This is a genomic window from Paraburkholderia sp. TE9906 (assembly GCF_056279605.1).
Genome location: NZ_JBWCCT010000001.1, coordinates 56734 through 286157 on the forward strand (window position 1 = coordinate 56734; position 229424 = coordinate 286157).

General features: G+C 63.1%; 197 protein-coding genes and 3 pseudogenes (2 of these 200 only partly in view). 98 read left to right on the top strand and 102 right to left on the bottom strand.

The genetic code is table 11. The features are described 5' to 3' along the window. A protein-coding gene (locus tag ACZ9H4_RS00275; RefSeq protein WP_476117985.1) for a glycoside hydrolase family 3 protein crosses the window boundary here: on the top strand, positions 1-1871 show its 3' portion. Its footprint begins 145 nt before the window's first position; 1871 of the gene's 2016 nt are visible here — the last part of the coding sequence; the start codon falls outside the window, past its left edge; its stop codon occupies positions 1869-1871. A gap of 180 nt (positions 1872-2051) precedes the next feature. On the opposite strand, the gene trpS is transcribed toward ACZ9H4_RS00275, so the two are convergent. Both trpS and ACZ9H4_RS00285 read right to left on the bottom strand, forming a co-directional pair. Next, entirely contained in the window at positions 2052-3068 is a 1017-nt protein-coding gene (trpS, locus tag ACZ9H4_RS00280; protein ID WP_408323451.1) for a tryptophan--tRNA ligase, read from the bottom strand. Between the two features lie 257 nt (positions 3069-3325). Beyond that, complete coding sequence (locus ACZ9H4_RS00285) at positions 3326-3766, bottom strand: PPC domain-containing DNA-binding protein (RefSeq protein ID WP_408138813.1); 441 nt, start codon at positions 3764-3766, stop codon at positions 3326-3328. 258 nt (positions 3767-4024) lie between these two features. On the opposite strand from ACZ9H4_RS00285, the gene ACZ9H4_RS00290 reads away from it, so the two are divergent. Then, positions 4025-4318 (top strand): cupin domain-containing protein, encoded by a 294-nt coding sequence (locus ACZ9H4_RS00290; protein WP_408138814.1) that lies wholly within the window; start codon positions 4025-4027, stop codon positions 4316-4318. Positions 4319-4340: 22 nt separating this feature from the next. Here the strand turns inward: ACZ9H4_RS00290 and ACZ9H4_RS00295 are convergent, their stop codons facing one another. Continuing rightward, positions 4341-6119, bottom strand: coding sequence for an alpha/beta hydrolase (locus ACZ9H4_RS00295; RefSeq protein ID WP_408139539.1), 1779 nt, complete (start codon positions 6117-6119; stop codon positions 4341-4343). On the opposite strand from ACZ9H4_RS00295, the gene ACZ9H4_RS00300 reads away from it, so the two are divergent. The 3 genes and pseudogenes from ACZ9H4_RS00300 to ACZ9H4_RS00310 all read left to right on the top strand — a co-directional run bounded on the left by ACZ9H4_RS00300 (position 6012) and on the right by ACZ9H4_RS00310 (position 8131). Further along, the gene (locus ACZ9H4_RS00300) at positions 6012-6251 is read left to right on the top strand and encodes a hypothetical protein (RefSeq protein ID WP_408139578.1); all 240 of its coding nucleotides are present in this window, start codon (positions 6012-6014) and stop codon (positions 6249-6251) included. The two genes, ACZ9H4_RS00295 and ACZ9H4_RS00300, sit on opposite strands and share 108 nt — an antisense overlap. A gap of 507 nt (positions 6252-6758) precedes the next feature. After that, positions 6759-7281, top strand: a pseudogene (locus ACZ9H4_RS00305) (MHYT domain-containing protein); the annotation flags it as partial. Positions 7282-7843: 562 nt separating this feature from the next. Then, a complete protein-coding gene (locus ACZ9H4_RS00310; protein WP_408138815.1) occupies positions 7844-8131 on the top strand; it encodes a BON domain-containing protein in 288 nt (95 codons plus the stop codon). A 288-nt stretch (positions 8132-8419) separates the two neighbouring features. Here the strand turns inward: ACZ9H4_RS00310 and ACZ9H4_RS00315 are convergent, their stop codons facing one another. The 3 genes from ACZ9H4_RS00315 to ACZ9H4_RS00325 all read right to left on the bottom strand — a co-directional run bounded on the left by ACZ9H4_RS00315 (position 8420) and on the right by ACZ9H4_RS00325 (position 11738). Beyond that, a complete protein-coding gene (locus tag ACZ9H4_RS00315; protein WP_476117986.1) occupies positions 8420-9232 on the bottom strand; it encodes a hypothetical protein in 813 nt (270 codons plus the stop codon). A gap of 1395 nt (positions 9233-10627) precedes the next feature. Beyond that, a complete protein-coding gene (locus ACZ9H4_RS00320; RefSeq protein ID WP_408138819.1) occupies positions 10628-11029 on the bottom strand; it encodes a GtrA family protein in 402 nt (133 codons plus the stop codon). A gap of 13 nt (positions 11030-11042) precedes the next feature. Beyond that, positions 11043-11738 carry a class I SAM-dependent methyltransferase gene (locus ACZ9H4_RS00325; RefSeq protein ID WP_476117987.1) on the bottom strand — a complete coding sequence of 232 codons (696 nt, stop codon included), beginning with the start codon at positions 11736-11738 and terminating at the stop codon, positions 11043-11045. A 310-nt stretch (positions 11739-12048) separates the two neighbouring features. Between ACZ9H4_RS00325 and ACZ9H4_RS00330 the strand changes: the two genes are divergently transcribed. From ACZ9H4_RS00330 to ACZ9H4_RS00345, 4 genes and pseudogenes are all read left to right on the top strand, one after another. Next, positions 12049-12984, top strand: a complete 936-nt coding sequence (locus tag ACZ9H4_RS00330; protein ID WP_408152066.1) for a glycosyltransferase family 2 protein — start codon at positions 12049-12051, stop codon at positions 12982-12984. Beyond that, positions 12981-14603, top strand: coding sequence for a hypothetical protein (locus ACZ9H4_RS00335; RefSeq protein ID WP_476117988.1), 1623 nt, complete (start codon positions 12981-12983; stop codon positions 14601-14603). Before ACZ9H4_RS00330 ends, ACZ9H4_RS00335 begins: the two co-directional genes overlap by 4 nt. 359 nt (positions 14604-14962) lie before the next feature. After that, positions 14963-16132 (top strand): annotated as a pseudogene (locus tag ACZ9H4_RS00340) (glycosyltransferase); the annotation flags it as partial. Positions 16133-16183: 51 nt separating this feature from the next. Continuing rightward, a complete protein-coding gene (locus ACZ9H4_RS00345) occupies positions 16184-17095 on the top strand; it encodes an ATP-grasp fold amidoligase family protein (protein ID WP_408152132.1) in 912 nt (303 codons plus the stop codon). 315 nt (positions 17096-17410) lie between these two features. On the opposite strand, the gene ACZ9H4_RS00350 is transcribed toward ACZ9H4_RS00345, so the two are convergent. After that, on the bottom strand, positions 17411-18478 hold the full coding sequence (locus ACZ9H4_RS00350; protein ID WP_408152064.1) for a glycosyltransferase family 2 protein: 1068 nt from the start codon (positions 18476-18478) through the stop codon (positions 17411-17413). 1317 nt (positions 18479-19795) lie between these two features. Between ACZ9H4_RS00350 and ACZ9H4_RS00355 the strand changes: the two genes are divergently transcribed. The 3 genes from ACZ9H4_RS00355 to ACZ9H4_RS00365 all read left to right on the top strand — a co-directional run bounded on the left by ACZ9H4_RS00355 (position 19796) and on the right by ACZ9H4_RS00365 (position 21346). Then, positions 19796-20296, top strand: coding sequence for an MgtC/SapB family protein (locus tag ACZ9H4_RS00355; RefSeq protein WP_408138828.1), 501 nt, complete (start codon positions 19796-19798; stop codon positions 20294-20296). 103 nt (positions 20297-20399) lie between these two features. After that, entirely contained in the window at positions 20400-20831 is a 432-nt protein-coding gene (locus ACZ9H4_RS00360; RefSeq protein WP_408138830.1) for a hypothetical protein, read from the top strand. 113 nt (positions 20832-20944) lie between these two features. Beyond that, on the top strand, positions 20945-21346 hold the full coding sequence (locus ACZ9H4_RS00365; RefSeq protein WP_476117989.1) for an SRPBCC family protein: 402 nt from the start codon (positions 20945-20947) through the stop codon (positions 21344-21346). 101 nt (positions 21347-21447) lie between these two features. Here ACZ9H4_RS00365 and ACZ9H4_RS00370 read toward each other — a convergent pair whose 3' ends face one another. Further along, positions 21448-22395, bottom strand: coding sequence for a phosphodiester glycosidase family protein (locus tag ACZ9H4_RS00370; RefSeq protein ID WP_476117990.1), 948 nt, complete (start codon positions 22393-22395; stop codon positions 21448-21450). A 553-nt stretch (positions 22396-22948) separates the two neighbouring features. On the opposite strand from ACZ9H4_RS00370, the gene ACZ9H4_RS00375 reads away from it, so the two are divergent. Next, positions 22949-23422 carry a hypothetical protein gene (locus tag ACZ9H4_RS00375; protein ID WP_408138835.1) on the top strand — a complete coding sequence of 158 codons (474 nt, stop codon included), beginning with the start codon at positions 22949-22951 and terminating at the stop codon, positions 23420-23422. Between the two features lie 41 nt (positions 23423-23463). Here the strand turns inward: ACZ9H4_RS00375 and ACZ9H4_RS00380 are convergent, their stop codons facing one another. The 7 genes from ACZ9H4_RS00380 to ACZ9H4_RS00410 form a co-directional block, all read right to left on the bottom strand. Further along, positions 23464-24324: a helix-turn-helix domain-containing protein gene (locus tag ACZ9H4_RS00380; protein WP_408138837.1), complete on the bottom strand. Its 861-nt coding sequence runs from the start codon at positions 24322-24324 to the stop codon at positions 23464-23466. A 121-nt stretch (positions 24325-24445) separates the two neighbouring features. Beyond that, positions 24446-24997: a carboxymuconolactone decarboxylase family protein gene (locus tag ACZ9H4_RS00385; RefSeq protein WP_476117991.1), complete on the bottom strand. Its 552-nt coding sequence runs from the start codon at positions 24995-24997 to the stop codon at positions 24446-24448. A 172-nt stretch (positions 24998-25169) separates the two neighbouring features. Beyond that, a complete protein-coding gene (locus tag ACZ9H4_RS00390; RefSeq protein ID WP_476117992.1) occupies positions 25170-26390 on the bottom strand; it encodes a porin in 1221 nt (406 codons plus the stop codon). Between the two features lie 81 nt (positions 26391-26471). Next, complete coding sequence (locus ACZ9H4_RS00395) at positions 26472-27014, bottom strand: hypothetical protein (protein WP_408138842.1); 543 nt, start codon at positions 27012-27014, stop codon at positions 26472-26474. 113 nt (positions 27015-27127) lie between these two features. Further along, the gene (locus tag ACZ9H4_RS00400) at positions 27128-27274 is read right to left on the bottom strand and encodes a hypothetical protein (RefSeq protein ID WP_476117993.1); all 147 of its coding nucleotides are present in this window, start codon (positions 27272-27274) and stop codon (positions 27128-27130) included. Between the two features lie 108 nt (positions 27275-27382). Then, positions 27383-27742, bottom strand: a complete 360-nt coding sequence (locus ACZ9H4_RS00405) for a protocatechuate 3,4-dioxygenase (protein WP_408138846.1) — start codon at positions 27740-27742, stop codon at positions 27383-27385. Further along, positions 27739-28584 (bottom strand): gallate dioxygenase, encoded by an 846-nt coding sequence (locus ACZ9H4_RS00410; protein ID WP_408138847.1) that lies wholly within the window; start codon positions 28582-28584, stop codon positions 27739-27741. The genes ACZ9H4_RS00405 and ACZ9H4_RS00410 overlap by 4 nt, the downstream gene beginning before the upstream one ends. 389 nt (positions 28585-28973) lie before the next feature. Here ACZ9H4_RS00410 and ACZ9H4_RS00415 point away from each other — a divergent pair, with 389 nt between their 5' ends. Together ACZ9H4_RS00415 and ACZ9H4_RS00420 are read left to right on the top strand one after the other, a co-directional pair. Then, on the top strand, positions 28974-29675 hold the full coding sequence (locus ACZ9H4_RS00415) for a GntR family transcriptional regulator (protein WP_476117994.1): 702 nt from the start codon (positions 28974-28976) through the stop codon (positions 29673-29675). After that, entirely contained in the window at positions 29675-30979 is a 1305-nt protein-coding gene (locus tag ACZ9H4_RS00420) for a LysR family transcriptional regulator (protein WP_476117995.1), read from the top strand. Before ACZ9H4_RS00415 ends, ACZ9H4_RS00420 begins: the two co-directional genes overlap by 1 nt. A 22-nt stretch (positions 30980-31001) precedes the next feature. On the opposite strand, the gene ACZ9H4_RS00425 is transcribed toward ACZ9H4_RS00420, so the two are convergent. Continuing rightward, positions 31002-31892 (bottom strand): NAD(P)-dependent oxidoreductase, encoded by an 891-nt coding sequence (locus tag ACZ9H4_RS00425; protein WP_408152055.1) that lies wholly within the window; start codon positions 31890-31892, stop codon positions 31002-31004. A gap of 334 nt (positions 31893-32226) precedes the next feature. On the opposite strand from ACZ9H4_RS00425, the gene ACZ9H4_RS00430 reads away from it, so the two are divergent. Continuing rightward, positions 32227-32895: an O-methyltransferase gene (locus ACZ9H4_RS00430; protein ID WP_408138855.1), complete on the top strand. Its 669-nt coding sequence runs from the start codon at positions 32227-32229 to the stop codon at positions 32893-32895. On the opposite strand, the gene ACZ9H4_RS00435 is transcribed toward ACZ9H4_RS00430, so the two are convergent. Then, positions 32838-35039 (bottom strand): tetratricopeptide repeat protein, encoded by a 2202-nt coding sequence (locus ACZ9H4_RS00435; RefSeq protein ID WP_476117996.1) that lies wholly within the window; start codon positions 35037-35039, stop codon positions 32838-32840. The genes ACZ9H4_RS00430 and ACZ9H4_RS00435 overlap by 58 nt on opposite strands. 200 nt (positions 35040-35239) lie before the next feature. Here ACZ9H4_RS00435 and ACZ9H4_RS00440 point away from each other — a divergent pair, with 200 nt between their 5' ends. The 5 genes from ACZ9H4_RS00440 to ACZ9H4_RS00460 all read left to right on the top strand — a co-directional run bounded on the left by ACZ9H4_RS00440 (position 35240) and on the right by ACZ9H4_RS00460 (position 41982). Then, on the top strand, positions 35240-35650 hold the full coding sequence (locus ACZ9H4_RS00440; protein WP_476117997.1) for a DUF2946 domain-containing protein: 411 nt from the start codon (positions 35240-35242) through the stop codon (positions 35648-35650). 82 nt (positions 35651-35732) lie between these two features. Further along, entirely contained in the window at positions 35733-38156 is a 2424-nt protein-coding gene (locus tag ACZ9H4_RS00445) for a TonB-dependent receptor (protein ID WP_476117998.1), read from the top strand. Between the two features lie 84 nt (positions 38157-38240). Then, complete coding sequence (locus tag ACZ9H4_RS00450) at positions 38241-39773, top strand: PepSY-associated TM helix domain-containing protein (RefSeq protein ID WP_476117999.1); 1533 nt, start codon at positions 38241-38243, stop codon at positions 39771-39773. A 242-nt stretch (positions 39774-40015) separates the two neighbouring features. Then, positions 40016-40810: a DeoR/GlpR family DNA-binding transcription regulator gene (locus tag ACZ9H4_RS00455; protein WP_408138862.1), complete on the top strand. Its 795-nt coding sequence runs from the start codon at positions 40016-40018 to the stop codon at positions 40808-40810. Beyond that, a complete protein-coding gene (locus tag ACZ9H4_RS00460) occupies positions 40807-41982 on the top strand; it encodes an MFS transporter (protein WP_408138864.1) in 1176 nt (391 codons plus the stop codon). Before ACZ9H4_RS00455 ends, ACZ9H4_RS00460 begins: the two co-directional genes overlap by 4 nt. 33 nt (positions 41983-42015) lie before the next feature. Here the strand turns inward: ACZ9H4_RS00460 and ACZ9H4_RS00465 are convergent, their stop codons facing one another. From ACZ9H4_RS00465 to ACZ9H4_RS00485, 5 genes are all read right to left on the bottom strand, one after another. After that, positions 42016-42882 (bottom strand): sterol desaturase family protein, encoded by an 867-nt coding sequence (locus ACZ9H4_RS00465; RefSeq protein ID WP_408152050.1) that lies wholly within the window; start codon positions 42880-42882, stop codon positions 42016-42018. An 825-nt stretch (positions 42883-43707) separates the two neighbouring features. After that, complete coding sequence (locus ACZ9H4_RS00470) at positions 43708-44574, bottom strand: M23 family metallopeptidase (protein WP_408323436.1); 867 nt, start codon at positions 44572-44574, stop codon at positions 43708-43710. Positions 44575-45094: 520 nt separating this feature from the next. Beyond that, positions 45095-45322, bottom strand: a complete 228-nt coding sequence (locus ACZ9H4_RS00475; protein WP_121323227.1) for a hypothetical protein — start codon at positions 45320-45322, stop codon at positions 45095-45097. A 302-nt stretch (positions 45323-45624) separates the two neighbouring features. Further along, entirely contained in the window at positions 45625-45915 is a 291-nt protein-coding gene (locus tag ACZ9H4_RS00480; RefSeq protein WP_476118000.1) for a hypothetical protein, read from the bottom strand. 181 nt (positions 45916-46096) lie between these two features. Beyond that, on the bottom strand, positions 46097-46954 hold the full coding sequence (locus ACZ9H4_RS00485) for an oxidoreductase (RefSeq protein ID WP_476118001.1): 858 nt from the start codon (positions 46952-46954) through the stop codon (positions 46097-46099). A 120-nt stretch (positions 46955-47074) separates the two neighbouring features. Here ACZ9H4_RS00485 and ACZ9H4_RS00490 point away from each other — a divergent pair, with 120 nt between their 5' ends. Then, positions 47075-48046, top strand: a complete 972-nt coding sequence (locus ACZ9H4_RS00490; protein ID WP_408152047.1) for a LysR family transcriptional regulator — start codon at positions 47075-47077, stop codon at positions 48044-48046. Positions 48047-48233: 187 nt separating this feature from the next. Here ACZ9H4_RS00490 and ACZ9H4_RS00495 read toward each other — a convergent pair whose 3' ends face one another. Beyond that, positions 48234-48566, bottom strand: a complete 333-nt coding sequence (locus tag ACZ9H4_RS00495; RefSeq protein ID WP_408138876.1) for a DUF2322 family protein — start codon at positions 48564-48566, stop codon at positions 48234-48236. Between the two features lie 991 nt (positions 48567-49557). Between ACZ9H4_RS00495 and ACZ9H4_RS00500 the strand changes: the two genes are divergently transcribed. Next, a complete protein-coding gene (locus tag ACZ9H4_RS00500) occupies positions 49558-51744 on the top strand; it encodes a hypothetical protein (protein WP_476118002.1) in 2187 nt (728 codons plus the stop codon). Positions 51745-52033: 289 nt separating this feature from the next. Then, positions 52034-52654 carry an arylsulfatase gene (locus ACZ9H4_RS00505; RefSeq protein WP_476118003.1) on the top strand — a complete coding sequence of 207 codons (621 nt, stop codon included), beginning with the start codon at positions 52034-52036 and terminating at the stop codon, positions 52652-52654. An 88-nt stretch (positions 52655-52742) separates the two neighbouring features. On the opposite strand, the gene ACZ9H4_RS00510 is transcribed toward ACZ9H4_RS00505, so the two are convergent. The 5 genes from ACZ9H4_RS00510 to ACZ9H4_RS00530 all read right to left on the bottom strand — a co-directional run bounded on the left by ACZ9H4_RS00510 (position 52743) and on the right by ACZ9H4_RS00530 (position 59385). Further along, on the bottom strand, positions 52743-53594 hold the full coding sequence (locus ACZ9H4_RS00510) for a carbohydrate ABC transporter permease (protein WP_408138883.1): 852 nt from the start codon (positions 53592-53594) through the stop codon (positions 52743-52745). Positions 53595-53605: 11 nt separating this feature from the next. Further along, entirely contained in the window at positions 53606-54583 is a 978-nt protein-coding gene (locus ACZ9H4_RS00515; RefSeq protein WP_476118004.1) for a carbohydrate ABC transporter permease, read from the bottom strand. A 296-nt stretch (positions 54584-54879) separates the two neighbouring features. Continuing rightward, complete coding sequence (locus tag ACZ9H4_RS00520) at positions 54880-56136, bottom strand: ABC transporter substrate-binding protein (protein ID WP_408138887.1); 1257 nt, start codon at positions 56134-56136, stop codon at positions 54880-54882. 82 nt (positions 56137-56218) lie between these two features. Beyond that, positions 56219-58204, bottom strand: coding sequence for a beta-galactosidase (locus ACZ9H4_RS00525; RefSeq protein WP_476118005.1), 1986 nt, complete (start codon positions 58202-58204; stop codon positions 56219-56221). A gap of 17 nt (positions 58205-58221) precedes the next feature. Continuing rightward, the gene (locus ACZ9H4_RS00530) at positions 58222-59385 is read right to left on the bottom strand and encodes an ABC transporter ATP-binding protein (protein ID WP_476118006.1); all 1164 of its coding nucleotides are present in this window, start codon (positions 59383-59385) and stop codon (positions 58222-58224) included. A 191-nt stretch (positions 59386-59576) separates the two neighbouring features. On the opposite strand from ACZ9H4_RS00530, the gene ACZ9H4_RS00535 reads away from it, so the two are divergent. The 5 genes from ACZ9H4_RS00535 to ACZ9H4_RS00555 all read left to right on the top strand — a co-directional run bounded on the left by ACZ9H4_RS00535 (position 59577) and on the right by ACZ9H4_RS00555 (position 65265). Then, positions 59577-60608, top strand: a complete 1032-nt coding sequence (locus tag ACZ9H4_RS00535; protein ID WP_408138893.1) for a LacI family DNA-binding transcriptional regulator — start codon at positions 59577-59579, stop codon at positions 60606-60608. Between the two features lie 490 nt (positions 60609-61098). Continuing rightward, complete coding sequence (locus ACZ9H4_RS00540; protein WP_408152040.1) at positions 61099-62103, top strand: sugar ABC transporter substrate-binding protein; 1005 nt, start codon at positions 61099-61101, stop codon at positions 62101-62103. 90 nt (positions 62104-62193) lie between these two features. Continuing rightward, positions 62194-63180, top strand: coding sequence for an ABC transporter permease (locus tag ACZ9H4_RS00545; RefSeq protein WP_408138897.1), 987 nt, complete (start codon positions 62194-62196; stop codon positions 63178-63180). Positions 63181-63209: 29 nt separating this feature from the next. Continuing rightward, entirely contained in the window at positions 63210-64007 is a 798-nt protein-coding gene (locus tag ACZ9H4_RS00550; protein WP_408138899.1) for an ATP-binding cassette domain-containing protein, read from the top strand. Positions 64008-64038: 31 nt separating this feature from the next. Continuing rightward, positions 64039-65265 carry an ROK family transcriptional regulator gene (locus ACZ9H4_RS00555; protein ID WP_476118007.1) on the top strand — a complete coding sequence of 409 codons (1227 nt, stop codon included), beginning with the start codon at positions 64039-64041 and terminating at the stop codon, positions 65263-65265. A gap of 48 nt (positions 65266-65313) precedes the next feature. Here the strand turns inward: ACZ9H4_RS00555 and ACZ9H4_RS00560 are convergent, their stop codons facing one another. Together ACZ9H4_RS00560 and ACZ9H4_RS00565 are read right to left on the bottom strand one after the other, a co-directional pair. Further along, positions 65314-68394 carry a transglycosylase domain-containing protein gene (locus ACZ9H4_RS00560; protein WP_476118008.1) on the bottom strand — a complete coding sequence of 1027 codons (3081 nt, stop codon included), beginning with the start codon at positions 68392-68394 and terminating at the stop codon, positions 65314-65316. 171 nt (positions 68395-68565) lie between these two features. Further along, a complete protein-coding gene (locus ACZ9H4_RS00565; RefSeq protein ID WP_476118009.1) occupies positions 68566-69579 on the bottom strand; it encodes a LysR family transcriptional regulator in 1014 nt (337 codons plus the stop codon). A 148-nt stretch (positions 69580-69727) separates the two neighbouring features. On the opposite strand from ACZ9H4_RS00565, the gene ACZ9H4_RS00570 reads away from it, so the two are divergent. From ACZ9H4_RS00570 to ACZ9H4_RS00590, 5 genes are all read left to right on the top strand, one after another. After that, positions 69728-70660 (top strand): dihydrodipicolinate synthase family protein, encoded by a 933-nt coding sequence (locus ACZ9H4_RS00570; RefSeq protein WP_408138905.1) that lies wholly within the window; start codon positions 69728-69730, stop codon positions 70658-70660. 410 nt (positions 70661-71070) lie between these two features. Beyond that, entirely contained in the window at positions 71071-71640 is a 570-nt protein-coding gene (locus ACZ9H4_RS00575) for an RNA polymerase sigma factor (RefSeq protein ID WP_476118010.1), read from the top strand. Next, the gene (locus ACZ9H4_RS00580) at positions 71640-72443 is read left to right on the top strand and encodes an anti-sigma factor (RefSeq protein WP_408152036.1); all 804 of its coding nucleotides are present in this window, start codon (positions 71640-71642) and stop codon (positions 72441-72443) included. The genes ACZ9H4_RS00575 and ACZ9H4_RS00580 overlap by 1 nt, the downstream gene beginning before the upstream one ends. A 175-nt stretch (positions 72444-72618) precedes the next feature. Then, positions 72619-73908 (top strand): NAD(P)/FAD-dependent oxidoreductase, encoded by a 1290-nt coding sequence (locus tag ACZ9H4_RS00585; protein ID WP_476118011.1) that lies wholly within the window; start codon positions 72619-72621, stop codon positions 73906-73908. A 94-nt stretch (positions 73909-74002) separates the two neighbouring features. Beyond that, on the top strand, positions 74003-74698 hold the full coding sequence (locus ACZ9H4_RS00590; protein WP_408138913.1) for a TetR/AcrR family transcriptional regulator: 696 nt from the start codon (positions 74003-74005) through the stop codon (positions 74696-74698). Between the two features lie 109 nt (positions 74699-74807). Here the strand turns inward: ACZ9H4_RS00590 and ACZ9H4_RS00595 are convergent, their stop codons facing one another. Genes ACZ9H4_RS00595 through aroQ form a run of 3 tightly spaced genes read right to left on the bottom strand, consistent with a single transcriptional unit; the run spans position 74808 to position 77560 of the window. Next, on the bottom strand, positions 74808-76169 hold the full coding sequence (locus tag ACZ9H4_RS00595; protein ID WP_408138915.1) for an MFS transporter: 1362 nt from the start codon (positions 76167-76169) through the stop codon (positions 74808-74810). A 24-nt stretch (positions 76170-76193) separates the two neighbouring features. Beyond that, positions 76194-77108 carry a shikimate dehydrogenase gene (locus ACZ9H4_RS00600; protein ID WP_408138917.1) on the bottom strand — a complete coding sequence of 305 codons (915 nt, stop codon included), beginning with the start codon at positions 77106-77108 and terminating at the stop codon, positions 76194-76196. Then, positions 77105-77560 (bottom strand): type II 3-dehydroquinate dehydratase, encoded by a 456-nt coding sequence (gene aroQ / locus ACZ9H4_RS00605; RefSeq protein WP_408138919.1) that lies wholly within the window; start codon positions 77558-77560, stop codon positions 77105-77107. The genes ACZ9H4_RS00600 and aroQ overlap by 4 nt, the downstream gene beginning before the upstream one ends. A 319-nt stretch (positions 77561-77879) precedes the next feature. Here aroQ and ACZ9H4_RS00610 point away from each other — a divergent pair, with 319 nt between their 5' ends. The 3 genes from ACZ9H4_RS00610 (at position 77880) to ACZ9H4_RS00620 (ending at position 80832) form a co-directional block, all read left to right on the top strand. Then, positions 77880-79763: a bifunctional sugar phosphate isomerase/epimerase/4-hydroxyphenylpyruvate dioxygenase family protein gene (locus ACZ9H4_RS00610; protein WP_476118012.1), complete on the top strand. Its 1884-nt coding sequence runs from the start codon at positions 77880-77882 to the stop codon at positions 79761-79763. A 320-nt stretch (positions 79764-80083) separates the two neighbouring features. Beyond that, complete coding sequence (locus ACZ9H4_RS00615) at positions 80084-80416, top strand: YdgH/BhsA/McbA family protein (protein WP_408138922.1); 333 nt, start codon at positions 80084-80086, stop codon at positions 80414-80416. A 155-nt stretch (positions 80417-80571) separates the two neighbouring features. Then, positions 80572-80832 (top strand): hypothetical protein, encoded by a 261-nt coding sequence (locus ACZ9H4_RS00620; RefSeq protein WP_408138924.1) that lies wholly within the window; start codon positions 80572-80574, stop codon positions 80830-80832. A gap of 134 nt (positions 80833-80966) precedes the next feature. On the opposite strand, the gene ACZ9H4_RS00625 is transcribed toward ACZ9H4_RS00620, so the two are convergent. The 6 genes from ACZ9H4_RS00625 to ACZ9H4_RS00650 form a co-directional block, all read right to left on the bottom strand. Next, the gene (locus tag ACZ9H4_RS00625; protein WP_408152031.1) at positions 80967-81296 is read right to left on the bottom strand and encodes a hypothetical protein; all 330 of its coding nucleotides are present in this window, start codon (positions 81294-81296) and stop codon (positions 80967-80969) included. A gap of 10 nt (positions 81297-81306) precedes the next feature. After that, entirely contained in the window at positions 81307-82074 is a 768-nt protein-coding gene (locus tag ACZ9H4_RS00630) for an AraC family transcriptional regulator (RefSeq protein ID WP_408138927.1), read from the bottom strand. A 130-nt stretch (positions 82075-82204) separates the two neighbouring features. Continuing rightward, the gene (locus ACZ9H4_RS00635; RefSeq protein WP_476118013.1) at positions 82205-83491 is read right to left on the bottom strand and encodes an FAD-dependent oxidoreductase; all 1287 of its coding nucleotides are present in this window, start codon (positions 83489-83491) and stop codon (positions 82205-82207) included. Beyond that, positions 83488-83769, bottom strand: a complete 282-nt coding sequence (locus tag ACZ9H4_RS00640; RefSeq protein ID WP_408138930.1) for a 2Fe-2S iron-sulfur cluster-binding protein — start codon at positions 83767-83769, stop codon at positions 83488-83490. The genes ACZ9H4_RS00635 and ACZ9H4_RS00640 overlap by 4 nt, the downstream gene beginning before the upstream one ends. After that, positions 83762-84889 carry an NAD(P)/FAD-dependent oxidoreductase gene (locus ACZ9H4_RS00645; RefSeq protein ID WP_408139543.1) on the bottom strand — a complete coding sequence of 376 codons (1128 nt, stop codon included), beginning with the start codon at positions 84887-84889 and terminating at the stop codon, positions 83762-83764. Before ACZ9H4_RS00645 ends, ACZ9H4_RS00640 begins: the two co-directional genes overlap by 8 nt. Further along, on the bottom strand, positions 84886-85842 hold the full coding sequence (locus tag ACZ9H4_RS00650) for a 4-hydroxyproline epimerase (protein WP_476118014.1): 957 nt from the start codon (positions 85840-85842) through the stop codon (positions 84886-84888). Before ACZ9H4_RS00650 ends, ACZ9H4_RS00645 begins: the two co-directional genes overlap by 4 nt. Before the next feature lie 360 nt (positions 85843-86202). On the opposite strand from ACZ9H4_RS00650, the gene ACZ9H4_RS00655 reads away from it, so the two are divergent. Next, positions 86203-87108: a dihydrodipicolinate synthase family protein gene (locus ACZ9H4_RS00655; RefSeq protein ID WP_476118015.1), complete on the top strand. Its 906-nt coding sequence runs from the start codon at positions 86203-86205 to the stop codon at positions 87106-87108. Positions 87109-87285: 177 nt separating this feature from the next. Here the strand turns inward: ACZ9H4_RS00655 and ACZ9H4_RS00660 are convergent, their stop codons facing one another. Together ACZ9H4_RS00660 and ACZ9H4_RS00665 are read right to left on the bottom strand one after the other, a co-directional pair. Continuing rightward, entirely contained in the window at positions 87286-87981 is a 696-nt protein-coding gene (locus tag ACZ9H4_RS00660) for a response regulator transcription factor (RefSeq protein WP_408138936.1), read from the bottom strand. 1192 nt (positions 87982-89173) lie between these two features. Continuing rightward, positions 89174-89908 (bottom strand): response regulator transcription factor, encoded by a 735-nt coding sequence (locus ACZ9H4_RS00665; protein WP_408138938.1) that lies wholly within the window; start codon positions 89906-89908, stop codon positions 89174-89176. Between the two features lie 355 nt (positions 89909-90263). Here ACZ9H4_RS00665 and ACZ9H4_RS00670 point away from each other — a divergent pair, with 355 nt between their 5' ends. Together ACZ9H4_RS00670 and ACZ9H4_RS00675 are read left to right on the top strand one after the other, a co-directional pair. Next, positions 90264-91565 carry an MFS transporter gene (locus ACZ9H4_RS00670; protein ID WP_408138940.1) on the top strand — a complete coding sequence of 434 codons (1302 nt, stop codon included), beginning with the start codon at positions 90264-90266 and terminating at the stop codon, positions 91563-91565. Between the two features lie 169 nt (positions 91566-91734). Further along, positions 91735-93231: an MFS transporter gene (locus ACZ9H4_RS00675; RefSeq protein ID WP_408139545.1), complete on the top strand. Its 1497-nt coding sequence runs from the start codon at positions 91735-91737 to the stop codon at positions 93229-93231. A 163-nt stretch (positions 93232-93394) separates the two neighbouring features. Here the strand turns inward: ACZ9H4_RS00675 and ACZ9H4_RS00680 are convergent, their stop codons facing one another. Then, positions 93395-93667 carry a hypothetical protein gene (locus ACZ9H4_RS00680; protein WP_408138942.1) on the bottom strand — a complete coding sequence of 91 codons (273 nt, stop codon included), beginning with the start codon at positions 93665-93667 and terminating at the stop codon, positions 93395-93397. A gap of 66 nt (positions 93668-93733) precedes the next feature. Continuing rightward, positions 93734-94165, bottom strand: a complete 432-nt coding sequence (locus tag ACZ9H4_RS00685; RefSeq protein WP_408138944.1) for a DoxX family protein — start codon at positions 94163-94165, stop codon at positions 93734-93736. An 80-nt stretch (positions 94166-94245) separates the two neighbouring features. On the opposite strand from ACZ9H4_RS00685, the gene ACZ9H4_RS00690 reads away from it, so the two are divergent. Then, positions 94246-94536 carry a hypothetical protein gene (locus ACZ9H4_RS00690; protein ID WP_476118016.1) on the top strand — a complete coding sequence of 97 codons (291 nt, stop codon included), beginning with the start codon at positions 94246-94248 and terminating at the stop codon, positions 94534-94536. Positions 94537-94556: 20 nt separating this feature from the next. Here the strand turns inward: ACZ9H4_RS00690 and ACZ9H4_RS00695 are convergent, their stop codons facing one another. The 3 genes from ACZ9H4_RS00695 to ACZ9H4_RS00705 all read right to left on the bottom strand — a co-directional run bounded on the left by ACZ9H4_RS00695 (position 94557) and on the right by ACZ9H4_RS00705 (position 95939). Further along, on the bottom strand, positions 94557-95021 hold the full coding sequence (locus ACZ9H4_RS00695; RefSeq protein ID WP_408323417.1) for an RbsD/FucU family protein: 465 nt from the start codon (positions 95019-95021) through the stop codon (positions 94557-94559). Positions 95022-95095: 74 nt separating this feature from the next. After that, positions 95096-95542, bottom strand: a complete 447-nt coding sequence (locus ACZ9H4_RS00700) for a hypothetical protein (protein ID WP_408138947.1) — start codon at positions 95540-95542, stop codon at positions 95096-95098. Positions 95543-95570: 28 nt separating this feature from the next. Next, on the bottom strand, positions 95571-95939 hold the full coding sequence (locus ACZ9H4_RS00705) for a nuclear transport factor 2 family protein (protein WP_408138948.1): 369 nt from the start codon (positions 95937-95939) through the stop codon (positions 95571-95573). A gap of 318 nt (positions 95940-96257) precedes the next feature. On the opposite strand from ACZ9H4_RS00705, the gene ACZ9H4_RS00710 reads away from it, so the two are divergent. From ACZ9H4_RS00710 to flhC, 7 genes are all read left to right on the top strand, one after another. Further along, positions 96258-96629, top strand: a complete 372-nt coding sequence (locus ACZ9H4_RS00710) for a type II toxin-antitoxin system RelE/ParE family toxin (RefSeq protein WP_408152025.1) — start codon at positions 96258-96260, stop codon at positions 96627-96629. Beyond that, a complete protein-coding gene (locus ACZ9H4_RS00715) occupies positions 96626-96928 on the top strand; it encodes an addiction module antidote protein (RefSeq protein WP_408138952.1) in 303 nt (100 codons plus the stop codon). Before ACZ9H4_RS00710 ends, ACZ9H4_RS00715 begins: the two co-directional genes overlap by 4 nt. Positions 96929-97389: 461 nt before the next feature. After that, a complete protein-coding gene (locus ACZ9H4_RS00720) occupies positions 97390-98250 on the top strand; it encodes a helix-turn-helix domain-containing protein (RefSeq protein ID WP_408138954.1) in 861 nt (286 codons plus the stop codon). 102 nt (positions 98251-98352) lie between these two features. Beyond that, positions 98353-98889, top strand: coding sequence for a GNAT family N-acetyltransferase (locus tag ACZ9H4_RS00725; RefSeq protein WP_408152024.1), 537 nt, complete (start codon positions 98353-98355; stop codon positions 98887-98889). A gap of 259 nt (positions 98890-99148) precedes the next feature. Continuing rightward, positions 99149-100372, top strand: coding sequence for a YeeE/YedE family protein (locus ACZ9H4_RS00730; RefSeq protein WP_408138958.1), 1224 nt, complete (start codon positions 99149-99151; stop codon positions 100370-100372). A 537-nt stretch (positions 100373-100909) separates the two neighbouring features. Then, the gene (flhD, locus tag ACZ9H4_RS00735) at positions 100910-101230 is read left to right on the top strand and encodes a flagellar transcriptional regulator FlhD (RefSeq protein WP_042324711.1); all 321 of its coding nucleotides are present in this window, start codon (positions 100910-100912) and stop codon (positions 101228-101230) included. A 14-nt stretch (positions 101231-101244) separates the two neighbouring features. Then, a complete protein-coding gene (gene flhC, locus ACZ9H4_RS00740; protein ID WP_408138960.1) occupies positions 101245-101814 on the top strand; it encodes a flagellar transcriptional regulator FlhC in 570 nt (189 codons plus the stop codon). A gap of 124 nt (positions 101815-101938) precedes the next feature. Here the strand turns inward: flhC and ACZ9H4_RS00745 are convergent, their stop codons facing one another. The 6 genes from ACZ9H4_RS00745 to ACZ9H4_RS00770 all read right to left on the bottom strand — a co-directional run bounded on the left by ACZ9H4_RS00745 (position 101939) and on the right by ACZ9H4_RS00770 (position 108853). Then, complete coding sequence (locus tag ACZ9H4_RS00745; RefSeq protein WP_408152130.1) at positions 101939-103267, bottom strand: Nramp family divalent metal transporter; 1329 nt, start codon at positions 103265-103267, stop codon at positions 101939-101941. A 61-nt stretch (positions 103268-103328) separates the two neighbouring features. Then, the gene (locus ACZ9H4_RS00750; RefSeq protein ID WP_476118017.1) at positions 103329-104531 is read right to left on the bottom strand and encodes an acyl-CoA dehydrogenase family protein; all 1203 of its coding nucleotides are present in this window, start codon (positions 104529-104531) and stop codon (positions 103329-103331) included. A gap of 192 nt (positions 104532-104723) precedes the next feature. Continuing rightward, complete coding sequence (locus ACZ9H4_RS00755) at positions 104724-105380, bottom strand: methionine ABC transporter permease (RefSeq protein ID WP_408138964.1); 657 nt, start codon at positions 105378-105380, stop codon at positions 104724-104726. Then, complete coding sequence (locus ACZ9H4_RS00760; protein WP_476118018.1) at positions 105373-106536, bottom strand: methionine ABC transporter ATP-binding protein; 1164 nt, start codon at positions 106534-106536, stop codon at positions 105373-105375. The genes ACZ9H4_RS00755 and ACZ9H4_RS00760 overlap by 8 nt, the downstream gene beginning before the upstream one ends. Before the next feature lie 13 nt (positions 106537-106549). Then, positions 106550-107956, bottom strand: coding sequence for an LLM class flavin-dependent oxidoreductase (locus ACZ9H4_RS00765; RefSeq protein WP_408152021.1), 1407 nt, complete (start codon positions 107954-107956; stop codon positions 106550-106552). Positions 107957-107998: 42 nt separating this feature from the next. Beyond that, positions 107999-108853, bottom strand: a complete 855-nt coding sequence (locus ACZ9H4_RS00770) for a MetQ/NlpA family ABC transporter substrate-binding protein (protein WP_408138969.1) — start codon at positions 108851-108853, stop codon at positions 107999-108001. Here ACZ9H4_RS00770 and ACZ9H4_RS00775 point away from each other — a divergent pair. Further along, a complete protein-coding gene (locus tag ACZ9H4_RS00775; protein WP_408138971.1) occupies positions 108852-109199 on the top strand; it encodes a hypothetical protein in 348 nt (115 codons plus the stop codon). The genes ACZ9H4_RS00770 and ACZ9H4_RS00775 overlap by 2 nt on opposite strands. A gap of 12 nt (positions 109200-109211) precedes the next feature. Here ACZ9H4_RS00775 and ACZ9H4_RS00780 read toward each other — a convergent pair whose 3' ends face one another. From ACZ9H4_RS00780 to ACZ9H4_RS00795, 4 genes are read right to left on the bottom strand one after another with little or no spacing between them, the layout of a single operon-like run. Further along, positions 109212-110855 (bottom strand): efflux transporter outer membrane subunit, encoded by a 1644-nt coding sequence (locus ACZ9H4_RS00780; RefSeq protein WP_476118019.1) that lies wholly within the window; start codon positions 110853-110855, stop codon positions 109212-109214. 13 nt (positions 110856-110868) lie between these two features. After that, on the bottom strand, positions 110869-114054 hold the full coding sequence (locus ACZ9H4_RS00785) for an efflux RND transporter permease subunit (RefSeq protein WP_476118020.1): 3186 nt from the start codon (positions 114052-114054) through the stop codon (positions 110869-110871). Positions 114055-114110: 56 nt separating this feature from the next. Next, positions 114111-115319 carry an efflux RND transporter periplasmic adaptor subunit gene (locus tag ACZ9H4_RS00790; RefSeq protein WP_476118021.1) on the bottom strand — a complete coding sequence of 403 codons (1209 nt, stop codon included), beginning with the start codon at positions 115317-115319 and terminating at the stop codon, positions 114111-114113. A gap of 34 nt (positions 115320-115353) precedes the next feature. Next, a complete protein-coding gene (locus ACZ9H4_RS00795) occupies positions 115354-116208 on the bottom strand; it encodes an alpha/beta hydrolase (protein WP_408152016.1) in 855 nt (284 codons plus the stop codon). 174 nt (positions 116209-116382) lie between these two features. On the opposite strand from ACZ9H4_RS00795, the gene ACZ9H4_RS00800 reads away from it, so the two are divergent. Then, positions 116383-117387, top strand: coding sequence for a LysR family transcriptional regulator (locus ACZ9H4_RS00800; RefSeq protein WP_408138981.1), 1005 nt, complete (start codon positions 116383-116385; stop codon positions 117385-117387). Positions 117388-117598: 211 nt separating this feature from the next. Further along, positions 117599-117910: a DUF4148 domain-containing protein gene (locus ACZ9H4_RS00805; protein ID WP_408138982.1), complete on the top strand. Its 312-nt coding sequence runs from the start codon at positions 117599-117601 to the stop codon at positions 117908-117910. A gap of 263 nt (positions 117911-118173) precedes the next feature. Here ACZ9H4_RS00805 and ACZ9H4_RS00810 read toward each other — a convergent pair whose 3' ends face one another. Further along, positions 118174-119247 carry a purine-nucleoside phosphorylase gene (locus tag ACZ9H4_RS00810; RefSeq protein WP_476118268.1) on the bottom strand — a complete coding sequence of 358 codons (1074 nt, stop codon included), beginning with the start codon at positions 119245-119247 and terminating at the stop codon, positions 118174-118176. A 265-nt stretch (positions 119248-119512) separates the two neighbouring features. Here ACZ9H4_RS00810 and ACZ9H4_RS00815 point away from each other — a divergent pair, with 265 nt between their 5' ends. Beyond that, positions 119513-120493 carry an aldo/keto reductase gene (locus ACZ9H4_RS00815; RefSeq protein WP_408152014.1) on the top strand — a complete coding sequence of 327 codons (981 nt, stop codon included), beginning with the start codon at positions 119513-119515 and terminating at the stop codon, positions 120491-120493. Between the two features lie 67 nt (positions 120494-120560). On the opposite strand, the gene ACZ9H4_RS00820 is transcribed toward ACZ9H4_RS00815, so the two are convergent. From ACZ9H4_RS00820 to ACZ9H4_RS00855, 8 genes are all read right to left on the bottom strand, one after another. Beyond that, entirely contained in the window at positions 120561-121481 is a 921-nt protein-coding gene (locus ACZ9H4_RS00820; RefSeq protein ID WP_476118022.1) for a cation diffusion facilitator family transporter, read from the bottom strand. A 159-nt stretch (positions 121482-121640) separates the two neighbouring features. Next, the gene (locus ACZ9H4_RS00825) at positions 121641-126482 is read right to left on the bottom strand and encodes an NAD-glutamate dehydrogenase (RefSeq protein ID WP_476118023.1); all 4842 of its coding nucleotides are present in this window, start codon (positions 126480-126482) and stop codon (positions 121641-121643) included. Between the two features lie 157 nt (positions 126483-126639). After that, positions 126640-127437, bottom strand: a complete 798-nt coding sequence (locus ACZ9H4_RS00830) for an alpha/beta fold hydrolase (RefSeq protein WP_476118024.1) — start codon at positions 127435-127437, stop codon at positions 126640-126642. After that, entirely contained in the window at positions 127434-128477 is a 1044-nt protein-coding gene (locus ACZ9H4_RS00835) for a M14 family zinc carboxypeptidase (RefSeq protein WP_476118025.1), read from the bottom strand. Before ACZ9H4_RS00835 ends, ACZ9H4_RS00830 begins: the two co-directional genes overlap by 4 nt. A gap of 849 nt (positions 128478-129326) precedes the next feature. Next, positions 129327-130283, bottom strand: coding sequence for a hypothetical protein (locus ACZ9H4_RS00840; RefSeq protein WP_476118026.1), 957 nt, complete (start codon positions 130281-130283; stop codon positions 129327-129329). Positions 130284-130349: 66 nt separating this feature from the next. Continuing rightward, a complete protein-coding gene (locus ACZ9H4_RS00845) occupies positions 130350-132101 on the bottom strand; it encodes a ShlB/FhaC/HecB family hemolysin secretion/activation protein (RefSeq protein ID WP_476118027.1) in 1752 nt (583 codons plus the stop codon). 113 nt (positions 132102-132214) lie between these two features. Then, positions 132215-132502: a hypothetical protein gene (locus ACZ9H4_RS00850; RefSeq protein ID WP_408152008.1), complete on the bottom strand. Its 288-nt coding sequence runs from the start codon at positions 132500-132502 to the stop codon at positions 132215-132217. Positions 132503-132511: 9 nt separating this feature from the next. Next, a complete protein-coding gene (locus ACZ9H4_RS00855; protein ID WP_476118028.1) occupies positions 132512-141184 on the bottom strand; it encodes a hemagglutinin repeat-containing protein in 8673 nt (2890 codons plus the stop codon). A 464-nt stretch (positions 141185-141648) separates the two neighbouring features. Between ACZ9H4_RS00855 and ACZ9H4_RS00860 the strand changes: the two are divergent. From ACZ9H4_RS00860 to ACZ9H4_RS00870, 3 genes and pseudogenes are all read left to right on the top strand, one after another. Continuing rightward, positions 141649-142176 (top strand): annotated as a pseudogene (locus ACZ9H4_RS00860) (MFS transporter); the annotation flags it as partial. A 91-nt stretch (positions 142177-142267) separates the two neighbouring features. Further along, the gene (locus tag ACZ9H4_RS00865; protein WP_476118029.1) at positions 142268-142498 is read left to right on the top strand and encodes a hypothetical protein; all 231 of its coding nucleotides are present in this window, start codon (positions 142268-142270) and stop codon (positions 142496-142498) included. 17 nt (positions 142499-142515) lie between these two features. Further along, entirely contained in the window at positions 142516-142935 is a 420-nt protein-coding gene (locus ACZ9H4_RS00870) for a hypothetical protein (RefSeq protein WP_476118030.1), read from the top strand. Between the two features lie 48 nt (positions 142936-142983). Here ACZ9H4_RS00870 and ACZ9H4_RS00875 read toward each other — a convergent pair whose 3' ends face one another. Beyond that, a complete protein-coding gene (locus tag ACZ9H4_RS00875) occupies positions 142984-143586 on the bottom strand; it encodes a cysteine hydrolase family protein (protein ID WP_408152006.1) in 603 nt (200 codons plus the stop codon). Positions 143587-143724: 138 nt separating this feature from the next. Beyond that, entirely contained in the window at positions 143725-144207 is a 483-nt protein-coding gene (locus ACZ9H4_RS00880) for a GFA family protein (protein ID WP_476118031.1), read from the bottom strand. 90 nt (positions 144208-144297) lie between these two features. On the opposite strand from ACZ9H4_RS00880, the gene ACZ9H4_RS00885 reads away from it, so the two are divergent. Then, positions 144298-144660 (top strand): HAD-IA family hydrolase, encoded by a 363-nt coding sequence (locus tag ACZ9H4_RS00885; RefSeq protein ID WP_476118032.1) that lies wholly within the window; start codon positions 144298-144300, stop codon positions 144658-144660. Between the two features lie 77 nt (positions 144661-144737). Here ACZ9H4_RS00885 and ACZ9H4_RS00890 read toward each other — a convergent pair whose 3' ends face one another. The 5 genes from ACZ9H4_RS00890 to ACZ9H4_RS00910 form a co-directional block, all read right to left on the bottom strand. Continuing rightward, on the bottom strand, positions 144738-145982 hold the full coding sequence (locus tag ACZ9H4_RS00890; RefSeq protein WP_476118269.1) for a citrate/2-methylcitrate synthase: 1245 nt from the start codon (positions 145980-145982) through the stop codon (positions 144738-144740). Between the two features lie 108 nt (positions 145983-146090). Further along, on the bottom strand, positions 146091-146483 hold the full coding sequence (locus ACZ9H4_RS00895; RefSeq protein ID WP_476118033.1) for a VOC family protein: 393 nt from the start codon (positions 146481-146483) through the stop codon (positions 146091-146093). Between the two features lie 26 nt (positions 146484-146509). Further along, the gene (locus ACZ9H4_RS00900) at positions 146510-147826 is read right to left on the bottom strand and encodes an MFS transporter (RefSeq protein WP_476118034.1); all 1317 of its coding nucleotides are present in this window, start codon (positions 147824-147826) and stop codon (positions 146510-146512) included. 53 nt (positions 147827-147879) lie between these two features. Beyond that, a complete protein-coding gene (locus tag ACZ9H4_RS00905; RefSeq protein ID WP_476118035.1) occupies positions 147880-148638 on the bottom strand; it encodes an SDR family oxidoreductase in 759 nt (252 codons plus the stop codon). 115 nt (positions 148639-148753) lie between these two features. After that, on the bottom strand, positions 148754-148999 hold the full coding sequence (locus ACZ9H4_RS00910) for a hypothetical protein (protein ID WP_408139580.1): 246 nt from the start codon (positions 148997-148999) through the stop codon (positions 148754-148756). On the opposite strand from ACZ9H4_RS00910, the gene ACZ9H4_RS00915 reads away from it, so the two are divergent. Next, positions 148916-149878 (top strand): 2-hydroxyacid dehydrogenase, encoded by a 963-nt coding sequence (locus tag ACZ9H4_RS00915; protein WP_408139013.1) that lies wholly within the window; start codon positions 148916-148918, stop codon positions 149876-149878. The two genes, ACZ9H4_RS00910 and ACZ9H4_RS00915, sit on opposite strands and share 84 nt — an antisense overlap. Before the next feature lie 370 nt (positions 149879-150248). Beyond that, entirely contained in the window at positions 150249-151085 is an 837-nt protein-coding gene (locus tag ACZ9H4_RS00920) for an EamA family transporter (RefSeq protein ID WP_408139015.1), read from the top strand. A gap of 30 nt (positions 151086-151115) precedes the next feature. Here the strand turns inward: ACZ9H4_RS00920 and pdxR are convergent, their stop codons facing one another. Then, a complete protein-coding gene (gene pdxR, locus ACZ9H4_RS00925) occupies positions 151116-152648 on the bottom strand; it encodes a MocR-like pyridoxine biosynthesis transcription factor PdxR (RefSeq protein WP_476118036.1) in 1533 nt (510 codons plus the stop codon). A gap of 123 nt (positions 152649-152771) precedes the next feature. Between pdxR and ACZ9H4_RS00930 the strand changes: the two genes are divergently transcribed. Together ACZ9H4_RS00930 and ACZ9H4_RS00935 are read left to right on the top strand one after the other, a co-directional pair. Continuing rightward, the gene (locus tag ACZ9H4_RS00930) at positions 152772-154055 is read left to right on the top strand and encodes a 4-aminobutyrate--2-oxoglutarate transaminase (protein WP_476118037.1); all 1284 of its coding nucleotides are present in this window, start codon (positions 152772-152774) and stop codon (positions 154053-154055) included. A gap of 87 nt (positions 154056-154142) precedes the next feature. Continuing rightward, a complete protein-coding gene (locus ACZ9H4_RS00935; RefSeq protein WP_476118038.1) occupies positions 154143-155603 on the top strand; it encodes an NAD-dependent succinate-semialdehyde dehydrogenase in 1461 nt (486 codons plus the stop codon). A 5-nt stretch (positions 155604-155608) separates the two neighbouring features. Here the strand turns inward: ACZ9H4_RS00935 and ACZ9H4_RS00940 are convergent, their stop codons facing one another. Then, positions 155609-157102 (bottom strand): HAMP domain-containing sensor histidine kinase, encoded by a 1494-nt coding sequence (locus tag ACZ9H4_RS00940; RefSeq protein ID WP_408151999.1) that lies wholly within the window; start codon positions 157100-157102, stop codon positions 155609-155611. Next, positions 157099-157848 (bottom strand): response regulator transcription factor, encoded by a 750-nt coding sequence (locus ACZ9H4_RS00945; RefSeq protein WP_476118039.1) that lies wholly within the window; start codon positions 157846-157848, stop codon positions 157099-157101. The genes ACZ9H4_RS00940 and ACZ9H4_RS00945 overlap by 4 nt, the downstream gene beginning before the upstream one ends. 251 nt (positions 157849-158099) lie before the next feature. Between ACZ9H4_RS00945 and msrB the strand changes: the two genes are divergently transcribed. The 3 genes from msrB to msrA are packed head-to-tail and all read left to right on the top strand — an operon-like array spanning position 158100 to position 161340. Next, complete coding sequence (gene msrB / locus ACZ9H4_RS00950; RefSeq protein WP_408151998.1) at positions 158100-158612, top strand: peptide-methionine (R)-S-oxide reductase MsrB; 513 nt, start codon at positions 158100-158102, stop codon at positions 158610-158612. A gap of 46 nt (positions 158613-158658) precedes the next feature. Continuing rightward, the gene (locus ACZ9H4_RS00955; RefSeq protein WP_408151997.1) at positions 158659-160542 is read left to right on the top strand and encodes a cytochrome c biogenesis protein DipZ; all 1884 of its coding nucleotides are present in this window, start codon (positions 158659-158661) and stop codon (positions 160540-160542) included. A 57-nt stretch (positions 160543-160599) separates the two neighbouring features. Then, positions 160600-161340, top strand: coding sequence for a peptide-methionine (S)-S-oxide reductase MsrA (msrA, locus tag ACZ9H4_RS00960; protein WP_408151996.1), 741 nt, complete (start codon positions 160600-160602; stop codon positions 161338-161340). 267 nt (positions 161341-161607) lie between these two features. Here msrA and ACZ9H4_RS00965 read toward each other — a convergent pair whose 3' ends face one another. From ACZ9H4_RS00965 to ACZ9H4_RS00980, 4 genes are all read right to left on the bottom strand, one after another. Continuing rightward, positions 161608-161838, bottom strand: a complete 231-nt coding sequence (locus tag ACZ9H4_RS00965; protein WP_476118040.1) for a hypothetical protein — start codon at positions 161836-161838, stop codon at positions 161608-161610. Between the two features lie 42 nt (positions 161839-161880). After that, on the bottom strand, positions 161881-162024 hold the full coding sequence (locus ACZ9H4_RS00970) for a hypothetical protein (protein WP_476118041.1): 144 nt from the start codon (positions 162022-162024) through the stop codon (positions 161881-161883). 134 nt (positions 162025-162158) lie between these two features. After that, entirely contained in the window at positions 162159-163427 is a 1269-nt protein-coding gene (locus ACZ9H4_RS00975) for an MFS transporter (protein ID WP_408139548.1), read from the bottom strand. A gap of 174 nt (positions 163428-163601) precedes the next feature. Further along, on the bottom strand, positions 163602-164351 hold the full coding sequence (locus tag ACZ9H4_RS00980; RefSeq protein WP_408139033.1) for a GntR family transcriptional regulator: 750 nt from the start codon (positions 164349-164351) through the stop codon (positions 163602-163604). Between the two features lie 345 nt (positions 164352-164696). Here ACZ9H4_RS00980 and ACZ9H4_RS00985 point away from each other — a divergent pair, with 345 nt between their 5' ends. Further along, positions 164697-166148 carry an MmgE/PrpD family protein gene (locus tag ACZ9H4_RS00985; RefSeq protein ID WP_476118042.1) on the top strand — a complete coding sequence of 484 codons (1452 nt, stop codon included), beginning with the start codon at positions 164697-164699 and terminating at the stop codon, positions 166146-166148. A gap of 140 nt (positions 166149-166288) precedes the next feature. Here ACZ9H4_RS00985 and ACZ9H4_RS00990 read toward each other — a convergent pair whose 3' ends face one another. Further along, positions 166289-166615 carry a DUF4148 domain-containing protein gene (locus tag ACZ9H4_RS00990; RefSeq protein WP_408151992.1) on the bottom strand — a complete coding sequence of 109 codons (327 nt, stop codon included), beginning with the start codon at positions 166613-166615 and terminating at the stop codon, positions 166289-166291. 355 nt (positions 166616-166970) lie between these two features. On the opposite strand from ACZ9H4_RS00990, the gene ACZ9H4_RS00995 reads away from it, so the two are divergent. Then, positions 166971-167480: a thioesterase family protein gene (locus ACZ9H4_RS00995; protein ID WP_476118043.1), complete on the top strand. Its 510-nt coding sequence runs from the start codon at positions 166971-166973 to the stop codon at positions 167478-167480. Between the two features lie 127 nt (positions 167481-167607). Here ACZ9H4_RS00995 and ACZ9H4_RS01000 read toward each other — a convergent pair whose 3' ends face one another. Further along, positions 167608-169038, bottom strand: a complete 1431-nt coding sequence (locus ACZ9H4_RS01000; protein WP_476118044.1) for a sensor histidine kinase — start codon at positions 169036-169038, stop codon at positions 167608-167610. A 23-nt stretch (positions 169039-169061) separates the two neighbouring features. Continuing rightward, on the bottom strand, positions 169062-170024 hold the full coding sequence (locus ACZ9H4_RS01005; protein ID WP_408139040.1) for a response regulator: 963 nt from the start codon (positions 170022-170024) through the stop codon (positions 169062-169064). A gap of 539 nt (positions 170025-170563) precedes the next feature. On the opposite strand from ACZ9H4_RS01005, the gene ACZ9H4_RS01010 reads away from it, so the two are divergent. Beyond that, the gene (locus tag ACZ9H4_RS01010) at positions 170564-171331 is read left to right on the top strand and encodes a hypothetical protein (protein ID WP_408323387.1); all 768 of its coding nucleotides are present in this window, start codon (positions 170564-170566) and stop codon (positions 171329-171331) included. Positions 171332-171358: 27 nt separating this feature from the next. Here the strand turns inward: ACZ9H4_RS01010 and ACZ9H4_RS01015 are convergent, their stop codons facing one another. Next, the gene (locus tag ACZ9H4_RS01015; RefSeq protein WP_408323386.1) at positions 171359-172033 is read right to left on the bottom strand and encodes an HAD family hydrolase; all 675 of its coding nucleotides are present in this window, start codon (positions 172031-172033) and stop codon (positions 171359-171361) included. On the opposite strand from ACZ9H4_RS01015, the gene ACZ9H4_RS01020 reads away from it, so the two are divergent. From ACZ9H4_RS01020 to ACZ9H4_RS01030, 3 genes are all read left to right on the top strand, one after another. Further along, a complete protein-coding gene (locus ACZ9H4_RS01020; protein WP_476118045.1) occupies positions 172018-172662 on the top strand; it encodes a hypothetical protein in 645 nt (214 codons plus the stop codon). The genes ACZ9H4_RS01015 and ACZ9H4_RS01020 overlap by 16 nt on opposite strands. A 487-nt stretch (positions 172663-173149) precedes the next feature. Continuing rightward, a complete protein-coding gene (locus ACZ9H4_RS01025; RefSeq protein WP_408139047.1) occupies positions 173150-174310 on the top strand; it encodes a porin in 1161 nt (386 codons plus the stop codon). Positions 174311-174525: 215 nt separating this feature from the next. Then, a complete protein-coding gene (locus tag ACZ9H4_RS01030) occupies positions 174526-174921 on the top strand; it encodes a TerB family tellurite resistance protein (RefSeq protein WP_408139048.1) in 396 nt (131 codons plus the stop codon). 49 nt (positions 174922-174970) lie between these two features. On the opposite strand, the gene ACZ9H4_RS01035 is transcribed toward ACZ9H4_RS01030, so the two are convergent. Continuing rightward, positions 174971-175852, bottom strand: coding sequence for a LysR family transcriptional regulator (locus ACZ9H4_RS01035; protein WP_408139050.1), 882 nt, complete (start codon positions 175850-175852; stop codon positions 174971-174973). Between the two features lie 121 nt (positions 175853-175973). On the opposite strand from ACZ9H4_RS01035, the gene ACZ9H4_RS01040 reads away from it, so the two are divergent. Next, on the top strand, positions 175974-176726 hold the full coding sequence (locus tag ACZ9H4_RS01040; RefSeq protein WP_476118046.1) for a TerC family protein: 753 nt from the start codon (positions 175974-175976) through the stop codon (positions 176724-176726). 137 nt (positions 176727-176863) lie between these two features. Further along, positions 176864-177166 (top strand): TFIIB-type zinc ribbon-containing protein, encoded by a 303-nt coding sequence (locus ACZ9H4_RS01045; RefSeq protein WP_408151985.1) that lies wholly within the window; start codon positions 176864-176866, stop codon positions 177164-177166. A 14-nt stretch (positions 177167-177180) separates the two neighbouring features. Here ACZ9H4_RS01045 and ACZ9H4_RS01050 read toward each other — a convergent pair whose 3' ends face one another. Genes ACZ9H4_RS01050 through ACZ9H4_RS01065 form a run of 4 tightly spaced genes read right to left on the bottom strand, consistent with a single transcriptional unit; the run spans position 177181 to position 181849 of the window. After that, positions 177181-177807, bottom strand: coding sequence for a DUF2894 domain-containing protein (locus ACZ9H4_RS01050; protein ID WP_408323382.1), 627 nt, complete (start codon positions 177805-177807; stop codon positions 177181-177183). 22 nt (positions 177808-177829) lie between these two features. Beyond that, entirely contained in the window at positions 177830-178477 is a 648-nt protein-coding gene (locus tag ACZ9H4_RS01055) for an OmpA family protein (protein WP_121323430.1), read from the bottom strand. Next, complete coding sequence (locus tag ACZ9H4_RS01060; protein ID WP_476118047.1) at positions 178474-181092, bottom strand: DUF802 domain-containing protein; 2619 nt, start codon at positions 181090-181092, stop codon at positions 178474-178476. The genes ACZ9H4_RS01055 and ACZ9H4_RS01060 overlap by 4 nt, the downstream gene beginning before the upstream one ends. Before the next feature lie 10 nt (positions 181093-181102). Further along, positions 181103-181849: a DUF3348 domain-containing protein gene (locus tag ACZ9H4_RS01065; RefSeq protein ID WP_476118048.1), complete on the bottom strand. Its 747-nt coding sequence runs from the start codon at positions 181847-181849 to the stop codon at positions 181103-181105. Between the two features lie 282 nt (positions 181850-182131). Between ACZ9H4_RS01065 and ACZ9H4_RS01070 the strand changes: the two genes are divergently transcribed. The 5 genes from ACZ9H4_RS01070 to ACZ9H4_RS01090 all read left to right on the top strand — a co-directional run bounded on the left by ACZ9H4_RS01070 (position 182132) and on the right by ACZ9H4_RS01090 (position 187810). Next, a complete protein-coding gene (locus ACZ9H4_RS01070) occupies positions 182132-183364 on the top strand; it encodes an NAD(P)/FAD-dependent oxidoreductase (protein ID WP_408139059.1) in 1233 nt (410 codons plus the stop codon). 32 nt (positions 183365-183396) lie between these two features. After that, on the top strand, positions 183397-183732 hold the full coding sequence (locus ACZ9H4_RS01075) for a hypothetical protein (protein WP_408139061.1): 336 nt from the start codon (positions 183397-183399) through the stop codon (positions 183730-183732). A 297-nt stretch (positions 183733-184029) separates the two neighbouring features. Beyond that, the gene (locus ACZ9H4_RS01080) at positions 184030-186279 is read left to right on the top strand and encodes a TonB-dependent receptor (RefSeq protein WP_476118049.1); all 2250 of its coding nucleotides are present in this window, start codon (positions 184030-184032) and stop codon (positions 186277-186279) included. A gap of 11 nt (positions 186280-186290) precedes the next feature. Further along, complete coding sequence (locus ACZ9H4_RS01085; protein WP_476118050.1) at positions 186291-187130, top strand: tetratricopeptide repeat protein; 840 nt, start codon at positions 186291-186293, stop codon at positions 187128-187130. Further along, positions 187127-187810, top strand: a complete 684-nt coding sequence (locus tag ACZ9H4_RS01090; protein ID WP_408151978.1) for a Fe2+-dependent dioxygenase — start codon at positions 187127-187129, stop codon at positions 187808-187810. Before ACZ9H4_RS01085 ends, ACZ9H4_RS01090 begins: the two co-directional genes overlap by 4 nt. A 93-nt stretch (positions 187811-187903) precedes the next feature. On the opposite strand, the gene mctP is transcribed toward ACZ9H4_RS01090, so the two are convergent. Beyond that, positions 187904-189385, bottom strand: a complete 1482-nt coding sequence (gene mctP / locus ACZ9H4_RS01095; RefSeq protein WP_408139068.1) for a monocarboxylate uptake permease MctP — start codon at positions 189383-189385, stop codon at positions 187904-187906. Then, positions 189382-189579, bottom strand: coding sequence for a DUF3311 domain-containing protein (locus ACZ9H4_RS01100; RefSeq protein ID WP_042329644.1), 198 nt, complete (start codon positions 189577-189579; stop codon positions 189382-189384). Before ACZ9H4_RS01100 ends, mctP begins: the two co-directional genes overlap by 4 nt. 303 nt (positions 189580-189882) lie before the next feature. Here ACZ9H4_RS01100 and ACZ9H4_RS01105 point away from each other — a divergent pair, with 303 nt between their 5' ends. Both ACZ9H4_RS01105 and ACZ9H4_RS01110 read left to right on the top strand, forming a co-directional pair. Then, positions 189883-191298 (top strand): cache domain-containing protein, encoded by a 1416-nt coding sequence (locus tag ACZ9H4_RS01105; RefSeq protein WP_408151977.1) that lies wholly within the window; start codon positions 189883-189885, stop codon positions 191296-191298. Further along, on the top strand, positions 191295-191942 hold the full coding sequence (locus ACZ9H4_RS01110; RefSeq protein WP_408151976.1) for a response regulator: 648 nt from the start codon (positions 191295-191297) through the stop codon (positions 191940-191942). Before ACZ9H4_RS01105 ends, ACZ9H4_RS01110 begins: the two co-directional genes overlap by 4 nt. Before the next feature lie 66 nt (positions 191943-192008). On the opposite strand, the gene ACZ9H4_RS01115 is transcribed toward ACZ9H4_RS01110, so the two are convergent. Then, a complete protein-coding gene (locus ACZ9H4_RS01115) occupies positions 192009-192398 on the bottom strand; it encodes a hypothetical protein (protein WP_408139074.1) in 390 nt (129 codons plus the stop codon). Between the two features lie 649 nt (positions 192399-193047). Here ACZ9H4_RS01115 and oxlT point away from each other — a divergent pair. The 9 genes from oxlT to ACZ9H4_RS01160 all read left to right on the top strand — a co-directional run bounded on the left by oxlT (position 193048) and on the right by ACZ9H4_RS01160 (position 203613). After that, complete coding sequence (gene oxlT, locus ACZ9H4_RS01120; protein WP_408139076.1) at positions 193048-194379, top strand: oxalate/formate MFS antiporter; 1332 nt, start codon at positions 193048-193050, stop codon at positions 194377-194379. 64 nt (positions 194380-194443) lie between these two features. Continuing rightward, positions 194444-196186 carry an oxalyl-CoA decarboxylase gene (oxc, locus tag ACZ9H4_RS01125; protein WP_476118051.1) on the top strand — a complete coding sequence of 581 codons (1743 nt, stop codon included), beginning with the start codon at positions 194444-194446 and terminating at the stop codon, positions 196184-196186. A 24-nt stretch (positions 196187-196210) separates the two neighbouring features. Continuing rightward, the gene (gene frc, locus ACZ9H4_RS01130) at positions 196211-197461 is read left to right on the top strand and encodes a formyl-CoA transferase (protein ID WP_168664366.1); all 1251 of its coding nucleotides are present in this window, start codon (positions 196211-196213) and stop codon (positions 197459-197461) included. Positions 197462-197562: 101 nt separating this feature from the next. Further along, positions 197563-197994: a PAS domain S-box protein gene (locus ACZ9H4_RS01135; protein WP_408139080.1), complete on the top strand. Its 432-nt coding sequence runs from the start codon at positions 197563-197565 to the stop codon at positions 197992-197994. A gap of 111 nt (positions 197995-198105) precedes the next feature. Continuing rightward, on the top strand, positions 198106-198648 hold the full coding sequence (locus ACZ9H4_RS01140; protein WP_476118052.1) for a hypothetical protein: 543 nt from the start codon (positions 198106-198108) through the stop codon (positions 198646-198648). Between the two features lie 154 nt (positions 198649-198802). Further along, on the top strand, positions 198803-200761 hold the full coding sequence (locus ACZ9H4_RS01145; RefSeq protein ID WP_408323375.1) for an arylsulfatase: 1959 nt from the start codon (positions 198803-198805) through the stop codon (positions 200759-200761). 7 nt (positions 200762-200768) lie between these two features. After that, on the top strand, positions 200769-201866 hold the full coding sequence (locus ACZ9H4_RS01150; protein WP_476118053.1) for a formylglycine-generating enzyme family protein: 1098 nt from the start codon (positions 200769-200771) through the stop codon (positions 201864-201866). Further along, positions 201863-202666, top strand: coding sequence for a MetQ/NlpA family lipoprotein (locus tag ACZ9H4_RS01155; protein WP_476118054.1), 804 nt, complete (start codon positions 201863-201865; stop codon positions 202664-202666). Before ACZ9H4_RS01150 ends, ACZ9H4_RS01155 begins: the two co-directional genes overlap by 4 nt. After that, the gene (locus ACZ9H4_RS01160) at positions 202660-203613 is read left to right on the top strand and encodes a hypothetical protein (RefSeq protein WP_476118055.1); all 954 of its coding nucleotides are present in this window, start codon (positions 202660-202662) and stop codon (positions 203611-203613) included. The genes ACZ9H4_RS01155 and ACZ9H4_RS01160 overlap by 7 nt, the downstream gene beginning before the upstream one ends. A gap of 69 nt (positions 203614-203682) precedes the next feature. On the opposite strand, the gene cls is transcribed toward ACZ9H4_RS01160, so the two are convergent. The 4 genes from cls to ACZ9H4_RS01180 form a co-directional block, all read right to left on the bottom strand. After that, a complete protein-coding gene (gene cls, locus ACZ9H4_RS01165; RefSeq protein WP_476118056.1) occupies positions 203683-204945 on the bottom strand; it encodes a cardiolipin synthase in 1263 nt (420 codons plus the stop codon). A 152-nt stretch (positions 204946-205097) separates the two neighbouring features. After that, the gene (locus tag ACZ9H4_RS01170; protein WP_476118057.1) at positions 205098-205583 is read right to left on the bottom strand and encodes a hypothetical protein; all 486 of its coding nucleotides are present in this window, start codon (positions 205581-205583) and stop codon (positions 205098-205100) included. Positions 205584-205605: 22 nt separating this feature from the next. Next, positions 205606-206478 (bottom strand): H-NS histone family protein, encoded by an 873-nt coding sequence (locus ACZ9H4_RS01175; protein WP_476118058.1) that lies wholly within the window; start codon positions 206476-206478, stop codon positions 205606-205608. A gap of 208 nt (positions 206479-206686) precedes the next feature. Continuing rightward, positions 206687-207025: a hypothetical protein gene (locus ACZ9H4_RS01180; RefSeq protein ID WP_408139098.1), complete on the bottom strand. Its 339-nt coding sequence runs from the start codon at positions 207023-207025 to the stop codon at positions 206687-206689. A gap of 401 nt (positions 207026-207426) precedes the next feature. Here ACZ9H4_RS01180 and ACZ9H4_RS01185 point away from each other — a divergent pair, with 401 nt between their 5' ends. Next, positions 207427-207663, top strand: a complete 237-nt coding sequence (locus ACZ9H4_RS01185) for a hypothetical protein (RefSeq protein ID WP_408139100.1) — start codon at positions 207427-207429, stop codon at positions 207661-207663. 75 nt (positions 207664-207738) lie between these two features. Here the strand turns inward: ACZ9H4_RS01185 and ACZ9H4_RS01190 are convergent, their stop codons facing one another. From ACZ9H4_RS01190 to ACZ9H4_RS01205, 4 genes are all read right to left on the bottom strand, one after another. Then, the gene (locus ACZ9H4_RS01190) at positions 207739-208812 is read right to left on the bottom strand and encodes a DUF6765 family protein (RefSeq protein ID WP_408323532.1); all 1074 of its coding nucleotides are present in this window, start codon (positions 208810-208812) and stop codon (positions 207739-207741) included. A gap of 317 nt (positions 208813-209129) precedes the next feature. Then, a complete protein-coding gene (locus ACZ9H4_RS01195; RefSeq protein ID WP_408139102.1) occupies positions 209130-209591 on the bottom strand; it encodes a DUF488 domain-containing protein in 462 nt (153 codons plus the stop codon). Between the two features lie 100 nt (positions 209592-209691). Next, entirely contained in the window at positions 209692-210042 is a 351-nt protein-coding gene (locus tag ACZ9H4_RS01200; protein WP_199731420.1) for an FKBP-type peptidyl-prolyl cis-trans isomerase, read from the bottom strand. Between the two features lie 279 nt (positions 210043-210321). Next, positions 210322-211200, bottom strand: coding sequence for a carbon-nitrogen hydrolase family protein (locus tag ACZ9H4_RS01205; protein WP_476118059.1), 879 nt, complete (start codon positions 211198-211200; stop codon positions 210322-210324). 195 nt (positions 211201-211395) lie between these two features. Here ACZ9H4_RS01205 and ACZ9H4_RS01210 point away from each other — a divergent pair, with 195 nt between their 5' ends. Continuing rightward, entirely contained in the window at positions 211396-214041 is a 2646-nt protein-coding gene (locus ACZ9H4_RS01210; RefSeq protein ID WP_476118060.1) for a ligase-associated DNA damage response DEXH box helicase, read from the top strand. Then, complete coding sequence (gene pdeM / locus ACZ9H4_RS01215; protein ID WP_408151966.1) at positions 214038-214709, top strand: ligase-associated DNA damage response endonuclease PdeM; 672 nt, start codon at positions 214038-214040, stop codon at positions 214707-214709. The genes ACZ9H4_RS01210 and pdeM overlap by 4 nt, the downstream gene beginning before the upstream one ends. A 102-nt stretch (positions 214710-214811) precedes the next feature. Here the strand turns inward: pdeM and ACZ9H4_RS01220 are convergent, their stop codons facing one another. Continuing rightward, positions 214812-217205: a hypothetical protein gene (locus ACZ9H4_RS01220; RefSeq protein ID WP_476118061.1), complete on the bottom strand. Its 2394-nt coding sequence runs from the start codon at positions 217203-217205 to the stop codon at positions 214812-214814. 1261 nt (positions 217206-218466) lie between these two features. On the opposite strand from ACZ9H4_RS01220, the gene ACZ9H4_RS01225 reads away from it, so the two are divergent. The 6 genes from ACZ9H4_RS01225 (at position 218467) to ACZ9H4_RS01250 (ending at position 224167) form a co-directional block, all read left to right on the top strand. Continuing rightward, positions 218467-219228 carry a 3-oxoacyl-ACP reductase gene (locus tag ACZ9H4_RS01225; RefSeq protein WP_408139111.1) on the top strand — a complete coding sequence of 254 codons (762 nt, stop codon included), beginning with the start codon at positions 218467-218469 and terminating at the stop codon, positions 219226-219228. Between the two features lie 22 nt (positions 219229-219250). Beyond that, positions 219251-219457 carry a hypothetical protein gene (locus ACZ9H4_RS01230; RefSeq protein ID WP_408139112.1) on the top strand — a complete coding sequence of 69 codons (207 nt, stop codon included), beginning with the start codon at positions 219251-219253 and terminating at the stop codon, positions 219455-219457. A gap of 131 nt (positions 219458-219588) precedes the next feature. Next, positions 219589-220977: an FAD-binding oxidoreductase gene (locus ACZ9H4_RS01235; protein ID WP_408139113.1), complete on the top strand. Its 1389-nt coding sequence runs from the start codon at positions 219589-219591 to the stop codon at positions 220975-220977. A gap of 232 nt (positions 220978-221209) precedes the next feature. Then, the gene (locus ACZ9H4_RS01240) at positions 221210-221800 is read left to right on the top strand and encodes a BPSL1445 family SYLF domain-containing lipoprotein (protein ID WP_408139115.1); all 591 of its coding nucleotides are present in this window, start codon (positions 221210-221212) and stop codon (positions 221798-221800) included. A gap of 264 nt (positions 221801-222064) precedes the next feature. Continuing rightward, complete coding sequence (locus tag ACZ9H4_RS01245) at positions 222065-223552, top strand: SulP family inorganic anion transporter (protein WP_476118062.1); 1488 nt, start codon at positions 222065-222067, stop codon at positions 223550-223552. A 168-nt stretch (positions 223553-223720) separates the two neighbouring features. Then, positions 223721-224167: a response regulator transcription factor gene (locus ACZ9H4_RS01250; protein ID WP_408139119.1), complete on the top strand. Its 447-nt coding sequence runs from the start codon at positions 223721-223723 to the stop codon at positions 224165-224167. A 12-nt stretch (positions 224168-224179) separates the two neighbouring features. On the opposite strand, the gene ACZ9H4_RS01255 is transcribed toward ACZ9H4_RS01250, so the two are convergent. Further along, positions 224180-225739 (bottom strand): methyl-accepting chemotaxis protein, encoded by a 1560-nt coding sequence (locus ACZ9H4_RS01255; RefSeq protein WP_408151962.1) that lies wholly within the window; start codon positions 225737-225739, stop codon positions 224180-224182. A gap of 225 nt (positions 225740-225964) precedes the next feature. After that, positions 225965-226504: a YbaK/EbsC family protein gene (locus ACZ9H4_RS01260; RefSeq protein WP_408139123.1), complete on the bottom strand. Its 540-nt coding sequence runs from the start codon at positions 226502-226504 to the stop codon at positions 225965-225967. Between the two features lie 299 nt (positions 226505-226803). Here ACZ9H4_RS01260 and ACZ9H4_RS01265 point away from each other — a divergent pair, with 299 nt between their 5' ends. Together ACZ9H4_RS01265 and ACZ9H4_RS01270 are read left to right on the top strand one after the other, a co-directional pair. After that, complete coding sequence (locus ACZ9H4_RS01265; RefSeq protein WP_408139125.1) at positions 226804-228087, top strand: YhjD/YihY/BrkB family envelope integrity protein; 1284 nt, start codon at positions 226804-226806, stop codon at positions 228085-228087. A gap of 428 nt (positions 228088-228515) precedes the next feature. Further along, positions 228516-229424, top strand: partial view of a porin gene (locus tag ACZ9H4_RS01270; RefSeq protein ID WP_408139127.1) — the 5' portion only. Its footprint extends 270 nt past the window's final position; only the first 909 of its 1179 coding nucleotides appear in the window; it begins with the start codon at positions 228516-228518; its stop codon lies off the right edge, out of view.

Consider the following 229424-nt stretch of genomic DNA (forward strand, 5'->3'; position numbering starts at 1 on the left):
CGTTGCTCACGAAGGACAATCTCAAGTTCAAGGACATGAATCGCAATGGCCAGCTCGATCCCTACGAGGACTGGCGTCTTTCCGCCGAGGTCCGCGCACGCGATCTGACCGGCCGTCTGACGCTGGCAGAAAAAGCCGGCCTGATGATGCACGGCACCGCGCCCGTGCTGAACGACACGACCGGCGCCGGAACCGGCTCGGCCTACGATCTCGCGGCGTTGAAGACGCAAATCAACGATCTCGACATCAGCACCTACATTACGCGCATGAGCGGCGATGCCAATACGATGGCATCGCAATACAACCAGATCCAGACGCTCGCGGAACAATCGCGGCTTGGCATTCCTGTGTCGATCAGTTCCGATCCGCGCAATCACTTCCAGTATGTGCTGGGGGCGAGCGCGGGCGGCAGCGGATTTTCGCAATGGCCGGAGACGCTGGGCTTCGCGGCGATCGGCGATAGCGCACTGACACGCAAGTTCGGCGATATAGCGCGGCAGGAATATCGCGCGGTCGGTATCACGGAGGCGCTTTCGCCGCAAGCCGATCTTGCGACCGAACCGCGCTGGGCCCGCATCAACGGCACCTTCGGTGAAGATGCGGATCTCGCCAGGGCGCAGGTTCAGGCGTACATCGAAGGCTTTCAGGGCGGCAACTCGGGCATCAACGAGAAGAGCGTGATTGCCGTGGTCAAGCATTGGGCCGCCTACGGCGCGCAGAAGTCCGGCTTTGACAGTCATAACTACTATGGCCGCTATGCGACGTATCCGGGTAACAACTTCGCCTATCACCTGAAGCCATTCGAGGGCGCATTCGCGGCCAACGTCGGCTCGGTGATGCCCACCTATTCGGAGCCGGACGCGCCGGTGACCGTGGACGGCATCGCGCTCGAACAGGTGGGCGCGGCCTACGACAAAGCGCTGCTGACCGACCTGCTGCGCGGCAAATACGGCTTCAAGGGCGTGGTCGTGTCGGACTGGCTGATCGCGGCGGATTGCGACACCAACTGCATGAACGGCGTTTCGTCAGGCTCACCCTCGTTCGCGGGGCTCGGCATGCCGTGGGGCATGGAAACCGCCACGCGGCTGCAGCGTTTCGTGAAGGCCGTCACGGCGGGCATCGACCAGTTCGGTGGCGAAGACGATCCGTCGTTCCTCATTCAAGCTGTCAATCAGGGCTTGCTGAGTGAAACACGGCTCGCGGATTCCGCGTATCGTGTGCTGCTGCAGAAATTCCAGCAGGGGCTCTTCGATCATCCTTATGTCGATGCGGATGCGGCAGGCACGATCGTCGGTAATGCGGATTTCAAGGCGCAGGCGCTCGATGCGCAACGCCGTTCGATGGTGCTCCTGCAAAACAGCGGCAACGTGCTGCCGTTGACGGCGACGGGCAAGAAAGTGTGGCTGTACGGTATCGACCCGGCGGTAGCGCAGCAATACGGCTACACGGTTGTCGATACGCCGCAAGCCGCCGATGTGGCCGTCCTGCGCGTGAGTACGCCCTATGAGACCTTGCATCCGAACTACGTGTTCGGCGCGATGCAGCATGAGGGAAGTCTCGCGTTCGTCGACGGCAATAAGGACTATGAGGCGATCAAACAGGCGGCTGCCGCGCCGAAATCGATCGTATCCGTCTACATGGACAGACCGGCCATTCTGACCAACGTGCAGGACAAGACGACCGCGATTCTCGCCAACTTCGGCGCAAGCGATATCGCGCTGTTCGACGTCCTGACCGGCAAAGGCAAGCCGGAAGGCAAACTGCCGTTCGAACTGCCTTCGTCGATGGATGAAGTCAACGCTCAGCTGGAGGACTTGCCGCACGATACGGCACATCCGTTATATCCGTACGGATACGGGCTTTCGTATTGAGCCGACGCGCAATACGCTGAGTAGATCGACGTTACGGCGACGCGCTTCCCGATTCGCCTGACTGGGAAGCGCAGCCGGCCGCTCGCATTGCGTCTGCCGTTTCGTGCAGTGACAGGCCCCCGCCGGCGCAGATGAAGCTGTCCGGCTGGGGCCGCCCTTCCAGGTGCGGCTAACCGTCTTTCAAGTCTCGAAGTAGGTCAAACCCAGCGCGCTTTTCACCTCGGACACCGTCTGTCCGGCCACCTCTCTCGCGCGCATCGTGCCGCGACGCAGAATCGCGAGCACCTCGGCCCGCTCGTTCGCCAACTCGCCACGGCGCGTGCGAATCGGTTCGATCAGCGCCTGGAGCCGCTCGTTGAGTACTCGCTTGACGACGCTATCGCCCAATCCACCTCGGCGATAGTGCGCCTTGAGCTCATCCACCTTCTGCACATCCGGCTCGAACGCATCCAGGAACGCAAATACGACATTGCCTTCCACCTGGCCTGGGTCATTGACTCGCAGGTGGTTCGGGTCGGTGTACATGTTGTTGACCGCCGCCGTGATTTCGTCCGGCGTGGCGCCTAAAGCGATGGCGTTCCCGAGGGATTTGCTCATCTTGGCCTTGCCGTCGATACCGGGTAGTCGAGTGACCTGGGACAGCACCGCCTCACACTCGACCAGCACAGGCCGCTCGGCTGTGTTGTTGAAGCGGCGCACCAGTTCGTTGGTTTGCTCGATCATCGGGATCTGGTCATCACCCACCGGCACGTGCGTCGCCTTGAACGCGGTGATGTCGGCCGCCTGACTGACCGGGTAGGTCAGGAAGCCGGCTGGAATATCACGCTCGAAGCCACGCAAACGAATTTCCTCCTTGATGGTGGGATTGCGTTCGAGACGCGCGACCGTCACGAGGTTGAGCAGGTACTGCGTGAGCTCCGCCAGTTCCGGCACCTGCGACTGGATGAAGATCGTCGACTTCGCCGGATCGATGCCGGCGGCAAGATAGTCGAGCGCGACTTCGATGACGTTCTCGGTGACCCGCTGATGCCGCCCTACGTTGTCGGTCAGCGCCTGAGTATCGGCGAGAAGGAGAAACTGTTGGGCCTCGTGCTGAAGCTGAACGCGGGCTCGCAAGGAGCCGATGTAATGGCCGAGGTGAAGCGGACCGGTGGTCCGGTCGCCGGTCAGGATAGTGGGTCGATTGGCTGATGTCATGAACTGGAGTCTCATACTTTTGAAACCACCAGTCTTCGGCGTGCAGAAACGAAAATGCCGCCAGGGACTGGCGGCATCACGTTTGCGATATGCGTGAGGAAACGGGCCGCCGGATTCAGGCGGGCCACCAACGATGCAGGTTCAACGCGGTCGGTTTCGTGTCCATGAATTGGAGTATAGCGCAGCGTTCGGGCGTGCCGTCAAGGCGGGCAATCGCGGCCGGTTGATGGCTTAGATGATGTCGGCCGGCCAGTTGCTTATGGATGGTTGGCGTCGCTTCCAGACGACACCTGCTCCCCGAGCGGCTCATTGCGTATCACCAGTTCCATGAAACCCGAACTTGCGTCGGGCTCGCGGGAAAAGCGATGTTCGGGAAGAAGCGCGATCAATATCTCAGCGGTTGTACGGACAGCGCAACCGCGGGCCACATGTCCACCGAACACTCGACCGCGCGGGTCCGCAACCGACATGTGCAGATGCGCGCCATCAGATGACAGGGAACCGGCGAGCGTCAGAATTTCCAGATCGTCGCGCAGTTCGGTTGGCCCCTCATTTCCGGCAAATCGCAATTGGGCGACGCTGAGGCTCCCGATGCCTTGAATCACGAAGGCCGCCGACATGTTGACCTGACGCAAAACGTTTTCCAGGGCGGCGCGCAGATCGTCGCCGGGAAGAAGACGCACAGGATGGGTTTGCATCGCGTGATTCCAGATTGAAGGGCGTGGCGACAGGATAAGACGGATCGAGCTCCGCGGTAAATCGCGGCGACCCTGCGCGTCGTGCCGTCCGCACATCGGATCATCTCGCTCACATACTTGCGAAAAAATCTGACTTAGCGATCGCGTCGAGACCGGGTTACGCTGACTCCTGCTTATGACACGCACGGAGACGACATGATCCAACCGATCGATTTGAGCGCAGTCACCAGCGGCATGCATCGAGGATACGCAAACCGTGTGCTGACGAGCGTCAATGACCACGACGTCCATCTGAGCGTCATGGATGCGCCGTATTTCTGGCATTTGCATCCGAACTCGGACGAAACGTTTCTGGTCGTGGAAGGCATCCTCGCCGTCGATTTCGACGATGGGTCGGTCGCCCTGCAACCCGGCCAATTGCTGAGCGTGCCAGCGGGCGTGCGTCATCGAACGCGGCCGGTCGGGGCGCGATCGGTGAACCTCACCCTTGAAAAGACCGGCACGGCGACCGTCCCGTGCGATGCGCCGCAGCATTGGGCAAACAGGTCCTGAGCGAGGCGCGGCGTCGCCCGCTTTATTCGTGAGCGAATGCCTGATTGAGAAAGCTCTCGCACACCGCGGCAACCTGCTGCCGTGCCGCACGATTCAACACTTCATGGTCCATGTTCGGGATGACCATCGCGCTCGCGTGCAGCAGCTTGTTGAGCCGGCGCCCGCCCGGCCCGAAGTGCATGCGCAGTTCGTCGAGCCCATGATCCAGCGGGCTGAACAGCAGCCTGACACGGACGCCGCGCGCATCGAGATCTTTCATCCGCCGCCGGGCGCGCGAGCCTTTATTCACCGTGGCGCGGCTCGCGTCGCCGGTCAATGCCGCGACGTTGCTCACGACGGCGTCGACGGCATAGCGCGACAACGTTCGCAACACAGGCCGCAGACCGACCTCGCCGCGCAGAACCTGCGACCATTTCCGCACGCGCAGCATCGCCCGAAAGTGCGCGCGCGTCGACCCCGCTCCGATCTTGGTGGCGTCGCACATCCGGAAGCCCGCCGGGAAATCGAAGCTCTGCAGATTGACCAGCAGCAGCGCCCGCACCGCAGGATTGGTCGTGGCGGTCTGAAGGCCCAGATAGGCGCCCGAACAGATGCCGAACACCGCCACGCGCGGATGCCCTCGGGCCACTGCCCAATCGACCGCCAGCGACGTATCGGCGGCGAGCTGGTCGTAACTGAGCAAGGACGGATCGGCGACCATCCACGCATTGCGGCTGTCGCCAATGCCGTGCGCATCGACGCGCAAGGAGGCGAAGCCTGCCCGCGCCAGCGAGCGCGCGAGTTCGACGTTAAAGCGGCCGTCGCCGACATGGCTGGTCGCCGCCGTGTTGGCGATCACGACGAGGGGCGCGCGTTCCGCACGGTTTTCCGGTTCGCACAGGATCGCGAACAAACGCCCCTCAGCCAGTTCGACCGGTCTTTCGACCGCGCCGCTCAAGCCGCGCGAGCGTCGATAGGCGAGCAGCGACGCGACCGTATTGAATGGCGCAGGAGGAAAACCCGCTGCCGAGAACGACGGCTCGAACTCGCGGCCGAACCATGCCTCGACGGAGGCGAGTGTCGCCTCGGGCAGCTTCGCCTGCCACGAGGGCTGCAGCGCCTCGGCGTAGTCGACAAATGGAAGCGAATCGACTTGCGCACCGAGCGCGCCATAGGTCTGCGCCAACTCGTTACTGGGGCCCTGATCACCGGGGTGGACGATCAGCAGCTTGCTCGCCGGGGATGCCGTCGCGCGGCGCAGATCGCATTCGGTAATCGCGTCGATGGCGGCGCGGCTGAAGCGATGCCCCAGCACGTCGAACGCACCGGCCGGCGCGGCAGCGTCGTCGCGAACGTTTTGCCCTGACTTCTCCAGCCAGGTGCGCTGCAGCACATTCATTTCCCGCACGAACTGCCGTCCGCCGACGACCGGCGCGACGAGCGCCACGGTATCGACATGCGCCGCCCGCGCCGCCTGCACGGCAACCATCGCGCCAAAGCGGAATCCGACCAGCGCGACTCGCTGGACACCCGTCGCGCGTCTCATGAAGCCAACGGCCTCGACGGTCTCGTCCACCCATTTATCCGGTTCGACCAGGCCACCGGGATCGATGGAATCGCCGGTGCCCACATAGTCGAATCTCAGGACCACGAATCCCCGGGCCGCGAGGCGCTCGCTTAGCGAGCGCAAAGTTTGATGCAGCCATAACGCTTCATGACCGAGCGGCGCGCAGAGCACGATGCCCGCTTTGCCATTTTTACTGGATTTTGGCAACGGTTCGGAAAGCCAGCCAAAATGCCCGCCGAAACTGACGGGATGCATTTTGAAGTCCACTTTATTCGCCTCGCTATGTTCGCGCTGATTCTCGAGGGTTGTAGCGGAAAGCATTTCCAATGCGTTGGCCATATCGGGTTTTCTGAACGGGGAATTTCGCTCTATTACGCGCCGGCGTAATGGTCGCCGTCAGTGCGCTTACGCACACGACGGATTGATCAACTCCGCCAGGATACTATGCACTCGACGAGGCGGCGGCCCTGCACGGCCGGTTTCGTCCATGAGACATGGGGCTTCAACGGTTTGAAGCGGATACTGAATACTCGTCTGCGTCGGACTTCAACATCGCGCTTGCGCACCACGCCGCCGCCCCGCCATGCATCCGGCAGCCATTGCAATAGAGCCGTCATTTTCCCTTCAATTCTTCAATTAGCTTTCGGCTAGCTGTACTAAACCCGATTCCGTTTATTTTCCACGCCACTCTGCATCCAAACCGAATTCGATTCGAAACCGAGGCAATGCCGCCGGAATGATCGGACTGCCACGGAGCAGACCCCCGGCTGAATAGACAGCCGCATCGGCCAGTGCGGTTTGCCGGGCGGGCCATTCGCGAGCCATTCGTCGGCAACGAATACCGGCGGGTCTGTCAGTCATCACTAATCGAGTTCTTATAGAAGCCGCGGAACTATGCAAAGTCGCTACAACCTGGGCCTGGTCGCCTTGTCTCTCGTCATCGCGACGCTCGCTTCCTACACAGCGCTCGATCTCGCGGACCGTATCTCCCTGCTTGCCTATGCGCGCACGCGGTAGATCTGGCTGGCCGGCGGCGCGTTGGCGATGGGCATCGGCATCTGGTCGATGCACTTCATCGGGATGCTGTCGTTCTCCCTGAGCATTCCGCTCGGCTGCGATCTCGCCGTGACCGGCCAGTCGCTCCTCGTTGCCGTGCTCGTCTCATGGTTCGCGTTGTATGTCGTCACGCGCAAAGCTCTGGGCGTAATCCGGTTGCTGGTCGGCGGCGTGTTGATGGGTCTGGGCATCGCCATGCATGCACTACGTGGGCATGCACGCGTTGCTGATGGAGCCTGCGATTCACTACGATCCCGCCATCTTCGTGGCATCGATCATCATTGCAATCGCAGCGTCGACGGCGGCGCTCTGGCGCGCCCACGCACTGCGAAGCGCCGATCAGAGCCACGTGATGCGCAAGCTGCGCGCGCGGAGTTTCTCGCCAATTCGGTCGCACAACTCAACGAACAAGTCGATCGCATACGAAGTCTGACGCGCTGACGGACGCGCCCGCTCGCGAGGCGATCGGCGCGCGTTCGTGATGCAATCTTCCCGCTGGTCTGCGCTGCTTGCGCTGCCGACTGGCCGGAGAGTCAGGTGTTCTCTCCGCGCTTTCGCTATCCTCCGGCAAGCCGCTTTCCGGTCTGCTCCATCGACACACCGCCGCCGCAACAGACACGTCGCGACTCATCGTCCTCGCCTCGTCCATGAGAAGCGCCGTTGGGCGGCAATGTCGTGAATGCCCCGTTCATACTGTCAGCGCGGCATATAATCAGATCCGGCGGTCGCACACGCTTCTCGAGGCGGCGTTACGCTTCACCGCTTCGCCCCCGCTGGCACCACGCAGCTTGAAAGGCAGACCCGGACAAACCGGCAAAGGAGGAATAGTGAGAACAAACGGCACGAGCAGAATAGTCGGCGCGATTGCCGCCGTATCCCTCGCGATTGGCGCAACTTGCGCGTTTGCGCAGACGCCCGGCGGCATGCCGAACGATGCCTCCGCGCAAAACCAGCCAGTCACGACGTCTTCATCTCGAGCCAGAACCGATAGCCAGCTGGTACGCGACGTTCGTCGCGCCTTTACACGCACGACCGGGCTGAACTCCGCGTCGATTCATGTTCAGGCGCGCCACGGCGTGGTAACACTGACGGGCAGCGTGCCGCAGCGCTCACAGATTCAGCGGGCCGGGAACGCCGCGAGATCGGTTCGCGGCGTCAGGTCCGTGACGAACCGGTTGACGGTGCGCACAAGGCACAGCAGCGGTCAGTAGACTCGATACGTTGCCGTCGATGCATGGCTCGACGGCATCGATCGACCGGGATCGATGCCGCCGTAGCGGCTTCGACATGACCGGCCTGGTTTGCATGAGCCGACCGGCAGCCCTTCAGTTTGCGGCGCCATCTGTTGCGCACTTTGCGCTATCGCACTTCTCGCGCGTGCAAAGACCCGAGGCTCGGTGTGAATCCGCCGAGCCCAAACAGACTCCATCGATGGCTTTCCGAGCGTTCGTCTCCCCCGCCGACCGTGCGCCGCCGTTCAGCGGCGCCTAGCTAACGCGTCAGCGCCACATCCGATAGCTCATCACCGGCGCACGGTACGCATACATGCGCGGCGTGCTGTAGTAGACCGGCGGCCGATAAACCTGATACGCGACAGGCGGCGCGACCGGCTGCATCACGGTTTCCACCACCGGCATCTCCTCGTACTGCTGCTGCGCGTAGACCGGGACATACTGGACCGGAGGCGGCGGCGCATACTCCTGCCGCACATAGACAGGCTGGCTGTCGGCGTAGACCGGCTGCATCTGCGCCTGTGCATACTCGGGCGACGGCTGGTACTGCATCGCCATCGCCGGTGCGTACTGCGGCTCTTGATAAGCCTGCCGGTACTGCGGCTGCGGCTGCGGCTGTTGCTGCGGCGGCGGTTGCGGCACCTGACGCGGTTGCGAGACCTGGCGCTGCGCGTACTGACGAGGCTGCGGCGGGATGGTGGTGTACTTCGAGTTGTCGTCTTCGGGAAGGCCGGCCGGCAACGGCGGCACGTCCACTCGGGCGACCTGCGTGTTGGTGGGCTTGCGCTGCCCATGGTTGTGCGATTCGATCATCGCGTTATAACCGGCCTGATCCTCCTTGCCGCGATTGATATAGCCGTTGCGATAAGCGCGAGCCACATCCGACATCTTCGCTTTCGGATCCTCTTTCATGCCGTCCGCGTTGACCTGATATTCATCCGGACTGAGCGAGGCGGCCGGCGCTTCCTCGTCGGCCGCATAGGCGGCTTCGGGACCGTCGGCCCACGCAAGGCCGCACTGTAGCGTTAGCGCCGAGGCAATCGTCGTCACCCCAAACCCTAAAAGCGTTTTTATTCTCATGATCCACCTCGCGGCGATTAAGAATTTTGAAAGCCCAAGATCGCTTGCTCGCTTGCCCCGTACGGCTGTTTGCCGGTGCCCCCGTGCAGTTGTTATTTCTAGCACATTCGGTGAAGGTGAGGATTTTTTTTTGTGGGGGTGTGAGCGGTGTTGCGCATTGGATAAGTTGCGGCGCGCCTGGCGTAAGGATTGGGGCGAGGTAGCCGTGATGGTTGATGGCGTCTATCCGGTGCACAGACGGGCGTTTTTGGGTGCGCTCTCGGACTGCTGTCAGTACCGCGGATGGTTATATGCCGATTGCATTATGCGGTGACCCAGGTCTGCGGTGAATGGCAATTCGAAAAGCGTTCGACCAACGACTTTTGATTGCCGGCAAAGACGGATGCGAATCGAGTCATGGATTCGCCTCTTCGCACGAACACCAACATTCGGCGACCCGCGAAACGGGTTCGGCTTGAAGGATGTGTGAGGCGGTAATTCGTCGTGCCCGGGAGAGCATGCGAGATTGCCGGCTCCTGTCGCGGGATTCGAAGGTTCGCGCATATTCGGGCACGTGCAGGCCGGCGGATCCGAAGAGGCGATTCACGAGTAGCCGAGCGCGGGGCGCGGCAACGGCTCCCCGCTGATCTATCACCTACTGGGCATCGCGTGCGAAATGCTGGGGCAATACGAGGAAGCGGTCGAAGCGACCATCGACGCGCTAACGCGCTGCAACGAATTCGCTCGCGCAGAAACCATCCGCACGATCTGGGAGCTCGGGCGGTTATAAAAAGTCCTGCAATGGTACTTGCAGGACATGTTGGCGAGACGTCAAAGACGCTCTACATCGCCTTTCGCGTTTGCGGAAATCTACGCACCGCTTGACCAGCCGGACGACATGTTCAACTGGATCGACATTGCGCTCGCTGAGCACTTGCCGCGTCTATGGTCACTTCGGAATACTAACGCACGGTTCCATCGCTATCGGTCGACGGGTGGTTCCGGAACGTCGAAAAGCAGATAGGCTACCAAACCTGGAAGCACAACACTCTCACACGGAGGACGAGTTCCACTCTACCCTAGGCCTGCCCACGTGACACGCGCTCCCGCTCGATAAGCGTTTTCGTCGCCATTCATCGCGTGCGACCACGGTCGCGCAACGTCATTGCGTTCGATAGTCAATGATGATGAAACGTATTGTTCCCCATACAGCTTTGCTCTCCTGAATGCGCGGACTCATTGCCACGCCCGTCTCGACTCTTGACGAGTCGGTGACGCAACCACGTCCCTGAAACATGACCAGAGCGCAGAGTCGCGCACCATCGAGTTAGCCTGAAGACATCGCTAACGCGCGTCGGACGACGGACCTTGTGTTTAAAAGATCGTGCGCATGATGTGTGGATCCAACTCGTGTCTTCAGCGCGCGCGCATCGCCCAATACTTGTTGCCGAGAAAGCCGACGATCACGTAGACGGGAATGCCGCACAGTTGTGCGACGTAGGGTGCGTGTGTGAGATGCAACACCGCAAGCATGGTCGCGAGATTGGCCAGATACGAGATCAGCACGACGACCAGAAAGCGCATGGCGGAGTGCCGCGTTGCCGCTGTCCTGAACGTGAACTTGCTGTTGAGGGCGAAGCTGAATGTCACACCGATGGCATAGCCGACTATGTTGGCGACAATGGGACTCGCGCCCGCCGCCTGGACGACGAAGATGATGACGGCCGAGATCGCCGTATTGAGGCCGCCAACCAGCAGATACTTGATGAACTGCTGAAGCGATTCGGTACGCGGTGCGGTTGTGCGCAGGCCGTTCATCGAATCGCCGCCCTCATGCGCCCGTCGCATAAACGGAATACTGGGCGCCGAGCGGAACATGGGTCAGATATCTTTCGAGCGGACGAAGTTTGGCTAGCATGTGGGGGAAAAAAATCCGGAAGCGCACGGCGACATCGGAAAAACCTGCGTCGCGGCAGGCCTGCTTCATGTTGCGTGCGGTGATCAGTTTGGCGTTGACGTCGAATTCGCAGGTGTTGACGGCTCTGACCGTCAGCGGGTTCAGCGGATTGTGCTCGAAGATGACGACCGTGCCTTGCGGACCCACGACGCGTTTCAGTTCGCGCAGCAAGTGGACATGCTCAGCATGATCGATATGATGGAACACGCACATTGCGTAGGCGAGATTGAATTCCCCCTCCTCGAAAGGCAGCGTGTGGCCGTCGAAGTGAACGAAGCGCGAAGAATCAGGAAAACGGCTTTGGGCGACTTCCAGTGAGCGCTCCGATACATCCGCGCAGGTGAGCTGCGCGTTCGGCAAATAGCGCTTCACCCAGGGGATCGACGTGCCCACGCCGGAGCCGAAATCGAGCATGCGTGCGGGCAGCGCATGACGGCGCGCCATCTCCTCGGCGATGTCGCGAATCTTGTACTCGGCAAAAAACGCCGGGCCTTCGCCCGATGCTGAAATGTTACGGGCGTGCAGCGAAAGGTACTCGTCAGCGAAGCTGTCGAATTCGGCCTTGTCCATGTGATGGCTCTCCCTCCCGTAAAACATCGATTCCAAAGGCCATTGAAAACAAGCTGATGAAACAGACACCCAGATATTGTCTCTTTTCACAACAACACCATCATACGGGAATTGCAGGAACATTCCCCTTCCCTTCTGCGTATACCGCACCGGATTACGCAATCTGATTCGGCATTTTCCTCGCTGTTTTAGTGGTTTTCGGACACACGAGGTCCTTGCGCTTGCGTGTGATCGGAGATGCGTATTAATGTCCAAATACGTTAAACGCCTGACTCCGGGTCAAGGCAGCTTCAGAAATGGGGAATTGCCTATGACGACGTTGAACCTGGTCGTACCGTGCTACAACGAAGAAGAAGTCCTTCCTGAGACGGGTACACGGCTTCTCGCGCTTCTGGAGCGATTGATCGACGCCGGCGAAGTGACTGACGAGAGCCGCGTCACTTTCGTCGACGACGGTTCCCGCGACCGCACCTGGTCGATCGTTGAATCGCTGCATGCGAAGAATGCGCACTGTGGCGGCATCAAACTCTCGCGCAACCGGGGCCATCAGAACGCATTGCTCGCCGGTCTGCTGACGGCTCAAGGCGATGTGCTCGTGAGCCTTGACGCCGACCTTCAGGACGACGTCGAAGCCATTCCGCGCATGCTCGCTCAGTATCAGCTAGGTGCGGAGATCGTCTTCGGCGTGCGTCACAAGCGCATGACGGACACGGTCTTCAAACGCGTCACCGCGCGCAACTACTACAAGCTGCTCAGGACATTTGGCGTCGATATCCTGCCTGGCCATGCGGATTTTCGTCTGATGAGCCGCAAGGCCGTGGAAGCGTTGAGGCAGTTTCAGGAGGTCAATCTTTTCCTTCGCGGCATCATTCCGCTGCTCGGGTTCAAGACGGCGATCGTCGAATACGAGCGCGCCGCGCGCTTTGCGGGCCAGAGCAAATATCCGCTCAGCAAGATGCTCGCGTTCGCGTTCGATGGCATCACGTCGTTCTCCGCCGTACCCTTGCAATGGAGCACGCGCATTGGCGCGTTGCTGGCGTTCGGCTCGCTGTGCTTCGGCGCGTGGGCCGCCTTCGCTCGCCTCTTCACCGACCTCACGGTGCCCGGCTGGGCCTCGACCGTCATTCCGATGTACTTCCTCGGCGGGATTCAGCTGCTCTTTCTCGGCGTTATCGGCGGCTACATCTCGAAGACGTACGCCGAGACCAAGCAGCGTCCGCGTTTCATCATCGAGCAAACGCTATGAACTTGCCCATCGATCGCTCCGCGCCGGCCAATGCTGGCGTCGAAACGAGCCCCAGACACGCGCTGTTGCCGCGCGCCGGTCGGCTCGCCGCGATTTTGCCGCGCGTTCTGTTCATCGTCACCGTGCTGTATGGCGGAGTGTTGTTCTGGATCGCGCCGCGTCCGCCGATGGTCGACGTGCCGCAACACGCCGGTCAGGTGATGTTGCTGCGCGATCTGCTCGAACACACGTCGCCGTGGCAAAACCTCGTGCAGATCAATCTGCTCACGCCGTATCTCGTCGGTTACGGCGTGGCGCTGCCGCTTACGTATCTGATGCCGGTCGGCGCTGCGCTCAAGTGCGTGCTGATGCTCGCGTACTTCGCGTTCGTGGCGTCGTGCGTCGGCTTTCGCCGGCACCTGCATGGCGATGCACGGCTCGACTGGCTTTTCGTGCCGGGATTTTTCGGGTTTGCCTTCGCGTGGGGCTTTTACACGTTTCTGGTCGCGGCGCCGCTGGGCATTCTGTTCATCTGGCTCGCGCACGGTTATGCGACGGCGACGTCAAGCAGAAAAGGCGTGTTGATATTTCTTGCAGGCACGGCGCTGTTCTTCTGTCACGGACTCGTGTTTTTGCTCGCAAACGCGATAGGCGTCGGCTTCGTACTTTTCAAGCAGAGGCCGCTCGCACGCAAGGTGCTCGCGCTCGCGCCGTTCGTGCCGCTCGGCGTGCTGTGCATCGCATATGCGTTGTGGAGCCGCGCGACCGATCCGCTGCTCGGACAGACCGTACCTGGGTTAGACGTATTCAAATGGGGCTTTGACCTGCCGCGGCTGCTCGCGCTGCCCACCTACGTGTGGGGCATGAACAAGACTGTGGCCGCGTATTTGCCGCTCGCCGCGTTGATGTTCGCCGCGCCATGGTTGTGGCGCGACAGGATCAACCCTGATCGCTCGGTGGTCGTGCCGATGCTCGCCGTGACGCTCATCTGGTTTCTCGCGCCCGGCACGGCGCTCAAAACCGCCTACCTGTATCACCGTTTCGCGCTGTTTCTATTGCCCGCCTATGCGCTGATGTTCTGCGCGCCGCCATCCTCCACGAGCGGCGCTCGCCGGGCGTCTTCCGGTTCGACTTTGGGCACGCTGCGTGGCTGCGGCGTGCAAGCGGCGATCATTGCGGGATGCTGGATCTTCCTGACGGACCAGACGATTCGTCTGCACCGTTTCGCCGTCGAGAATGCACCGCTGGACGAACTGCTTGCGCAAACCGAACCGGGGCAACGCGCGCTGAGTCTGATCTTCGATCGCGCAAGCCCCGCGTACAAAAGCACAGCCGCTTACGCGCACCAGTCGCTGTGGTATCAGGCGGAGCAGCACGGTTTCGTCGATCTGAACTTTGCGACCTTCTTGCCGCAGATCGTGCGCTTCAGGCCGGGCATGCTGCCCATCGGTCCGCCCGCGCTTGAACACGATCCGGGAAGTTTCGACTGGAAGAGGAACAACGGCCGGCTGTACCGCTATTTTTTCGTTCACAAGATCGGGCCGTTGCCGGCGAATTTCTTTGCCAACAAAGAATGCGATGTTGTCCTGGTCAAGCAAGAGGGCGAATGGTCGCTTTATGAACGGCGCAATTGCCGGTAGTGGCGTGGCCGATGTTGGACCGTGCGGTCGTTTGGTTTGTCGCGATGTCGGCGCCGATACGCGGATGTTTGTTTGCGACGTGTTTGTTAGCGACGGAATCGGTTCATCGCACTGACGCGTCGGCCATGCGCTGGCAAATCCGGATCCGCCCACAAACGTTCGGCGGCAACGCGTTCGGTCTTCCTCGTTATGTACGGATCGCCAGAATGCCAACCGGACGCGCACGCCTCGGGGATTGTCAGGCCGCTCACACGCGTTTGGCGTTTCGCGAAGGTCGATAGCAATAAGATGCACGTTCGGCTTTTCGCGAAGGGCGCACGCGGCTATCTGTTCCCGGCACGCTTAACGAGGGCCGACTCATGCGGATACTTATCATTGCGCAACGCTTTCCTGTGCTTTCCGAGACGTTCATCATAGAGCAAGCGAAGGCGCTGCTTGATGCTGGCGCCGATGTCTCCATTCTCGGTCTGACGCGGGGAGATGACTCGCTTGTCCGGATAGTCGAGCGCGAGTGTCTGTCCTTCGTGAGTCCGCAGTGCGGCGCGAGTCGCACCGCAAAAATGCTTGCTGTTGCACAGCTCGCGTTTCGCGGACTTTACGATCGGCGCGCCCACCATGCGTGTCGAGTCGCGGCGCGGGCGGCCCTTCAGCGGCGGTGGGCGGCGGCGGCCGATATCGCGCGCGTCTCGAGTATGAATTCGACTATGCAGTACGAGGCAGTCGTCGCACATTTCGGCATGGTCGGCGTTCGTGCGCAATACTTGCGCGAGGCAGGACTGATTTCCGGCGCCTTGGTTACTGTCTTTCACGGCCATGACGTGACGAGCCACAGGCTGGTAGATTCCTATCGTCGCGACTATCTGCGCCTCTTCGCAAGTGGCCAACTTTTTCTGCCAGTTAGTCAATTCCTTGCAGATCGCATTCGGGATTGGGGTTGCGATCCCGCAAAGATTCATGTCGGCCGCATGGGTGTCGATATCGACAAATTTCCGTTCTCGCGGCGCGGCTCATCATCGGCGACGTTGAATATTCTGCTCATTGGACGAATGACAGAAAAGAAGGGGATCGAATATGCGATTCGAGCCATGGCATACGTCACGTCTGCGGTGAAGCTGACCATAGTCGGCTCAGGTCACCTTGAAAATTCGCTGAGAGCTTTAGTGGTCCAGTTGAATCTCGAATCGCGTGTCTGTTTTCTAGGTGCGCAGCCTCACGAGAAGGTGCGCACGTTGATGAACGAAGCCGACATCTTCGTGCTCCCATCGGTGACTGCGTCGGATGGGGACATGGAAGGCGTGCCGGTCGTGTTGATGGAAGCGATGGCCTCGGGCGTAATAACCGTATCGTCACGTCATGGCGGCATTCCTGAGTTGATCGATCACGGAGTGTCAGGCTTTCTCGTGAATGAGCGCGATTCGGTCGACCTGGCGAAGATCGTCGATGAAATTGCCGCGGGCATGTACAACCTGGCGGAAATAGCGGCGAATGCGCGCCATAAGATCGAGGCGCGATTCAACTCGCGCATTGAAGCAGTCAGGCTTCTTGAGAAGCTGGACGGCGTTTGCAATGGCAATCACGCTCTGCCCGGCGAGCATTTGCATCAATCCGAGCCGCCAAGCCTGACTCGCCGATTCAAGGAAGCCGCGAAATCACTGTTGCCCGATGCCCTGTTCCTTCGCCTGTTGCACAAGAAGTGCATTGGGCGCTTCCCACGACTGCGCAATCCCGTGACGTTCAACGAGCAGATACTTCAGCGCAATCTGCGACCCGATCCACGCTACGCGGTATTGAGCGACAAGCTCGCCACGCGTGCGTATGTCGAAGAGAAACTGGGCCCTCAGCATGTCATTCCATTGATTGCGGCACCCGTCGATTTTTGCCAGGACGTCTACGATAGACTACCGGATCAGTTTGTCATGAAGGCAAATCACGGTAGTAGTTTCGTCAAAATAGTCAGAAACAAATCCGAAACTTCATTTGAAGAGTTGAAGCAACTTGAGGAGAAATGGCTCTCCACAGATTTCTATTGGGTGGATCGGGAGCGGCATTATCGCGAGATCAAACCACGCCTTTTCTTCGAGACCCTGCTGCTCGATCACGATGGACACATTCCGGCCGACTTCAAGATCCATTGCTTTTCGGGAAACCTCCGAAAGCCGGTAATGTATATCCTCGTCATTACCGACCGCTTTGGCAGCAACACACGTGGAGATGTGTACGATGCCAGTTGGAGCCGCATGGAAATCGCCATTGGGCCGTACAAGCGAAGCGATCACCGGCTGGTTCGGCCATCGAACCTCGATGCGGTTCTGGAAGCGGCCGCGACACTGGCGAGCGATTTCGAATACGTTCGTGTCGATCTTTATGCCTTTGACGATCGGCTCTATTTCGGCGAATTGACGTTCACGCCAGGCGCCGGTGTATTGCCTTTCACTCCCGATCGCGTCGACTACGAATGGGGTAAATTGCTGAGCGCCGCGCGCGGCGCCTGAACTTGATCCAACCGACGATCAACTACCCCTCTTCGAGCATTAGAACGATGCTATCGCGGCGGTGCACCCGGGGGCGATCGACGCGTACGCAAGCACCGCCCAGGGAAATCGCATCCTTGCGGATCGTATCGGCGACTCGGTCCTTGAGGCTGTGGAGCACGGGAGGGAAACGAAAGAACGGCAGCAAAACCTTCCTCTCAGCGCATTCTCGTTCAATAGAAAAAGCACCGACTTGCTCGATGCGGTAAGCGAACAGCTACGTTCATATCTGGGTACCTTTAGCCTGGCCCCGCACGGCGCGCCAGCCGCCAGACGCTAATAGCTCGACTGGCGACGCGGTCGAGCCTGGCGGTCGAGCCTGCGCCGCAACGCCTTCTTCACCATACGTTTGAGCAAATGGACCAATCTGTCCATGCCGACCTTAAGGTGCAACCGGCCGAGCTCCGCGTTGTGGCGAGGAGTCGCCTGCCCCTGGTCACTATAGGCTTCGCGACGATCGGCAGCCATCGCAAAGAGAATATCCAGAGCTTCGCGAAAGGAGCCGCGATCCACGCGCGCGCCTACATGGCACGCACGTTCGAAATTATTGTTGAACACACGAAGCCAGAAGTCGGCAGCCTCGCTGTGGCTACATTGCGCGAGCGCTTCAAGCCCGTTCGTGCGCAGATCCCTGAGGTCACGTAACGACGCCCGTTGCGTAATGCTGCCGAAGCGGCGTCGATAGCCGAGCAACGGCGTGCCAATGCGAAACACGCTATGCGCTCGCATGTAGATCGACGGCATCACAGCCATGTCTTCGTAATGCCTCGCCACGGGAAACGACGCAATGCCGAATAACGACGTCCGGAACACGCGCGCCCATACGAATGTATGGAAGAGATCGACGAACTGTCTGCGCCCGGCGTCGTCCATGCGCTTGCCGCCCTCGTTGCCCGCCGGCACGATCTCGAGGTCCTCCAGCCGCCGTCCATCGTCGTCGATAATAGTCACGTTGTATTCGACGATGTCCCACGCAAGATCGGCTAACTGCGGAACAACCGCAGCCGAGAATCCGTCGAGATAAATGTCATCGCCGTCCAGGAATCCGACGTACGGCGTGTTGACCGCTGCCAGGCCTCTGTTGCGCGCAGCGCTCACTCCCGCATTTTCCTGACGGATCAATTCCACGTGCTTGCGCCCATCGCGCTTCATTGCAGCCTGCACGGCGGCGTAGGTGTCATCGGTGGAGCCATCGTCGACCACGACCAGCCGGATTGCATCCCCATAGGGTTGCCTAAGCACTGACGCGAGCGCCTCTTCAATGTAGCCCTCGACGTTGTAGGCCGCTACAACGATGGTAAGGAGCGGGGCTTCGTAGCGTGGGGTGTACGTGTCGATCGACATACCGGTGTGCGTGCTTGCGTAATGAAGCGCCATCGTTGGACGACGGTCGGGCGTGGTTACTCATGCTTTAGAAGCGCGTTGCAGCGTTCGTGAGAGAGCCGCATGCACGCGCTCTTCTGGTACAGCAGCGAAGAGGCTTGTCGAAAACTAAAACGTTATGGCTTTGGCGAGCGACACGGTTTTTCGGGGCGCTGGCAGAGTACTTTTGTTGGCTTCAGACCGCGTTAAAAACGACGGACGTTCACGACGGGTAAGGTCCGACGCGCGTTGAGACGGAGCCCGCCGGCCGCAATCGATGACCACACCACACCCGCCGTAAGCCACACCAACCCGCAATCTTCACTGCACTTACTTTCCGTCGCGACAGAGAGACTTTCCGAACTCATCATTACGCGCGCAGGACTTGCACAGAGGCATGGCGGCTGCGTGAGTGCCACATTGCCCGGGCACCAGCCACCGCATTTGCGCACGATGGCAACAGAATAAGCTATATGCCAGCCAATATAGCCCTAAAGAAATTTTTGGAAATAAAATGTTTTCCAATCAGCTGTAAAAAATCTGCACCTGCACTTAACGCGTGCAGAAGCGAACCAAATTGAGGCTGCGGAGGCTACTGTTTGGCGCATTGTTAATTGGTAATACGCCAACCGTTTCGTCGAATATCCCGCACATATCCATTCATTACTTCCAGTGCGCGGGGCCAAAAAACAATAATCGACACGGGATGTTCAGTAGCGCGCGGTCTATTGCTCGCCTGGCAAGCCATCCGGGGAACGATTGTCGCCAACGGACTAATCGCAGGTGCGGCGCTACTGACCGGGTTTTTCGTCACGAAATCGATTCTCCTTCGAATGAAACCGAAGAGTTCAGGCTATCCGCTGACGCCGCCGATGCATTCATCTGACCTCTCGTTGTTGTGGGCCTTGGCCGGTCTGTAGCGGACTATCAGGCCATCCGACAGGCCGGCGCCCGGCGCGGATGGCAACGCCCACATGGCGCACACAGGCTATTGCGAGCCCTCGCTAACCCTCCAGCGTAGCCTCGCCGAGACGCCAGGCAGCAAGGACCGTGGTGGCTCGCCTGCGGAAGTTCAGCGTCAATTCGTAACGCCCACTCTGAGGTAGCCGCTATCGGTCCCGGTGCGGCTAGCAAGCGCCTGAATTTGGCAACCGCCTCGTTGGAATTCGTGTACGGATATCTCATAGCCGCTCCGCCGCCGGTAACGCGGCATGAAAACGCGGCGGCGTGGCCGTCCACGGACCTCATTTCCGCTACAGTCGTGCTGGTTACGCGAAAAGCGAGTTCAGGGAGACGACCATGAATGGCTGGTGGGATGAGGTTTGGCAAAAGGTGCTGGGCGAGTTTGCCGATCTGAACGACGCGGCAGACCTGACCCAGCTATTCATCCGGCTCGTGGTGGCGCTCGTGCTCGGCGGCGTGCTGGGTTTCGAGCGAGAATTGGCAGGCCGGGATGCCGGTATGCGCACGCACATGATGGTCTCGGTCGGCTCCGCACTGTTCGTGCTGGTGCCGCTACAGGCCGGGTTCTCGCAGGACAACCTGAGCCGCGTGCTGCAAGGGCTGGTGTCCGGCATCGGTTTTCTCGGCGCGGGCGCGATCATAAAGCTCAGCGCCGAGCGCGAAGTGCGCGGCCTGACGACGGCAGCCAGCCTGTGGGTGGCTGCCGGTCTCGGGATGGCGGCCGGCATGGGCCGGGAAGCTACCGCAATTCTCAGCCTGGCGATCGCGCTGCTGATCCTTTCCGGCGCCCGCCTGTTCAGAAATACGTCGTCGTCCAACGACGACAAGCCCCGCTGACGCGGCCCACGCATAATGGCAACGCCACACTCGGTGCAGTACGATCCGCGCTACCGGCAACGCGCGAGGCACGATCGGCGCGCCCCTTGACCAGATACGAAACATGAGACGACTGTTCATCGCTGCGCTCGCAGCCACCTCTTTCGCGACGTACGTTCATGCAGAAAGCAACGACGCCGGACCGCTCGTCACGCCGTCGGGCAAACTGCAATTCGTGCGCGTCGACCGCGATTTCGTCGGGATGCTCGACAACGAAACCTTCGATCGTTTCGGCGCGAACACGCTAACGCATTTCGACGACATCGGCGATGCAAACGACACCGTCACGCGCACGCTCGTGCAAACCGATTCCGGCCCGGTGCTGTACGACTTCCGACACAATCCGCCGATCGTAGAGCGCTCGGGTAAGCGCATGACGGTCAGGCGCGTGTTTTGGCAAAGCGATGAAGTCGTGATGCAAAGCTCGCAAGGCTGGTTCCGGCTCAAACGCGGCGTGCTGACGAAGCTGCAGTCGTCCACGACGATCTATCATTGATGACGCCTGCACCTCGAACACACTCGCCAGCATTCTATTGCCGGAGGTGAAGGCTGCATCATCCACCAACGCGGCACGAATTCGAATGCGTGAGGAAAACCGGAGACAGCGCGATGCCAACGACCGAATCGAAAATGATCAGCGTATCGATCCAGCGAAACCCGCGGGACGTGTATGACTTCACGGCACCACCTGCCGCGTTCGCGCGCTGGGCATCGGGTCTCGGCAAGCCGCTCGGCAACGAAGGCGCTGTGTGGCGATTCGAAGGCGAGAGTGGCCCCGTGAAGATCCGTTTCACCGAACCCAACGCATACGGCGTGCTCGATCACTACGTCGAGTTGCCCGACGGCAGCGAGATTTACGTGCCGATGCGTGTAGTCGCGAACGGCACGGGCAGCGAGGTGATGCTCACGCTGTTCCGCGTGCCGGGGATGAACGACGAAAAATTCGCCGCCGACGCGCAATGGGTCATGCGCGATCTGAACAGGCTAAAGGACCTGCTCGAGGTGGAGTGATCGCGGACCTCGGTCTGTCGCAAATCCAGACGAAAAAACCAGACGTCTGTATGAGCGCCTGGTTTTTTAGGCAACTGGCACTGCCGCAGACACCAAGCGCTTCAAAACGGCAACCCAGGCAATTCCGGCAGCTTTAACGCATGCACGCCGATCGCCGACGCGTCGAGCCGTTCCGCACCGCCACTCGGCGTATCGACGATGAACGGCACGCCGACCTGATCGGCGCGCACCAGTTCGGTCGAGCCGCCGCCGTCGAGATTGATCGCATCGTCCGCGCCGATCGCCTTCATGAGTTGAGCCGATTGCGCGTTGGTCGTGCCCGTCGAATAACCCGCGATGCGCCCGTCGATCACGACGAAGTAGAGAAAGCGGCCCTGATGCGACAGGCCGGCCAGCGTGCGTGGGTTCGGATTGAGCGGGTCACCTTCGTTCGGGCTTTGGGCACTGACGTCCTGACCGTTTTTCAGCAGAATCGCCGAGCCGGCGACCGCCGTATCGATCAGCTTCAGATCCTGCGCCGAAATCTGCGGCGCATTGGCGATATACGCGTTACCTTGCCGCGTGATCGCGAGCACCGCTTCGCTTTGCGTCGGATCATTGGTCAGCGGACTCACGATCTGGCCGTGCGATACCAGCAAGCCAATGACCGTTTTTGGCTCGGGCGTTGTCGCACAGCACGGCGCAAAGAAGTTCGCGTTGATCGCGAGCCGCACGTCGGTGCGGGCGGCAAACTGGGAAATCGTCTCCGACGTCGTCATCAGCGGGCCGCTATGCCCGGTGGTCTCGACGCTCACGCCCGGCGCGCGCAGATCGACGCGCATCACGTACGCGCGGCTCACGGTGGGCTTGCCGCCCGCCGCCGCGGGATTCGACGGCACGGTCGCGGTTTCGGCATCGACGCCGACGTACACCGGCGAGTAACCGCTTTGCGTGATCTGCGTGGTGGGATCGGGCACGTCGGCTTGCGCGTTCGCCGAAGCGAGGCCGATGATCGCCGCGGCCGCGAGCGCCTTCAGCGTTGCCGATGCAGGGAAAAGAACACGTGCCATGTCTTTAGTCTCCATTGACGGCGGCGACGAAGCTGTCGCCTCTTACCGTGCCGGAGACCTTATAGATGCGACATGACGCTCACGTGATTTCTTCTTTTCGTTCAGCTTTCGGCACTCACCTGTGCTCTCGAAAAAAAAAGCCGCTCAATGCCCGCAGTCAGGTTGAACATCAACCGTCACCAAGGGCAAATGACTGACTACGCGATCTTTTCCTGCTGCTCCTTCTATCGACCCGATTGAATTGGAGATTCAACTCCGTCGACCAACCCTATCCCATAAAAAATGCTCTCGTTTCCTCGCCTATAATCACCAGGCCTTCGGAAAACACCCGACGGTCAGGTTGGAAGCCTGCGATCGTCATCGCACACCCGCCCAGGCGCGTCGTGCGTCTACTGCTGCACGTCTATCTGTTTGTCAATGGGCGAGCCGTGGTGGGAGAGCCGCAAGGCTCGCCGGTTGGCTACGATCCCGGTCTTCCAATCCCATCACGTGCCCGCTCACCCACGTAACCAGGCGAGTGTCGGGCGATTCAAAAATCTCAGGGAGACGCACCATGACCAAACCCACCAAACAATCCGCATCCCGCCCGCCGGTCGACGCTCTCCAATACGAAAAACTCGCCCTCTCCGCCTTCGAGCTATGCGAGCGCCAGATGAGCAAACTGGACACGCTCATCTCACTCGCGGCTTCACTCTGCAGAAGTCCTGCGATCACGAATGATGAACGTCATCGCCAGCGAATGATGCTCGAATTGCTGGTCCAGACCAGTGAGCAATACCAGCAGGAACTTGCATGCGACCGCGAGCTATTCCAGGTGATCGCACTCGATGCAAAGGGCATCGCGCACACCCGCATCACGGCGAACCAGGCCGCCCGTCTGCTGGCAGAGGCGGCAAACGTCGCGACGCAAGACCCGCCAAGCCCAACAACGACGGAAAAGGCGACGCCACGCAAACGCGTGTCGACGAGAAGCGCAACGATCGTCAGAACGGACACGACACGGCGCCGCGCGCCGGTGCGGCATTGATTCACCCGATGCGTCCACCCCGAACCGATCGACTCCACGCCTCAATCCCGCAGCGGCAGCGCGTCGAGCATCTCCAGGTGACGCGCTTCCGTTTCGTCATCCGCGGGAAACATGCATTCGATACGTAGTTCCTGCGCCGCGACGGTTTGCGGCGTGCCGACACTCGCGACCATCGAGAAATACCTCAGCACATGGCCGTCCTTGACGAAGCCAATGGGTATCACCGGCATCGCAGCAGCAGCTGTAGCGGAATCCGCACCGGCCTGACGCTCGGCATTCTCCCCCAGCGGCACATCCGGATACGCACGCAACGCCGCAACCAACTCGCGCGTGCGCTCGTCAATCACCCGCCCTACCGCTTCCCGATAAACCCGCTGAATTAAACTATCCGCAACACTTTTCCAATCGGCGACAAAGGGGCGCAATCCATCGGGATCGAACATCAGATGCAGCATATTGCGCGGTCCCTTGCGCGCCGTCATATCGATGAAGCAATTGAAAAATCGCGGGGCGGACTCGTTGGTCATCAGCACATTCCAGTAGCGGTCCATGACCAGCGCGGGAAACGGTTCGTGCTGGCGCAACATCCTTCCGAGCGCTTTCGTGACACTCTGCATTTCCTGCGCGTTCCACGCGGGGTCGGCGTACATCGGCGCGTAGCCTGCGGCCAGCAGTAGCGTGTTGCGTTCGCGCAGGGGAATGTCGAGTGCCTGCGCGATATCCATCAACATCTGACGGCTCGGCACACTGCGTCCGCTTTCGATAAAGCTGATATGACGCTGCGAGACCCCGGCATTGAACGACAGGTCCAGCTGGCTGATGCCGCGCATATCTCGCCAGTGACGCAACAACGCGCCGAGGTCGTTCGGTGGCGCTTTCTTGATTGGGTTCGCAGGATTCATCGCTGTCTGTCCGCAAGTCTGGAGGCACGCAAAGTCTGGTGACCGGCGAGCCACGCGGGCTCACCGAACCGGGCGGGTCAGCATACTCCCTTCGGCCTGCCGGACTTCGTATGAAAGAAACTCAGGTGCGCTTCCAAACGTGCCCGTGAAACTGCTCCTCCAACGGCGGTTGCGCGATGTTGCCGGCGTAGTTCGTGATCGTCGACGCCGCCGCGACGGCAAGCACTTCGAGCACCTGATCGCGGCGAAAGCCGGCTTCGAGAAACGCGCTCACGTCCCGCTCGTCGAGATGACCACGCTTCTCGATCGACGTCCTGGTCAGCGTGGAAAGCGCTGCATGCCGGCGGTCCGCCGGCGCGCGACCGGCGCGAATCGCTTCGACATCGGCGGGTGCAAGTCCCTCGTTCAGCGCCAGCGCGGTGTGAAACGCTACCGCCCACGAACACGCGTTGGTCACCGCGTTCGTCAGCAGCAACGTCTGGATTTGCGCTTCGTCGAACGTGCCTGCATGAACCTTCTGGAACAGACTGAAGAAGGCCTCGATCAGAACGGGCGACCCGGCCATCGCCCCCGCGATGTTGGGGATGAAGCCAAAGTTCTGCCGGAGCTGGCGCAATACCGGTCTGGAAGATTCCGGCGCGGACTCGATGGTATGAATCTGGAACGTCGACATGATCTGTCCTCGATGTTGAGCGCGATCCGGAATGAACCGCGCGACCATCGAAGATTAGATGCGGCCGAGCAGCGCGCCAATTACCTCCCATGTAATAGCCCACGCGAAAACGAGCGCGTAAAAAAAGCCGGGCTATCGAGCAACCCGGCTTCTTCACTACATGAACCTCACATCAGAAACGGTGGATGATGCCCACCCCAACCGCAAACTGGCTACCCGACGAAGACGGTGTCGTGTTGTAGCCGTCGCCCAGCGTCGCCGTCGCGTCGATGATCTGGCCCGCGCCATTGGTGCCCAGTGTCTTGCCCTTCGCCTTCTGATAAGCCTGCAGCGCATACAGTCCGGTACGCTTGGACAACGAATAGTACTCGGAGAGGTTGAACTGATGGTACTGCGCGTTATCGTCGATCGCGTTCGCGCGCGTCGCACGCGTGTAGCTATAGCCGAGGCCCAGATCCCATGCAATGGCCGGTTTCCAGTGGAGCACCGCACCACCCGTGTTGAAGATCGCCGTGTCGTGGAATTTCGAACCCGTGCCCGGAATGTATTGCACGTTCGAATAGGTTGCCGTGATGTCCCACGCGCTATTGAACGTGTAGCCACCGCCTACTGCAAAACGCTGTTGCGCCTGCGCAGTCTGATAGCCGTTGGTCAGTGCTGAAACGCCGATCTGCGCGCCGCCGTTCGTGGTCGTCGAATCCGCACCCCACGCGCCGCCGCCGAGCGTCGAGTTGTTGATCCGCGAGAAGCCGACCGCGAAGCCGACCGGGCCGAGCGCGTACTGCGCGCCGGTCGTCCACGTCGAGCCGCGGTTGAAACTTCCCGGCACGCCGCCCAGCGAATACGAACCGCTGACCGTCAGACCAAAGATCTTCGGCGAGGTGTACTCGAGCGTGTTGTTCGAACGGTAGATCGTGTCGAGGCCGTCGATATCGCCAGGGTGCGCGCCGTAGTAGCCGGTGATCCAGGTGGTCGGGCTATACGGCGAGAGCATCTGGTAATACGACGCGTACTGGCGGCCCGCCGTCAACGTACCGTACGTTGCGTTGGTCACGCCGACCCACGCCTGACGGCCGAACATCGCGTTGGCGTACTGCTGCGCGCCGCTCGCCGAATTGAAACCTGATTCGAGCTGGAAGATCGCCTTCGTGCCGCCGCCCAGGTCCTCTGCGCCCTTCAGGCCGAAGCGGCTGCCGGCCCACACGCCGGGGGTCATCTTGACCGCCGATTTGCCGCCGCTGGTGGCGCCGAGCGACGCCTGGTTATTGGTGTACGACAGGCCGTTATCGACGATACCGTACAACGTCACGGTGCTTTGAGCGAAGGCCGGCACGGCGGCTGCGATCGTCGCGCCGAACAGCACGGCGTCGACGCGTCTGAAACTCTTCTTCATGCTTCTGATCTCCAGGTTTTACGTCTCGTTGAAATACTTTTTTATCGGCATGGCGCCTGAAGGTTTGTCGAACCTGTTGCGCTAGTGCCGTTGGGGCTGCAGCAATCGCTTGACGGTCAAAGCCAGCGGTACGGTGAAAAAGATGTGCGACATGAACCCGCCGATAATCACCGCGGGGTCGTAATAGTTCGGGTGGTTGTCCGACGCGAGCATGATCGCCACGTGCATGACGATCCACGCGAGCACCGCATAGAACAGCGCCACGAGCGTCGCTTCGTAGCCGCGTCGGCGAAAGTAAGGCCACACGAGCGCGAACAGCACACCCCACGCCGCCGCGAACACAAAGTGAATGCCCGTGCCCACCACATACGCCCAGATCCCCAGCGACTCCTGCACGTATTTGCCGAACACGAGGCCCGTCGCGTTGCGCGGTATGCCTGCGAGCGGCATCAGGTGTTGCGCGCCGACCCACACGAGCGCTTCGTAAATCCAGATGACCACCGCACCGGTCAATCCGCCGATCACGCCTGCGCGCAACGTCGCCTTCCAGCCGGGCGACTCGAAATCCGCCGATCGCAAGCCTCTTTCGAGGTCCGCTCTGCTCACGCCGAAATTGCCATGCATTTCCTCTCTCCTCGAAACACGTTTCATCACAACGGCTATCGTGCGCCGCAGCCGCAACGGCCCACGCGGCATCGCGTTATGCCGCTGCGCACGGGTTCAGGTTTCAAAGCTGGTTAGACTGCGCGGCACAACGCGTGAGAATGGCGCTGCGGTAAATGCGGAAGCAAATGCGAAAGTAAATGCGCACGCAGTAAGGACGAGCGCGGCACATGGCGCGCGACGGCAAACGCCGCGTTATCGGCTGAATCGGTGAAGGTCATGCATGTCTCCGAGAAAATACTTTCCCGTCCCGGATTTCTGTCGAATCCGGGGTCTTTTAGTGTCGAGAAGTGAATGTCTGCCGGGGCGGCCCGGCGGAATCCGGCGCCTTATACCGCGTCGGGCACCATGCGCGTTTTCAGAAACGCTTCGAGTGTTTCGCCTCGCATGCTGGCGTACATGCCGAGGTTCGTGATCTTCACCACGCGCGCGAATTTTTCGAGCACGAAGAAGCACACGCCGTAACGAATCAGGCCGATCCAGTCGGTGTTGTCGACCAGCGTGCGCTCTTCGGGCGTGAGCTTCGCCGCGTCATAGGCGGCGCTGCGATTTTCCAGCCACAGCGTGCGGGCCGGTGCTTCACGCATCTGCCAGAAGAAGCGGTTCAGGCGCATTGCCTTAATGCTCTGGCGAATGTCGAACGGGTACGTGCCGGTCAGTTCTTCGACGCCGATCAGTTGCGGGTTCATTGCGCCACCTCATCTTCATAGATCGTCACGGCCATCGCGGTGCTGGTCGCAAGATAGTAGTTGCGGTGCAGTTCGCGGACCTTCGGACCGAGCGCGCCGCGCATCGCGAGCCACATGATCGTCTCGACGCTTTCCGCGCCGCCGAGGCGCACGTAGTCGACGTGCTTCATCGCCGCGAGACGCTGCGGGTCCTTGACGATCAGGTCGAGAAACTCCATGTCCCACTCGGTGTTGTTAAAGCCGCTGCGCTCGCCGTGCACCTGGTGCGACAGGCCGCCCGTGCCGACCACCACGACATCGAGATCCTGATCGAACGATTCGATGGCGCGGCGCAGCGCCTGGCCGAGCCGGTAGCAGCGGTTCGCGGTGGGCAGCGGATACTGCAGCACGTTGACTTCGAGCGGCACGAGCGACATCGGCCAGCCGCCGTCATGCGGCAGCATCAGCGAGAGCGGCGAATTGCAGCCGTGGTCGAGCGGACGGTCCTGGAAGATCGTCAGATCGAACTCGTCGGCGACCATCTGCTCGGCGATGTGGATCGCCAGATCGGGATGGCCCGCGATGTCCGGCAGCGGACGCTTGCCTGCGCCTTCGTCCGCGAATTCGTGATTCGCCGACACGCCCAGCGCGAAGGTCGGATAGCAATCGAAGAAGAAGCTGTTGGCGTGATCGTTGTAGAACATCACCATCACGTCGGGCTTGCGCTCCGCGAGCCATTTCGCCACTGGTTCGTAACCCTTGAAGAGCGGCGCCCACGCGGGCTCGTTCTGCTTGCCCTTGTCGTACGCCAAGCCGATGGTGGGCACGTGCGAGGTGCCAATGCCGCCAATGATCCTTGCCATATTCGTTGTCTTCCGTTGCTTCGTGCCGCCTGCCAATCGGATAGGTTCGCGTGACCGGGGAAGTAGCCAGCGCGACCATCTTGGGATACAAAGATAGGAATTGTGCCCTCTGCCGGGAAGTGCGGGTAAACCTCAGTCGGCCATAGGTTAATGGGGTAAAACGCTGCCAGTCGGCGCCCGGCGAGCAGCGGCGCAGCGCTGCAAGCCACGCGGCGCATGGCTTTGTCGGTATCCCAAGCTGGTTTCGCAAGGTCCGGCGAGCCTCCTCGCCCGTCCGCACGCGATAAACAGAACAGATGCCCCTGAAAAGAAGTCGCAAGCTGTTTTACAGGCGTGGTGCGGCGCGGCGCGCGTAGCTATACTTCCGTGCTTCCGACGAGCAGACCACAATGAACGAGACGACCCAGCAGACGATTGTCCAGACGTTACGCGAAAAGATCCTCGCCGGTGAGTTGTCGCCCGGTCAGCGTCTCGTGGAGGCACAGCTCGCGCAATGGCTCGGCGTGTCGCGCACGCCGCTGCGTTATGCGCTGAGCGTGCTGTCGTCGGAAGGGCTGCTGGACCGCTCGGGCTCGCGCGGCTACGTGGTGCGCCGCTTCAGCGTGCGCGACGTGCTCGATGCGATCGACGTGCGCGGCGTGCTCGAAGGACTCGCGGCCCGCTCGGTGGCGGAGAGCGGCGTGAGCGCGACGCTCGCGGCGGCGCTCGACGACTGCCTGCGCGAAGGCGACGACCTCTTCGCCCAGCGGCATCTGAAAGCCGGCGACGACCTGCGCTACGCGCAGATGAACGGACGCTTTCACGCGCTGATCGTCGACGCGGCGCAGAACATGGCGGTGGCGGCCGCACTGCGCCTGAACGACAAGGTCCCGTTCGTGTCACCCTTCACGATCGCCTTCGACGAAGCCGCGCGCGAGCGTCAGTTCATGATGCTGATGTACGCGCATCGCCAGCATCATGCGATCGTGGATGCGCTGAAGAAGGGCGAAGGCGCGCGCGTCGATGCGTTGATGAAAGAGCACACGCACATCTCGAAGGAAAGCCTGAATCTGTCGCTGCCGTCGTTGCATCTGATTGCGGGGGCCGCGTGATGAGCGATAACACGTCGATGGCGAGCGACGCGGCGCCGGTCAAAACGCCGTCGTCCGTGAACAGCAAAGACCTGCTCAATCTCGCGCAACTGCGCGCGTTCCGGCTCGTCGCCGAAATGGGCAGCGCGACGCGCGCGGCCGCGGCGCTGTTTCGCGCACAGTCGGCGGTGACGCGTTCAGTGCAGGAACTGGAATCGGCGCTCGGCGAACCGCTCTTCGACCGCGGCCCGTCGGGCATGCTGCCCACGCCCGTCGGCCGCGCCGTGCTGCATCGTTGCGAGCGGATTTTCGCGGAGCTGGAGGAGCTCGCGCAGTGGTGCGCCGCGCGCCAGGCGCGCCGCCGCCCCGCGGCGGAAGGCGCCTTGCCGGCGTATCTGCTCAACACGCGGCGGCTGCAACTGTTCGCGGCGCTTGCGCGGCATCGGCACATGCCGAGCGCGGCGAAGACCTTCGGCATTAGCCAGCCCGCGGTGAGCACCGCGATTCGCGTGCTGGAGAGCGGCTCAGGCATGAGTCTGTTTCATCGGAGCCCGCGCGGCATCCTGCTCACCGCCGAAGGCGAAACGTTCCTGCTGCACGTGCGTCGCGCGCTGAACGAACTGCGGCACGTGCCCGACGATATCGCGGCATTGCACGGCAAGATTCAAGGCTCCGTGACGGTCGGCGCATTGCCGCTCGGGCGCACGCTGATCCTGCCCAAAGCGATCGCGCGGATGACCTCGCAGAACCCGGGCGTGCGCGTCGTCACCGACGAAAGCTCGTACGAGACGCTGGTGGCCGGTCTGCGAGCGGGCGACATCGACTTCATTCTCGGCGCGCTGCGCGACAACGACGCGTCGAGTGGCCTGAAGAACGAGCGCCTGATGTCGGAAAACATGGTGGTGCTGGTGCGCCGCGATCATCCGCTGACGCTCGAGCGAGGCCTGACCGTCATGGGCCTGCGTGACGTGCAATGGATCCTGCCGCGCAGCCACTCGCCGGCGCGTGCGCTGTTCGAGGCGCAATTCAAACGGATGAAGGTCAAGCCGCCGTTGCCCACGGTCGAAACCGCCGACCTCGCGGTCATACGCGGCCTGCTGCTCGGCACGGACATGGCGGCCGCGCTGTCGGCGCAGCAGTTGCATCATGAGGTGCAGTCGGGGCAACTGGTGGTGCTCGACGCGCAGCTTCACAACACGCGGCGCGACATCGGCCTGACCGTGCGCGCGGCGGGCACGCCGTCGCCAGCGGCGCGCGCGTTGATCGATGCGATCCGGCTCTCGGTGGTCGACGTCACGCGCACGATCAGCATCGGCGCGAAATAGCCGCTGTTTGCAGGGGCTTTTGCTATGTCCGGCCCGGCAAGCCGTCGAAGAACGCGCGCCAGTCGAATGGCGCGGGCAGCGTGTCGTAGTCGATGCCGCCCGCCTGCATCGCATCCACGATGCTGTCCTGGAGATGCGCGCACGCGTCGCTCATGTACGGCGTGATGCCGGCCTCCTGCAACGTCTGTGCGACTTCGCGCATTTCCGCCGCACGCCGGCGGCCATGTTCGGCGACGCGGCTCACCAGATAGCCGGGCACGTCCGCATCGTCGCGCATCTTGCCGAAGGTTTGCGCGAGCGAGGCCAGCACGATCGACTCCGCCTCGTAATGCCGCGCCGCGCGCAGACACTCCACGGTCAACGCTTCGATACCCTTGATCATCACGCTGCGGCACATCTTCGCCGCCGACGCCACGCCGATCTTCTCCGATACCGCGCTCGCATTGAAGCCCAATGCGTTGAGCAGCGGCGCGAGATCCGCCGCAGCGGCGCCGCCTAACAACATCGGCACGGCGAGGCCATAAGGCGGCACGGGTGCCATCACGGCTGCTTCGACGTAATGCGCGCCGGCGCCCTCGATGCACGCCTGCGCATGTTGCTTGGTGTGTGGCGAGACCGAGTTGATGTCGAGGCAGACCTGCCCGGCTTCGAGGCAGCGCGCAAGCGCTTGTGCCACGTCGAGGTCGGCTTCCGCCGTCACCGCCGATACAACCATCTGTGCGCCAGCGAGCGCGCTTTGCAGCGTCCCGGCGACACGGACGCCCGCGGCCCGCGCCTTGTCGCGAAGCTGCTCGCGCCGCAGATCGAACATCGACACCTGCACGCCTTTCGCGGCCAGCGCCGCGCCGAGTATCCCGCCGGCCTCGCCGAAGCCGACGAAAGCCACCGTATCGATGCGTGTCAGGCCGCTCATCGCCGTGCTTCCCATGCGAAAGACGTCGCACCGGCTGCGCGCTCGAAGCGCCAACGGGTCGTGCGTGGCATTGCGATGCGTGGCATGTCTCCTCCTGCGTCTGCGTATCAGCTCCCATTGTAGGAGTCGAAATTGTTTTGAAACCGTTTAAAGCAGTACGCGAGGCCATCGCATCTGTTTATCGGTAACAGTGATACCTGAGTGCTCCGTATCTCGCCGCATGGTGGCAACGAACGTTCCAGCTTACAAACCGGCGCTGCCCAACAATACGCAGCGCGCTTTTCTGCTACAACGTACCTGTCCTTCCATATCGGCACATGACCAGGGTGAGACGATGAATCAGGAACAGTGGAATGCGATGGATGACTATCTGACGAGCCGGCTGCTGCCTCAGGACGCCGCGCTCGATGCCGCACTGGACGCGAGCGCCGCAGCCGGTCTGCCGTCGATCAACGTGGCGCCCAATCAGGGCAAGCTGCTGCATCTGCTCGCAAAGTTGCGCGGCGCGCGCCGTATTCTCGAAGTCGGCACGCTAGGCGCCTACAGCACGATCTGGCTCGCGAGAGCACTACCCCCGGACGGCCGGCTCATCTCGCTCGAAGCGAATCCCGGGAACGCCGAAGTGGCGCGCGCCAACGTCCAGCGAGCCGGTTTGTCGGGCGTTGTCTCGATCGTGATCGGCGCGGCCGCGCAAACGCTCGACAAGTTCGTCACGGACGGCGTCGAACCGTTCGACATGATCTTTCTCGACGCCGACAAGAAGAGCTACCCCGACTATTTGCGCCTGTCGTTGCAACTGAGCCGGCCCGGCACGCTGATCGTCGGCGACAACGTGATACGCGGGGGCCGCATTGCCGATGCGGCGAGCACCGACCCCGACGTCATCGGTCTGCACGAATTCTTCAGGCTGCTCGCGACGAATCCGCGCCTCGACTCGACCGCGATTCAGACTGTCGGCTCGAAAGGATGGGACGGCTTCTCGATGACGCTCGTGTCGGCCTGATGTGCGCGAGGCGGCGCCGCGCCGAAACGCTCGGCGCACGCCTGCCTGACCCGCTCGACCGAGGCCGACCACCCCTCGCCCGGCGCGCGGCGAAACAGCCGTAACGCGTCGGAATACCACGGCGAATCGTCGCGCCCGTGCATCCAGCGCCAGTCGGGGTCCCGCTCCGGCAGCAGCACCCAGCACGGTTTGCCCAGCGACGCAGCCAGATGCGCGATGGACGTATCCACGCAAATGACCAGATCGAGTTGCGCGACGATGGCGGCACTGTCGGCGAAATCCGTCACCTTCGCGCCGAGGTCGAGCAACGGTTGGCCGTCTGGCGGATCGCGCGCTTCGTCCTCGCCCTGCCCCTTTTGCAGACTCACGAAGCTCAGGCCCGGCACGCGCCAGAGCGGCGCAAGCGTCGTCAATGAAGGAATGGAGCGGTTCGCGTCGTTATGGTGTTTCGCGTTGCCCTTCCAGACCAGACCGATCTTGCGGCACGGCGCCAGCGCATCGAGCATCGGCCGCCATTGGTCGACGAGCGCGGGGTCGACCGGCAGTTGTGCGGCAGACGGGATCGTATCGAGGGTCGTGCGCAGATAGAACGGTGCGCTCAGGAGACTCGTCCAGCAGTCGTAGCTCGACACGCGCGCCATCGCGGCGACATGATCGGCCACGGCGTCCACGCCGTCGACGCGAGCCATCAGCCGATGCAACGCCGGCGCGCACGCGAACGTGATATGCGTGGCCCCTTGCGCTTTGAGTAACGCGAAATAGCGGCTGAACTGAAGCATGTCGCCAAGGCCGTCCTCCTGCCAAACGAGCAGGGACTTACCGGCGAGCGTCTGCCCCTGCCACTGCGGGCAGGCGAGCAAGGCGCGCGTCTGGTGATGCACGAACGACGGATGCCCGTAGCGGCTCTCGTACAGTTGCCAGCCTTCTTCGAAGCGGCCCAGGCCGAGCAGCAGCGCGGCCAGACCGAAGCGGGCGTCGGCATAGTCGGGGCGTAGTGCAAGCGCCTCGCGGTAGGCGCGTTCGGCCTCGTGCAGATGCCCGGATTGCGTCAACGCACTGGCGAGGTTGAAATGCGCTTCGGCCAGTTCGGGGCAGATTTCGAGCGTCCGATGAAAGGCCTCGATTGCCTCCGGGAAGCGGTCGAGCAAACGGAGCACACAGCCCAGGTTGTTATGCGCGTGCGCGATGCCGGGCTGCCAGCGAATCGCGTCGCGGTAAGCCTGCTCGGCATCGACGAGACGCTCCTGCCTGAACAGCGCAATGCCGAGGTTGTAGTGCGCCTCGGCGTAGTCGGGGCGGCAGGCAATCGCTTCGCGGTAGGCGGCCTCGGCTTCGGGCAAACGCCCGAGGTCCACCAGCACCGCACCGAGGTTCAGATGCGCCTCCGCATAGTCCGGCCGGATAGTCAGCGCGAGCCGGCAGGCCAACTCCGCTTCGACGAACCGGTGCGCCGCCTTCAGCACGCCGCCCAGGTTGTTGAGCGCCTCGGGATACTGCGGCCGGATGCTGAGCGCCTGACGATATGCCGCGTCGGCCTCCTCGTGGCGGCCGAGTTCCACCAGCACGCTGCCGAGGTTGTTGTGCACCTCCGCATAATCATGCAGGCCGATCAGCGCCTCGCGATAAGCCGCTTCGGCTTCCTGCGGGCGGCGCAGATCACGCAGCACGATGCCCCGGTTGTAGTGGGCCTCCGCGTAGTCGGGGCGCAGCGTCAGCGCGTGACGATACGACGCTTCCGCCGCCTCCTTGTAACCGAGCCCGTACAGCACGGCGCCGAGATGATGATGAGCATCGGCGTGATGCGGTTGCAGCGACACCAGTTGCCGATACATCGCCTTGGCGGCGGACAGGCGCCCGAGCGACCTGAACAGCGAGCCGAGACTGCCGTACACCTCGGCATAAGTGGGCTTGACGCGCAGGCACTCGCGCCAATGGCGCTCCGCATCGACCACGTTGCGCAACGCAAGCGAGCAGGCGCCCGCGATGTTCAGCGCGTCGGCGTGTGTGTCGTCCGGCAGCGTGGCGTCGTTCAGCAGCGGCGTCACCATCGCCAGGGCCTCAGCGAACTGTCCGGCCGAACATAACGTGACGGCCTGCTGATTGATGTCGGCGATTGGGAAAGCGAGCGTCTGCGTGGGCGTCATGAGCGAAGAAAAAAGGAAAGCGGCACGGCGCCGGCCAGACGCGCGGCGTTGCGTGCAACCGGCAGCTTAAGTGATCCGCCGCGGCTCCGGCGCGCCGAAATGAGCGGCTTTTTGCCGTCTATTCCACCGCTATAACCGGCATCACGAGAAAAAGGATCGCGCGGCAATGTTAGAATCGCCCCGCCTTCATCCCGATCATCATGACGCTACGATCCCGCAACCGCACGACCGCCTGGCTTGGCCTGTTCGCCATGTGGCTCGTCGTGTTCGCGCCGCTCGTGAGTCAGGTGCTGATGTCGGACCGGGCGCACGAGCCGATTGCCGCGCTCTGTTCGGCGCTCCAGCCGTCCGGCGCGAGCGAGGCCGGCCTTGTTGCACAGGCCGCCCACACCGCCCCCGAGCCGGTGCATCTGAGCCACGACGACGCCTTCGGCGCGTGCGGCTACTGTCATCTGCTCGAACATCATGTCGCGATGCCGACGGTCGCCGCCGTCGCCCTCCCCGCCGCCCTCGCGTTGTCCGGCACCGCGCCGCCCACGCTCTCCACCCGCTTCACGCCGCTCGGCGCGTTCCCCTCGGGACGCCCTAGAGCCCCGCCTGCCGTTTCCTGATCCCTGCCAGTCCTGATCGCGCATTTGTCGCACCCGTCGAGGGTGCGCGCGATCGTCTGTTCAATGCATCAAGGAAACGTTCATGTTCAACTTCGCCCTGCGAAGCCTGTCCCTTTGCGTGCGCCGTGACGCACGCGGCATCCTACGAGTTGCCCCGTTTCGCCGGTTGCCGCACCCGCGCTGCGCGGCGGGTTTTCCCGGGTACTGGCCGGCGCTGATTCCGGCCTGCGTGTCGGCGTTCGTGCCGGCCCTGGTATCGTCGTCAGCCCACGCCGCCGACAGCACGAACACCGAGGCCACGCTGCCCGCGGTCAGCGTCAGCGCCAATGCAAATACGGCGACCGCGCCGCGCGCCGTCGACCCGAACCTGCCGGCCTCGGTCGAGACCGGCACGCGCGAGCAGTTTGCCAACTGGAACGTCGTCAACACCGAAGACGTGCTGAAGTGCATGCCGAACCTCGCCGTGCGCAAGCGCTTCATCGGCGATCTGAATTCGCTCATCGCCGTGCGCGGCACGAGCAACGCGCAAAGCGCGCGCGGTCTCGTCTACGCGGACGGTCTGCTGCTCTCCAACCTGCTCGGCAACAGCTTCACGTTCGCGCCGCGCTGGTCGATGGTGTATCCGGACGAGATCCAGCAGGTCGACGTGATCTACGGTCCGTATTCGGCGCTATATCCGGGCAACTCGCTCGGTGCGACGGTGCTCATCAGCACGCGCATGCCGAAGCAATTCGAAGCCACCGCGGACGTCAAGGCATTCACCCAGCACTTCAGCCTGTACGGCGTGAACCGCAATTTCAACGGCAGCGAAATGAGCGCGTCGATCGGCGACCGGATCGGTAAGTTTTCCTATCTTCTCGGCGTGAATCACCTGGAGAACACCAGCCAGCCATTGCAGTTCGCGACGCTCGCGCAATCGGCCACACCCGCGAAAGCCGGCGACACGCCCGTGACCGGCGCGTACTTCTACAACAACCAGACCAACACGCCGACCACCGTCCTCGGCGTGAACGGCGAAGGCATCGAACACACGGTGCAGGACCAGTTCAAGCTGAAGATGCAGTACGACTTCACGCCGACGCTGCAAGCGGGCTTCACGCTCGGCTACTGGCACCAGACCTACGACAGCCAGACCTCGACCTTCCTGCGCGATGAAAACGGCAACCCCGTCTACAGCGGCACGGTGTCGATAGGCGGCTACCGCTACACGATTCCCGAAGCCGCATTCGCGCCGAGCCGCGGAAACAGCGAAAACTGGCTGTACGGACTCTCGCTGAAAACACGCAACGCCACCGGCTGGAACGGCGAGGCGATTGCTTCGTACTACGACATCAGCAACAGCGTCGCGCGCACCGCGAATTCCGGCGCACCGGGCAATGGACCGGGCACGGTGATCTTCGGTGACGGCACCGGCTGGAAAACGCTCGATCTGCGCGGCACGTATACGCCGATGAACACTCAGGCCGGTCTTCTGAATCACGCACTGAGCTTCGGCTATCACTACGACAACTACTTCCTCGACAACCAGGGCTACAACACGCTGAACTGGCGCGAGGGCGACGCGACGTCGTTTGCGAACGCGTTCGTCGGCAAGACGCAGACCCAGGCGCTGTACGCCCAGGACGCCTGGCGTTTTCTGCCGCGCTGGAAGCTCGTCTACGGCGTGCGTTACGAAAGCTGGCAAGCCTATGACGGCGCGCAGTCGCTGCCTGGCAAGACCGTTGCGTTTGGCGATGCGAGCCAGAGTCACTTTTCGCCGAAAGCGTCGTTGTCGTTCGACGTCAGCGACGATCTGACCTTGCGCGCGTCGATTGGCCGCGCTTACCGCTTTCCGACCGTCGGCGAACTGTTCCAGGGGCAAATCAACGGCTCGTCGATCGTCAACAACAATCCGAACCTGAAACCCGAAGACGATCTGTCGAAAGAGCTGAGCGCCGAATGGGCGCACTGGAATGGCGTGTTCCGCTTCTCGCTGTTCCAGGACGACGTGAAGAACACGATCTTCAGCCAGACCGACACGACCGTGATTCCCAACGTGACGAACTTCCAGAACATCGGCAAGGTTCGCTCGCGCGGCGTCGAGACGAGCTACTCGGGACAGGACGTGCTGGTCCACGGTCTGGACCTGCTGGCGAGCGTCGCTTATACGCAATCGAAGATCATTGCCAACGCGCAGAACCCGGCCACGGTCGGCAAGTACTTCTACCGGATTCCGCTGTGGCGTGCGGATATCGCCGCGACCTATCACTTCGACGAACGCGCCGCGCTCACGCTCGCCGCGCGCTACTCGGGACGCCAGTACAACACGCTGACCAATACCGACACGAACCCGGACGTCTTCGGCGGCACGAGTTCGTACACGGTGGCGGACGCGAAATTCACCTTCAGGCCGACGAAGCTGAGCGAGATCGGCATCGGCGTCGACAACCTGTTCGACGCGCGCTACTTCGTTTATCACCCCTATCCCGGCCGCACATTTTATGTGGAAGCGAAGTTGCGCATCTGAGCGCTTCAGCGCGCCTCAGGACGCTCGATATGAGTGCCTCACGAGCGCAAGCCGACCGCCCCATTCATGCCTGACGAGGATTGCATGTCCACCACTACCGCCGCTCAACGCATCAACCCCGCCACCGGTGCCCCGAACCGCGGCTACCGGACGCTCTGGCGCTGGCACTTCTACGCCGGTCTCTTCGTGATGCCGTTTCTGGTCGTGCTCGCGATCACCGGCACGCTGTATTGCTTCCAGCCGCAAATCGAGCCGCTGCTGTATCGCCATCGGCTGATCGTCGAATCACAGGCGACGCCCAGGCTGCCCGACAACGCCCTGCTCGCGAAAGCCCGCGCGGCCATGCCGCCTGGCTCGACCGCGGTGACCGCCGTCATCGCGAGCGATCCACGCCGCAGCGCCGAGTACGTCTTCCGTCTCGCCGACGGCGATAAAGAGAGCGCCTATCTGAATCCATACAACGGCGAATTGCTGGGGACCTTGAGCGTCGAGCGGCGCTTCATGCAGGTGGACCGGATGCTGCACCGCAAGCTGTTGCTCGGCAAACCCGGCGAACTGCTGATGGAGCTCGCCGCATGCTGGACGCTGGTGCTGATCGGCACCGGCGTCGCGCTCTGGTGGCCGCGCGAGAAAACCACCGCACGCGCGGCGCTGCTGCCGCGCTTCACGCTCAAAGGGCGCGCACTGTGGAAAAACCTGCATGCCGTGATGGGCATCTGGCTCGCGCTCGGCGCGCTCGCATTCGTGTTGACGGGCCTGCCCTGGTCGGGTTCGTGGGGTCAGCAGTTCAAGGCCCTCGCGACAGCCGCGAATCTCGGCGCGCCGCCCGGTTCGTGGGGCGGCTTGCCGTTGCGCTCGGTGTTGCCGGGCGCGCGTCGCGAGCGAGACTCGTCGATGAATATGCCTGTGCGGGACGAGGCCAACTCTGCACGAAACGCACACGACGAACACAGCGGCCACTCGTCCGACGCGGACTCGATGCCCGGCATGGTGATGGACGACCTGCCTCTGCCGCTCACCCCTTGGGCGGTCGGCAACACGCGCGTGCCTTCCTCCGCCGTCACCCATGACGACGCGGACGCCGACGCGCCCCAGGCGCTACCTCTCGGCCGCATCGTCGAAATCGCCGCGTCGCTTGGCGTGAAGGACGGCTTCAGCATCGTGCTGCCGACCTCCGCGACCGGCGTCTACACCGTCTCGTACTTTCCCGACGATCCGAAGAAGGAGCGCACGCTGTATATCGACCAATACAGCGGCGCGGTGCTGAAAGACATCCGCTACAGCGACTACGGCGCAGTGTCGAAGGCCGTGTCGTACGGGACATCGCTGCATATGGGCCGCTACTTCGGGCTCGCCAATCAGATTCTCTGCGCCGCGATTTCGCTCGGTCTCGCGGCGATGGCCGTGACGGGCTGCGTGATGTGGTGGAAGCGGCGGCCGCAGCGCACGCTCGGCGCACCCTCGCGCGAACGCGGCGCGCCGCCGATGCGCGGCTGGAAAACCAGCCTCGTCCTGCTCGGCATCGTTTTTCCGTTGATGGGCGCGACGCTTGTCGCGGTGTGGGTGCTCGACTGGATGTTTTTTGGGCGGCCTTCGCGGCGTCTGACCAGCGTCTAGCCGAAGCGCGCGGCTAGACGAACTAGCCGCCTTACCCGCCGCATACTTCAATCTGCTCAGGCCGCGGCGGCGTCCACGGTCTCGCCGTGCCGAGCGCCGCACGCCTGCTGGCAGCCACTTTCGCGTGGCTCCGCTTCTCCTGACTCGCCAGCCTTTTCAAAAACTCGCGTTGCCCTCGACGCATGTTTACGATACATTTTGCTCGTTTATGATCGATTCAATCCCAACGGCAAGGTGTCCCTATGCAGCGAACACGTGAAGAAGCCCTCAACGGACTGCTGCCCGAGCAGCGCGAGCAGGTGATTCTGGAGCGGCTGCGCACGCACGGTCGCGTGCTGGCGGCCGCGCTCGCCGCCGAACTCCAGACCTCCGAACACACGGTGCGGCGTCATCTGCGTGATCTGGCCGAACAGGGACATTGCAAGCGCGTCTACGGCGGCGCTTTGCTGATCTCGCCCGCCGACAAGCCCGCCGCGGTCCGCATGAGTGAAGCCGTGGACCGCAAGGCCTGTCTCGCGAGCGCGGCCGCGTCGATCGTGCGCCCGAAGCAGATCATTCTGCTCGACGCCGGCTCGACCAATGTCGCGATCGCCGCGGCGCTGCCCGACAACGCGGACCTGACCGTGGTGACGAATTCGCCCGAGGCGTGCAGCCGTCTGCTGAACCGCCCGGGCTTCGACGTGATTCTGGTCGGCGGGCGCATCGCACGCGGTGCGGCGGGCGCACTCGGCGCAACCGCGCTGCTGCAGATCCAGCAAGTCCGCGCAGACCTGTGCTTTCTCGGCGCCTGTGCGCTCGATCCCGACGAAGGCGTCGCCGCGTTCGATGCCGAAGATGCCGAACTTAAACGGGCGATGGTGAAAGCGAGCGGCCAGATCGCCATCGCGCTGACCTCGGAAAAGCTGATGACCGCCGCGCCCTTTTCGGTGGCGCCGGCCGCGGCCATCGACTATCTGTTCGTCGAAGCCGACGTGCCGGCCGCTCGGCTCGCGAGTCTCGAAGCGGTCTGCGACAACGTGATGGTGGCGCGCTCATGAACGCACTCGCCAATGCTCATGTGGACCACGTCAAGCCGCTCAAGGAGCGCATTGCGACCGTCGGCGTGTTTCTCGCCAACGGCTTCGGCATCGGCGCATGGGCCGTCGAAGTGCCGCGCATCAAGGAAAGTCTCGCGCTCAGCGACACGTCGCTCGGTATCGCGCTGTTCGCGTTTGCGCTGGGCGCCATCGTCGCCATGCCGTTGGCGGGGCAACTCGCGCCGCGCTTCGGCAGCGGCCGCGCCACCGCGCTGCTCGGCGCGGCGTTCGTCATCGCGTTGCCGCTGCCCGCGTTCGCGCCCAGCCTGGCCGTGCTGTGCCTCGTTCTGTTCGCGCTCGGCGCGGCGAACGGCGCGCTCGACGTGTCGATGAACGGCCACGCCAGCACCATCGAAACGCAGTGGCGCGCGCCGATCATGTCGTCGTTTCACGCAGCCTGGAGTGCGGGCGGCCTGCTCGGCGCGGCAACGGGTGCGATGTTGCAGAAAGGCGGCGTCGGCGTGATCGGCGGACTGCTCGCGCCGGACGCGTTCATTGCCGTGCTGATCGTCAGCGCGGCGACGCTGGCGTTGCGCGACCTCGGTCCGCGCGCGGCCGCGGCATCGAGTGGATTCGCGTGGCCCAGCGGCGGCGTGATGAAACTGGCGATGCTCGCGTTTCTCTGCATGCTGGTGGAAGGCGCGGTCGCCGACTGGAGCGCGGTGTACTTGCGCTCGACCCTGAATCAGGAGGCGAGCGTCGCCGCCATCGGCTACTCCGCGTTTGCGTTCTCGATGGCGGCCTGCCGCATTGTCGGCGATGTGTCCGTGCGCCGCTTCGGTTCGAGCCGGGTCGTCGCGCTCGGCGGGCTGGTTGCGGTGGCGGGTCTCGCGCTGGTGCTCAGTCTGCCGACCGTGCTGACCGCTTGCGTGGGCTTTGCGATGGTCGGCGTCGGCCTCGCGAATATCGTTCCGGTGATTTTCAGCGCGGCGGGCCGCTCGACCGTGACGCCGGCGACGGGCGTGTCGATGGCCGCTACCGCCGGCTATGCCGGCTTCCTGGTCGGACCGCCGTTGATCGGCCTCGGCGCAGGCGTGCTCGGCTTGCGCGTGGCACTGTGCGTGCTCCTGATGGCGACATTGATCGTTTGCCTGCTCGGCGGCAAGGCGGTGCGCAGCGCGCGGCTCGCCTGACTCAGCGGCCCGGTCTGCGCCCGCTCGGCAACGTCACTTCGTTTCCTTGTCCAGCAGCGCGATCGGCTCGCGGCCGAGCGCAACGGCGCGCCCGACCTGCACGCCCAGCGGCCAGCTGATCGCGCCGAGCAGCGAGTGCGGCTGCGTGCCGTCGTCGAGACCAGTGGCGGGCCACTCGTGTTTCGCCGGCACCCACAGCGTGCCGAACAGGTGGTCCCAGAGCGGCAGCAGTTGCGTGAAGTTGTGATCGAAATGCTCGGCGCGGGTCGAGTGATGCAAGCGGTGATATTGCGGATTGTTGATCCACGTGACGTATCGGCCAAGGTCCACGCGCAGATTCAGATGCGCAAAATAATTGCCGGACATGAACACGACGGAAGTCGCCCCGACGATCCACGGCTCGACCCTGAACAGCACGCCGACCAGCGGATACAGCAGACACCCCTTGATCAGCGCGTCGGACCAGTGATGGCGCAGGGTCACCGTGACGTTGAAATCGACGGCGCTATGGTGCAGCGAATGCAGCTTCCACAGCATCGGCCACGTGTGCTGCAGGCGATGGAACGCGTATTCGAGCAGGTCGATGGTCAGCAGCACGATCACGAACGACGCCAGCGCACCCCACCCCCGCGACACCAGCACGACCATGCCGCCGCCGAGCGCGTTCACGATTGCGACGCTCGCCGCCGCAGTCAACGGCTTCACCGCCTCCACGAGCGCCAGATACAAACCCGCATAGGCCATGTTCAAACGCTGCCCCGAGCGCGATTGCAGCAGCGTGGCGGGCCAGCGACGCTCCAGCAACGCACCCACGCCCATCATGGCCAGCACGAGCGCGTACGCTTGCAGCCAGAGGCTCGCGTGGTGCAACAGGCCGGAAAACGGGCTTGACGCAAACATGGGATTCCCCGGTGACCAGGGTCTATCAAAGGCACCTTGCCGGGCAGCTGGTCGGCGTGGGTCGACGCAACGCCAGAGATGACAGGCGCTTTCTGCGATCTTCGCAGTCTGCCGGGTGGTACGCAAGCGTTCGGTTCGCGTGAGCTTTGGTGATATGAATGTGAAGCGTCATGTCGCACGAACTGGACAGAAAAAAAGTGGCGAGGCCCCCGCGTCACACGTCGTCACGATCACGGGTGGTCGATATATTTCGTATCGGTCACCCGTGTCGTTGTTTTATCGACATCCGTATTTTTGTTGGCCCCGCCGCACCCCGTGAGATGCGTCGATCTCCCCGAACGCGATCCACGAAGACATTTGCTGCTGCCGGAATTTGTTCACTGCGTGGTACCTGCTTTGTATCTCCGGCTGCAGCGTGTTTTGCTTTGTGATTCGCTTATTGCAACAGCTATGCCATGAGATCTCAAAGCCTTGCTGGACAACATCGTGTGCGCAGTTTTCAATTCGGCTTCTGCTTTGACACGTGCTTCGCGGCACGTAATGACTCGGAATTGAGACGCGACCCGTTAGCGTGGCAGCGCTTCCGTGCGAAGCGGGCCGCGCGCTTTACCGGCCGATGGAAAACCCGTAGCCGTACCGGCTGACAATGCTTTGCCGAACGCTTCGGTCAGATATACCGTTGTTTGTGTGAACAAAATAGCGTTTCCCAGAGCGGACCGAGATGTCGCAAAGCTGAGACGCAGGCACCGTCCGCTCGAAGGATTTTCGCGCTCACCATGACGCGACGGGCCGCGAACGCGTTGCGTCATCGCGGCCCGCATCGGCTCACAGGAGTGCCGTCAATTCCGCGACGCGTGCCTTGAACTGCGGCATCTCGTCGGCGTGAAGCGGCGTCTTCTGCGGCAACTCGACGGTCAGCGGATCGTGCGGCACGTTGTCCACGTGGACTTCATAGTGCAGATGCGGACCGGTCGCCCAGCCCGTTTCGCCGACATAGCCGATCACCTGATCGCGACTGACCCGGCTGCCGCGACGCAAGCCCTTCGCAAAGCGCGACAGATGGGCAAACGTCGTCGAGTATGGCGGCGGATTCTGAATGACGACCACCTTCCCGTAACCGGTCTGCCGGCCGATGAAGCGGACCACACCACGCGCCGTTGCATGAACGGGCGTGCCGGCGGGTGCGGCGAGATCGACACCGTCATGACTTTGCCAGCGATGCAGCACCGGATCGAGTCGATGCAACGAAAAGCCCGACGACACCCGCGTGAATTCCAGCGGATAGCGCTCGAACGAAGGCCTGGTGCTCGCGCCGTCTTTCGAATAATAGAAAGGCTTGCCCTGAAGATCCTTGTGCAGGAACAGGTCGTGCGTCGTCCCGCCACGAACGACTCTAACCGCGAGCGGCTCACTCTCCGCAGCGCTGTCGCCGCTGTCGTCGAACACTGCGCTCACGCTGTCGCCGGATCGCAGATCGCGCGAAAAATTGAGTTCACCGCGGAATGCGCGCGCCAGAATCGCCGTGGTGGCTGCGTCGACACCCATGGCTTTCGCGGCGGCAGCGAAGCTGTGTTCGATCGATGCGTGCTTGACGGTGAAAACGGGAGGCTTCGTCTCGGGGATGCTGGTTGAGTCCGGCGCGGCAGGTGAAGTGGCGGCGGGTTTCGCCGAGTCTTTGCTCACCAGAGACACGTCGGGGTCCTCGGTGCGAGTCGCGCGATCATGGCTCACCAGGTAGGCCGCGCACACGGAGCTGATCGCACAGACAACGATGATTTTGCCGGCCCGTCCGGGCAGGACACGAGCTACAGATAGGGGCATTGACTAAAAGCGGTCGACCGGCGGTGCGCCGACGACACGCACATGCTGGTGGGTTTATTGATCAGCGCCGCTGGTCACTGCATGAGGCGCTGCATAAGGTTGGTGGCAAGCCTAGGGACGCTTTCTTAAGCGAGGCTTAAGCTGCCCCCAATAAACGGGGCCTGGCAGCTTGCGACTGCGCGCTTTCGGTAAGCACTGCCGCATGTCAGCGGAGATAGCGCGAATGGCGGAGGGAGCCCGTTTTATCGGCTTTTTTGGGGGGCAAATCGGAACACGGGGGGACGAGCGGCTGTCTGGCTGCGGCTCGATGCTTCCAATGAATGCGTGAGTCGAATTGCCCGGCTTGATCCGGCGACGCACCGCATTGAGAATTCCGTCCCGCCCTCTTCGCTCAAGACAACGAAGCCAGCATGTTCGACAACCGTCTGAGATGGGCCTTGAATGCGTCGCTCGCTTCTCGATCGGTGGTCGGGTTCAGATGCGACGTTTCCGCGAGTTGAACCTGTTCGTGGAAATCATTGGCGATCTTGCGTTTGATGTCCGCCGGCAACGACCGCACGACCGAAACCAGCAAAGCCTCTTCGGCGTGCATCATGCCCAGAATCGAATGCGTGTCCATGCGAAAACCTCCGCTGAAGGTACCGTCAGTGCAATCCAGCATGGGCGCTGGCGCACTTCATGTTACCTCGCCTGCTTGCGCCGCGGCGGCAGCATGGGCCGCCGTTACTCCGCGATCGAATAGCGCGACGCACGCAATGGCGGCGTTTTCGCCGGACGCTCGACGCGCGCGCTGGCGCCACGGATAAAAAGGATCGCGCAGAAAGCGACCGTGGCCCAGATGCAAAGAAGTACCGTTAAAGCGCTCATTTCAGTTTTCAGAAAATCGAGACTGGGATTGATATCGTCGCGGGTGCCGGCCGCTCAGTGCGTCGTAGGCTGAGCGTCGCTACCGCCGAACAGAAGTTCGTCGATCATGCGCGTGGTCAGTGTGAGTTGCCGTTCCAGCGACGTGCGCGCGATGTCCGCGCCCGCCACGTCGCTACGGGCGACAGCGGTGTGAGTCTGCGTGGCAAGGCGCAACACGGTTTCCGAAGCGCGTTGCAACTCGTGCATTGCAGCGTCCCGACCCAGCGGCGCGGTGTTCGGTTCGGGCATGGCCTGTTCCGGCAAACCGGCTTCGAACGGGTGATCTTTGTCGTGGCGGGAAGACATCGCAGGCTCCTGGCGCGAATGGCACGACGCTAGTTTGTGCCGGACCCGCAGTTTTCAATCTGTCGAATAGAAGCCGTTTGTGAAGCCAATCCGAGGCCTTCGAAAAACGCGGTATTCCGCTGAAGAATAGGTGCGGGCCGCCAGTTGACGGCCCGCTTTCGCTTGCAACGCCCCAAGCTTCTCACGCAGGGAAATCCGTCGAGGCCGACAGCGCTCTCCAGGTCTGCGTTTCCTGCTCCACGTAGGCGTTTTTCCTGGCGATGGCGGCCAGCGTGTCGGTTCCGAGCGGCAGACGCAGCGGCGGATTCGGCGCGTCGGCCAGCACGACGAGCGCGTGCGCCAGTTTCTTCGGGTCGCCGGGCTGATTGTGATTCATCTGCCTCGCTTTGCGGCGAACCTCGCCCGACGAAGCGTCGTAGTCGGCGATCACATCCGGCGCGACCATCAGCGACGACGCGTCCAGGAAGTCCGTGCGGAAATAGCCCGGCTCGACGACCGTCGCGTGAATGCCGAGCTGCTTCAACTCGTCATGCAGCGCCTCGGTGATGCCCTCGACGGCGAATTTCGTCGACGAATACACGCCGAACCCCGCCGCGCCGCGATAGCCGCCGATCGACGAAATGTTGATCACATGGCCCGAGCGGTTCGCGCGCATCACCGGCAACACCGCACGCGTGACGTTCAGCAGGCCGAACACGTTCGTGTCGTACATGCGGCGCACGTCGCGGTCGGCGGACTCTTCCACCGCACCGAGCAGGCCGAAGCCCGCGTTGTTGACGAGCACGTCGATGCGGCCGAATTTCTCCACGGCGGCGCTCACTGCGGCCTTCGCCTGCTCCTCGTCGGTCACGTCCAGCGCAACCGGCAGCAAAGCGGCGGAGTTTCCCAGCCGCTCGACGATGGCCGCCACATTGCGCCCCGCCGCCACGACCGCGTTGCCGTCCGCGAGCGCGGCTTCGGCGATCAGCGCGCCGATGCCACGCGATGCGCCAGTGATGAACCAGACGCGCTTGAAACCGCTTTGATGAAGGTCAGCCATGATGTTTCTCCTACGAGTGGTGTAAAAGTGATGCCATGGTAGGAGCGCCGACTGACACAAACTAGCCACTCATTGCTAGACTGATAATCAACTTTTATTTGCTAATCCGAGGCGCGGCCGATGAACGAAATTCGTGCGATCACCACGTTCGTGCGCGCCGCGACGCTGGGAAGCCTGCGGCGCGCGGCAGTCGATCAGGGCATCTCGCCCCAGGCGGCGAGCCATGCGGTCATGCAACTCGAGAAGGAACTGGGCGTGCGGCTCTTTCACCGGACCACGCGCAAGCTCAGCCTGACCGAAGAAGGCCAGCGGCTGTTCGACAGCGTGAAGCCGGCGCTTGCCATTTTTTCGTCCGCGCTGAACGAGGCCCGGCGCTCGAAGGAAGAGGTGGGCGGTCTGCTGCGCGTGAGCGCGCCGCGAGCACTCGGGCTGCCGGTTCTGTGGCCGTACTTCGAGCAGTTCCAGCGGCTATATCCGAACGTACAGCTCGACGTGCAACTGGACGATCACTTCACCGACCTCGTGACCGAGCGTGCCGATGTGGGATTTCGCGGCGGGCCGCCGCCGTCGGGCGGCTCGATTGCTCGCGCGCTTGTGCCGATTCAGCTGATCGTCTGCGCATCGCCGGAATACATCGAGCGCCATGGTGCGCCGCAAACTATCGACGAACTCAACCAGCACCGTTGCACCGGCTATCGGCGCGCCAACACGGGCAAGCTCGCATCGTGGCAGTTCCACATTAACGGCGAGATCGTCAATCGCGACGTGCCGCCTGCCATTTGCGCGAACGACACGGAAATGGAAACGCAGGCGGTGCTATCGGGTCTGGGCATCGGCCAGCTGGGCAGCTTCAACGCGGTCCCGCATATCAGAACCGGCCGGCTCGTTGCATTGTTGACGCCGCACATCACCGAGTACGGCACCGTTTATATCTACTACGGGCATAGAACCGAACAGCCGTTGCGCGTGAAGACTTTTATCGACTTCATGGTTGAACGGATGGCGGATAACAAAAACTTCTTTCTCGATTCGGCCGAGCTTCGCGCCGCTCGTGCGGCGCAGCGAGGCAAGACAGCGGGCAAACGTAGCTAGGTGCCGCACACTGTGTGCCTCTCGCGCGCTATTTTCGTTTGTTGGCGAAAAGCTCGCGCGATGGTCGAGGCTTGAGGACCACGCCAACGTCAAACGGCGTACATCGCGCTGCGCGCCGGCAGTGGCGCCTAGGGCAAGTGGCCTCAGCGTCAATCGAGGCAACCTGCCCGATCCACGACGTCTCGCCTCAACCCGCAGCGACGACTTCGATACGCAACGCCTCGCCGCCCGACACGATCGCGAGCAGCAGGTCGACGTTCGGGTGCGCACCGGGACGGTTACGCGCGTCGGCCGTGTGTTCGGCGAACAGCGCGAGGCCTGCCTCGGCCGCTTTGACGTCCAGCGTCCCGAACGTCTCGCGCAGATAGTTGTACAGCGCGAGCGAGCCCTGTTTGCCCGGCTTGTTCTCGATGCTCGCGACCACGATGCCCTTGCCGTCGACCAGATCGATACGCGCGATACCGTCGATCGCCGGCATCTGTGCGAGGTTTTCCTTGAATACGCTGCTCGGTTGAATCACTGACAACACTCCTTCTGTTCTAAAAAATACATGGCGGGCCGTATCTTAGCTGATAGAGGCTTGCGCAGCGGTGTCGGCTCAACGCGGTGTCGTTGCAGGCGACCCATGCTGAACCTGAAATCGCGCTGCGGATGGAGGTCGATGCCAGGGAATCCTCGTTAAATCCGCAAGGCGGCTTCTAGCGCGGTGTCGCACGTCAAATCCGTTGGCGTGCAGCTTTGATCAGCAGGCGCGTTTTCTTCGGCTCTGGGCTGGTTCGGTTCGAGCCGCGCAAACGTTTCACACCATCCCGTCGGACTCAACTGCAAATATGCACCGATGCGGGAGCGTAGATGCGACGCGTGGCCCGCCGCCGGGCGAGAACTTCGTTGCTCTTATCCATCCGCTATCGAGCGCATCATCCTTCACTTCAAATCAATCGAGAGAGAGATCCTTGCAAGTTCATATGCATTTCCAATTCAATTCTCTATTGGTCCACTGGGAGTTCATTAACGTCCGAAATCGAAAATTTGATCAATAGCCTCGGATTGTATTCACGCCTCCCCACTTTGCGAGTCAACGCATGGCGCCGTCCCTCGGCTCAACAAATTTCATCCGACTTGCCAACTTTGTTGAGATATGATCTCCTATGACTTACGAAATATTTCAGCGGCGGAGAGAGGACCGTTATGGTGCGCCGCAGCGATGGCGCCTTAGGAGACATCATCCGAATTAAGGCTGCGAGCCGATGATGGCGCGCATGGCTAAGCATGCATCCACCCATGCGCGACGAAAGCGTACGAGCAGCTCATGTCGTCTGACAACTGATGATTAAAGAAGTACGACAGCACCAAAGGCTTTTCACGGGCCGAACGATGCACGCGAATTTGCCTTGACGAGCTTATTGAACAGAATTGCAGATTCAATTGATTAAAGGAGGTTTGAAAACAGACAACCGAGTATAAAAAGCATCAATTCAGGCATCAAATCAAATTAAAATCTGGAGACAAAAATGCTTTCACTGAGAAAAACCTCATTTGCGTTCGCGCTGAGTACCGCCACGGCTCTTTTATTCAGCGCATGCGGCGGCACCCATGACGACTCGAACGGTTCACCGAACACCCCGCCCGTCACGCCACCGGTCTCCACACCCGACCCATCCAAAGGCGGCGCTATTTCGCTGCACGGGATCGTCTACGGCGCGCCCGACACGAGCGTCCAGGCCGACGCGGGCATCCCCATTACGATGATGGGACAGATGAGAGCGTTATTCGATCTCATCAAGAAGGCACCCGATTTCACGCAAGTCGTCATGGATCTTGGCGACGGCAGTCCAGTCCACGTGCTGGATACCAACACGGGCGATAAATTCCTGCCCGGCAAACTCGCGCTTGGTCTGTCGTGGATATTGATCGACATGAAATCGAAGGGCGATCCGGCCTACGCGGATTATCTGGCGACGTATCAGAAAATAACGACCGCCATGATGACGCAGACGAACGGCGCCAATTACATGTACGCGAACACGTCCTGGGGCGAGTACTACTACCTCGTTGCGCTCAACAATTTCAAAGCGCACGGCATGCTGAATGAAGTCTTCAGCGACGCGATGCTGGCCACACTGCAAAGCCGCCTGACCTTCTGCGACATGTTCGGTGCGGATGCAAGCGGCAAGACGAATACCTGCCCCGCCGCCGGTACGTCGATCGACGTCGCCTCGCTCAATACCGCTCAGAACTATTACGCCGTCTCTTACGGCATTGCGGGGCTCAGGCAGAAACTCGGCTGGAGCAATCCGACCTTCTCTTCCACTTCGGATGCGACGGTGGCAACCATGGGCGCGCGTGATGCGCTGCTCTACACGCTGACCAGGCACATCAGAAACGATTCCTCCGGCGGCTTCTCGGACGAAGCGTCGAACACCCATACGACCTATTACGATCAGGCGCGTTTCGACCGGTACAGCACGCTGCTGATCGGCGAAGTCACCGAGCGGACGCTCGAAATGGGCAATGAGGCCAACCTGACGCCGGAGCTGAAATCGTATCTGCGCAAATCGGTCGACCTGATTCTCCCGCAGTTCAACGCCGACGGCCAGGGCTTCAACTATGGGCGCTCCATCGGCCCGTACGGCGATACGGCGTTCATGGAAGTGCTGACCGCGGCCGCCAATGCGGGTGTATTGACCCAGCAGGAAATGCAGGTCGCCTATTCGTTCATCTATAAGGCGGCCTATCGCTACGAAACGTTCTGGTACGACCCGACCTTGCCGACGCCTTCCGTGAACATGTGGGTCAAAGGCCGCGGGACCGATACGTATCGCGGCAAGCCTCGGGTGATGGGTGAAAACTTCAGCCTGCTGCATCAGTTCATGTACGTGAATGCCTGGTGGGACAAGTTGGGCTTCAACGGCAAAGCGCCCATGGCCGATGCAGACCTGAAAGCCTGGCTCGATGCGAAGCCGCATTACACGCTCACCTGGTACAACCAGCCGACCGATACCGCGCATCCTTATAGTGCCGCGCTCATCACCGTGCGAGACGGCAAGCGTGTCATCAACCTGAACCTGAGCCAGGCGCCCGACTACAACTCGTTCACGCCTTACTACCCAACGCCGTTCTCCGACAAGCTGATCTACGGCACGACGGACCTCAGCTACGCCTTGCTGATCCCTCAGGTTTCTTATAACGGCAAGACCTATATCCCGGTCACCTATTACAAGAACCTGAATGTTCAGGAAAACAATGGCCAGGTCGTGGTTTCTTTCGACACCGCCAAATTCCGGCAGGCGGCGAAGAACGCGACCTATGCGTCGGATCTCGATCTCCAGGTTCATACGGTGTTGACGTTCAGTCACGGCGAAATGACGCGAACCGATACGCTGAGTTCGGCAACGCTGACCGGCAATCTGTCGGTCGAGACGGATTTCACGTCTTTCGCGGACTTCCAGAACACCTCCCCGAGCGGTGCCTTCTCGGTCAACTATGCAAACAGCGCTGCGACCAACTACGGCACCACGGGTTTCGACAGTTGCGCGCTGTCTGACTTTTCGATGGCGGCCGGGGCCACCAATCCGCTGTCGACCACGCCGATCGGTCAATTGCATTCGAACTTCGCTTGTACAACGAATCCGTTTGCACTGACGGGCGGTGGTAATCGCACGTTGAGCTGGACGTTGAAGTACGCTGACGCGAGCTAAACGCGGCATCGAGCGCGGGAACGCGCCGGCCTTCCTCCAAAGGCCGGCGTCTGAACCGGAACACCGGTTCCTGCAACTCGATACACGGTCGGCATCAATTCATTCCCCAAAAGAGGTATCAGTCATACCAGTAGCACAAGTTGTCTTGTTAGCCGAGCGTGACATCGCAACAATGCCGGTACAGCAACCGACCCGGCTGCCGACGCACGACGCGCCGAATCCGCCTCGAGGCGGATGAATCCGGCTCAGACAACTTCACCGAGAGGAGAAACCCGTGCGCATTTCTTTTTTGCACACGATCGGCGGAAATCGCCAGGTATTCGAACACGCGGCCAATCGTATTGGTCTGCGAAGCGAAGAACTTCGCCATGAAGTGAGACCGGATCTCCGTGAGGCCGTTGAGCACGCGGGGGAATTCACCGCCGACTTGCTGACACAGACAAGCCTTTGTCTTCAGCAATTGGCGGCCGATTCCGACGCCGTCATTGTGACTTGTGCTACGCTCGGGCCCGCCGTCGCGGAGATGGAAAGCTCGACCGTGCCCATCGTGAGAGCGGATGCCGCATTGGCCGCCGCAGCAGCGGAAGTCGGCGGATCTATCGCCGTGTTGTGTGCCGCCGAATCCGCGATCGAGCCCACGCGGCGACTCTTCGCGCAACACGCGAGCAGAACCGATGCGTCCGTGAAAGTCATTCATGTGCCGCAAGTCTGGGCACTGTTCAAAGGTGGTGACATGGACGAATGCCTCGCCGCTGTCGCGGCGTCGGCGGACGACGCGTATGAGGCGGGCGCAAGCGTTGTCGCGTTTGCTCATCCATGGATGGCGCCAGCCGTGAAGTTCGCGAGCCAGGGCCGGCAACCGCTCGATAGCGCCCACGCAGCGCTGCGCGCCGTGATGTACCGACCGTGAGCAACCCTCGGTCCGAATAGCAAGCCCCAAAAAAAGCCCGCTTTCGCGGGCAACCCTTCTGCGGCATCAAGCATCAAGCAACCCGCCCTCACCCCTTCGTCGCCCCAAACGTGAGGCCGGCGACGAAGTGCTTCTGCATTGCAAAGAACATCGCCACCGACGGCAACGCGGCCAGAATCGACCCCGCCGAAACGAGATTCCATGCCGTCGTCCACTGTCCCTTCAACGCGGCGACGCCCACCGTGATCGGCGCGGCATCATCGCCTTGCGTCAGACACAGCGCCCAGAAATAGTCGTTCCACACGAACGTAAACACGAGAATCGCCAATGCTGCGAGCGCCGGACGAATCAGCGGCAGCACGATTCTGAAGAACACCGTCCACTCGTTCGCCCCTTCGATCCGCGCCGCCTCGACCAGTTCGAACGGCAACTGCTTGATGAAGTTGCGCAAAAACAGCGCGCAAAAGCCGGTCTGAAACGACACGTGGAACAGAATCAGTGCGCTCACGGTATTGAACAGCCCGAGTTGCAACGACAGGTCGCGCACCGGAATCATCAACACCTGCACCGGCACGAAATTCCCCGCGACGAAGGTGGCGAACAATGTCGAGTTGCCGCGAAAGCGGTAGATCGCCAACGCGAAGCCAGCCATCGCGGCCAGTGCAATCGAGCCGACCACCGCGGGCAGCGTAATCAGCACGCTGTTCCAGAAGTAGTGCAGCATCGGCGATGTGGTCAACGCCTCGCGATAATTGTCGAACATCGCGAAGTGCTTTGGCCATCCCCAGTAGTTGCCCTCGCTCAGTTCTTCCGTCGAACGCACCGAGGTGACGAGCACCGCGATCATCGGCAGCAGCCAGATCAGCAAGGCGACGGGCAACGTCAGTTTGTACGCGCGGCGCGTGAGCGGCTTCCATTTGTCGATCGGGATCGGAAACATGATCGGTTCCTTTATTGCTCGGCGCGCAGCATCCGCCGCAAGTGATAAATGATGTACACCAGCATGATGCCGAACAGCACGACGGCCACTGCCGCCGAATAGCCGATACGGTAGTACTTGATCGCCTGGTCGTACATGTAATAAGCGAGCACGGTCGAGCTTTCGAACGGTCCGCCGCCCGTCATCACCGAGATCAGATCGAAACTGCGCAACGCGCCGATGATCGTGACGACGATCGCCATGAACGTGGTCGGCCGCAATTGCGGCAGGATCACGTGCCACAGCATCGACCAGCCATGCGCGCCTTCCATGCGTGCGGCTTCGATCTGTTCGGCGTTCAGCGACGTAAGCCCGGTCAGATAAAGAATCATGCAATAGGCGGTTTGCGGCCACAGCGCCGCGAACACGATCCCGAATGTTGCATAGCGTGGATCGCCGAGCACCGGCACGCCATGGCCGAGCATCAGCGCGAGCAGGCCGAAGGTCGGGTCGTAGAACCACGAGAAGATCAAACCGACCACCACGCCCGACAATACGAATGGCGCGAAGAACAGCGACTTGACGACGCGGATGCCGGCCACCGCCTGGTTCAGATACAACGCGACTGCGAGGCCCATCGGCGGAGCGAGCAGAAACAGCACCAGCCAGATGAGGTTGTTCTTCAGCGCGGTGTAGAACGTCTGCGTCTGGAACAACTCCACGTAGTTCGCGAGGCCGATGAACGACGGCTCCGTCATGCCGTCCCAGTTGAAGAAGCTTAGCCGGATGGTCGACAGGATCGGCCAGACGACATAGATCGCCACCATCACGCAGGCCGGCGCGAGAAACAGGAACGCGGCACGCCGCTGCCGGCGCGCGGTCGGCGTGGGACGGCGGCGGCGCGGCGCAGCCGATGGCCCGCCACGCACGGCGCCGCCCGGCGCAGGCGCTCCCGGCACTCCAGGTTCAACAGGGCCGCCGACGGTGTGACGGCTCACGGATTGCGACACGATCTTTTCTCCTGTCGACCAGAGTTAGCGCTTCAGCGCTTACTCTGGTCCCATGCAACGCGGTCGACCAGAGTTAGCGCTTCAGCGCTTACTCTGGTCCCATGCAACGCGGTCGACCAGAGTTGGCGCTTTAGCGCTTACTCTGGTCCCATGCAACGCGGTCGACCAGAGTTGGCGCTTCAGCGCTTACTCTGGTCCCATGCAACGCGGTCGACCAGAGTTGGCGCTTTAGCGCCTACTCTGGTCCATGCAACGCGGTCAAATACAACGGAAAAGCGGCCTCACGGCCGCCCCGCTCACTTCTTATAGATCCGCTTGCGCGTCTGCTCGAGTTGCGCAAGCACGTCGTCGAGCTTGGTAGGATCGGAGACGAACTGCTGCATCCCCTTCATCCCTTCGTCGGCCATTTCCTTGGTCATATCGCGATCGTAGAACTGCGCAATGCCGCCCTTCGTATTCGCGAGAATCTGGAAGCCGATCTTCGAGATCGGGTCTTCAGGTTCAGGCGACTTGCTGTTCGCCGACAGCGAGCCGAGTCCGGTCGCCAGTTGCGCGCCGATCTGAGGCGTTTCGACGAAGGCGAGGAACGCGTGCGCGTCCGCCTTGTTCTTCGCTTTCGACGGGATATGCAGCGATTCGACCGGACCATCTTCGGCAGTCGGCACCTTCGGGTCGATCACCGGAAACTGGAAGTAACCCATTTGCGGCTTCACGTTCGCCGGGAAACCGGCGGTGATGAAGGTGCCCATCAGCATCATCGCGGCCTTGCCCTGGAACAGGAACGGCTGCACCGAGTCCAGATCATAGGAGAGCGAATTGTCGATGAAATAGCCGGCGTCGAGCAATTGCTTCCACGTCGTATAAACCTTCTTCACGCGCGGATCGGTGTACGGAATCTCGCCGGCCATGAGCTTCTGATGGAACGCATTGCCGTTCAGGCGCAGGTCGAGATAGTCGAACCAGCCGGCGAGCGTCCACGCGTCGCGCCCCGCCACGGCGATCGGCGTAATGCCGGCGGCCTTCAGCTTCTTCGCGGCGTCGAGAAACTCATCCCACGTTTTCGGCTCGCCCTTCACGCCGGCTTTGTCCAGCAGGTCCTTGCGATAGAACATGCCCCAGGAGTAGTACACCGTCGGCGCGGCGTACTGCTTGCCCTTATACGACGACGCTTCCCTGGTCGACGCATACATGTCGTTCCAGCCGTTCTTCGCCCAGTCGCCGCTCAGATCTTCGAACAGGCCGCGCTGCGCGTAATACGCCATCCGTTCGCCGTCATGCCAGTTGACGATATCGGGCGCGACGGTGGAGAGCCAGCCGGGCAACTGCACCTTGTACGCTTCTTCATCGATGAACGACACCTTCACGTCGACCCCGGGATGCGTCTTCTTGAACTCGTCGATCACCGACTGCCACACCGCGCGCTGGCTTGCGCCCTTGTACGCGATATTGACCGCGAGCGTACCGGCCTGCGAAGCCGTGCTGACGACCGATGCCCCCGCTGCCGCCGCAGCCAACGCGAATGCCAACAGAATCTTGCGTGGTTTCAGTTTCATGCTGCCTGTCTCCTTTATGCCTTGATTTAGCGTCGTTGTTTGTTACTGCGTGGAATCCTCTTCAAGCTCCTGCTTCAGCGCATCAGCGCGACCGGTAGACTGCCACACCTTGCGGCGCGAGCGTGCGCGAACCGATCACGAAAGCGTCGTCGGCCACGTCGCCGAGCACGTGAGTGGCGTCGCCGTAGTTGAACGCATACGTCAACGCGCCGCGCCGGCTGAGGCGTACGCTCTCACCGAGCTGCATGGTCGCGACACCCGCCTCCCGCGCGATCCGCTCGAACAATTGCACCGTGAGCGCGTCGTCGAACAGACTCGCGAAGTAGTGGAACGAGCCGCTGCGCACATACGCGGGATGGCCATCCACGAAACGGGCGCGCACGTCGAGCGCGGCTGCCGCATCGCTATCGATGAAATCGCGCCAGTGACGTGCATAACCGTCGTCATTGCCCGCATTCTTGCTGTCCGCGAGACGCACGCCTTCGGTCACGTTCGGCCGCATCGACTCGACACGCCACACACGCCCCGGCAGCACCGAGGCCAGCGAACCCGGCGGAAGATTCGCCGGAATCCGCAAATCGGGCGTCTTCGAACCGGTACGCGGACCGAGCACCACCTGCGCGCCCGAACTGGCGAGGCGCGCCGCGAAATCGTCCGGCACGACCGGCAGCGGCGGCACGACGATCAGACTGTAGCCATCGAGCGGCGCGTTCACCGGCACGACATCGACATCGAGACCGAGCGCACGCAACGCCGAGTAATACTCGAATGCGAAGCGCGGATAGTGAAAGTCCGCCCCTTGCGGATGAATCTCGAACAGCCACTTCGCCTCGTAGTCGTAGACGAGCGCGACCTTCGAACGGATCGCCGCGTTGGCGTCGGCATTCGCGGCGAGCACCGTGCGAATCTCGTCCGCCACCTGAGCCGCCTCGTTGCCGCCGACGTCGAGCCGGTTGTCCGGCGTGTTCAGCCCCGCGTGCATCTGCTCCTGCGCAAACGGCGCCTGACGCCAGCGGAAGTACGACACGCAGCCCGCGCCGTGCGCGAACGCCTCCCAACTCCACAGGCGCACCATGCCCGGCAGCGGTGCCGGATTCCACAGCGCCCAGTTCACCGGACCGGGCTGTTGCTCCATCACCCAGAACGGCAGCTTCGACATGCCGCGATACACGTCGTGATTGAACGACGCGAAGTCGGGATGGCCGCTGCGCAGCCAGCGCGCCTTCACATCCGGCGCGAACCATTGTTCTTCGAGCGCGCCGAGCGGATAGCTGTCCCAGCTCGCGACATCGAGATCGGCCGCGACCTTGTAGTGATCGAACTCGGTGAAGAGCTGCATGAAGTTGTGCGCAACCGGGCGGCCCGGCGAATGCGTGCGAATGATCTCGACCTGCATGCGGTTGTAGCGCGCCACTTCGTCGGAGGCGAAACGCCGGTAATCGAGGCGATGCGAAGGATGCGCTTCGGTGACGGTCGCCACCGGCGCATCGATCTCGTCGAAGCTGCGGTACTCCATGCTCCAGAACACCGTGCCCCACGCGTCGTTCAATGCCTGGATCGTGCGATAGCGCGACTTCAGCCATTCACGGAAGCGCTGCACTGCCGCGGGCGAATAGCTGACCACCGTGTGATGACAGCCGAACTCGTTATCGGTCTGCCAGTACGCGACTGCCGGATGCTTGCCGTAACGCTCGGCCACCGCGGTGCAGATGCGTTGCGACGCTTCGAAATACGACGGCGACGAAAAATCGTAATGACGCCGCGAACCGAATGCGCGCGGCCGTCCGTCCGCGCCGACCGGCAGAATGTCAGGATAACGATCGATCAGCCACTTGGGCGGCGTGGCGGTCGGCGTGCACATGACGACCTTCAGCCCGGCTGCGCCCAGCACGTCGATCGCGCGATCGAGCCAGCCCCAGTCGTATTCGCCGGGCGTCGGCTCCATGCGGCTCCACGCGAATTCGGCGATCCGCACCTGCTCGATGCCGAGCGCTTTCATGCGGCGGGCGTCGTCTTCCCACATCGACTCCGGCCAGTGTTCCGGGTAATAACAGACTCCAAGGCGCATCCCAATGTCCCCTAACGTTATGCGTAGTGTTCGACGGATTCGAGCGAAGCGGCCGCAAAGCCGTCTTCGGTAAACAGATGGCAAGCGAGACGGGGCACGCGCAAGTGCGCAGCGTCCCCGGGTACCAGGCGCGTATCGCCCGGCGCTTTGGCGATCAGCACGGCGCCGCCGGGCTGATCGAGGTGAACGTAGCTGTGTTCGCCGAGTTGCTCGACGAGCGACACGGTGCGCGCGAGCACGCCGTCGGCGGAACCGGCGGTTGAAGCGGACGACGCGTCGACAAACTCCAGGTGCTCGGGACGCACGCCGAGCGTGACCGTTTGCCCGCTTTGCAGCCCTTCTCCACTGACCGGCACCCGCAAGTTTTCAGCGGTGTGGTCGAGCGTGACGGCCACGCCTTGCGGATCGATCGACGTCACTTTGCCCGGCAGGAAATTCATCCGCGGCGAGCCGATGAAACCGGCCACGAAGCGGCTCTTCGGACGGTGGTACAACTCGAGCGGCGCGCCGATCTGCGCGATGCTGCCGTAACGCTCGGTGTCCTTGCCCGCATGCAGCAGCACGATCTTGTCGGCGAGCGTCATCGCCTCGATCTGGTCGTGCGTCACGTAGACCACGCTCGCCTTGGCGAACTGCTTGTGCAGCCGCGCGATCTCGACGCGGGTCTGCCCGCGCAACGTGGCGTCGAGATTGGACAACGGTTCGTCGAACAGAAACACGCCGGGCTCGCGTACGATCGCCCGGCCGATCGCCACGCGCTGCCGCTGTCCGCCCGACAACGCCTTGGGCCGCCGTTCGAGCAGCGCCTCCAGTTGCAGGATGCGCGCGGCTTCCCGCACCTTGCGATCGATTTCATCCTTCGGGGTTTTGGCGAGCTTGAGGCCGAAGGCCATGTTCTCGAACACCGTCATGTGCGGAAACAGCGCGTAGCTCTGGAACACCATCGCCACGCCGCGCTGCGCGGCGGGCACGTCGTTGACGAGCTTGCCGCCGATCGACAGGTCGCCGTCGCTGACGTCTTCGAGACCGGCGATCATCCGCAGCAAGGTGGACTTGCCGCAACCCGACGGACCGAGAAACACGCAGAACTCGTTCTCCGCGATCTCGAGATCGACGTCGCGGATCACCGGCGCGCCATCGCCATACGCCTTTTGCACGCCTCGTAACGAAATGCTCGCCATTGCATCGACTCCGTGATTTAATCAGCTCGAAGTCGGAGATTAAGCGCTTAATCAGCGGACCCGAAAAAATCGATCGCTTGCGATCGTTGGGCCCAGCCTGTCTCCGATATCGTTTGTTTGTGCGACAGATGGTGCCGCGCCTCGCGCCGCGACGCAAATGTCGAACAGTCATCCCAAATATTGAAAACAACATGCCCACACTCAGCGAAGTCGCGCGTCATGCCGGCGTCACCCCTGCCACCGTATCGAACGTGCTGCGCAATCGCGGCCGCGTCGGCGCGACGACCCGGCAGCGGGTTCTCGATGCCGTCGAGGCGCTCGGCTATCGTCCGCATCTGGCCGCCCGCGCACTCGCCGAAGGCCGCGCGCCGACGCTCGCGCTGATGGTGTCGAGCATTGCCAATCCGTTCTATCCGGAGTTCGCGCTCGCCGTCGAACGCGCGGCGCGCACGAGCGGCCACTTCGTGATCATCTGCAATACGAACGAAGATCCGTTGAGCGGCCGCGCGTATCTCGACCAGATCGCAGGCACGCTTTCCGAGGGCGTGCTCGTGACGAACGCGAATCTCGACTTCGCCGACCTCCATACGACCGAAGCGCGCGGCACGCCGGTGGTGCTGTGCATGTGGGAACGGCCGCACGAACCGCCAGGGCTGCCGTGCGTCGCGGTGGACTTCCGGCGCGCGGGCGAGCTGGCCGGCGCGCATCTGCTGGAGCTCGGGCATCGGCGGATCGGCGCGATTGTCGGCAGCAAGGCTTCGGGCATTCATGCGGCCCGCTACGAGGGTTTCGTCGACGCGCTGCGCGCGGCCGGCGCGCCGAAGAACCGCGTCCGGCACGCGGCCGATACGATCCACGGCGGTTACGTCGCGGCGCGCGCACTGCTCGAAGCCGATCCGAAGCTCACCGCAATCTTCGCGACCAACGACCTGCCGGCGCTCGGTGCGATGCACGCCGCTGCCGATCTCGGCTTGAACGTCCCCGGCGACCTGTCCGTGATCGGCATTACCGACATTCAACTCGCGCGCGAATCGCGGCCTGCGTTGACGACGGTGGCCGTCCCTACGGTCGAGGTAGCGGGACTCGCGGTGTCGCTACTGCGCGAGCTGATCGAATCGTCGTACGGTCAGACAGGGCGCGGTGCGGCCGACGTGCCGATGCGGGTCTCGTCCCCGCCCGAACTTGTCGTGCGGGCCTCCACGGGTGCGCCGCGCGCGCGGTGATGGAGCCGTAACAGCGCGGCGCGCACGTTACGTGGCGAATCCTTCGAGCACGGCAATCACCTGGCCGCCAGCGTGTTCGCTACGCACTTCAGGGTTTGCTGAATACCCACTCGACGCACGCCGTTTACCGGCGAAAATCGCATCGTTCAGACTTCAAACACCTGTCGAACGAGCCAGGACTTTCCCGAAGCCCCGCTCCTTCATCTTGCATCGCACCACAGCGCGTAAGCCTCTCGCCATAAGGCCCGCCGCCTTCGGGCATGCTCGGGTGCGTCGACGTCCCGTCGAAATCCTGCCTTGACGCAAGTCACACAGCCTGCTGTACTAAATCAACCAAAGTGATTTAGGCGACCCGTTTTCGCCGCAGCGTCGCAGCAAGCCGCCACTTCACATCAACGCGATAACCCGGTTGCCGGCGCGTAGCGTTGCGCGCCCGCCGCTGGCAGCCAGTAGTTCACAACGTCGTCACCAACAACCGGAGGAGCGTCCCATGAATCATCATTCCCGCAGGCATCCTGTCGCCAGAAAAATCGTGTCGATGTGCGTCGCGGCATCGGCGGTGTGGTGTGCGAGCGCGAGCCAGGCCGCCGATCAGCCGGTCGTCGGCCTGATCACCAAGACCGACACCAACCCGTTCTTCGTGAAGATGAAACAGGGTGCCGAAGCGGCCGCCTCGAAAGACGGCGCGAAGCTGATCAGCGCTGCAGGCAAGTTCGACGGCGACAACGCGAGCCAGGTCACCGCAATCGAAAACATGATGACGGCCGGCGCGAAAGCGATTCTGATCACGCCGAGCGACACCAAGGCGATCGTGCCGAGCATCAGAAAAGCGCGCGCCGCCGGCGTGATGGTAGTCGCACTCGACACGCCGACCGATCCGCAAGATGCCACCGACGCCCTCTTCGCCACCGACAACTTCAAGGCCGGCGTGCTGATCGGCAAATACGCGAAAGCCGCGCTGAACGGCAAGCCCGCGAAGATCGCCACGCTCGATCTCGCGCCCGGCGTATCGGTCGGCGTGCTGCGTCATAACGGCTTTCTGGAAGGCTTCGGCGTGAAGGAAGGCGACCCGTCGGTGGTCTGCAGCCAGGACACGCGCGGCGATCAGGCGAAGGGCCAGACGGCGATGGAGAACTGCCTGCAGAAATCGCCGGACATCAACGTGGTCTACACGATCAACGAACCGGCCGCGGCGGGTGCGTATCGCGCGCTCAAGGCGGCGGGCAAGGACAAGAGCGTGATGATCGTTTCGATCGACGGTGGATGCGAAGGCGTGCGCAACGTGAAGGCCGGTTCGATCGCCGCGACCTCGCAGCAGTATCCGCTGAAGATGGCCGCACTCGGCGTGAACGCCGGGGTCGAGTACGCGAAGACCGGCAAGAAAGTCTCCGGCTATCAGGACACGGGCGTGACGCTGATCACCGACAAGCCGATGTCCGGCATCGACAGCAAGGATACGAAGTTCGGCCTCGACAACTGCTGGGGCAACAAGTAACGCGCACCGTGTGACGTGCCCGCCGCGGCGGGCCGCAATCTGAATTACCGCGTGGCCTGTATGGCACGCTCATGTATCGAGGACATCATCATGTCGACTCCTTCCGCGCCCGCCGGCCATTCACGTACTTTCGCCGATCGTCTGCCGTCGCTTGCCGAGGTCGGTCCGCTGATCGCGCTGGTGCTGGCGTGCGGCTTCTTCATCTCGCAGAGTAGCCGCTTCCTGTCGTTCCAGAACCTCTCGCTGATCCTGCAACAGACCATGGTGGTCGCGGTCATCGCCATCGGTCAGACGCTGATCGTGCTGACTGGCGGCATCGATCTGTCGTGCGGCATGGTGATGGCGTTCGGCTCGATCATCATGACCAAATTCGCTGTCACGCTAGGCGTGCCGCCGATTCTCGCGATCCTGTGCGGGATCGCCGCGAGCACCTTGTTCGGCGCGCTCAACGGCGTGTTGATCACGCGCATCAAGCTGCCCGCGTTCATCGTCACGCTGGGGACGTTGAACATCGCGTTCGCGCTCACGCAGATCTATTCGAATGCGGAAAGCGTGTCGAACCTGCCGGACGCGATCATGTTCTTCGGCAATACGTTCAAGCTCGGCCCGGCGGACGTCACGTACGGCACCGTCCTCACGCTGCTGATGTATCTCGCCACCTGGTTCGTGCTGCGCGACACAGTGCCTGGGCGTCACTTATATGCGCTCGGCAACAACGCCGAGGCCGCGCGTTTGATGGGTCTCTCTTCGCAGAAAATCCTGCTCACCGTGTACTCGCTGGCCGGCGCGATCTATGGGATTGCCGCGCTGCTGTCGGTGTCGCGCACCGGCGTCGGCGATCCGCAGGCGGGGCAAACCGAGAACCTCGACAGTATTACCGCGGTCGTGCTCGGCGGCACGAGCCTGTTCGGCGGGCGCGGCTCGATTGTCGGCACCTTGCTCGGTGCGCTGATCGTCGGCGTGTTTCGCAACGGCTTGACGCTGATCGGCGTTTCTTCGGTCTACCAGGTGTTGATCACCGGCATGCTGGTGATTCTCGCGGTGGCTGCGGACAAACTCTCTCATCGTCGCGGTTGAGTACTCACGGCACTTGCATGGAGCCCGTCATGTCGACACCTATTTCCGCTTCCCCCACGATGCCCGTTCTGCAGGCACGCGGACTCGTCAAACGTTATGGCAACGTGACCGCGCTCGACGGTTGCGATTTCGAAGTGCTGCCCGGAGAAATTCTCGCGGTGATCGGCGACAACGGCGCAGGCAAATCGTCGTTGATCAAGGCGCTGTCCGGCGCGACCGTGCCCGACGAAGGCGAGATTCTGCTCGATGGCAAGCCGGTCAAATTCCGCAGCCCGCTGGATGCGCGCGCACAAGGCATCGAAACCGTGTACCAGGAACTCGCGGTGGCGCCGGCCATGAGCATCGCCGAAAACCTGTTTCTCGCCCGCGAACTGCTCAAGCCAGGCTGGCGCGGCTCGCTCTTTAAAATGATCGACAAGCGCCGCATGCTCGAAGAAGCGACCGCGCATATGAAGGACCTGCAGATCGGCATCCGCTCGATGCGCCAGGCGGTCGAAACGCTGTCGGGCGGCCAGCGCCAGGGCGTCGCGGTGGCGCGCAGCGCGGCCTTCGCGCGCCACGTGGTGATTCTCGACGAACCCACCGCCGCGCTCGGCGTGAAGGAAGGCAACATGGTGCTCGAACTGATCCGGCGCGTGCGCGATCGCGGGCTGCCGGTGATTCTCATCAGCCACAACATGCCGCACGTGTTCGAAGTCGCCGACCGCATTCATATTCAACGGCTCGGCCGGCGCGCGGCGCTGGTCAACCGGAGCGACGTGCACATGTCGGAGGCGGTTGCGATCATGACCGGCGCAAAGGAAGCAGACGTCAAGGCGATTGCATGACGCGCGCCTACTACTGAGCGGATTGCCGACGATGGATACCACCGGCGCCCGCTCCCCGCTCAAACGCACGGTCGGCTCGAATCAGGTCGGCATGCGTCAATTCAACGAACGCATCGTGCTGCAGGCGATCCGCCTGCACGGGCCGCTGCCGAAAGCCGACGTAGGGCGCCTCACGCGCCTGTCGATGCAAACGGTGTCGATGATCGTCGACCGTCTGATCGACGACGGCCTGCTCGAAAAGCAGGCGCGCGTGCGCGGCAGGATCGGCCAGCCGTCGGTGCCGATCGCGTTGCGCGCGGACGGCGCGTACACCATCGGCATCAAGGTGGGACGCCGCAGCCTCGACGTGCTGGCGATGGATTTCGCCGGCCACGTGGTGTGCCGCGATGTATTCGAGTATGCCTATCCCGATCCGCGCACGCTGTTTCCCGCGCTCGAAAGCAAGCTCGCGCGCGTGAAGCGCACGCTCGGCGCGAAAGCCGCCAAGGTGGTCGGCATGGGCGTCGCGGCGCCGCTGTGGCTCGGCGGCTGGCGCGACTTTCTCGGCGCGCCGCCCGACGCGCTCGACGCCTGGAACGAGATCGACTTGCGCGCCCGCATCGCGACCATGACCGGGCTGCCCGTCGAGTTCGCCAAAGACACGACAGCCGCCTGCGCGGCCGAACTCGTGATGGGCCAGGGCCGCGGCATTCACAACTTCCTGTATCTGTTCGTCGGCACCTTCATCGGCGGCGGGCTCGTGATCGACGGACGCCTGCATGGCGGGCCGCACGACAACGCGGGCGCCGTCGGTTCGATTCCGCTGCGCGACGGCAGTGCGCGCAAACCCGCGCGGCAATTGCTGCACGCGGCATCGGGCTTCGTGCTCGAAAAGCTGTTCAGCGACGCGGGCGCGTTACCCGCCGCCGCACACGATCATCGCGCGCTGTCGCCGGAGTTGTGGCGGCATACCGAGCAATGGCTCGACGGCGCATGTCCGGCAATCGCCAGCGCGCTGACCAATGCGGCCGCGTTGCTCGATCTCGAAGCGATCGTGATCGACGGCGAACTCGACCGGCAACTGGTGCGCGAAATCATTCGCCGCACCGAGCGTGTGCTCGATCGTTTCGAATGGGAAGGGATGGTGCGCCCGCAATTGCTCGAAGGCGCGATGGGCGCCGATGCGCGTGCGATGGGTGGTGCGATTCTGCCGCTGTATGCACATTTCGCGCCGGTGCATGAGCTGTTCCTGAAGCCGGCGTCCGAGACGGATTATTGAGTGTTCATCGCTGACGGCAAATAACACGCGCCCACCTCGCCCTCGCCATCACTTCGCGGCCACCTTTGCCATCACAGCCGTCTTTGGCTTTGGACTATCCAGCAGCGGCTGCAACACGGGCGCCATCGACTTCAACAACTGCACCGACAACGCACTGGTGAATTCATAGTGCGCTGCATACGGCTCATGCACCCACGCGGTCAACGTGCCGTAGAAGCGGTCACCCATCGCGAACACGAAGGTCGCGCTGCGGTTCACCTTGCGCGACTCGATTAGCCGCGCGCCTTTGGCATAGACGTTCAAACGCTGGTCGCCTGTACCCGTCTTGCCGTACACCGCCAGCGTCTGGCCGTCGGGGAACGTCATGCCTTGCGCGAGCCGCCGCGCCGTGCCGCCCGTCACGACATCGCGCAACAGCGTTTTCATCACACCGGCGATCTCCGGCGACAACTGCTGCTCAGGCGCGAGCGCCGCGCGCTTGAAGTGCGTTTCGTACGGCGTGTCTTTCGCGAAGTCGAGTTGTGTCAGGCTTTCGGTCGGCACCTTGTTGCCGTCGTTGGCAATTACGCCGATCAGTTGGGCGAGTGCGGCAGGCCGGTCGCCCGATGCGCCGATCGCCGCCGCATACGAAGGCGTGAGCGTCGTGAACGGATAGCCGAGCGCCTGCCACGATTTGCCGATCGCGTCGTATGCGCGCAGCTCGACCATCCGCTTGATGCGGCGATCCTGCGTGGCGTGGTAACGCGTCTTGAAGAGCCACGAATAGGTCGACAGCCGCACGTCACGGCTCGCTTTCTGAATCTCGTCGAGCGTGGCGGCAGGATGCGCGCGCAAATAGTTGAGCGTCCACAGTTCGAGCGGATGGACGCTCGCGATATAACCGCGGTCGTTCAGATTGAAGCGGTCGATCGCATACTTCGCGTACAGGTTCGCGAGGTCTTCATCGTCGAGCATCGATGCGGCCGGGGTGTTCTTCAGCGCCGCGCGCATCTGCGCGTTGAACCACGCATTCGATTCGTCCGGCGCGACGCTGCGCAAGACCGTCGCCACTTTCGGCGGCGACTTGCGCACGCCGAGCATCAGTAGCGCCAGCGCCTGATCAGGCGTCTTGCCGTGATACTTCGTGTAGAAACGGTTCATGTACACGCGGCTTTCCTGATCGGCGAAATGCGTCAGATACATCTTGCGGATCGCCGGATCGCCGAGCCACAGCGCGGACGGCCCGGTCGTCTGCACCATCTCGTAGTGGACGATGTCGCGCATCAGCCGCACGAACACCAGATTCACCGAGTGCTGGAACGCGCGGTGCACGGTCAGGATGCGGCTGTTGTCGTCGGACTCGAAGTTGTTGAAGGTCTGCGCGCCGCCACCCGTGTAAAACGTTTCGCCGGGGCTCGCCGAATATTTGCGCTCCACGGCCGCATCGAGCATCGCCTGCAACGAGCGGTCGGAGGTGTGCGCGAGATAGTCGAGCGCCCAGCGCGTCAACTGATCGGTCGGATCGGGCTTCACGGCTTTCAGCTCCGCTGTGCTCAGCGGTGCATAACGCGCGTGCAGGTCGGAGACGATCTGCAAATACGTGACCACGGTACGCAGTTTCGCTGTCGAACCGAGGTTCAGGCGCGCGCCGGAGTTGATGTCGAACGGCTGGTTGACGCTGTCTGTCTGCACCCGCACGAGGTTCGCTCCGTCGCGCCGCTCGAACAGCGTGAAGCTATAGGCGATTTTCGACGGATCGTCCGACGGCCGCAGCATTTCGAAGCCGACGAGTCCCGCGGCTTTCGCGCCGTCGCGCGTCGAGGCGGCGGCGAGCCGTTCGCTGACGGCCTGCTGCACGGCGTTGTTGAGCGTGCCTCTGGCCTGCAGATCGAGGCGGTCGAGTTCATAGAAACTCGGAATGCCGAGCGAGGCCAGCAGATGCGAGCGCATCGACGTGACGGCCTTGCGCGACACGAACGAGCCGGCGCTCTGCATGGCGGCGGGCGCGCGATGCAGTTCGACATGCGCGGACAGTGCGGCATCGCGTAATTCACCCGACACCACGCCGCCGCTCGCCAGCAACCGCAGATAGCTGTCGGTCAGCCGTTCGAGCTCGCCATAGCCGCGATGCAGGAAATACGACGGCGCGCGTTGCGCGATCATCAGCGAGAGCACCTCGCGGAACGTCTTGCCCTGCTCCGCCAGGTTCTGTGCGCTCGAAGGCGCGTTCAGCAGGCGGTTGACGTCGCCGAAATCGCGTCCGTACCACGCGGCGAGACCGTCGCCGATGCCGTTGATTTCGCCGATCCCCGGTTGTGCGGCAAGCGGCACCGAGTTCAGATAGCGGACCACGATCTGCTGCCGCGCGGGCAGCGTCTGCGGGCCATTCATATAGGCTCGCACCGACGCCGATGCGATCTGCCGCAACTTCTCCGGCGGCGTCGCCGTGCGGCCGCCCGCGGAGTGGCGGAATTTTTCGATCTGCGTGGCGAGCGTGCTACCGCCGGGCGCGGGCTGATGACTGTTGAAAATGCGTACGCCCTGGTCGGCCAACGCGCGGCTGAAGCGTCCCCAGTCGATCGCCGGATTGCGGTTCGGCTGGTTGGGATCGAGCAGATAGCGGTCTTCGATGAACAGCAGCGAGTTCACGATGACCGGCGGAATCGCCTCGAAGCTGTCGTACACGTGGCCCGGAAAGCGGGCGTCGAAAAGCGGCGCACCGGTGCCGTCGAAAAGCTGCAGCCCGGCAATATCTTTTTCGGCGTAGGGCAGAAAGAGACCGTTATCGGCCAACGACAGCATCCGCTCGGAATCGCGTGCCTGCTCGCTGATTTCAAACCCGCGTGTCAGCAATCGTTGCTGGATCGAAGGCAGCAGTGCATAGCCGAGACGGCTGTCGTACGGGCCTTTGTCGGCTTGAGGAAAGCGGATCGAATGACTGGGACCTTCGGCGACGGAATAGCCCACGTCGCGGGTCAGTTCGGAGAGGTAGCGCGCCTGGAGCCGTGACGTTTCGATCTCGACCTGCACGAAACGCGCCGCCAATGCCAGCGCAAGCAGCAACGCAGCCGCCAGCCCCCATTTGAACCACTTCCGCACTGGTGTCGTGCCGGTCGCGCGAAGCGGAAACCGAAGCAGTGGCCGATTCATGGCTGCTCTCCCCGAGCGATCGCCAGGCTTCCTAACCCGGCTGACTTCGGAGCAGTGTAGCGCGGAACCTCGTGCCGCCATGGGTTCGTATTAACCCCACAGTGTCGCGGCTACAACACATGGTCGCGGCACGTGGCAAAACGCGAATTGCCGTGAGATATTGAGTGTCTTTCACGCGCCGGAGGCGCGCCGCCTCAGGCGGTTTTGCGCTTTTGCGCCGCCCGTTTTCCGCGCAGGCGCGGGCGTCGGCGTGTGCTCCAGCGCCTCGTCGCGCAGCAACTCGATGAACTGTTCGGCCGGCGTCGACAACACGCCGCCTTTGCGCGTCACCACGCCGAAGGTTTGTGACGGCGACTTCAGCTTGACCGGCACCACGCGCAGCATCTTCTGCCGGACGAACATTGCGGCGATCGCGGTCGGCAGCAGGGAAACCAGCTCGGCGCTGCTTTGCAGCAACGCGACTGTCACAAACGTGGAAGCGGTCGAAATCGGGTTGTCCGGCATGTCGAGGCCGGCCAGATCCATCTCCCGTTCGAGCAGCGCGTGCAACGGCATGTGCGACGGATACATCACCCAACGGTGGCCGGCCAGATCGCGCAAGCGCACCTCCTTCTTCGGCAGCGGCGGATGGCCGTAGCCCACCACCACCGACAACGGCTCGTCGCCGAGCGGACGATATTGATACTTCGACGGATCGGCCGCCACCGCCGCGCGGCCGATCACCAGATCGAGGCGGCCGTCGTCGAGTTGCAGCAGCATCCGCGCGCTGGTGTCTTCCATTACTTCGATCGACAGATTCGGTTGCCCCGCATGCAGCCGGTTCAGCGCCGGCACGACGCACTCCGGAATCGCGCCCATGATCGCGCCGACCACGAGCCGGCCGCCGCGCCCCGAGCGTATCTCGGCGACGTCCTGGCACAACGCGGTCAGGTCCGTCGCGACGAGGCGCGCGTAGCGGATCACGCAGTGGCCGAGCTGATTCGGGATCATGCCGGTCTTCGAGCGTTCGAAGAGCGGCGCGTCGAGCATCGATTCCAGTTCCTGCAGCGCCTTGCTCGCCGCCGATTGCGTCATCGACATTGCGCCGGCGGCCTTGTGCAGCGACTTCAGGTCGTCGAGCGCGATCAGCAGTTGCAGTTGCTTCATGCGCAGTTTCGCCAGCAGAACGTTCAGCGTGTCTTTCATGGGAGAAGTGCGAGGTTTCAGGGGGTGAGTCGTAAAAGCGATCACAAGATGGAAACAATTCAATATACCTGCGACGCGGGCCGCCGTATAGTCGGCGTTGGAGACATTCAAACTGCTTCACCGATCATCCACGGACAACGACATCACCATGACCCAGGCATCGCATCCCACCGCATTGCGCGGCGTGTTCCCCGTCGCGCCGACCATCTTCGACGACGCCGGCCGGCTGGACCTCGAAGGCCAGAAACGCTGCATCGACTTCATGATCGACGCGGGTTCGAACGGCCTGTGCATTCTCGCTAACTTTTCCGAGCAGTTCGCGCTGTCCGACGAAGAGCGCAATACGCTGATGCACGTCGTACTCGAACACGTCGCGGGCCGCGTGCCGGTGATCGTCACGACCACGCATTTCAGCTCGTATCAGTGCGCGGAACGCAGCCGCAGCGCGCAGGCCGCGGGCGCCGCAATGGTGATGGTGATGCCGCCGTACCATGGCGCGACGATCCGCATCGGCGAGCGCGGCATCTATGAGTTCTATCGTACGGTGTCCGATGCAATCCAGATTCCGATCATGATCCAGGACGCGCCGGTGAGCGGCACGCCGTTGTCGGCACCGTTTCTCGCCCGCATGGCGCGCGAGATCGACAACGTGTCGTACTTCAAGATCGAAGTGCCGCAAGCCGCGAACAAGCTGCGCGAGCTGATCGAACTGGGTGGCGATGCGATCGTGGGGCCGTGGGACGGCGAAGAAGCGATCACGCTGATGGCCGATCTGGATGCGGGCGCGACGGGTTCGATGACCGGCGGCGGTTACGCCGACGGCATCCGTCTGATCATCGACGCCTATGCGGCCGGCGAGACCGAAGCGGCCGCCGCGCACTATCAGCAGTGGCTGCCGCTGATCAACTACGAAAACCGCCAGGGCGGGCTTGCCTCGTGCAAGGCGCTGATGAAGGAAGGCGGCGTGATTCGTTCGGATGCGGTGCGCCATCCGCTGCCGGCAATGCATCCGGCGACCCGCGAAGGCTTGCTCAAAGTCGCACGGCGGCTCGATCCGCTGGTGCTGCGCTGGGGTCGTTAAAAGGCGTTCGTCGAAACGCGGCGGCGAATCCATTCCGGTTCGAACGCTTGCCAGGCTGTCGGCAAGTGTTCGAACCTTCACAGGAATGAGCGCTACGCTCAAGCAACCCCACATCGAACCTGCCCGCGATGCTTTGTCCGTCCCGCATCGCGTGGCTCCGTCGCCGGCTGTCGATTCGAACCCGCGCAACGGCACGCCTCTCCCTGCACACGCACCCCGTGTCCTTGCTATTCGGCTAAGCCACATCGCTCTGTTTGTGTTCGAGAGGCCGCACGCATAAGCGCAGCGCCAGCCTCTGTTGCCTATACGTGTTCCATCTCCGCACGGATGCGCGTCGCAAGAAAAATCCACATATAAGGCCGGGAAGAAAGTGAGTAACATAGGCCCGCAAGCCCACCCTACTTCTTTCCATGACCGCCGATCCTCGAGAACTGACGCCGGAAACCCTCGCCGAGCTGATCGAACGCATTGCCAGGGAAGATGCAGCGGCACTGCGCGAACTCTATGAGCTCGCCGGTCCGAAACTGTTCGGTCTCGCGCTCCGTATATTGAACAGGCATGAGTGGGCTGAAGAAGTCTTGCAGGACAGCTTCGTCAATATCTGGCGCTTTGCCGGCGACTATCGCCGCGCACTGTCCGCACCGATGACGTGGATGTCCGCGATCGTCCGGAACCGTGCTCTCGATCACCTGCGACGGCTCAATACGCAGGAAACGGAATGGAGCGATGCGTTGGACGATCTCGTGGCAAGCGGCGATCCGGATCCCGAAGCGTTGACCGGGGTCAGCCTGCAGGCACGCCTGCTGGCCGGCTGCATGCAGCAGCTGGAACCGGCCCAGCGTCAGGCAGTCGCGCTTGCTTACCTGCGCGATCAGAGCCATAGCGAGATCGCCGACATGCTGAGGGTGCCGCTCGGCACCATCAAATCCTGGATCAGACGCGGCCTCGCCAAACTGAAAACCTGTCTGGGAGGCGAGTGATGAATCTGACTCGCTATCCTCAGCTCGTCGATCTGCTGGCCGCCGAGTATGTGCTCGGCACGTTGCGCGGCGCCGCCCGGCGTCGCTTTCAACGGTATGCGGATCAGGACGCGTCGATCCGCGCTGCGGTCGCCGCATGGCAACGGCACCTCGCGCCGATGGCCGAACTCGCCGAGCCGCGCATGCCGCCTGCGGCCGTATGGGAAGCGATCGAACAGCGTCTGGGCCTGAGCGCCGCGCGCGAGGCCGCGCGGCCGCATAGCGCGTTGCCGACGCCGGCGCGCCCTTCGCGCGGACTATTCGACAACCTCGCGTTCTGGCGCGGCTGGGCGATCGGCACCACGGCGCTTGCCGCCATCGCCGTGGTGGTCGCGGTGCGCGCGCTGTTGCCGGCCACGACAGTACCGACCGCCCCGACACCTGTGCCGACACCCGCGCCGACCATCGCGCAGAAGCCGGCGCCATCCGTGTCGCATGTCGCCGTGCTGAACAGCACGGACGCGCGTCCGGTCATGCTGATCGCGTGGGACGAAGGCCGCTCGACGATGACGCTCCAACCGCTCGGCAAGGTCGACGTCCCGCCCGGCCGCACGATGGAGCTGTGGGGCATTCCGGCGAACGGGCATCCGGTGTCGCTCGGCCTGTTGCCGGACAGCGCGACCGGCACGGTCACCGCCGGTCAGCAGAAGCCGGAGAATTACGAGGCGCTTGCGGTATCGATCGAAGCGCCTGGCGGCTCGCCGGATCACAATGCGCCGAGTGGTCCGGTGGTGTTCACGGGCAAGCTGCTGCCGGTGTCCTGAGCTGGTTCTGTAGTTGAGTGACGAGGCCGGCGTTCGCTGCGTGCGGATGCCGGCCTTTTGTTCGGAGTATTGAGTGTTGAACGCCCGGGCGATACCGCGACGCTCCGCTCCAGCGATGTCACTCCATTAAAGTGCAACTGGACGCGAGCGCTCGATTGCCGCTACCCTTAGCCCCATGCAAAGCTTTTACGAAGCCACCGTCACCCGCCCCTCCGACCATGCGCCGCTGGCCGGCCGGCGCAGCGCCCATGTCTGCATCATCGGCGGCGGGCTCGCCGGCTTGTCGACGGCATTGGGACTTGCGGAGCGCGGCGTCGGCGAGGTCGTCGTCCTCGAAGCGCAGCAGGTGGGCTTCGGCGCGTCGGGACGCAACGGCGGCTTCGTGTTCGGCGGCTACAGCCTCGATTGCGCCGATTTGCTGAAAACCCTCGGCCCCGCTCACGCCCGCGAGCTCTATACGCTGACCACCGACGCCGTCGATCTGATGCGCCAGCGCATCGCGCGCTACCGGATCGATTGCGATGCGACCGATGCCGGCGTGATCCTCGCGAACTGGTTCGACGAACCGGCCCGTCTCGACGCGCAGCGGCGCCTGATGCGCGAATCGTTCGGCGTCGAATGGGAACCCGTAGCGGCCGCGCAGCTCGCTTCGCAACTGAAGACGCGCCGCTATCACGGCGGCCTGTTCGAGCGCAACGCGTTCCACTTTCATCCGCTCAAATACGTGCTCGGCGTCGCCGATGCCGCGGCGCGCGCGGGCGTCACGATCCACGAGCACTCGCCGGTCGTGCGCCTGCAGCGCGCGGGCGCGGGCTTCGTCGTGCACACGCAGCAAGGGGCGCTCGACGCGCGCCATGTCGTGATGGCGGGCGGCGGCTATGCGCGCAATGTCTACGCACGCGTCGAGCGCGCGGTGCTGCCGATCGCCACCTACGTGATGGCGACCGAACCGCTCGGCGCGCGCCTGCACGATGCGATCGACACGCGCGCCGCCGTCTACGACACCCGTTTCGCGTTCGACTACTACCGGCCTTTGCCCGACACGCGCATTCTATGGGGCGGCCGCATCTCGGTGCGCGACCGCGCGCCCGGCACGATCGCGCGACTGCTGCGGCACGATCTGCTGAAGGTCTATCCGCAATTGCGCGACGTGCGGATCGAGTACGCCTGGGGCGGTCTGATGAGCTACGCGCGGCACAAGATGCCGCAAATCGGCCGCAGCGCGGACGGCATCTGGTATGCGGTCGGTTTCGGCGGACACGGCATGGCGCCGACCACCGTGTCCGGCGAACTGCTCGCGGCGGCCATTGCCGGCGAGCATCCGGTGCCCGACGCGTTCGCGCGCTTCGGCCTGACGCCCGCCTTCGGCGCGCTCGGCCTCGCCGCCGCGCAACTGACCTACACCACGATGCAGACGCGCGACGCGCTCGCCGCGCGCCGCCGGGCCGCGCGCCCCGTCGTCTGAGCCATCGGAATACGCCGCCACTTATGCCCGGGACCCGCGCCAGAGGCCAGTTTCGCCATGCTAGAATGCGCCGTCACTGCCGCTCGAATACACAATGAAAAAGGGAAGCAAGGCCGCCGAGCCTGATACCAACGGCATCCCGTCCGATACGCCGCGTGGAGACGCCCGGCGCAAGTACGACCCCGAACAGACGAAGCGCAACATCCTCGACGTCGCGACCCAGGAGTTCTCCGCGATGGGACTGACGGGCGCACGCGTCGACGCGATCGCGGAACGCACGAACACCACCAAGCGCATGCTGTACTACTACTTCGGCAGCAAGGAAGGGTTGTACCAGGCCGTGCTGGAAAAGGTGTATGGCGACATTCGCGCGCTCGAACAGGATCTGCACGTCAGCGAACTGGATCCGGTCGAGGGCATGCGCGCGCTGGTCGAATTCACGTTCGACTATCACGACCGTCAGCGTGACTTCGTGCGTCTCGTGACCATCGAAAACATTCACGGCGCGAAGTACGTCGAGCAGGTGAAGTCGTTCAAGGGCCGTAATGTCACCGTCATTCACACGATCGAAGATCTGCTTGCGCGCGGTATCGCGGCGGGACAGTTCCGCAGCGACCTCGACCCGATCGATCTGCATCTGCTGATCAGCTCGCTGTGCTTTCACCGCGTCGGCAATCGCCATACGTTCGGCACCGCGTTCGGTCGCGATCCGTCGCATCCGCGCCTGCGCGCAAGGCATCGCGCGATGATCGTCGATGCGGTACTGCGTTTCGTGCGCAAGGACGATTGAAGCGCGCTTGAACCGGTATCGGCCCGTGGTTAGGCCAGCATGAAAATGAAAACGGGACGTGGGCTTGTGAGCCCCCGTCCCGTTTCTCATTCAGCCAATGAAAGGCCGTTCAGTCCACCAGCACGATCCGCTTGATATCGCCGACGATGAAGATGTACGACAGCGCGCCGATCAGTGCGACCACGCCGATGAACACCAGCGCGCCGACAAACGAGCCGGTCGCCGCGACGATGAAACCCACCACCAGCGGCGTGATGATGCCGGCCAGATTCGCGGCGAAGTTGAAGATGCCGCCGGTCACGCCGAGCAGCCCTTCGGGCGCGATATCCGACACGAGCGTCCAGCCCAATGCGGCCATACCCTGTGCGAAAAACGCCACCGACAGGATCGCGATCACCACCACATTGCTCTCGACATAGTTGGCGAGAATGATGGTCGACGCGAGCAGCAGGCCGGCGATGATCGGCAGCTTGCGCGCGACATTCGGTGAGATGCCGCGGCGCAGCAGCCAGTCGGAGAACACGCCGCCGAACATCACGCCGATCGACGCCGCGATGAACGGCATGATCGCGAAGAAGCCGATTTTCAGCCACGCCATGTGACGCTCGGTGGCGAGGTACGTGGGAAACCACGTGAGGAAGAACACCAGCGTCGAATTGCCCGCGAACTGGCCGAGGCAGATGCCCGTCAGCTGACGATGCTTGAGCAGGCGTCCGATGGTGCGCCATTCGAAGCCGCTCTTCGCAGGCGCCGCCGCCACATCGTCGCGCTTGCGGCTATGCGTGAGACCGCCGCCCGCTTCGATATAGTCGAGCTCTTCCTGATTGGCCGACGGATGCTCGTGCGGCTCGCGATAGAACATCCACCAGATCAGCCCGAACACGATGCCGACGCCGCCCACCACATAGAACAGCGAACGCCAGCCGAACGCGCCCATGAGCATGAACAGGAACGGGCTGAAAAACGCGAGGCCGATGTATTCGCCGACGGTGTACGTGCCCGTCGCCATCGCACGTTCGCTCTGCGGGAACCAGGTGGCCACCACGCGGCTATTGGTCGGAAAACAGGGTGCCTCCGACACGCCGAGCCCCAGCCGGAACGCGAACAGCGCGCCGATCCCGTGCACCAGGCCTTGCGCAAGCGTGCACAGGGACCAGAACGTCATCGACAGGAAGTAGGTCACCTTGCTGCCGAAGCGGTCGAGAAACAGGCCGCCCGGAATTTGCGCGGCCACATAGCTCCATGAGAAGACGGAGAACAGCAGCCCCATCATCGCGGCGTTGATGCCGAGTTCCTTGGTCAACTGCGGCGCCGCGATGCCGAGCACCGTGCGGTCCAGATAGTTGATCATCGTGCCGACTGCGAGCAGTCCGAGAATCTGATAACGGGCCTTCGAGCGGCGCGCGGTGCCGACCGTGGCGCCCTTCTGATGGGGCGTGCCGGAAGAAGTGGATTGAATCGGTTGCGACATGTCGAGCTAGTCTCCTCGTTCTGGTTATCGTTGCAGCAACGACTGGAAGTGCGTATACACGCGTTCGGCGTCCGGCTCGAGGCCCGTGAAGATTCGCATCGCGTCGACCGCCTGATACACCGCCATGCCGCCGCCGCTCAGCGTGCGGCAGCCGAGGGCTTCGGCCGCCTGCAGCAAGGCGGTGCGGATAGGGAAATAAACGATGTCCGCGACCCACAGTTCGCGGTGCAGCAATTCGACCGGCAACGGCAGGCCCGGCAATTTCGCCATGCCGGTGGGCGTCGCGTGAATCAGGCCGTTGGCGGCGGCGAGTGATTCCGCGAGCGACGTGCCGGCGCTGACCGTGCTGGACGGGAAGCGCTTTTGCAATTCGTCGGCGAGCGAGGCGGCACGCGCGGCGTCCACGTCGAACAGCGTGAGCGACTGCGCGCCCATCTGCAGCGCCGCATGCGCGACCGCCGCGCCCGCGCCGCCCGCGCCGAGTTGCACGACACGCTCCAGCGATACGTCGGGCAAGCCGCGCTGGAACGCACGCGCGAAGCCGGACCAGTCGGTGTTGTGGCCGATGCGCTTGCCATCCTTGAACAGCACCGTGTTGACCGCGCCCAGTGCGCGCGCGTCGTCGGACAGTTCGTCGAGCAATGGAATCACCGCCTGCTTGCACGGATACGTGATGTTCAGACCGTTGAAGCCCATGCGCTCGGCGGCGTTCAGCAGGTCCGGCAGCGCGGCGGCGTCGAGTTTCAATGCTTCGATATCGATGCGCCGGTACACGTAATGCAGGCCGAGCTTGCTGCCCTCTTCCTCGTGCATAGCGGGCGTCAGCGATCCGCCGATGCCCGCGCCGATCAGGCCGACCAGATACGAATTCGGCGTGGCCTGTGAGCTGACCAGCGCGTTCGCCGGTACGTTTGCTCGTGTGTTCGCTTGTGTGTTCATTTAGCCGCCCTATTCTTAAGGATGGTCGCCATCCGCTCCAGCGCGAAGACGTAACCCTGCGTGCCGCAACCAACGATGATTGCATCCGCCACCGCCGACACATACGAATGATGGCGGAACGCTTCGCGCCGATGCACGTTCGAGATATGCACTTCGACGACCGGCTTGTCGATCGCGGAAAGCGCGTCGGCGATCGCAACCGACGTATGCGTGTAAGCGGCGGGATTGATCACGATGCCATCGACCTTGGTGCGCGCCGCGTGCAACCAGTCGATCAACTGATGTTCGGCGTTCGACTGGCAGAAGTCGACCGCGAGACCGAGGCGCTCGCCCGCGTCGCGGCACAGCTTCGCGACGTCGTCGAGCGTTTCCGCGCCATAGATGGCCGGCTCGCGCGTGCCGAGCAGATTGAGGTTCGGTCCGTTGAGGACCAGTACGGAGGCAAAACTCATGACTACGACTCCTGCAAAGTAAGGCGCAAACCCGACCACGCCACTCGTGGTTGCTCCACGACGTGGAGCGAAGTGTGCACTCATCGGCGAGCGGCGTCATTGGGGGTTTCTACGAATTTGTACCATCTAGTTAGTTTGTATAAACTGGCGAAACTTCCGTTAGAGTGGGTAATTCTGGCCTGCGTCTTGCGGACGCACGTCGCCGGTCGGCCCGCTTTGCGCATTGCAGCATGCATCGCGCGACACACGCGGGCGCGCCGCGCTGACCGCTGTGCCTATTCTTCAACTGCCGTTCTGATTGTTTTTGCAGGAGCCGTTCATGCAACGTTCGATTGCCACCGTGTCGATTAGCGGAACCCTCGTCGAGAAGTTGACCGCGATCCGGGCGGCGGGCTTCGAAGGCGTCGAGATCTTCGAGAACGATCTGCTGTATTTCGACGGCTCTCCCGCCGACGTGCGCCGCATCGCGGAAGATCTCGGGCTGAAGATCATGCTGTTCCAGCCGTTCCGCGATTTCGACGGGGTGAGCCCGGAGCGCCTCGAACGCAATCTGGATCGCGCGAAACGCAAGTTCGACGTGATGCACGAACTGGGCACGGACCGCATTCTGGTGTGCAGCAACGTGTCGCCCGACACCATCGGCGACGACGCGCTGATGGTCGATCAACTGGGCGCGCTGGCTCGTGCGGCCGAGGCGGCCGGCGTGATCGCCGGTTACGAGGCGCTCGCGTGGGGTAAGCACATCAAGACTTACCGCCACGCGTGGAAACTCGTCGATGCGGTGAACCATCCGAACCTCGGGCTCGTGCTCGACAGTTTTCACACGCTGTCGCTCAATGACACGGTGGACGCGATCGCCGACATTCCGGGCGAGCGCATCGCGTTCGTGCAGATCGCCGACGCGCCGAAGCTCGCGATGGACGTGCTCGAATGGAGCCGCCACTACCGGTGCTTCCCCGGCCAGGGCGATTTCGACCTGGCGAACTTCACCGCGCAGGTCGTGAAAACGGGCTACAAGGGCCCGCTTTCACTGGAAATTTTCAATGACGGCTTTCGCGCCGCCCCCACCACGATCACGGCCGCGGACGGTCACCGCTCGCTGCTGTTCCTCGAGGAACAGACCCGCGCGCTGCTCGAATCCACGCAGGAGCCGGTCGGTGATCTGTACCGCTCACCTGCGGCACCGGCCCACGTCGGTTATCAGTTCCTCGAATTCGCGGTCGACCACACCACGCGCGCGCAACTCGTCGATTGGCTCGGCAAGCTGCGTTTTCGTCAGGCTGGCGAGCATCGCTCGAAAGAGGTCACGTTGTTCCAGCACGGCGCAGCGTCGATCGTGCTGAACGCCGAACCCGATTCGTTCGCCAACGCGTTCTTCCAGCAGCATGGCCTGTCGCTGTGCGCGTCGGCGTTTCGCGTGGACGACGCCAATCAGGCGTTCGAACGCGCGGCCGGTTTCGGCTACGCGCCGTTCTCCGGTCAGATCGGCCCGAACGAGCGCGTGCTGCCCGCCGTGCAGGGGCCGGACGGCAGCCTGAACTATTTCGTCGACGAAACGCCGGATCAGCCCACGCTGTTCGAAGCCGATTTCGTCCTCACCGACGTCAACGGTCCGACCGAAGTCGGGCCGCTTTCCCGCATCGATCACGTGTGTCTGTCGGTGCCGGCGAATTCGCTGGATACATGGGTGCTGTTTCTAAGAACCGCACTGGGCTTCCAGGCCGAGCCGGGCGTGCTGGTGCCGGACCCGTACGGGCTGGTGCGCAGCCGCGCGCTTCGCAGTCGGGACGGATCGGTGCGGATCGTGCTGAACGCGTCGGTCGATCATCACACGGCGGTGGCCGAGGCACTGCACACGTATCACGGCTCCGGCCTGAACCACGTGGCGTTCAGCACCGGCGACATCTTCAGCGCGATTCCGGAATTCGTCGCCGACGGCCTGCCGGTGTTGCGCATCCCGCGCAATTACTACGACGATCTCGCCGCGCGTTACGCGTTGCCCGACGAGATGCTGGAGGCGTTGCGCGCCGGCAATATCCTGTACGACCGCGATGAGCGTGGCGGCGAGTTTTTCCATGCTTACACGGAACAGCTGGATCAGCGCTTTTTCCTGGAGATCGTCGAGCGGCGCGGCGATTACGACGGTTATGGCGCGGCCAATGCTGCGGTGCGGCTTGCTGCTCAGGCGCAGCGGCGTAAGTAGGCAGCAGGCGGTTTGCTTTTCCGCGGACCGTGTGCGGGTTTGGCGGTTGGCGGTTGGCGGTTGGCGGTTGGCGGTTGGCGGTTGGCGGTTGGCGGTTGGCGGTTGGCGGTTGGCGGTTGGCGGTTGGCGGTTGGGCAGACCCGGCAGTCCAGACAGTTCCAGCCGCATCGCCCCCCATCTCAGGCACGGCACATGCGACCTCGCCTCGTGCATCCGCGCCGCCCCGATATAATGGCGCCTGATTTTTGCGGCCCACGCCGCGCGGCTGCGCCACGTACGGGGTCACATCCCCGTCGGCCGAATGAAACGCCAGGAGAGATATGAAGAAGTTTGCCGTAGTCCTGTCAGTTCCCCTGCTCCTCAGCGCTTGCGCGTACTTTCAGAAGAATCCGGATGCCGGTGAGCCCGTCACGGATACCGCGACGCAGCGCTCCGTCGACGACGTCGTCGCCTGCCTGACCCAGGTCGCCACCCGCCACGACGCCGCGTTCAAGTCCACCGCGATCCCGCAAGGCCAGATGCTCGACTTCGGCGACTCGAACATCATCAAGGTGCGCAGCGACAATGGGGCGACAACTTACCGTTTCTATGCGGGCAAGCGCCATGTGAACAACCTGTGGCTCGAGTCGGCCGGCAAAACCTGCGCCCCGTAAGGATTTGCGGGTTAAAGAACCGTAAGTGGGACATCCGGAAAGTTGTTCCTTTGCAATGTTCATGTCACGGTATTACAGGACAATGGAGTCTTAAGAATCGTTTAAGACTCCGTCCGCATGATCCCCCGGACACGACCCCGCACGAGGTGCGCACGATGAACCAGCCCGATCCCAACACGAACGATACGCCCGCGCCCGCAAAGCGCCCCACCATACTGCGCCGTCTGCTAAGCCACCACGAACTCGCCACGCTGCTGCTGTTGCTGCACGCGCCGATCGACGCATCCGCGAAACCCGAGATTCCTCAGCTTCACGAAGCCGGTCTGATCGAAACCGTTTCCGGCGACGCCGGCTCGTCGCATATTCGCCTGACGCGCGAAGGCAATGCGGTGCTGCGCGGGCTCGGCGTCAAGTAAAGCGAGCCGCGCCTGAGGCCGCTGAATCGCGCCCCCTTGCAAGAGACCCAAGGTTCCCGGCTCGCCGCGCTTCGGCCGGTGCACGCGCCCGACGCGCAGGCCACGCCCCCACATCCACCACCACCTCGCTCGTTTCAGGCCTGCCACACGCCGTATCCCGCTTCGCGTAGCCCGATCGCCAGTTCCACTTCCATGTCCTGTGCGCCGCGGTAAGGCATGGGGTTGAACACTTCGTATAGTTCGGGGACGAGACGCAAGCCGTAATCGCGCACATAGCGGTTCGCCTGAATGCCGGCCTTATGCCGGTCGAAGCGCAAATCGGGGTCCAATCCCGTCATTCCCACGTACACGCAAGGCTTGTCGAACCGGTAATCGGGATTCGCGCGGCGAAAGCGCGCCTCGTTCCAGACCGCGTCGTCGAGCGCGACGACGTACACGTAGTATTGATGCCTGCGACGAACCATGGACGGCGGCTCAGCTCCGCGAAGTGCCGTGCAGCAGCATCCGGTATTCGCTCGGTGTGACGCCGACGGTCGCCTTGAATTGCCGCGTGAATGCGCTGTGGTCGGTGTAGCCGCAGAGTGCGGCGACGTCGGTGACCTTGTCGTGCGAGACCAGCAGTGCGGTGGCCGCGTCCAGCCGCGTTTTCAACAGCACCTGACGCGGCGTCAAGTGAAACACTTTGTGAAAATAGCGTTCCAGTTGCGCGACCGACATATCCGCCATCGCAGCGAGCTGCTTCAGATTCAACGGCTGCACGTAATTTTCCTGGATCGACTGCACGACCGCTGCGAGCCGGCTGTAGGCCGGGTGGCTGCTCTCGTCGGCTTTCAGATCGCGGGAAATGCCGGCGAGCCCGACCACCTTGCCCGCCGGGTCCCGCAGCGGCTGCTTGCACGTGAGACACCAGCCCGGCTGGCGGCCAGGATACAGGTGCAGTTCCAGTTGATCGAGCATCTGGCTGCCGACGCCGATGATCGCCTTGTCCTGCGCCGTATAGATGCGCCCGAAGCGGCGCGGGAACACGTCCTCGGCGGTTTTGCCGAGCAGCGCGGCCTTCTCCTTGAAACCGCAACGCGAGGCCAGCGTGCGATTGACCAGCGCATAGCGCGCGTCGGCATCCTTCACGAAGAACACGACGTCCGGCATCGCGTCGAACACCGGCTCCAGCAACCTGAAGTGCGACAGCATGTCCGACAGCGTGGCATTGTCCGGTTCGAGCGGATGAGCGAGTGTGTTCATCGTGCGGGTCCCGTTGGTCCATTGCTGAAAAGGTGTATTCGCGAGTGGCGTTGGCGCGGTCGGTCGATTATAGGGCCGTGAGGTAGCCGACAATATCCGGAGGCGCCCGGCAAGGTGTGGGGCGGGTGCGTCAATCACCCGGTGGCGGCGGCACGCCAGGCACCATCAACGTGCCGATTTGCGCTGGGCTGAACGGCGGCCGCGGCGCGGCGGCCGGCCAACCGAAGTACACACTCGCGGCCGCGCCGCAGATTCGTCCCTGGCAAGCGCCCATACCGCAGCGCGTAAGCAGCTTGGCCTCGCGCCAGTCGGCGCAGTGGCGCACTTCGCCGATGCGCACGTCTTCGCAACGGCACAGCAGCGTGGCGTCGGCGGGCGGCGTACGGGCGGCGTCCCGCAACGCGAAGGCGGTCTCGACGCGTCGGCCGAAGCGGCGCCAGCGCGCCCGTATCGAATGCAGCGCGGTCCACTTTGCAGCCGCAGCGCCGCTCGCCGCGAGCCCGGCGATCTCGCCTTCGACACACGCCAGTTCCGCGCCCCCGATGCCGGTGCACTCCCCGGCCGCGAGCACGCAGTCGACCGACGTGCGCTGCTCGCCGTCGACGATGATCTCGCCCGCGTCGCCGATCGCGCAGCCGAGCGACTGCGCGAGCGCGATGTTCGGCACGAGTCCATAGCCGCAGGCGACGCGCTCGCAATCGAGCGTCACCTCCGGCTGGCTGCCACGCTGAATGATCGCTCGCTGCACGTGGCCTGCACCCTGCACCTCGCGCACGATGCTGCCGGTCCAGTAGCGCAACCCTGCGAAACCGCGCGTCATGCCGAGCGCTTGCCGCAACTTGGCGGGCTCGGTCAGCAATGAAGCGCCAAAGCGCGCGACCTCGAACGCCGGCGCCTGTTCCACCACCGCTACCACCCGCGCACCGGCCGCGCGTGCTGTGGCGAGCGCAGCGATCAGCAAGGGACCGCAGCCGGCGATCACGATCCGTTCGTCGCGCACCGGCATGCCGCCTTTGATGAGCGCCTGCAACGCTCCCGCGCCGGTCACGCCGGGCAACGTCCAGCCCGCGAACGGCAAAAGCCGCTCGCGCGCGCCGGTCGCGAGGATCAATCGGTCATAGCTGATACACACACCACCCAGTTCCGCCGATTCGAGCAGCAACCCGCGCGAATCCAGCGGGGCAATTACACGAGTGGATGGCCAGTGCGTGAGCTTGCTCTGCTGTTCCAATTCAACGAGAAGCGTGTGCAGCGGCGCTTGCGGCGTCTGCCCCGGACCCTGCCGCCAGATCTGCCCACCGGCGCGCGGATTGTCGTCGATCAGCGCGACCGTGGCACCCTCGCGCAACGCTGCGTGTGCGGCGTTCAAGCCCGCAGGCCCGCCGCCGACCACGACGATGTCGAAGTGCCGCGTCATCGCACGCCCGCCGCGTCTTGCGTGTGAATGATCTGGCCGGCGCGGCACAGCGTCTGGCAAGCGAGCGCATGTGCCCGGCCATCGATCGTCACGCGGCATTCCTGGCACACGCCCATGCCGCACAGCGCGCTGCGAGGCTCGCCGCCGACGGAGAGTCGTGAGCCCTGCACGCCCGCGGCAACGAGTGCCGCCGCCACGGTCGTGCCGGCTGCGACATCGATACGCCGGCCGTCGATGGTCAAACGGATGCGGGCCACGTCAGCGTCTGCGTCAGTCATGAGCCACCTGCCCGGCAAAACGGATGGGCAAATAAGGTTCCACGGGAATTGGCGCGGCGCTCACCGTGATCTGCGCGGCAAGCAGTTTGGCGGTGGCGAGCGAGGTCGTCACGCCCAGCCCCTCATGCCCGACAGCGAGCCACACGCCGGGCGCAAACTCGCCAGCCGGTCCGATCAGCGGCAACCCGTCCGGCGAGGCCGCGCGAAAGCCGGTCCACGCGCGAATGCCGTTGAGCGTCGGCAGCATCGGCAGATAGCGCGCGGCGCGCTGCAGCATCTGCGCGAGTACGGGCATTTCGACGGTGGGATCGGTGATGTCGAACTGGCGCGACGAGCCGATCAACAGTTGCCCCGTGGGCCGCGGTTGCACATTGAACGCTACCGACGTGCCGGCCGCATGGTGCGCGCTCTTGATATAGCCGAGTTCAAGCAGTTGATGACGGATCAGTCCAGGATAGCGGTCAGTGATCAGCAGATGGCCCTTCTTCGCTTGCAAGGGCAGTCGCGGCACGAGTTGCCGCGCGCCCAGCCCGTTCGCCACGATCACATACGCCGCGCCGACGCGTTCGCCGTCGGCCAGCGTGACGCCGCCCGCGTTGACCGACGCCACCGGCGCCGCGAGCCGCACGCGGATGTTCGCGGCGTCGGGCGATTGCGTCAGCAGCCATTCGGCGGCGGTGGGCGCATAAACGATGCTGTCGTGCTCGATACGCAAGCCGCCCGTCAACGACGCAGCCAATGCCGGCTCGCAGTCGCGCAATTCGGCTGCGCTCAGCAGTTGTGCGGCGACGCCCTGCGCTTCGAACGCCGCCTGCATCGCGCGGGCGGCTTCCCATTCCTCTTCGTCGGCGGCGGCCCACAGCGTGCCACAACGCGCAAACGCGTCGCGCGCACGCAACTGCGGCGCGAGTTGCAGCCACAAATCGCGCGAATAGCGGCTCAGCGCGAATTCCGCCGGCGAGTCGTTCATCACGACGATATGGCCCATACCCGCGGCCGTCGCGCCGCCGCCGATGCGCTGCGCGTCGAGCACCTCGACCCGCATGCCGAGCGCGGCCAATTCCGCCGCGCATGCAGCGCCGACAATTCCGGCTCCGACGATCACCGCGTCCGCGCTCATGCCGCGCGAATGCCCCACGCGAACGGATCGCGCTCGTCGAAACAGAGCCGCCCTTCCGCCGTGATATGCGCGTGGCCCGTGATGGTGGGAATCACCGAGACGCCGTCGCCCGCCTGAACGTAGCTCGCTTCGAACACGCTGCCGATGATGCTCTCCTGCCGCCACACCGCGCCCTCGGCCAGCTTGCCGTCGGCCGCGAGACACGCGACTTTGGCGCTGGTGCCGGTGCCGCACGGCGAGCGGTCGTACGCATTGCCGGGACACAGCACGAAGCTGCGGCTGTCGATGCCGTCGCGCGAACCGGGTCCAAAGAGTTCGATGTGGTCGATCAGCGCACCGTCCGCGCCGGTGATTTGCTGCGCAATCAGCGCATCGCGAATCGCCGAGCTGAACGCGCTCAGGCCGGGAATATCCGACGCGTCCAGTGAGCGCCCATGATCGGCGACGAGAAAAAACCAGTTGCCTCCCCAACCGATGTCGCCAGTCAACGTGCCATAACCGGGCACGTCAACCAGGACCGCCGCGCGATAGCGATAGGCCGGCACGTTGCGCACGGCCACGCTGCCGTCGTCGTTAAGCATTGCTTCGACCACGCCGACCGGCGTCTCGATCCGATGACGCCCCGGCCCGATCCGTCCCATATGCGCGAGCGACACGACGAGTCCGATCGTCCCATGCCCGCACATGCCGAGATAGCCGACGTTGTTGAAGAAGATTACGCCGGCCGCGCACGTGGGGTCGTCCGGCTCGCATAGCAGTGCGCCGACTACCACGTCCGAACCGCGCGGTTCGGTAACGATGCCCGCGCGCCACTCGTCGAAGCGCGTGCGGAACGTGTCGAGCCGTTGCGCGAGCGTGCCGCCGCCGAGTTCGGGGCCGCCTGACACCACGAGGCGGGTCGGTTCACCGCCTGTGTGCGAATCGATGATGTTCAACGTTTTCATGACGCTCATGGTAGGAACGGCGGGCATTCGGGTCTTGGTGAGCGTGCGCGTGGATTGTGACGATTTCGGCATAGCGGCCGCGAGAGGCTGCGGGTGCGCTGATGGAGAATGCTCACGCCGCGCGTCCGTGTAGGCAGTACGCGTCGGATATCACGACGGTCATGAATGGATGGATAGGCTCATTCGCTTTCGACTGATTATGGGTCCCTCCGCGAATGCGCTTTGCAGCACGGTTGCGCGGCATAAGCACGTCATGACACATAGATCGACTATGCCGAAATCGTCATCCACCGCGCGCGATTCGCGCAAGACGCCGACATTTTCCCTGCTTACACTGCGCATCGACACATCACACTCAGGAGAGCAGTCGTGGCGCATATCTGGGAAGGCGTATTGCCCGCAGTCACCACCAAATTCCACGCGGATTTCAGCATAGACCGCGGGTGGACCGGCAAGAATATCGAAGCGCAGATCGACGCGGGTGTGGACGGCATCATCGTGTGCGGCTCGCTGGGTGAGGCATCGACGTTATCGCTCGACGAAAAGCTGCAGGTACTCGACGTCGCCGTGGAAGCTGCGCGCGGCCGCGTGCCGGTGTTGTTGACGATCGCCGAAAACAGCACGCTCGACGCCTGCCGCCAGGCCGAGGCCGGCAGCAAGCATGGCGCAGCGGGTTATATGGTGCTGCCGGGGCTGCGTTATCTGTCGGACCGCCGCGAGACGCTCAACCATTTCCGCAGCGTCGCCGATGCGAGTTCGCTGCCGCTGATGATTTACAACAATCCGCTCGCCTACGGCGTCGACATGACGCCCGACATGTTCGCCGAGATCGCCGACGAAAAGAAGATCGTCGCAATCAAGGAGTCATGCGGCGACGTACGGCGCGTGACGGATCTGATCAACGTAGTCGGTGACCGCTTCGCGATTCTGTGCGGCGTCGACAACCTCGCCATGGAAGCGATGCTGATGGGCGCGCATGGCTGGGTGGCGGGTCTGGTGTGCGCCTTTCCGCGCGAGACCGTGGCGATCTATAAGCTGCTGAAAGCGGGACGCCTCGAGGAAGCCCGCACGATTTATCGCTGGTTCGCACCATTGCTGGCGCTCGACGTGTCGCCGAAGCTCGTGCAGAACATCAAGCTGGCCGAGACGGTTGTCGGCTTGGGCACAGAGCCAGTGCGGCCGCCTCGTCTGCCGCTCGTGGGCGACGAACGCAAGACGGTCGAAGCGCTGATTCGTCGTGCGATCGAAACACGGCCGACGCTGCCTGCCGTTTAACGCGGCAGGCTTTCGCTTCAGGCTGCTCGCTGCGTGTACCGGTGGTGGACTCGCCGCCGGATTCGCCCTGACGCAGATGCAGCACCCTGCAGTTGCTCTCGCGCCTGGGCGAGTCGAACTGAACAGAGGCGGCAGAAGGGATTAGCCGCCGCACGTTGGCGAGCCAGGATATTTCAATCAACCGGATGGCACACGTTGCAATCTATATCCGTAGCCATATATCGGCATCAGACGATAGCCGTTCTGTGGTCGAAGGCCCAGCTTTGTTCTGAGCATCGAGGCATGCGTGCTCAGCGTCCGCAGCGCCGGCTCGTCGGGCGCCCTTCTCCACACCGTCTCGATAATCTGTGCGTTAGGTAACGGGTCATCCAGATGCTGAAACAGGAGCAGAGCGAGCGCGAACTGCTTCGGCGTCAGCGATATGAGCGTGCCACGCAACCGTAATTCTCCGCGCCCGGAGTCGAATTCGAAATCATCAAAACTCTGCGGACCAGACGATTCGGCGGGTATGGAACATCGCCGCAGAAGCGCGCGAGTGCGTGCAAGCAGCATGGCTGATGTGACCGGTTTGACGAGATAGTCATCGGCCCCCGAGTTTAGGACCGATGACATGTCGTCATCGCTCGCTCGTGATGTCAGAAACAGAACCGCAAGCGTGCGTGGAAGGTTCGCTCGAACCCAGTGAAGCACTTCCGTTCCTGGTCTATCTGGAAGCATCCAGTCGAGCACCAGAAGATCAAACGTCTGCCGCCGCAGCTCGTCCAGCAACGAGCGACTATCGACAAATTCTTGACATTGATAACCTGCGCTCGTCAACTGGTGAGAGACAAACTCGCGAATCTCCCGGCTGTCCTCAAGTACAGCTACCTTCATAACGACTTCCTACGATCGTCCAGCATTCGTCTTCCCGGTTCATTCCGTAAAAGCTCTTCATTCAGTTAGCGTTTCGAATCTCGAAGACAGCATAAATACTGCCCGACATTCAAGTCTTCACGATCACATCCAACGCATATATACGGATGACGAACTAATCTATCGTCTTCCGCGTGTAGTTTCAGTAAATAACATCGCCACAACGCGGCCCCTCGCCAACGAGGCTGCTTTGCAGTGGTTCGTGTTTCGCGTTTTGACACGGAGATTTTTCGCTCCCGCTCTACTGCCTCTTTTGACACGACAGTAGAGACGCCCTCTGATTGACGACGGCGCTCTGCTCGCGTCAGTTTGTCCTTCTATGCTGACAAACAAATTGATTCCAGGCAAACCATTCATGGCAATTCGCAACCGCTTCACAGCATCTATCTTTCAATCGTTGACAGCAACATTACCGGCGCATTGCTAGCATGGAAAATTCTAACAACGCGCTGAAAACAAAAAGTCTTTACACGATTTTCCCTCGCAGCTCCGTGACTTATGCATACCTTGTTCTGTTATCAATGCAATACCCACATCTAGACATTGTCGACTACATCCTCATTTCGCTTGCGATACTCATCATATTTTCAATAGTCGACCGTAACGCGAGCAAAAGCATTAGCTCAATCCACGATTGCACGCAGCCGTCTAATGTAGACGCACCATGCAAAGCCGAACACATCGAAGCGACGCCTTTTTCGCCGCATTGCGCTGAGAAAAAGACATCTAGTTCGCGAGGAGGCAAAGCCTGCCGATCATGTTCCAGGTCAGTTAGCAACCAGGCGATTGTTTTTGCACGTCGCACTCCCGGCAAAATGTAGCCGCCTGGTATTCATCTGGAGCCGGTCCTCGCTACGTAGCTACGCTCGCGTAGCCAACTCCCGCCAGAATTTGTGTCGCACAGATCCAGATAAACTGATGAATTCAACGTATTGTGAAAATTCGCGGACTCGAACATGCAAGAAACGTTCTGCATGCCGCCTTTTTTGCAACGCTTCGGCATCAATCGAGGAAGTCTGTCTCCGGGAGAGAGTACGTTTTGATGAGCTCAGTAGAAAGTTCGACCGAACGGATGACGTTTCCTCGAAAGCACGGCATACGACCCGCCGGCCCCCTAAAATCGAATCAACGCAAAACCCAACCGGAATAGATCTCAAGCAGCCTGCTTCTGCACGACACCGGATTCATCATCCGATTCACCTTGACGCAAATGCAGCAGCCTATAACCGCTCTTATAAACCGGTTGCAGACGAAATTCGTTCTGCGCCTCGATCTCGAGCAACAGACGCAGCCGCGACACGTGGCTGTCGATCGTGCGGGTGAACTCACGGAACTCGCGGCCCCAGACCATGGCGAAGATATGGTCGCGCGACATCACGCGGCCGATGTTGGAAAAGAACAGCGTCGCCAGCCGGTACTGAGTGCCGGACAGCGGCACTGGCTGATTGCGCAGCATGACGAGTTGCCGACGCGTATCGAAATGATAGGGCCCAACGTGGAAACTCGCGCCGCCGAGGCGATCCGGGTACGCGCGCCGCAACAAAGCCGCGACGCGTTCACGGAACTCGGCCGGGCGCAATGGCAACGCCACGTAATCGTCCGCGCCATTGGCGAAGGCGCGCACCATGCTCTCCTCCAACGTGTCGCTCGACGCGAACATGACCGGCAGGCGGCCGTCGCCGACCGCACGCACCGACCTCAGCACTTCGGCACCCGACAGACGGGTGCCGTGCCAGTCCAGCACCAGCAGATCCACGGTGGAACGAGCGAGCGCCTTCGACATGGCGAGGCCGTCGTCGTAAGTCACGCAGGCGTGGCCGGCTCTCACGAGAGCCTGTTCGATCGACAAACGCATGACCGGGTCACGCTGAAGTACAGCAACGCGCATAGGTGACTCTCAACGGAATAGCTGGGAGGCCATTCTCCAAGGCATGTCGTCCCTATCCCATAGGAATATTCTTAATTTTCATATTGATTGAGCTGACTCAGCGAGTACGATTCAACGCACCGCAAGAAAGCCTTGCCTGGGGGAACTTGCTTCCATCCAATTAAGCACTTCCCGAAGCGAGCGGCTTTCATCCTGTAAAATCCCGGCCTGGCCCCAGTCGTCACCGCGTTCGTCCTACCCGGGCGGCGCGCCGGTGTCCCGTGCTCTACCCAGCGCCTGCCACACTTCTCGCCCGACGACCGCCGTATTTCCACGCGCTACGTGTGGCTTCCCATTCCAAAACAACGACATAGCAATGCAAGCGACAAATCTGGGTGGAGCGCAGGCTGTCACCCCACGCCCTCTTGGGCGCAGCGACTATAAGACGCTCGGTCTCGCCGCGCTCGGCGGCGCGCTCGAGTTCTACGACTTCATCATCTTCGTGTTCTTCGCGCCGGCGATCGGCCAGCTGTTCTTCCCGGCCGCGATGCCCGACTGGCTGCGCCAGGTGCAGACCTTCGGCATCTTCGCCGCCGGTTATCTCGCGCGGCCGCTCGGCGGCATCATCATGGCGCACTTCGGCGACCTGTTCGGCCGCAAGCGCATGTTCACGCTGAGCGTGCTGCTGATGTCCGTGCCGACGCTGATGATGGGCCTGCTGCCCACCTACGCCAGCATCGGCGTGATGGCGCCCGTGCTGCTGCTGTTGTTCCGTGTGATGCAGGGCGCGGCGGTCGGCGGCGAAGTGCCGGGCGCCTGGGTGTTCGTCTCCGAGCACGTGCCGCAGCGGCACATCGGCTATGCCTGCGGCACGCTGACCGCCGGCCTCACGGCGGGCATCCTGCTCGGCTCGCTGATCGCGTCGGCGGTGAACCACCACTTCGCCCCGGAGGAAATCTCCGCCTACGCATGGCGCGTGCCGTTCCTGGTGGGCGGCGTGTTCGGCATGTTCTCGGTTTATCTGCGCCGCTGGCTGCATGAAACGCCGGTGTTCGCCGAGCTCAAGCAACGCAAGGCGATCGCCGCGGAAGTGCCGCTCAAGGCCGTGCTGCGCGATCATGGCCGCGCCGTGATCGTGTCGATGCTCCTCACGTGGATGCTGTCGGCTGCGATCGTCGTCGTGATTCTGATGACGCCGACGTTGCTGCAGAAGCAGTTTCACATCGCGCCGGCCACTGCGTTGCTGGCGAACTGCGTGGCGACGCTCTGTCTGACGATCGGCTGCGTGATGGCCGGCTCGATCGCCGGGCGCATCGGCGCGGGACGCACGATTTTTATCGGCGGCCTCGCGCTGGCCGTGACGTACTACGTGATGTTCCAGCAACTCGCCGTCGATACCTCGGCGCTGGTGCCGCTCTATGCGGTGGCTGGGCTGTTCGTCGGCGTGATCGGCGCGATTCCGTTCGTGATGGTCAAGGCGTTTCCGCCCGTCGTGCGCTTCTCCGGCATTTCGTTCTCGTATAACGTCGCGTATGCGGTGTTCGGCGGGCTCACGCCGATCGCGGTGTCGCTGATGATGAAGTCCAATCCGATGGCCGCGCCGATCTATGTCGGGGTGATCTGCGTTCTCGGGGCATTGACGACGCTGTTCATCAAGGATGCACCGCGGGCGGGCTGAGCGGGCGGGGTGGACTGACTGATCTGTTACGAGGCGGCGCTCCTTTGGAGCGCCGTTGTTGTTTGCGACTGAGGGTTCCCGGGCTTCAGGCTTGCGCGCTCAACCACACCCCGGCCAACATCCACACTTCACACCAGCCCGAAGCATGGTGCGCCGCATCGGCTCTACGATGTACCGCATGAACTCCCCAGCCTCCCCCCTTTCGCCCGCCCTCGGCCGCGTTCTTGCGACTGTCAGCGTCGGTTTCGTCGTTACGCAACTCGACGTCACCATCGTCAACATCGCGCTGCCAGGCATTGGCGCGGACCTGCACGCGAGCGTCGCTGGCCTGCAATGGGTCGTCGACGCCTACACGCTCGCCTTCGCGGTGCTGATGCTGTCGGCCGGCGCGCTCGGCGACCGCTTCGGCGCCCGGCGCATGTACGCGGCCGGGATCGTGCTGTTCGCGCTCGCGTCGCTCGCCTGCGGCCTCGCGCTCGATGCCACGATGCTGGTCGCCGCGCGCGCATTGCAGGGCATCGGTGCCGCCGCGATGCTGCCGAACTCGCTTGCCTTGCTCAATCAGTCGTATGGACACGATCCCAAACTGAGGGCACGCGCCGTCGGCCTGTGGACCGCCGCGGGCGCGATCTCGATCGCGGCCGGACCGGTTGTCGGCGGTCTGCTGATCGCGGCATTCGGCTGGCGCGCCATCTTTCTCGTCAATCTGCCGATGTGCGCGGCCGGTCTGCTGGCGACCCTGCTCTGGGTGCCGCGGCCCAAGGCTGGGCGCCGAAGCCCGCCTGCAGCCGACGCCGGCAGAAACGGCGACGTCAATCCGCGCGGAATCGATCTGGGCGGCCAGTGTCTTGCGATCGTCGCGCTGACCACCTTCGTCGCCGCGGTGATCGAATGGCGGCCGCTGGGGCTCGGTCACCCGCTCGTGGCAGGCGGCTTCGTCGTCGCACTGCTCACGGCGAGCGCGTTCGTCGCCGTGCAAGCGCGCGTCGCCGCGCCGATGCTGCCGCTTTCGCTGTTCAGAAAGCGCACTTTCAGCGCGGCCGTGCTGTTCGGCATCTGCGTGAATCTGACGTACTACGGGATGGTGTTCGTGCTGAGTCTTTATCTGCAGCGCGTGCGCGGCTACACGCCGTTGCAGGCGGGACTCGCGTTTCTGCCGTTGACGGGCGGCTTTCTGCTCTCGAACGTGGCGAGCGGCTGGGTGGTCGGCCGCTTCGGCGTGCGGGTGCCGATGATCCTCGGGGCGATTACCGCCGGGCTCGGCTACGGCCTGCTGCATCGGGTCGATGCCGCCACCCCGCTCATTGGTCTGCTGCTGCCGTTCCTGCTGATTCCGTCGGGCATGGGCCTCGCGGTCCCGGCGATGACCACCGCCGTGCTCGCGTCGACCGACGCCCAACGCGCGGGCACGGCGTCCGCCGTGTTGAACACGGCGCGGCAAGCGGGCGGCGCGGTGGGCGTGGCCGCCTTCGGCGCGCTGGCGAGCGGCACGACGGCGGCACAGATCGTCACGGGGATGCAGGCTTCGACCGTGATCTCGGTCGGCTTGCTGGTGGTGGGCGGCGTGTTGAGCTGCCTCGTGGATCCCGAGCCGCATGCGGCGGCTGCGGGCTCGCGCGAGATGGCGCAAGAGCGGGACTCGACGCGAATCGGCGAATCCCGTTGAAGGCCTGGGCCGGATAGCCGTTCTGCTCTTTTGCGGCCGTCAACTTCGCCGTCCTGTTCGTGCAAAAAACACCCCCGCGATGCTTGCGCACGACGGGGGATAGTGACGGACAACTCGCAGCGCAACGCCGGGGGTCACGCAACACCCATCGCCACCACCGTGCTTACAGCGTCGCCTCCTGAATCACGCCGGTATCGATCGCGCGCTCGATCAATCCTTCGCTTTGCGCCTTGGTGATCGCGTCGGCGATCAATTTCTCCGGCTCCTCGATTTCGGCCTTGATCGCGCTGATGAATCCGGACGCATCCAGCACCACCAGGGTCTTCGCCGAATCGGCAAGGCTAATGATCACGCGATGCGGCGTGGGTCCTTCGCCGAGACTCGCGCACAACTGCGTGACCTTGCCAGCAATGGTTTGCTCGAAAGTTTGAATCATTATGTTCTCCCTTGATTACAGCCAGAATCGAAAGCCGCGGCGCCGACTACCGAACCACGGGCGGCATCAGAGACCCAGGCCGCCGCGCGGCGCGCGCGCGCCGTCGACGCTCATGCGCCCTGCGCCGGTCACGAACAGCAGCAGGAAACCGCCGGCGATGCCAATGTTCTTCCAGAAATGAATCACCATGTCACGCTGCAAGGCGGGATCGACCACATTCCAGAAATCGTGGCCCAGCACCGCGGTGGCCACCGTGTATACGGCGAGGATCAGCGCAAGGGGGCGCACCTTGAAGCCGATGATCAGCAGCAGACCGCCGAGCACTTCGACTGCGGTTGCGATCGGCGCGGCAACCTGCACGAACGGCACCCCCTTCGAATGCAGATAGCCGACAAAGCCCGCATAACCCAGCAGTTTCATCACACCACTCCACAGAAACAGCACTGCAAGGGCGATACGTGCAATGAAAATAACGCCGGAATCGACGGGACGCGACATGAGGGACTCCTGTAAATGAATAAGCAGCAGACCCGCCCGACCAGCCGCAGTTCCCCGCTTAGCACCTGAGCATATGTGCAATGGCCGCGTTTTCCAAGCTCGGGCGAGCTTGCGCCGCGCGACACGCGCCGGGTCGCGGAGAAGAAAAAGGCGTCCGGGCGCGCCGCGAACGGCCGCTGCTGACAGGCATCCCGGATGCGCATGTCGTCGCTTTGGCCAAGCTTTGGCGAGGCTTCAGCCAGGCGTCGGATAGGTCGGGACTTCAATCAGATTGCCGTCAGGATCACGGCAACTGCGAGCAGAGCGGAAGTTCGCATGCGTTCGTCGCCGCAGCGTGCAGCTTCCGCTTTGCGGCTTACCGCTTCACGTGATGGCGCTATCGCGCCTCAAATCACGAGCGGGGTGCATCCGGCGCGAGCAGGACGCCTTTCGTGAAGACGAAGCAACCATAGCCCCGCTCCTCGCCGGTCGCGATCACGCAATACGCCTTGCGCGCCCGCTCATAAAAAGCGAAGCGTTCGATCGAGGCAAACGGCACCTCGCGCCCTTCCGCTGCATTGACCTCGGCCTGGGCTTCGCGCTGCACCGCCGGAATCGTATGCGGCTCGCCCACCACCTCCATCCGCGACGCGGGCTGCTCGATGAACGTGTCCAGCGGCATCACCGAGAGCACCGCGCGAATCGCACGCGGCGAACTTACGCCGTCGAGGTGAAGCAACTTACCGAGCACGGTCCCCTGCGCAACCGACGTGCCCGGGAAGTTCGCGTCGCAGATGACGAGTTCGTCGCCATGGCCCATCGAGCGCAGCGCATGCAGGATATCGGCGTTCAGCAGCGGGTCGAGATTCTTCAGCACGGTGTCTCCTTGTTGTCCGGTTGCCCCGATCGACGGGCTTGCCGTCGGGGTTGGGTAGCGCGACGCGCACGTGCTCACCGCTGGGTTCGGGCTTGCCCGAAGACGGTCGTGCGGCTGCAGCGCGTTGCATCGCACACATCGCATTGCGACGATCGATTGTAGCAAGCAACGTTGCGAGCCTCAGCGCAACGCGGCTGGACGCCGCCGACCGCTACGAGAGCGCCGCCGCCCTCCCTGTCGACGCTGCACATCGGCAGGCCGCCGCCCCGCGCGGCATCCGGAGCGGCGCTGGCTGTGCAGCCGCACTGCCACCGCAGCCAGCCGATCAGCGCGAGCAACACGAGCCCCGCGCCGCCCAACACCGGCTCGCGCCAGCCCAGCAACGCGATGAACATGAACGCCCGCGCGCCGGCCAGCAGCGCGAAGCCGGCGATGGCGCTGGACCACGCGTCGACGGCCGTCGACAGGCGCGCGAACGCTATGAGGGTTTGAACCGGCGTTGGGGCGAAGGGCTCGTGCATGACTCGTCTCCGTGAAGAAATGCGCGGCTCAGGCGCCGCCGGGCGCCTCGTCGAGGAAACCGGTGACTGCCTGCAGACGGCCGTGCGCATCCACTACACCGAAGTCCGATCCCTTGACGATCGCGTCGCCTGCGGGCGTGGTCAGTTCCCACGAAAAGCGCAGCCGGTTCGCAAAACCGTCGACCTCGGTCGTGCGGCGAAACACGTGCTGCGGGAAGCGTTCATGCACCGCGCGAATCATCGCGTCGATGCCGTCGTGGCCCGTGCCGGCGAGCAGCGGATCGCGATAGTCGGCTTCGGCGCTCCATGTCGCGGCGATCAACTCGCGACGGCGCGCGCCATCGGTCTCGTTCCAGACGTCGAAATAACGGTCGATCAGATCGGTATGCGCATTCATCTCAAGACTCCTTGTGGGCATGACTGAGCACTACGCTCGGCAGACACGTCGTATGCGGCGGGCTCGGAGTGAAGATTGATCGCTCGCAAGCGCGGCGTCGATTACGTGGGAGGTAAGGATTCGGGTGCACCGGCACGGGCGAACACCCGCCTTTTTACGGTGCCTTGCGTCTGTGTTTGTCCATCGGATTAGCCATCTGGCCGAATCGTCAGGAGCCGAGCAGACCGCTAACCTCATGTGGCAAAAGGGGGCCGCGCGGAGACAGCGCGCAGCATGTGAAGCAACGAACGGGGTGCGGCGGCAAGCCGCTTTATCAATATGATTTTCTCACTTGCATCGACGTATCCACAGGGATACAATCACAAACAGATCGGCACACCGCCTGTGTACACGGTCAACCGCACCGAGGTGTTCGACACCTGGCTGGCGGAACTCCCAGATCTACGCGCAAGGGCGAAAATCCTCGTGCGGGTCCGGCGCGCGGAGCGAGGGAATTTCGGCGACGTGAGGTTGCTGGAAGAAGGCGTGTTCGAGATGCGCATAGATTGCGGTCCGGGTTACCGGGTCTACTACGCGCGTGAAGGGCGCATGGTGTATCTGCTGCTTTGCGGTGGCAACAAGTCCACGCAGCAGGCCGATATCAAGCATGCCAAAACAATGTGGACAACAATCAGAGAGGATCGATCATGAGCAAGATCAAAACGGCACGGTTCGACGCATCGCACTACCTCGACAGCGAGGAAATGATCGCTGAGTATCTGAACGCAGCACTCGAAGAAGGCGACGCCGACCTCCTTCTCGCGGCAATTGCCGACATCGCAAAAGCGCGCGGCATAGCGAAGGTTGCGGCTGACGCCGGACTCGGGCGCGAAAGCCTCTACAAAACGCTCGCGCCCGGTTCCAAACCGCGTATGGACACGGTGTTCAAACTACTTCGCGCGCTCGGCGTCAAGCTCAACGCCGTGCCCGAAGGCGTGGCGCCCGCCTGATTCGCACTGACTATCTTGTGCAAGCTCGTATTCCGCAACCACACTCAGTGATTGATATGGTCTGAACGTCGTCAAAGTCAGCGGCAAGAACATCTGGACGGGACGCACGACGCGTGAGCGCGCAGAGAAGCACCACGACTGGGAAGAGGCCTTGCGATTCGGACGTCACGCCGTGGAAAGCAGTACGCATCACGATTCGCACTGCTGGATTTTCACCCGCGCAAGTGATAGCGGCGACGCCGACCGGGAGCGGCGCCCTGTTCGCGGCACGTTCTTGAGTAAGCCCCCCGCCATCACGGAAACGCGTAGGCACACGCGCGGTAGAGAACAGGTTGAAGTTAAACTAGCCGGATACCATTCCGGACGAATTCCGGGCGCCTTGGGCGGGACGTCGGTCGCGGCACTCCCGCATTACCTGTCAGGTAATGGATTGCTCGGATGCTTTGGCTATCATCGATCGCATGAACACTCTTTCTCTTGCGCAAACGGTTCCTTCGCACGCATCGGCGGCCGGTCGTACGGTCGGCGACCTGCTGCGCGAATGGCGGCAGCGGCGCCGCATGAGTCAGTTGCTGCTCGCCACTGAAGCCGAGATCTCGACCCGGCATCTGAGCTTCGTCGAATCGGGCCGTGCGGTGCCTAGCCGGGAAATGGTCATGCATCTTGCCGAACGTCTCGACGTGCCGCTGCGGGCACGCAATGCGCTGCTGGTCGCGGCGGGTTATGCGCCGCTGTTTCGCGAGCGTGCGTTGTCCGATCCGCAACTGGCTGCCGCGCGCGAGGCCGTCGAGCTGGTGCTCAAAGGCCACGAGCCCTACCCTGCGCTCGCGATCGACAGGCACTGGACCATCGTTGCGGCAAACAACGCGCTCGCGCCGCTGCTGGCCGGCGCCAGTCCCGAACTGCTCAAGCCGCCGGTCAACGCGCTGCGACTGAGCTTGCATCCGGACGGTATCGCGGCGTCCATCGTCAACTGGCATGCGTGGCGGGAGCATGTGCTGACGCGGCTGCAACGTCAGATCGACGTGAGCGGCGACGAGACCTTGAGCGCGCTACGCGACGAGCTGGCCGCGTATCCCGCGCCGCCGGGCGCGGATGCAGCTGATAAGGACGACACCGCCGTCAGTCAGATCGCCGTGCCACTACGGCTGCGCACGCCGATCGGCGTGCTGTCGTTTTTCAGCACGACCACCGTGTTCGGTACGCCAGTGGACGTCACGCTATCGGAACTTGCGATCGAGGCGTTCTTTCCCGCCGATCAACAAACCGCCGCGGCATTGCGCGAGTTTGCCGAAAGCCAACGCGCGGAAGCTGAGCGATAGACTTTCCAAAGCGCTTGCGCGCTATCGGGAAGCGGGCTCGCAGTCCGGGCCTTTTAGCTCGTGGCCGTTCTCACGCAAGCCCCCGTATAGAGGTACAAGAAGATGCGCTTGAACGACGCCGCCATACTCGTACGCCAACTCGGACCCGCCGATCGCGACGCCTATTTCCAGCTTCGTCTACGCGGGCTGAAGGCGCATCCGGAATTGTTCGGCCAGAGTTACGAGGAAGCGCTGGCGAAGGGTGCGGCGCAGCACGATGCGAGCTTGCAGGGCTTGCACGCCGCCGAGGGTGACTTTCTGCTGGGCGCTTTTCTATCGTCCGATACGCCGCTGATAGGTGTGGTCGGATTGGCGCGCAACCCGCGCGCGAGGGAGCGGCACAAAGCTGCCGTCGTCGGCATGTACGTCGCGCCGGAAGCCACAGGCCGTGGCGTCGGGCGCGCGTTGCTCAACGAATTGCTGGCACGAGCGGAGCGCGTCGACGGTTTGCGGCAACTTCAGTTGATGGTCGACAGCAGCAACGGGGCGGCGCGCAAACTCTATGAGTCGGTGGGCTTTCGTCAGTACGGCCGGGAAGTCGAGGGGCTGAATGTCGATGGCGTTTTTTACGACACTGATCTGATGATGCGGTTTATGTGATGGAGGTGGACGCGCGGCACGCACGGCCTACCGGCGAGATCCGCGCCGGCGGTACCGACGCGGGGCCGAGCATCTGAGTGCCGGCGTTCGCGCGTGAGCTTCCAAGTGGTTGCGCGCCCGGCACCTCAACCCAGCCGCCCATCCCTTGCGCGATCCATGCTATCGTTTTCGATTGGCTTTCCCCGCCACACCCGCCTCAAATTGTCTCCCCGGCCGCCTTCGGGCAGCCTTTGATCAGCCGTTTGTCAGTCAACCCACCATGTCCGACCTCTCCACTCTGCTCCCACGCGTGCCGCGCCGTTTCGATATCAATCCGAAACCGCTTGGCGCGGCACTCGTTCTCATCGCGCTCGGCGCGATCTATCTGGCGCAAACCGTCAGTGGCCGCCAGGCGGCGCTCTACATCGTCGGCGCCCTGCTGGGGATGTCGCTTTATCACGCCGCGTTCGGCTTTACGTCGGCCTGGCGGGTCTTCATCGCCGATGGCCGCGGCGCCGGTTTGCGTGCCCAGATGCTGATGCTCGCCCTCGGCGTATTGCTGTTTTTCCCAGCGCTCGCCGCCGGCACGCTGTTCGGCCATCCGGTGGTCGGGCTCGTCGCTCCGGCCGGCACGTCCGTGGTGGTCGGCGCGTTCATGTTCGGCGTTGGCATGCAGTTGGGCGGCGGCTGCGCGTCCGGCACGTTGTATACGGTGGGCGGCGGCAGCACCCGCATGCTCGTCACGCTGGCAGCGTTTATCGTCGGCTCGGTCGTTGCGACCGCGCATATGCCGTTCTGGACCGCGCTGCCGTCGCTCAAACCGCTCTCGATGGTGACGACCCTCGGCGCAGGCTGGGCCATCGTGCTAAATCTGATCGTTTTCGCGGCCATCGCGTCGCTCACTGTGCTGGTCGAGCGGCGCCGCCATGGCCGGCTGGTCAATGAGCCGTCCCGTCAACCTCACGCGTCGCCGTGGCTGCATGGCCCGTGGCCGCTGTTCGTCGGCGCGATCGCGCTGGTTCTGCTCAACTTCGCCACCTTGGCGCTGTCGGGCCGTCCGTGGGGCGTGACGTCGGCGTTCGCGCTGTGGGGCGCCAAGATCTTCGCGGCGCTCGGCATCGACGTGGCCAGCTGGCCGTATTGGGCCGCTCACGCGAATGCGGGCTCGCTGGCTGCCCCGGTTACACATGACGTCACGTCGGTGATGGACTTCGGCATCGTCCTTGGCGCGATGACGGCTGCGGCGCTCGCCGGCCGTTACGCGCCAGTGTGGAAAGTGCCGGCGCGCTCGCTGTTCGCGGCGGTGGTCGGCGGCCTGATGCTGGGCTACGGCGCCCGTCTTGCCTATGGTTGTAACATCGGCGCGTACTTCAGCGGCATCGTGTCAGGCAGCCTGCACGGCTGGCTCTGGCTCGTCGCAGCGTTCGCCGGCAACGTCCTTGGCACACGCCTGCGGCCGGCGTTTGGCCTCGAAGTGGAACGTGTGCGTCAGACGGGTTGCTAGACGTTACAAAGAACGTTACAAACGCGGCTTCGGTTGTAACCGGGGCCGCACCAACAAGTTACATCTTTGATGTGTCCCCACGCAGTGCCAAAGCTAGGTATTTATTACACGGCCTTGGCGCTCGCTTCTTTCCTGCTTTTTTATTCAAGCAGAATTACCGACTCTCCCCGGCTTTCAGCTCCTCGCCCGGGCAACCGAGCTAACCCACTGTATTACAAAGCGTTTCGTCGTTTAGAGGGAAATCTCGGGTCGAAAAAAATCCGCTAAGCATCGTCGATTACAGCAGCGTGAAAAACTTACCGAAAATTGATGCATCTTTTTGAGATATTTTTTTTAGAAGGGATTGATTTCTTGTTTTACCCTTCATACAATTCGTCCCAAGCTGTTACGAAATGTAACGCGATGTATCAAAAAGTCGCCATCTGTATCAGGTGGTGACAGTAGCCGGAGGTCTGCGTTTCCGGCGAGGCACAAATGACATAACGGCCAAAAAAAAGAAGGCCGACATAGTAATTCGGGGCTTCGGAAACAGAGAAAATGGACCGTAGCAGCGAGACGCTGGATTCAATCCGCGAGATCAACTTGTCTTACATCATGCTTGCGCAACGCATGTTGCGCGAGGACAAACCGGTCGGTATGTTCCGCCTGGGACTGTCGTCGGAACTGGCCGATTTGCTGGCGGGGCTCTCGCTCGCGCAGATCGTCAAGCTGGCTTCTTCCGATCAGCTTCTGTGCTTCTTCCGCTTCAACGACCACTCGATGTTGTCGGCGTTGACGCAAACGACAAAGCACGCAGCAGTTGCACCGACTCACGCGGCGATCCTGCTTGCAGGCCAGCCCGCCGAGCAGTTTGCTTAATCGAGGTGACTGCGATGCTCAAGCGTAGCCTGACGGAAGACGCACAAGAAGTATTCCGCGCGATCGCGCTGATCGAACTCGGCGCCCGCATGCAGGTGCTCGAAAGCGAATTGACGCTCTCGCGCGACCGCATGATCCGCCTGTATCGCGAGGTCAAGGGCGTATCGCCGCCCAAGGGCATGCTGCCGTTCTCGGCGGACTGGTATATGACGTGGCTCGCGAACATTCACGCGTCGCTGTTCTACAACACGTACCTGTTCCTGAAGAAGGAAGCGCGTTGCTCGCATCTGGATGCCCTGACCAAAGGGTATCGGCTGTATCTGGAACATTGCCAGCACAGCGAGACCGAGCCGGTGCTCGACTTGACGCGCGCATGGACGTTGGTGCGTTTCTTCGACGCCGAGATCCTGCAGTTGACCAAGTGCTGCCGTTGCACCGGCAAGTTCGTCGCGCACAAGCACGATCTGCAGCACAACGTGGTGTGCGGCGCTTGCCAGCCGCCGTCGCGCGCCGGCAAGACGAAGAAAGCCGCAGCCGCTCGCCAGGAAGCGCTCGAAGCGGCGCAGGTCGCGCAAGCCGCCTGATTCGAAGTGACTCGACGAGGGCTGGTCCGGCCCGACTCGAACCGAAGCCTTGAAAAAAAATCCGCACAGTGTGCGGATTTTTTTTGCCATCACGGCGCCCATCGACGCCTGTCACGTTGGTGAATCAGCCGGCCAATCCCACCGTCTGCACGACGAGCCAAAGGTTCGCAGCACTGATCGCGCCGAACAGCAACCACGCGAGAAGCCGGGTCGGCAGCCGGTTGGCGAACTCGCCCATCAACGCGCGGTCGTTGGTCATGCGAATCAGCGGATAGAGCGCGAACGGCAGTTGCAGGCTCAGCACGACCTGGCTTGCGACCAGCAATTGGCCGACCGCGCCGTTGCCCAGCATCTGCACGCCGATCAACGCGGGAATCAATGCCAGCGCACGCGTGATGAACCGCCGCTGCCAGCACGGAATCTTCAGCTTCAGGAAGCCTTCCATGATGACCTGCCCCGCCACCGTGCCGGTGAACGTGGAGCTTTGCCCCGACGCAAGCAGCGTGATGGCGAACAGCACGGCCGCAAAGCCGGTGCCGACGATCGGCGCGAGCAGCCGGTAAGCATCTTCGATCTGCGTCACCTCGGTGTGGCCGGTCGCATGAAACGCCGCGGCGGCAAGAATCAGGATTGCCATATTGATCAGCAACGCGAGCAGCAGCGACGCGATGGTGTCGATTCGCGACATGCTGATCGCCGAGCGGATGCCTGCCGAATCGCGCTTCACCGCACGCGTTTGCACGATCGACGAATGCAGATACAGATTGTGCGGCATCACCGTCGCGCCGAGAATGCCGATCGCCAGATACATCGGCTCGCGCGAATTGAGCGCCTGCCACGACGGAATCAGTCCTTGCGCGACCGACGGCCAATGCGGCTGCACCAGCGCGAGCTCGATGATGTAGCCCACGCCGATCGTCGCGATCAGGCCGAGCATGATCGCTTCGAGATCGCGGAAGTTCTTGCCCTTCAGGCCGAGCACGATCAGCGTGTCGAACGCGGTCAGCAGCACGCCGGTAGTCAGCGAGCAATTGAAGAGCAAATGGAACGCGAGCGCGCCGCCGAGCACTTCGGCGAGATCGCAGGCCACGATCGACAGTTCCGCAAGCAGCCACTGCACTCGCACGACCCTGGGCGAATAACGCGCGGCGGACAATTGCGCGAGGTCGCGCCCGGTGGCGATGCCTAAGCGCATGCTCAGACATTGCAGCGCCATCGCCGCGAGGCTCGACAGAAGCACGACGAACAGCAGGCTGTAGCCATAGCGCGAGCCGGCTTCGATCGCGGTGGCCCAGTTGCCCGGGTCCATATAGCCGATCGAAACCAGCAGGCCGGGGCCTGCGAATTGCAGGATCTTCTTCCAGAAGGGCGCGCCTTGCGAGACGGCAACCGAGCCTTGCACCTCGGATGGGCAAAACGGCGCCGTAGCGGTGGTCGGTAGTTTGAACAGCAAGCCGGAGATCTCTTGAAGGGAATCAACCACGGCGCCTCGTGAGAAGCCGCCGCGAACCGCCTCAAGTGTACAAAGAAACCTCGGGCAATGTCCCGCTCAGTGCATAGCGGCCGACGTCGCGCACGCGATAGTCGAGCGGATCATGCAATGTATGCACGCGGGCGTTGCGCCAGAAACGGTCGAGCGCGAGCGGCGCATGCGCGGCGCGCGCGCCGCAGGCGTCGAACAGTGTTTCGCTGACGTCGAGCGCGGCGCGATGCGCAACGATCTTCGCCTCCGACGTGGCGAGCGCGACGTGCGCGCGGGCTTCGGCGGACAACGACGGGCCTTGCCGCCAGGCGTCGTCGAGTGCGTAGGCGGCGCGCGTGGCCAACGCCTCGGCACTCACCGCCTGCAGGCGCATCTCGCCGAAGCGCTGGATCAGATAGGGATCGTCGGTGGCCTTGTCGACGCCTGAGGTGATCCACGGCCTGCCGTGCCGGGTGACGTACGCGCGGGCTTCGTCGAGCGCGCCCTGCGCGATGCCCACGAACAGATTGGTCAACACCTGCTGCGAAATCAGCGTGCGCAAACTCGCGTACGGCGTGTCGGCGCGCTCGAGCACTTCATGCGGCTCGACCCGCACCCGCGCGAACGACACGCTGCCGCTATCGGTCTGCCGCTGGCCAATCGGGTTCCAGTCTTCGTGGACGGTGATGCCCTCGCGCCCGGTCGGCACGACCGCGAACACCGGCTTGCCGCTGACCGGATCGTGTGCGGAGACCGTCATCATCTGCGAGCCGCGCGTGCCGGAGCAAAAACCCTTCTGTCCATCGAGCCGATAGCCGCCGTCGCCTGTTGCCGTTGCGACTAGCCGCGTGTCGAGAGGATTCACCGCATTGCCCCACCACCAGCGATGTTCGACCGTGCCGTTCAGATAGCGCGTGCGCTGCTCCGGATTGCCCCAGACATTGACGCTCACCACCTGCAGGCAGGTGAAGCCCAGCAGATGCGCGAGCGCACTGTCGACCCGCGCGATCTGCCGGATCGTGTCGTAGATATCGGGCCAACGCGCGCCGGGGCCGCCGAATTCACGCGGCACCGCGAGCGTGAGCAGACCCGCGTCGGCGATCCATTGCTTTTCCTGCGCGGCGTGGCCGCCTTCGCGATCGCGCTGCGCCGCGCTCGCACGCAACGCGTCGAGCAGACCGGCAAGATCGCGCGCTACCGGTGCGGCCGATGCCTGACGCGTTTGCAATGCGTCGGCATGACGAGGTTCGTTCATGCAATGTCCATGTGAAAAAGTTGGGTAAGCGGCAACAGTCGCGTCTCACACAATTTTGATCTGCTCGACGGACACACATGCGGGCACCGCGTCGGCGCCTGCTGCGTCAGCCAGCATGACAGGCAGCGATGCCGGCACGCGATAGCCGGTATGCACGCACCTATCGGCCAATCATATTACGGACTGCGACTGTTACGTTCGTTGCGCGAGCCGACGCACGAAACGGTCGCCGACGAACTGAACCGCCGTCACGATCACGATCAGCAGCACGATCACCGTGACCATCACGGTCGTGTCGAAACGCTGATAGCCGTAACGGATCGCCAGATCGCCGAGGCCGCCCGCCCCGACCGCGCCCGCCATCGCCGAAGAGCCGATCATCGCCACCACGGTAATCGTGAAGCCGCCGAGAATGCCCGGCAATGCCTCGGGCAGCAGCACATGCCAGACGATGTGCCGGCGTTGCGCGCCCATCGCCTGCGCGGCTTCGATCAACCCACGATCCACCTCCCTCAGGCTCACTTCGGCGATGCGGGCGAAGAACGGAATCGCCGCAATGCTGAGCGGCACGATCGCCGCCCATACGCCGATCGTCGTGCCGATGAGAACACGCGTGAGCGGCAACAGCGCCACCAGCAGAATGATGAACGGCGTGGAGCGAAACGCGTTGACGAGCGCACCGAGCACACTATTGACCGCGCGCTTTTCGCAGATGCCGCCGCGCGTCGTGCCGACCAGCACCAATGCGAGCGGAATGCCCACCAGCGCGGCAATGAACGCGGACACACCCACCATCACGATGGTGTCGCGAATCGCGCCGGCCAGTTCGGAGAGCCAGAGATCAGACATAGCCGAGCACCTCGACATGGTTGGCGTAGCGGCGCGCCCGCTCGAGCAGCGTGGCGACCTGTATTTGCGCGGGTCTGTCCGCATCCGCCCGCACTTGCGCCGATACCACCAGACGCCCTTGCGCATGCCCCTGAATCCGGTCGATCCCGCCGTGGACGAAATTCACTTGCCCGCCATCGAAGCTCAATGCCGCCGCTAGCGCGCCGAGATCCGGCTCGTGTGCATCGGCGCCGGTGAAGCGCACGTCCAGCAGAATGCGCGCGTCGTCTTGCGCGAGATCGCGCACGGGCTTGACGCGCTCGGCCAGGTCCGCGGGCAGGTCGTGCACCAGCGTACGAAGCAGCGCACGCGTCGCGTCATGCTGCGGATCGCCGAATACGCGCCACACCGGGCCGTGTTCGACAACCTCACCGCGCTCGATCACCGCAACGGTGTCACAAACCTCGCGAATCACTTCCATTTCATGCGTGATCAGAACGATGGTCAGATTCAGCCGCCGATTGATATCGCGCAGCAACGCGAGAATGGCCTGAGTGGTTTCAGGGTCGAGTGCGGACGTGGCTTCGTCGCAGAGCAGAATGTCCGGGTCGGTGACCAGCGCGCGGGCAATGCCGACCCGCTGTTTCTGGCCGCCGGACAGGCTCGCCGGATACGCGTCACGCTTGGCTGACAAACCCACCAGTTCGAGCAGCGCATCGACCTTTTTATCGATCGCCGCTTTCGGCACACCGGCGATTTTCAGCGGCAACGCGATGTTCTCCCGCACGGTTTTCGCGGAGAGCAGATTGAAATGCTGAAACACCATGCCGATGCGCCGGCGCAACGTCACCAACCCGCGCTCGTCGAGTTCGCCCACGCTCACGCCGTTCACACGCACCGCGCCGGAACTCGGCTTTTCCAGGCCGTTGACGAGCCGCAGCAAGGTCGACTTGCCCGCGCCGCTGCGGCCGATCATGCCGAACACCTCACCGCGCGTCACCTGCAACGAGACGTTCGCAAGTGCCGTCGTCGGCTCGCCGCGTGCGCCGGCGAACACCTTGCCCACGTCGTCGAACACCACGGCGGCTTGCGTCGCCTCGCCGTCGTGCGGTCCCGGCTTCATCGCGAGGGACGGCGCGTCTTCAATGAATTGCGTCACGTCGAAAAGATTCGCCATTGCTTCGCTCCTGTCACGCTTGCACGACGGCTTTCAAGGTAACCTGTGCTTGCCGCCGATGCCGCGCACCGGCATGCACCTCGGGCAGCCGCGCACGGCCGCCGCCGAACAGCTTCTCGCGCAGCGTGGGCGCGGGGTCGTAATCCTCCTTGTAGACGCCGCGATTCTGCAACTCCGGTACCACCCAATTCACGAAGTCTTCGAACGATTCGGGCATCACCGTGCGTGTCAGATTGAAACCGTCGACACCGGCTTCGTCGATCCACGACACCAGTTCGTCCGCGATCTGTTGCGGCGAGCCGACCACCGGCTTCGCGCGGCCACCGAGCGTCATCTGTTCGAGTACCTTGCGCTTGGTCCACACGCCGTTCACGCTCTTCTTCGAAATCGCTTCAATGGCCGATTGCATCGACTCGGTCTTCACATACGAGATCGGCTCATCCAGTTCGTACTGCGAGAAATCGATACCAGTCGAACTCGAGAAATGCGCGATGCCGCCTTCGGCACTCGCATAACGCCGGTACTCGGCGAATTTTTCCTGCGCCGCGCGTTCTGTTTCGCCGACTACAACGGTAATGCCCGCAAAGATCTTGATGTCGTGCGGCGCGCGCCCGAAACTCACCGCACGCGAGCGGATGTCGTCGACGATCGAGCGCGTCAACTGTTTGTTCTGTCCGCTGACGAACACACATTCGGCGTGACGCGCCGCGAATTCCACGCCCCGGCTCGACGAGCCCGCCTGATACAGCACGGGCGTACGCTGCGGCGACGGCTCGCTCAGATGAATCGCGTCGATCGAATAGTACGGGCCGTCGTGCTTCACGCGGTGTACCTTGTCCGGATGCGAGAAGATGCGCGCCGCGCGGTCGCGCACCACCGCATCGTCTTCCCAGCTCTGCTCCCAGAGCTTGTAGACCACGTCCATGTAGTCGTCGGCGCGGTCGTAGCGGTCGTCGTGATTGAGCTGCTGCGCGAGGCCCATGCCGCGCGCAGCGCTATCCAGATAGCCCGTGACGATGTTCCAGCCCACGCGTCCTTTGGTCAGATGATCGAGCGTCGACATGCGCCGCGCGAACAGATACGGCGGCTCGTAGGTCAGATTCGACGTGACGCCGAAGCCGATATGTTTCGTCACGTGCGCCATCGCCGGCACGATCAGCGACGGATCGTTGATCGGAATCTGCACCGACTCGCGCAACGGCGTATCGGGTCCGCCCTGATAAACGTCGTACACACCGACGATATCAGCGAGAAAGATCCCGTCGAATTTGCCGCGCTCCAGCGTTTGCGCGAGACTCGTCCAATAGTCGAGGTCCGTGTAATGCGCCGAACGATCGCGCGGATGCGTCCACAATCCATGATTGATATGGCCGACGGCATTCATGTTGAACGCGTTCAGCAGAATCTTCTTCTTCGCCATCGTACGGCTCCTGTCGTTTTCAGCTACGGCTGCGCACAATGCTTACCACGCGACGGCATAGAGGTTGCCGAACGCTTTGTCGAGCGCGGCGCGCACGGCCGGCGAATGCTGGTAGATCGAGATGAACTTGCGGATGCGCGGATCGTTCGCACTTTCCGGACGCACGACCCACTGGATCGCGTAGTTCTTGTTTTCGAGGCCGTCGAACAGCAATGCGCTATTCGGGTCGGTAGTGCCCGCAAGCTTGATGAAGCTCGGGTAGCCCTGCGCGAGATCGACGTCGTCGAGCGAACGCGCGAGTTGCGACGCTTCGAGCTGGACGATTTTCAGGTGCTTCGGATTCTCGACGATGTCGAGCGTCGTCGCGCGATAGTCGATGCCAGGTTTCAGCTTGATGAGGCCGGCGCGTTGCAGTAGCAACAGACCACGCCCACCATTCACCGGATCGTTGGCGATCGCCACCGTCGCGCCGTCCTTCAACTCGTCGAACCGTTTGATCTTCTTCGAATACAGGCCGATCTTCATGATCGTGCCCGGCGCAATTGCGACGAAGTTATAGCCGCCCTGTTTTTTCGCGTTCTCGAGAAAGGGAATGTGCTGAAAGTAGTTGACGTCGATGTCCTTGTTCGCGAGCGCCGCGTTCGGCGTGTTCCAGTCGGTGAACTCAATGAGCTTCACGTCAAGCCCCTGCTCCTTCGCCTCGCGCACGGCGATCTTGAGCGCCTCGATCTGGGGACTCGTGGAGGTGCCGATTTTGAGCGTCGGCGCATCGGCGGCAAACGCTAGTGAGGCTGGCAGTGCGAGCGCGGAAGCGAATGTCAATGCACCGGTCAGCGTGAGAATCGACGTGTGGGAAGCGCGTAAAAAGCGCCGCACGGTGGACAGGAAAATGCTCATGATGAACTCGCAGAATTGGGCGTGGTGTTATCTCGGGACGAGCCGATCCAACGGCCTGCGCAGAGGCGCGCTCAGACAGGCCGGCAAACATCGGGCAGCGGAAAGGTGCAACGTATGGCTTGAGCGCCGTGTGGCGGCGGTCAAACGCGCGGGGCGATCAGCGCGGACAGCGGAAGGTCGGACAGGTCATCGCCTCTCTCCTGATGAGGTGCGAATCATCATAGAGGGCAGCCATCCGGCGGTCTACGAACGGATTTTCGAAAGGAAATCGATAAAAACGATTTGGATGAAAAAACGCCGGGTCGCGCTGTTGCGCGACCCGGCGTTTGTTACGTTGCGGTGCTGAAGAGTCAATCAGTTAGCGCTTTGCCACCTGTTGCGGCAAGGCTGAGGTCGAAGCCGATGCCAAAGGCGACGCCGCATCAGAACCCGCAGCCGGCGCAACCGCCCCAACCGCCCCAACCGCTGTATCCTGCGCAGTCACCTCCCCCCAACCACCGCCCAGCGCGCGAATCAGATTCACCGTCGCTACCGCCTGCGTGCCCGACAGATGGCTCGCCTGCAACTGCGAAATCAGCACCTGCCGCTCACCGTCGATCACATCCAGATAACTGACCGCGCCCTCCGTGTACTGTGTACGCGACAGATGCGCCGCCCGCTGCGAGGCCTGCACCGCGTCGTTCTGCTCACGCATCTGGTCGTCGAGCAAACGCAGATCGGCAAGGTTGTCCTCGACCTCACGGAACGCCACCAGCACCTGCTGACGATACTGCGCGACATCCTCGTCATACTTCGAGCGCGCTTGCGCGAGATTCGCCTTGCGACGGCCACCGTCGAACAGCGGCAGCGTCAATGCGGTACCCGCCAGCGGACCGAGAATGAACGCGCGGCTCGACCACATGAACAGATCGCCGAGCGTCGCCGATTCAAAACCAGCCGCGCCGGTGATATCGAGCTTCGGGAAGAACGCGGACTTCGCGAGACCTACGCGCGCATTCGCCGCCTGCATCGCCCGTTCCGCCGCCGAAATATCCGGTCGCCGTTCAAGCAACGCCGAAGGCAAACCGGCCGGCACGCGCGCCGTCACCGGCGCGAGCGGCGCTTCCGCGAACGAAAAGTCCGCCGGCGGCTTGCCGAGCAAAATCGCAAGGCTGTGCTCGGACGCCGCACGCTGACGCGCGACGCCGACCGCATCGGCACGCGCGCTCGCGAGTTCGTTGCGCGAGCGAGACACATCCAGCTCGCCGATATCGCCTTCCTTGAAACGACGTTCGACCAGCTTCAGCGTGTCCTCACGCAACGCGACGGTACGGCGGTACAGCTCCTGATCCTTATCGAGCTCGCGCAACTGGAAGTAGTTCTGCGCGACATCGGCCTGCAACGACAGTTGCACCGAACGGAACAGCGCTTCGCTCTGCTGCTCGTCCGCACGCGACGCGTTCACGTTCGAGCCGACGCGCCCGAACAGATCCGCTTCGTACGACGCGCCCACCTGCGCGCGCCAGATCGTGCCCGTCGTGCCGCCCGCGCTGTCCGGCTGGAATTGCGAGGCCGCCGATGCACGCTCACGCGTCGGACCGAAGCCCGCATCGATCTTCGGAAACCAGTCCGATTTCGCTGCCCGCGTCACCGCGCGCGCCTGCTGGACACGCGCCGCCGCTGCCTTCAGATCCTGATTCGCGGCAGCCGCCTGCTCTTCGAGCGCATTCAATTGCGGGTCGCCGAAAATCGTCCACCATTCGCCGCGATGCGCGTCGTCGGCGGGCTGAGCCTGCTTCCATGTGCCGACGTCCTGCGCGGAAGGCGCGGACGCAGCGGAAGTTGCCGACGCCGCAGCAGGCGCTTCCTTGAACGCGACCGGCGTATCCACGTCCGGCCGCTTATACGTCGGTTCCACCGAGCAGGCGGCGAGCAGCGCAACCAGCAAACCGCTGACCGCCGCTCGGCCCCACCCGCCCAACGTGTCAAAGCGCGCGTGCGGTCCAGATTCAAAGCGTTTCATTATTGTTTTCTCCTCACGCGTCCGTCACCGGCGCGCCATAGTGCGGCGAATCCTTCTGCGCGACGTGAATCGTCCCGCCTGCCAGCGTACGCAGCACCACATAGAACACAGGGGTCAGCATCAGACCGAACAGCGTGACGCCGAGCATGCCGAAGAACACGGCGATACCCATCGCATGACGCATCTCCGAACCGGCTCCGCTCGACAGCACCAGCGGCACCACACCCATGATGAATGCGATCGACGTCATCAGAATCGGCCGCAGACGCAGGCGGCTTGCCTCGATCGCCGCCGACAGCGGCGTGTGTCCGTCATGTTCGAGTTCGCGAGCAAACTCGACGATCAGAATCGCGTTCTTCGCCGATAACCCCACCAGCACCATCAAACCGATCTGCGTGAAAATGTTGTTGTCCCCTCCGGTGAGCCATACACCGGTCAGCGCGGACAGCACGCTCATCGGCACGATCAGGATCACGGCGAGCGGCAGCGTCAAACTCTCATATAGCGCCGCGAGCACGAGGAACACGAGCAGCACGCTGATCGGGAACACCCACATACCTGCATTGCCAGCAAGAATCTGCTGATACGTGAGGTCGGTCCATTCCAGCTTCACGCCGTGCGGCAGCACTTCGGCCGCCACGCGCTCGGCCGCGGCTTGCGCCTGCCCCGACGAGAAGCCGGGCGCGGGTCCGCCGTTGATGTCGGCCGCCGTGTAGCCGTTGTAACGCACCACCATTTCCGGACCATAGGTCGGCGTCACCGTCACCAGCGACGACAACGGCACCATGTCGCCAGCCGCATTGCGCGTCTTCAGTTGCAGGATGTCGTCGGCGCGTTGACGGAACGGCGCGTCCGCCTGCACCCGCACCTGATACACGCGGCCGAAACGGTTGAAGTCGTTCACGTACAGCGAGCCCAGATAGATCTGCATCGTGTTGAACACGTCCGTGACCGGCACGCCGAGTTGCTTGGCCTTCACGCGATCCAGGTCGACGTTCAGTTGCGGCACGTTGATCTGATAGCTCGAGAAGGTCGGGCCGAGTTCAGGCGCTTGCGCCGCGCGCTTCACGAACGCTTCCGCCGCCTTGTTCAACTCCGCATAACCGACTGCGCCGTGATCCTCCAGTTGCATCTTGAAGCCGCCGAGCGTGCCGAGACCGAGCACCGGCGGCGGCGGAAACACCGCAACGAACGAATCCTTGATCCCGGCGTACTGCTGGTTCAACGCACCGGCAATCGCACCGGCGGAGAGCTTCTTGTTGCCACGCTCCTTGAACGGCTTGAGCGTCACGAACACGATGCCCGCGCTCGAACTATTGGTAAAGCCATTCACCGACAAACCGGGGAAAGCCACCGCGCTTTCCACGCCAGGCTGCTTCAGCGCAATGGCGCTCATATCGCGAATCACTTTCTCCGTGCGATCGAGCGATGCACCGTTCGGCAACTGCGCGAACGCGATCAGATACTCCTTGTCCTGCGCCGGCACGAAACCGCCCGGCACCACGCGCGAGATGAGCACGGTTGCGCCCAGCAGGATCGCGTACACCGCGAGCATCGCACCCTTGCGGCGGAGCACACCCGTCACGCCCCGGCCATACGCTTCCGAACCGCGATGGAAGACCTTGTTGAAACGCTTGAAGAAACCGCCCAGTACACGGTTCATCGCCCGCGTCAGGAAATCTTCCTTCTCGCCATGGCTGCGCAACAGCAGTGCGGACAACGCCGGCGACAGGGTCAGCGAATTGAACGCCGAGATCACCGTCGAGATTGCGATGGTCATCGCGAACTGCTTGTAGAACTGACCCGTGAGACCCGTCATGAAGGCGAGCGGCACGAACACGGCGACCAGCGTCAACGCAATCGCGATGATCGGCCCGCTCACCTCGCGCATCGCCTTGTACGTCGCATCGCGTGCACTCAGCCCATTTTCGATGTTTCGCTCGACGTTCTCCACCACCACGATCGCATCGTCCACCACGATCCCGATGGCGAGCACCATACCGAACAATGACAACGCATTGATCGAGAAGCCGAAGGCGAGCAGCAGCGAAAAAGTCCCGACAATCGACACCGGTACCGCGATCAACGGGATGATCGACGCGCGCCACGTCTGCAGGAACACGATCACGACGATCACCACCAGAGCAATCGCTTCGAGCAGCGTATGCACCACGGCCTCGATACTCGAGCGCACGAACTGTGTCGGGTCGTAGACGATCCGGTATTCGACGCCGGCAGGCATGTCTTCGGCGAGTTCTTTCATCGCCGCACGAACCTGTTCGGAAATCGCGAGCGAGTTCGCACCCGGCGCCTGGTTGATGGCGAGCGCCACCGCCGGCTTGTTGTCGAGCAGCGAACGCAGACCGTATTCCGACGCCGCGAGTTCGACGCGCGCGATATCGCGCAGATAGGTCACGCCGCCATCCGGCGCGGTCTTCACGATGATGTCGCCGAATTCGCCCTCGGTCTTCAAACGGCCGCGCGCATTCACCGACAACTGCAATTGCGTGCCCGGCACCGAAGGCGATGCGCCGATCACACCGGCCGCCACCTGAATGTTCTGCTCACGAATCGCGTTGACCACTTCGGTCGCCGTCAACCCACGTTGCGCGACTTTCTGCGGATCGAGCCACACACGCATCGCGTAGTCGCCCGAACCCCACAACTGCACTTCGCCGACGCCCTGAATCCGCGCGAGCCGATCCTTGACGTTCAGCAGCGCGTAATTGCGCAGATACGTCATGTCGTAGCGGTTGTTCGGCGAGATCAGGTGGACCACCATCGTCAGCGTCGGCGAACTCTTGATGGTCGTCACGCCAAGCCGTTGCACGTCTTCCGGCAGGCGCGGCAGCGCCTGGTTGACGCGGTTCTGCACCAGCTGCGTCGCGAGGTCCGGGTTAGTGCCGAGTTTGAACGTGACCGTGAGCGTCAGATTGCCGTCGCTATTCGCCTGCGACTGCATGTACAGCATGTTCTCGACGCCGTTGATCTGCTCTTCGAGCGGCGAAGCCACCGCCTCGGCGATCACCTTCGGATTCGCGCCCGGATACTGCGCGTGCACCACCACCGACGGCGGCACCACTTCCGGATACTCCGAAATGGGCAGCTTGAAGAGCGAAATGATGCCCCCCAGCAGGATCAATACCGATAGCACCCCGGCAAAGATCGGTCGATCAATGAAGAATTTGGATATGTTCATGGGAAGCTCTTAACGTTGGAGCATGCGCCGCGCTAGCGTGCCGCGGCGCACGGGGCTCACGAATTCTTGTCCGCTTTCGCACGCGTTTGCGCGAGCGGCGCGCTGTTCGGATCCTGGTCGGTCGTCATCGGCACCATGTGCGCGCGGACCGAGTCACCCGGACGCACGCGCTGAATACCATTGACGACGATGCGGTCGCCGCCCTTCAGTCCGTCCTTGACGACCCGCAGATTGCCCTGCAAGCCGCCCACCGCGATTTCGCGGTACACCACGTGACTGCCCTGATCGACCACCAGCACGAACTTCTTGTCCTGATCCGTGCCGACCGCCGCATCGTCGATCAGCAGCGCCGGGTGCGGCGCGCTGCCGCCCACCTTCACGCGTGCGTACAAACCGGGAATCAATGCACCGTCCTGGTTATCGAAACGTGCACGCACCCGGATCGTGCCCGACGACGTGTCGAGCCGGTTGTCGACCGATTCGATCGTGCCGCTGCGCGAGTAGCCGCTTTCATCCGCGAGACCCAGTTCCACCGGCACCTTGCTGCCGTCTTTTGCGCGGCTCAGGTATTGCAGGTAGGTTTGTTCGTCCGCGTCGAACGATGCGTAGATCGGCGATACCGACACCAGCGTGGTCAGCGGCGCCGAACTCGCGCCCGCCGACACCACGTTGCCCACCGTGATTTCCGCGCGCGATACGCGCCCCGCCACCGGCGCCACGATCTTCGTATAGCCGAGGTTGATGCGTGCGGTTTCGAGCGCGGCTTGCGCGGCCTTCAGATTCGCGCTCGCCTCGCGCGCGGCGTTCTGCTTCTCGTCATAGTCGCGCTTGGCGATCGCGTTGTCGGCGATCAGGCGTTGCGCGCGCTCCCAGTCGCTTTGCGTGTAGCCCGTGCGCGCCTGCGCGGCCGCGAGCTGCGCTTCGGCACGATCCACTTCGGCGGCGTACGGGCGCGGATCGATCACGAACAGCGTGTCGCCTTTCTTCACGAGCGCGCCGTCCTTGAAGTTGACCGAGACGATCGTGCCCGGCACCTGCGAACGGACGTCCACTTTTTCGACCGCTTCGAGACGGCCCGAATAGCTCTGCCAGTCGGTGATCGTTTTTTGCACCACGGTGGCGACATCGACTTCCGGCACGATGGTCGGCGCGGCGGGCGAACTCGCATCGACGCGGATCGCGCCGAACGTGCCGAGCCCGGCGACGGCGATGACGACTAGCGCGGCAATCGCCACGCGGCGGCGGGAAAGAGGAAGGATGGTCATGTGAAGCTCCCGGTATCGTTGATTGAAATTCTGTTTATCGATGGGCGCGCGCATCGAAGCGCCACTGAAAAAAGCGCACCGCTTCCTGCAAAGCGGGCGGATGATCGGCCAGCGCGGCGTGCGAAACGCTCGGATAGCGGACCACCTGGGTCAGCACACCCGCGTCGATCAGACTGCTTGCGTACTTCTCCGCTTCCACATGCAGCACGTCGTTCTGCGCGGTCGCGATCAGCGTGGCAGGCAGGCCCGCGAGCCGCGCCGATTCGAGCGGCGCCGCGTACGGGTGCATGCGTTGCGACGCCTGCGGCAGATACGCGCGATAACATGCCGCGCACTCTTTTGCCGTGATGTCGGAGCCCAAACGCTGTTCGTCACCCAGACGCGTGAGGCTTGGATCGAGCATCGGCCCGAACAGCGCCTGCGCGGCAATCTGCACGTCGCCGCGATCGCGCGCGATGAACGCGAGGCAGTTGGCCAACTGTCCGCCCGCGTCGTGGCCCGCTACGCCGACCTTTCTGCTATTGCCGCCGAACGCCCGCGCCCGCGTCTGCACCCACAGCGCCGCGCGGTGGGCGTCTTCTGGCGCGGCCGGAAACGGAAACTGCGGCGCGAGCGAATAACCGACCGACACGACCAGCGCCGGTAAGTGTTCTGCGAAATAACGCGCGGCGAAGTCGGCCTGGTCGATCGAACCCTTCGTAAAGCCGCCGCCGTGGAAATAAAGCAGCACGGGCAATGCGGTTTTCTTCGCCTGCCGGTACAAACGCAGTGTGATGTCCTGTGCGTGTCCCTCAATCTGTACGTCGGTGATGTCGAGTGCCGTGCTGTCTGCGGCTACCGGGCTGTTGGCGGCGGGCGCGAAAGAGTACGGCGGTTTAAATGCATCCATGTCGGGCTGCGCAATGCGCATAGAACTTTCAATGGTGCGAATTGTGGGTTCAGCAGAGTCGTAAATAAATGCCTATAATCCGGCAACACAATTCGGCGCCCCTGAACAATCGAGTGCGATTGCTCTGCGGATTCGATTTCCGCCCGGTGCGCCCGCCCCTTCTGGAGGTTTGCAATGGACCGGCTTCAGGCCATGCAAGTGTTCACGCGAGTCGTCGACACCAACAGCTTTACCCGCGCAGCGGAAACGCTCGACCTGCCGCGCGCATCCGTCACCACGATTATTCAGAACCTCGAAGCGTTCCTCGGCACGCGTCTGATGCATCGGACCACGCGGCGTCTGTCGCTCACGCCGGACGGCGCGGCGTACTACGAACGCTGCGTGCGTATCCTCGCCGACGTCGAAGAGACCGAAGCCAGTTTTCAGAGCGGCAATAAAAAGCCGCACGGCAAGCTGCGCATCGACATGCCGGGTTCGATCGGGCGCCTGCTGGTGATTCCTTCGCTGTGTGAATTCCACACGCGCTATCCGGACATCGACCTGCAACTCGGCCTGTCGGACCGGCCGGTCGATCTGTTGCAGGAAGGCGTGGATTGCGTGGTGCGCGTGGGCGCGCTACAGGATTCCTCGCTGGTGGCGCGGCGTATTGGCCTGTTCGAGGGCGTGACCTGCGCAGCCCCCGACTACATTGCGCGTGCAGGCATGCCGTCTTCGCTCGAAGACCTGGAGAATCACAAAGCAGTTAATTACTTTTCGAGCCGTACGGGGCGCACGATCGATTGGGCCTTCATGGTTGAGGGCAAAGAAGTCGAAGTGAAGATGAAAAGCATCGTGTCGGTGAACGACGCGGACGCCTACGTGACGTGCGGACTCGAAAGTTTCGGCCTGATTCAGCCGGCGCTCTTCATGGTGCTGCCGCATCTGCGCTCGGGTCAGCTGGTGGAAGTGTTGCCGGAGCTGAAGCCCTTGCCGATGCCGATTTCCGCAGTCTATCCGCACAGTCGTCATCTGTCGCCTAAAGTCCGTGTTTTCGTAGACTGGATCGCGGAGCTGTTCGACCGTTGCCCGTTGCTGAGCGGACGCGGCAGTCTCGACGCGACCTGCACGAAACGCACTTTCGAAGAACGCGAGTCCGCGCCGATGCTCGACACGCCGGTGATTACCGAATGGGTCGCGTGATGCACTGAAATTGAAGTACGGAATCTGGAACACTGAATTCCAACCGCGGCTCTAATGCCGCGGTTTTTTTATTCCATCAAGGCTTTAACTCGATTGTTCCGGAATCGCGACAATTCATTTCGCGAAAGTGCGATTTATCCGCACTCGCTCAAAGTCTACATTTCACCCTGCCGCAGCACTCCTCGTGCTGCAAACGAATTAGGAGTGAATCATGAAACGCAATCTTCTCGCAGGCCTCGCTCTTTCTCTGCTTGCAAGCACATCCGTGTTCGCACAAAGCAACGGCGGCGGTGGTATCGGTCGCGCCGGCACTTATGAAACGCCGCCCACGCCGAGCGCGAGCGCGAAAACGCGTGCCGAAGTGAAGGCGGAACTGGTCGCCGCTTATCGTGACGGTTCGCTACCCGCATTGAATCGCACCAGCTATCCGAACAAAGGCTTGATCGGACAGACACAGGCCGCACGTATCGCACTGCAGGAAAGCACGAGCGGCGACGTCACACGCGTCGCCAAGGGTCAGTAAGACAGACAAAGACGCCACAATGATTCGGTTTCCAAAATAAATCATCATTGCGGCGTCATTCATGCACTTTTCAAAAAGGAGCTCATCATGACACCATCCGAACTGGACAACTGGGATACCGACACGCCAGTGTGGACGCCGTATCGCGCGCCACAACATTGAGCGTGACCGGCCGTTTGAAGTTTGCGGTAAGCGTTGTACGTGTGCCCGCGGTATTGCTCCGCGGGCACATTGCCATCCGGATCTATCGAAGTGATTGGCCGTTATCGTTTCGGCACACCTTCGCGCCACTCGCCCCAATGCGTGACGATGTCCTGCACCAGCGGATTGCCTGAGCGGAACAGGTTCTCGATAGCGATCGTAAAGCCGCCTTGCGCCGCATAGTTGAGCAGGTTATCCGCGCTCGTCTGGCCATCGTAGGGGCGGTCGAAATCGGAACCCGCGCGCAATACCGCGACGCGATTCAGATCGACCTTATGCACCGAGGCCGCACGCTTGAGCGCTTCGTAGGTGGCATTGTCCTCCTGCTGCGTCGTGCAGTAGACGCCTTTGCCATCGGTCAGAATCTTCGTCCAGTCGCGGGCGCGCTGGCCGAGCTGCGTGCCGGACCACCACGTATCGCCAGCCAGCGTATCGCATTGAATGACCGACGGCGGGCGATTGGCCGGCGCATAGGAATATTTCGCGCGAGCGGCCTGAGCCTGCGCGTTATCGGACAACACGACGCTGCGCGACAACGAAAATGCCGTATCGGCGAGTTGGGTGTTCAACTGGAATACTTCGGTGCGATAGTCGAGCGGCGGCTTGTCCGAAGGGCTCGTCGTGTTGATTCCCAGATAACCCGTGTTCCAGCCAGGCGGAATCTCGCGTGCGTCGATCTCCCACTGAATGCCGAAGTCGACCAGATACTTCGCCCAAGCGGCCGAGCCCACCGTGCCCTGCTGCGGATCGATCCCGGCAATGCCGGCGACCATGAAGTACGTGTGCCGCAAATCGAAACGCGGCGAGAAGCTCAGCGCCATGATCGACGCCGCCGCGTTGGTGTGCCCCATGCCGGTGGTCATCACGCAGATATCCTGCTTGTTGCAATGAACCGCCGGGTAATCGGGTGACAAGCCATCCACCGTGATATCGCGCCATGGCCCGAGCCGATCGAGCCATACCTGACCTTCGGGGCCGAACATCGAAATGATCATCACCTTGACGGGCTGCCCATGTGAGCCGCCGTTGCCGTGAGAGGCAGCGTCGTTGTCGTCCGCGCTGGCCGGTCCGGACGAAAAGGCGGCGCAAGCCGCAAGTGCAACGGCGCAGAACGCGCGGAGTGAGCGAGTCAGCATCATGTTCTTCCTTTTATGCTTGTGATGCAGGTTGGGAGAGAGTGCTGCTTTCAAGCCGAAAGAAGTATAGGTGCGAAGAAATTATTTGCCACTACGTGATGAACGATGCCCTGTACGGAAAATGTAAACAGCGGACACGGCACGGTGCCCGGGCTCACGACGTTGTTCACGCCATTTCCCTATAATCGGAATCCGCAGCCCGCCTCCGAAGGAAAACTCCCGGAGAGCGCACCGCCTTTGTGCAGTTCACAACAGGAGCACCACGATGGACTATGTGAAACTCGGCCGCACCGGCCTCGATGTATCGCGTCTTTGTCTCGGTTGCATGAGCTATGGTGTGCCTTCGCGCGGCACCCATCCCTGGTCGCTCGACGACGAAGCCGCACGGCCTTTCATCAAGCAGGCGCTCGATCACGGCATCAATTTCTTCGACACTGCAAATGTCTACTCGGACGGCACCAGTGAAGAAATCGTCGGCCGCGCGCTGAAGGACTTTGCGAAGCGCGACGAGATCGTGCTCGCCACCAAGGTGAATAGCCGCATGCACAAAGGCCCGAATGGCGCGGGCCTCTCGCGCAAGGCGATCATGGCGGAAATCGATCACAGCCTGCGGCGTCTCGGGACCGATTACGTCGACCTGTACCAGATCCATCGCTGGGACTACGACACGCCGATCGAAGAAACCATGGAAGCGCTGCACGACGTCGTGAAAGCCGGCAAGGCGCGCTATATCGGCGCGTCGTCGATGTACGCGTGGCAATTCGCCAAGGCGCTGCACGTCGCCGAGCGCAACGGCTGGACCCGTTTCGTGACGATGCAGAATTACGTGAATCTGCTGTACCGCGAGGAAGAGCGCGAAATGCTGCCGCTGTGCGAAAGCGAAGGCGTCGGCGTGATTCCGTGGAGCCCGCTCGCACGCGGACGTCTGACGCGTGATTGGAACACCGAGAGCGCGCGCTCCGAGACCGATGAGTTCGGCCGCACGCTGTACGCGCACACGGAAGACGCGGATCGGCGCATTGTCGAGCGGGTCAGCCAGATCGCGAAGGAACGCGGTGTGCCGCGCGCGCAAGTGGCACTAGCGTGGGTGTTGCAGAAGAAGCCGATTACCGCGCCGATTGTCGGCGCGACCAAGCTGCATCACCTGGACGATGCGGTTGCCGCGCTTTCGTTGAATCTCAGCGCGCAAGAGATTCAGCAGCTTGAAGAACTCTATGTTCCGCACGCGGTGACCGGCTTCAAATAAGCCGCGCCGGTTCAAGTTCAAGCACGCAAGCCGGCAGGAAACCACCATGGAATCCGCCGGCTTCTTTTCATGCAGAAGCCGCCTCGCTGCGCGCCACTTCCGGTTCGAAGAACACCCAGCGCACCTGCGGAAACGTCGCCTGCAAATCCTCCTCGATCACATTGATCGCATCGACCATCGCGCGCCCGCTCGCGTAATCGATCATTTCCGCCTGCACCGCCACCACCACGTGACGTCCCCATTGCAGCGTAATCATATTGACGATGCCGCGAATCTCGGCGCGCGCGCGCAGATGCGCTTCGATCGCGCCGCGCACTTCCGGGCTCGCCGATTCGCCGACGATCATCGACTTCACTTCGCGCGCCACCAGCCACGCGATCACCATCAGCAGCAAGCCAACGCCGATGGAGCCCAACGCGTCCCAGACGGGATTGCCCGTCACCATCGTGAGCAGCACGGCAACGAACGCGATCGCGAGACCGGCCAGAGCGGCGATATCCTCGCCCGCGACGACCAGCAGTTCGGATTCGCGCGTCTCACGAAACCAGCGCCACATGCCCTTGTCCGGATGCTTCCTGCGGATCTCCTTGACCGCTCCCCACAACGACAGCGCCTCGAGCACCACCGACACCCCGAGCACCGCCAACGCGACATACGCGAACTGCAACGGCTCACGCGTGAACAGTCGATGCACGCCCTCGTACACGGAAAACGCACCGCCAACAAAGAACAGCAGCAACGCGACGAGCAGCGAATAGAAGTTGATTTCGCGTCCGCGGCCCATCGGATGCAACGGGCTCGCGGGTCTGCGCGCCTGGCGCAGCCCGAACAGCAGCAACAGTTGATTGCCGCAATCGGCGGTCGAGTGAATGGCTTCGGCGAACATCGAACCGGAGCCCGTGAACGACGCCGCGGCGAACTTGCAGATGGCGATGCCGAGGTTGGCGGCGAGCGCGTAGAAAATGGCTTTCGGCGATTCTTCTTTCATCGTCGGGATGGGGGCCGTGAGTTTGCAGAGTGCTTTCGGTTAGCAAGAATCCGTATTATGGACACGCCGGGCGGCATGCGTCCAACCCCGGCGTTGTTTGCACCACACTCCTGCTGATACTCGACGGTGTCCCCGCCGCCTGCGCGCCGCCGCGGCCCGCTAGGCCCGCTCCAGCGCCGCCATTTCCCGCACGATCACCAGCAGCATCGACAGACTCGCCCCGCCCGTGGCGCGCAGATCGGTCAGCAGGCGCGTGTAGCGTTCGAGTTGAGCGGCGCGCTTGTCACGCCATGCGTGCACCAGCGCATCCGGCGTCGACGCGTCGTCCGCGCCGGCCAGCGCGCTCGTGGTCAGCGCGCGTTTGAGCCGTGCTAGTTCGGCCAGCGCGGTCGCGCGCGCCAGCATGTCCCAGTGCGAAGGCGCCGGCAAGGCGGCCGCACGCTCGCTGATCCAACCGTAGTTCAGCAGCGTGCCGAGTTCGAAGTACACCCCCGCCACCAGTTCGAGACTGCGTCCGCAGGTCGACGCCACCTCGGCGATGTCGAGCAACGCCGCCGAGATTTCGCCGCTCGCGATCCGCACCGCCAGTTCGCTGTCCACGCCCGCATCGGCCAGCACGCGCTGGCGTTCAGACAGCGCTTCGAGATCGGCGGCCGGCAACAGCACCGGCCATTGCGGCGCGAGCCGCTGCGCCGCGTCGCGGCAACGTGCGAGCAGGCCGGCTACATCATCGTTGCCGACCGCGCCGGAGTGCAGATGCCGCAAAAACCACAGCGCCGAACGCTCGACGAGCCGCGCGACTTCGACGAACATGCGCGCCTGCACGTCGTCGGCGACGCGATTGTCGAGCGCGTCGATGCTGCGCCATACGTCGTCGAGATCGAACACGTCGCGCGCCATGATGCACGCGCGCACGATGTCGCCCGGCCGTGCATCGGTCTCTTCCATCAGCCGATGCACGAACTCGCAGCCGACCCGGTTCACCAATGCGTTGGTCAAATGCGTCGCGAGGATTTCGCGGCGCAACGGGTGACGCTGCATCGGCACACTGAAGCGCTGCCGCAGTGGTTTCGGGAAGTATTCGACCAGCATGTCGCTGACGAGCGGATCTTCGGGCATCGACGAGTCGAGCAGCGCGTCGTACAGCCACATCTTGCTGTACGCGAGCAACACCGCGCGCTCGGGCGTCGTGAGCCCCTGTTTCGCGGCGGCCCGTTCGGCGACTTCGTCATCGGTCGGCAGGAATTCGATCACGCGGTTCAGCCGCCCCGCGCGTTCGAGGTAGCGCATCAGCCGCGCTTCGGCATCGAGCAGTTCGACACCGTAGCGCCCCGCGATCGACAACGCCTGGGTCTGATAGTAGTTGTCCTGCAAGACGAGCAGGCCGACTTCGTCGGTCATTTCGGCGAGCAGCGCATTGCGCTGTTTCCCGGTCATCTCGCCATCGGCTACCACGAGGCCCAGCAGAATCTTGATGTTGACCTCGTGATCCGAGCAGTCGACACCCGCGGAATTATCGATTGCATCGGTATTGAGGCGGCCGCCGCGCTGCGCGAATTCGATGCGCCCGAGTTGCGTCAGACCGAGATTGCCGCCTTCGGCCACCACCTTGCAGTGCAGATCGGCGCCGTTCACGCGGATCGCGTCGTTCGCGCGGTCGCCTACCTGCAGATGCGTTTCGCGACTCGCCTTCACATAGGTACCGATGCCGCCGTTATAAAGCAGATCGACCGGCGCCTGCAAAATCGCGCGCATCAGTTCGGCGGGCGCAAGCGCCGGCGCGCTGATGCCGAGCACCGACTGCACCGCCGGCGACAGCGGAATCGTCTTGGCGCTGCGCGCAAACACGCCGCCGCCCGAGGAGATCAGCGACGGATCGTAGTCGGCCCAGCTCGAACGGTCGAGCATGAAGAGCCGCCCGCGTTCGGCGAGGCTCGCGGCCGGATCGGGATTCGGATCGAGAAAGATATGCCGGTGATCGAACGCGGCCACCAGTTTGATATGCGGCGACAACAGCATGCCGTTGCCGAACACGTCGCCCGACATGTCGCCGACACCGACTACCGTGAAGTCCATCGTCTGCGTATCCACGCCCATTTCACGGAAGTGCCGTTTGACCGACTCCCATGCGCCGCGCGCGGTGATCGCCATTTTCTTGTGGTCGTAGCCAACGGAGCCGCCCGACGCAAACGCGTCGTCGAGCCAGAAGCCGTACTCCTGCGAGATCGCGTTCGCGTAGTCGGAGAACGTGGCTGTGCCCTTGTCGGCGGCGACGACCAGATAGGGATCGTCGGGATCGTGGCGCACCACGTCGGGTGGTGGCACCACGTCCGTGCCCGCGAGGTTGTCGGTCAGATCGAGCAGGCCGCGCAAAAAAGTCTGATAGCACGCGACCCCTTCGCGCATCCACGCATCGCGCTCGCTCTGCGGCGGCGGATTCTTCACGACAAAACCGCCCTTCGAGCCGACCGGCACGATCACCACGTTCTTCACCATCTGCGCCTTCATCAGACCGAGCACTTCCGTGCGGAAGTCCTCACGCCGATCCGACCAGCGCAAGCCGCCGCGCGCCACGCGGCCACCGCGCAGATGCACGCCTTCCACTCGCGGCGAATACACCCAGATCTCGAACATCGGTTTCGGCTCGGGCAAGCCGGGCACCTGCGCGGGATCGAATTTGAAGGACAGGTACGGTTTGGGGCGTCCATCGGTGTCGAAGCGATAGTAGTTCGTGCGCTTGGTCGCCCTGATCACGCCAAGAAACTGGCGCAGTATGCGGTCCTCGTCGAGATTCGGCACCTGATCGAGCGCGCTGTCGATCGTGCGCAGCCAGCCGTCGACGCGCGCCTCGCGCGTGTCGCCAAGCACCGGGTCGAAACGCGCGATGAACAGTTCGACCAGCATTCGCGCAATGGCCGGATTGCCGGTCACCGCGCGCTCGATATACGCGTCGCTGAACGTCGAGCCGACCTGGCGCAGGTACTTCGCATACGCGCGCAGAATCGTCACCTCACGCGCATTCAGCTGTGCGCGCAGCACGAGACGATTGAAGTCGTCGCTTTCGATCGCGCCGGTCCATACCTGCTCGAAGGCCTCTTCGAACAGATCCTTCACGCGTTCGATATCGAACTCCGCGTCGTCAGCGAGTTCGAGACCGAAGTCGTGAATCCACGCGGGCGTGGCGCCCACCGCCTCGATCAGATAGGGCCGCTCTTCATCCACCCGCACGCCCAGATGTTCGAGCATTGGCAAGCTGCGCGACAAAGCGATCGGCTGCCCCGCGCGATACACCTTGAAGCGGAATGCGCGAGGGCTTGCTTCGATCGGGCGATACAGGTTCATCGCGAGCCGCTCGCTGCCCTGCACGCGTTCGATCAGTTCGATGTCGCGCACCGCCGTGCGCGCCGGGTAATCATCGCGATAGCCGGCCGGAAACGAATCCGCATAGTGTTGCAGCAGACGGTTGCCCTGCTCTTCGCCGTACGCGTCGAGCAACGCATCCGCGAGATCGTCCTGCCAGCGGCGCGCGACCTGCACGAGCCGCGCCTCCAGTTCTCGCGTATCGACATGGGGCATGCCGCCCGGTTTCGCATGCACGACGAAGTGAATCCGCGCGAGTGTCGACTCCGACAGCAGCGGCGTGAATTCGACGCTCTCGCCATTGAACGCGGCGGCCAGCAGATTCGCGATGCGTTGCCGCAGGTCTGTGTTGTACTTGTCGCGCGGCACGAACACGAGACACGACACGAAGCGATCGAAGCGGTCGCGCCGCACGAACAGGCGCGTGCGCTGATGCTCCTGCAAACGCAGCACGCCGAGCGCGATCTCGTAGAGCTGGTCTTCGTCGGCCTGAAACAGTTCGTCGCGCGGATAGGTTTCGAGCACCGTCACCAGCGATTTCGCCAGATGACCTTTTGGCAGAAAACCGGCGCGTCTCACGATATTCGCGCATTTGCGCCGCACGATCGGAATCTCGGCAGCCGATACGAAATAAGCGGTGGACGTGTAAAGGCCAATGAAGCGCCGCTCGCCGGTCACCTTGCCGTCCGCTCCGGTCAGCTTGACGCCCACGTAGTCGAGATAGCCGGGCCGGTGCACGGTGGCCCGCGAATTGGCCTTGGTCAGAAAGATCGGCAACGAACTGGCGATGATCTCGGCCGCGGCCGGCGGCAATGCGGTGACTTCGGCGGCGCCGGCGGGCCGCATCGCGTCGCGCAGAATGCCGAGACCGGAGCCCGGCACCGCGCGCAGGCCGTAGCCGTTGTCGACCTGCACCAGTTCATAGTCGCGCTGGCCGAGGAAGGTGAAATGATCCGCGATCATCCATTCGAGAAACGCGCGTGCTTCGACACCTTCGGGTCCCGCCTCGCCTGCCTTCATGCCCTTGACCGTCACGCGCGCGAGTTCGACGATTTTCGGCCAGTCCTCGACCGCCGCGCGCACGTCGCGCAGCACGCCGGCGATCTCGTCGCGCAGCGCGTCGAGTTTCGCGGCATCGCCGCAACGGTCCACTTCGAAGTGAATGAACGAGGTCAGATGCGAGCGCGTATCGGTGGCTTCTTCCGCGCCCTGGCTGACTCGCGCGATGCCGCCGTCGGCGCCGCGCCAGATGCGAAACACCGGATGCACGACCGAATGCAGCGCGAGCCCCTGCCGGTTGACTGCCATCGACACGGAATCGACGAGGAACGGCATGTCGTCGTTGACGATCTCGATCACGGTGTGATCCGAGTGCCAGCCGTGCTGTTCGAGAATCGGGTTATAGACACGCAGCCGTTCGGCGCCTGGCACGAAGCGCTGCGCGGTTTGCCAGTGCGCGAGCGCCGCACCGTACAGATCGGCGATCGAGCGGCTTTGCAGATCGTCGGCGTCGACGAAATCGTAGTAGTGCCGCAGAAAGGGCTCGACGATGGTGAAGGTCGGCTCGGGCAGCCGCCCACGCGCAAATTCGACGACATCGTTCAGCAGGTGCGTAACGGCTTCTTCGTTCTTTGCTTGCATGATCGACTCCCCCGGCTAGCGGCTATGGCGAGTAAGGCGTGATTCACATGCATCGTCCGAAGGGGAATTATGCGCCTGCCGCCTCGAATCCGGCGACGACCGCAGTTAGGTAATACCCGCTGACCGTGACGGATGCTGCAGTTGCACAGCCGGCTGCTTAAAGCACGGGTTTCGGTACGGCCTGCGTGGGCGCGGGTCCGGGCGGTTGCGCCGCGTCGAGCCATGCGCGCACCTGTTCGGCTGTCCAGGCGGGATCGTCGTGAGGCAGGTCGTGACCGGCCCACGGATGCTCGCGCCGCGGCACACGCCACGCCGCCGCGAGCTTTGCTGAGCATGCCGGATCGACCAGTTTGTCCGCCCGCGAAGACAGAATCAGCACTGGGCAATGCGGTGCGGCAGCGGCTGCAGTAAAGCGCACGGCGGCCCACAGCTGTCGGAGCGCATTGCCGCGGCTCACCGGCGCGCTGCGGCGAATCGCGCTCCACGTGTCAAGGTCCGCGTCCAGATCGTCGACGCGATTGCACGTCAGCCGATGAATGCCGCGCTCGACGCGCGGCGCGTCGCTCCAGTGTGAGGCCACACCCAGCACGCCGGGCCATGCCGACGGCCGCAGCCGCTCGTGCACGCGGCTGAACGGCCGCATGCTGGTATTGATCAGCACGAGCCGTTCGATCTCCTCAGGATGCCGCTGCGCCCAGTCCGTTGCCACCATGCCGCCGAGCGACATCGCAAGCACGCGATACGGACCGGGCACGCCGGTTTGCCAAGCAGCATGGCGCACGAAGCCGACCATCTGCGCGACCGTGGCTGGCGAGCGCAGGTGCGCGAATGCGCCGTTGCCGGGCAGATCGATCGGCAGCAGGCCACCGTCGACCGCATCGCGCAGCGCATCGGGCAAGCGGCCCCAGTGGCGCGTTTCGCGCGTCAGGCCGCGCAGCAGAATCCACGCGCTCATACGGCGTCCGATTTATACCAGTGGTCGAGTGCGCTTTGCAGCAGTTGCTCGCGGCGGTTGCCTTGCGGCAGCCAGCGCTGCGACGAAAACGCCGCGCGCGCCAGAAAGTCGAGCAGGTTCGCATGACGGCGCAACACGCGCGCGGTGCGATGCGCCTTGACCGGGTTGAACATGCCCTGACGCGAAAACAGCTGGCGCGGGTTTTTCTTGATCCAGAGCCATGAACCGAGTTCGAGGGTCATCGGCAGGAAGATGTTGGGCGCGGGCGCGCGGTCGTACGCGAAGTCCCATAGATCGCCATGCAACAGGTATTGATGGCTCTGCGGTTCGAACGCATAGCCGTGATGCGGATGCGCACGCTCGAACATCGTTTTCAACACGTACATCTCCGGCAAGTGCGGCATCGACTTGCGGGTTCGCGCGTACGGAAACCAGATGCTGTCGCTCCAGCCGTAACCCGAGTGGCAATCGAGCGCGATGCTCAAAGGCCGCGCGGCCAGTTGCGTTTCGACGACATGCAGCAACGCGGCGGCTTCCGGCTCCATCGGCTCGCCGTCGCGGCCGCGATACCACGGCAGCCATGCGCCCAGCCGTTGCCCCCCAGCGAGCAGCGGCACGCGTGCGTCGGCGTTCTGTGGCGCATTGCGCATCAGGTCGACGCCGTTCGGATTTGCGCGGGTGGCGGACCACATGCCGCCGGGGTTGACGAGAGGTACGCAATAAATACGTATCTTTTCGAGCTGCTGCATGAGCAGGTCGTCCCACTCCAGTCGAGAAATGAGCGAGCGCATATATTCCAGCACGAGCCGTGTGCCGATACGCTCAAGCCCGTGAATTCCGCCGAAAAACCCGACGGCTGGTGCTTGCGGGTCATTGCTTCCGACGCTAGCGACGAAGAGTTCAAACTTGCGATTGCGGACCTCCACGGTAGCGACGCTACGCGTGTCGAACCACCGCGAGCCTTCGTCGAGCAGCGCCTTCAGGTCGTCGTATTCGGCGAAGCTGTCGGGTATCAAACTCAGCGCTTTGGCTTTGGTCATAATTCACTCGAAGGGCCGTTTTGGGTCACTCTGATGCTGCCCGCCAATATAGCCGCTTCGTACGACGCCTCATCGCGAGTCAAATATAGGGCAAACCCTCAGGGAATATTTTCCGACTGAGAAACGTCTATACGGGCACGATTCCTGATCCTGCACGACCGAGGGCCCGCGTGCCCGAATCCGCCGAGGTGCATATGGACTGCTAGACGAGCCCAGATTGCACGCGCCCAGTCCGCTTGCCCGCCTGAGAGAACGCCCGCCAATTGTGCGGGCGTTCTCTTTGGGAGAGGCAAATGTGTTTCAGCAGGAACGTGAATCCCATTCTGTCACTTTGCCAGTGGAACCGGCTTGCATCGCTGGAAGCCATGACGCTCAATACGCCCGTCACGAACGGCGGCGCGTGCGCGCACTGTTATGGGCGCTGGAAGTGCGAAAGGTGCGCGTGTCAGTACTTGCCGCGCCGCTCTCGCGCATCTTTGGTATCCGTTTGACTGATCTGCTGCATCGTGATCTGTCAGCCTGTGCGCTTGACGGACGATTTGCGCGAGCGGTATGGCTTCGATGTCCAGGAGGTGATCGCCCGCCCGACAGACGGACTCACGGAAGGGTGAACCAGCGCGAATAGAAAGACGCCCGCTTGGAGCGGGCGTAAGAAGGGAAGGCTACGCAGGGACATCGCCTTCCTGGAAAGACCAAAGATCACTTTTCAATACTGGCGGGTCAGTTGGAAAAACTTCGCCGAGACCCGAGCAGTGAGAAAAAGCCGACGGTTTGTTAGTTGACGTGCCCGTAAAGAGATCATCGCCGAGTGCGCCTACCGTTGCAGGCGCGCCGCATTTCTGACGCCCCTTACTGTCGCAACCCGGCCTTCTGCTGTTCCTGAGCTATAAAGTCAGCCGCGATGCGGTTGTATGCCGCCGGCACGGTGTCGTGTTCGTCACCCGCATTCAGCAGGTCGCCGATGAAAACCGCCCCGTTATATTCGATGTAGGTGACGCTATTGGAAGCAGGCTTGAGGTAGCGATATCCGCCGAGAGACTGGATCGTGCCACCAGTAGTGGACTGAACCTGTTCGAGGGAATTCCATCCCGTCTTCGCGGTGGAAAGATTGAGCCAGAGATGCGTTGTTAATACCTTGTAGGGCAACCGGTACATCTGTGCGCCTTGTGGCATGGGGGTGGTGTCTTGCCCAAGGAGGACGGACAGGCCATTTGTCGACGGTCCTTCGTCCTTGTCGATTGCCTGGGACACGGGCAGGCCGGACACATCCTGTGGCGTGACTGTAACTTCATACAGCGCCGAGGACATGCCATTCATGCCGAGCTGATAGCCCTGTGGCAGTATCTGGAAGATTTTCGAACTACTGCCGATATCGATGTACGGGGTGCTGCTCGACGTGACTGCACCCTCAGCGCTGATGTACGCCTGATCGTCGTGTTCCTGTGTATAGGGGCCAAGGATGACGCTGCCAACCTCGGCAAAGTTCGCGTCACTGTCCGAGTTGACGTAGAACTGGGTGCGGCCGGTTGCGGTGGGCGTGCTCTTCGATGAGTCTAAGTTCGCACCGAACTGGAAGAATCCCGTGCCGCTATCCTTGAGGAAGACGCTATCGAAGAAGGTTGCAGCGGTGCTCGACGGGCCGGTCGAGTTTGATGCGTTACTGCCGGATGGCGAGTTGGACGTGATCGGGGAACTGTCGCTATTGCTACTACCACCGCAAGCAGCAAGCATTACTGCCGTTGCGACGGCGAGAGTCGCCGTGCAGGTCTGAATCCGGTTCGTTATCCTGATTTTGTTGGTTTGCATTGTTTCCTCTCTGTGGCCCCCCAGACGCACCGCGTGCCCAGCGTTTGAAAGTGATACGGTTCGACGTTAGAACTGCACCGTCGCCTGGAAACCGAGCGTCACGCGTGCGGTCGGAAAGCCAGCGGGTTCGTAAATGGGCGTTCCGGCGAACAGGTCGTACGAAAGCCCCCCAAATCGCGACGGCACGCCACCACGCAAACCGATCACTGCACCCGCGAGTTGCGTACCGACGAGATACGCGGCGCTCGGGCCGAACACATGGCCGTAGTCGATGCCTGCATAGAGCGACTGGCCGGTCGAGCCGATTGGCAACTGCAATTCATTGCGCCAGAAAAAACCGCGCTCTGCCGCCAGCATCGTTTCGCCGTCGAAACCGCGCACCGTGTAGCGGCTGCCTATCGTCAGGTCATCGATGTAGTTGAGCGTGTTGTTGGTGAACTGGCCATGAACACTCGTCACGTAGCGCAATGGCTGGGTTGCGATCTGGAACGGCACCGACAGGTTCGCGTCGAGCACGGCCATATGGAAGCGGTACGTAGGGCCATTCTCGTAGTAGTCCGGTGTCGCGCCGAGTCCGCCGATGCCCTGGCGGTATGCGAGACTGCCGTCTAACTGCGCGTGGCCAAAGTAATGGCGATCGGTCAGACCCGCTTCGATGAGGGTGTTGTTGCGGTGCTGCTGCGGGATATCCGTATCCTCGATGAAGCTTTCGCCAAAGCGCTTCGTCAGCCGGAACTGCGCGCCGAGTATGTTGTTCTGGTTGCGCATGAGAACGCGCTGAAGTTTGAAGTCCACCGTCTGGGAATTGCCGCTAGACACGAAAGTCGTGTTCGCGCCCGCGATCTGCTGATAGTACGTGTTCGTATAAGCCGAGAGCGTACCGGTCCAGTAGCCCCACGGAACCGAATACGAGCCGTTCCAGCCATGCGAGCCGAGACCCTTGTCGCCGAATTCAAGGTCCTGACTCACACCCACATTGAAGATGTCGTTCAGCCCGAGCGGGTTGTCGATGCCAAGGCTCAGGTTGCCTTGCAGCTTGCCGGTAGCGCGCGTGCCGGAGTTGTCCACCGACGCGACTACGGTCCAAGGCTTCGTGCGCTTCAAATCGAGTACCACGTCGCTTTCGCCGGGGATGTCGGTCGGGACGATCTGCATCGAAACGTCCTGACTGCTCAGGCGCTTCATCTGTTCAAGTCCCTGTTCGAGGTCGCGCAGGTTCAGCACGTTGCCATCGCGGGTCGGGAATGCGGACTTCCACGAGCCGCGCGTGGCAGGGTCGGCAAAGCGAAACTTGCCGATCACACCCGGCACCAGCGCGACCTTGAGCGTCCCGGTTGACAGGTCCTGTTCGGGCAGCAGTACGCGCGTGGTGATGTAGCCACGGCTCAGGATGGTTTTCTGCAACCCCTTTGTGAGCGTATCGAGTCCCGACTTGCCGACGCACTGCCCCTTGTAGTGGTCGAGCCATTCGCGCGCGAAAGCAAAGCGGTCCAGGGGTGGCGCTGACGCGCCCTGCGCGCGTGCCGCCTCTGGCAACGTCGCAGGCACGTCGAGCGCGAACGAGTCGATGCGAAAGCATGGCGTTTCGACCGGCAGTTCAGGCCAGTCGGAGGCGCGCTCAACTGTTGAACGCACGGAAGGCGCATTCACCGCCGCGGCGCGCTGCTGTGCGTCGCGCTGTTCCTGCACCTGCTGGTTCTGCTCGGCATTGGCACGGGCCGCTGCTGCGGTGTCGGCTGGGGTCGGGGCCTGCTGCGCGTAGGCGAATGATGCCAAGGCGGTGAGCGGCAAAGCCGCTAGCTTTTTTTTAATTGTCATTGATCTTGTGTTACAAGATTGACTGCGGCAGACCGCCGCCGGCTTTGATTGCCGATGGCAGCCTCAACGTATCAATCCAAAATTCTTAGGGCGGCAAGGGTTGTTCGTAGTTATCAACCGTCCTTGTTCTTGTGACTATTCAGCGAAGCAAAAAATACGGCGACAACCGCCAAACACCCCAGCCCTACCGGCACAAGGATTCCCACCAGTGTTGGTACGTTTGCGATGAAATCGGCAACCGCGATCCGCCATCCTGATTTGATCGCAATTCCAATGAATACACAAAAGTAGAAGGAAATAATTGTGCCTAAGAAGATATAGCGATACTTATATCGAGATAGACGGTGTGCCACTAATGGCCCCAAAAAGCCGCTAAAAACTGCCCGGATCAAATCGTCCATAATTGATGCTCAGTTGGAATGGTTCGAAGCCGGACTTTTGACTGCACGACCGAGTGTCTGTCCTAAGGCCAGCGAGTTAAGTCTTGTCACAATCCCCGGCGCAGTAGTGATATTTTTCAGACTGTTGGGAACGCTAGCCCAATTGTACATTTGCGTCCCGAACATGCTACTCGCTGCACCATATGCAGCCGTTACGGCCAGACCTTCCAGCGAAAATCTATTAGAAAACTCGTTTGCAAAAGCACTTGGATTTAAGCCGCTGCTGGTTCCCGCGCCCACTGCCGTAATAAACGTATAAATAGCCGCTGAAGATGTGGCACCGGTCAAGGCGGCGGTTACCAGCGAGTACCCGGTCTGGGCGGCCTTGTAGGCGGCAAGCGCTTCGGGACCGAGAATCGCCGCCCCAACACCAGCCGCAGCTACCGAGCCAGCGATACCTACATCCCTCACATTGTCTTGGGCCGTGCTATTCAAGTCAGTTTGAGCCTGAATTGCCGCGCTCAACGTTGCATCGCTACACTGCGCGCCTGCCGGACAAACCTGCGAGACCAGACTCTTACGCTTGTCGTTACCTTGGTTGTACAGTTGAACTGCTGAGCCGGTTGCCGCGCCCGCCGTCCCTCCGACCAGCGCGCCACCAATCCCCGCAACAATGTTGGCAGAAATGTTGCCGAGCAACTCCGAGCCCGTTGCCGATTCAACACCCTTGGAGATGCTATCCAGTCCACCGGCCATCGCAGAGGAAAGGCCTGCGCCAGCCGCGCCACCGATAGCCCCGAACGCGCTGCCGCCACCGAGGCCGCCAATCAGCGCTCCGCCCACTACGTGCAGTGCAACCCGATTCGCCCCACCCTCATCCCATGAATCAGCCGTAGCCTTATCACCTGCTGCTAACGCCTCATCACGCTTCATGTCTGCATACGCGCCGACGCCCTGCGCGACCACCTGACCCGCCGCCTGCGCCGCATTCATCAGATCGGCCTGCTGCGAGAGCAGTGCATTCACATCCGGCGTCTTCGACACCGTTCCGTTGGTATCGGTCGTGTTCCGGCTCAGGTCCGCCACGTCCTGCGTCTGCTTCGCGCCATCTGTAATGTTGATCGTGCCCGCACCAATCGCACTGCGCGTCGTCGCGCTTTCGTCGACGTTTTCATTCTGCGAGATCATCGGCACGATACCGCCCGAGCCGCCGACCGAGCCCGGTCCCGATGCCTTGCCTGTCGAGCCGACGCCTGCGCCCCCGCTGAACCCGTTGCTCGTCGCGCTGTAGTGCGATTCGTTTTCGATGTTGTTGAAGGTCAGCGTGCCGGTCGTCAGGCTGTTCTTCGATGCGTCGGCATCGCTGGCAATCACCGCCCCTTTGAGGTCGGTGTTACCCAGTACGCTAACCTTGAATCCACCAGTGCCCGCGAGGATGCCGGCCTGTTCCTTAACCTGCGCATAGTTCGAATCGGCGTGGCCGTTCTGCGCGCTGAAGCTCGCGCTGCCACCGCCCTGGCTAATGCTGAAGCCGCCGCTGACGCTGCTCTGGTGTGCGGTGCTGACGGTCGTATCCTGCACACTCGCGACACTCAGGTTGCCGCCCACGCTGGCCGTCACCGTGTTGCCGCTTACGTCCGAACCGATGATGTTCGTGTCACCGCCCGACACAATCGACACGCTGTTCGCGCCTGCGACATGCGTGTTGTTCTGCATGGCGGCGTCGCTGTTCGCGTCGCCGTGCGCGTTAGACATCGACGCCGAGACGCCGAAGCCCTGCGTGCCGTACGACACGCCCACGCTCGCACTCGATGACGAGTTGGAACTGCGCGTCGAATCCGTGTCAGTCGTATTGACGAGATTGACCTGGTTTTTTGCCGCGAGCAGCACATCGTTCGCGCTGACGTTCGAACCTGCCACCGTGATATTGCCCGAGCCTGCCGTGCCGTCTCCCGTCGCCACAAAGGTGGTCGTACCGCCTGCCTGCACCGTCGAGCCGATGTGCGAAGTCTGGTCTTCGCTGGCGTTGCTTTTGCTCTGGTTCGTTCCGAAGCTCAGTTGCACGCCAATGCTTGGATTCTTTCCTGCCAGTGCCCCGCCTGTCATGCCTGCTACTGCAATCGCCGAGTTGCCCGCTGCTGCAAACGCGTGCAGGGCTGTTGCGCGCGAATCGCCCGCCCCGTTGCTCGCAGCCTCCGCCTGATTCACCGCGCTGTTGATCGCGTCTCCAACGCTGCCCGACAACCCGAGCGTGAACCCGCTCTGTTTCATCTCCTGCGAATCGTCGTGATGCGAGGTGTTGGTGGCCGCATCGATGATGACGTTGGCCGCCTTGCCGGTTACGTTTTGTGCTGCGATTACTTCGCTGCCCGTGATATGCAGGTCCTGACCGGCGCTCATTGTTACGCTGCCGTTCGTGCTGCCTACCAGACTGCCGTTGTTCGTGACGCTGCTGTCGTGCGTGGTGTCGTTTTCTTCACGCGTGCCGTAGTTGATACTCGCACCGCCGCCACTCATTGCGCCAAAACCGGACGCCTGCACTTCGTGCGTGGTGCTGCTCTGGCTGGTGTCCTGCGTCGTCGTGATATTGAGGTCGTGGCCTGCCGATAGCGTCAGGTCGTTCGTCGCGGCAACGGTTGAGCCGTTGATGTTCACATCATGCGTCGCGCTCGCCGCCACGGTGTCGCCCGAGACGACAGAGCCGACCGACGCCACCTGATGCGAGGTCGATGTGTCGGTAACCTTGTTGCTCGACAGCGCATTCGAATGGTTCGTCTGCGACCAGTGATCCGCGTCGTGCGTTTCCGTCACCGCGCCGATCGTCGTGTCACCCGTCGATTGCAGGGTGACTGCGCCGCCCGCTGCCCCGTTGACGCCGCCAGTCGTGACCGACGAGCCGAGGACAGCGAGATTACCCGTACCAGTCTGACCCGCCGCGAGTGTCGCGTTACCGCCCGCATTGATGCTGCTGCCCTGGGCGGTCTCGTCGTACGTGGAGTCCTTGTGGTGGGAGAGATCGCCGCCCATCGACTGGCCGTTATAGGTGGCCGTATCCTTCGCCGCTGTCACTGTCAGGTCGCCGCCCGCAACCAGTGTGGCGTCGCCGCCTGCCTGGACCTTCGCATCGGTGAGGGTCGTGTTGCCAGCAGAAACGGTGGCGAGGTTGCCGCCGGTCGTGATCGTGCTGCCCACGTTATGCGTCGCCGTGGCGTGCCCGCCGTTCAGGCCGTCCGTGGTGCCCACGTCCTGCGTGGCGGTCAGCGTTGTGGTGCCCACGTTGATATCGCGGCCTGCGCCAATCGTCGTATCGCCGCCGCTCTGGATCGCGGCTCCGTTGATATCAACATCGCGGCCCGCTGCCAGCGTCGCGCTATTGCTCGCGGAAATCGTGCCGACCGACTCAACCGCCATCCCGCTCGCGTTCGAGTAGAAGCCGGGCGTGCTGGTACTGACCGTCGCCTGCGCGGTCGTACTCTGGTCGACGATATCGCGCCCTGCGCTGACCACCGTATCGACGCCGCCAATGCGCCCGCCGATATTGGTCACGTCCTGCACCGCTGCGACAGTCGTCGCACCGCCGCTACCAATGACGCCGCGATTGACCACGCTGTTGCCGATGACGGTGGTCGCCACATCGCCCGCCACGTGCCCGCTATTGGCCACGTCACTGCTGGCGTTCAGGTTCACACTGTTACCCGCCACCAGCGCGCCGCTGTCCTGAAGGTCAACGGTATTGGACTGTGCCAGATAGAGTTTCGGCACCAGCACCGTCTGCTGCGTCCCATCGGGCAGCGTCACTGTCTGGTTCACCAGCCACACCATGTCGGTGGTGAGCTGCGCCATCTGCGCATCACTCAGCCCGATGCCAACGCTCAGGTTGAATGCCTGCGCATAGGCCACGCCGTTATTCATCAGCGCGGTGTACTCGTCCAGGTTGTCGGTATAAGGACCCAGGAAGGTGCGACCGGTCAGTTGCGTGACCTGGTTCATCACGAGCTGTTCCTCGTAAAGACCATCGCCGAGGCGCTTCTCCACCATCTGCGGATTCAGTCCCAGCGCGCCCAGCATGTAGTCGCTCGAAATGAACTTCGAGTAATTCGTGAAGCGCGGGTCTGTGACCACCAGCCAGGATGCGCCCGGTGCCGGGTGATACGTGTACAGCGCATTCGTGGGCAGCGTCAGGCCGGGGATGCCGTCGCCCGCGCTCCCCAACGTCTGCGGACGGTTGCCCGAGGCACTGGCGCTGCCCAGTTGCGTACCGGTTGCGTCGCCCCCGGATACGCCCGCGCCGGTCACTGTCTGGCCCACGCGATTCACCGACCCGATGGTGATGTCCTGTGCGTCGGTCTGGACGGTCTGGTTGGCCGTTGCAATCGCGGGGAGCGAAGCAACCGTGGTGGACGGTAGCGGCACCGTGGCATCGTTGATGCCATTCTGCGTATCATCGCTGTCGCCGGTCTTCTGGTGCCAGTAGAAGTCTGAAACGTCAGTTTCCGAGCCCGTCTGCCGGAGCAGCGTGCCGGTGTCGTTCACCGAGCCACCCGTCGCGCGGCGCACCAGGTCGCCACCAGCGGCCATCGTCGACGAGACATTGTTGATGCTGCCGCCGTCCGCGTTGACCGTCATCGTGCCCTGTGACTGGATCAGGGCGGCGGGCGTGGCGCTCACAAGCTGGTCGGTCGTCGTGGTCGTCGTGACCGTGCGGCTCGTTTCAACATAGTCGTGACTGTCAGAACCGAGGTCGGTGCGGATGGTCACGTTATCCGGTGCGATGTTCTTCGTGGGATCGAAGTCCGGATAGAAAGTGACCGTCACGGTGCCGTCGCTGTTCTGCGTCAGGCTCTGGTAATACTGGACCGCGTTATTGGTAATGGTGCGGGTATATTTGTCGGGCGAAGCACAGTAGGTGCTAAGGCACAGCCTGTACGTGTCCGTCAGCGGCGTGGTGAGCGAGAACGTCTGGCTGGTGGCGTCCACGCCCGTCACCTGCGACGCGGGCAATGTCACCACCAGCGGCTTCTTCAGAAAGCCGATTGCCGCACCGCCAAAAGCCTCCGCGAGGGTGAAATTCCATTGCTCGTAAATCAGGCTGCGGTAAGTGCCGAGTTCATCAATCGGAATACCCGCCGTCCAGAGCGTCAGCGTCGGTCCCGTGGTCGTAACGGGCGTGCCCGCTTCAGTCACGATGCTGGTGCGCTCGTTGGTGAGCGTGTGGGCGGCCACGTCGATATTGCCCGCCGCCTCGATGGTGGCCGAGCTGTTGATGATCGTGCCGGTCTGGTCCGCGAGCAGGCCCGTGGAATCGCGCGCGCTGTCGCGCGCCAGCTCCATGTTGCCGCCGCTGTAAATGAGTGCGGCTTCCGCGTTCGTCAGCGAGTTGACCGCGTAGATGCCAACGAACGTCGCGCCCGCGATCACCGCCTGCGCACCCGTGTTGGTCACATCGCCTGCATTGAGCGAGACCGTGTTGCCAATGATTGCGCCGGTGTTGTACAGCGCGGCGCTGCGCGTCGTGACCGCATCGCCTTCGATTTCACCCGCGTTCGAAATACCGCCCGTCGCGTTGACGGTGGTGGCCGACGAATTCATGTCGGCCCCGGCCGCGTTCACGATGTTGTCCGCGTTGACCGTCAGTGCATTGACCGCCCCGAGTGCGGCGGTGTTGGTGAACGTGCCCGTCACGCCGAGCGTCAGATTGTTGTCCGCGTGCAGGGCGCTCGTCGCGTCGTTGGCGAAGTCGCCTTCGAGCGCGAGCGTAAGATCGTGGCCCGCCGTCATCTCGCCGCTGCCCGCAAACGCGCCGCTCACGCTGATATCGCGGTTGGCGCGCACGGCGCCGCCCGCGTTCGACAGGGACGCCACCGCGAGCGTGACATCCTGGCCGCCCTCGATGGTGCCGCCGTCGTTGACTAGCGTCGCGCCCGGCTCGTTCACGGTCAGCGCCGTGCCGCCGTACAGTCTGCCGCCCGCGTTATCGATCCGGCTTGCGACGTTCAGGCTGGCGGCACCACCAGCCACAACCTGGCCGTTGCCGCCGTTGGCGAGCGACTGGCCGCTTAGGCCCAGGTCGCCGTTACCACCGAGTACGCCGCCCGTGTTGGTGATCGAATCAGCCGCGGTGACGGACGTTGTACCCGTGCCTGCATTCGTGATCGAGCCAGAGGTGTTGTCGATACTGGAACCGGATACGGTGAGCGTGCCATCCGCGCCGTTCGCGGAAATCACGCCGCCCACGTTTGCAATCGCGCCGTCTGCGTTGACCACCAGATTGCTGCCGCTCTGTACCGAGCCCGCCGTGTTATCCAGCGCGCCTTGCGTGGATACCGTCAGGCCGTCTGCGCCGTAGATCTGTCCAGCGTTGCGGTTGATGATGCCGCTCGTGGCGCTCACGCTCGCGGCCCGTTGTGCGGAAAGCGTACCGCCCGTATTGTCGAGCGCAGACGCACTGGCCTGAAGTGCGCCGTTCGTCACGATCTGGCCCGAAACATTCGACGCCGTGCCCGGTGTCATCACCGAAAGCGTACCGGTGCCCGCGTGCCGGATCGAGCCGCCGTCATTCGTGAGCGCCTGGCCACTGATCGTGAGGTTCTGCGCGTTAGTGGCAATCGCGCCGTTGGTGTTGTCGAGCGCACCGCCCGCGCTGACCGTCTGGTCCGCCGTGCCTGACTGCGTAATCGAGCCACTGCGATTTATGAGCGCGCCTGCGCTCGACACGCTCACCTGATCGCCGCCGATCTGGCCCGAGGTGTTGTCAATGGACGCGCCCGAAACCGTGGTGTCTGTTGCCGAGAGCTGGCCGTGTACGTTGGAGAGCGTACCCGTGGCCTGCGCACGCAGCGAGCCGCCTGCCGTCAGGGAGCCGCCATCGTTACGGATCGTCTGTGCGGCGAGCGTGGCATTGCCGAGCGCGGACGCCATGCCGTTGTTCGTCAGCGTATCCGCTGTCAGGCTCACGTCGCCGTTGCCGCCGATGACGCCGCCCTGGGCACCGCTCGCAGTCGTGCCCGATGCGTTGACCAGCGCCCCCGTCGTGTTCACCGTCAGACCGTCGCCGTTGAGCGAGGTGATACGTCCGGCCGTGTTGTCGAGCGAACCGGCGTGAATGGTTTCCTTTCCGGCCGCCTCCAGCACGCCTTGGGCGTTATCGAGCGCACCCGCCGTCTGTACGGACAGCGTGCCGCCCGAAATCACATTGCCGCCTGTGTTCGTGACCTGCGCACCGGAGAGTTGCATGTCTGCCGTGCTGCCGAGCGTCGCGCCGCTCGTATCGAGCGTGCCGGTTGCTGTCGCATTGAAACCCGCGCCCGCCGACGCCGTCGCGCCCTTCAGTGCGAGGTCGCCGCCCGTGGCGCTGAGGCCGACTGAGGAGCCCGCAGACAGTTCACTGCCTGCGAGTTCCAGCGCCACGCCGTTAAGCGTGAGCTGGCTCGCCGCGATTGTCTGTCCGGTCGCGGACAGCGTGCCTGCGGCGGTAACGCTCAGATTGCCGCTGCTGCCGAGTGTGTCGTCGCTGTTGATACCTGCGCCGAGCAGGCCCGTCGAAGCGACGCTTCCCGCTGTCACGGCAAGGTCCTGTTGGGCGGCCAGTTTGCCGGAGTTCGACAGCGCGCCAGACGTGGTGAGGGTGGTATTCTGCTGCGCGTACGTCGTGCCACTATTATCAATGCCGCCCGTCGCCGACACGGCCATGTTGCCGCTCGCAGACGTCTTGCCAGTGAGTACCAGTTTGCCTTGCGTGGTGAGCGTCAGGTCTCCGGCCTGGGCGGCGATGACGCCCGCATTCGAGACACCAACGCCGTATTCGTTCGACGCCAGAACGATGCGATTCGCGTACATTCCGCCAAGCTGGCTCACATCGATGGACACGCCCGGCGCGGCGCCATCGCTCGCAATAGGGGTGGCCGCGAGCGTATCGTGACTGACCTGATTTGCGCCCGTGATCACGTTCAGATTGTTGGCGTAAATGGCCGCATTCGCCTGCACGGCGCGGGCGATTAAATCCACCTGATCGATATTGCCCGCGTTCAGGCCAGCACCCTGCACGGTAATATTGCCACCGGCCACGTTAAAGCCAGTCAGGTTGCCGCTGGCGTCAAGGATCGGCGAGCCTGTGGTCAAAATCCCTCTGGTGGTATTAATAAAGCCGCCACCGTCAATCACAATGCCAGAGGCGTTCGCCACGACCACTTCGGCCTTGCTTCCTGCCACCTCCAGAAAGCCGCGTAGCTGGCTGGGCGAATTGCTGTTAACCTGGTTAAGAATGATCCGCGCCGACTGTCCTGGCAGCAGATTTGCATTGCCGTTCACCATGCCCGCCTGCTGCGTCTGCACGATCGTCGGCGAGTTGTTCAGGATCACACCGGCCTTCGGCACATCGAACTGAGAATAGGTGTTCCGGGATACGCCAGCCCCGCTTGGGCGATTGATGTTCACTTGGGCAATGCCGTTCGCAGTCTGGGTGACGGTCGGCGCATGCGCGCCCGCCGCCGTGACCTGTGCATCAACCAGGGAAGGAATCGCGCCAAACAGCATCAGCGCGGCAAACGCCGCGTGCCGCATTGAGAATAATGAAATGCGCCGTGCTGAGTGGTGACCGTTGGTCTCACCCGAATCTGCCTTCCCAATTGCAGTAGCGGTTTCTGCGACGGCAACCAGCATGCCCCGGAGTCGGCTGAACACCAGCCTGAAAATGTTCTTGTTCACTCTTTCAATGCACAACTTACTTGGTCGCTGGGAAATTAACCCACCCGCGACGGGCAGTTAGTCAACAATTGTCAGATTCGAGGTGTATTCACCACACTTCGGAAAACAGGACACGTCCAATCGAATTTACTCGCTTGATTCATGAAATATCGATGACGCGCGATGCATCATCGCTCCGTAGAGGTCACTTTTCCGACAGACTTTCCCCATTATGAAATTAGTCATGCTTAGTAATGAGATCATTCAGAAGCTGAATATTGGCCACCGATCATGCAAAGCGACTTGAAATGACAATTCCTGATATTTACCGTGCATCAGAACGGCATTCTTTGCCATCTGAAAAGTGACCTATCCCCGCCCGTCGCCTGGCAGCAAGAATCGCGACAGCCAGGACAGCAGAGAACAGCGCGACACAACCTACCGCCACGTACAGATAGCCGGGCGGTCAGCGCAGCTACGCTGAGTACGGCTTCATGTTGCTGATGATCGCCAATGCATGCGCTATCGTGGGTTCGATCGGCGGCGGTTTGCTCAGCGACCGGATCGGCCGCAAGCGCGCCTTGTTGCTCGCGTCGGCCGCGACGTTCGTGATCATGATGTTCTATTTTCAGGTGCTCGCCACACGGAGCTTCGTGCCGATGGCCATTGCCATGGGTCTCTTCATGGGTTTCACCCAGGTCCAGACGGGGATTCAACCGGTCGCTTTTGCCGAAGTGTTTCCGACCAATGTCCGCTATTCCGGTTCGGCGCTTGCTTTCACTAGCGCGAGCCTGTTCGCGGGCGGCCCGATTCCAGTCGTTGCTACGTGGCTGCTGCATCTGGGCAACGGCTCGCCCTGGGCACTCGTCGCACTGGTCGCGGCGCTCAATATTCTGTCGTTCTGCATGATCGCAATCGGACCCGAAACCGCAGGCATCGACATGAATCGTCTTGATTCAGCGGCTGAGATTGCGGGCGAACATGAGCCTGTCTCGCGGCCGGCCACCTACTGATCCTCCTGCGGGAAATGCGCCTCGCGCGCATTTCCCTGAACGGCGTAACGCACAGCCTCCCTCTTCCGAGAAGCAACCAGCGAAAAAGCAGATGACCAACGAAGCAACCGGACTGCTCGCGATCTGGAGCACGATCGCCCCCGAATCTGAAACCGACTACATCCATTGGCTCACACGGGAACACGTTTTCGAACGTGTGAGCGTACTTGGCTTTCAATCCGGCCGGGTCCTGAAACGACGCGGCAGCAGCCCGTCGGAGTATGTGATGCTCTACGAACTCGACAATGCCGACGTAATGTCGAACTCTGGCTACCTCGAATGACTGAACGATCCGACTCCGTGGACACGACGAATCATGCCGACACTGGAGAAGTTCCGTCGGGGGGAGGCGCCATTCCCGCGCAAGGCGGCAACCCCGCCGGACACGGTAGCCGAGTTGCGATCGCTCGCTTCGAGGGCGCTCTGCCGGATTCACTGCGCGCCGATCAAGGACAGGAACTGGTAAACACGTTGGCAAGTAGCGATTGGATTGCGAATGTCCAGATAATGGCCGTGAAGAACGAGGCGACGTCGATTGCCACACAGGAAAAGTCCATGCGCCGAAGTTCAGAAGGACAATTCGCGGGTCTGCTCCTGATCGAAGCGCTCGATTGGGATTCGCTTGATCGCGCGATTACGCTCGCGAGTGAAGCGGGCGATATAACGCCCGACAGCCTCGCTTCATATGATCTTGTTTTCGTCTGTACTGCGCAGCAGTAGATTGCGACGCTTTGGCGAGGCTTTGGGTGCCGTCACCGAATCGCTACGCTAGCCAAGGAGCAACAAGGCATCCGCGAGCGAGAGTACTGTCGTGCGCGAATCGAACGCCGTAGAAAAAAGATGCTCGTGCACGATCTGATCCGGGTCGTAGCAGCAATCCTTGACCGTGAACAGGCGGAAGTCCGCATCGCTCGCGTACGCAACCGACGAGAGCACGACACCGGTCGACGCTATGCCCACCATGAGCAGCGTATCTATACCTTGCGCGGACAGCCGAACCTGCAGATCGGTGCCAAAGAACACGCTCGCACGATGCGCGATGATGACCGGTTCGGTGGCCTGCGGGGCGAGTTCCGGCGAGATCTGGTCGTCGATGAATAGACCCAGTTGCTTGATCCCCTGCCCGTTCCTGTTCAACGGACTGACTTCCGGATAGCCCGGGCTAAAGTGGATCCTGGCGAAATAGACGCTGACACCTTTGGTCCGCGCAGCATCACATAGCTTGCGCGTATTGGCTATCAACGTGGGCGCGACCGATGGAAATAACTCGAGAATGTCGGTCTGATAATGCATGACCACTAAAGCGGTTTGGGCTGGAACGATCGCTGGAATCTGCATGTTCACGCTTTGCGCCGCGGCGGCGCCTCCCATGCCTTGTTGACGATCTGACGGATCGACGGATTCAGATTTGATGCGTGGCCGACATCGAGGCTACGCGACAAAGAAAGCTATTCGACTCTACCACGGCCACCATGACGTGAAGCATCAGGGAAATGAACCGCGGCAACCTTAGCCGATGCAATCAGCGGCGAATCGCTCGAGCGTCTGTTTGTGGAGAGCTTGCATCTTTGATTGTGTCAGCAAGGGCACCCTTCCCAAATGCTGGGGAATCTCCGCTTGGTTGCCGTCCAGTTGATGGCGTTCAGACGTGAATTGAACGAATTCGGCCTTGAACCGCGAGGGATCATCAAGCGTTCCGGCATAGATGGTCACGATTTCCGGTGCGTGATGCGGCGTGCCAAATAGCAGGCTGCCACAATGTGCGCAGGAATTGCGCGTTGTTGGCATCCCGCTGCCGCCGATCATCGTATAAGCCTTGATTTCTCCTTTGAATGAAAAGTCCGCGGCTTTCACTACGACAACAGGCAAGCCGGCCGAGCCTGAAGCGCGCTGACAATCCCGGCAATGACAGATGAGCTGCGCGAGTGAGGCGCCCCGCGCTTCGTACTGCACGGTGCCGCAAAGGCAACATCCCGTCCAGGGACTTGACATGGATCTTCTCCAGTTGACGTGATCGTGCGATTCGTTTGTCGGGATGTTGGGACGCTATTCCTTTACATCGCGTGCGCACGCCACGAATCAATGTCCGCCAACCTTTCGGTGCTGGCCTTGGCAGCGGAGATCTCAGCCCGATGCCGTATCGCCGTGCTGACTAACAATCCGCAACTCGTATCGACACACATTTCTTTCTTGTGCCCCGAAATCGCCGAACTCTTCGGGGCCAACGTGTTTGCATCGGCGTCGTTCAGGGCAGCGAAGCCATCTGTGCACGTGTTTCACGGATGCCTTGAGGTGTTTGGGGTAACGCCAGCCGAAGCTCTTTTCATCGACGACCTGGCAGTCAACGTGACCGGTGCACGTCGACCCGGGCTTTACGGGCATACATTCACTTGCGCTCAAACACTTGCCGATGAACTTTGCGGATACAGTCTGTTAGACCGCTGACATACGGTGGTGCACGTCACACTCCAGAAGATGAACGTGGTGATTGATGCCAAGCGTGAGCCCAGCTCAGCCGCCCTTCAACGCTCAACCACCTTAAACACCCGATTCCTGTCCAAGGTAGCCGGATCAAGCGCACTCCCGCGATCTTCCGCCGGTAGCGCGGAGTCCATGTCCTCCAACGCGCGCCCGGTATAACGACCTCGCGGCCGTATTACCTTGCCCACCCGCAACTGCTCGATAGAATGCGCAAGCAGCCCCACACTGCGTGCCGTTGCAAACAGCGCGAACGACGCATCGCGCGGCAACTTCAACTGCGCCGCCAACGTAGCCAGCGCAACGTCGATATTCGGCTTGAGCCCGGTCAACGCCACCACCTTGTCGATGAACGACGTGATCTCCCGCGGCGGACCCAGTACTTCGAGCAATGCGCTCGCCCGCGGATCGCCGTCCGGATACAGGTGATGCCCGAACCCCGGAATTGGAATAGCCGACTGCAAATGATGGGCAACGACCTGATCCGCACCGAGTCTTCCGACGTCGTCGAATACCGCCCGCACGCGCCCTGACGCATCGCCATGCAGCGGCCCGGAGACCGTCGCGAGTCCCGTGAGCAGGCACCCTGGCAACGATGCACCGGTGGAAGCGGTAATCCGGGCGGCGAACGCCGAACTCGTCATCTCATGGTCGGCCACGAGAATCATGGCCCTGCGGATGAGTTCGGCACCGTCGCGGTCCTGGCCCCAACCGAGCGCGAGCCGTTCATGCGTCAGTCGCGCAGTCGTGTCACATTGCGCGCCGAACGCTTGCGCAATGAGCGCCACGAGCCGGCCGGCCTCGACATGCAGTGCGCTGTCGGTGCGTCCGAGGGTCGAGTGCCCGCTGGCCGCGAGCGCGGCCAGCGATGTGAACGCGCATTGCCTGCCGCGTTCGTCACCCTGCAGCGGCAAATCCCCGCTGTCGAAGGAAACGGACGCACGTGCATTCCAGAGAATGGCGGCCACGTCCTCGAGCGTCGCCGTTTCCGCAAGCCGGATGGTGTCCCGTCCCCGGTAATACGGCCGCCCTTTCGAAAAGGCGGTGATGCTGCTGTAAATGCAGGGCTCCGCGCCGAATATCGTCCCGGCGGCGAGCGCCTCGCGCTTGCGCCCCACCTGCTTCTTGCGGCACAAGCCGGCGACGTCCTCGGCACGATAGAGACTCTTGCGCGGGTCGTGCGGATCCGGCATGACGGCGATCGTGCCGCGACTGACGTAGGCATAGATGGTCTGCGGGCGCACTCCGAGTTGTCGAGCCGCTTCAGTCAGAGTGATCCAGTTTTGCATGGGGTGGCAAGCGCGGTGATGCGGTGGGACGGAAAGCGTGGCAGTCACGATGCGGATCGCGCCTCGCAAGCGGGCGCGATCCGACTCAGCTTCAATACTGACGTCTTTTCAGGTAAAAGTCATCTCCGCGGGCCGCCGCTCCAGTATTTCGACGAGGATGTCACCCGGCGATCGCACGAAGCATGCTCTTACACCGGGCCGAACCTGTTTGACGGGCTCGACGATTTCCGCGTCGCAATCCAGCAGATGCGCGAACGCGGCATCGAGATCATCCACGGTCACCCCGAAATGATCGATGCCCTGCTTGCGCTCGCCGTGAGCCGGCCGCGCGATCGGCGCGTCCGTCACCGGTGTGATGAACAGGTTGATGCCGCCGATTCGCAAATCCACTCGCCCCGGGCGCCGCACGATCTCGGCGTTCAGACAGCGCGCAAACCATGCGGCGGTCGCCTCGGCGTCCGCCGAACACAATTGCAGATGGTCCCACTTGAATTCAATCATTCGATTTCACCGGAAAGTCAAAAGCATCACAGTTCGATGCGGGAAAGCTTCCCCAGCAGCACGGAGTACGAGAGCGTGCCGAGCAGGCATATCGCGCCCATCAGGTTGAGGGCCCAATAGAAGTGGCCGGTGTGCTGGGTGATGTAGCCGATCATGAGCGGCGTGGTGACGCCCGCGATATTGGCTGCGAGGCTGGTGATACTGCTGGTCAGTCCCACGTACTGTCGAGGTGCGATTTCAGAGACCGCGGCCCACGACATGGACCCGACGCCCTGCGCGAAGAACGCAACGGTCAGGATGGCGATCACCACCTCGTTCGACTCCACGAAATTCACGAGCACGATCGACGCGCCGAGCAACGTGCCGATGATGAGCGGCGCTTTGCGCGCGGTGGAAATCGACACCCCGCGCCGGATGAAAAAGTCCGACAGGGAGCCCGCAGCGAGAATGCCGATTGTCGCACCGATAAAAGGCAGTGCCTGGAAAATCCCGACCTTGATCATCGACATGTGACGCGCTTCGATCAGATACGTCATGAACCACGTGGTGAAGAAGACCAGCAGGGTGTTATTGCAGAACTTCCCGAGGCAGATGGCGAGAATCTGCCGATAGCTGAGCAGCTTGAGCGCCATGCGCCAGTTGAACTTCTCGCGCGGCTTGCGCGCCGCCGTGGAGTCTTCATTGATGTATTGCATCTCGGCGGCATTCACGCCCGCGTGGCGATGCGGATCGCGATAGATCCAATACCAGATCAGACTGAACAGAATGCCGAAGCCGCCCGTGACGAAAAACACCGTACGCCAACCGTACGCGGCGGATATCCACAACAACAGGCCGGTAAACAAGGGCGTTCCGATGTATTGCCCCATCACGTAAACGCTGGTGGCGAAGCCGCGTTCCCGGGCGGGAAACCACAACGTCACGGCGCGTGCGTTCGAAGGAAACGCGGGTGCTTCCATTGCGCCGGTGGCGAGCCGCGAGCCGAGCAGCATGTGATAACCGGTCGCGAGGCCTTGCGTCAGCGTGGCGAACGACCAGCCGACGAGAGACAACGCATAGGCGAGGCGCGAACCGAGAATGTCGGTCAGCACGCCGCCGGGCACGAGCGCGATCGAATAGGCGACGCCGAATGCCGCGAACAGCTCGCCCATCTGCATCTTGTTGAGCGAGAGGCTCTTCGACAGGCTGGGCGCAACGATGCCCAGCGCCGAGCGGTCCACATAATTGAGGATGGTTGCGACGAGCAACATCGAGAGCACGACGTAGCGGACCCTCGTGCGTTTCGTGGAATCCGCGTACGCCGGGTTTCGCGCCGACAATGTTTGTTCCTCTACGACTTTCATCGGTGTCTCCATAATACGAGCCTGCTGTTTTTTATACTTGGCGCAAGGTCAACTTATCCGCGGCCGACGAACGGCATCGCGCTCGCCATGATGGTCATGTTGAGCACATTCGCTTCGAGAGGAAGACTGGCCATATGAACGACCGCATTCGCAACGTGCGTCACATCCATTCTCGCTTCAGGCGCCATGCGGCCGTCCGCCTGCAGTACGCCGCGATTCATGCGTTCCGTGAGTGAGGTGGCCGCGTTGCCGATATCGATCTGGCCGCAGGCGATGTTGAATGCACGTCCGTCCAGCGCGATCGATTTAGTGATGCCGGTGACCGCATGTTTTGTGGCTGAATAGGCGATCGTATGCGGCCTGGGCGAATGAGCGGAGATCGATCCATTGTTGATGATGCGTCCGCCTTGAGGCGATTGCGCTTTCATCAAGCGATAGGCGGCCTGAGCGCACAAGAAGACGCCGGTCAGATTGGTGGCCACGACATCGTTCCAGAAATCGACTTCGTAGTCTTCGAGCGGCACGGCCCCCGCGTTACGGCCCGCGTTGTTGAAGAGCACGTCGAGCCGGCCGAATGCCTGGGCGATTTGCGAAAACGCGTGCTCGACCGATGCCGCATCGGCAACGTCGGCCTGAAATACTTGTGCTTCTCCACCGGCCATACCGATTGTTTCCTTCGTTTCCAGCAGCGGCTCGGCTCTGCGCCCAATCAGCGCGACAGCGAATCCGGCATGCGCGAGCGCCACGGCGGCAGCGCGGCCGATACCGGAGCCGGCGCCCGTCACAGCGGCGAACTTCTTCGATGCAGGCATTTCACTTCCTCCCGACAATTCAATTGAACATGGAAAGAGAGTTGCATCCACGTCAGGGGCGAGCAATCTTGATTCATTGAATCAACATCTGAGCGCCCTACCGATGGGGACCGCATTAGGGTTTTCCTGATGCGCACGTTGCCGGCAGCGAGCCGCAGGGTACGTCGCGGCGAACAGGAGACGAATCACGTTCGATAAGTTGATTCATCGAATCAACATTGACGGCCTCGTCCGCGGTTTCGTAGTCTCTCGACGTCTGTTCATCCAAGGAAAAACCATGCCGGAAAATCACCGCACCAGGCTGTTGATTGCGCGTAAGGTCCCCACAGCCGTGGCGAATCGCGCCGAGACCGAATTCCATGCCTTCGTGACCGAGTCCGATATGGACTCGTGGTCTGTCGTCGACTTTTGCAAGAAGCACGAGGTGCCGGCCGTACTGATCGGTAAAAAATCCGGTTTGCAGGCGGAACACATTGCCGCGCTGCCCTCGACGGTCAAGATCATCGCGAACGCGAGCGCAGGCTTCGATCACATGGATGTGGCCGCCGCCCGCGAAAGAGGCATCGTCGTCACCAACGCCCCCGACGCGTTGACCGAATGCACCGCCGATTTCTCCATGCTGCTCGTGCTGGCGGCCTGCCGCCGCGCGTCGGAATACGAGCGAATCATGCGTAACGGCTGGGGCAAATCGTTCGGCATGACCGAGATGCTCGGTACGCGGGTGAATGGCAAGACGCTCGGCATCGTCGGATTCGGGCGCATCGGCCGGGCGGTTGCGAAGCGTGCGCAGGGTTTCGGCATGCGCGTGATCTACACGGACATCAGCCGCGCGCCGGCGTCGCTGGAAAATGGCGCGGCGTTTTACGCGAGCCTCGACGACATGCTGCCGCACTGCCAGGTGCTGACGCTGCACGTGCCGGGCGGCGGTGTCCCGCTGATGACGAGCAAAGAGTTCCAACGCCTGCCCAAGGGCGCGGTATTCGTCAACGCGGCGCGTGGCGGGCTGGTGGACGAAAATGCGCTCCATGAAGCGCTGACGTCGGGGCATCTGTTCGGCGCGGGTCTGGACGTCTACCGGAACGAGCCCAATGTCGACAAGCGCTTCGCAGAACTCGACAACGTATTCCTGACGCCCCATATGGCCAGCGCCACGATGGAGACCCGTGACCAGATGGGTTTTACGGCGCTGGACAACGTCGCGGCGGTGCTGGATGGGCGGGCCGCCTTGAACCCGGTCTGAGGCTGGGCCGCTCTCAAGATCAGAGCCCACGATGCGCGAGTGGCGAGAGCTTGTCTCGACCACTCGCAATCGCAAGCCGCAATGAGCAATAGTGGCCCGGGTGGCCGAGGCGCTCTGGTGAAGCGGCGCGGACAATGCGCGGCGCGAGCATCGCCAAGCCCCCGCCCACCTCGCCGCAACCGCCGCCGCACCGCGACACCCAAGGCCCGACACCCGCAGCCTCACCTTATCTCACGCCATAAATCGCCGCGTTTCTCCACATAAAGCCCCTTCGCTTTAGTCGTCCACTCCTGCATTCCGGCGTTCTGCTGGAATAATCACGGGCTTGCGGCCGGGCTCCCGGTCTTTCCTCCTCCTTCCCTGGTAGTCGATGGAACCCTTTGTCGTCCTGCTGGTGCTGTTCTCCGCGCTGCTTCACGCCACCTGGAACGCGTTTCTGCATCTCTCCGAAGACCGCATCTGGGTGCTCGGCATGATGGCGATACCGTATGTGGTCATCAGCGCGATCGGCGTGATCGTGCTGCCGATGCCCGCGCCGGCGGCATGGCCGTTTATCTTCGCGTCGGCCTTGCTGGAGTGCGGCTATCTGCTCGCGCTGATCCGGGCGTACCGAAGCGGCGACTTCGGCCAGATCTATCCGATTGCGCGCGGCCTGTCGCCGATGCTCGTGTTCGTCGGCGCGCTGGTGTTCGCCAACGAGGCGCTCAAGCCGCTGGCGGCGATCGGGGTGGCGCTGGTATCGCTCGGCATCGTCTCGCTGGCGTTTCGCCGCGGCATGCGCTTTTCCGGCGAGAGCGTGCCGTTCGCGCTGCTGACCGGACTCTTCATCTCCACGTATTCGGTGGTCGACGGCATCGGCGCGCGCGTAGCGGGCAACGGCCTGAGCTACATCATGTGGGTCTATCTGATCTGGAACATCCCGCAGTTTCTGCTCGCCTGGCATTGGCGCGGCGGCGCCAAGGGGCTCTTCATCGGCCGGACGGTCGTGCTCAAGGGCATCACGGCGGGCGTGCTCGCGCTGGCGGCGTATTGCCTGATCATCGAGGCTTACCGCTATCTGCCGATCGCGATGGTCTCGGCGCTGCGCGAGTTGAGTTCGATCTTCGCGGTGCTGATCGGCTGGCTGTTCATGCGCGAGAAGCTGACCGCGCGGCGCATCGTGGCGTGCGCACTGGTGACGCTCGGCGCTGTGTTGATACGGATATGACGGGTGTCGGCGATGCGTGGCGCCCCACCCTCACGCAAACTGCGGCAGTGTCGCGTCGATCGCCTCGGCGAGCGTGTCGAAGGCCGGCGCGATCTCTTCATCCGGCACACACGCATAGCCGATCAGCAACCCCGATGGCGCCAGCGACGGCTGCGCGTAATACCCCGACAACGGCCGTACGATGATATTGCGCGCCAGCGCGGCGGCCGCCACGCGGCGATCATCGCTGCCCTCGGGCAACTGCATCACCAGATGCAGACCGGCATCACCGCCCACCGCCGGCAACGCATCGCCATAACGCCTCGACGCGGCGTCGAGCAATGTCTGCCGGCGCTGTCCATACAGCGTGCGCATCCTGCGAATATGCGACGTGAAATGCCCCTCGGCGATGAACTCCGCGAGCATCGCCTGTTGCAGCAACTGGCCCTCCCGATACAGCTCCGCGCTCGCCGTGGCGAAGCTCTCCGCGAGCGCCTCCGGCACGACCAGATAGCCGATGCGCAACCCCGGAAACAGCGTCTTGCCGAAGCTGCCCACATAAATCACCTGCCCCGACGTATCCAACCCTTGCAGCGACGCGAGCGGCCGGCTCCCATAACGGAACTCGCTGTCGTAGTCGTCCTCGATGATCCAGCATTGATGCTGCCGCGCATATTCGAGCAACATGCGCCGCCGCGCGAGGCTCATCACCATGCCGAGCGGATACTGATGCGACGGCGTGACGAGCATCAGCTTGGGCGGCTGCGCGAGATCGTCGGCGCAAGGTGCGATGCCTTCGACGTCGACGGCAATCGGCCGCGACTGCAGGCCGGACACATGCAGCACGCTGCGCACGCCCCAGTAACACGGGTCTTCGGTCCAGATCACGTCACCCGGATCGGACAGCAGGCGCACGGCAAGATCGACCGATTGATGAATCCCGGTCGTGATGATGATCTGCTCGGGCGTGCAACGCACCGAGCGTGAGGTGCGCAGATAGTCGGCCAGCGCGTGACGCAGCGCGGGCAGCCCGCCGCCCGGCGCGTAAGTGAGCAGGTCCGGGCGCAGCCTGCGCCAGTACTTGTTGTGCAGACGGCTCCACACGCGTGCCGGAAACTTCGTGACGTCCGGCACACCCGGCATGAACGCGCCCCACTGACGCTTCGACACGCCCGCGCCCGCGATCAGCCGCGCGCCGCGCGTGGACAGCGCGCGCGTCGCGGGCTGCGGCAATGGCGACGCTGCGCCGGCTGGTGTCGAAGCCGCACCGCGCGCCTGCGCCGGGTCGGCATCGGGCGCGCCGACGATCTCGTCCGGCGCACTATCGGCGACAAACGTGCCGCGCCCGGTCGCCGAACTGACATAGCCTTCGAGCACCAGTTGCTCGTACACCTGCGTGACGGTATTGCGCCCGATGCCCAATTCCTGCGCGAGCAGCCGCGACGACGGCACCTTGCTGCCCGCCGGCAATTCGCGCGACAGGATCGCCTGCTGCAACAGCCGGTGCAACTGGCGATAGATCGGCTGACCGTTGCCCCGGTCCAGACGCTGCGCCAGCCAGTCCGACAGCACGCTCGTGCGCATGATTGGCTCCTACATTTTTATTGAAATGGCTCTGAAGTTAAGGGCCAAATCTCATTATAGTCGCTGCATGTGCCGCGCCGTGGGCGAGGCGTCCGCGAAAAACCGGGAGCGAAGGAGATGACCATGAAGAATGCCGAACTGAAGAGCCGCAAGGACGCCGCCACGCCGCGCGGTGTCGGCGTGATGTGCGATTTCTATGCCGAGCGCGCCGAGAACGCGGAGCTGTGGGACATCGAGGGGCGCCGCTTCATCGACTTCGCCGCGGGCATCGCGGTGTGCAACACCGGCCACCGTCATCCGAAGATCGTCGCGGCGATTCGCGACCAGCTCGATCATTTCACGCACACCGCGTATCAGATCGTGCCGTACGCGTCGTATGTCGAACTGGCCGAGAAGATCAATCAGCGCGCGCCGGGCGACTATCCGAAGAAGACCGCCTTCTTCACGACCGGCGCCGAAGCCGTCGAAAACGCGATCAAGATCGCCCGCGCCGCCACCGGCCGGCCGGGCGTCATCGCGTTCACCGGCGCGTTCCACGGTCGCACGCTGATGGGCATGGCCTTGACCGGCAAGGTCGCGCCGTACAAGAGCGGCTTCGGGCCGTTCCCGTCGGACGTGTTCCATGCGCCGTTCCCGAATCCGCTGCACGGTGTGAGCACCGCCGACTCGCTGAAGGCCATCGAATTCCTGTTCAAGGCCGACATCGATCCGAAGCGCGTGGCCGCGATCATCTTCGAACCGGTGCAGGGCGAAGGCGGTTTCTATCCCGCGCCGGTCGAGTTCGTGCGCGCGTTGCGCAAGCTGTGCAACGAGCACGGCATCCTGCTGATCGCCGATGAAGTGCAGACCGGTTTCGCCCGTACCGGCAAGCTGTTCGCGATGCATCACTACGACGTGGTGCCCGACCTGATGACGATGGCCAAGAGCCTCGCGGGCGGCATGCCGCTGTCGGGCGTGGTCGGCCGCGCCGACGTGATGGACGCGGCCGCGCCGGGCGGTCTCGGCGGCACCTATGCGGGCAATCCGCTCGCGCTGGCGGCGGCGCACGCGGTGCTCGACATCATCGACGAAGAGCGGCTGTGCGAGCGCGCCACGGTGCTCGGCGAACGCGTCAAGGCGAAGCTGAACGCGCTGCAACGCGACGTGCCGCAGATCGCCGACGTGCGCGGGCCGGGCGCGATGGTGGCGGTCGAGTTCTGCAAGCCGGGCGGCACGGAGCCGGACGCGGACTTCACGAAGCGCGTGCAGGCGCGCGCGCTCGAACGCGGGTTGCTGCTGCTGGTGTGCGGCGTCTACTCGAACGTGGTGCGCTTCCTGTTCCCGCTGACGATTCAGGACACCGTGTTCGACGAAGCGATGGCGATTCTCGAAGGCGTGTTGAAGGAAAGCGTGGCGGTGGCGGTTTAACGGCGGCTTCAAGGCCTGCTTCAAGGCCTTTTCCAGTCTCCGCATGACAACCTGACTCGACACGCTCACCACGAAAGCAAACGACAGATGACCACTTTGCCCCTGAAAGACCCGACTCTGCTGCAAACGCGCGCGTACATCGCGGGTGAATGGCAAAGCGCCGACAACGGCGCGACGTTCGACGTCGACAACCCGGCAACGGGCGAAACCATCGCGAAGGTGCCGCAGATGAGCACGGCGGAAACCCGCCGCGCGATCGACGCCGCCAACGCCGCGTGGCCTGCATGGCGCGCCCTCACCGCCAAACAGCGCGCCGCGATCCTGCGCAAATGGCACGACCTGATGCTGGAGAACGCCGACGATCTCGCGCTGATCCTGACCACCGAGCAAGGCAAGCCGCTCGCCGAAGCCAAAGGCGAAATCCACTACGCCGCATCGTTTCTCGAATGGTTCGCGGAACAAGGCAAGCGCGTGAACGGCGACACCATTCCCACGCCCGCGAGCGACAAACGCATCGTGGTGACGAAGGAACCGGTCGGCGTCTGCGCGGCGATCACGCCGTGGAACTTCCCCGCCGCGATGATCACCCGCAAGGTCGGACCGGCACTGGCGGCAGGCTGTCCGATCATCGTCAAACCGGCCGAGGCCACGCCGCTCTCCGCGCTCGCGCTCGCCGTGCTGGCCGAGCGCGCGGGCGTGCCGCGCGGCGTGTTCAACGTCGTGACCGGCGAGCCGAAAGCGATCGGCGCGGAACTGACCGGCAACCCGGTCGTGCGCAAACTGTCGTTCACCGGCTCGACGCCGGTCGGCCGTCTGCTGATGGCGCAGTGCGCGCCGACGGTCAAGAAGGTGTCGCTCGAACTGGGCGGCAACGCGCCGTTCATCGTGTTCGACGACGCCGATCTGGATGCCGCGGTGGCCGGCGCGATCGCATCGAAGTATCGCAACAGCGGCCAGACCTGCGTGTGCACGAATCGCTTCTATGTGCACGACAAGGTCTACGACGCGTTCGCCGAAAAACTGCGCGTCGCCGTCGAGCAATTGAAGGTCGGCGGTGGCACCGAAGACGGCGTCACGCAAGGTCCGCTGATCAACGAAGCGGCGGTGCGCAAGGTCGAGTCGCATATCGAAGACGCGCTCGCGCAAGGCGCGCGTGTCGTCACCGGCGGCCGGCGTCATGCGCTCGGTCACGGCTTCTTCGAGCCGACCGTACTCGCCGATGTCACGCCGGCCATGAAGGTGGCGCGCGACGAGACCTTCGGGCCGCTCGCGCCGCTGTTCCGCTTTTCATCGGACGACGAAGTAATCCGCCTCGCCAACGACACCGAGTTCGGCCTCGCATCGTATTTCTACAGCCGCGATATCGGCCGCGTGTGGCGCGTCGCCGAGGCGCTCGAATACGGCATGGTGGGCATCAATACCGGACTCATCTCGAACGAAGTCGCGCCGTTCGGCGGCGTCAAGCAATCGGGCCTCGGCCGCGAGGGCTCGCACTACGGTATCGACGACTACGTGGTCACCAAGTACCTGTGCGTCGGCGGCATCTGAACGGGTTAGAACCGGGCGCCGGTGGCGCTCGGTTGATCCGCCGTCGGCAGTTCGAAGCGGAACGTCGTACCCGGTCCATCCCGATCGAGCAAACGTATCTGACTGTGATGCAGTTGCAGCATGCGCTGCACGATCAGCAAGCCGAGCCCGCCGCCACGATGCGCGCCGCTCGCGCTGAGCGGACGCTCGAACAAACCCTCGCGCTGCGCCGCCGGAATGCCCGGTCCGGTATCGCTGACGCTCACCTCCACCTTGCCGTCCTTGTAAGCCAGATCGACGTCGATCGCGCCTTCGGCGGGCGTGTGGCGAATCGCATTGTCGAGCAGGTTCGTCAGCACACGCTCGATCATCCCCAGATCGGCGCACACGTTCGGCAGGCGCGGCGGAATGCCTGCCCGCAAGCGGATATGCCGCGCCTCGGCGGGCAACTCGAATTTCTGGAATACGTCCTGCACCAGATCGACCAGCGAGAACGGTTCGAGCACCAGCTGCACGTTGCCGTGTTCGAGCCGCGCCAGTTCGAATAGCGTCTGTGCGAGCCGCCCCACCTTGACGCTCTGCGCGAGCGCGATCGCCAGATAACGGGAGCGCTCTGGTTCGCCGAGCGAGTCGGCCTTCAGCGACAGCGTCTCCAGATAGCCGTGCAGCGACGTCAACGGCGTGCGCAAATCGTGCGAGATATTCGCGATCAGTTCGCGCCGCTGCTGGTCCTGCCGCGTCAACGCGCGCCACTGGTCGCCGATGCGCCGCGCCATCTGCGCGAAAGTCGTTTCGAGCACGGCGATTTCATCGCGCTGTCCGGCCGGCGCCGAGCGCGGCACGCTCGGCTGCACGTCCGGCGCGCCGTCCGCGTCGAAGCGGCGCATCGCCTCCGTGAGACGGCGCAGCGGCCGCGTGATCAAGCCGAACGCGGTCAAGCCCGCGAGCAACCCCAGCGCCGCGACCAGCGCCATCGACCACAACGTGGTGCGCAGCACCGAACTGGCCGCGACTCGCGCGGCGAGCGCGTCGTGCTCTTCACCGAGCAGGACCACGTAGATGTAGCCGGACGGCGGCTGCCCGTTCGTTTGCAGCGGCGCGGCGCTGAACACCTTCTTGCCGTCGACGCTGCGCGGGTCGTCGCCGACGATCGGCAACGCATCGCCCGCGATGAAGCGCCGGATCGGCGTCAGGTCCACCTGCTCGCGCTTGACGTGCCCCGCGGGCGCGTCGTCGCCTTCGATGCGCCCCTGGTTGTCGAGCAGATAAACCTCGACGCTCGGATTGACCATCATCAACTGGCCGAACAACTGGCGCACCGCGTCGGGCCGCAGACCGCTCGCGTCCATCAGCGTGGTGCGGTGCGCGATATGGTCGGCGAGGTTTTTCGACAGGCTCTGCACCACTTCCTTTTCGTGCAGATCGCTCGAACGGATCTGCAGCCACGCCGACGCCCCGCAACACGCGAGCAACAGCACGGAGAAAACGAGCGAGAGCCGCTGGGTCAGCGTCAGGTTCACGGCGCGTCCTTGTGCGTGGCGGCCTGCGCCGGCGCGTCGCCGCCAGTCACGGCCAGCTTGTAGCCGCGTCCCCAGACGGTGAGGATGCGCTCGGGCTGGGCCGGATCGGCCTCGATCTTCGCGCGCAAGCGGTTGATATGGGTGTTCACCGTGTGCTCGTAACCCTCGTGCTGATAACCCCACACGGCGTTGAGCAGATCCATCCGCGAGAACACCTTGCCGGGATGCTGCGCGAAGAAATACAGCAGGTCGAATTCACGCGGCGTCAGTTCGATCGGCTTGCCGTCGACCGCGGCCTCGCGCGGGAGCGGATCGATCGTCAGGCCGGCGATCTGCAGGGTGCCCGCGTCGACGCGCGAATCCTTCGCGAGCGCTTCGACGCGCCGCAGCAGCGCCTTCACGCGCGCCACCAGTTCGAGCACGGAGAACGGCTTGGCGAGGTAGTCGTCGGCGCCGAGTTCGAGGCCGAGAACGCGGTGCACTTCGCTCGAGCGCGCGCTGGTGATGATGATCGGCGTGTAACGCGTCATTGCGCGCGCGCGCCGGCAGATTTCCAGACCATCGACGCCGGGCAGCATCAGATCGAGGATCAGCGCGTCCCAGCCGCCTTGCTCCAGCAGGCGCAGCCCTTCGTTGCCGTCGGCGCTGTGCACCACTTCATAACGTTCATCGCGCAGATGAAGGCTCAGGACGTTGGCGATGTCGACGTCGTCTTCGACGATCAGGATGCGCTTTGGTTGGTTCATGGAAAGGTTCGGGTGCTTGCGGGAGCATATAGGAACACGCGGAGAACACGCGGGAGCAGGATTCGGCGCGCAGGCGGAAAACCGCTTCAGCCGGCGCGGGCCGTGCCGTCATTGTGCAAAATTTTCGGGCGGCGAGTTATCACATTTAATTTAACTTTTCGTGAGGACTTCGACACCGGCGCCGCCCTACGATGAGGCCACTTTCAGGACACGCGCGCAACCTCGCGCGGATTACCCATCGAGGGCTCATCATGCAAAGCAGAAGGCGCTTCTTCTTTTCAGGTGCGGCGGCGCTCGCCGCGCTGGCCGCCGCGAGCCGCTGGCGGCCGCTCGCCGCCGCGCCGGCGGACAGCGCCGCGCCGGGTGAAAGCTTCGAAATCATCCGCACGGACGCGCAATGGCGCGAGTCGCTGACGCCGGCCCAGTATGCCGTACTCCGCCACGAAGGCACCGAGCGGCCGTACAGCAGCCCGCTGAACGACGAGCATCGTCCCGGCGTGTTCGCTTGCGCGGGCTGCCGGCTCGACCTGTTCGCGTCGCGCACGAAGTTCGACAGCCATACCGGCTGGCCGAGTTTCTGGGCGCCGCTCGATCACGCGGTGGCGACCCGCGAGGACCGCTCGTTCGGCGTGTCGCGCACGGAGGTGCATTGCCGGCGCTGCGGCGGCCATCTCGGCCACGTCTTCGACGACGGCCCGCAGCCGACCGGCCTGCGCTACTGCATGAACGGCGTCGCGCTGACCTTTACACCGGCTGCCACCTGAGCTGGCACGGCCCCACTGAACGACCACCATCAAGTCCGGAATCGCCATGCTACTCATCGTTCTCGCCTACCTCGGCGGCGCTCTGACGATCCTCAGTCCGTGCATTCTGCCGGTCCTGCCGTTCGTTTTCGCGCGCGCCGATCAGCCCTTCGTGCGCAGCGGCCTGCCCTTGCTCGCCGGCATGGCGCTCACGTTCGCGCTCGTCGCGACGCTCGCCGCGGTCGGCGGGGGCTGGGTCACGCAAGCCAACCAGTATGGCCGCTGGCTCGCCATCGCGTTGCTCGCCGTGTTCGGCCTGACGCTGCTGCTGCCGCGTTTCGCCGATCATCTGATGCGCCCGTTCGTGAGCGCGGGCAACCGTCTGTCGAATTTCGCACAGGCCGACGGCCAGCAGGTCCGCGCAGGTTCGTCGTTTCTGCTCGGCATCGCGACCGGCTTGCTGTGGGCGCCGTGCGCCGGGCCGATCCTCGGGCTGGTGCTGACCGGCGCGGCGCTGCGTGGCGCGAGCGTCGGCACGACGCTGTTGCTCGCGGCCTATGCCGCGGGCGCCGCGACCTCGCTCGCGGTGGCGCTGCTGATCGGCGGCCGGGTGTTCACGGCGATGAAGCGTTCGCTCGGCGCGGGCGAATGGATTCGCCGTGGGATCGGCGCGGCGATGCTGCTGGGCGTCGTGGCGATCTCGCTCGGACTCGACACCGGCGTGCTGGCAAGGGTATCGACGGTCGCCACCGGCGGTCTCGAACAGAAACTCGTGGACCGGCTCTCGCCCGGCGCGATGCGGGCAAAGCCGGTCGTCGCGGACGCTGGCGCTGACACCAACGCTGACGCCGGCGGCGCGATGATGCGCAGCGCCACCCCGACTACTGCCGATGCCGACACGAGCGCCACCGCCGTGGACACCTCCGCTTCGATGATGCGCGCGACGCATGCCGCGTCGGGCGACGCGGCGCCGTTGCCCGTCGAAGGCGCGCTGCCGCCGCTGGACGGCGCGGTTCAGTGGCTGAATTCGCCGCCGCTGACCACTCAGGCCCTGCGCGGCAAGGTCGTGCTGGTCGATTTCTGGACCTACTCGTGCATCAACTGCTTGCGTTCGCTGCCGTACGTCAAAGCGTGGGCGCAGAAGTACAAGGATCAGGGGCTCGTCGTGATCGGCGTGCACGCGCCGGAATTCGCGTTCGAACGCAACATCGACAACGTGAAGAAGGCCGCGCACGACCTCGGCGTGGACTACCCTGTAGCCATCGACAACAACTACGCGATCTGGCGCGCCTTCAACAACCAGTACTGGCCGGCGCACTATTTCGTCGATGCGCAAGGGCAGATCCGCTACCACCATTTCGGCGAAGGCGACTACGCGGAGTCGGAAAAGGTGATCCAGCAACTGCTCGCCGAAGCGGGGCATGCGAGCGCGGAGAAGGTCGCGCTCGGCATCGCGGGTACCAGCGCGCAAGGCGTGCAGGCAGCGGCGGATAACGCCGATCTGCAGTCGCCGGAAACCTACATCGGCTATCAGCGGGCGGAGAATTTCGCGTCGCCCGGCGGCGCGGCACAGGACAAGGTGCGCACGTACACGGCGCCGTCACAGCCCACCGTCAACGAATGGGGACTGGCCGGCGCGTGGAAGGTCGGCGCCGAGCAGGCGGATCTCGCGGCGGCGCACGGGCGCATCGTCTATCGCTTTCATGCGCGCGATCTGCATCTGGTGCTCGGCCCGGGCGCGGACGGCAAGCCGGTGCGCTTTCGCGTGAGCGTCGACGGCGCGGCGCCGGGTGCGGCCCACGGCGCCGACAGTGCCGCCGACGGCAGCGGCACGGTCACCGAACAACGCCTTTACCAGCTCGTGCGCCAGCCGGGCGATGTCGCGGACCACACGTTCTCGATCGAGTTTCTCGATCCGGGCGTGCAGGCATACGCATTCACGTTCGGCTGATTCCGGCCGCGCGTCATCAATCAACGATCGTTAATGACTTTTCGAGGAACCGGCATCATGAACACGACATCTGCCATCAAGGCTTCGTTGCGCAAACGCTCGACCTTCGCCCGGGTCGCGGGTTGTGTCGCGATTGCGGCGAGCGTGCTGGCCGCGCAGCGCATCGCCAACTCCGCCGAAGCGCCGACGAAGATTCCCCCTCCCGTGCAGGACGAACAGGCCGGCTCAACGCATAGCGAAACCGCGGTGTTCGCGGGCGGCTGCTTCTGGGGCGTGCAAGGCGTATTCGAGCACGTGCGGGGTGTGAAGCAGGTCGCAGCCGGCTATGCGGGCGGCGCGGCCGGCACCGCGCACTATGAAACCGTCAGCGACGGCGACACCGGACACGCGGAGTCGGTACAGATCACGTATGACCCGGCGCAGATCAGCTATGGACGTCTGTTGCAGATTTTCTTCTCGGTCGCGCACGATCCCACCGAGTTGAACTACCAGGGCCCAGACCACGGCACGCAATACCGTTCGGCGATTTTCCCCGCCAATGCGCAACAGCGCAGCGTCGCGACCTCGTATATCGCGCAGCTCGACAAGGCGCACGTGTTTTCCGGGCCGATCGTCACGCGGGTCGAGGACTACAAGGGCTTTTACCCGGCGGAGAACTATCACCAGAACTTCCTCGTACTGCATCCCGACTACCCGTATATCGCCATTAACGATCTGCCGAAGGTCAGTGGATTGAAGCGGATGTTTCCCGAGTTGTATCGCAACGACCCGGTGTTGCTGAAAACCAGCGGGTTGTAGACGATATCCGGAGAGGGCCGCAGGAGAATCGCTGGAGCATGGCGGCACACCACTGCCCGGCAGTGCCCGTATGCTCCAGCGAGCAAAGCGTCATGCTCCGTGCTCAGAAACGATGCCGGATACCCGCCTGCACCAGCGTTGGCGAATGGCTGCTCGACGCCGTCGTGGTGTAAATCTGCGCACACGCGCCAGGGCCGCTCGCACGCTGGTAAATGCCCGTGAGGAACAGATCGGTGCGCTTCGAGAGCAGCTAGTCGGTGGCGAGCGTCACCCGGTTGTAGTGCGGTGTACGGCCGCCCGAATCATCGCCGGCCGCGTACACGTACGATACGCCGACGAGCCATGCAGTTCGATCCGCGTGACGAAATCCGGGTCCGTGTATTCGGCGACGTGCACGCCTTCCTGACTCTGCCAGCGCACCTTGTCGAATTCGACGCCGTATTCGTCGGCGAAAATGCCGTGCGTCCACACCGCGGCTGTGACCGAGTAGGTGCGCACGCCGGCGCGCGGACGTTCCAGATCCTTCGGATTGCGAATCGTCTACGAACGCAGCCGCTGCGTGCCCGCGTGGCGGAAACGGCGCGTCATCGGTAACGCCAGCGCGGTGAGCGGCGCGCCCGCCGCGACGGCCATCAGGTACGACGTCGGCGCCATTTCGCAGATGTCGAAGAAGCGGCCATGCACGGTTATCGGTTCGGCACGAAACGTGAAGCCCGTGTGGTGTTGCCGAGGCCGGACTTGAATGTTGAGAGCGCGGCGTCGCAAATGCCCGGCGTGAATCCAGGGCACGGCGACAAGAAAAAGCAGGCCCGTTCTTCTCAGCCCGCATGCGCATGGCGAGACCGCACCCAATGATTGAGCCCCGCGCAAATCGCCAGCAGCAATGCGGTCACGAAGAACACCGGCTGCAACCCGATGTGCGCGCCGATCTGCCCACCGATCAGCGGCCCCACCACCTGCCCGCTGAACTGCGCCGACTGCAAATAGCCCAGCGTCGTTCCGGACTGACTTTCGTCGACCGACTGACGCACCAGCTTCGCGATCGACGGCAGCAAACCGGCGATCGTCATCCCCATCACGCCGCGCAGCAGCGCCAGTTGCCACCAGTGCGTCACGAAAGCCTGCGGCAGCATGACCAGCGCGGTGGCGACAAGGCAGCCGACGATCACATTCCAGCCACCCACCCGATCCGCGAGCGCGCCCAGCCGCGACGCGGTCAGCATGCTGCCGAAAGCGGACGCCGCCATCACGATGCCCGCCATGCGGGCAAGATGCTCGTGCGGCACACCCAATTGGCCGATGTACACCGTAATGATCGGTTCGATCGACATGTTGGCGAGCAGCACCATCATCGCCGTGACGAGCAATGCGGGGATCACGACGCGATTCGCGCTCACACGAGGGGATGCATGCGCGGCGAGCCGGCGCTTCGCATCGACGGCATGGTCGAAGTCTTCGCGCACGAGCAGCATGGTCGCGACCGCGGCCACGGCAATCATCGCGCCGCCGACGAAAAACGTGCCGCGAATCCCGACCCATCCCGGCAGGAAGCCGCCCACGAGCGGGCCGATCAGATTGCCCGCCAATGCGCCGGTGGACAGCACGCCGAGCGCCCAACCCGCGCGTTCGCGCGGCGCCTGCGTGCCGATCATGACGATGGACGCCGACGCATAGCCGCCGATCAGCCCGGCGACGAGACGCAACACGACGAGATCGATCACGCTGTGCGCCACGCCGATCAACGACATCACCACCGCCATGCCGACCGCCGCTCTCACGAGCATCGGCTTACGTCCATAGCGGTTGGCGAGGCGCCCCCAAAGCGGCGCGGTGATAGCGGTGCCGAAGAAGGTCGCACCGAACGCGACGCCCGACCACTGGACCACCGCCGCCGGCGACCTGACGCCGAGTTGCTCGACGTACAGCGGCAGAAAAGGCAGCAACATGCTCAGGCTCACCAGGGTCGTGAACGACCCGAACACGCAGACAGCGAGATTGCGCTGCCAGTACGACGTATTGCGCTCAGCGTAGCTGATATGACTGCGCTGGATCGGCAGCGCGTCGAGCCGGTTCGCCGGCAAATTCATTGGGTCGCTCATGATGCAGAACCACGGCCGTGGGTGGCACGGACCGATTTCAGAAATGGGTGATCGGGACGTTGGCGAAGATGGCCTGAACCTCTTGAAGCCGCCTGGAGCCAGCTACCGCCGCCTAAGTAACCACGTCAGGTTACGCACGCCCATCCATCTTGAAAAATGAATTTATCTGATCGGATTAATCTTGTTTTTTGATGACGAAGACGAAGAAGAAGACGAAGCCGGATCGACGACGACTTGAGCCGGCCACGCCAGCTCGATCGCCTGCAACGCACTGAGCACGATCGAACGATTCAACGCCGCCGCGAGCGCGCCATCGCGCTCGGCGTACGCCTCGCACAGCCGTTGATGATCCGCGCACGAGCGTTGCAGACGGCCGGGCAGCGTCGTACTGAGATGCCGCAAGCGGTTGGTTCGCATCCGCATCGAGTCGAGCACTTCCTTGAAAATGCCGTTGCGGCACACGCGCAACTCTTCGTCGCGGAAAGCGACGTTGGCCCAGAAATAACCGTCGACGTCGCCTTGCGCGGCGACCTCGGCAAGGCGTTGATGCGCGCGCCATAGCGAGGCGATGTCTTCGTCGGTCGCGCGCTCGGCGATCGCGAGCGAGACCTCGCCGTACAGGATTGCGCGCAGCTGATAAATCTCCCGCACGTCCTTCAGATTGACCGCGGACACGCGAGGCCGCCGCCGCGGCGACCAGTCGACCAGCCCTTCGCGGCTCAGAACGAACAACGCTTCACGCGCCGGCGTGCGGCTCACACCGAAACGTCTGGCGAGATCGACCGAATTCAGATCGTCGCCCGCCGCGAGCCGCCCCTCGATGATGCCGCGCGCCACCCAGTCGACGATCTCCGCGACCGGCGACGCTTCGCCGTCGTCCGCAAGCGCGCTCTTGTCGACATCTTCATCCATCGCGAGTCCTTTCGTGAAAGCGTGCCGGAGGGCGGGCACAGCAGCGGATTCTAGCAAACCGCCGGGCCTGCACACGTCGCAAACTGCCAGCTCAGCACGCTCAATGTGTGCACACTTCCTCTAGCCCGCCCTTGAGTTTTTAAGAAGCATCGCGTCATAATCCGCAAAATGTCGACACTCAATCCGGAGCCGTCATACTCATTCCAGGCGGCACGCGATCTTCACCGGCGCGATGCTGCTCAATCCGGCCGCGCCCCATCACGGTGTCTCGGAGTTCGCCCGATCGGCGACCCGTTCACCCGTTTCCCCCATGCAATCGACCCTCTACGACCATAAGGAATTGACATGTCCGAGTGCCACTCGCCGACGCGCCGCCGCGTGCTTCAATCGGCCGGCGCAATCGCCGCGTTGACGCTGTCTCCTGCCCGCCTGTTCGCCGCCGGCAATGCCGACGTGACCGGACGGCTCGCGCGTTACATGGTGGCGGCGCAAACCAATGCACTCCCCGACGCGGTCGTGCTCGCCTGCAAACACCGCATTCTCGACACGTTCGGCGCGATGGTGTCCGGCTCGCGCATGAAGCCGGGCTCGATGGCGGTGAACTACGTGCATGGACTCGGTGGCGAGCCGCAAGCCTCGGTGATCGGCGCAGCGTTCCGCACCACAGCGATCAACGCCGCGCTCGCCAATGCGATGTGCGCGCACTCCGACGAGACGGACGACTTCGAGCCCGTCACCAAGGCGCATCCCGGCAGTTCGGTCGTGCCGGCGGCGCTGGCGCTGGGCGAGCGCGCAGGCTGCAGCGGCGAAGCGCTGATCCGCTCGGTGACGCTCGGCTACGATCTCGCCTGCCGGCTGCTGATGGCGCTCGGACCCGACCAGGTGCGCGGCTCGCATCGCAGCGCCGAGGGCACCGCGTCGACCTTCGGCGCGCTCGGCGCCGCGGCATCGCTCGCGAAACTGGATGAACTGCAAACGCGCTACGCGATTTCCTATTCCGCGCAGCAGGTCTCCGGCTTGTGGAGTTGGGTGAAGGACAAAGACCACATCGAGAAAGCGTTCGACTTCGCGGGCATGGGCGCGCGCAACGGCGTGACGGCGGTCGACATGGCGCAGTCGGGTTTCACCGGCGTCTACGATGTACTCGACGGCACCAACAATCTCTTCATAGCACTATCGACCAGTCCGAAGCCGGAAGCGATGCTCGACGGACTCGGCAGCCGCTTCTACGTCACCGAGACGGCCATCAAGACGTACTCGGTCGGCTATCCGATCCAGTCCCCGCTCGACGCACTCCTGACCTTGCGCAAGCAATACGGCCTGACGCCGGACAACGTGCGCAGCATCCTCGTGAAGATTCCCACCGATGCCGAAGGCATCGTCGGCGACAGCGCGATGCCCGATGTCAATTGCCAGCATCTCGTGGCGCTCGCGCTCGTCAAAGGGGCGGTCTCGTTTACCGACAGTCACGACGTCGCGCTGATGCACGATCCGCGTATTCTCGCGCAGCGTGCGAAGGTCACCGTGACGCCGGACGCCGCGTTAATGGACCCCGCCGCGCCGCGTGGCGCGATCGTCGAAGTCACGCTGACCGATGGACGGAAGGTCGATCACTTCACCCGATTCCCGCCTGGCACCAAGGAGAACCCGTTGAGCACCGAAGCCGTCAGCGCGAAGGCGCGCGATCTGATGGCGCCGGTTCTCGGTGAGCGCAAGACGGAGCAGCTCATCGAACAGATCAACAGGCTGGAGACCGTGGACAACATACAGCAGTTGCGCCCGTTGTTCACGGTGTGACCGATCGGCGCGCGCAACGCGTAAGCACGAGCGGGCCGGAATGCAGAATGGCCTGCTTCACCGATCCTCCGGTGAAGCAGGCCATTCATGTTCGAGACAGATTTGGCCCGGCGCGAGACCTACGCTCGCGCCGTGGCCGATCAATGACCGTAGCTGACGACCGGAGCCGAATACGAGCTCGACTGCGCATCGGCGCGGCTGCCGGCTTGCGACGAACCGTGGGTTGCCGAACCATAGCCGCTGGTTTGGGCGGTGGCGTTCTGAGCTGCGACGCGCGCTTCGGCCGCCTGAATGTTCGCCGGATAGTCGTCGGCATCCGCGCTGGCCGGGTCATAGCCCGCCTTTTCCAGTTGAACCAGCTCGGCGCGCACTTGAGCGCGAGTGACCGGCTGGTTGGATTGAGCAAACGCGGCGAGCGGCGCGGTAATGAGAGCGGCGATGACTACAGCTTCGATCAGTGATTTCATGATTCCTACCCCAGAGATTGTTTTTGCGGCGCTGGAGGACCTGTTGAGTTCGGCAGCGAGTGAGGAGAGTCTAGGAGCCAGGTGACCTAGGGTAAACCCCTAAATCAAAAATTCACTGTTGCGTCAGGCGACACAAATTGGCACTTATGCGAGGGTTGTGCTTTCGCTGCAGTACGTTCTGAGTCTGATTGCATGCGTGAGTGCCGCGTGACGCCATCCCCGGCCGCCCCCGAATCGCCGTGAACTAAACTGACGACGCCGACCACGCGCAGCGATGCGCCGCCGCCCGCACCCAGGCGTCGCGAGCGCGCGCAGTTCCAAAGCCAATGCATTCGAATGACGGAGATCCATTCCCATGCCGCATCACGCTGCTCTGCCCTGCTACCGGGACGTCGTGCGGCCCGAATGGGTCGATTACAACGGGCACCTGCGCGACGCGTTCTACATGCTGATTTTCAGCTTCGCGACCGATTCGCTGATCGACCTGATCGGTTTGCCCGACGCGGAGCGCAAAGCGCGACGGCGCTCGATCTACACGCTCGAAGCGCACGTCAGCTATCTGCATGAAATCAAGGAAGGCGCGCCGGTTCGCGTCGACATGCGCGTGCTCGCGCATGATGCGAAGCGTCTGCACCTGTACCTCGAAATGTGGAGCGGCCATCGCGAAGCGCCTGTGGCCGCGGGTGAGCAGATGTTGCTGCACGTCGATACCGGCGGGCCCCGCGCCGCAGCGTTCGATTCCGATGTCGAAGCCCGCCTGCGGGAATTGGCCGACGCTCACGCGCTGTTGCCGCCGCCAAGGTTCGCGGGACGCGTGATCGGCTTATCCGCCGGCACGCGGCGCAATGGGGGTGGACATGTTTGAACCGGAATTGCCGCGCTGGTCGAAAGGGGCACCGCTATCTATCGGCAATCTATCGGCAGTCGCGCGTTTTTTGCGCCACCCCACTGCGCGCGTACCATCAAAGGCGCAACGCGCTCGGCATCTCGTGTCAATGCCAGCGCCCAAAACGCGCCGGCGGCGCGCGTAGCGCGCGATCGGCCGGCGTGCCCGGAACCGGCAGCCGTATCGTGAAGGTGGTATGCGCACCTTGCGTCGAGCTGCATTTGATACTCCCGCCCAGCATGACGACCGCGCGACGGCAGAACGCGAGCCCCATGCCCGCGCCGCTGCCGTGGCGCTTCGTCGAGAAGAAGGCGTCGAAGATATACGGCAGCACGTCGGGGGCGATGCCCGGTCCCGTGTCGCGGAACTGCAATACGCAGAAGTTCTGATCCTGGGCGGCACTGATCATGATACGGCCCGCGCCTTTGGCGCGAATCGCGTGCAACGCGTTCCTCAGCAGGTTGAACAGGACGAAGACCGCCACCGTATCCGAGCCTGAAAACATCAGCGCCGGATCGATCGGCATGACGCTGACGCGCGCACGTTCGTCGCCGCGAAACGGGTAACGCTCCAGCGCCGACGCCACACATTGCTGCACGGAATGCGCGCTGAAGCGGCTGCGATCCAGGCGGTCGAGCGTGAACGACGCGAGCACCATGTCGACCATCGCGCTGGTGCCCGACACCTCGCGCCGAATCGCAGTGGCGAGCTGGCCGATGCGCTCGAACTGCCCCGGCTGCGCATGGTCTTCATACTGGCCGTGCGTGGCTGGCATTCGCTGGCCAGTGGACATCTGCTTCCAGACGCTGGCGATTTCGTCGGCGTGCAGGCCGATGGTCGCGAGCGGCGTCGTGAACTCGTGCGCGATGGTGGCCGCCAGCGCATGCGGGTGGATCAGGTGATAGCGAACGATCATGAGTGCGAGCAGCCCGAGGCTGAGCGCGATGAACAGCACGCCCGGCGGATAAAACCCGTAGCCGTAGTTGACCGCGTAATCGACCGCCGCGAACGAGTACAGGCACAGGTTCGCGAAGCAGAGATCGAGCCGTCTGCGTGCTTCGCCGCGAGCATGCTTGCGCGCGGCGAGCAGAATCTGCGCGCAGCGCCCGGCAAGCACCACCGTCTGCACGACATGCAGCGGATGCAGCGGCCCCGCCACCGGATAGAAACCGAAGAAGTGCGCCTGATAGCCGGCAATCACTTCGTGGCCGGGCAACAGCGCGGCCAGCACCAGACACAGGCCATACGAGGCGAACAGAAGCGGCTGCTCACGCCGCCGCGCCGCCACCTCGATGACGAAGTGATAAAACGTGGTGGGCAGAAAGAGGATAAACAGATAGCCCAGCCTGACCAGCACGCCCGCGAGCTGCGGGTTGTCGGTCTGGAACAGCAGCGTCCATGTGCCCTGCCAGGCAAAGGTCGCCGCGCACATCAGCAGAAACGGCCCGGACAGCCGCGTGATCCCCTGAGTGACGAATACGTATAGCCCGAACACCACGAACAGCGCGGCCACGAAAGCTGTGGGAATGGCGTACATGTCGCTCAACCTGTCGGCCGGCTTCAGCGATTGCGCTCATTCCGCCATTGCGAGAACGTCACGAGATCCAGGCCCACCTCGGCCGGATCGATGCGGGTCCAGCCATAAAACGCGTCGTCCCAGCCGGGGATGCCGCGCGGCGTCAGCTTTCTGAATTCCATGCCCCCGCGGTAGGCGAGGTCCGGCCAGAAGAGCGGCATCACCTCGCGTACCGCCAGTTGCCCGAGCAGTTCGGCCGGGCCGCCCTCGTCGGCCACGATCTCGCCCTGCGAGATCCAGTCGTTCTCCGCCCACGCGACGAACACGCTCGGGTTGCCGGCGCGATCGAACATCAGAATCGCGTTCTGCTCCGGACGCCAGTAATACTCGACGATGCCTTCGGCAGCCACCACCTCGTCGATCACCTTGCGCGTGCGCGGGTCGCAATACGTCATGCCGTTCTCGCCCAACGCGAGCCAGCCCGATTCCGAGCAATGCCGGTTTCTCGCATCCTTCAGGAAATAGGCTAGCCGGTTGGCCGAATCCGCATCCGTTTTGCGCAGATACAGGTCCACGATGCCGGCGTTGAACGCCTTGACCGCGACGGTCTCGTTCGCGACGCCGGTCAGCAGCACTTTCGCGCAGCGCAGGTGGGAGATCGACGAGAGGAATTCGACGCCGTTCATGCCCGGCATGTCGTAGTCCACGACGACCGCCGCCACTTCCTCGAAACGGGAAGGCCGCGCGACGACATCGCGCTCGGAGGAAGTCTCGACGAACCGCTCGACGCCCGGCTCGCTCAGGCACGCCGACGCCGACGCGAACTCCAGCGAATTCTCTCGCGCATGCTGACGGATGAAAGCGAGCGCGGCTTGCGGCCGCGTGAAAAACAGATTGGTGAACGTGTCCGGGAAGAACCGGCGCAGGGCATCGAGGTAGCTGTCGTTGTCATCGACGAAAACAACCGTTGCCGGATAGAAAACAGGTGGTCGAATAAAGTTGTTCATTTTTCACGTGGTCCGTCACGTCGCCGCCGTCGCACACCGAGCAGGCCGGCTGGCCGGCGCGAAGGCCTGGCCAGTCGGCGTGCCGGAATACGACGGCCCCGGGCACGACAGGCGGTCGATGCTTCGCCCGTGAGCCGCATGGTCGGCGCGTTGTTTTTGCCGTTGCCGGTCGCAGCAAATTCACAAGGGAACCGGTCGACGCCCTTTTTTGCGCGCCCGAGTGTGGAGCTTCGGATGCGAGCTAACAAGCCGGCCCCCTGTTGATCCGTATAGTACAGGGCTCTTTGCCTGACGGTGCAAACTTCCATCGCAGTGCAGCGAAAGCGCACACATCGGCTGCGCGGGTCGAATCGGGCGAACGGGCAAAACTTTGCGGCGCAGCCGCAGACACCGGGCCTATACGGGACGCGCCTGCGAACTGGCCCGTTCAAGGTCCAATCGGACATCAGCCATCGCCAACTGGCGGAGCGAACGGTCGTTCGGAGAGCAGTCGTTTATCATCGACTCTTTACAGTTCTTGATTTATCTGTTGGTTAAATATGACGAATACCGGCAAGGTGTTGATAATCGGCCTGCTCGTGATCGACGTAGGCGTCGCCGGCTATCTACTTTTCCCTAAGGAAGAAGAACGGGCGCCGGCGGCAACCGGCGAGGTGATCGCCAGCGCCAGCACCGCGGCAGCGGACCCGCCGCGCGCCGGCGAATCTCGTATGGCTGCGGGAGCTGTGGTTCGCACGCTCCCGGACGGCGGCGGCTCGGACAAGCTCACGGCAGCGGCGCGGATTGCGCCAGCCGCGCCCGCGACGACGGCTGCCGCTGCGGCAACGACGGCGCTTGCCCCAGGCGTGGTTGCCACGCCTGTCACGCCTGCGGCGCCTCCCTCGCCTGCCGTGGCTGCGACACCTTCCGCGCCCGCAGCGACTGCTACGTCCAATCTCTCCCCGGCAACCCGGCAAGCCGCGAACGGCTCACAACCTGCAACCAGCACCGTCATCGCCTCGACCGAAGTGCAGCCGTCCGTGCGGACGAAGTCGAAGCCAGCCCCGCGCGCTGAACAACCTCGCGGGCGCAAGCATGACGACTCGCGCCGCGGCGGCTCGAACCAGGTCTCGGCGGCACTGACGGCGCAACTGGTCAAGGAATCCGCCAAGCCCGATCCGTCGTTGCCGCTCCCGCCGGGTGGCAGCAGCCACCTCGGCAAGAGTGGCCGGAGTTCGAATCCGGTGGCATCGGCGATGACCGATCAATTGGTCAGGGAGTCCTCGAAGGTGGATCTGTCGGCACCCGCGCAATCGTATAAGCACTGAAGCGGCGGGCGCCTTCATACCGACGCGTCACGGCCGCGATGCGACTTCGTCCAGATGTTCCAGCAGGTCGGCGGGATCGTCGTAGACGCGCAGCGCGCCTGCGCGTTCGAGTTCCTCCGTGCCGTACCCGCCCGATAGCAGGCCGACCCCGAGCGACCGGCAGCGCCGCGCGGCGAGCATGTCCCAGATGCTGTCGCCGACCACCACCGTGTGCTCGATCGATACGCCCAGACGCTCTGCGGCAGCGATGAACAGGTCCGGGTCGGGCTTGGCGTATTTGACGTCGTCGCGCGTCACGACGACGGCCTTCGCGGGGTCGACGCCGAGCGCTTCCAGATTGAGCGCGGCGGTCTCCATCCGGCCGCTGGTCGCCACCGCCCACGGCGTGCCGGCCTGCGTCAGCGCATCGAGCAACTCGCGCGCGCCCGGCAGCGGGCAAACCTGCGCACGCAGTCGCTGATAGGCCGCCGCGTGCGCATGACGCAGCCGCTCGCCGCGCTCGACGCTGATATCGCCATGCGTCTCACGCAATAGCTGATGGGTGAACAAACCGCCGCTCATGCCGATCTTGCGATGGATCCGCCACACCGACAACGGGATGCCTTCGCTGTCTAGTGCTTCTTTCCAGGCCAGCACGTGCTGGTAGACGCTGTCGACGAGGGTGCCGTCGAGATCGAAAAGAAAGGATGTCTGAATTCGCATGGCAGGGCTCCAAGGATGGCGGGTTCTGCCAATATGCCATGTATTCATGGCGGGACAGGGATCGCGCGCTGCTCAAAGAACGGCTACTGCGCGGCTATCCTGCCCTGCTGGCAATTGGCGGGTCGGCGCGCTATGGCGCGCTTGCGTGGCCGTGGCCATGGCCGTTGCCGGCGATCGGGCTCGCCGCACGTTTGATCACACCGGCGACCACCGCCGCGCTGATGGCCTGCGTCGACGGCAGCCGCGCGGGTATCGCGGCAGGCGTGCTGAATGCGGCGCGCCAGACTGGTGCAGCGCTGGGCGTGGCACTGTCGGGCGCCTTGATCGCGATGCGGCCGTCGATCGCCGAAGGCATGCGCGCGAGTGTGCTGATCGCGGCCGTGATGCGACGATCGCCGCCGTGGTGTGGTGGCGCGCGTCGACGCAATCGAGCTTTCCCGCAGGCGAAATCAATACCGCCCGGCGCAAGTTGCCCCAGCGAAGAGCCAGGTGAGCGTGCAAAAGAACGCATTCGCACGCTCGCCGTGCGAAGTTCTCTTGCGTCGCTGCACACGATCATTTCCTCATCGATCAAACACGAATTGCGCGCGTTATTACACCGGCCTTTCCTTTTAATTTCAAGGAAATAAATCGCCATTCAAGCTAAGGCATCACCACGCCTCCTTTTTCGGACCTGAATGCCGCACGGCATCGAGGCCAATAACAAAACGCTCCTATATCGCCCATTCTGTCGCGTGAATCACACGTCGCCACTCCCGCCGCGCGCCGGAAAACGGTAAGCTTCGCCCCCTCATTGTTCTTTTGCAGCCACACGGCTTTATTTTTTCAACACCCCGATTATTTTCCACGCCATATGATTGGAGCGACGTTATTTCCGCTCCAACCAGGATGCGCTCACTCCGCTCATCGCGAAACCATGCAGTCGACCAGCATGCACGCTCGCAAAGCCATCGCAATGGCGTTATTGCGCGCAATAAGCATCTATTCAATCACCTGAGTTTCGACGATTCTCGCAACGACGAGTGGTAAATGCATGGCATACGCGTTCGTGGCGCGGCGTCGGTGAATAAAGCAACCCATTCCCTCTAGCACTGTTTAATCACGGAGCCAACCAGTATGAAAAAGTCTTTGCTCGCGGCCGCGCTGTGCGGCGCATTTACGATGTCCGCGCATGCGCAAAGCAGCGTGACCCTCTACGGTCTGATCGACACCGGACTGGTGTACACCAACAATCAACTCGGCCACAGCAACTGGCAGTTGGGCAGCAGCTCGACGCAGAACACGGTGTTCGGCCTGAAGGGTTCGGAAGACCTGGGTGCCGGCTTGCACGCGATCTTCAAACTGGAACAGGGCTTCTTGCTGAACAACGGCGCGCAGGCTTTCTCGGGTAGCGCGTTCGGTTCGCAGGCATGGGTCGGTCTGCAAAGCGATCCGTACGGCACGCTGACGTTCGGCCGCCAGTTCGACGTGATGAACGACCTCGTCGGTCCGGTCTCGGCCTCGTTCAACACGTGGGGCGGCAGCATCGCCGGCCATCCGTTCGAGAACGACAACCTGGCGGCGAACTCGGTCGTCATCAACAATTCGGTCAAGTACGCGAGCCCGGTCTACCGCGGCGTCACGTTCGAAACGATGTACTCGTTCAGCAACAAGGCCGGCGACTTCGCGAACAACCGCTCGTATGGCTTCGGCCTGTCGTATGCGCAGGGCCCGCTGTATCTCGCCGCCGGCTACCTGCAACTGAACAACGCCGGCAACGGCGCCGGTGCGGTGACCTCGAGTGACACCAGCGCGAACTTCCTCGCGGAACGCCAGCGCATCTGGTCGCTCGGCGGCAACTACACGTTCGGACCGGCTACCGTCGGGCTGCTCTGGAGCCATACGCAGATCGACAACGTGTCGGGCGTATTCTCGTTCGGCACGGGCAGCTACCTCGGCGCGGCCGACAGCACGGCGGGCACGCTCGCCGGTTCGCTGCGCCTCGACAACTACGAAGTGAACGCGAAGTACGCGCTCACGCCGGCGTTGAGCGTCTCGGGTTCGTACACGTTCACGCACGGCGCCTACAACGGTTCGTCGCCGGGCTGGAATACGGCCATGCTGCAAACCGATTACGCGCTCAGCAAGCGCACGGACTTCTATGTCGAAGGCGTGTATCAGAACGTGCATGGCGCGCCGGCGGATTCGGTGCTGTCGCATGCGATGATCAATACGCTCTCGCCGTCTTCGACGAACACGCAAGTGGCCGTCACGGTGGGCATGCGTCACGCGTTCTGAGCAACGCTTTAGCACGTAGCTTGTGAAAACGTATGCCTGGCGTCTGTCAGGCATACGCGCAGTTCAGGCAGCGCCGGTGCTTCGCGCACTCTGCCTTTTTCGCTTCGCTTTTTCCGAACCTTCGCTCCCGGATTAGCAGGTTTATCCGATATTCGTCCTGACCCAGACTGAGGCTCCTCATCACTGCGGACACTCTCCGCGAAAGGACCCTCATCATGCGAACCTATCCGCGCAACAGTCCCCAGGCCGCTGCACGCATCGTGGCGCTCGCGCTGACTTCCGACGGGCATGTATGCAGCTCCGAGGAACACGCGCTCGAAAGATTGGGCATCGCAGGCGAACTCGGTCTCGCACCGGCGCAGTTCGCGCAGATCGTGCAGACGCTGTGTGAGGACCGCTCGGTGGCGCACATGTCGCCCGACCTGGCCGTGGGCCATCTCGACACGGCTCCGCTCTCCACGCTGATCGACGAAATCGACGACCCCGCATTGCGTCGCAAGGTCATGCGTCTTTGTATGGCGGTGGCGATCGCGGACGACCACCTGGCGGACGGCGAGATCGCGCTGCTCGCCGCGGTGTTCAACGCGTGGGGCCCAAAAACGCGCCACTGACAACGCACGCGCACGGCGCGCCGCCGTGCTAGCGAAGCTCGTCGTGCGGTTACGACCGCGCGGCGGCCAGCACCTGAGAGGCGAGCGCATGATGCTGCCCGCGCCGCGAACGGATTGCGTGAATTTCCTCGACCACACCGTCCGAGCGACCGAGCCAGCGCAAACCGCGCAGCAATGACAGATCTTCCGCCCCGAGTTCCGCGAGCGGAAATACGCCCAGCCCCCGCGCGGCGAACACCGCCATCAGCGCGCTGTCCTCGAATTCGCCGACGATGCGCGGCCGGATGCCTTCGCTGTCGAACCACCGGTCGAGCCGCGCCCGCAACGCGCCGTGCGCGGTCGGCAAAAGTACGGGCAATTCCGCCAGACACTGCGGAAAACCCGCCCGTGCGGACTTGCGGACGATCTCCGCCGGCCCGTACCAATCCACCGGCGAGCCCACGAGGCGCTGGCTCAGCACGCGCAGGTCGGTGTTGTGCGGCGCCGGCTGGCACGCGAGCACGAGATCGAGCCGATGCAGCGCGAGTTCCGACAACAGGTGCGCGTGTTCTCCCTCATGGCACAGCAGCCGCAGCGCCGGCGTGCCGAGCACGGGCGCCAGCAGCGCATGCGCGGCGAGCTTCGAAATGCCGTCCGACAGACCTACGGCGAGCCGTGCGACTCCCTCGCCGCCCGTATCGCGCATCTCGTCGAGCAGCGCCTCGCCGAGCTGAAAAATCTGCTCCGCGCGACTGAAGGCCGTCTCGCCGGCTTCGGTCATCGTGACGCCGCGCCCTGCCGGCTTGAGCAGCTGCCGCCCGATCGATTTCTCCAGCTCGCGCACCTGCGCGCTGATCGTCTGGACGGCCATGTCGAGCCGTTCGGCCGCGCGCGCGAAACCGCCCTCTTTCACGACGATCCAGAAATAGTAGAGATGACGGTAATTGAGCATGCCTCGGACACTTCGAAATAATCGATACATTGCTCAGCTTATCACTGATTTATTCGAACCCTGAAGGCGACCATGATGGCGGTTCCGCGACCGCCGTCGCATCGATTTTCGTCACCGCCCCATGGACTCCCTGCTCGTACTCGTTTCCGACCCTGCCGCATGGGCCGCGCTGCTGACGCTGGTCGTGATGGAAATCGTGCTCGGCATCGACAACCTGATCTTCATCTCGATCCTCAGCAACAAGCTGCCCGAAGCACAGCGCGCGCGCACCCAGCGCATCGGCATCCTGCTCGCGCTCGTGATGCGGCTCGCGCTGCTCGGCACGGTCGCGTGGATCGCGCAACTGACCGAAACCGCGTTTACGTTTTTCGGTCACGGCTTCTCGTGGCGCGATCTGATCCTGGTCGGCGGCGGCCTGTTCCTCGTCTGGAAGGCGACCAGCGAAATCCGCCATCACGTGACCCACGCGGACGCAGTCAGCGACAAGGCGAGCGGCACCGTCCAGTTGACGATGGCGGCCGCGATCGGCCAGATCATCCTGCTCGACATGGTGTTCTCGATCGACAGCATCATCACCGCAGTCGGGATGACCGAGCATATGCCGATCATGTTCGTCGCGGTGATCGCGGCGGTCATGGTGATGCTGTTCGCGGCGCGTCCGTTGTCGCGCTTCATCGATCGCAATCCGACCATCGTGATGCTCGCGCTGAGCTTCCTGCTCGTGATCGGCATGACGCTGATCGCCGAAGGTTTCGGCTCGCACGTGCCGAAGGCTTACATCTACGCGGCCATGGCGTTCTCCGCGTTCGTCGAGGCCCTGAACATGCTCGTGCGGCGCGCGAAAACGAAGCGTGCGGCCGGCGTCGCGCAATGAGCGCCGCCGCGCGGCACCGTGTGAAAGGCGGTTGAGGAAAGTGGGTTCAGGCAGTGCCGGCTAGCGAGTCCCGTAGCGGGAGGCTAGCCGGGCTGAACGTTCGAAGTGCGGATACTTTCAAGTCAAGGAGCGACACCATGAAGTGCCCTGTGTGCAAAACGACCGACCTGCTGATGACCGAGCGCCGTTCGATCGAGGTCGACTACTGCCCGGTATGCCGTGGCGTCTGGCTCGATCGCGGTGAACTCGACAAACTGATTGCGCAGGACGCGGCAGAGCAAATCGATACGCCCTCTGCGGCGCGCGCCGGGCGCGAGAGCCACCGGGATCGGGACCCAGCGTACGAGAGCGACCGCCAGCGCCGCTACGACGATGACCGAACGGGACATCGGGGATACAAAAAGAAGCGCTCGATTTTCGACGTGTTCGACTTCGATTGAACGCGCCCGCTGCGTTAGCGTGCTTTCCCCCGCGCGCCTTTGCTGCCGCTTCCGGCGCGCGGTGCTTCTTTACCCGTCGGCGCGCCGCCACCGTTTAGTTGTTCCATCCACGCCAACGTGTCGACGTACGATAAGAACTGCTTCAGATACCCCGGCGACAACTCGCGCATCAACGAAAGCGAACGGTGCACGAGGCTGCTCGAATTGAGCGGGCCGGCGTTGCCGGGCACTTGCGCCAGTGACTGGCGCATCTGTTTCTCGGCGCGGACTTTGGACCAGACTTCCCGGAAGTAATCGAGCGCCGGTAGTTCGGGGTACGAAGCGGCGTCCGCACGCTCGGCCTGTGCGTGACGGGCGATGTGGCCGAGCAGACCCGCCAGCGTTTCCTGGGCGGGCTCGCGTGAAGGCGAGACCGGCGCGGCGGCTGCCACTTCGGCGGCTGCCGCCGTCGCGCGTTCGAGATCCGCGGCATACGCGTCGAGCAATCCTGACAGCTTCTCGTCGAGCATGCGCCGCGCCTCGCCGCCGTGAGCGGCCGCGCGACGTTCCAGCGCCACGATGAAATGAAAACGCACGGGGTCCAGACGATCCGCACCGCGCGCACGCCACGCGTCGAGCGTCGCACGGGCAGTGATTGTCACGCCGCTATCGTTGCTGTCGCCGCTATGCACCGGGCTTCACCGTTGCAGTCGACGGCCTGGGAATCGGCGCGATTTCCACGCGACGGTTTTTGGCCCGCCCTTGATCATCCGCATTCGAACTCACCGGCTGCTGCGAGCCGAACGCGGCCGCGAACACCGACGCCGCCGGCACGCCCGCGTCGATCAAGCCACGCGTCACCGTCAACGCGCGCTGCGCCGACAGCTCCCAGTTGTCCGCGAAACGGCGATTGCCTTCGCGCAGGCGCTGGTCGTCGGTAAAGCCGCTCACCATCAGGATTTCGTCGTTGGCCTGCAGATACGCGGATAACGGCCCGGCGAGGCTCTTCAGCAGATCGCGGCCTTGCGGCTGCAACTGATCGGAATTCAGCGCGAACAGCACGTTGCCGCTGATGCCGATGCGCCCGTTGACGAGCGTCACGCGCCCGGCCGCCAGCGGCCCGGCCAACGCCTGCTCGAGCGTCTTGCGGCGCTGCGTTTCCGCCTGACGCTGCTTGACCTCCTGCTCCAGCTTGTTCGAGAGTTCGAGCTGCACGCCGATGACGCTCACCAGAATCAGCACGAACGCGCCCAGCAGCACCGACATCAGGTCGCCGAATACCGGCCAGATCGGCGCGGCCGGCTCCACGCCGCCGTCGATTTCCTCGCTCATACGACGTCGGCTCCGGCGGACGCGCGCTGACCCGCAATCCGCTGCAGGTCTTCGACGATCTGCTTCTGCGACATCACGCTCAGGTCGATCACTTCACGCGCCTGCGCGACGTAATAGGCCAGTTGTTCGTCACTGCGCGCGAGGGACTTGTCCAGCGCGGTTTCGATACGTTGCAGGTGTGTCGCCAGCTTGTCGTTCGATTCGCCGAACACCTGCACGGCCGCGCCGAACGCTTCGCCGAGGCTCGCCACTTCGACGGCGCTGCCCGTGACTTGCGCGGCGACCGCGCCGAGCTTGCCGGTCTCGCGCTCGACGTGATCGGTGAAGCGGGTGCCGACGCGCTCCAGCAGGTCCGCCGACGTGGCGACCAGCGCATCGACCGCCGTGCGTTGCTCGGTGGACGCGTGGTTCACCGCGTCGAGCAGCGTCTCCAGCGTTTCCAGCAAGCGGCTGCGCTCCTGCAGCATCGCGGTATCGCGGACCATGCTGTCGGAGAGCTTCTGACGCAGTTCGGCGACGACTTCCGCCGCAGCCTTCGGCGCTTCCGACGCGGCTTGCACGAGGCGTTCGATCTCGCCGATCGTCTCGCTTGCATGCGTCTGCGTTTGCGCCGAGATATCGCGTGCGGTTTGCGCCAGCGTTTCGCAGATTGCCTGCTGACGGCTCGCGGTTTGCGCGCCCGACTGCTCCCACTGTTCGCTCAATTTCGTAGCCATTGAACCAAGCGTTTCGGTCCATGCGGCCAGTCGCTGCTGATCCCGCGCGGCCAGTTCCGCTTGCAGGTTCGCCGCAGCCTTCGGCGCTTCCGCCGCCGCTTGCACGAGGCGTTCGATCTCGCCGATCGTCTCGCTTGCATGCGCTTGTGTTTGCGCCGAGATATCGCGTGCGGTTTGCGCTAGCGTTTCGCAGATCGCCTGCTGACGGCCCGCGGCTTGCGCGCCCGACTGCTCCCACTGTTCGCTCAACTTCGTAGCCATTGAACCGAGTGCTTCGGTCCATGCGGCCAGTCGCTGCTGATCCCGCGCGACCAGTTCCGCTTGCAGGCTCGCCGCAGCCTTCGGCGCTTCCGCCGCCGCTTGCACGAGTCGATCGATCTCGCCGATCGTCTCGCTTGCATGCGCCTGTGTTTGCGCCGAGATATCGCGTGCGGTTTGCGCCAGCGTTTCGCAGATCGCCTGCTGACGGCTCGCGGTTTGCGCGCCCGACTGCTCCCACTGTTCGCTCAACTTCGTAGCCATTGAACCGAGCGTTTCGGTCCAAACCACCAGCCGCTGTTCATCGCGCGAGGCCAATGCCGTTTGCAAATCCGCATGCGACTGACCGACCGTGCGCAACAGCGACGCCGAATGCTCCTCGAAGGTCGCCGCGGCCATCGCAAGCGCTTGCTGGTTGTTGGCCGCCAGCTTCTCGCCGACGCTCTCCTGCTGCGACAGCGCCTCCTTCCATGCTTGCGACACACTGCCCGCCGTCACGTCGAGTCGCGCGGTCACGCCGTCCAGCAGCGCGGCCGAACGTTGTTCAAAGATCTCGGCGGTACGCTCGTGCGACGTGCGCAAATGCGCGGCCAGTTCGTCGTTCGAGCGCTGATGGCCGGCCAATGCGTTGCTCCAGATCTGCGCGACGTTCGCGCTCGTCGCCTCGAAACCGCTCGACAGTCCGTCGATCTGCCGCTGCACCGCCTGCGAGACCGTCTCGTGCAACGCCGCCGCCTCGCGCGCAAGGCCGGCCAGCGTGGTTTCCATGACCGGCTGCAACGCCGCGCCGGCAGCGCGCGCGCTCTCGGCGACGCTGTCCTTCAACGACTGTTCGACGGCTCCGGCAAGGCGCATATACACGGCCTCCGTCTTGCCATGGAACGCGTCCTGGTTCGCGATCTGCCGCTCGCTCGACGCGGCGCTCTGTTGTTCGATGGCCGTCATCATCGTCTGCAAGCGTTCGACCAGCGCCGGCATCACCTCGGCCTGGCGTTGCAGCAGCCTGAAGCTTTCCTCGCGCTGATGGCTCTGCGAGTACACGCGCAAGCTCGTCGCGATCTTCATGTCGAGCATTTGCGCCGCTTCGAGCCGCTCGCGGCGGTACAGCGCGGACAACAGTCCGAGCATCGCCGAGGTGGCCACGCCCGCAATCGAGGTGCCGAACGCGAAGCCCAGTCCCTTGACCGGCGCCGCCAGCGACGCGCGGATCGCCTGCAAGTCCGTGGCGCTCTCCAACGCGATGCCGGTGCCGCGCAGCGTCGCCACCATGCCGAGCAGCGTGCCCAGCATGCCGAGCAACACCAGCAGGCCGACGAGGTAAGGCGTCAGCGCCGGTCCCGGCAAAGCCACGCGCTCGCCTTCGATGCGCAGCCGCGCCGCGTTGCGCAGGCTCGGATGCAGCGGCTCGAGCCACGCCCCAAGACTCGGCGGCGGCCCGGCGAGCCCCGTGACCGCGCGCGTCAGCGTGGCGGTCGCCTGACTGTAGCGGCGCAGTTCGAACGCGCCTGCCACGTAGCAGGCGCCGATCAATAACGTGACGGCCAGCGCCAGCGGGTTCGAACCGACATAGCTGGCGGCAATCCAGCACGCAGCGGCCAGACCTGCCAGGAATACAACGAGATCAATACGATATCTGGACATAGCGTCCCAGTTAGCGGGTGCGAAGGGCCGCGAGCAACCCCTCCACCGGTTGAAAACGAACCTCCAGTTCGGCAAGCAGGACGCTCTGCATATCCTTGCGGAATACGTCCAGCCAGGCGCCGGGCGTGACCGGCGCGGCGTCTTCGGAAGCCTCCGCTGTCTCCGCGGTGGCAAGCGCCTGCTCTTCGGCTGCGCGCAAACGCTCGAAGTGCCCGGCCAGCAGGCCCGGCACCGACGCCAGCAGATTCCGCTCGCGCTCGCTCAGCGCGCGCTCCATCACCGCGTCGATCACCGCGAGGCGCGCCATCGCGGGCGTCTTCGCGGCGAGCATGCTGCGCAGACGCCCGCGCAGCGTCGCGATGCCCGTTTCCATCGACTGCTGGATCGCGAGGTAGCGCTGACGAAACACCGCGTAGTCGGCTGGGGCGTCCTGCATTTGCATGTGCGTTTGCCCGTGGCCGCGCCGCCGCGTTCCGGCGAACACGCTGTCGCCGGCAACGGCCTTGGCGAGCGCGCCGCGCACGCGGACGCACTCGTCCTCTTCGGCGCCGCCGCAGCCGCGCGCACCGGCGGCGACCGCGGGCGGATTGCCGTTCAGCGCCGACGACAACGCAATCGCGTCGGTCCAGCCGAGCCATTGGCTCAGCCGGTCCGACAACGATTGCCTGGATTCGGGGACATCGACATCCGCCAGACGGGCCAGCAGGCGAATAAGCGCCGGGCCGCTGGGCGCTGCGCGCGGGGGGGCTTGCAACATACCACCGGAGACAAAAAGTCAGCAGTTTACACGGTGACGGGACGCGGGTCGGTGTTGGATGATGTTCGAAGCATCGAAGTGAGGCGGATCGGTGCGTGTGACGCGCATTTGCATCGCGCCTTTCGAGGGTTTTTTCGTGTCCATTCGAGCGGCTTATCCGGGTTCCGCGGCAACACCCCGTTGTAAGATGAAACCCGCCGAGACCAGAGTTCAGGCGATGACCGGGTCATGGATATCTTCGATCTTCGAACGCAATAATTTCAAGCGAGGCAAACGGGCAGCATGAAATTCGATACCGTCGTGCTGGGCGCCGGCATTGTCGGCGTAAGCGTTGCCGTGCATCTGCAGAAGCGCGGCCGCCAGGTTGCGCTGATCGACCGCAAATTGCCCGGCAACGAAACCTCGTTCGGCAACGCCGGGCTGATTCAGCGCGAAGGCGTTTATCCCTATGCGTTTCCACGCGACCTCGGCACCCTGCTTCGCTACGCGCGCAACCAGTCGCCGGACGTTCGCTACCACGCCGACGCGATGCTCAGAACCGCGCCGTTTCTGTGGCAATACTGGCGCAACTCCCATCCGGCAAGACATGCGGAGATCGCGAAGTCGTATTCGACGCTGATCGAACATTGCGTGAGCGAGCACCGCGCGCTTGCCGCCGCTGCCGGTGCGAGCGCGCTGCTGCGCCCGATCGGCTGGATCAAGGTGTTTCGCAGCGACGCGGCACAGGACGCGGAAACACGGCTCGCCGAACAGTGGCATCGTGAGTATGGCGTCACGTTCGAAACGCTCGATCCCGCACGGTTGCAACAGATGGAGCCCGATCTCGCCACGTATTTGCGAGGCGGTCTGCGCTACCCCGAATCCGATTCCGTCAGCGATCCCAATGCGCTCGTCACCGCGTACGCGAAGTATTTCGCAGCGCTCGGCGGACGTTTTTTTATCGGCGATGCGGACACGTTTCGCGAAGGCTGGCAGGTCGATACGGAAGCCGGCACGGTGACGGCGGACTCGGCGGTCGTCGCGTTGGGGCCGTGGTCGGATCGCGTGAGTTCGCGGCTCGGCTATCGCGTGCCGCTCGCGGTCAAACGCGGATACCACATGCATTACGCGCCGCGAGAAAACGCCCGGCTGAATCATCCGGTGCTGGATGTCGAGAATGGTTATCTGCTCGCGCCGATGGCGCGCGGCATCCGGCTCACGACCGGCGCCGAAATCGCCCGGCGCGATGCGGAGAAAACGCCGACCCAACTCGCCGCGGTCGAGCCGATTGCGCGCACGTTGTTTCCGTTGGGCGAGCGTCTCGACGCCGAACCGTGGATGGGAGGCCGTCCCTGCACGCCGGACATGATGCCGGTCATCGGGCCGGCGAAAAGACATGCGGGCTTGTGGTTCGCCTTCGGCCACGCGCACCACGGACTGACCCTGGGTCCGATAACGGGCCGATTGATCGCCGAGATGATGACCGGAGAGCCGCCGGTGGTGAATCCACAGCCGTTCAGGGTGGAGCGGTTTTAAGGCCGGCGCAAATCCTGTGGCGCGAGCACCGCATGCGGTTGATCGCGCAGGTTCCTTGCGCAAAGGACCTGCGCCGCCTGCATGAAAACGTCGGCGCGGCCTCGCTCGAACTTCCGGCCGCAGACCGGTCCGCATCGAAACCGCGCTATAGCCGATCAAAGTGGCGGGCTCCGGCGTTATCGGCCCCTTTGCAGCAACGCATCGACCACGGACATCGCGATAAAAACCGTCCGCCCGCGTACCTGAATCCGAATCGCGGCCACGCGCATCCCCTTATCCGCATGAAAGAAACTGGCCAAGGACCGAGCACGCCGGAAAGCGTGTTGGGTGGCCAGCCTCCTCTTTTCCCCTATCGAAAAGAGGGCTAAACCATCGTCACCCACCCTCTCCTGGGCGCTGTCGCGCACTCGCCACACGAGCGCCATCATTACGCATACGCCTGCCAAATATCGCCATTCCATTACCAAATACGCGCAATTTCTATTCAATCCGCCGTCTCAGCAGTGCCGCAACAGACGTTATTTTCAGTCTTCTTGATTGAGAACGCTTCTCAATTACTCAGTAATTACTTAGAATCCGCTTCGAAACCTATTTGTAATAAACATGGAATTCATGGGTAAGGATCGACACGCCTGTTCGGATTCCAGCACTACGGGATAAAAAAAATGAAGTTGCGGTCCGACGAACCGAAGCTCGGCAAAATCAGCACGACGCTGTGCAGCATGTTGGCTGCCGGCCCCGCCCTTGCGCAGGGCACCACGGGCACTCCACCGCCTGAGCGGGAAGGCCAGCTCACAGCGATCGCCGTGCAAGGCCAGACGGACGACGGCTTCAAGACGGACCAGTCGTCTTCGGTCAAATTCACCGCGCCGCTGCTCGATACGCCGCGCTCCGTGACCGTGATTCCGCAGGAGCTGATCCAGAGCACCGGCGCATCGACGCTGACCGAAGCGCTGCGCACCGTGCCGGGCATTACTTTCGGCGCGGGCGAAGGCGGCAATCCGCTCGGCGACCGGCCGTTCATCCGGGGCTACGACGCGCAGGGCAGCACCTTCGTCGACGGCATGCGCGATGTCGGCGCGACCACTCGCGAAGTGTTCAACATCCAGAGCGTCGAAGTGATCAAGGGCGCGGACGGCGCATTTGGCGGCCGTGGCGGCGCGGGCGGCAGCATCAACCTGATCACCAAGACCCCGCATCTGGGCAACTCGGCGGACGGCAGCGTGGGTCTGGGCACCGATCGTTATCGCCGCTTCACCGCCGACGGCAACTGGCAAATGGCCGATCACGCAGCGTTCCGCCTGAACGTGATGAGTCACAACAACGACGTGGCCGGCCGCGACGCGGTCAACAACGAACGCTGGGGCATCGCGCCGTCGTTCACGTATGGTCTCGGCACGCCGACCCGCGTGACGGCGAGCTACTATCACCTGCAAACGGACGACCTGCCCGACAGCGGCATTCCGTACTACTACACGACCACCAACAAACCGGCAGGCGTCAGCACGATCTATCCGGCTCCCGTCGACCGTCACAACTTCTACGGCCTGATCGACCGTGATTTCCGCAAGACGACTTCGGATATCGGCACGGTGCGTATCGAGCACGACATCAACAGCAACCTCACGATCCGCAACACGACGCGCTACACGAAGTCGAGCCAGGACTACATCTGGACCCAGCCGGACGACAGCCAGGGCAACGTGGTCAACGGCATGGTGTGGCGCCGCGCGAACACGCGCGCCAGCGACGTCTACAGCCTCGCGAACCAGACCGAACTGTTCGGCGAGTTCAAGACGGGCTTCCTGAAGCACAGCTTCACCACCGGCCTCGAAGTGTCGCGCGAAACCAGCGTGAACGATTCGTACACGGTGGCTGCGGCAAGCGGCGCGATCTGCAAGACCGCCGGCATCGGCGCGGCGTCGAACTATAACTGCACGAGCTTGTGGACGCCGAATCCGAACGACCCGTGGGCCGGTTCGGTCAAGCAGACCAACGATCCGAGCGAGCAGCGCACGACCACCAGATCGCTGTACGCATTCGACACGATCGAGCTGACCAGGCGCTGGCAAGCCAACGTCGGCCTGCGCGTCGACGATTACTCGACCGACTTGCGCAACACCGTCGCCAACGGCGCCGGCCGCGTCTCGCGCGACGACACGCTGTTCAACTACCAGTTCGGCCTCGTCTTCAAGCCGGCGTCGAACGGCAGCATCTATACGTCGATCTCCAGTTCGTCGACGCCGGCCGGCTCGCTGCTCGGCCAGGGCAGTGAAACGCAGTCGCTGATACCGGGTCGTGGCGGCGTTGGCCTGAACGCGGCAGCCCTCTCGCCGGAAAAGAACCGCAGCATTGAACTCGGCACCAAGTGGAACGTGCTGAACAACAAGCTCTCGCTGACCAGCGCGATCTTCCAGATCGACACGACCAACGCGCGCGTCACGCTGCCGGACAACACCTACGCGATGGTCGGAAACAAACGCGTGCAAGGTTTCGAATTCGGTCTGGCCGGCCAGTTGACCAACAAGTGGCAAGTATTCGGCGGCTACACGTATCTGAAGAGCGAGCTGCGCGACAACGGCAAGACCACGTCGGATAACGGCCACCAGTTCCCGAACACGCCGAAGAACAGCGTCAGCCTGTGGACCACCTACGACGTGCTGCCGAAGTTCACGATCGGCGGCGGCGCGTTCTACATGTCGCAGGTGTACGGCGACACGGCGAATCTGCGCGCGGTGCCCGCTTACTGGCGCTTCGACGGTGTGGCGACGTACCGGGTCAACAAGCATGTCGACCTGCAGTTGAACGTGCAGAACATCTTCAACCGCACGTACTACGACCAGGCTTATGCGTCTCACTATGCGTCGATCGCGCCGGGACGCTCCGCGTTCCTGACGCTCAACGCGCACTACTAAGCATCGACCCGATGGAACAGGTGACGCTGAAGGCGTTGGCGAGCGTGTCGCACGACGAACTCGCCACGATTCTCTCCGGGCCGCCGGCCCAGGCCGCCGCCTGGGTGGCGGCGGCCGCACATAACGGCATCGTCGAAGCGCAGGCGGTGTATGGGCAATATCTGCTCGACGGCCACGGCGTCGAGCGCAATACGGAAGAAGCGTTCACCTGGTTCCGGCACGCGGCGCGGCGCGATCATCCGATGGCGATGAACATGCTGGGCCGCTGCTACGAACATGGCTGGGGCACGGCCGCTTGCGCGCCGGTCGCGCTCTACTGGTATCGGCTCGCGGCGCGGGCCGGGCTCGATTGGGGCATGTACAACTACGCGTCGGCATTGGCGCTTGGCAACGGCGTCGAGTGCGATCGCGTGGAGGCGTTGCAGTGGTTCCGGCGCGCCGCCGAACTGGGGCACGCGAAATCGCTGAACTTCGTCGGCAGCTTTTACGAAGACGGCTGGGAAGTCGACGCGGACGCGACTATCGCGCTCGACTACTACCGGCGCGCGGCACAGGGCGGCGACTTCCGCGGTCAGTTCAACTATGCGAGGCTGCTGGCCGAACGCGGCGAGATCGACCACGCGCTGCAATGGCTGCGACGTGTGCCGCACACGGCGACGCCGGCGTTTGTCGCGAAGATGCGGCGATGGCTGGCGGCTTCGACGGTGAGCGAGTTTCGCGCGCTGGGTGAAGACATCGAGGCGAACGCCCTCACAGCGAATGCCGCCGCCCACATCACCGGCAACACCCAAGCGAACAGCGACGCGCCATATAACGCCATGCTGCGCCCCGCACAGGAATCAAACGCATGATGCTCCACCTGCAAGGCGTACTCAGCAAACAGCAGGTCGCGCAATGCCGCGAAGTGCTCGACGCGGCGCAATGGATCGACGGCAATGCGACTTCCGGCATGCAATCGGCGCAGGCCAAGCGCAACCAGCAACTGCCCGAAGGCTCACCCGCCGCGCGCGCGGTCGGCGATGCGATTCAGGACGCGCTCGGCGTCAACCCGCGGTTCTTTTCCGCGGCGCTGCCGCTGAAAGTGTTCCCGCCGCTCTTTAACCGCTACGCAGGCGGCGACGGTTTCAACACTCACGTGGATAACGCGATCCGCCTGCTGCGCGGCACGGACTTCCGCATTCGCAGCGATCTGTCGGCCACGCTTTTTCTGGCCGAGCCGGACACTTATGACGGCGGCGAACTCTGCATCGAAGACACCTACGGCGTGCATCGCGCGAAACTGCCCGCCGGCGATATGGTGCTCTACCCCGCTTCGAGTCTGCATCACGTGAGCCCGGTCACGCGTGGTGTGCGAGTCGCATCGTTCTTCTGGATTCAGAGCATGGTGCGCGACGACGGCGAGCGCACCATGCTGTTTCAACTCGACAACGACGTGCAGCGTCTTGCCGCCGAGAAGGGTTCGAACGACCCCACGGTGGTCAGCCTCACCGGCATTTATCACAATCTACTACGCCGCTGGGCCGACGCCTGAGGCGAACCGGCAAAGAACCGCCAAACAGCGGGCACAAGAAAAAACGCCGCGAAGCAGAAGCTTCGCGGCGTTCTATTCAGACGAACACAACGATCAGGCCGCGGCCACCGCTCTGCGCGGGGACACCACCGACACGGCAAACGTCACGACGATATTGACCACCAGTGCAATCAGGCCGATATACAACGGATAAGCCGTCGCGCCGAGATGCAGCGCGTACACCGGCTTGAGCCCCTGCGACATCGCGAGCCCGGTGCCGATCACGATCCCGACCAGCCAGCCGCAGAACAGACCCGGCGTGTTCAGTCGACGCGTATACAACGAGAACACGATCGCCGGGAAAATCTGCAGAATCCACACGCCGCCGAGCAACTGCAGGTCGATCGCATACTGCGTCGGCAGGAACACGATGAACAGCAGCGCGCCGAACTTCACGACCAGCGACACGATCTTCGCGGTCGAAGCCTCGCCCTCGGGCGAGATATTCGGCGACACCAGCGGACGCCACAGATTGCGGGTGAACAGATTGGCCGCGCCGATCGACATGATTGCGGCGGGCACCAACGCACTGATCGCAATCGCCGCAGCCGCGAAGCCGACGAACCACTGCGGGAACAGCGTGCCGAACAACGCCGGCACCACGTCGGACGCCGACTTGACGTTCACGTCGGCGGCAATCGCCATATAGCCGAGCAACGCGATCAAACCGAGCAGCAACGTATACGCCGGCAGGAAGATCGCGTTCTTCTTGACCGTCTTCGCCGACGCGGACGACAGCACCGCCGTCATCGTATGCGGATACATGAAGGCCGCCAGCGCCGAGCCCAATGCGAGCGAAGCAAACGCAGTGAACTGGCCCGGATGCAGAATGATGCCGGTCGCGCCGCCCTTGGCCTTGAAATGCGCATCGGCCGCGTCGAACACGTGTGCGTAACCGCCCAGCTTCGCCGGAATCAGCCACACCGCCGCGATCACGACGATATAGATCATGATGTCCTTGACGAACGCGATCATCGCCGGCGCACGCAGGCCGCTCGCATACGTGTAGAGGGCCAGAATCACGAAGGCGACGATCAACGGCATTTCGCCGCTCACGCCGAGCCCTTTGATCACCACCTGCATACCGACCAGCTGCAGCGCGATATACGGCATCGTCGCGACGATGCCGGTCAGCGCGACCGCCGCCGGGAACCACTTGCCGCCGTACTCACCCTGCACGTAGTCCGCCGCCGTGATGTGGTTCTTCGCGTGCGCGACCTTCCACAGCTTCGGCATCACCGCGAACACGAACGGATAGACGATGATCGTGTACGGCAACGCAAAGAAGCCGTACGCGCCCACCGAATACACCAGTGCGGGCACCGCGATCACGGTATAGGCGGTATAGAAGTCGCCGCCCACGAGGAACCACGAAATGATCGTGCCGAACTGGCGGCCGCCAAGCCCCCATTCATGCAACTGCGTCAGGTCGCCCCGCTTCCAGCGCGCGGCGAAGAAGCCGATCACGGTGACGAGCACGAAGAACGCGATGAACACGCTCATCGCGACCGGGTTCACGGGATTCAGATCATTCATTTGACACCTCGATACACGATGTAAATCAGCAGCGAGGTCAACGGCACCCACAGAAACTGATACCAGTAGAAGAATGGAAAGCCGAACAGCGGCGGATGCGTGTCGTTATAAAACGGCAGCCACAGCAGCGCGATATAAGGGATCAGCAGAATGAGCCAGAGCCATGAACGGCCGGCGGATGGGGAGGTCTCCACGAACTTCTCCTAGGTCTATTATCGACACCGCACGCCATGGCTCGTGGCCCGGCGCACGGAAAACCGATGATCTGATATGGGGCAGAAAACCGGATGCAGGCGTCTCCCGCCTGTTTGCGGACATGCCGGGGCAACCCGGCATACGCGGCAACGCGAATCGTCGCGCGCAACAGGCCAAAGGGGGCCGCCACGCGCAGGTTTCCGCGGGGATGTAGTATTCGCCTTCGTGAGCGTCCTCACAAGCGCGCAACTACGTAAGCCGGTTACGTAATACTACGTAGCCTGTCGGCTGTTTTTTCAACGATGAAACTCAAAGCGAAGATTGTCCTGCTGGCGATCGTGCCCTTTCTCGCGGCCATCGCCAGCATCGAAACCGGCGTGCGCCGGGAAGCCACGGCGCTCGCCGAAACGCAGCACGCGACCACCCAGGCCGCGTACATGGCGAGCAAGGAAATCGAGCTCAAACATTACGTCGAGCTTGCCACCACCGCGATCGCGCCGCTTTACGACGCCGGCCAGGACAATGCGCGCGACGACGCGCTGCTGCGCATGCGCGCGCTCGACGTGCTGGAGAAAATGGATTTCGGCAAGGACGGCTACTTCTTCGTCTACGACATGCACGGCCGTTCGCTGATGCATCCGCGCGAGCCCGATCTGGTCGGGCGCGATCTATGGGCGCTGCGTGACAGCCAGGGCACGCCGACGATCCAGCAATTGCTCGCCGCGGCCTCTCGCGGCGGCGGCTACGTGCGTTATCTGTGGCATCGTCCGTCGACCGGCAAGATCGCGTCGAAACTCGGCTACGTGGTGCCGCTCGAACGCTGGGGCTGGATGATCGGCACCGGCATCTATCTCGACGACGTCGACACCACGCTCGCGCATATCGACGCGGGCGCGGCCGCCAACATCGATCGCACGATGAAGTGGATCGACGCGATTGCCGTGGCCGGACTCGCCGTGATCGCGCTGTGCGCGCTCGTTCTCAACGTCACCGAATACCGCAGCGCCGACGCGAAACTGAAGCGGCTCGCGCAGCAGGTGGTCGAGTCGCAGGAAAACGAACGCGCGCGCTTGTCGCGCGAGTTGCACGACGGCATCAGCCAGATGATGGTGTCCGTGAAACTGCTGCTCGAATCCGCGCTTGCGCGCTTCGAGCGCGCCGACGCACGCGTGCCCGCCGCCGAAGTCGCGCTCACCACCAGTCTCACGCGGCTCGGCGATACCTTGCGCGAAGTGCGGCGCATTTCTCACGCGCTGCGTCCGTCGATGCTCGACGATCTCGGCGTCGCGGCCGCGCTGGAGCAACTGACGCGCGAACTCAGCGAGGAGTCCGGCATCGAGATAGGCTTCACGCAGATCACGCACACGCATGCGGCGACGCTGCCCGACACCGTCAATACCGTGCTGTTTCGCATCGCCCAGGAAGCGCTGACCAATATCGTGCGCCATGCGCAGGCGTCGAGCGCGGCGCTCGCGCTCGACATCTCGCACGACGCCGTCACGCTGACGATCGCGGACAACGGCCGCGGCTTCGACGTGACGCACGCTTTCGTCGGCCGGCGCTCGGGCATCGGTCTGCGCAATATGCGTGAGCGGCTCGAAGCGCTCGGCGGCAAGCTCTCGCTCTTATCTCAAACCGGCCATACGGTCGTCACCGCACGCGTGCCGCTCGGCACATCCGAGGCGGCGCTGCCGCCCTTGCAGGAAATCCAGTCATGAACAACACCACCGCCGCCATCGCACGCCTGCTTCTCGTCGACGATCATCCGCTCGTGCGCGACGGTTTGCGCGCGCGTCTCGAAGCGGTGCGCCATTTCGAAGTGGTCGGCGAAGCGGGCAACGCGCAGGAAGCGCTGGCGCTCGCCGCGAGCGACATGCCGCATCTGGTGCTGATGGACGTTGGCATGAACGGGATGAACGGCATCGCGCTGGCCGGGCTCTTTCATGAGCGCTTTCCGGCGATTCGCGTGCTGATGCTGTCGATGCACGACAACCTCGAATACGTGACCCAGGCGGTTCGCGCGGGCGCGAGCGGCTACGTGCTCAAGGATTCGCCCGCCACCGAAATCATTCAGGCGATCGGCGCGGTGCTCGACGGCAAGACGTTTTTCAGCGCGGGGCTCGGCGCGCGGCTGATCCAGGCGTCGGCGACGCAATCGCCGGTCGAACGTCTCACGCCGCGCGAGCGGGACATTCTCGATGCGTTGGCCGAGGGCCTATCGAGCAAGCAGATCGCCCAGCGCAACGATCTGTCCGTGCGGACGGTGGAGACGCATCGGCTGAACCTGAAGCGCAAGCTCGATATCGAAGGTCAGGCGGAGCTGATCAAGTTCGCGGTGGAGAATCGGCGCACACAGCGGTGAGGCGCTAAAGCGCTGAGCGGCGCGTAGCCGTCCCGCAGCCCGCGCCCTCATGCCGCGCACCGCCCTCTACACGCCAACCAGCGCCGGCAACTCCACTTCGTACGACAGGCGCTCGGACCAGCGGCTCGTCTGTGATTGACGCATCACGTGGCTCGCAGGCGTCGCACTATCGACGCGTATCTGCAAGCGCGCTGGATAGCGGGCGTGTTTCTTCTCGAGAATGGCGCGGCTCAGAAATTCGGCGCTATAGGCTCTCAGCAAGTGCGGATGCTGCGCTTCGATGTACGCGGCAATCTGCTCCTGTTCGCCGTCGATCATGGCAAGCGACGTCAGCGTGCGCTCATCCCAACGGAAGCGCAGGCCGAGTTCGTCGAAAGCGGTGTTATAGGCGCACAGTTGCGCCTGGACTTCCGCATCGGGCTCGCTGTCGCGAGCATGCAATTGAACTGGGTTCATGGTCGTCTCCTTCCGGCAAATGACATTGATCCAGAATAGAAGAGCCCATGAATAAACAATAGTTAAAGTTTTTTCGAAAAACGATAGTCTTTTGTTTATACATTCGATCGCCGTTGCGACCGCGACTGTGGGCACAGACCCATTCCCTGCAACTCTTTGCCTCCCGCATGCGTAGTATCGCAGGAAATCTGACGAGTTCCAGCGCCGCGAGAACCCCGTCGCACGTGCTTTTCGCGCCGTTCAATTCTCGCAGCGACCACGTGCCGAACGAAACCGCGTTCGTCCGCCTGCGCGCGAAAAACTCAGCAGTCAGTCACCTTCGGGAAAACCCGCCCTCGGCGAAAAGCCGCTTTCCGCAGCCACTCCAGGTCAAAAGGGTAGACCCTTATATTACGGATGACTAATACAAACCATAAAATGTTTTAACTTTCGTTTATCGCCGATCTCGCGCAGCATCCCATCACACACGTTGCACCGTGCAATAGCTTTCTCTCAACTGTTGTGCACTCAGCGAGTCAGGGTTGTCGTTAGTACAGTTCTTTCTGGCCGACCATTGGCGCTTCATCGCCCGCAGGCAAACGGCGACGCAGCGATTCGATCACGTAAGTTCAACGCGCCACTCGAGCGCGGCAGAACAGGAGACGGAGACATGGGATATTCCAACGTATCGGAAGGCGGCCGCGCACCATTCTGGCAACACCGGTGGGTGCAACTCGCCATCGGCATCATGTGCATGGGGCTCGTTGCGAATCTGCAGTATGCGTGGACGCTGTTCGTCGTACCGATGGACAACAAGCACCATTGGGGCCAGGCGGCGATCCAGACCGCCTTCACGATCTTCATCGTCACCGAAACCTGGCTCGTGCCCGTCGAGGGCTGGCTCGTCGACAAGTTTGGGCCGCGCCCCGTGGTGAGCGGCGGCGCACTGTGCGCAGCGCTCGGCTGGATTATCAACGCGCATGCGACCACTCTCGCCGAGCTGTACGTCGCAGCCGTCATCGCCGGCATTGGCGCGGGCTGCGTGTATGGCACCTGCGTCGGCATGGCGCTCAAATGGTTTCCGGACAAACGCGGTCTCGCAGCCGGGCTAACCGCAGCGGGTTTCGGCGCCGGCGCGGCCGTCACGGTGATACCGATTGCCAACATGATCCAGCGTTCGGGCTACGAGCACGCGTTCATGTTCTTCGGCATTTTCCAGGGTGTCTTCATCCTGCTGCTCGCCACCATGTTGGTCCGGCCGAAGCCGCCCGCCAATGCGATCCCTGCTAAACGTATCGTTGCCAGCAAGATCGACTACACGTCCGGCCAGATGATCCGCTCGCCGCTCTTCTGGGTGTTGTATTTCATGTTCGTATTCGTGGCAGCCGGCGGCATCATTGCGACCGCGCAGCTCGGGCCCATCGCGAAGGAATTCGGTTTTGCGAGGCTGCCTGTGAGTTTGATCGGCATCACGCTGCCGCTCCTCACGATGACGCTGTCGATCGACAACCTGTGCAATGGCCTCACCCGTCCCCTCTGCGGTTTTCTGTCGGACCGCATCGGCCGCGAAAACACGATGTTCATGATCTTCCTCGGTGAAGGCGTCGCGCTGCTGGGACTGATGCAGTTCGGCCACAACCCGTACGCGTTCATGTTCTTCGCAGCCGCCGTGTTCCTCTGCTGGGGCGAGATCTTCTCGATCTTCCCCGCGACTTGCGCGGACACGTTCGGCAGCAAACACGCCGCGGCGAATGCGGGCACGCTCTACACCGCCAAGGGTACAGCCGCGATGCTGGTGCCGATCGCCTCGCTGCTGTCGGCGAACGGCGGATGGAACACGGTGTTCATCTCAGCAGCAGTGATATCGATCGCCGCCGCCGTCTCCGCGAAGTTCGTCCTTGCCCCCATGAGAAAGCGCTGGATCGAAAACTCGGGCGCGCGAGCCGGCGTAGCCGTGGCCGAGCCGCGGCTGCAGCCATGGTCCAGCGGCTCATCCGAATAAACGACCACGTGAGCGCCCCGCTCACGACCCACCACACAACGCCCCGCCAATAAGGAGAGATGTCATGGCAGAAGCCGACCAGTCCACAACAGAGGACACGTTAAAACAACAGGCGACCGAAACGACCGACGGATTCCATCTCGTCATCGATGCGCTGAAACTGAACGACATCGATACCATCTTCGGACTGGTGGGCATCCCCATTACCGACCTGGCGCGACTGGCACAAGCGGAAGGAATGCGTTTCATCGGCTTTCGTCATGAGCAGCACGCGGGCAACGCGGCCGCCATTTCCGGCTACATCACGCAGAAGCCGGGCATCTGCCTGACCGTGTCGGCACCGGGCTTTCTGAACGGCCTGACGGCGCTCGCCAATGCGACCACGAACTGCTTCCCGATGATTCTGATCAGCGGTTCGAGCGAACGCGAAATCGTCGATCTGCAGCAAGGCGATTACGAGGAAATGGATCAGTTGAATGCGGCCAAGCCATATGCCAAGGCCGCGTTTCGCGTGCTGCATGCGGAGGACATCGGTATCGGCGTGGCGCGCGCGATTCGCGCTGCCGTGTCGGGGCGCCCCGGTGGCGTATATCTGGACTTGCCCGCCAAGCTGCTCTCGCAAACGCTCGACGCCGTGAAGGCGCAGCAGTCGCTCGTGAAAGTCGTCGACGCTGCGCCGCGCCAGTTGCCGGCGCCGGACTCCGTCAAGCGTGCGATCGAGGTGCTCAAGAGCGCCAAACGTCCGCTGATCCTGCTCGGCAAAGGCGCGGCATACGCGCAGGCCGACGCGGAGATTCGCGGCTTCGTCGAGCAAAGCGGCATTCCCTATCTGCCAATGTCGATGGCCAAAGGCCTGTTGCCCGACACGCATGAACAATCGGCATCGGCGGCGCGCTCGTTCGTGCTGCAGGAAGCCGACGTGGTCGTGCTGATCGGCGCGCGTCTGAACTGGCTGCTCTCGCACGGCAAAGGCAAAACGTGGGGCGCACAGCCGAAGCGATTCATCCAGGTCGATATCTCGCCGACCGAAATCGACAGCAACGTCGCGATTGCCGCGCCGGTCATCGGCGATATCGGTTCATGCGTGGCGGCACTGCGCGCCGGCATCGATGCGAGCTTCCGCAAACCGGGCGCCGAGTGGCTCGGCGCGATTGCCGAGCGCAAGAACAAGAATCTCGCCAAGATGGCCGAGACGCTCGACAAGAACCCGTCGCCGATGAACTTCCACAGCGCGTTGCGCGCGATTCGCGATGTGCTGAAGACGCGTCCGGACATCAACGTCGTCAACGAAGGCGCGAATACACTCGACTACGCGCGCAGCATTATCGACATGTACGAGCCGCGCAAACGCTTCGATTCAGGCACGTGGGGAATCATGGGTATCGGCATGGGCTTCTCCATCGGCGCGGCGGTCACGACCGGCAAACCGGTTGTCGCGATCGAAGGCGACAGCGCGTTCGGTTTCAGCGGCATGGAACTCGAAACGGTCTGCCGTTACGAGTTGCCCGTCTGCACGATCGTGTTCAACAACAACGGCGTGTATCGCGGCACCGACGTGAACCCGACCGGCGGCAAGGACGTCGCACCGACGGTCTTCGTGAAGGGTGCGCGTTACGACAAGATGATCGAGGCGTTCGGCGGCGTCGGTTATCACGCGAGCACACCGGAAGAACTCACCAAGGCGCTGCTCGAGGCAATCGCATCGGGCAAGCCGAGCCTGATCAATGCCGTCATCGACGAGGCGGCGGGCACCGAGAGCGGCCGCCTGACCAATCTGAATCCGCAAAGCGCGGCAATGAAAAAGTAATCAGGTAACTACGGAGATATCGACATGACCAAACCTCTGGAAGGCATCAAGATCATCGACTTCACCCACGTTCAGGCAGGTCCGGCGTGCACGCAGTTGCTCGCCTGGTTCGGAGCCGATGTGATCAAGGTCGAAAGACCCGGTTCGGGCGACGTGACGCGTAACCAGCTGCGCGACATCCCCGATGCCGACGCGCTGTACTTCACCATGCTCAACAGCAACAAGAAGTCGCTCACGCTGGACACGAAAAAGCCCGAAGGCAAGGAAGTGCTCGAAAAGCTGATTCGCGAGTCCGACGTTCTGGTCGAGAACTTCGGCCCGGGCGCGTTGGACCGGATGGGCTTTTCATGGGAACGCCTGAACGAACTCAATCCGAAGATGATCGTCGCTTCGGTGAAGGGCTTCAGCGACGGCCATCACTACGACGACCTGAAGGTCTATGAAAACGTCGCGCAGTGCGCGGGCGGCGCGGCCTCCACCACCGGCTTCTGGGACGGTCCCCCGACCATCAGCGCCGCGGCGCTCGGCGACAGCAACACCGGTATGCATCTGGCGATCGGGATTCTGACCGCGCTGCTCGGCCGCGACAAAACCGGTAAAGGCCAGAAGGTCGCCGTGTCGATGCAGGACAGCGTGCTGAACCTGTGCCGGGTGAAACTGCGTGACCAGCAACGACTGGAGCGGGTCGGCTATCTCGAGGAATATCCGCAGTATCCGCACGGCGAATTCAGCGACGTGGTGCCGCGCGGCGGCAATGCGGGTGGCGGCGGTCAGCCGGGATGGGTGCTCAAGTGCAAGGGCTGGGAAACGGACCCGAACGCCTATATCTACTTCACGATCCAGGGCCACGCGTGGGAACCGATCTGCAAGGCACTCGGCAAACCCGAGTGGATCGATGACCCGTCTTACAAGACTGCGGAAGCGCGTCAGCCGCACATCTTCGACATCTTCAAGACGATCGAAGCGTGGCTCGCCGACAAGACCAAGTTCGAAGCGGTCGACATCCTGCGTAAGTTCGACATTCCCTGCGCACCGGTACTGACGATGAAAGAACTGGCCAACGACCCGTCATTGCGCGCAAGCGGCACGATTGTCGAAGTGCCGCACAAGAAACGCGGCTCGTACCTGACCGTCGGCAGCCCGATCAAGTTCTCGGATATGAAGCCGGAAGTCACCGCGTCTCCGCTGCTCGGAGAGCATACCGAAGAGGTGCTGTTGGGCCTTGGCTACAGCCGGCAGGACATCTTCAATCTACGCGAAATCAAGGCAGTTTAACGGCGTCGCGCGGGCCCGCTTCGGGCTCTGGCGTGCCAATGCGGCGCTCGTGAGGGCGCTGCATCCGCTTCAGATCCGCGTTGTTACTTCGGAGGAACGCCGTGCAAACCGCCATCGACTACCAGCAACTCGCCAACGCAATCGGCGACGCCATTATCATCTCCGATGCCGGCGGCAGCATCACTTTCTGGAACCCAGCGGCTGAACGCATGTTCGGCTTTACGCAGAGCGAGGCGCTCGGACAATCACTGGACCTGATCATTCCGGAACGCCTGCGCGGCCGCCATTGGGACGGCTATCACAAGACCATGGCAACGGGCCAGACCCGCTACGGCAATGATGTGCTGCGTGTCCCCGCGGTGGATAAGAACGGGCGCTCAATGTCGATCGCCTTTACCGTCGCGCTGCTGCATTCGCCGCAAAACGAGTTCACCGGCATCGTCGCCGTGATCCGGGACGAAACCACCCGCTTCCAGGAGGACCGACTGCTACGCAAACGTCTGGCGGAACTGGAAGCTTCCGCAGGCGCGTGAGTGGCCGTCGTCGCACGTTATCCGTCAGGCACTTCCCCGCATCAGGTGTAAAAATAGGGTTGCCGTTCAACTCCTTACAGTTGAACGGCCAACTCCTGGAGCGGGTTAAAGATGACACGCCTGATCGAACTGCGCCTCGCCAGTCTGCTGATCTGCATGGCCGCGACTCAAGCTCATGCGGAACAACCGCGCGTCAATCGCGGCCACGACCCGTTCTTTCAGATCTCCAGGGCAATCAGCGAGTGCCCGACACCACTCGGCCCATTCGAAACGGAAAAGGAATGGCTCGACGACAGCCATTACCGGATCGAACGTGGCAATAGCTGCTGGATCGAGGGCCGCTGCCGTTTGTCGAACGCCTATCTGTACGACGCCGAAATCGCCGAGGCTGTGCAACGGCGCCTCGCCAACATCAACTATGCGACGCACTGGCGCGAACAATCCACCTTGTGGCTCACGCTGCAACGCCGCTTCATCTACGTGGAAGGCTGCGTCGCGCCGGGCTTCGACAAGCGCACATTCCTCGCCGAGCTTGCGAAGACAGCGGACGTCGAACGCGTGATCGACAACACGATCACCGACCCGCATGCCGCGCAACTGCCCTATCGAACACAGGCGAATCCGGACAAGCCGGTACGCGATCCGGGCAACTAGCGCGCCAGACGACTCGCGGTAACCCGCCCGCCACTGCCCGGCGACGTTGCAACAGCTATATCGGCAATCCTTCATAGCAACGCAGAAATCGATCTTTGGCCTTAACGACGTCATTGCTAACATCGGCGACCCGACACATCCGGTCAGCACAACAATGACAACACAGAGATCGCAACCCTCCGCATTTCGTCTCGGCCTCATCGGCGCCGCCGTCGCCAGCCTCGTGGTACTCGCCTCGTGCGGCGACGACAATCTGCCGAGCGCCAACGCGACGCCGACACCGGCACCCGTGGTTGCGCAGAAGCGGCCCAACATTCTCTACATCATGGCCGACGACCTCGGCTATTCCGACATCCACGCGTTCGGCGGCGAAATCAATACGCCCAACCTCGACGCGCTGGTGCAATCCGGCCGCATCCTCACGAATCATCACACCGGCACCGTCTGCGCGATCACGCGCTCGATGCTGATCTCCGGCACCGACCACCATCTGGTCGGCGAAGGCACGATGGGCGCGCCGACCGACGAGCGCAAAGGCCTGCCCGGCTATGAGGGATACCTGAACGACCGCGCGTTGTCGGTCGCGCAATTGTTGAAGGACGGCGGCTATCACACCTACATGGCCGGCAAATGGCACATCGGCTCGGGCATCGTCGGCAGCACGACGGGCGGCGGACAGACGCCGGACCAATGGGGCTTCGAGCATAGCTACGCGCTGCTCGGCGGCGCCGCGACCAATCACTTCGCGCACGAACCGGCGGGCTCGAAGAACTACACCGAAGACGGCCAATATGTGCAACCCGGCCAGCCGGGACAACCGGGCGGCGCCGGGGGCAGCCCCGCCGTGTTCTACTCGACCGACTTCTACACGCAACGCCTGATCTCGTACATCGATTCGAACAAGGGCGACGGCAAGCCGTTCTTTGCGTATGCCGCGTACACGTCGCCGCACTGGCCGCTGCAGGTGCCCGAGCCTTATCTGCACAACTACGCCGGCAAATACGACGCCGGTTACGACGTGATCCGCAACGCGCGCATCGCGCGGCAAAAAGCGCTCGGCATCATTCCGAACGACTTCGTACCGTACGGCGGCGCATCGGAGACGCTCGTCGCGAGCCCCGCCACCGCGAACAACGGCACGGTGAACGCGAAGTACGTGAGCGCCGTGCATAGCGCCGCGCAAGGCTACACCGACTACGGTCCCGGCACCGTGAACAAGTCGTGGGACAGCCTCTCGCCCGCCGAGAAGAAGGCGCAGGCGCGCTACATGGAAATCTACGCGGGCATGGTCGAGAACCTCGATCACAACATCGGCCTGCTGATCCAGCATCTGAAAGATATCGGCGAATACGACAACACGTTCATCATGTTCCAGTCGGATAACGGCGCGGAAGGCTGGCCGATCGACTCCGGCGCCGACCCGAGCGCGACCGACATCGCCAATGCCGCCGAGCCGGTCTATTCGACGCTCGGCACCGACAACGGTCTGCAAAACGCCAAACGCCTGCAATACGGTTTGCGCTGGGCCGAAGTGAGTGCGACGCCGTTCCGTCAGACCAAGGGCTATTCGGGCGAAGGCGGCGTGTCCACGCCGTTGATCGTGCATCTGCCGGGTCAGACCTCGCAGAAGCCGACGCTGCGCGACTTCACGCACGTCACCGACAACACCGCCACGTTCCTCGCGCTCGCGCAGATTTCGCCGCCGACGCAAGCCGCGCCCGCGCTGATCAACACGCTGAGCGGCGTCGATGAGAACAAGGGCAAGGTGGTCTACAACAATCGCTACGTGTATCCAATCACCGGGCAATCGCTGTTGCCAGTGCTGAACGATCAGGCCACGAGCGCGGTGCACACCGCATCGTTCGGCGACGAAGCGTACGGGCGCGGTTATCTGCGTAGCGCCGACGGCCGCTGGAAAGCGTTGTGGACCGAGCCGCCGCTCGGTCCCGTGGATGGCCACTGGCAGCTGTTCGACATGAACTCGGATCGCGGCGAAACGCAGGACGTGTCGACGCAGAATTCGTCGGTGATCGACGGCCTCGTACAGCAGTGGAACAACTACATGAGCAGCGTCGGCGGCGTCGAGCCGTTGCGTCCACGCGGTTATTACTGAGCACGCGATGACGTTTCGATTCAAGCTCAAAAGCGGCGCGGCGCTGTACGGCGCCTACGCCGTGCTCGCGGCGGCCGCCTTCGCCGCTGCGTTCACCGCCGCAGCGGTCGCTTCGACTGCCGCGTCGACCGCATTCGGCGGCCCCGCGAAACAAGGCGCATTCGACGACCTGAACCGCTCGCGTCCGCTGGCCGCGCTCGGCTCGGAAAAGCAATGCGCGCGCTACAGCGGTTTGCCCGCGCGCTGGCGCGACGATCCGCAGGCCGGCATGGTGCACCTGCATGGCGGCGACTTCGTGTTCGGCAGCAAGCTTGGCTATGAAGACGAGCGCCCCGCCAGCGACGCCAAGACACACGTCGCCGGCTTCTGGATCGATCAGACCGACGTGACGAACGCGCAGTTCGCCGCCTTCGTCAAAGCGACCGGTTACGTCAGCGATTCGGAACGCCAGGGCGGCGCCGTGGTGTTCCACTCGCCTACGCGCGAAGAGATGAACGCGCGCGACCTGGCGTGGTGGAGCTGGGTGAAGGGTGCCGCGTGGAATCATCCGACCGGTCCGGGCAGCACGCTCGACGGACGCATGAACCAGCCGGTGACAATGGTCACGCAAGCCGACGCACTCGCCTACGCGCGTTGGCTAGGCCGTGATCTGCCGACCGAAGCCGAGTGGGAATACGCGGGCAAAGCGGGCCACGAAGGCGCGGACCTCGACACCGCGCCGCGCGACGAACACGGCAAGCCGAGTGCGAACTACTGGCAAGGCGTGTTTCCCGTGCTGAACACCGACGAGGACGGGCACGTCGGGCTCGCGCCCGTCGGCTGCTATGCGGCCAACGACTTCAGGCTCTACGACATGATCGGCAACGCGTGGGAGTGGACCAAAGACGTGTACAGCGGTCCGCACCAGTCGCACACCAATGGCGATACCGCCGCCGTCGCGCCGCTCAGCCGCAGGCACGATACGTCGATGGTCATCAAAGGCGGTTCGTTTCTCTGCTCGCGCGACTATTGCGTGCGCTATCGCGCCGCCTCACGCGAGCAGCAGGAGGCGGATTTGCCGGCCGCGCACATCGGTTTTCGCACGGTATCGCGGGATGCGTCATGAAGCCGCTTGAGATCGCGGCGGCGGCGCTGCTTGGCGTCGCCGCATTGTTGCAGCCTATGCAAGCCTTGGCGGCCGCGCCGGACCAGGTCATCAAAGTCGGCGTGAGCGCGGGCGCCCACGCCGAGATCATGGAGCAGGTGCGTCGCGTCGCTGCCGCGCGAGGACTCGCGCTCGACGTCGTCGTGTTCGACAAACCGGCTGCGATCGACGCCGCGCTCGCCGCGAGCAGGATCGACGCTGCGAGCTTCGAAGACGAGCCGAGCTTCGATGCGCAGCGCAAACAGCATCGCTATGCGCTCACGAGCGTCGCCACGACTGTGACGTTTCCGATTGCGCTGTACTCGCGCAAGCTGACGAACCTCGGCCAGTTGCAACGCGGCGCGACGATCGCAATTCCCGACGATCGGGAAGGCACCGCACGCGCGCTGATCCTGCTACAGAACTTCACGCTGCTGACGTTCAAGGACAGCGCGGGTCTGCATGCAACACTCGCCGACATCACGAGCAACCGTCTGAATCTGAAGATCCGCCAGGTGCCGCGCGCGCGTCTGTTCGACTCGCTGAACAGCGTGGCCTTCGCCGTGATCGACAGCGACGACGCGGCCCGTGCGGGCCTCTACCCCGCACGCGACAGTCTCGGCCTCGAAGACGCGCGCTCGCCCTATGCCAACGTGTTGACGGTTCGCGACAGCGACCGTGACGAGGCGTGGGTCGCACAATTGGTCGCCGCGTATCACTCGGACGACGTCGCGCATTTCATTCTCACTCGCTATCAGGACTCGGTGCGCCGGCCATGGTGAACGCGTTCTCGTTCGCGTGTTCGGCGTGCGGCAAATGCTGCAATAGTCCGCCGGCGATGACGTTGGCGGAGCTGTTCCGGCATCGCGACCGGTTCATCGGCTGCATTGCGATTGGCCGCATACCACGCAAGCGCGTGGGCGAACGCGTGCGCGTCGGGCAACATGAGCGCGTGCTCGATGAGGCGGATATCGCCGCGTTCGATACGATCGCAGATACGCTGCTGCAGCGTGCCGGCGATACCTTCAGCATCACCGCGCAAGGCTACGACTACCCTTCTCTCGCGCGTTGCCCCGCGCTCGAAGACGACGGGCGCTGCGCGATTCATTCGCACGGCAAGCCGCTCACGTGCGAAGTCGTGCCACTCGACCCGCTCGTGCCCGACACGCTGCAGCATCTGGTATTGGCTGCGCGCAATCAGAGCGCCGTGTATTTCGGCGCCGAATGCATTCGCGAAGGCGAACGCGAAGGCGCGGCGTTGATGGTCGCGCAAGGCCGCGTCGTCGACGCTCATGCAAAGGACGCGCTAATCCGTCGCCGCCTCGCACTCGAAAAAGAGCGCGAAGTGTGGGGCCAGGCTGTGTTCGAAGCGCTACGCAAAGAACTGTTCGACTCGCCCGCTGCGTTGGCGCGCATTCCCGCAGGCGGCTTTCTGACCATCTCGATCGTGCCCGCGCTGTTGACGGTCGCGTCCGTCTCCGGGCATTGCCGCCGGTTATGTGCCGACTATATCGACAGCCAGCTTGCATTGATCGACCGTTGCATTGCGCAGGCACTCGTGCGTCGCCGGCTGGAGGATCGTCCGGTCACCCTGGAATTGCGCGGCTTCGCGAACGCCTATCGGCACGCCAAGGCGGTGCTCGCCGAGTCTACTGTCATGGCATCGGACGGCGGCCACTCACCGGCTCCCGGTGCCGTCGAAGCCTACCTGAGCGGCGCGGTTCTCTAGTAAGACGAAGTCGCATACGTTTCAGCGTTCGCCGCCGTATTCGACTTTCATCGCTTGACCGTGCCTTTTCTACAGCTGCGTGTCCAGCATCCATACGAACTTCTCAATCAGCTTTTCGCTCAGCGGACGGTGCATCCATGCTTCGAGCGTGATGCGTTGCGACTTCCTGATGTCGTCCGCGAAGGTGGCGGTTTGCTGACGCGCAAAGTCGCGATCATAGATATTCAGGTTCGCTTCGTCATTCAGCTTGAAAGAGCGACTATCGAAATTGGTCGAACCGACCGACACCAGGTACTCGTCCACGACCAGCAATTTGCAATGAAACATGGTCGGTTGGTACTCGAATATCTCGACGCCCGCTTTGAGCAGATCGCCCCAACAGGCTCGCGACGCTTCGCGCACCGTGTGCGTATCGATGCGTTTGCCCGGCGTGATGATCTGCACTTTCACGCCGCGTTTCGCGGCCTCGACGATCGCGTTGATAGTCAGCTTGTCGGGCACGAAGTAGGCGCTCGCGAGATGAATGCTATGCGTGGCGGCGGTGATCGCCATCAGATACATCAGCTGCATATCGTCACTGCCGCCCGACGGCGAGCTGCTGAACATATGCGCGAGACCGTCGCCCTGGGGATCGACGTGCGGAAAATAGTCCGGGCCGTGCAGTACATTGCCGGTCGCCTTGACCCAGTTGTCCATGAACACCGCTTGCATATGTCCGACCACCGGACCGGCCACGCGAAAATGCGTATCGCGCCAATGCTTTTCATCCTGCGCGTGTCCGGTCCATTCCGGCGCGATGCCTACACCGCCGGTAAAGCCAATCTGGCCGTCGATCACCAGCAGCTTGCGGTGAGTCCGATCGTTCATGCGGCCAAGGCCGGTCCAGTGCGGCTTGTGATACTGGATCACTGCCGCACCCGCGTCGCGTAGTATCTCCAGATAACGCCTGTCCATTTTCGACGAGCCGACCCAGTCGAGCAGAATGTGCACCGCGACGCCTTCACGCGCTTTATCCGCGAGGGCATGGGCAATCTGCTCGCCGATCTCGCCGGACCAATAAATGAACGTTTCAAATGTAATGGTTTTGCGCGCCGAGTGAATCCCTTCGAGCATCGAAGGAAAAATGCGGTCGCCGTTCAGCAGCATTTCAAAGCGATTACCGGAGACGACAGGCGGGCCGAGCAGCAATCCCATCGAACGAAGAAATTGCGGATCGTCGCTCGCATACAGTCGTTCGATCTTGTGTTCGATCTTCTTCTCGCCGCTCGACAGATTGGCGATCACCAGAATGATGACCAGCGTGACGAATGCGGTAAGGGGAATGGTCAGCATGCGTGGCCTCGATGCTCAGCGGCAGAACACGCAACGCACGTCCTGCAGTTTGACGGAGAGTGCCGGACCCGAGGTCCGGCTTTAACCACGCATACCGGACGCATTGCGCGTGCCCGTTGCGGGCGCGCGCTTTGCTACGCCGCTACCTTGACTTACCTGACCAGCGCGAACGCTTCCCGGCTCGCAATCTCGCCCGCGCCATAGACGCCGACCACGGTATAGTCCGACGCCACGCATTCGAACGTCGAGTCCTGAAACGTAATCACGAAATGGCGCAATGCCGGCACCGCCGATCCGACGGTGACAATTTCCGCCGCGAGCGACGAATTCACGACTTCGTGTGCCGAGTAGCCGAGCAACCCTTGCATGGCGAGTGGGTGAATCTCGAGATCGACGTCGCCCGGTGGACCGAGCCGATGAAACGCGGCATCGGGGAACAGCACCGTGCAGAAGGGATCGTCGTCGGGATCGAACGGTCCGAAGCGTTCAAAGTCGGCTTCCGCAATCGGGTAAGCCAGAATCACCCGGCGGTCGCTGGCGACGATGAACGGTTCGGCGGCATCGGCCGCCGGATGAGGAACGGAATCCAGCAGGACGACCTGGTCTTCCTGCCGGAGTGAATCGATCGTGCTAGTCATCTACTTCACGACTCCGTTGCGCTCATGCGCTCGCTGGCACCGTGGCGGTCGCGGCTTGCGGCACTGCCGCAGTGCTGGTTACCGCGGTTTTAGCGGCGGCTTTGCGGACCGGCGCTTTTCTTGCCGCCCTCGCGACCGTGCTCTTCTTCGCGGCGGGTTTCACTGCGCCTTTCTTCGCTGCGACTTTTTTGCTTGCCGTTACTTTCTTCGCAGCAGCCTTTCTGGACACTGCGGCCTTTTTCGCTACAACTTTTTTCGCCGCGGCTTTCTTGCTCACCGCACCGCTGGTTGCCGCCGATCTGGCTTTGCCAGCTTTCGTCGACGCTTTAGTCGCTGCTTTAGCTGCCGCCTTAGTCGCAGGCTTGGCCGCGGCACCGTCGATCAGGAACTTCGTGCGGTCTCTCACCGTTGCGAGCCATGCGGGCGCCGGACCACGGCCGCTCCAGGTTGCACCGGTTTTCGGATTAAGGTACTTGGGCGGCTGCGCGCCTTTCGGCTGACCTTTACCGGCTTTTGCATGAGCGACCACGGCCTTTGCCGCAGACTTGAGTTCGCTTGCGCTATCGATCAGGAATTGAGTGCGGTCTTTCACGCCAGCAATCCAACCGGGGGCACGGCCGTGGCCCGTCCAGGTTGCGCCGGTTTTATGGTCGCGGTATTTCGCCGGTTTTCCGGAAGCACTGGCTTTTACCTTGCCGGTGCCGACATGGCCATTCAAGCCGCGCGCGACTCGCCTCGCCTTTGCTTTGGCTTCGATATCCTCAGTAGTCAAACCATGCTTGAGCATGAGCTCGCGAATCTGGTCGACCGCGACTTGCGCTTTTCTGGCAACAAGGATATCGGCCTGCGCCTGCAGTTTCTTCAGCTTTGCCTGGATTTGCTCTAACGTTGGCATTTGATTCCTCCCTTGGTGGTAATCGTCGAACTATGCCATGAATGAAAGAAGAAAGGCAGATCTGTGTGGTGTTTTAAGGCACCCAACGCACTTCCATCATCTGGCGTTCGAGTATGGAGCTTTCAGGTCCACTACTCAATTATCCGATCTCTCTTTCTTTTCCTTTCCCAAAGACTCTTCTTTTGCCTTCCAGTTCCGGCATTCCGACTCAGGCAGGCGTAAAAACGACAGCCTGGCGGTCGGCAATGTAACGCACACTACGTACAAAACGGTATTGTTGACCATCCGCGGTTATCCGGTTAAGTCCCAGACAGGTCAGCATCAGTATTTCGTCCGCCTGACAGGCATCGACCACCCCGGAATCCGTCAGATCCTCCAAAGTTCCGGAAGGATTACCGACATAAACGCTGCGTACCTGCGTGCCAATTCGCATTAGGACCACACTTTCGCCTTCGTCGAGCGCCAACTCGAGATAGCCGGCAAGCGTGCGTAGCGACTCTGGCGTACAGGTTCCGGACTGATAGGTTGCAGCATTCCAAGGCGTCATTTCCGTTTCCCCGTACCCGCATCGATGAAAAGGTGGTTTGCCGTGCTTCGCGGCAATAGCCGCTTCTACTATAGGCAAGCATTTGAATATTCAAAGCACAGTAGTTCATTTTTTATTCGAAAGTGGGCTTTCCTGGCGGCCGGCTTTAAAAAAAGCAGTAGGGGCAATGAAAAATCCACGTTCGACGCCGACGAAATGCGTACGCGAGGACAGAAGTAACCCAACGTTACGGATTTCTCAGCCCTGTTTCACTTGTGTTGGGGCGGCGCTTCTACACTTCGGAGCGTGCCTGGCGGAAAACCGGCGGGAACTGAAACACGTGAACACGGGCACTGGGTTGGCTATTGAAAAGAACCCGGAAAGCACCACCTTCGGCAATCTCAACAGAACGGTACTCTCAGATGAAAGCGGGTTTTATCAAAGTCGCCCTTGCAGCAGCGGCACTCACTTCGGCCATGTCCGGCACGGCGAACGCGGCGGGTTGTCTGAAGGGAGCCGTCGTGGGCGGCGTGGCGGGTCACTATGCGGGGCATCACGCGGTCGTCGGCGCGGTGGGCGGCTGCATCGTCGGACGGCATGTAGCGAAGAAGCACGCTGAGGAACAGGCCGCCCAGCGTCAGCAAGCAAAGATGCAATAGTCTGGTCAGTAAAAGGAGCCGCCGCCGATATCACCCAGCTTCGGCAGCGGCTCCTTCTTCCGCTCTTACTCTAACCTACGCGATCCGCAGTCCGTGGGCAGGCAGAATCTCCTGTGTCGTCACGAAACGATGTTGTTTGACCGCGTCGTGAAAGCGCCGGTAATCGCTTTTCTCAAAGGTACTCGTCCAAACCGGTCTGTCCCCGGTGTCGTCGTCGCACTCCAAACCGGTCGCCAGATGTTTCCACGAACCTCGCCCCTTGGCGATATAAGCCGGAATCCGCTCTTTCAAACCCGGAATGCGGCCGGCTTTCACCCACTCGCAAACGGCTAGCAAGCGGTGGTTATCGTCCGCATGACGATTCGTATCGAGCAGATCGGTGAGCGTCTCTTTCACATCCTCCGGCAAGCCGGGCTGTATGTCGAAGTCTTCCCGTCCCGCCACATAGGCGCGCACTGCGCGGCAAGCCATATCGGCCGCCTCGACGAACTCCGGCAGGTTATGTCTCGAGATGAAGTTGTTTCTGCCGTCGATGTAATGCCAGCGAGCCCACGGCTGGTCGGGATAGTGCAACGCGGCGCCGTGACCGACGGGGAGCGCCAGCGTCAATACGTCTTCCTCGATGTGTTCCAGCAGATGGCCGGCCACGAGTTGGAGATTGGCAAACCAGCCTTTGCGCGTGCAATCCTGGGCCTCCAATAGATGCACCCGATTCCATGGGCTCTCTATCCCCGCGAATCCCTGATGCGCCCAGGTATCGACGTACGCGTGAAGCGTCACACCCAGTCGATGCAAACCGGTCTCCGAGTCGCGCTGCCGGATCGCACGCCGCACCACTTCGCGGGCGACCTCGCTGTCCGGCCGGCAGATAGCCTTCTCTTCGAGGGTTTCGCCTTCGGCGGCCGGCAGAAAATGAAAAGGCGTCCACACGAGGCAGTTCTGATCGTTCTCGGTGTTGGCGTAATCGAATAGCTTATGCGCGGTGGCAAACCGCTCGAAAGTCTCGCCGCCCTTGAACCGCAGTATTCCCCGGGTCGTCGCGTCGTCGACGTATTGGCAGGCATGCGCCACGGTCAATGCGTCGCCAGCCGTCATCCCGCCGACGCGTGCGGCGATATAGACCACACCATAGTGAAAGTCGATATTCATGGCTGGCGCTCCTGACGCGCGACGGATGAAGGCAAAGGTTCTCGACTGCGCGGCAGGGCGAATGCGGGGTCGGCGCGTGAGTAGAGAGTAGACGACCGAGAGCAGTCCGGCTTTAAAAAAAGACGCCTCATCCGTATTCGCCGATCGACGCGGTAAGGAGCGGTTCGCTTTGCCGAACGGCATGACTTGCCCGATCATGAACATTCAAACTTTCGGGATGCCGATAGAAGAAGGCAGCATCCAGATGGGGCAATGTCGCGCGCACAGACAAGACCTCTCCAGCAGTTCCGCCTGCGCCCCCTATATATATAAGAGCCTCAGGACAGATGAGCAACCGCCATCCGGCCATTCCATTGTGTGTTTAGATACTCGGTCGCAAGCAACCGGTGACAGCGATGGGGTAAATGTTCACTGCAAAGCAGGCAAGCCGATTGAAATAGATCGACATCCAGATTGCTTTCCACCCGGCGCTTTGCAATCAGTTCGACGTACTCCGCCGTGAACTGGTCCCAGGACAGTAGCTTGCCCTGATAGCGCTTCAGCAAATCCGGCTCGGGAGCGAGTTCCGGCATTTCGACGTACGCTGCATTGCACAACCTGTCGAGAAAGTACGGAAGGTCCTGCTTCTTCGCAAAGCCGGCCAGTTGCGAGGTGTTATTCAGGCGGACGTCGAGAACGGTGCGCACCTGGGCGTTTCGCAGCAAATCGAAAAAATGCTCGGCACTCTTGCCGGCGAAACCGATAGTTGCAACCCGCACGGCATTCTTTTCACGTTTCATGACGAATACCCAACAGGGGCGACTCCGCGCCCGGAGCAACAAAAAGCCCCGCAACGGCATCCGCAGCGGGGCTCAATTGTCGACGCATTTCGCACCGGTGTTACTTGCCGATGCCGAGCAGTTCGATTTCGAACGTCAGATCGGTATTCGGCGGAATCGGGCCGACGCCACGATCGCCATAGGCGGTGGCCGCCGGGCACGTCAGTTTGGCCTTGCCGCCTACCTTCATCTTCTGGACGCCTTGCGTCCAGCACGGAATCACGCGATTGAGCGGGAACGATGCCGGGCCGCCGTGCTTCGCGGAACTGTCGAACTCGGTGCCGTTCGGCAACGTGCCGCGATAGTTGACCTTGACGACATCGTCGGCTGTCGGTTGGGCGCCCGTGCCTACCGTCAGATGCTGGACGATGACGCCCGAAGGCAGTTTGTCGGTCGTAGGCGCGGCGGCCATGGCCGTCGAGGAGAGAACAGCTGCGGCAACCAAAGCAACGATGGATTTCAAAGCGAATCTCCAGTGGGGTAATGCGCGCCATTGTAGCGGATCGCATGTTGCTTGCCGCGGCGCGGCAGTGCCATGCATGCCTTCTGTCGACTCGTGCAATCGACGCGAATCCGGTCTCGCGGAAAATAGCGTCCGTGGCCGACAATTCGCTCTATTGCGAGAGTGCCAGAACTGCCCAAAGCGCCGATGTGCCAATTGCGCAAACGGTCAGGTTCGATTGAACGTGCTTCAATCGAGCCGTTGCACCCTGTATCTATTAGCCGCCAATACCTCACCTCGCGCGTTGAAGTCGGCAAGCACCGTTTCACGTTCGCGCACATCGGCCAGCACCGCCGGATCGAATAGCGCGGCAATCACTTCGGCGCGATCACGGCCAGCCTGCGCAATGACGTCGCCGTACGCATTCCAGATTGCACTCGCGCCACATGCCGCCCAGCCACCGGTCGTACCGACGTGATTCGACAACAGCACGTACATGGTGTTGTCGAAAGCACGCGCGGGAAACCAGATACGCGACTGGTGATAGCCGGTCTTTGCGCTGAAGAGCGCGCTCGCCAGATAAGCATGCGCACCATTGACCGCCGCAAGCCGCGCATGCTCGGGAAATCCGGAGTCGTAGCATACGCTCAGCGCAAGCCGCCATCCGTCGAGTTCCAGCATGCAGCCCTGCGAGCCCGGCTGATAAATACGCGTCTCGCTGCTATAGAGATACTGCTTGTGATACGGCTCGATCTGTTCCCCGGAGCGGTTGAATATCAGCGACGAGATATGCAGATCATCAGCGCCACTTTCAGCCACCCTACCGCGCGTCGCCGCACCGACGATCACCGCGATCTCGCGCTGTCGGCAAACGGCGCGAATCGGCTCGAGTCGCGGATCGTGTGCGTCGAATGCGTACTTCGCGGGGTCGCCGGCAATCAGATCCGGCTCGTAGCCGCTCAGGAACTTCTCGGGAAAAACCACCAGTTTCGCGCCCTGGTCGGCGGCAACACCGGTCAATTCGACCGTTCTCGCGATGTTGGCCGCCACATCGCCGGGAACCGGTTGTGCTTGCGCAGCCGCGATTCGCAATGAGGTTTGCGGCAGCAATACCTGTGTGTGACTCAACGTGAACCCCATAGTGAATGGATCGTTGCCATGCGCCGGCGCGGATTCGAGCGCAAGCATGAGCGAGCGAAGCCTCGGCATTTGACCACGGACCGCACTGCGATGTGAACCACCGCCACGCTTCAGTAGTCCACATAAGACACCCACCGCGAGCCATTCGTCGACACGCGACTCCCATGCCAAAGAGTACTTTCGATGACCGCGCCGACTGATTCCCACGAGTCCCTCGTTCCCACACCTGCCGTCGCGCCGGAACGACGCCGGGCGCCCCGAGGACGCCGGATTCCGCGCAGCCGCGAACAGCAGGCGCGGCTCGACGCACGCGAACCGGCCTTCGAACCCTTCCCTTTTGCTTTAGACGAAGCCGCCGCGCGCCGCCCGTTTGCCGACAAACTCCGCGAATGGTTCGAAGCGCGCCGCTGGCAACCCTTCGATTTTCAACGCGACGTATGGGCGGAAGTCGGCCGGGGCGCGAGCGGCCTGCTGCACGCGACCACCGGCGCGGGCAAAACCTGGGCCGTGTGGTTCGGCGCGCTGGGCGCCTTCGCGACGGCCGAACCCGTGTCCCGCAAGCGCGCGCCACGCACGCACCCGGACCCGCTCACCGTGCTCTGGATCACGCCGATGCGCGCGCTCGCCGCGGACACCGCGCGCGCGTTGCAAAGTTCGGCGGCCGAGCTTGCGGTGCCGTGGAGCGTCGGACTGCGCACCGGCGACACGTCGTCGGCCGAACGCGCGCGACAGAACCGGCGCATGCCGTCGGCGCTCGTCACGACACCCGAAAGCCTGACGCTCATTCTCACCCGGCCCGACGCGCGCGAGGTGCTATCGCACGTGCGCCTCGTGGTCGTCGACGAATGGCATGAGTTGCTCGGTAACAAACGCGGCACGCAGACACAACTCGCGCTCGCGCGTCTTGCGCATTGGCGCCCCGAGTTGCAGGTGTGGGGCTTGTCGGCGACGCTCGGCAACCTGTCCTTCGCCGCCGGCGTATTGCTCGCGCCCGTGAAGACGCCGCGCGTCAGCGTGCATGGAGCGCTGCCCAAAGCGCTGATCGTCGATACGGTCATTCCCGATACCATCGAGCGCTTTCCCTGGGGCGGCCATATGGGCATGCGCCAGGTCGGCGCGGTCGCCGATGCGATCGGTGAAGCGCAAACCTCGCTCGTGTTTACCAATACCCGCTCGCAATGCGAGCTCTGGTATCAGGCGCTGCTCGAAGCGCGGCCCGAATGGGCCGGCCTGATCGCGTTACATCATGGCTCGCTCGATCAGGAAGTGCGCGAATGGGTCGAGCGAGGCCTCAAGGATGGCTTGCTGAAAGTCGTGGTGTGTACGTCGAGCCTCGATCTCGGCGTCGATTTCCTGCCGGTGGAGCGCGTGTTCCAGATCGGCTCGCCCAAGGGCGTGGCGCGTTTGATGCAGCGCGCGGGGCGCTCGGGGCATGCGCCTGGCCGTCAGTCGCGCGTGACGATCGTGCCGACGCATGCGCTCGAACTGGTCGAAGCCGCTGCCGCGCGCGAAGCCGTCGACAAGCGTCAGATAGAAGGCCGCGAAACGCCCGAGAAACCGTTCGACGTGCTGGTCCAGCATCTCGTCACGGTCGCGATCGGCGGCGGCTTCGACGCGCGTGAACTATACGGTGAAATTCGCGGCACCTATGCTTACCGGCAATTGACGCAAGCGGAGTTCGACTGGGCGCTCGGCTTTGTCGAAGGCGGCGGCACGTCGCTGCGCGCGTACCCCGACTACCATCGCGTGGTGCGCGAAAGCGACGGACTGTACCGCGTGCCGCGCGAGGATCTGGTGCGGCGGCATCGCAACAACATCGGCACCATCGTCGCGAATGGCACGTTGAATGTCGCGTATCTGTCGGGCGGGCGCCTCGGCGCGATCGAAGAGTCGTTCATTTCACGCCTTAAATCAGGGGATATTTTCACTTTCGGCGGACGTGCGCTCGAATTGATCCGTGTGCAGGACATGACCGCGTGGGTGCGGCGCGCCACGACCTCGCGCGGAGCGATGCCGCAATGGGCGGGCAGCCGCATGCCGCTCTCGTCCGAACTCGCCGACGCCACGCTGACGATGCTCGCGCGCGCCGCCGACGGCATCTATGACGAGCCCGAAATGCGCGCCGTGCGGCCGCTGCTCGAATTGCAGCAGAAATGGTCGGCGTTGCCCGAGCCGGGCGTGCTGGTGGTGGAACTGGTGAAGTCGCGTGAAGGACATCACTTCTTCTGCTATCCGTTTGCGGGGCGCACCGCGCATATCGGCCTCGGCGCATTGCTCGCATGGCGAGTCGCGCGCGAGAAGCCCGGCACCTTTTCGATTTCGATGAACGACTATGGTTTCGAACTGCTGTCCGCGCAACCCTTCGATTGGGCCGCGCAATTACAAAGCGGGCTGCTCTCGCCCAACGAACTGGAGCACGACATTCTCGCCAGCCTCAACTCGTCGGAACTCTCGATGCGTCGCTTTCGCGAGATCGCACGCGTGTCGGGACTGGTGTTTCAGGGACATCCCGGTCAGCAGAAAAGCGCGCGGCAATTGCAGGCGTCGAGTGGCCTTTTCTATGAAATCTTTCGTCAGCACGATCGCGGCAACCTGCTGCTCAATCAGGCCGATGACGAAGTGCTGTTGCAGGAACTCGACGCGCAGCGCATGCGCCGCGCGCTCGAACGCATGATCGCGAGCCGGGTGGTGGTGACGCGGCCGAAAAAGCCGACGCCGTTTGCGTTTCCGCTGATCGTCGGACGCTTGCGCGAGAAGGTCAGCACGGAGAAGCTCGCGGATCGCGTCGAGCGGATGCTGGCCGAACTCGAGAAGGCCGCGCGCACATGAAGCCATCTTCGTTGACGGTCCACGTCGCCGGGCATGCCCTGGTGCTGTCGAGTTTGCGGGCGAGTTTCGATCCTGTGCTGCGCTGTCTGTTCGTCGCTGATGCGCATTTCGGCAAGGATGCCGTGTTTCGCGCGCGCGGCATTCCGGTGCCGATCGGTTCGACTGCCGACAATCTGATGCGCCTCGACATTCTGATCGCGGAATTCGATCCGGCCATGCTCGTGTTTCTCGGCGACCTGCTGCACGCGCGCGAATCGCATGCGCCGGAAACGCTCGATGCGCTGCATGCGTGGCGCGCGCGGCATGCGCGACTGCGGGTGGTGCTGGTGGAAGGCAATCACGACCGGCATGCGGGCGCGCTGCCGTCTACGTTGGCTATCGAGTCTGTACGGGAGCCCTGGCTCATCGGGCCGTGGGCGTTGTGCCATCTGCCGCAGCGGGTTGATGGCGCGTATGCGCTCGCAGGTCATGTGCATCCGGTCTATCGGGTCACGACGCGGACCGATTCGGTGCGGGTGCCGTGCTTCCGTTTCGGGATCGAGTGTGGCGTGTTGCCGGCGTTTGGAAGCTTTACCGGGGGAGCGCGCGAGGAAGGACGTGGGACTCGAGAGAGGGTGTTTCTGGTGGTGCAGGAACGTGTGATCGAGATGGGTGGTGCGTTAGGGTGAGTGGACGGGGGTCGTCCACTCGGGTTGCGTAGGTTGCTTGTTTCTGCTGCCTGCTTCTGGCGCGGAGGTCGGCTTGCCGGCCTCCGCGCACTGTGAAGAAAACTATCCTCGTTTAGTGGTTGCCCCCTCCGTGACCACCGCCTTGGCCGCCACCGCCGTAGCCGCCACCGAAGCCGCCGCGACCTGCACCGAAGCCACCGCCGAAGCCACCGCGGCCTGAACCGAAGCCACCGTTGCCTGGGCCGCCCTTGCCGCCGGGGCCACCGTTGCCGCCGGGACCACCGTTGCCGCCGGGACCACCGTTGCCGCCGTTGCCGCCGTTGCCGGGGCCACCGTTGCCGGCGTTGCCGCCATGGCCTCCGTTACCGGAACCGCCGCCACCCGCGCCACCGCCGTTGCCGCCGTTGCCGGAGCCGCCGTTGCCCGGACCGCCGCCATGGCCTCCGTTGCCGGAACCACCGCCACCCGCGCCGCCGCCGTTGCCGCCGTTGCCGGAACCGCCGTTGCCCGAGCCGCCGCCATGGCCTCCGTTACCGGAACCACCGCCACCCGCGCCACCGCCGTTGCCGCCATTGCCGGAGCCGCCGTTGCCCGGACCGCCGCCATGGCCTCCGTTGCCGGAACCACCGCCACCTGCGCCGCCGCCGTTGCCGCCATTTCCAGAACCGCCGTTGCCCGAGCCACCGCCATGGCCTCCGTTGCCGGAACCGCCGCCACCCGCGCCGCCGTTACCGCCATTGCCGGAGCCGCTGTTGCCCGAGCCGCCGCCATGGCCTCCGTTGCCGGAACCACCGCCACCCGCGCCACCGCCGTTGCCGCCATTTCCAGAACCGCCGTTGCCCGAGCCACCGCCATGGCCTCCGTTGCCGGAACCACCGCCACCCGCGCCACCGCCGTTGCCGCCATTTCCAGAACCGCCGTTGCCCGAGCCGCCGCCATGGCCGCCGTTGCCGGAACCACCGCCACCCGCGCCGCCGTTACCGCCATTTCCAGAACCGCCGTTGCCCGAGCCGCCGCCATGGCCTCCGTTGCCAGAACCACCGCCACCCGCGCCGCCGTTACCGCCATTTCCAGAACCGCCGTTGCCCGAGCCACCGCCATGGCCTCCGTTGCCGGAACCGCCGCCACCCGCGCCGCCGTTACCGCCATTTCCAGAACCGCCGTTGCCCGAGCCACCGCCATGGCCTCCGTTGCCGGAACCACCGTTACCTGAGCCGCCGCCGTTACCGCCATTACCGGAACCGCCGTTGCCCGAGCCTCCGCCATGGCCGCCGTTGCCGGAGCCACCGCCACCCGCGCCGCCGTTACCGCCATTGCCGGAACCGCCGTTGCCCGAGCCTCCGCCATGGCCTCCGCTGCCGGAGCCACCGTTACCTGAGCCGCCGCCGTTCCCGCCATTGCCGGGACCGCCGTTGCCCGAGCCTCCGCCATGGCCGCCTCCGCTGCCGGGACCGCCGTTACTCGCCCCACCACTATGGCCGCCATTGCCGGGACCACCATTGCCCGGCCCGTTGCCATCACCGTGACCACCGTCGCCATGACCCGTGCCGCCATTACCTCCATCACCATGGCCGCCGTTTCCTTGGCCGCCATCGCCGTGACCTGTGCCGCCATGGCCACCGTCGCCGTGACCACCATCGCCGTGGCCGCCGTCACCATGTCCACCGTCACCGTGACCTGTGCCGCCATGGCCACCATCGCCTTGACCACCATCGCCGTGGCCGCCGTCACCATGTCCACCGTCACCGTGACCTGTGCCGCCATGGCCACCATCGCCTTGACCGCCGTCTCCATGACCGCCGTCACCGTGACCTGTGCCGCCATGACCACCATCGCCTTGACCGCCGTCTCCATGACCGCCGTCACCGTGACCTGTGCCGCCATGGCCACCATCGCCTTGACCGCCATCTCCATGACCGCCATCTCCATGACCGCCGTCACCGTGACCTGTGCCGCCGTGACCACCATCGCCATGGCCGCCATCGCCGTGACCTGTGCCGCCATGGCCACCATCGCCGTGGCCGCCGTCACCATCGCCACCATGCCCATGACCACCGTCGCCATGGCCACCATCACCATCGCCGCCATGTCCATGACCACCGTCACCATCGCCACCATGCCCATGACCACCATCGCCATGACCACCATCACCATCGCCACCATGCCCATGACCACCATCGCCATGACCACCGTCACCATCGCCACCATGCCCATGACCACCATCGCCATCGCCGCCATGCCCATGACCACCATCGCCATCGCCGCCATGCCCATGACCACCATCGCCATCGCCGCCATGCCCATGACCACCGTCACCATCGCCGCCATGTCCATGACCACCATCGCCATGGCCACCATCACCATCGCCGCCATGCCCATGACCACCATGCCCATGACCGTGACCACCATCTCCATGGCCACCATCACCGCCGTCACCGCCGTCACCACCGTCCCCGCCACCACCGCCCCCCGGCCCGCTACCACCCGAGCCGCCATCCCCCGCCCCGCCCTTCCCGCCGCCACTGCCGCTGCCATTACCGCCGCTACTGCCACTGCCACTACCATTCCCGCCCGTGCTCCCCGAACCAGTCCCGCCTGACCCAGAGTTGGTCACACCGTTTCCGCCGCTATTGCCCGAGCCAGTCGACGGAGCCCCGCCGCCGCTTTGCGAACCCGTGGTTGATCCGATGTTCGCCGCCGCAAGGCCGCCGCGCCCTGGCGCGAACAAGCCATCGCCCTGCACCGCGCAACCAGGCCCCCCTCCGGCCGGACAACCCATCGCCGACGCCTGCGCCACGACCAGCCCCGCAGAACTGGTCGACGGATCCGCCGACCCCGCCGGATTCGTTTGCGCTCCTGCCATCGCCGCATACAGACTCACCGCGACTGCCAACACCGCCCGCCGCGTTCCCAATGTCCGCGCGTCCCCGTTCTGTTTTTTCATTTCATTCTCCTAACTATCAACCTAGAGTGACCGGCCAGATACCGAACGAATCTCTGCTCACTGTTAAAAACGAAAATTCAAAGCCCAGTCGACGCTGCCGCGGGCGATGCAAAAGCGCATCGTGCGTGGCACCTCTCCCGCGAAAAATCCCGGTCCGATTTGGCGTGATCCGAGAGAAGAGACTGGCTGCGCGCGAACTTCGTCGTTAGAACGGCACAGCATGGCCTGATGGACGTTGAAGTTATGCGGAGCCACTTACGGCGACCGTGCGCTAGACCACGCAATGCGATATCGCAGATCTACTGCCCGCTAGCGGCATGGGTAGAACCGTCAGAAATAGTCAATTCGAGAGCTTCTTAAAGCGCGGACTTTTTTATATTTAGATACGCAGTCCAAACTATTGTTTCGCAAGCCATGCGTCTCACTTCCCCGCTCGAATCGCATAATCATCAACCGAATCCAACGCGATTTTCATCAACCAACCAGGGTTAAAACGTACGCCGCGGATCTTTCTGCGTGTTTATCCGCACACAAGCGAGCCGCTGCCGAAACCGGGTGAGCGCAATCCCACAGACAGGATCGAAGAAAGTGCTGCGCGCACTCACTGTTCAACCTCGACCCGGCACCACAACCCATCACTGCAAAAGCTCGAAAAACCCGGCAAAAAACAGCGCTTCCCAGAAGCCCTTCACCAACCTGCCACGACCTTTCAACCGCAGACGGGCACTTCGTGCGCTATCCCACACAGCGAGCCAATCCCCAACTCAGGTGACAATACGAACCTCGCAACTTCATCGACAACAGGAAAAACAGATGCTTCTATCCGATCAATGGGTGCTGGTGACGGGCGGCGCCCGCGGACTCGGCGCGGCGATCACGCGAGCGTTGGTGCGCGAAGGCGCGGGCGTGATCGTGAACTACCGCAAGAGCGAAACGCTGGCGCACGCGCTGAGAGAGGAACTGGGCGAGCGCGTGCTGCCGCTGCAGGCGGACATCACCGATACCGCCGCAGTCGCGCGTCTGTTCGAAGAGGCGCAAGCGCAAACCGGTCAGGCCATCGTCTCGGTCGTGAACAACGCGCTGGCCGACTTCCAGTTCGACGGCGACGGACGCCCCTCGATCGACTCCATCGACTGGCCGCGTTTCCAGCAGCAACTCGACGGCTCGCTCAAAGGCGCACTCAACACGATGCAGGCGGCCGCGGCCGGCATGCGCTCGCGCGGGTTCGGGCGCATCGTCAACGTCGGCACCAATCTGTTTCAGAATCCCGTGGTTCCGTATCACGACTACACGGCGGCCAAAGCCGCACTGCTGTCGCTCACGCGCACCGCCGCGCACGATCTCGGTCCCGACGGCATCACGGTGAACATGGTGTCGGGCGGTCTGCTGCGCACCACCGACGCGAGCGCGGCCACCCCGGAATTCGTTTTCGACCTGATCGCGAATTCAACGCCGCTGCGGCGCGTCACGACGCCCGAGGAATTCGCCGACGCAGTGCTGTTCTTCCTGTCGCCCTGGGCGCGTGCGGTGACGGGCCAGAATCTGATCGTCGACGGCGGCCTCGTGAAGGGCTGATTCTCCAGCGCGGCTGGCCCGCATGCACGCACGTCAGGCCTGGCCAAAAGTGTCGCTGCGCAGCCACCTGCGCGGCGCAATCCAACACTTCGCCGCGCGATCTTTTCCCGAAGTATTTCCACCATCCGTGGCGCAGGGCCGGCTCATCGTCGCCTGCGTGGCTCACGGACGCTTATCGCGCGAGCGCTTGCGCGAGATCGCCGGCAAGCGCGGGTTTACCTTTGTTTGATTTAGCCAAACTGCCCCGTTTACTGGACCCAAGCAAAGCTCTCAATCAGCTTTCTGTTTTGGCGTTCCGTTTGCTTTGGTCATCCGAATAGCGATGAGGGAAACGCCGTTCACTCTCCAATGAGGCAAGTCATGGTTAACGTGTCCAGCAGCGCTACCGACGAATTGAAATCCGCGATCCGAGGCCAGCTCCTGCTGCCTGGCGATGCGAGCTACGATCAGGCACGCAGTATCTGGAATGCGATGATCGACCGGCGTCCGGCGCTGATCCTGCGTTGCGCGGGCGCCGCCGACGTGCGCTACGGCGTCGCGTTCGCGCGCGACAACAACCTGCCGCTGGCGATTCGCGGCGGCGGTCACAACATCGGCGGCAGCGCGCTTTGCGACGATGGTCTCGTGCTCGATCTGTCGTCGATGAAGTCGGTGCGTATCGACCCGGAGGCGCGGCGCGCGTATGTCGAACCAGGCGCGACACTGCACGACTTCGACCATGAAGCCCAGGCCTTCGGGCTCGCGACACCGCTCGGCATCAACTCGACCACCGGCGTCGCGGGCTTGACGCTCGGCGGCGGCTTCGGCTGGCTGAGCCGCAAATACGGCATGACGGTCGACAACCTGGTGGCGGCGGACGTCGTCACCGCCAACGGCGAACTGGTCCACGCCAGCGCGGATTCGCACGAAGACCTGTTCTGGGCGATACGCGGCGGCGGCGGCAATTTCGGCGTCGTCACGTCATTCGAATTCCAGCTGCATCCGATCGGACCGCTTGTATATGGCGGCCTCGTCGTGCTGCCGATCGCGCAGGCGAAAGACGCGCTCGTCAAGTACCGCGCCGCGCACGCCGGCATGCCGGAGGACCTCAGCGTGTGGGCGGTGTTGCGGCTTGCGCCGCCGCTGCCGTTCCTGCCGCCGGAAGTCCACGGCACGCCGGTGATCGTGTTCGCGATGTGCTACAGCGGGCCGGTCGACAACGGGCCCGCCGTGGTGGAAGCCGTACGCGGCTTCGGGACGCCGGTCGGCGAACATCTCGGCCCGATGCCGTACACGATGTGGCAGCAGGCGTTCGATCCGCTGCTCACGCCGGGTGCGCGCAATTACTGGAAGTCGCACAATCTCGGCGGCATCGACGATGGCCTCATCGACGCGCTGCTCAGTGCGATCGGCAACCTGCCGTCGCCGCAGTGCGAGATTTTCTTCGGCCAGATCGGCGCGCAGACGCAGCGCGTGCCGGTTGCGGCCACCGCCTACCCGAGCCGCGATACGCAGTACGCGATGAACGTCCACGGCCGCTGGGACGATGCCGCCGACGACGAGCGCTGCATCGCCTGGTCGCGTGCATTCTTCGAAGCCGCCGCGCCGTTCTCGCTCGGCAGCGTGTACGTCAACTTCATGACGCAGGAAGAAGGCGGCCGCGTCGCCGAAGCCTATGGGCCGAACTACGAACGGCTCGTCGCGGTAAAAAGCCGCTACGACCCGCACAATCTTTTCCGCCACAACCAGAACATTCGACCGGCGGCCTGACAGCAGACGGCGCGGCACGCGACGCACGACCTCGCCGATTCCTCACCACCTCCCGATCCAACTCCGCCGTCCCTGCGCAGATGCGCGGGGTCGGGTACGCTGTTTGCTAATTCGCAACCGACGTACGGGCGTGCTGCCAGCGGGGCAAAGGCATCATGGCTCCGGATACGCACGGGAAGCGAACCGGCACCCGCCCTCCCGTCCCTCCATAACGTAAAAGGACAATACCGACATGCGCAGACGACAATTCATCCTCACCGGCAGCGCTGCTCTGGCCTCCGCTGGCCTCAGCCTCGCCGGTTGCACGACGACTTCGCCGTCCTCCAGTGCTTCGCCTTCGGCCAATGCCGGCAGGCGCGATACGATCAACGCGGGTGTCGACGCGACACTGGCGCGCCTCTACGAAAACGTCAACGGTTCGCGCGAGCTGGTCGCGAAGGCGCGCGGCGTGCTGGTGTTCCCGTCCGTCATCTCGGCGGGCTTCTGGGTCGGCGGACAATACGGCGAAGGCGCTTTGCGGGTGAACGGCCAGACGACGGGCTTCTATAGCACCGTCGCGGGATCGTTCGGTTTGCAGATCGGCGCGCAGTCGAAGGCGCTCATCTTCCTGTTCATGACGCAGGAAGCGCTGGACACATTCCTCCACAGCCAGGGATGGGCGGCCGGCGCGGATGCCACCGTCGCGGTGCTGAAAGTCGGCGCGAACGGCGCGGTCGACACGTCCACCGCCACCAGCCCGGTCGAAGCGTTCGTGCTGACGAACGGCGGCCTGATGGCCGGCGTGTCGGTCGAAGGGACCAAGGTGTCGCGTCTGATCATCTGAGCGCCCGCCTCTCGTCACGCCGCCGCTCGCCGGTTGCGTGACGTCGGCATCAAGTCAGGTCGCGGTGTTCCTTGCGGTCGCGACCTTGCCCGCCTCACCGGTCACATCAACCGTCCTGCTGTAAAATCCACACCTTTCGCCAATTTGCGATTCTCTCCGGTCAGGGCTGAACGCCTGGCCGCCGGACGCAACTTGCGCCGCGCCACGTGCCTCGCCACGTACGCCGCTTGCCCACGCGCTCCCGCGCTCCCCACCTCGTTGACAATGAACACCGCAAGTCCCACTCACGGTCGGCCCGCCGCGCTGCCCGGCATCAGAAGCAATGTGCTCGCAGGCCTGACCTCGTCGTTCGCGCTGGTGCCGGAATGCATCGCCTTCGCGCTGGTCGCCCACCTCAATCCGTTGATGGGCCTCTATGGTGCGTTCTTCATCTGCACCATCACCGCGCTGTGCGGTGGAAGGCCCGGCATGATCTCCGGGGCCGCCGGTTCGATGGCGGTGGTGATCGTCGCGCTCGTCGTGCAGCACGGCGCGCAATATCTGCTCGCCACCGTGATACTCAGCGGCATCCTGATGGTGCTGTTCGGCGCGTTGCGCCTCGGCAAGCTGATCCGCATGGTCCCGCATCCGGTGATGCTGGGCTTCGTCAACGGCCTCGCGATCGTCATCGCCACCGCGCAGCTCGCGCACTTCAAACAGAGCACGCCGCAAGGCGAACAGTGGCTGCACGGCAGTGCGCTGGCGATGATGTGCGGCCTCGTCGCGCTGACCATGGCGATCGTCTATCTGCTGCCGCGGCTCACGCGCGCCGCGCCGCCCGCGCTGGTGGCGATCGTCGGCGTGGGGCTCTTCACGCAACTGCTGCATCTGCCCACGCGCACGCTCGGCGACATGGCGCACATCGCAGGCGGCCTGCCCACGCTGCATCTGCCCACCGTGCCGCTGAATCTGGACACGCTGCACGTGGTGCTGCCGTACGCGGTGCTAATGGCGATCGTCGGCTTGCTCGAAACACTGCTCACCTTCAACCTGACCGACGAGATCACGGAAACACGCGGCCAGCCGAACCGCGAATGCCTGGCGCTGGGCGCGGCGAATATCGCGTCGGGTCTGTTCGGCGGCATGGGCGGCTGCGCGATGATCGGCCAGACCATGATCAATCTGAATTCGGGCGGCCGTTCGCGGCTGTCGGGCATCGTCAGCGGCGTGATGATCCTGATGTACATCCTGTTCCTGGCGCCGCTGATCGAACGCATTCCGCTCGCGGCGCTGGTGGGCGTGATGTTCGTGGTGGCGCAGCAGACCTTCGCCTGGGGCTCGCTGCGCGTGCTCGGCAAGGTGCCGCGCAACGACGCGCTGGTGATCGTCGCGGTCACCATCATCACCGTGTTCTCCGATCTGGCGATTGCGGTGATGTGCGGCATCGTGATCGCCGCGCTCAACTTCGCGTGGCAGCATGCCCGCGAAGTTCACGCGCATGTCGAAGACAGCGCCGGCGACAAAACCTACGTGCCGCGCGGCACGCTCTTCTTCGCGTCGACCACGCGTTTTCACGAACTGTTCGACCCGCTCGACGATCCTGAACGCGTGACGGTCGATTGCAGCCACCTGCTGCTCGCGGACCATTCCGCGCTGGCCGCGTTGCAGGGATTGGTCGAGCGCTATCGCAAGGCCGGCAAGCAGTTGCGCATGAAGAATCTCTCGGAGCGCAATCAGCGTTTGCTCACTCGCGCGGGAATTGGGCTCGCATGACGCGTGCGGCGTAAGCCGGCGCCGTTCGCTTCCCTGTCTGCGTCGGACGCTGGAGGCACCGCGCAATTTTTACAGTATGTAGTTGTTGATGAAAGGTAAATTCCCCCACATACCTTTCTTTTTCACTACATTAGATGTTTCGCGCATGCAGGTCTTGCGGAGGCCCCAGTGACGAGACGAGTATCTCTTGACGATGAAACCGAATTTGCGATCTGGAATCGGCGCAGCGCGGCGGCCGAGCAGCCTTCGCGCCGCGTCCTGATCGCGCATCGCGACAAGGCCATCGGCGACTCGCTGGTGCGGCTGCTCTCGGTGAAGGGATACGATGCGATGTATGCCGCCGATCTGAACAGGTTGCAGTGCTTCCTGAAGCGTTGGAGTCCTCACGCGGTGTTGCTGGACACCCGGCTCGACTCGCCGGCGGGCTACCAGTTCACCCGCACGGTGCGCGCCGAACCCGCCCACGCCAATGTCCTTTTGCTGGCCATGAGCAATATCTGGCCGCTCGATCCGATCGGACCGCTTAAAGAAGCCGGATTCGACGGCCATTGCCGGCGGCCATGCTCGCTGTGGCGCGTGGTCGATATCCTCGAAAGCTACTTCGCGCCCGCGTGAGCGGGCGCCGGTTCAGCGCTGCTGCGGCAGCGTGAACACCGCAATCGCCGCGGACAACTGGCCGGTCTGCTCCTTCAGCACCTCTGCGGAAGCGCTCGCTTCCTCCACCAGCGCCGCGTTTTGCTGGGTCGTCTGATCCATGCTCGCGACCGCGATGTTGACCTGCTCGATGCCCGAGCTCTGTTCCACCGACGCCGCGCTGATCTCGCCCATGATGTCCGTCACGCGGCGCACCGCCAGCACGACTTCCTGCATGGTGTCGCCGGCGCGGCCGACGTACTGCGAGCCGCCCGCGATCTGCGCCGCCGACTCCTCGATCAGCGCCTTGATTTCCTTCGCGGCCGCCGCGCTGCGTTGCGCGAGCGTGCGCACTTCGCCTGCCACCACGGCGAAGCCGCGCCCTTCCTCGCCGGCGCGCGCCGCTTCGACCGCGGCGTTCAACGCGAGAATGTTGGTCTGAAACGCAATCCCCTCGATCACGCCGATGATGTCGCCGATCCGATGCGACGACTGCGAGATGCCGCGCATGGTCTCGACCACCTGGCCGACCACTTCGCCGCCGCGCGCCGCCGTCTCCGATGCGTTGTGCGCGAGCTGGCTGGCCTGCTTCGCGTTATCGGCGTTCTGCTTCACCGTCGCGGTGATCTGCTCCATGCTCGACGCCGTTTCGCCGAGCGCGCTCGCCTGCTGCTCGGTGCGGCGCGACAGGTCCGCGTTGCCGGCGGCGATCTCGTGGGACACCGTCGCGATCAGCATGGCGCCGCCGCGAATCTGCGTGATCGCCTGCGCGAGGCGATGCTGCATGCGCCGCATCGCGGCGAGCAGGCTGGTCTCGTCACCGGCTTTCGTCTCCACGACCACGTCGAGATCGCCGTCGGCGATCCGCGAGGCGATCTGCGCCGCGTAGGCCGGTTCGCCGCCGAGCTGCCGCAGGATGCTGCGCAGAATCACGCCGATCACGAGCGACACCAGCACGCTCAGCAGCAGCGCGGCGCCCGCGTACTTCATGAGCGCCGTGTAGAACGCGCTGTCGATGTCGTCGGTGTAGACGCCGGTGACGATGGTCCAGTCCCACGGCTTGTAGAGCCGCATGTAGTTGATCTTCGGCGCGAGCTGGCTCGAGCCCGGCTTCGGGAATTGCAGATGGACGAACGCTTCGCCTTCGCGCTGGGTTTGCTCCGAGCCTTCCTTGAACACATGCCGCCCGTCCGGATCGGTGACGCCCGTCATGTCCTTGCCGACCAGATCGGCGCGCGTGGCGTGCATCAGTACGCGCGCGTGGCTGTCTTCCAGCACGAGGTAGCCGCCGGCGCCGTCGTAGCGCATCGCGCGCAGGTCGTCCATCGCCGCGCGCTGCGCATCGGCGAGCGGCAGCGTGCCGGCCGCGGCGAGACCGTTATAGCGGTCCAGCACGCTGTGCGCGACGCTGACGACGCTCTTGAGCTCCGCCTGGCGGTCGGCGATCATCGTGTCGCGTGCTTTGAAAGCGCCCCACAGGCCGATCGCGAGAATACCCATGCACATCACAGCGAGCGCGAGCCAAAGCCGAACTTTCAGGCGAAACCGTTCCATCTCCGTATCCTTTGTACTTGTCGTCGGCATCCGCGCGAGCGCGCGCCGCGACGGTTCATGCCGACTGCTGGATTAACGGCGGAACAGGGGAAAACTTCAGGTTTTATCCTTCAATGCGGGTAGGTGGCCCGCAGCGGCCACCATACCGATGGAGAGCGGCGGCTTTTGCCGGCACGCGCGAGGTCATAGTCCAGTTCGCCTGACGGCACGGCGGGCGGTCCGGCCTCACTCGGCCGGCAACGTCAACGACGCGACTTCGCAGCGCGGCCACTGCCGCAGCACGTCGGGCGCGAGCAGCAGCTTGGCCGCGCGCACGCCTGCGCCCATCACGATCTGCGCGCGCTCCATCACGGCGGCGTCGACGAGGATGCGCCAGTCGGCCGGCAAGCCGAACGCGGTGATGCCGCCGAATTCCATACCACTGTGCTCCACCGCCTGCTCGCGTTTGGCGAACGAGAGCCGCTGCGCGCCCAGCGCCGCCTTCACCGCTCCGTTGATGTCGAGCCGCAGCGAACCCAGCGAGACCACCGCCGCGTAGTGCTCGGCGCCCTCTTTCTTGTAGCGGATCACGATCGTGTTCGCGCAGTCTTCAAGGCCGAAGCCATAGCGCGCGCTGAATGCGGCGGTGTCGGAGGCGTCGTCGGTGACCGAAAAGACCGTTACGCCATGAGCCGGCAACTGCTCGACCACGTGCACGGGCAAGTGCGCGCTCCATTGTTCCGCCGCAATGACGTCCAGCTGCTGTACGAGTTCGTGCGAGTGCATAGTGAATGAGCAAGGGGTTGAGAATGCCTCCGCATTCTAACGGCACACTTCGCCTGGCGCGCATCGCGTGGCGCGTGGCGCGCGTCCGGTCGGCATCGCCTCGCGTGCATCGCCAGCGTTCGGCGCATACCGGTCCACGGTTACCCGTTTCCCGCCACGCGTGCCCGCCGCGTTGTGTGCTTGTATATAGTGACAGGCACGAGGTTTGCGCAAGACACCCATGTGACGACTGCGTCGGGGCCACCTCGACGGCTCGCACACGGCGTATGCCAAGCCGGCATCCCATTGAGAAACACGACATGGACATCGACTCCCTTTCCTCCGCGAACCTCCAGCACGTGGCCCGCAGGCAGGCCAACTGGGCGCTCGGCGCATTCAGACAGTTCGCCGACGACCGCTGCGCCGCGATGGCCGCCAGCATCGCCTTCTATGCGGCCTTCTCGCTCGCGCCGACGCTGGTCATGGTGATCGCGGTGGCCGGCTGGTTCTTCGGCGCCGCCGCCGCGCGCGGCGAGCTGTACCACCACATCAACGGCTTGCTCGGCGACCAGGCCGCCGCGGGTGTCCAGACCATCGTCGAAAACGCGCATCACAGCGGCAGCGCGGGCGGCATCGCGGCGATCATCTCGTTTTCGGCGCTGGCGATCGGCGCGTCGGCCACGTTCTCGTCGCTCAATACCGCGCTCAATCAGGTGTGGCCTTACACCGGGCCGCGCACCTCCAGCGTGATCGCGCTGGTGCGGGTGCGTTTGATCTCGTTCGGACTGGTGCTGGGCGTCGCCTTCCTGCTGATCGTCTCGCTGGTGCTCGATACGGCCATCACGTTTGTCGGCAACTGGCTGTGGGGCGATTCGCCGTACGTGATGATCGGCAATCTGCTGCAACTCGGTGTCGGCCTCCTCGTGCTGGCGTTCGCGTTCGCCGCCCTGCTCAAGTTTCTGCCGGACGCCACGGTGCGCTGGCGCGACGCGTTCGTCGGCGGCATTGTCGCGGCCGTGCTGTTTTCGGCGGGCAAGAAACTGTTCGCGCTGTATCTGGCGCACGCGGGCATGGCGACGTCATTCGGAGCGGCGGGTTCGCTCGCCGTGCTGCTGATGTGGCTGTACTTCTCGGCCGTCGTGCTGCTGCTCGGCGCGGAATTTTCGGCGGCGCGCGGACGCCTGCACGATCCGCGCGGCGGCTGGGGCATGCAGGCAGGCGCGCCGCCGGGCAGCCGCGCGAAACTCGCGTCGGTGCTGGCGGCGTCAACGGTGCCGGGGTATACCGACGGGGCGGCAACCGGGGACGCTGCCCTCGCACCCGCGCGTGCAGCGCCGTCCGCGGTGGCCTCGGCAGCCGCTTCCCGCGCACCGGGGCGCAATGGCACCTCGGCGCGAGCGACCGCCGTCAAGGTTGGACGCGGCGTCGCCATGGCCGAAGCACAGGCCACCCGCCTCGCGGCTGACGCACTCGTCGAAGCCGGCCGCAAAGCGGCGGCGGCCGACCGCTATGTCAGGCGCAATCCGTGGACCTCAGTGCTGCTCGCCGCGGCGGCCGGACTGGCGGCGGCAACGGTGGCGCGCCGCACCGGCGACGATCGCTGACCAAAGGCGCCATCTCGAAGCCGCCATCCGCACGCCGGCGGTTCCGCCACTGCGCGGGCGGGAGGGGGTCGTCTACCCGGAGCACATCGATTCTGTCCAGCAGACCTCCCGGACACTACGTCTTTCCGTTTTTATGTTTCCGTTACGGAATCGTACAGACAAATAGACGACTTTATTACAAAAAGCATTCAATTCAATGCGAAATATGGCTACAAACGATTTGTCACTGTCAACAAAACAACAATAATGCTCAATCAACGAATAAATATTGCTCAAACAGAAACAATCCTTAACGTGCTTTAAATACAAGACCTTGCGCGGTTTGTCAGTTTTTGACGACACTCTTTTTTTTCCAGTTCTTGCCCGCAGACACCGTGAGCTATTCTCCTTTCCGCAACAACGAAACTAATCATCGCGTGGAGAAATAGATGAAACGAATCGCACTGTCTAGCCTCTCGCTGGCGCTCCTCGGCGTCACCGGCGTGGCACATGCTCAAAGCAGCGTCACCCTGTATGGCTTGATCGATGAATCGGTCCAGTACGTGAACAACGCCACCCCCAATGGTGGCTCCCTCGTGCAACTGGCTGGCGGCAACCTCCAAGGTAACCGTTTCGGCCTGAAGGGCACGGAAGACCTGGGCGGCGGCCTGAAGGCAGTCTTCCAGTTGGAAAACGGCTTTGACATCAACACCGGCAAGCTGCAGCAAGGCAGCCGCCTGTTCGGTCGTCAAGCTTACGTTGGCTTGTCGCACGACGCCTACGGTACGATCACGGCTGGCCGTCAGTACGACCCGCTGGTCGACATGATTCAGCCGCTGACGGGCGACAACTACTTCGGTAGCACGTTCGCAACGCCGGGCGACGTGGACAACAACGACAACAGCTCGCGCACGAACAGCGCGGTCAAGTACGTTTCGCCGGTGTTCGCAGGCTTCCAGTTCGAAGGTCTGTATGCACTGGGCGGTGTTGCAGGTCAAACGGGTTCGGGCCAAACCTGGGGTGCCGCGGGTACGTATGCAACGGGTCCGTTCAGCATCGCTGCTGGCTACCTCTCGATGAGCAACAACCACACGACGGCCCCCGTCCGTACGGGTTGGACCAGCACGTCGGATGGCATGTTTGACTCCGCAACCCCCGACGTAGCAGGCATCAACGCCGCCTACGCTAGCGCGTCGCGCGTCGGCATCGCTTCGATTGCCGTTCAGTACGTTACGGGTCCGTGGACCGGTAACCTGAGCTACAGCAACGCACAGTACTACCAGGACGGAAGCTCGAGCTTCGGTCAGACCCAGAAGTACGAAGTGGGTCGCGCCTATTTGGGCTATCAGATCACGCCG

What these genes read in the sequence shown, in the direction of transcription:
- ACZ9H4_RS00665 (WP_408138938.1), bottom strand. Translation starts at nt 89,908, where the DNA reads ATGCGCGTTGCTGTACTTCAGCGTGACCCGGTCATGCGTTTGTCGATC.
- ACZ9H4_RS00935 (WP_476118038.1), top strand. Translation starts at nt 154,143, where the DNA reads ATGACCACTTTGCCCCTGAAAGACCCGACTCTGCTGCAAACGCGCGCG.
- ACZ9H4_RS00425 (WP_408152055.1), bottom strand. Translation starts at nt 31,892, where the DNA reads ATGAGCGGCCTGACACGCATCGATACGGTGGCTTTCGTCGGCTTCGGC.
- oxlT (WP_408139076.1), top strand. Translation starts at nt 193,048, where the DNA reads ATGGGATATTCCAACGTATCGGAAGGCGGCCGCGCACCATTCTGGCAA.
- ACZ9H4_RS00450 (WP_476117999.1), top strand. Translation starts at nt 38,241, where the DNA reads ATGTCCACCACTACCGCCGCTCAACGCATCAACCCCGCCACCGGTGCC.
- ACZ9H4_RS00510 (WP_408138883.1), bottom strand. Translation starts at nt 53,594, where the DNA reads ATGTTTCCGATCCCGATCGACAAATGGAAGCCGCTCACGCGCCGCGCG.
- ACZ9H4_RS00460 (WP_408138864.1), top strand. Translation starts at nt 40,807, where the DNA reads ATGAACGCACTCGCCAATGCTCATGTGGACCACGTCAAGCCGCTCAAG.
- ACZ9H4_RS01240 (WP_408139115.1), top strand. Translation starts at nt 221,210, where the DNA reads ATGCGCAGACGACAATTCATCCTCACCGGCAGCGCTGCTCTGGCCTCC.
- ACZ9H4_RS00990 (WP_408151992.1), bottom strand. Translation starts at nt 166,615, where the DNA reads ATGAAATCACTGATCGAAGCTGTAGTCATCGCCGCTCTCATTACCGCG.
- ACZ9H4_RS00640 (WP_408138930.1), bottom strand. Translation starts at nt 83,769, where the DNA reads ATGACTGACGCAGACGCTGACGTGGCCCGCATCCGTTTGACCATCGAC.
- ACZ9H4_RS01220 (WP_476118061.1), bottom strand. Translation starts at nt 217,205, where the DNA reads ATGGCGGCTCGGGTGGTAGCGGGCCGGGGGGCGGTGGTGGCGGGGACG.
- flhD (WP_042324711.1), top strand. Translation starts at nt 100,910, where the DNA reads ATGGACCGTAGCAGCGAGACGCTGGATTCAATCCGCGAGATCAACTTG.
- ACZ9H4_RS01225 (WP_408139111.1), top strand. Translation starts at nt 218,467, where the DNA reads ATGCTTCTATCCGATCAATGGGTGCTGGTGACGGGCGGCGCCCGCGGA.
- ACZ9H4_RS00980 (WP_408139033.1), bottom strand. Translation starts at nt 164,351, where the DNA reads ATGGATGAAGATGTCGACAAGAGCGCGCTTGCGGACGACGGCGAAGCG.
- ACZ9H4_RS00810 (WP_476118268.1), bottom strand. Translation starts at nt 119,247, where the DNA reads ATGCTGACTCGCTCACTCCGCGCGTTCTGCGCCGTTGCACTTGCGGCT.
- ACZ9H4_RS00770 (WP_408138969.1), bottom strand. Translation starts at nt 108,853, where the DNA reads ATGAGCATTTTCCTGTCCACCGTGCGGCGCTTTTTACGCGCTTCCCAC.
- ACZ9H4_RS00530 (WP_476118006.1), bottom strand. Translation starts at nt 59,385, where the DNA reads ATGGCGAGCATTTCGTTACGAGGCGTGCAAAAGGCGTATGGCGATGGC.
- ACZ9H4_RS00380 (WP_408138837.1), bottom strand. Translation starts at nt 24,324, where the DNA reads ATGAATCCTGCGAACCCAATCAAGAAAGCGCCACCGAACGACCTCGGC.
- ACZ9H4_RS00885 (WP_476118032.1), top strand. Translation starts at nt 144,298, where the DNA reads ATGTCCGCCAACCTTTCGGTGCTGGCCTTGGCAGCGGAGATCTCAGCC.
- ACZ9H4_RS00535 (WP_408138893.1), top strand. Translation starts at nt 59,577, where the DNA reads ATGCCCACACTCAGCGAAGTCGCGCGTCATGCCGGCGTCACCCCTGCC.
- ACZ9H4_RS01045 (WP_408151985.1), top strand. Translation starts at nt 176,864, where the DNA reads ATGAAGTGCCCTGTGTGCAAAACGACCGACCTGCTGATGACCGAGCGC.
- ACZ9H4_RS00435 (WP_476117996.1), bottom strand. Translation starts at nt 35,039, where the DNA reads ATGACGCCCACGCAGACGCTCGCTTTCCCAATCGCCGACATCAATCAG.
- ACZ9H4_RS00645 (WP_408139543.1), bottom strand. Translation starts at nt 84,889, where the DNA reads ATGAGCGCGGACGCGGTGATCGTCGGAGCCGGAATTGTCGGCGCTGCA.
- ACZ9H4_RS00635 (WP_476118013.1), bottom strand. Translation starts at nt 83,491, where the DNA reads ATGACGCGGCACTTCGACATCGTCGTGGTCGGCGGCGGGCCTGCGGGC.
- ACZ9H4_RS00590 (WP_408138913.1), top strand. Translation starts at nt 74,003, where the DNA reads ATGAAAAAGGGAAGCAAGGCCGCCGAGCCTGATACCAACGGCATCCCG.
- ACZ9H4_RS01140 (WP_476118052.1), top strand. Translation starts at nt 198,106, where the DNA reads ATGACACGCCTGATCGAACTGCGCCTCGCCAGTCTGCTGATCTGCATG.
- ACZ9H4_RS00520 (WP_408138887.1), bottom strand. Translation starts at nt 56,136, where the DNA reads ATGAAACTGAAACCACGCAAGATTCTGTTGGCATTCGCGTTGGCTGCG.
- ACZ9H4_RS00570 (WP_408138905.1), top strand. Translation starts at nt 69,728, where the DNA reads ATGACCCAGGCATCGCATCCCACCGCATTGCGCGGCGTGTTCCCCGTC.
- ACZ9H4_RS00700 (WP_408138947.1), bottom strand. Translation starts at nt 95,542, where the DNA reads ATGCACGAGCCCTTCGCCCCAACGCCGGTTCAAACCCTCATAGCGTTC.
- ACZ9H4_RS00415 (WP_476117994.1), top strand. Translation starts at nt 28,974, where the DNA reads ATGAACGAGACGACCCAGCAGACGATTGTCCAGACGTTACGCGAAAAG.
- ACZ9H4_RS00675 (WP_408139545.1), top strand. Translation starts at nt 91,735, where the DNA reads ATGTACCGCATGAACTCCCCAGCCTCCCCCCTTTCGCCCGCCCTCGGC.
- ACZ9H4_RS01030 (WP_408139048.1), top strand. Translation starts at nt 174,526, where the DNA reads ATGCGAACCTATCCGCGCAACAGTCCCCAGGCCGCTGCACGCATCGTG.
- ACZ9H4_RS00490 (WP_408152047.1), top strand. Translation starts at nt 47,075, where the DNA reads ATGAACGAAATTCGTGCGATCACCACGTTCGTGCGCGCCGCGACGCTG.
- ACZ9H4_RS00465 (WP_408152050.1), bottom strand. Translation starts at nt 42,882, where the DNA reads ATGTTTGCGTCAAGCCCGTTTTCCGGCCTGTTGCACCACGCGAGCCTC.
- ACZ9H4_RS00785 (WP_476118020.1), bottom strand. Translation starts at nt 114,054, where the DNA reads ATGAACATATCCAAATTCTTCATTGATCGACCGATCTTTGCCGGGGTG.
- ACZ9H4_RS00595 (WP_408138915.1), bottom strand. Translation starts at nt 76,169, where the DNA reads ATGTCGCAACCGATTCAATCCACTTCTTCCGGCACGCCCCATCAGAAG.
- ACZ9H4_RS01085 (WP_476118050.1), top strand. Translation starts at nt 186,291, where the DNA reads ATGGAACAGGTGACGCTGAAGGCGTTGGCGAGCGTGTCGCACGACGAA.
- ACZ9H4_RS00880 (WP_476118031.1), bottom strand. Translation starts at nt 144,207, where the DNA reads ATGTCAAGTCCCTGGACGGGATGTTGCCTTTGCGGCACCGTGCAGTAC.
- ACZ9H4_RS00905 (WP_476118035.1), bottom strand. Translation starts at nt 148,638, where the DNA reads ATGCCTGCATCGAAGAAGTTCGCCGCTGTGACGGGCGCCGGCTCCGGT.
- ACZ9H4_RS00410 (WP_408138847.1), bottom strand. Translation starts at nt 28,584, where the DNA reads ATGGCAAGGATCATTGGCGGCATTGGCACCTCGCACGTGCCCACCATC.
- ACZ9H4_RS01055 (WP_121323430.1), bottom strand. Translation starts at nt 178,477, where the DNA reads ATGAGCGAGGAAATCGACGGCGGCGTGGAGCCGGCCGCGCCGATCTGG.
- ACZ9H4_RS00525 (WP_476118005.1), bottom strand. Translation starts at nt 58,204, where the DNA reads ATGCGCCTTGGAGTCTGTTATTACCCGGAACACTGGCCGGAGTCGATG.
- ACZ9H4_RS00285 (WP_408138813.1), bottom strand. Translation starts at nt 3,766, where the DNA reads ATGCAAACCCATCCTGTGCGTCTTCTTCCCGGCGACGATCTGCGCGCC.
- ACZ9H4_RS00975 (WP_408139548.1), bottom strand. Translation starts at nt 163,427, where the DNA reads ATGAATTTGCCGGCGAACCGGCTCGACGCGCTGCCGATCCAGCGCAGT.
- ACZ9H4_RS00375 (WP_408138835.1), top strand. Translation starts at nt 22,949, where the DNA reads ATGACCAAACCCACCAAACAATCCGCATCCCGCCCGCCGGTCGACGCT.
- flhC (WP_408138960.1), top strand. Translation starts at nt 101,245, where the DNA reads ATGCTCAAGCGTAGCCTGACGGAAGACGCACAAGAAGTATTCCGCGCG.
- ACZ9H4_RS01170 (WP_476118057.1), bottom strand. Translation starts at nt 205,583, where the DNA reads ATGACTAGCACGATCGATTCACTCCGGCAGGAAGACCAGGTCGTCCTG.
- ACZ9H4_RS00710 (WP_408152025.1), top strand. Translation starts at nt 96,258, where the DNA reads ATGATTTTCTCACTTGCATCGACGTATCCACAGGGATACAATCACAAA.
- ACZ9H4_RS00350 (WP_408152064.1), bottom strand. Translation starts at nt 18,478, where the DNA reads ATGTCGATCGACACGTACACCCCACGCTACGAAGCCCCGCTCCTTACC.
- ACZ9H4_RS01005 (WP_408139040.1), bottom strand. Translation starts at nt 170,024, where the DNA reads ATGAACAACTTTATTCGACCACCTGTTTTCTATCCGGCAACGGTTGTT.
- trpS (WP_408323451.1), bottom strand. Translation starts at nt 3,068, where the DNA reads ATGACATCAGCCAATCGACCCACTATCCTGACCGGCGACCGGACCACC.
- ACZ9H4_RS00680 (WP_408138942.1), bottom strand. Translation starts at nt 93,667, where the DNA reads ATGATTCAAACTTTCGAGCAAACCATTGCTGGCAAGGTCACGCAGTTG.
- ACZ9H4_RS00630 (WP_408138927.1), bottom strand. Translation starts at nt 82,074, where the DNA reads ATGAACACACTCGCTCATCCGCTCGAACCGGACAATGCCACGCTGTCG.
- ACZ9H4_RS00555 (WP_476118007.1), top strand. Translation starts at nt 64,039, where the DNA reads ATGGATACCACCGGCGCCCGCTCCCCGCTCAAACGCACGGTCGGCTCG.
- ACZ9H4_RS00315 (WP_476117986.1), bottom strand. Translation starts at nt 9,232, where the DNA reads ATGAGAATAAAAACGCTTTTAGGGTTTGGGGTGACGACGATTGCCTCG.
- ACZ9H4_RS00395 (WP_408138842.1), bottom strand. Translation starts at nt 27,014, where the DNA reads ATGCATGGCAATTTCGGCGTGAGCAGAGCGGACCTCGAAAGAGGCTTG.
- ACZ9H4_RS01090 (WP_408151978.1), top strand. Translation starts at nt 187,127, where the DNA reads ATGATGCTCCACCTGCAAGGCGTACTCAGCAAACAGCAGGTCGCGCAA.
- ACZ9H4_RS00660 (WP_408138936.1), bottom strand. Translation starts at nt 87,981, where the DNA reads ATGAAGGTAGCTGTACTTGAGGACAGCCGGGAGATTCGCGAGTTTGTC.
- ACZ9H4_RS01185 (WP_408139100.1), top strand. Translation starts at nt 207,427, where the DNA reads ATGAAAGCGGGTTTTATCAAAGTCGCCCTTGCAGCAGCGGCACTCACT.
- ACZ9H4_RS00730 (WP_408138958.1), top strand. Translation starts at nt 99,149, where the DNA reads ATGTCCGACCTCTCCACTCTGCTCCCACGCGTGCCGCGCCGTTTCGAT.
- ACZ9H4_RS01195 (WP_408139102.1), bottom strand. Translation starts at nt 209,591, where the DNA reads ATGAAACGTGAAAAGAATGCCGTGCGGGTTGCAACTATCGGTTTCGCC.
- ACZ9H4_RS00900 (WP_476118034.1), bottom strand. Translation starts at nt 147,826, where the DNA reads ATGAAAGTCGTAGAGGAACAAACATTGTCGGCGCGAAACCCGGCGTAC.
- aroQ (WP_408138919.1), bottom strand. Translation starts at nt 77,560, where the DNA reads ATGAGTTTTGCCTCCGTACTGGTCCTCAACGGACCGAACCTCAATCTG.
- ACZ9H4_RS01145 (WP_408323375.1), top strand. Translation starts at nt 198,803, where the DNA reads ATGACAACACAGAGATCGCAACCCTCCGCATTTCGTCTCGGCCTCATC.
- ACZ9H4_RS00480 (WP_476118000.1), bottom strand. Translation starts at nt 45,915, where the DNA reads ATGTCTTCCCGCCACGACAAAGATCACCCGTTCGAAGCCGGTTTGCCG.
- pdeM (WP_408151966.1), top strand. Translation starts at nt 214,038, where the DNA reads ATGAAGCCATCTTCGTTGACGGTCCACGTCGCCGGGCATGCCCTGGTG.
- ACZ9H4_RS00890 (WP_476118269.1), bottom strand. Translation starts at nt 145,982, where the DNA reads ATGCAAAACTGGATCACTCTGACTGAAGCGGCTCGACAACTCGGAGTG.
- ACZ9H4_RS00715 (WP_408138952.1), top strand. Translation starts at nt 96,626, where the DNA reads ATGAGCAAGATCAAAACGGCACGGTTCGACGCATCGCACTACCTCGAC.
- ACZ9H4_RS00455 (WP_408138862.1), top strand. Translation starts at nt 40,016, where the DNA reads ATGCAGCGAACACGTGAAGAAGCCCTCAACGGACTGCTGCCCGAGCAG.
- ACZ9H4_RS01155 (WP_476118054.1), top strand. Translation starts at nt 201,863, where the DNA reads ATGAAGCCGCTTGAGATCGCGGCGGCGGCGCTGCTTGGCGTCGCCGCA.
- ACZ9H4_RS01245 (WP_476118062.1), top strand. Translation starts at nt 222,065, where the DNA reads ATGAACACCGCAAGTCCCACTCACGGTCGGCCCGCCGCGCTGCCCGGC.
- ACZ9H4_RS00850 (WP_408152008.1), bottom strand. Translation starts at nt 132,502, where the DNA reads ATGGACGATTTGATCCGGGCAGTTTTTAGCGGCTTTTTGGGGCCATTA.
- ACZ9H4_RS00915 (WP_408139013.1), top strand. Translation starts at nt 148,916, where the DNA reads ATGCCGGAAAATCACCGCACCAGGCTGTTGATTGCGCGTAAGGTCCCC.
- ACZ9H4_RS00985 (WP_476118042.1), top strand. Translation starts at nt 164,697, where the DNA reads ATGTCCGAGTGCCACTCGCCGACGCGCCGCCGCGTGCTTCAATCGGCC.
- ACZ9H4_RS00815 (WP_408152014.1), top strand. Translation starts at nt 119,513, where the DNA reads ATGGACTATGTGAAACTCGGCCGCACCGGCCTCGATGTATCGCGTCTT.
- ACZ9H4_RS00790 (WP_476118021.1), bottom strand. Translation starts at nt 115,319, where the DNA reads ATGACCATCCTTCCTCTTTCCCGCCGCCGCGTGGCGATTGCCGCGCTA.
- ACZ9H4_RS01175 (WP_476118058.1), bottom strand. Translation starts at nt 206,478, where the DNA reads ATGCCAACGTTAGAGCAAATCCAGGCAAAGCTGAAGAAACTGCAGGCG.
- msrB (WP_408151998.1), top strand. Translation starts at nt 158,100, where the DNA reads ATGCAAAGCAGAAGGCGCTTCTTCTTTTCAGGTGCGGCGGCGCTCGCC.
- ACZ9H4_RS00955 (WP_408151997.1), top strand. Translation starts at nt 158,659, where the DNA reads ATGCTACTCATCGTTCTCGCCTACCTCGGCGGCGCTCTGACGATCCTC.
- ACZ9H4_RS00620 (WP_408138924.1), top strand. Translation starts at nt 80,572, where the DNA reads ATGAACCAGCCCGATCCCAACACGAACGATACGCCCGCGCCCGCAAAG.
- ACZ9H4_RS00615 (WP_408138922.1), top strand. Translation starts at nt 80,084, where the DNA reads ATGAAGAAGTTTGCCGTAGTCCTGTCAGTTCCCCTGCTCCTCAGCGCT.
- ACZ9H4_RS00335 (WP_476117988.1), top strand. Translation starts at nt 12,981, where the DNA reads ATGAACTTGCCCATCGATCGCTCCGCGCCGGCCAATGCTGGCGTCGAA.
- ACZ9H4_RS01235 (WP_408139113.1), top strand. Translation starts at nt 219,589, where the DNA reads ATGGTTAACGTGTCCAGCAGCGCTACCGACGAATTGAAATCCGCGATC.
- ACZ9H4_RS00400 (WP_476117993.1), bottom strand. Translation starts at nt 27,274, where the DNA reads ATGACCTTCACCGATTCAGCCGATAACGCGGCGTTTGCCGTCGCGCGC.
- ACZ9H4_RS00775 (WP_408138971.1), top strand. Translation starts at nt 108,852, where the DNA reads ATGATGAACTCGCAGAATTGGGCGTGGTGTTATCTCGGGACGAGCCGA.
- ACZ9H4_RS00825 (WP_476118023.1), bottom strand. Translation starts at nt 126,482, where the DNA reads ATGCAAGCAAAGAACGAAGAAGCCGTTACGCACCTGCTGAACGATGTC.
- ACZ9H4_RS01150 (WP_476118053.1), top strand. Translation starts at nt 200,769, where the DNA reads ATGACGTTTCGATTCAAGCTCAAAAGCGGCGCGGCGCTGTACGGCGCC.
- ACZ9H4_RS01000 (WP_476118044.1), bottom strand. Translation starts at nt 169,038, where the DNA reads ATGTACGCCATTCCCACAGCTTTCGTGGCCGCGCTGTTCGTGGTGTTC.
- oxc (WP_476118051.1), top strand. Translation starts at nt 194,444, where the DNA reads ATGGCAGAAGCCGACCAGTCCACAACAGAGGACACGTTAAAACAACAG.
- ACZ9H4_RS00500 (WP_476118002.1), top strand. Translation starts at nt 49,558, where the DNA reads ATGCTTTCACTGAGAAAAACCTCATTTGCGTTCGCGCTGAGTACCGCC.
- ACZ9H4_RS00610 (WP_476118012.1), top strand. Translation starts at nt 77,880, where the DNA reads ATGCAACGTTCGATTGCCACCGTGTCGATTAGCGGAACCCTCGTCGAG.
- ACZ9H4_RS00805 (WP_408138982.1), top strand. Translation starts at nt 117,599, where the DNA reads ATGAAACGCAATCTTCTCGCAGGCCTCGCTCTTTCTCTGCTTGCAAGC.
- ACZ9H4_RS00320 (WP_408138819.1), bottom strand. Translation starts at nt 11,029, where the DNA reads ATGAACGGCCTGCGCACAACCGCACCGCGTACCGAATCGCTTCAGCAG.
- ACZ9H4_RS01065 (WP_476118048.1), bottom strand. Translation starts at nt 181,849, where the DNA reads ATGTTGCAAGCCCCCCCGCGCGCAGCGCCCAGCGGCCCGGCGCTTATT.
- ACZ9H4_RS00360 (WP_408138830.1), top strand. Translation starts at nt 20,400, where the DNA reads ATGAGACGACTGTTCATCGCTGCGCTCGCAGCCACCTCTTTCGCGACG.
- ACZ9H4_RS00875 (WP_408152006.1), bottom strand. Translation starts at nt 143,586, where the DNA reads ATGGGAGGCGCCGCCGCGGCGCAAAGCGTGAACATGCAGATTCCAGCG.
- ACZ9H4_RS00365 (WP_476117989.1), top strand. Translation starts at nt 20,945, where the DNA reads ATGCCAACGACCGAATCGAAAATGATCAGCGTATCGATCCAGCGAAAC.
- ACZ9H4_RS01020 (WP_476118045.1), top strand. Translation starts at nt 172,018, where the DNA reads ATGTCTGAATTCGCATGGCAGGGCTCCAAGGATGGCGGGTTCTGCCAA.
- ACZ9H4_RS00540 (WP_408152040.1), top strand. Translation starts at nt 61,099, where the DNA reads ATGAATCATCATTCCCGCAGGCATCCTGTCGCCAGAAAAATCGTGTCG.
- ACZ9H4_RS00945 (WP_476118039.1), bottom strand. Translation starts at nt 157,848, where the DNA reads ATGAACCAACCAAAGCGCATCCTGATCGTCGAAGACGACGTCGACATC.
- msrA (WP_408151996.1), top strand. Translation starts at nt 160,600, where the DNA reads ATGAACACGACATCTGCCATCAAGGCTTCGTTGCGCAAACGCTCGACC.
- ACZ9H4_RS01025 (WP_408139047.1), top strand. Translation starts at nt 173,150, where the DNA reads ATGAAAAAGTCTTTGCTCGCGGCCGCGCTGTGCGGCGCATTTACGATG.
- ACZ9H4_RS01200 (WP_199731420.1), bottom strand. Translation starts at nt 210,042, where the DNA reads ATGGCCGCCGCGCCTACGACCGACAAACTGCCTTCGGGCGTCATCGTC.
- ACZ9H4_RS00840 (WP_476118026.1), bottom strand. Translation starts at nt 130,283, where the DNA reads ATGCAAACCAACAAAATCAGGATAACGAACCGGATTCAGACCTGCACG.
- ACZ9H4_RS00300 (WP_408139578.1), top strand. Translation starts at nt 6,012, where the DNA reads ATGACCGAGCGGCGCGCAGAGCACGATGCCCGCTTTGCCATTTTTACT.
- ACZ9H4_RS00720 (WP_408138954.1), top strand. Translation starts at nt 97,390, where the DNA reads ATGAACACTCTTTCTCTTGCGCAAACGGTTCCTTCGCACGCATCGGCG.
- ACZ9H4_RS01190 (WP_408323532.1), bottom strand. Translation starts at nt 208,812, where the DNA reads ATGAATATCGACTTTCACTATGGTGTGGTCTATATCGCCGCACGCGTC.
- ACZ9H4_RS00765 (WP_408152021.1), bottom strand. Translation starts at nt 107,956, where the DNA reads ATGGCGAAGAAGAAGATTCTGCTGAACGCGTTCAACATGAATGCCGTC.
- ACZ9H4_RS00310 (WP_408138815.1), top strand. Translation starts at nt 7,844, where the DNA reads ATGCCGAACGATGCCTCCGCGCAAAACCAGCCAGTCACGACGTCTTCA.
- ACZ9H4_RS01015 (WP_408323386.1), bottom strand. Translation starts at nt 172,033, where the DNA reads ATGCGAATTCAGACATCCTTTCTTTTCGATCTCGACGGCACCCTCGTC.
- ACZ9H4_RS01105 (WP_408151977.1), top strand. Translation starts at nt 189,883, where the DNA reads ATGAAACTCAAAGCGAAGATTGTCCTGCTGGCGATCGTGCCCTTTCTC.
- ACZ9H4_RS01035 (WP_408139050.1), bottom strand. Translation starts at nt 175,852, where the DNA reads ATGCTCAATTACCGTCATCTCTACTATTTCTGGATCGTCGTGAAAGAG.
- pdxR (WP_476118036.1), bottom strand. Translation starts at nt 152,648, where the DNA reads ATGCGCACGAGCGTGCTGTCGGACTGGCTGGCGCAGCGTCTGGACCGG.
- ACZ9H4_RS01010 (WP_408323387.1), top strand. Translation starts at nt 170,564, where the DNA reads ATGACGAATACCGGCAAGGTGTTGATAATCGGCCTGCTCGTGATCGAC.
- ACZ9H4_RS00705 (WP_408138948.1), bottom strand. Translation starts at nt 95,939, where the DNA reads ATGAATGCGCATACCGATCTGATCGACCGTTATTTCGACGTCTGGAAC.
- ACZ9H4_RS00580 (WP_408152036.1), top strand. Translation starts at nt 71,640, where the DNA reads ATGAATCTGACTCGCTATCCTCAGCTCGTCGATCTGCTGGCCGCCGAG.
- ACZ9H4_RS00865 (WP_476118029.1), top strand. Translation starts at nt 142,268, where the DNA reads ATGACCAACGAAGCAACCGGACTGCTCGCGATCTGGAGCACGATCGCC.
- ACZ9H4_RS00295 (WP_408139539.1), bottom strand. Translation starts at nt 6,119, where the DNA reads ATGCATCCCGTCAGTTTCGGCGGGCATTTTGGCTGGCTTTCCGAACCG.
- ACZ9H4_RS00430 (WP_408138855.1), top strand. Translation starts at nt 32,227, where the DNA reads ATGAATCAGGAACAGTGGAATGCGATGGATGACTATCTGACGAGCCGG.
- ACZ9H4_RS00760 (WP_476118018.1), bottom strand. Translation starts at nt 106,536, where the DNA reads ATGGCGAATCTTTTCGACGTGACGCAATTCATTGAAGACGCGCCGTCC.
- ACZ9H4_RS00550 (WP_408138899.1), top strand. Translation starts at nt 63,210, where the DNA reads ATGTCGACACCTATTTCCGCTTCCCCCACGATGCCCGTTCTGCAGGCA.
- ACZ9H4_RS00560 (WP_476118008.1), bottom strand. Translation starts at nt 68,394, where the DNA reads ATGAATCGGCCACTGCTTCGGTTTCCGCTTCGCGCGACCGGCACGACA.
- ACZ9H4_RS01210 (WP_476118060.1), top strand. Translation starts at nt 211,396, where the DNA reads ATGACCGCGCCGACTGATTCCCACGAGTCCCTCGTTCCCACACCTGCC.
- ACZ9H4_RS00355 (WP_408138828.1), top strand. Translation starts at nt 19,796, where the DNA reads ATGAATGGCTGGTGGGATGAGGTTTGGCAAAAGGTGCTGGGCGAGTTT.
- ACZ9H4_RS00600 (WP_408138917.1), bottom strand. Translation starts at nt 77,108, where the DNA reads ATGAACACACAAGCGAACACACGAGCAAACGTACCGGCGAACGCGCTG.
- ACZ9H4_RS00830 (WP_476118024.1), bottom strand. Translation starts at nt 127,437, where the DNA reads ATGAGCGCGTGGATTCTGCTGCGCGGCCTGACGCGCGAAACGCGCCAC.
- ACZ9H4_RS00330 (WP_408152066.1), top strand. Translation starts at nt 12,049, where the DNA reads ATGACGACGTTGAACCTGGTCGTACCGTGCTACAACGAAGAAGAAGTC.
- ACZ9H4_RS01115 (WP_408139074.1), bottom strand. Translation starts at nt 192,398, where the DNA reads ATGAACCCAGTTCAATTGCATGCTCGCGACAGCGAGCCCGATGCGGAA.
- ACZ9H4_RS00440 (WP_476117997.1), top strand. Translation starts at nt 35,240, where the DNA reads ATGACGCTACGATCCCGCAACCGCACGACCGCCTGGCTTGGCCTGTTC.
- ACZ9H4_RS01110 (WP_408151976.1), top strand. Translation starts at nt 191,295, where the DNA reads ATGAACAACACCACCGCCGCCATCGCACGCCTGCTTCTCGTCGACGAT.
- ACZ9H4_RS00845 (WP_476118027.1), bottom strand. Translation starts at nt 132,101, where the DNA reads ATGACAATTAAAAAAAAGCTAGCGGCTTTGCCGCTCACCGCCTTGGCA.
- ACZ9H4_RS00370 (WP_476117990.1), bottom strand. Translation starts at nt 22,395, where the DNA reads ATGGCACGTGTTCTTTTCCCTGCATCGGCAACGCTGAAGGCGCTCGCG.
- ACZ9H4_RS00405 (WP_408138846.1), bottom strand. Translation starts at nt 27,742, where the DNA reads ATGAACCCGCAACTGATCGGCGTCGAAGAACTGACCGGCACGTACCCG.
- ACZ9H4_RS00795 (WP_408152016.1), bottom strand. Translation starts at nt 116,208, where the DNA reads ATGGATGCATTTAAACCGCCGTACTCTTTCGCGCCCGCCGCCAACAGC.
- ACZ9H4_RS00920 (WP_408139015.1), top strand. Translation starts at nt 150,249, where the DNA reads ATGGAACCCTTTGTCGTCCTGCTGGTGCTGTTCTCCGCGCTGCTTCAC.
- ACZ9H4_RS01180 (WP_408139098.1), bottom strand. Translation starts at nt 207,025, where the DNA reads ATGACGCCTTGGAATGCTGCAACCTATCAGTCCGGAACCTGTACGCCA.
- ACZ9H4_RS00625 (WP_408152031.1), bottom strand. Translation starts at nt 81,296, where the DNA reads ATGGTTCGTCGCAGGCATCAATACTACGTGTACGTCGTCGCGCTCGAC.
- ACZ9H4_RS00800 (WP_408138981.1), top strand. Translation starts at nt 116,383, where the DNA reads ATGGACCGGCTTCAGGCCATGCAAGTGTTCACGCGAGTCGTCGACACC.
- ACZ9H4_RS01070 (WP_408139059.1), top strand. Translation starts at nt 182,132, where the DNA reads ATGAAATTCGATACCGTCGTGCTGGGCGCCGGCATTGTCGGCGTAAGC.
- ACZ9H4_RS00820 (WP_476118022.1), bottom strand. Translation starts at nt 121,481, where the DNA reads ATGAAAGAAGAATCGCCGAAAGCCATTTTCTACGCGCTCGCCGCCAAC.
- ACZ9H4_RS00575 (WP_476118010.1), top strand. Translation starts at nt 71,071, where the DNA reads ATGACCGCCGATCCTCGAGAACTGACGCCGGAAACCCTCGCCGAGCTG.
- ACZ9H4_RS00390 (WP_476117992.1), bottom strand. Translation starts at nt 26,390, where the DNA reads ATGAAGAAGAGTTTCAGACGCGTCGACGCCGTGCTGTTCGGCGCGACG.
- ACZ9H4_RS01260 (WP_408139123.1), bottom strand. Translation starts at nt 226,504, where the DNA reads ATGCACTCGCACGAACTCGTACAGCAGCTGGACGTCATTGCGGCGGAA.
- ACZ9H4_RS00420 (WP_476117995.1), top strand. Translation starts at nt 29,675, where the DNA reads ATGAGCGATAACACGTCGATGGCGAGCGACGCGGCGCCGGTCAAAACG.
- ACZ9H4_RS01040 (WP_476118046.1), top strand. Translation starts at nt 175,974, where the DNA reads ATGGACTCCCTGCTCGTACTCGTTTCCGACCCTGCCGCATGGGCCGCG.
- ACZ9H4_RS00650 (WP_476118014.1), bottom strand. Translation starts at nt 85,842, where the DNA reads ATGAGCGTCATGAAAACGTTGAACATCATCGATTCGCACACAGGCGGT.
- ACZ9H4_RS00750 (WP_476118017.1), bottom strand. Translation starts at nt 104,531, where the DNA reads ATGAACGAACCTCGTCATGCCGACGCATTGCAAACGCGTCAGGCATCG.
- ACZ9H4_RS00995 (WP_476118043.1), top strand. Translation starts at nt 166,971, where the DNA reads ATGCCGCATCACGCTGCTCTGCCCTGCTACCGGGACGTCGTGCGGCCC.
- ACZ9H4_RS01160 (WP_476118055.1), top strand. Translation starts at nt 202,660, where the DNA reads ATGGTGAACGCGTTCTCGTTCGCGTGTTCGGCGTGCGGCAAATGCTGC.
- ACZ9H4_RS00895 (WP_476118033.1), bottom strand. Translation starts at nt 146,483, where the DNA reads ATGATTGAATTCAAGTGGGACCATCTGCAATTGTGTTCGGCGGACGCC.
- ACZ9H4_RS00685 (WP_408138944.1), bottom strand. Translation starts at nt 94,165, where the DNA reads ATGTCGCGTCCCGTCGATTCCGGCGTTATTTTCATTGCACGTATCGCC.
- ACZ9H4_RS00780 (WP_476118019.1), bottom strand. Translation starts at nt 110,855, where the DNA reads ATGAAACGCTTTGAATCTGGACCGCACGCGCGCTTTGACACGTTGGGC.
- ACZ9H4_RS00910 (WP_408139580.1), bottom strand. Translation starts at nt 148,999, where the DNA reads ATGGAATTCGGTCTCGGCGCGATTCGCCACGGCTGTGGGGACCTTACG.
- ACZ9H4_RS00445 (WP_476117998.1), top strand. Translation starts at nt 35,733, where the DNA reads ATGTTCAACTTCGCCCTGCGAAGCCTGTCCCTTTGCGTGCGCCGTGAC.
- cls (WP_476118056.1), bottom strand. Translation starts at nt 204,945, where the DNA reads ATGCTGACCATTCCCCTTACCGCATTCGTCACGCTGGTCATCATTCTG.
- frc (WP_168664366.1), top strand. Translation starts at nt 196,211, where the DNA reads ATGACCAAACCTCTGGAAGGCATCAAGATCATCGACTTCACCCACGTT.
- mctP (WP_408139068.1), bottom strand. Translation starts at nt 189,385, where the DNA reads ATGAATGATCTGAATCCCGTGAACCCGGTCGCGATGAGCGTGTTCATC.
- ACZ9H4_RS00725 (WP_408152024.1), top strand. Translation starts at nt 98,353, where the DNA reads ATGCGCTTGAACGACGCCGCCATACTCGTACGCCAACTCGGACCCGCC.
- ACZ9H4_RS01060 (WP_476118047.1), bottom strand. Translation starts at nt 181,092, where the DNA reads ATGTCCAGATATCGTATTGATCTCGTTGTATTCCTGGCAGGTCTGGCC.
- ACZ9H4_RS00475 (WP_121323227.1), bottom strand. Translation starts at nt 45,322, where the DNA reads ATGGACACGCATTCGATTCTGGGCATGATGCACGCCGAAGAGGCTTTG.
- ACZ9H4_RS00755 (WP_408138964.1), bottom strand. Translation starts at nt 105,380, where the DNA reads ATGTCTGATCTCTGGCTCTCCGAACTGGCCGGCGCGATTCGCGACACC.
- ACZ9H4_RS01255 (WP_408151962.1), bottom strand. Translation starts at nt 225,739, where the DNA reads ATGGAACGGTTTCGCCTGAAAGTTCGGCTTTGGCTCGCGCTCGCTGTG.
- ACZ9H4_RS00835 (WP_476118025.1), bottom strand. Translation starts at nt 128,477, where the DNA reads ATGACCAAAGCCAAAGCGCTGAGTTTGATACCCGACAGCTTCGCCGAA.
- ACZ9H4_RS00670 (WP_408138940.1), top strand. Translation starts at nt 90,264, where the DNA reads ATGCAAGCGACAAATCTGGGTGGAGCGCAGGCTGTCACCCCACGCCCT.
- ACZ9H4_RS00690 (WP_476118016.1), top strand. Translation starts at nt 94,246, where the DNA reads ATGGCCGCGTTTTCCAAGCTCGGGCGAGCTTGCGCCGCGCGACACGCG.
- ACZ9H4_RS00545 (WP_408138897.1), top strand. Translation starts at nt 62,194, where the DNA reads ATGTCGACTCCTTCCGCGCCCGCCGGCCATTCACGTACTTTCGCCGAT.
- ACZ9H4_RS00565 (WP_476118009.1), bottom strand. Translation starts at nt 69,579, where the DNA reads ATGAAAGACACGCTGAACGTTCTGCTGGCGAAACTGCGCATGAAGCAA.
- ACZ9H4_RS00485 (WP_476118001.1), bottom strand. Translation starts at nt 46,954, where the DNA reads ATGGCTGACCTTCATCAAAGCGGTTTCAAGCGCGTCTGGTTCATCACT.
- ACZ9H4_RS01080 (WP_476118049.1), top strand. Translation starts at nt 184,030, where the DNA reads ATGAAGTTGCGGTCCGACGAACCGAAGCTCGGCAAAATCAGCACGACG.
- ACZ9H4_RS01230 (WP_408139112.1), top strand. Translation starts at nt 219,251, where the DNA reads ATGCACGCACGTCAGGCCTGGCCAAAAGTGTCGCTGCGCAGCCACCTG.
- ACZ9H4_RS01075 (WP_408139061.1), top strand. Translation starts at nt 183,397, where the DNA reads ATGCGGTTGATCGCGCAGGTTCCTTGCGCAAAGGACCTGCGCCGCCTG.
- ACZ9H4_RS00385 (WP_476117991.1), bottom strand. Translation starts at nt 24,997, where the DNA reads ATGTCGACGTTCCAGATTCATACCATCGAGTCCGCGCCGGAATCTTCC.
- ACZ9H4_RS00325 (WP_476117987.1), bottom strand. Translation starts at nt 11,738, where the DNA reads ATGGACAAGGCCGAATTCGACAGCTTCGCTGACGAGTACCTTTCGCTG.
- ACZ9H4_RS01265 (WP_408139125.1), top strand. Translation starts at nt 226,804, where the DNA reads ATGGACATCGACTCCCTTTCCTCCGCGAACCTCCAGCACGTGGCCCGC.
- ACZ9H4_RS00930 (WP_476118037.1), top strand. Translation starts at nt 152,772, where the DNA reads ATGAAGAATGCCGAACTGAAGAGCCGCAAGGACGCCGCCACGCCGCGC.
- ACZ9H4_RS00585 (WP_476118011.1), top strand. Translation starts at nt 72,619, where the DNA reads ATGCAAAGCTTTTACGAAGCCACCGTCACCCGCCCCTCCGACCATGCG.